Source organism: Phreatobacter sp., from assembly GCF_051860605.1.
In the GTDB taxonomy this organism is placed as follows: domain Bacteria; phylum Pseudomonadota; class Alphaproteobacteria; order Rhizobiales; family Phreatobacteraceae; genus Phreatobacter.
In genome coordinates, this window is sequence record NZ_JBHYDR010000003.1 from 319,931 (window position 1) to 488,753 (window position 168,823).

A 168,823-nucleotide genomic window follows, 5' to 3' on the forward strand; every position below is an offset into this window, starting at 1 on the left:
CGGCGGGCCAAACGGCACAGCTGCGCTCAGTCGAACGCCGGTGCCGTTCACTCCCCTCCTCATCCTGAGGTGCGAGCCCGGAACGGGCGAGCCTCGAAGGACGCATTATCCGACGTGCAGACCACCCCTCCCCCGGCGCCGTGACAAGAACCCGTGCACCTGAAGGACACGCCGATGCCCGTGCCGACCCACATTTTCGATCCGCCCTTCAACATCGTGCGCGTCAGCCATGTCGTGCTGGAAGTGACCGATCTTGCCGCCAGCCGTGCCTTCTACGAGACGGTCGTCGGCCTCAGGGTGACCGATGCCGACGCAGGGACGGTCTATCTGCGCGGCGTGGAGGAGCGGCAGCACCATTCGCTGGTGCTGCGCAAGGCGGACGGCCCCGCCTGCCGGCGCATCGGGTTCCGCCTCGGCCACGAGGCCGATCTCGACGCGGCGGCAGCCTTCTTCGCCCAGCGGGGGCTACCGCACGCCTTCGTCGAGGTGCCGTTCCAGGGCCGCACGCTCCACGCCAGCGACCCTTTCGGACTGCCGCTGGAACTGGTGGCAGGCATGGAGCGGCGACCGTCCAGCCTGCAGCGCTACGCCGACTATCAGGGCGTCAGGCCGCAGCGGCTCGACCACGTCAATGTCTTCGCTCCGGAGGTGCAGGCCAGCCTCGACTTCTACGCCGCGCTCGGCTTCCGCCTCACCGAATATGCCGAGGAGGACGGGCCGGACGGGCGCATCGCGGCCGGCTGGATGCATCGCAAGGGCAATGTCCATGACCTCGCCTTCACCAACGGCCGGGGGCCGCGCCTGCACCATCTGTGCTACTGGACGCCCACCGCGCTCGACATCATCCACCTGTGCGATGTGATGGCGACGTCGGGCTACCTGCCGAACATGGAACGCGGGCCCGGCCGCCACGGCATTTCCAACGCCTTTTTCCTCTATATCCGCGATCCCGACGGGCATCGCATCGAGCTCTACACATCCGACTACCAGACCATGGACCCCGACCACGAGCCGCTGCGATGGTCGCTGCGCGACCCGCGCCGGCAAACGCTGTGGGGAGCTCCGGCGCCGAAGACCTGGTTCGAGGAGGGCTCGCTGTTTGCCGGACAGGACCTGCGTGATCCGGCCTTCGTGGCCGATGTCATCGTTGCGAGTTGAGGGATGGACGGCGTGAACGACCGCCCCACCCAGCCCGCCGTCACGCGCGTGCGCCTGCGCGATTTCTCGCGCTCGCTGCCGATGGCGCTGCTGCGCGCCCGCGAGGCCGTGATGCGCCACTTTCGCGCGGCCCTGCGCGAGCACGACCTGACAGAGCAGCAATGGCGCGTGCTGCGCGCGCTGTCCTCGGTCGGCGAGATCGAGATCGCCGACCTCGCCCGCTCCACCTTCCTGCTCGGGCCCAGCCTGTCGCGCATTCTGCGGGACCTGGAGGCGCGCGCCCTGATCCGACGTCGGACGGATGCAAGCGACCAGCGCCGCAGCCTGATCGCCATCGCGCCAGGCGGCATGGCCCTGATGGAGATCGTCGCGCCGCAGTCCGAAGCGATCTATGCAGACATCACCGCGCGCTTCGGCGCAGACAGGCTCGCGCAGCTGCAGGACATGCTGCGCGACCTGGAACGCGAGATGGCCGACCTCGCTCCGGGCGCGGCGGCAGACGAGGGAGGCAGCCGATGACGCGGCGCATGACCGGCGGCGAGGCGATCGTCGCGGGACTTCTGGCCAACGGGGTCGATACCGTGTTCGGCCTGCCGGGCGCACAGATGTACCCGCTGTTCGACGCGCTGGCGCAGAATGCCGACCGCATCCGCACGATCGGCGCGCGCCACGAGCAGGCCTGCGGCTACATGGCCTTCGGCTATGGCCGCTCGACGGGCCGCACCGGCGTCTATTCGGTGGTGCCGGGGCCCGGCCTCCTGAACACCACGGCGGCGCTGGCCACCGGCTGGGGCTGCAACACGCCGATGGTCTGCCTGACCGGCCAGATCCCCTCCCCCTTCATCGGCCGGCGCCGCGGCCACCTGCACGAGATTGCCGACCAGCTCGGCACGCTGCGTTCGCTGGTCAAATGGGCCGAACGGATCGAACGGCCGGCCGATGCGCCCGCCCTCGTCGCAGAGGCTTTCCGGCAGGCTCAGTCCGGCAGGCCGGGTCCCGTGGCACTTGAAATGGCGTGGGATGTCATGGCCTCGGCCGAGGACGTGCCGGTGGCACAGGCCGGCACGACCGATCCCGGCCCCGAGCCCGACCGGATGGCGGTCTCCCATGCAGCCAACCTGATCCGCGCAGCGAAACTGCCGATCATCATGACCGGATCGGGAGCCCAGCACGCCAGCGCCGGAATCGCCCGCCTTTCCGAACTGACGGGCGCGCCGGTTGCGGCCTTCCGCGGCGGGCGCGGTGTCACCGACGAGGCCGGTCCCTGGGGCCTGTCCTCCTACGCGGCGTTCCGGCTCTACCGCGACTGCGACCTGGTGATCGCCATCGGCACGCGGCTGGAAATGCCGACCATGCGCTGGGCCAACATGATGGAGGTGATGACCGGGCTCGATGGCGGGCGAAAGCTCATCCGAATCGACATCGACCCGGAGGAGATGACCCGGCTTGCGGCGGATGCCGGCATCGTCGCCGACAGCGCCGAGGGGGTTGCCGCCCTGATCGCGGCGCTCGACGGCCACCGGGCGCCCGACAACCGCGCGGCCATCGAGGCGGCTCGCAGGGAGGCTGCCGACGCGATCCGCGTCGTCCAGCCGGAAATGGACCATCTCGATGCCATCCGCGCCGTGTTGCCGGCCGACGGCCTGCTGGTGGAAGAGCTCTGCCAGGCCGGCTTTGCCAGCTATTTCGGCTATCCGGTCCACCAGCCGCGAACCTATGTCTCGACAGGTTTCCAGGGCACGCTCGGCTATGGGTTCCAGACCGCGCTCGGCGTCAAGGCGGCCCATCCCGAACGCGACGTGGTGTCGATCACCGGCGACGGCGGCTTCCTGTTCGGCGTGCAGGAACTGGCAACCGCCGTGCAATACCGCCTCGGGCTTGTCACCGTGGTGTTCAACAACCACGCCTATGGCAATGTCCGCCGCGACCAGGAGACCCGCTACGGCAATCGGCTGATCGGCGCCGACCTGCACAATCCGGACTTTCCGGCGCTCGCCCGCTCCTTCGGCCTAGAGGGAACAACGGTGACCTCGGCCGCCGAGCTGCGTCCGGCGCTGGCACGGGCGCTGGCTGCGGCACGCGCCACCAGCCTTCCGTCCCTGATCGAGGTTAAGGTGGCCCGAGGCTCGGAAGCCTCGCCCTGGCCGTTCATTCATCCGGTCAAGGCCTATTGACGTGGAACGGCAGGTTGTCGGTCGGCGGGGTGGACAGCCCGGCCCACCGACGCCACTCTCCCCGCCCAGCAGGGAGGTGGCATGGACGCGCTCTTCATCGGACAGACCTATATCGACGTGACGCTGCTCGCCGACGAGATGCCGTCAGGCGACGACAAGGCGGTGGCCAGGGACTATGCGGTGTCCTTCGGGGGCAATGCGGTGACGGCCGCCTTCGCCTGCGGCAAGCTCGGCATCGTGCCGGATCTGATCGCATCGCTCGCCAATGACTGGCTCGGGCGCATGTTCTCCGATATGGCGGCGCGCTACGGGCTGATGCTGCATCCCCGCCCGGTGCGGCGCTCCTCGCTGTCCTTCGTCATCCCGAACCATGGCAAGCGTGCCATCCTGCGGGCCCGGGACGACAATTACCTGCACCCCTATCCGAACCTGAACCTCGACGGCTGCCGGGCGCTGCACCTCGACGGGCACCAGGCCGATGCCGCGATCGCCTATGCGAAGGCCTGCCGTGAAAAGGGCATCATGACCTCCATCGACGGAGGCGGTCTGCGCGCGAACACCCACGACCTGCTCGGCTTCATCGATGTGGCGGTGGTGGCCGAGCGGCTGTGCGAGCAGATGAAGCTGACGCCCGCCGAAATGCTCGACTACCTCAAGGGCCGCGGCTGCCGGATCGGCGCGGTTACCCTCGGCGAGCGTGGCACCGTCTGGATGGACGAGGCCGGCGAGAAACGCCATCTGGCGGCCCTGCCGGTGCCGGCCGAACGCATTGTCGATACCAGCGGCGCGGGCGACATTTTCCATGGCGCCTACGTCTATTCGTACATGGCCCACCCGGACTGGAACTGGGAGCAGCATTTCCGCTTCTCCCGCGCCGCATCGGCCCATTCCATCCAGCACCTGGGCAACGAGGCGAGCCTGCCGACGCTGAAGGACATCGAGGCGACCCGCGCCGCCTTCGAGCGCGACTGACGCCTCAAACGACGATGCCCGGCACGAGGCCGGGCATCGGGAAGGCCAGTCCGACGCGAATCAGCGGCAGACGAGGACACCGGCGCGCCGCACGCAGACGCGCCGGCGACGGCGGGGACGGACCACGACCGGCCGACGCGGGCGGCCGGGACGGCGCACGACCACACCCGGGCGGCGGCGCTGCATCTCGACAGCATCGTCGATCAGCGGCTCGAAGGAGGGCGTCAGCGGTGCGGCGGCTGCGGAACCGGCGGACGTGACAGGCGCGGCACTGGCCGCCGAGGCGACGACAGGCACGGCGGCAATGCCGGCCAGAACGGTGAAGAAGGATCGGCGGTTCATGTGACTCTCCTGTATGTCGCCCCCCGCGCGAAACTCGGCGCCGGGGCGTGAACCTCACATGAATGCTTCGTCTCCTGCGCTATTCTGCCGCGATTGCAATCGGACCCGCTGGCGCCGGCAGGGCCACGGGCGCCTCCTCGACCGGACGGGCTTCGGCCTTCGGGCGGCGGACGCGGAACCAGACCGCATAGAGCGCCGGCAGGAACAGCAGCGTCAGCACGGTGGCCACCGTCAGGCCGCCGCCGATGGTGATCGCCATGGGCCCCCAGAACAGCGAGCGCGACAGCGGAACCATGGCGAGGATCGCCGCGGCCGCGGTGAGCACCACTGGCCGTGAACGGCGCACGGTCGCCTCGATGATGGCCTCGTAGAGCGAATAGCCGGAGGCCACCTCCTCGTCGATCTGCTGCACCAGGATCACCGTGTTGCGCATGATCATGCCCGCCAGCGCGATGAGGCCGAGCAGGGCGACAAAGCCGAAGGGGGCGGCGAACAGGTTGAGGGCGAAGGAGACGCCGATCAGGCCGAGCGGCGCTGTGAGGAAGACCAGGATCAGCCGGGAGAACGACTGGAGCTGGACCATCAGGACGATGAGCATGCCGAGCAGCATGATCGGGAACAGCACGAAGATGGAGGCATTGGCCTTGGCCGATTCCTCCACCGCCCCGCCCTGCTCAATGCGCATGCCGGGCGGCAGGCTGGCGATGAGATCCTTCAGCGCGTCCTGCACCTGCGCGCTGACCACGGGCGGCTGGACCCCGTCCACCACGTCCGCGCGTACGGTCATGGTCAGATCGCGGTTGCGCCGCCACAGGATCGGGTCCTCGTGGACGTGCTCGATGCGCGCCACCTGCGACAGCGGCACGGGGACGCCGCCGCGGGCGATGATGGTGAGGTCGCCGATGCGTCCGAGATCGACCCGCTCTGCGGGAACCGCCCGGGCCACGATGTCGACCCGTTCGGTGCGCTCGCGCACGCTGGTGACGGTGATGCCAGAGAGCAGGGTCTGCAATGTCTGCGCGACGTCCTGCACGTTGAGGCCGAGGGCGCGGGCGCGGTCCTGGTCCACAACCAGCCGCACGGAGGGCGACTGCTCGCTCCAGTCGAGATGCGGGTCGCGGGCGCTCGGATTGGCGCGCATGATCTCGCGCACCTTGACGGCCGTCTCCCGCACCATGTGCGGCTCCGTTCCGATCACGCGGAACTGCACGGGGAAGCCGACCGGCGGGCCGAAGTTGAAGCGGTCGATGCGCACGCGGGCCTCCGAGAGCGCGCCGGCCGCCACTTCCGCCTCCAGCCTTGCCTTGAGGCGCTCGCGTCCGGGAAGGTCCTTGGCGATGATGACGATCTCGGCGAAGGACTCATCGGGAAGCTGCGGATTGAGGCCGAGCCAGAAGCGCGGCGAGCCCTGGCCGATATAGGTGGTGAAGGTCCGCACATCGGCATCGCCGGCGAGCATCTGCTCGGCGCGCTTCGCCGTCTCCTGGGAGGCGGTGATAGCCGTGCCCTGCGGCAGGCGCATCTGGAAGAACAGCTCGGTGCGTTCCGAGACCGGGAAGAACTGCTGCTGGACCTGGCCGAAGGCGACGATGGAGGTGCCGAACAGCACGACGGTCGACGCCACCACGAAGAACTTGTGGTCGACACAGAACCGCACCACCCGCCTGAGCCCGTTATAGACCGGCGTCTCGTAGATGGCATGCGGGTTGGAATGGTCGGGCTGCGGCGGCACGGGCAGGCCGCGCTTCAGCGCCTTCGCCACCCTGCGAGCGTGCTTGCGCTCCTCGATCTTGCGGAAATCGGGCAGGAACTTCACGCCGAGATAGGGCGTGAAGATCACCGCCACGAACCACGACACGACCAGCGCGATGCCGACCACCCAGAAGATCGAGCCGGTATATTCGCCGACCCCGGAATTGGCGAGGCCGACGGGCAAGAAGCCGATGGCGGTGACCAGCGTTCCTGTGAGCATGGGAAAGGCCGTGGAGGTCCAGGCATAGGCCGCCGCCGACAGGCGGTCCCAGCCCTGCTCCATCTTCACCACCATCATCTCCACGGCGATGATGGCGTCGTCCACCAGCAGGCCGAGCGCAATGATGAGCGCGCCGAGCGAGATGCGGTGCAGGTCGATGCCCAGCGCATACATCGCGACGAAGACCAGGGCGAGCACCAGCGGCACGGACAGCGCCACGATGATGCCGGTGCGCCAGCCCAGCGAGATGAAGGAGACGACGAGCACGATGGCCAGCGCCTCCAGGAACACCTTGATGAACTCGGAAACGGCCTTCTCGACCACATAGGGCTGGTCGGCGATACGGCCGAGCTCGATGCCGGCCGGCAGTTCCGCGGCGAAGGCGTCGCGCGCGCGATCGAGGTCCTGGCCGAGCTGGGTGATATTGCCGCCCTTCTGCATGACGACGCCGACGAGCAGGGCATTCTGGCCCTCCTGCCGGATCAGATAGGTGGGCGGATCGACATAGCCGCGGGAGACGGTGGCGATGTCGCCGAGCCGGAAGATGCGGCCATTGGCCTCCACGGGGGTTGCAGCGACCGCCGCCACGCCGTCGAGCGCGCCGGTGACGCGCAGCGGCACCCGGTTGGCGCCGGTGTCGATGGTGCCGGCGGGGACGACCGCATTCTGCTTCTGCAGGCTGTCGAAGATGGCCGATGCCGGGACGCCGAGGGTGGCCAGCTTGGCATGGCTGAACTCGACATAAATGCGCTCGTCCTGGGCGCCGTAGAGGTTCACCTTGGTGACATTGGGCAGGCGCAGCAACTGGCTGCGGAACTCTTCCGCATAGCGCTTCATGTCGGCATAGCCGGCGCCCTGGCTGGTCAGCGTGAACAGCACGGCATCGACATCGCCATATTCGTCATTGACGTTCGGCCCGATCAGGCCAGCGGGCAGTTCGGCGCGGATGTCGCCCAGCTTCTTGCGCAACTGGTAGAACAGCTGCGGCACGTCGCGGGCCGGCGTCGCGTCCCGGAACTGCACCTGCATGGCGGTGAATCCGGGCTTGGTATAAGTCTGCACGCGCTCGAACCAGGGCAGTTCCTGCAGCTTCTTCTCGATCCGGTCGGCGACCTGGTCCTGCATCTCGCGAGCGGTGGCGCCCGGCCAGACGGCAGTGATGATCGCGACCTTGATGGTGAAGGAGGGGTCCTCCGCCCGGCCAAGGCGCATGTAGGAGACCGCGCCGGCAACCAGCACGGCAAGGATCATGAACAGGACCAGCGTCTGGTGCGTCACCGCCCAGTGCGACCAGTTGTTGCGGGTCAGGCTCGGGTCATGGCTGTCGTGAGCGGCGGACATGGGGCCTCTCCGCGGGCGTGTTGACGGGACTGTCCAGAGGCGCCATCGGGGCACCGCCGCATGTTGGGCTATGCGTTCGGGGGCATTGCCGCCGCGCGCGTCAGCCGCGGGTCTCGACGATGCGGACGCGCTGGCTTGCATCGAGCTTGTGGACACCGAAGGCGACCACGCGGTCCCCCTCGGCAATGCCCTCGGCAAGCAGGACCTCGCGACCTTCGTAGCCGGCGACCTTGACCGGCTTCAGCGCAAGCTGGCCGGTGGCCGCGTCGACCACGAAGACGGAGGGGCCGCGCCCGTCGGAATAGAGCGCGGAGATGGGGAGGCGAGCCACGCGGGCGGACGCGGGCTCGCCGACCGTGACGGTCGCCGTCATACCTATGACGACGCCGTCATCGGCGTCCTGGATCGTGAAACGGGCCTGGAAGGTGCGGGTCGCCGTGTCCGCCGAAGCGGCGAACTCGCGCAGGGCGGCCTTGTAGGTGCGGCCGGCATTTGACCAGAGCGAAACCGTGGCCGTGCCGGTGCGCACGCGCTCGATCATCGCCTCGGGGACCGCGACCACCGCCTCCCGCTCGCCGGAACGGGCAAGGCGCACCACCGGCGTGCCGGCGGCGACCACCTGGCCGGGCTCGGCCATGGTGGCGGTGACCAGCCCGTCGGTATCGGCGACGAGGGTGGCATAGCCGAGCTGGTTGGCGGCGAGGTCGAGGGTGCGGCGGGCGCGGTCGAGCCGGCCGCGCGCTTCCGCCGTGCGGGCGAGCTGCTGGTCGAGGGTTGCCTGCGTCGCCCAGCCGTTGCGGCGCAGTTCCTGGGTGCGGTGGTCCTGGGCCTCGGACGTGGCAAGGTTCACCTCCGCCGCCGCCAGTTCAGCCTGGGCCTGGGCCTGCTGGAGAGCGAGATCGGCATTGTCGAGCCTGGCCAGCGGCTGGCCCTGCCGGACGCGCTCGCCCTGCTGGACCAGGCGCTCGGCCACCTTGCCGCCGACCCGGAAGCCGAGATCGCTCTCGATCCGCGGACGCACGGTGCCGACGAAGGTGCGCTCGCCATTGAGTGGCTGGAACCTGACGGTCTCGACGACCACGGCCCGCGCAGGTGCCTCGGCAGGCGTCTGCGTGCGGGCGTTGCTATCGTTGCAGGCGGCAAGGCCGATGCCCATCAGCGGCACGGCGAGCAAGGGGAGAAGGCGGGACGGCAGCACGCGGGAAACCATGGCAGGTCCTCAGATCTTCAGGGCACGGATGGCGAACTGGGTCAGGCGACGGGTCTGCTCGTCGAGATCGAAGAGCTGGGCGCATTGCTCGATCAGCGAGGGATGAAAGACGGTGGCGTGGCACTGCTTGAACGACCAGGCGGCCTCGACCGGATCGCGCACGACGAACTCGCCGGCGACCATGCCGTCGCGGATCACCTCGGCGAAAAGCCCGACCATGGTTTCCAGGTGACGCTGGATGACGTGCCAGTTCTCGGCGATGGCGGCCTCGACCATGTCGTGCAGCCGCTTCTCGTCGAACATCTGGCTCTTGTTGAAGGCGTGGACGGCCATGGTCATGCGCGCCAGCCGCTCGGAGGCCGCCACGTCCTTCTCGGCGGCAATATCGCGCAGCGCGGCGTGGCACTGATCGAGCAGCCGACGTGCGACCTCCTCGCAGATCGCCGACTTGGAGGGGAAGAACCGGTACACATTGGCCGGGCTCATGCCGAGCGTGGACGCGATGTCAGCGATCGCCGTCTTGCCATAGCCGATACGCCGGAAGTGTTCGTCAGCGACCTCGAGGATGCGCTCGCGGGTTTCGTCCGGCGTCAGGCGGGGCCTCAGGCTCATGGCGAATGCGTGACCTCTGTTTCTTGAGAACTGATGATTTCTGATTTTCATCAGTCGTCATTCAAAAGTCAAGAGGCATTGCGCCCGGATCGGCTGACGGCCGCCGCCCCGATGATCGAGAAAGTTCACAACCTGTTGATGGCGCATAACGAAAAGCCCGTCCGGATGAACCGGACGGGCCAGTCTGCATGAAGCGGACCTGAGTGGCCGGGGGGGCGAATAAACTCAGCCCGCCATCATGAGCTCAGGAAAAACGGGGTCAGGACGGCCAGCGGGTGCTGAACCAGCTGTCGATCTCGGTCTTCGCCTGGTCCTTGGCGTAGCCGTAGCGCTCCTGGAGCTTGCCTTCGAGCTGGTCGCGCTTGCCGTCGATCACGTCGAGATCGTCGTCAGTGAGCTTGCCCCACTGCTCCTTGATATTGCCCTTGATCTGCTTCCAGTTGCCTTGAACACGGTCCCAGTTCATCGGAGCCTCCGTTGTGGTTGAAGATGACTCATCAACCCGCGGAACCCCCGGTCGGTTCCCGCGCCGGACCTACGCTTTCGCCGAGCCTGCGCTTTCGCCGGGTCCCTCGCCCGAGCGGTCAGCGGCCGCCGGAGCGCAGGCGGCCGACAATGCCGGTGGGGAAGAAATAGACGCTCAGCACGAAGAGCACGCCAAGGAACAGCAGCCAGCGGTCCGGGTGCAGGAGTTTGGGCAGGAGCGGAATGCCCTCGGTGGCGGAGGCCCCCACCGCCATCAGGCGCTGGAGATAGTTCTGCGCGACGATGAACAGCGTCGCGCCCACCACCGCGCCGTAAAGCGTGCCCATGCCGCCAATGACGACCATGAGCAGGATGTCGAGCATGATGGCGAAGGAGAGCGTCGCCTCCGGCCCGGTATAGCGCAGCCAGATGGCGTAGAGCGCGCCGGCGAGCACCGCCATGGCCGCCGCGATGCAATTGGCCATCGTGCGGTAATAGACGACGCGGTAGCCGAGCGCCTCGGCGCGCATGTCGTTCTCGCGGATCGCCTGCAGCACGCGGCCAAAGGGCGAATTGACGATGCGCAGCATGGTCAGGAACAACACCAGCGCGGCGACGAAGACGAGGTAATAGGCCAGGATGCGGCCGTTGACGACGGTGCCGAACAGCGGCTGCTCCAGCAGACGGTAGCCGGGCCGCAGCACCGGCGGGACGGAGAAAGTGCGGCCATCCTCGCCGCCCGTGAACTCGGAGAACTGCGTGGCGAGCAGCAGGAAGGCGGAGGCGACCGCCAGCGTGATCATGGCGAAGAAGATCGCGCGCACGCGCAGCGACAGGAGCCCGATGAGCATTGCCAGCGCGATCCCAAGGATCAGCGCGGCCAGAATACCAAGTCCGATGACGCCCCAGCTGGCCCCGAATGTGTAGAGCGCGAGCCCCACGCCATAGCCGCCGATGCCGAAGAACATGGTGTGGGCGAAAGAGACGATGCCGGTATAGCCGAGCAGCAGGTCGTAGCTCGCCACCAGCACGATGAAGATGCAGATCTTGGCCGCCGTGTTGATGGCCGCCGCGCCCGGAAACAGGAACGGCGCCAAGGTGAGCCCGATCAGAACGGCGACGAGCACGCCGGTGAGAATTCGGCTGCGCGGGAAATCGCCGGACAGGAGGGTGCTCAGCATGGGTCCGTCCTCACCGTTTCGCGACCGGATAGAGGCCCTGCGGCCGCCACATCAGGATCGCGACCATAAGCAGGATGTTGGAGGCGAGCGCGATCTTCGGGAACAGGAAGGCTGTGTAATTGGCCATCAGCGCCACCAGCACCGCCCCGAGGAAGCAGCCGCCGACCGAGCCGAGCCCGCCGATGATGATGACGATGAAGACCAGCACCATCATCTCCCCGCCGATGGCAGCGGTCAGCGTCTCGCGGTAGAGCGCCCACAGGACGCCGCCAAGCCCGGCCAGTGCAGAGCCCGCCACGAACACCCCGACAAACAGGCGCCGGATACGGTAGCCGAGCGCCTCGACCATCTCGGCATTCTCCACGCCGGCGCGGATCAGGAGGCCGATCTTCGTGCGGTTCAGCACCAGCATCATGGTGGCAAAGACCGCGAGCCCGACCACCACGGCCAGGATGCGGTAGCGCTCGATGGCGAAATCGCCGATCACCACCGCCCCGCGCAGCGCGGCCGGCAGCGCCATGGCCTTCTGGTCGCCGCCCCAGATGACGTGGATGAGCTGCTCGGCGACGATCAGGCCGCCCATGGTGATGAGAATCTGCTTCAGGTGCTGGCCATAGACCGGCTTGACGATGATCCGCTCGAAGGCCCAGCCGAGCAGGCCCGTTCCGACCATGGCGACAGCGGCGGCAAGACCGAGCGCCATCAGGTTCCAGGTCAGTGAATCGGCCTGAACCCAGCCGGAGAGCAGGCCGAGCACCGACAGGGCCATGTAGGCCCCGACGGCGATGAACGCGCCGTGGCCGAAATTGAGCACGTCCATCAGGCCGAAGATCAGCGTGAGGCCGGAAGCGATGACGAAGATCATCATGCCCATGGCGAGCGCCGCGACCGTCAGCGTCACCCAGGTGACCGGGTTTCCGATCAGCGGCAGGGCGATGGCCGCCAGTACGATCGGCAGGAGGATCGGCAGATAGTCCGATTTCACCGTGGGCAGGGTCTCGGCCTGGGTGGAGGTCGTTGCCGTGGTCATGACCGCCGTTTCTCCTCTCGCGCGCCGCGACACGCACCGCCAGACCATGAACCCGCGGTCATCCCCGGCCGAGCGAAGCGAGGGGAAGGGGATCCAGGGAACCCGGCCAGATAACCGAACAGCACCCGGCCATCGTTTGCTGGCCCCCCTTCCCTCGCCCTGCGGGCTCGCCGGGTTTGACGGGCTGAAGCATCCCTGGTCATCGCGCCGCCCTCACTGATGCGCGTCCAGCGACAGGCCGAGCAGGCGCTGCTGCAGGGTCTCGTCGCGGGCAAGGTCGGCCATGGCGCCGCGGTGGACGATGCGGCCGTCATCCATCACCGCCACATGGTCGCCGAGGCTGGCGGCGAAGCGGAAGTTCTGCTCGACCAGCAGGATGGTCGTCTCGCGCTTGAGCTCGGCAAAGGCCTGGATCATCGCCTCGATGATGGCCGGCGCGATGCCCTTGGTCGGCTCGTCGATGAGAATGAGCCGGCGCGGCTCGGCGATGGCGCGGGCGATCGCCAGCATCTGCTTCTGGCCGCCGGAAAGGACGCCGGCCGGCAGCTGCCAGAATTTCTTGAGCGCGGGAAACAGGCCGAAGATCCAGTCGAGCCGGGCGGCATCGGGCGGGCCGTTGCGGGCCGCCAGGGTCATGTTCTCGGCCACCGTCAGGTCGGCGAAGACCGCCATGGTCTCGGGCACATAGGCAATGCCGGAGAGAGCGATGTCCGGCGTCGGCATGCCGCCGATGGGCCGGCCGTCGAACGTGATCGTGCCCCGCGAGGGCTTCCACAGGCCCATGATCGTGCGCAGCGTCGTGGTCTTGCCGGCGCCGTTGCGCCCCAGCAGCACGGTCATGCCCTCCTTCGGCAGATCGAGGTCGACGCCCTGAAGGATGTGGTACTGGCCGATATGGGTATGGACGCCCTCAAGGCTCATGAGCGGCTCAGACATGGGCCGCCTCCGCCTTCGGCGCCTGGCCGAGATAGGCCTCCTGCACGACCGGCGAGGCGATGACCGCCGCCGGCTCGCCGTCGGCGACGAGCTGGCCGTTGTGCAGCACCACGATGCGGTCGGCGAGCGAGCGCACCACGTCCATCTTGTGCTCGACCAGGAGGATCGTCTTGTCGCCGCGCGCCTTCAGCCGGTTGATCAGGTCGAGGATGATCGGCACCTCGTCGACCGACATGCCCGCGGTCGGCTCGTCGAACATGAACACGCGGGGCTCCAGCGCCATCATGATGGCGACCTCCAGCTTGCGCTTGTCGCCATGCGGCAGGGCGGCCGCCACGGTGTCGCGCACGCCGTCGAGATTGACCTCGGCAAGATAGTGGTCGGCCTTGTCGATCCAGTCGCGATGGCGCGACCAGAGCGAGAACAGGCTGGCCGCCGCGCGCCCGCGCGCCTGCACGGCCAAACGCACGTTCTCCGCCACGGTGAGATTGGGGAACAGGTTGGTGATCTGGAAGGCACGGCCGATGCCGCGCTGGGCCCGGCCCGCGGCGCCGAGGCCGGACACGTCCTCGCCGTCCAGCAGCGTGATGCCGGCACTGGCCGTGAGCTGTCCCGACATCAGGTTGAAATAGGTGGTCTTGCCGGCCCCGTTCGGCCCGACGATGGCGGTCAGCGTGCCGGCATGGAAGGCGCAGGAGACGCTGTCCACCGCGACATGGCCGCCGAAGCGGATGGTCAGGTCACGCGTTTCGAGGACGGGTGGCATGGGTGACATCCGGCAAATGCGTCCTTCGAGGCTCGCTTCGCTCGCACCTCAGGATGAGGAAGGTTGAAACCGGCATGGCTGTCGGTCGAAGCCTGGACGGTTCGCCACACGGACGCGGGTGCAGATCACCCCCTCACCTCATCCTGAGGTGCGAGCGAAGCGAGCCTCGAAGGACGCACATCGCGTCGTGCCATGCAGCAGGCCAGCGCTAGCGGCCGGGAGAACCCGGCCGCTCCGGAGCGCCCGACCGTCAGTTCGTGCGCCGGTTGTTGGTGATCGGCAGCGGCATCTCGGCGGCCGGAATGGTGCGCACCAGTTCCAGCATGTCGTTGTCGCGGCCATTCGGGCGGATACGGAAGTGATACATTTCCTGCAGCGCCTGGTGGTCCTCCGGCCGGAAGGTCATGGGGCCTTTCGGGGTCTGGAAGGTCATGCCCTCCATGGCGGTGATCAGCCGTTCGGTATCGGTCGAGCCGGCCTTTTCCAGCGCCGCCACCACGGCGGCAGCCGCCGCGAAACCGCCCGCCACGAAGAAGTCCGGCGGCGCGTTATGGCGCTTCTGATACTCGGCCTTCAGCCAGTCGTTCAGCGCGTTCCGCGGGAAGTCGTAGTAGTAGTAAATGCCGCCCTCGGTGCCGGCGAAGGCCTTCCAGGCGTTCATGGCCGGCAGGATGTTGCCGCCGGGGGCGAGTGAAATGTTGAACCGCTCGGGGCGCATGTCAACGAACTTCGCCATCGGGTGGGCGCCGGCCCAGATGAAGCCGATGATGCGCTTGCCGGGCCGGTCGCGCAGGGCCGCGAACAGACGCTCGGCGAAGGGCGTGAAATCGGCCGTGTTGCCGGCGGCATATTCCTCCGCGACGATCCGGGCGCGCGGACGGATGGCGGCGAGCGCTGCCTTGTAGGCAGCGACGCCGTCGCGGCCGAAGGCGGTGTCCAGGCCCATCATGCCGATGGAGACATCCTCGTTCTCGGGGATGGAGGCGGCGGCGGCCAGCGCATCCTGGTAGGACGAGCGGCCAGTGCGGAAGACATAGCGGTTCCAGCGCGCGCCGGTGATGCTGTCGGCCACGGCCGGCTCGACGATGAGGATCTTCTTCGCCTCCTCCGCGACAGGAAGCATGGCGAGCGCGACCGGCGAGCCGGTGGTGCCGACCGCCAGCGCTGCGCCGTCGTCGTTGTAGCATTCCTCCAGCAGCGCCTTGCCGCGGTCGGGACGCAGTTGGTCATCCTTGACGATGACCTGGATGCGCATGTTGCCGACCGTATTGGTGCCGCGGGTGAGATATTCGAGGCCCATCATGAAGCCGACCTCGGTCTGCTTCGCATAGGCCTCCAGCGGGCCCGTGCGGCCGGCGATCAGGCAGATCTTCACGTCGCGCACCTGCGCCACGGCCTCGCCGGCATAGGACGAGACGGCAAGCGCCAGCGTGGCGGCGGCCATCGCAAGCTTTGTCCTCAGCATGGGATCCTCCCTGATCCAGAACATGAAACTGACACTTGAGTCATGTTTCATGTGACGCTAGCGTTATGCCAGAAACGCGTCAAGCGGGAAGCAGGCCCGAAGCCCTCCGGCGACAGGCCGATGACGGAAACGCCGACGGGAACGCTCATGTCCCAGCCTCATCCGGCAGGTCCCCTGCCGGCACCGAAGACCCAGCGCGGCGAGCGGACACGCCAGCGCATTCTCGACGCCGCCGAGCGCGAGATCGGCGCACGCGGTTTCGCCGAGGCCTCGATCGCCACCATCACGGCCGAGGCCGATGTCGCGCAGGGCACGTTCTATCTCTACTTCCGCTCCAAGGAGGAGGTGCTGCGCGAGCTGGTCCTGCGCATGGGCCGGCGGCTGCGCCATCACCTCACCCGCGCGATCGTGGGGGCGCCGGACCGGCTGGCGGCCGAGCGCCTGGGCATCCACGCCTTCCTTGAATTCGTGCGCGCCAACCCGAACCTCTACCGGGTGGTGGCGGAATCCCAGTTCGTCGATCCCGCCATCCACCGCTCCTATTACGAGGAGTTTGCCGCCGGCTATCGCGACCTGCTGGAGGACGCCGCCGCCCGCGGCGAGATCGCGGCCGGCGATGCCGAGGTGCGCGCCTGGGCCCTGATGGGGGTCACCGACATGGTGGGCCGGCGCTTCTCGCTCTACGACACATCCGAGACCCTCGACCGTGCGGTGGAGGCCGCCTTCGACCTCGTCGCCCATGGCATTGCACCGCGTCGGGAGCCTCCCGGCCATGGCTGAGCCGCTGGTCCTCACCGCCATCGCCGCCCGCACGCCTTCGGGTTCCGCCCTTTTCGAGGCTGCGGCGACCGGGCGCCTCCGCTTGCCCGCGAGGGCTGCATGAGGACCGTGCCCGACCTCTGCTGCCGCCGCGCGCAGCTTTCGCCCGACACCGTCTGTTTCGAGGAGATCGTCACCGGGCGCAGCGTCACCTATGGCCAGATGGACGATGCGGCGGGCCGTGGCGCCGCCTTCCTGGCCGCCCAGGGGCTCGCCGAGGGCGACCGGTTCGCGGTGCTGTGCCACAACAACGCGACCTTCTTCGAGCTGCTGTTCGCCGCTGCCCGCGCGCGCCTCGTCATGGTGCCGCTGAACTGGCGGCTGACCCCGGCCGAACTGACGCCGATCCTCGCCGACTGTTCAGCCAGGTTGCTCATCGCGGACGAGGCCTGCGCGGACCTCGCCGCCGACCTCGCCGGGGTCGTGCCGATCCTCTCCCTTGCCGGCTACGAGGCCGGGCGAACTGCAACGCCCCCCGCCGTTGCGGCGCCGGAGCCCTGGGAGACCGACCGGCCCTGGTATCTGCTCTACACATCCGGGACGACGGGAAAACCCAAGGCGGTGATCCAGACGGCCGGCATGGCGCTGGCCAATTACGTCAACATCCGGCAGGCGACCGGGCTGACCGCCGGCGACGACACGCTCAATTTCCTGCCGCTGTTCCACACTGCCGGCATCAACCTGCATGCCCTGCCGGTATTCATGGCCGGGGGCGTCTCGCGGATCATCCCGAAGTTCGAACCGGACACGGTCATCGACCTGATCGCCAGGGGGCGCCTGTCGCTGTTCTTCGGCGTGCCGGCGATCTATCAGGCGATCAGCCTCCATCCGGCCTTCGCCAGCACGGACTTCTCGCGCGTGCGCCACTGGGGTTGCGGCGGCGCGCCGATCTCCGAACCGCTTCTGCGTTCCTTCATGGAACGCGGTGTCACGGTCTGCAACGGCATGGGCATGACCGAGACCGGCCCCACCGTCTTCCTGATGGAGGCGGAGCGCGCTGCCGAGAAGATCGGTTCGGTCGGCCGGCCGCAGATCCTTGCCGAGGTGCGGCTCGTCGATCTCAACGATCGCGACGTCGCGCAGGGCGAGAGCGGGGAAATGCTGTTCCGCGGCCCCGGGATCACGCCCGGCTATTTCAACAATCCGGACGCGACGGCGCGGGCTTTCGCGCCCGGCGGATGGCTGCGCTCCGGCGATGTCGGCCGGCAGGACGGCGACGGCTATTACTACGTCGTCGACCGCATCAAGGACATGTACATCTCCGGCGGCGAGAACGTCTATCCGGCCGAGGTGGAGATCGCGCTCCATGCCCACCCGGCCGTGCTGGAGGCTGCCGTTCTCGGCGTTCCCGATGAGAAATGGGGCGAAGTCGGCCACGCCGTGGTGCTACTGAGGCCCGGAGCCAGCGCCGAACCCGAGGAAATCCGCGCCCATGCGCGGGCCCGTCTCGCCGCCTACAAGGTGCCGCGGCACGTCACCATCGTGACCGACTTTCCGCGCACGGCGGCCGGCAAGATCCAGAAGCACGTCCTGCGCGGCCTCGTCTCCGGGAGGGGCGCATGATCGCGGCTCCGGGGCTGCCGGACGATGCGTCGTTTGCCCGGCAGCCGGGAGGGAAGCTGTTCGGCCGGGACGGCGGCACACCGGCCAGTGATCGCGCGCCCGTCCTTGTGCAGGACCTGGCCGCGGCGGCGAAAGCCTGACATGGCAACCGCCCCCGGCCTCACCGATATCGGCACCGGGCGGCCGCTGGTGTTCCTGCACGGCTGGTCGGTCGATCGCAGCTTCTTCGACGGCCAGCGACCGCTTGCGCTGGAGGGATTTCGCGTCATCGCGCCTGACCTGCCCGGCCATGACGGGGCACCGATCGGACAGGAGCCTGCCACGATTGCCGGCCTCGCCGATGCGACCGCAGACCTGCTCGCGCGCACGGGCAACGAGAAGGTGGTTCTGGTCGGCTGGTCGATGGGGGCGACCGTCGCCCTCGATCTGATCGCCCGGCATGGTGCCGGCCGTGTCGCGGGCCTTGCCATCGTCGATATGACGCCGAAGGTGCCGAACGCGCCGGACTGGTCCTTCGGCCTTGCCAACGGGCAGACGCTCGTGGAGGCCCTCGCGGCCGCCGAGCGCATGGGAACGGCCTGGGAGCGCTATGCGCCGCGCATCGCCGAGGCCATGTTCGCACCCGACCGCCCCTGCGGAGCCCTGCTCGCGGCGCGCGCGAGCGAGAAGATCGCCCGCCGGCAGGGGACCATCATGGCCGCGCTCTGGCGGTCCCTGGTCGAGGCGGACCATCGCGAGACGGTCCGCACCCTGCCGGTGCCCGTCCTCGCCATTGCCGGCGCGGAGAGCCGGCTCTACCGGCCGGAGGTCGCGCGCTGGATCGCCGCGCACGCGCCCGCGGGGCGGGCGACCGTGGTCCAGGGCGCCGGCCACGCGCCGCATGTCGAACGCCCCGATGCCTTCAACGCGCTGGTCGCAGGCTTCGCGCGCGACCTTGCGACGCCCTGAGCCGCGCAGGCAGCGGGTAGCCATCAGCCCCTGCCTTTGCCATTCTCCCGGCTTCAATCCGGCACGACAGAACAGCCGGTCATCACAATGGGAGGAACGGGCATGACCCCTTGGATCAATCGATTGAACCGTCGCGCCTTGCTTGGCGCAGCCGCCGCCACCCTCGCGGCCCCGGCGGTCAGGGCACAGACCGGGCCGATGCGCTTCGTCTTTCCCTTCGCGGCCGGTGGCGCGGGCGATGCCCTGACCCGCATCGTCGCCGACGAGATCGCCAAGGCGCTGAACGAGACGACCTTCGTGGAAGCCCGTCCGGGGGCCGGCGGCCAGATCGGCACGCAGGCGGTGATCAACGCGCCGGCCGACGGGCGCACCTTCCTGCTGACCCCGGTGGCGCCGATCATCATCCACCCCATCGTCTTCCCGCAGCTGCCCTACAATCCCTTCACCGATCTGGCGCCGATCAGCCTGGTCACCACCTTCGACTTTGCACTCGCGATCCATCCGGACACGCCGGCAAAGACGCTTGCGGAACTGATCACCTGGCTGAAGCAGGACCCACGCCGAGCCACCTACGGGTCTCCGGGGGTTGGCAACCTGCCGCATTTCTTCGGCGCGCTCATGGGTGCGACCATCGGGGTGCCCATGCAGCACGCGCCCTATCGCGGCTCGGCGCCGGCCCTGACCGATCTCGTCGGCGGCCAGGTGCCGATGGTCATGACCACGACCTCCGACGTCACCGAGCTTGCAAAGGCAGGCCGCATCCGGGTGCTGGCCGTCTCGGGACGCGAGCGCTCGCCGTTCCTGCCCGACGTGCCGACCTTCACGGAGGCGGGCGTGCCGATTGCCGGCGGGGCCTGGTATGCGCTCTACACGCGGGCCGGAGCACCGGCCGAGGGCATCGGCAAGGTCAGCCAGGCGGTGATGGCGGCGATGCGCAATGACAGCGTGAAGGAGCGCATCCTGCGCCTGTCCATGGTGCCGAAGGGCTCGACGCCGGCCGAGCTGGCGGCGATCCAGAAGGCCGATCACGAGGCCTGGACGCCGGCCGTCCGTGCGTCAGGCTTCAAGCCGTCCTAGGCTGCGAACCTGCCCCGCCCTTACCCTCCCCGCGCCTTCGCGCGGAGAGGGGGCTTCGGCGTCGCGCACCATTGCGACGGTGGAGCCAGGCCCGGCGGAACGGCATGGGCAGTTCTTCATCGTCCCCCTCTCGGCGCGAAGGCGCGGGGAGAGTAAGGGTGGGGCCTTTTCGAGGGCCTAACAGGAAGCCAGCACGGAACCGCTCCCCATGCCGCATGCCGACAAGAACATCCTCTTCATCATGTGCGACCAGCTCCGGTTCGACTATCTGAGCTGCTATGGGCATCCGCGGCTGAAGACACCGAATATCGACGCGCTGGCCGCCCGCGGCGTGCGCTTCACCCGCGCCTATGTGCAGTCGCCGGTCTGCGGGCCCTCGCGCATGAGCTTCTATACCGGCCGCTACATGCGCTCGCATGGCTCGCACTGGAACAATTTCCCCCTGCGGATCGGCGAGCCGACGCTCGGCCGGCACCTGAAGGACCTCGGCGTCCGCAACGTGCTGGTCGGCAAGACGCACATGACGGCCGACGACGAGGGCATGGAGCGGCTCGGCATCCCGAAGGGCTCGGTCATCGGGGTCGAGGCGGCGCAGTGCGGCTTCGAGCCCTATGAGCGGGACGACGGGCTGCACCCCTCGCGTCCCGGCGCGCCGCGCCCGGCCTATGACACCTATCTGGAGGAGCACGGCTTCCCGGCGCGCAATCCGTGGGAGGACCGGGCCAATTCCGGCATCGACCCGGACGGGAACAAGCAGAACGGCTGGCTGCTGGCCCATTCCGACAAGGAGGCCAATGTCCCGGAGGAACATTCCGAGACGCCCTACATGACCCGCCGGGCCATGGACTTCATGCGCGAGGCAAAGGACGACGGCCGGCCCTGGTGCCTGCACCTGTCCTATATCAAGCCGCACTGGCCCTATATCGCGCCGGCGCCCTATCACGACATGTTCGGCGCGGACGATGTGCAGCCGGCCATTCGCTCGGATGGCGAGCGGCAGAACCCGCATCCCGTGTTCGGCGCCTTCATGGATCTGCGCGTCTCGCGCAACTTCGCGCGCGAGGATGTCCGGCGCACGGTGATCCCGGCCTATATGGGCCTGATCCGGCAGATCGACGATCAGCTCGGCGTGCTGTTCCGCTTCCTCGACGACGAGGGCCTGACCGACAAGACCATGATCGTCTTCACCTCCGACCATGGCGACTATCTCGGCGACCACTGGCTGGGGGAGAAGGACCTCTTTCACGAGGTGTCGGTGAAGGTTCCGCTGATCGTCGTCGACCCGTCGAAGGAGGCCGACGGCACACGCGGCACGGTCTGCGACCGGCTGGTCGAGGCCATCGACCTCGCCCCGACCTTCATCGACTTCTTCGGCGGCACGCCGCCACGCCACATCGTCGAGGGCCGATCGCTCAAGCCGCTGCTGCGCGGCGAGCCGGTGGCCGGCTGGCGGCAGGTGGCGGTGTCGGAATACGACTATTCCATGCTCGACGTGCGCCGCACGCTCGGCCGAAAGCCGAACGAATGCCGGCTGTTCATGGTGTTCGACGGCCGGTTCAAATATGTCCACGCGCCCGGCTTCCGGCCCATGCTCTGGGACCTTGAGACCGACCCGAACGAATATCGCGATCTCGGCGACGACCCCGACCACGCGGAGGTGCGCGCGCGCATGAAGGAGCATCTCCTGGCCTGGGCGCTCACCGACCACAACCGCATCACCATGAGCGATGACCAGATCGAGACCTATGGTCCGGCGCGACAGCTGCGTGGCGGAATCCTGATCGGCTACTGGGACGAGAAGGAACTGGCCGAGGCGCGCAAGGCCTACGGGCTGGAATGAGGTGAGGACAAACGAACGGCCCGCGGCGGGCGCCGCGGGCCGTCGTTGCGGAGGCGGCCTGGAGGAGCTTGGGGACGGCCGCCCCCTTTCTGTCCGCGGGCCGGCCTCTGCGGGCCGTGCGACGCTGCGGACGAATCGGTCCGGACCCGTTCGCGGTCCGGATCAGGGCGGCTGTCCCATCGGGGAACGCGCGCCGTCCTTGGACAGGTGCCTCGCAACGGCTGCGCCCTGCGGGCCGGTTTCGGGCCATCGGGGGCGTCCAGCTTGCGGACGGGGTGAAGGAACCGTAAACGCCCGCAGGTGAGCCATTCCCACCCCCCGTCCCTGCCCATCGACGAGGCCCTTCCAGCCCTGAAGGCAGCGCTTGCCGGCGGCACGCGCGCCGTGCTGTTGGCCCCGCCCGGTGCCGGCAAGTCGACCCGCGTGCCCCTCGTTCTGATGGACGAGTCCTGGCTTGGCACAGGTCGCATTCTCGTTCTGGAACCGCGGCGCCTTGCCGCCCGTGCCGTTGCGGAACGGATGGCCGCAACGCTTGGCGAGGCGGTGGGCGAAACGGTCGGCCTCAGGGTGCGCTTCGGCTCCAGGGTCTCGGCCCGCACGCGCATCGAAGTCGTCACCGAGGGCATCTTCACCCGCATGATCCTCGACGACCCGGCGCTGGGCGGCATCGGCGCCGTGCTGTTCGACGAGTTCCACGAGCGCAGTCTCGATGCCGATCTCGGTCTTGCCCTGGCCCTCGACGCGCAGGAGGGGCTGCGCGAGGACCTGCGCGTGCTGGTCATGTCCGCCACCCTCGATGGCGCCAGGGTGGCGAAGCTGCTGGGCGATGCGCCGGTGATCGAAAGCGCCGGCCGCGCCTATCCGGTCACCACCCACCATGTCGGACGCGACCCGAACGAACGCATCGAGGACGCGGTCGCGCGCATCGTCCGGCGTGCCCTCGCCGAAGCCACCGGCTCCGCGCTCGTCTTCCTGCCCGGGGCCGCCGAGATCCGGCGCACGGCCGAAAGGCTCGAGGCCACGCTTCGCGACCCGTCCGTGGACATCGTCCAGCTCTATGGGGCGCTGGAGCGCGGCGAGCAGGACCGCGCCATCCGCCCGGCTGCGGGGGGCCGCCGCAAGGTGGTTCTCGCCACCGCCATTGCCGAGACCTCGCTGACCATCGAAGGCGTCCGCATCGTCGTCGATTGCGGCCTCGCCCGCGTGCCGCGCTACGAGCCCGATCTCGGCCTGACGCGGCTCGAGACGGTGCGCATCTCGCGCGCCGGCGCCGACCAGCGGCGCGGCCGCGCCGGACGCACCGAGCCCGGCATCTGCTACCGGCTCTGGGAGGCGGCGCAGGAGGGCGCTTTCCCGGCCTATGCGGCGCCCGAGATTCTCGCCGCCGACCTCGCGCCCCTTCTGCTCGACTGTGCGGCATGGGGCGTCACCGATCCCGCGCGCCTCGCCTTTCTCGATCCGCCGCCACGGCCGGCCCTGGCAGAGGCGCGGACGCTTCTCGAGAGCCTCGGCGCGCTCGATGACGACGGCCGCATCACCGACGAGGGCCGGCGTCTGCGCGCCCTGCCGCTGGCGCCGCGCCTCGCCCGCATGGTGGTGGATGCCGCCCGCCGCGGCGAGGGGCGGCTGGCCGCCGACCTTGCCCTCATCGTCTCCGAGCGCGGCCTTGGCGGCGAGGATGTCCATCTCGGCCACAGGCTCGACCGCTTCCGCTCCGATCGCTCGCGCCGTGCGGAGGAGGCCCGGCGCATGGCCGCCGGATGGCTGCGCGGCATCGAGACGGCGCCGGACAGCGGGGCGGGACCGGAGCGGGCCGGCGCGGTGCTCGCGCTCGCCTATCCCGACCGTGTCGCCAGGGCTCGTGGCAAGGACGGCGACTTCGTGCTCGTCAACGGCCGCGGCGGCGCGGTCGATCCGGCCTCACCTCTGGCACGCGAGACCTTCCTGGCGGTGGCCGAACTCGGCGGCATCGCCGCACGCTCGCGCATCCAGTCGGCGGCGCCCATCAGCCTCGCCGAGATCGAGGAGGCCTTTGCCGACCGGATCGAGACGCGCGAGGAGGTGATGTTCGACCGCACGGCCGCCGCGCTGCGCGCGCGGCGCACGCGCCGCATCGGCGCCGTGAGCCTGGGCGAGGCGACGCTTGCCGTGCGGCCGACGCCAGAGGCGGCTGCGGCGCTGGCCGACGGCATCGCCGCGCTGGGCGTCCACCGCCTGCCCTGGTCCAAGGCGCAGCTGGCGCTGCGCCACCGCATCGGCTTCCTGCGGCGCGTGGACGAAAGCTTTCCGGACCTCTCGGACGAGGCTCTCGCCCGGACCGCCGCCGACTGGCTCGCTCCCCATGTGGCCGGCAAGACCGCGCTCGCCCAGATCGGCGCCGACGACCTGGCAAACGCCCTCGACCAGCTGGTGCCATGGGACGTGAAGCGGCGTATCGAGGCCGAATTGCCCGGCCATTTCGACGCGCCGTCGGGCCAGCGCCACCCCATCGACTACGAGGGCGAGGAGCCCGTGCTGGCGATCCGGGTGCAGGAACTGTTCGGCCTTTCCACCCACCCGTCGGTGGCACGCGGGCGCATTCCGCTGAGGCTGGAACTGCTTTCGCCCGCGCACCGTCCGGTGCAGGTCACGCGCGACCTTCCGGGCTTCTGGAAAGGCTCGTGGCAGGCCGTGAAGGCCGAGATGAAGGGCCGCTATCCGCGGCATCCATGGCCCGACGATCCGGCGGCCGCGCAGCCGACCCATCGGGCCAAGCCGCGCGGCACCTGATCGCGGCTCAGCGCCCGAGCAGGCGCTCCGTTGCAGCCGCAATCGGCCCAATGGCCTCGGGCCGGATGACGATACCCATATGGTCGATGCCGGGCAGGAGACTGGTCCGGATGCGCGGATTGGCGCTGGCGATCACGCCCGGATAGGCCTGTGGCACGAAGAGCTGGTCGTCGGCGCCGATCAGCACCTCGGTCGGCCGGTCGATGCGCCCGAGCGCCGCCCGCCAGTCGCGCGGGAGCGACAAACTTGCCAGCAGGCGCCAGGAATAGATCGAGGCGCGCTTGCCCGGTGCGTCGGCCGGCACGGCATAGGCAATGACCGCCAGGCCGTCGAAGACCGACACACCCAGGCGGTTGAGGATCGACAATGCGACGATCCGCGGCACGGCGACATCGGTCCAGCCGCCGGTATTCGGCCGGTTGACCGCAGGATCGGGCGACAGATAGGGCGCCAGCGCCAGCACGCCGTCGAAACGCTGCCCGACCGGACCGGCCGCGGCCCGCAGAACAAAGGCGCCGCCGAGCGAATGGCCGATGAGAACGCGCTTTTCGGCGGGGTGCTCGCGCGCGATCAGGGCCACGAGGTCGGCGAGGTCGTCCTCCGGCTGGCCGCGATAGGCGGCATCGCCCAGCGGTCCGCTCTCGCCATGGCCGCGCAGGTCGATGGCATAGGCGGTGATGCCCGCATCGGCCAGCGCCCGGCCGACGGCATGGACGGCGATCGAGGAGCCCGACGAGCCATGGACCAGCACCGCCACGCCGCCGCCTGCCCGGCCCTCGTAGAGCCGGTAGCCGAGAGGCTGGCCATCGCGCGCGGGAATGAAGCGGTAGGCCGGCACGGCGCCGCCGGTCTGGCCGATCAGGGTGTCGGCCGCCTGGATGGCATCGATGGGTGCCGGCGCCCTGGGGCGGAACAGGCCCAGCGCGGCGGCAAGGCCGGCTGCGGCGATAAGGACGAGGCAGGCGAGGCCGAGGGCGATTGTTTTCATGAGACCTTTCCGGGCAGGATGGCGCATCGGCTAGCCGGCCGCCGCAGGCCTGTCTGCCGCCATTTCGCGAACCGCACATTTCCTTCGCCAGTGACCCGCCAGACGTGACCATGACCCCGACCCGGCTGGAAACGACGCGGACCGGGATGCCCGAGGCCCCTTCACGCGCCGGGTGGCCGGGCTGGCTGCGCCGGCCCGGCCTGGCACGGCGCGGGGCTGTGCTGGCCCTGGCCGCGCTGCTGATGGGACTGATCGGTCCATTCGGAACCTATCTCGGCATGGCCCTGCCGGTCCGGCTGATGCATTTCGCCGCGACGGTGACCAGCGTCAGTCTCGTGATAGGACTGATACGGTGGCTGGTCCGACGCTGGCTGTTCAGTGCCGGCATGCCGCTCTGGGGCGAACTGGTGGTGGCGGCCATCGCCGCCCCACCCGGCGGGCTGGTCATCCTCGGCCTACTGAACCTGACGGCGCCGCACGCCCTGCCCTTCGTGACCTGGCCGGAACTTGCCGCGCAGACGCTGGTGATCAACGTGGCGATCCTGCTGGCGATCCACGGGCTGGGGGTCGCGACGGCAGGCCGGGACATGGGCACTGAGCCATTGCAGGCAGCGGCGGTGCCAGAGCCAGCCCCCGACGACCCTTCTGAACCTGCAGGAACCTTGCGCCAGAAGCTGCCGCTGCCCCTGCGGCGCGCGCAAATCCTCAGTCTGTCGGCCGAGGATCATTATGTCCGCGTCGCCACGGATCGCGGCGCCACCCTCGTGCTGATCCCGCTTTCGGAGGCGGTGGACGCTCTCGGGCCGGAAGCTGGCCTGCGCATCCACCGGTCGCACTGGATCGCGCGGCAGGCTCTGGAGGCGCCCGGAGCGACGGTCATGCGAACCGCCATCCGGCTCGCCGACGGGACGCAGCTTCCCGTGAGTCGCACCGGACGGCGGGCCTTGGTCGAAGCCGGCCTCGCCTGATCGGCGAGGTTACTGCAGCAGGATCACTGCAGCGTCTGGACGCTGATCCAGGTCTTGACCGCGCGCAGCGCGTCGTGAGGCGTTTCGGCAAGGCCGAGCGCCGCCTTCCAGGTGGCGAGCTGCCCGTCGGCACTGGTGCCGCGCTCGACGATGGTGAGGCAGGCGGCAAGGTCGTCGGCGCATTCGAGCGCCTCGGCGTCTTCCTGCAGCGCCTCGACCAGTTCGCGCATGAGATCTGCGACCGAGATCGTCGTGCGGCGGCCTTCGTCGACGAAGCTGCCGTGGATGCCGTAGCGCTGGGCGCGCCACTTGTTCTCCTGCGCGATGGCTCGGGAGACTGCCGTCAGGTCGGCATTCACCTCCGGGTGGCGCAGGAGGTATCGCACCAGGCAGCGGTAAAGCGCGGCGATGGCCAGGCTGTCGTCGACATTGGTGCAGCAGTCCGGTGCGCGAAGCTCCAGCGTGGGGAAGCGGCGCGAGGGCCTGACCGCCCACCAGATGTAGCTGGAATCCTCGATGATGCGCGCCTCGACCAGCAGGGCGATGTAGTCGTCATATTCGCGCTGGCTGGCAAAAAGCTCCGGCAGGCCGGTGCGCGGCAGCTCGTCATAGGCCGCGAGGCGGTAGCCCATCAGGCCGGTGGCGCGCGCCTGCCAGAACGGCGAGGAGGTGGAGAGCGCGACAATGAGCGGGATATAGGGCGTCAGCCGCGACATGATGTCGACGCGGCGGTCGAGATCGTCGAACTCGGCGTGCACATGCATGCCGCAGACGATATTGCGCTGGCCGAGCATCTGCAGGTCGTGCATCACGCTGTCATAGCGCGGGGCATCGCTTGCCCGCTGCGTCGCCCACATGGCGGTGGGGTGGGTGCCCGAAGCGAGGATGGCAAGGCCATGATCGGCCGCCACCTCGCCCAGAATGCCGCGCATGGCCTTCACCTCGTTTCGCGCCGAGGCGGCGCTGGTGTGAACCGAGCTGGTCAGTTCGACCTGGGACTGGAGGAGTTCGCTGCGGACGCGGTCGCCCAGCCGCACCTTCGCTGCGTCGAAGAAGCTTTGCGGCATGCGCCGCATGACGGCCTTGGTCTCGGCATCGACGACGAAGAACTCTTCCTCCATCCCAAAGCGGCGGGTGTCCGACATGTGTGTCTCCGTGATGTCGTGGCACTGGATTTGGGTGCGGGACTAATGACAGGAACCCGCAGATTGCCGCCGGGTTCCCAGTCGAAACCGGTCAGCGAACGAGCGTCAGGCTGGCCGGGCGGGGGGCAAAAATGGGGCGAAAGCGGTCACGCGCTGCCACAATTTCGTAACATACTGAAATCTGGCGTGAACTTAATTCGTTTGACTTTCGCGGTCGGCGCGTTCCGCCGCCATCCTTCCCTTCCGCGTCAGGACAAGCCCGTTTCGCCCCTCCAGTCACCGATCGCCGCCTGCACGACCGCCAGCGCCGCCACCGCGGCCGTGTCGGCCCTGAGGATCCGGGGACCAAGCGAGATGGCCAGCGCATCCGGACGGGCCGCCAGGGCCTCCCGCTCCTCGGGCGCGAAGCCGCCCTCCGGACCGACCAGCACCGCCACCGGCCCGATATGGGCGGCCGCCCTCAGCACCGCCACGGGGTCCGCGACCGTGGCACCCTCGTCGCAGAAGACGAGGAGCGTGCCGCGCTCCAGCCCGGCGAGGGCCTTGTCCAGCGACACCGCCTCCTCGGAGACAGGAAGGGCGAGAATGCCGCACTGTTCGGCCGCCTCGACGATATTGGCCTGCATACGCTCGTGGTTGACGCGGCTTGCCTGGGTGCGGCGGGTCATGACCGGCACGAGGCGCGAGGCGCCCATCTCCACGGCCTTCTGCACCATGTAGTCGAGGCGTGCATGTTTCAGCGGCGCGAAAAGCAACGTGAGATCGGCGGGCGGCGGCTGCTCGCGCAGGCGCGCGCCCACGACGAGCGTGATCGCCTTGCGGCCGGCCTCGGACAGAACGGCCGCCCATTCCCCGTCGCGGCCGTTGAAGACGGCGATCCGGTCTCCGGCGCGCAGCCTGAGCACGTTGGCGAGGAAGTTCGTCTGGCCGCGGTCGAGCGCGACGATGGCCCCGCTGTCCAGCGGAGCATCGACGAACAGGCGAGTGGCGGCGAAATCGGAGGGAGCCATGACTGTCCCGGATGAGGGCACCGAGGCGCGATACGGCCTGCCGACGCCGTCTGCAAGCCCTACCACCGCAAGCCCTGCCAGTTCCCTGAAGCCGCGCGCAGGCCCTCGCCGTCTCGCCGGCCGTCCCCTCTGTCCCATTGCCCGCGCGGTCCGGTCACATTGCCATGATGCCGGCCCATTGCTATGCACACTGCCTATCAGCACAGACATGGTCGGGATCTGGACAGGGAACGAGCGATGCGCCGCCGCTTGCCGCTGAGGCTCAGCCTCCTCGCAGTCACCGTCACCGGGGGCATCCTCGCCAGCGGGGCAGTTCGCGCGAACGAGATCTGCCAGGCCGAGTTTCAGCCGATGATCCAGTCGCACCAGCAGGTGATGCAGCAGACCCAGGCGGCCATGCCACGGGGCCGGCCGACAACCTTCCAGCAGGCCCGCGCCTCGGCGCAGCGGGCGTGCAACGCCCTCGGCAATGCCCAGGCCTCGTTCCAGAAGCTGAAGGCCTGGCTCGCCACGAATCAGGATTTCTGCCGGATCCCCGACCAGATGGTCAATGACGTGAACACCGGCCTTGCCAATGTAACGCGAAATCGCCAGCAGGCCTGCAACGGCGTCGCCCAGCTCGACCGGCAGCGCCGCCAGGCGGAGGCGGGCGGCGGCAATCCCTTCGCGCCCAATGTCGGACGCCGGCCGCAGCTCGACCTGCGCACGCCCGGCGCGCTCTGACGCGGCGGAGCCGCCCGCCCTCCTTCTCGCGGAGAGACCATGACCGCCACCGACGGACGGGTCGCCGATGCGGTGCGGGGTTCGTGGGTCGACAGCCGGGCACCGCGCGCCTGGCGCCCCTATCTGAGGCTCGCCCGCGCCGACCGGCCGATCGGCTCCTGGCTTCTGCTTCTGCCCTGCTGGTGGTCGGCCGCGATCGCGGCGCTTGCCGCAGGCTGGCCGCTGCCGAACTTATGGCACATGGCGCTCTTCGCCATCGGCGCGGTGGCGATGCGCGGCGCCGGCTGCACCTATAACGACCTGGTCGATCGCGAGATCGACGGCTTGGTGGAGCGCACCCGCTCCCGGCCCCTGCCCTCAGGACAGGTCACGCCGCGCCAGGCAAAGCTGTTCATGTTCGCCCAGATCGGCGTTGGCGCCGCCGTGCTGCTGGCGCTCGCCGAGCCCTTCGCCTGGGCGGTCGGCATCGCCTCGCTGGCCGTGGTGGCGATCTACCCGTTCATGAAGCGCATCACCTCCTGGCCACAATCCGTGCTGGGGCTGGCGTTCTCCTGGGGCGCGCTGATGGGCTGGGCCGCCGCCTTCGGCCGCCTCGATGCTCCGGCTGTGCTGCTCTATGCCGGCTCCATCCTGTGGGTCATCGGCTATGACACGATCTATGCCCATCAGGACCGCGAGGACGACGCCATCGTCGGGGTGCGCTCCACGGCGCTCCTGTTCGGCGAACGCACGCCGCTGTTCCTCTCGCTGTTCTACGCGGCGGCGGTTGCGATGTTTGCGCTCTCGCTGTGGAGCCTTGCAGCGCCGACGCTGGCCTATGCCGGCCTTGCCGCCTTCGCCCTGCACCTTGCGTGGCAGGTGCGCCGTCTCGACATTGCCGACCCGGACCTGTGCCTGAGGCTGTTCAAGTCGAACCGCGATGCCGGCCTGATCCTGCTCGCCGGCCTGATGGCGGCGGCATTCCTCAAATCCGCTGGCTGGGCCTGATCAGCGCGGCCTGAGTGCCTCGACCATCCCGGCCACCTCGCGATCGCCCGCCTCGCCCGATTGCGACAGACCCTCGACGACGCCGTCAATGTCGGCCGCCGGGCGGTTCTGGCTCATCTTCCGCTTGCCGATGAGCCCGGTGATCTCGAACCGCAGGCCGACGATGGCGCGCATCTGCTTCTCGACAAAATCGTCCGGCGCATCAGACAGCGCCCAGGGATGGGCGAAGCGCGCCTCGTGAGCCTCGGTCAGGTCGGCAAGGTTCTGGTGCAGGAAGCCGGCATCGCTGGTCCAGGTGATCCGGCCTCGGGCATGGACAGCCGCATAGTTCCAGGTCGGCACCACCTTGGCTGTCTCGCGCTTGGTGGCATACCAGGAGGGCGTCACATAGGCCTGTGCGCCGGTGAAGATGAGCAGGCCCTCGGCACCGTCGGCGGCCTTCTGCCAGTGCGGATTGGCGCGGGCGATATGGCCGAAGAACGCGCCGCCCTTGCCTTCAGACTTCAGCACCACCGGCAGATGGGTCGCGAACAGGCCCTCCGGGCCGTGCGTGACGAGGGCCGCGAAGGGATGGGCACGGCAGAAGGCGGCCATGTCGCCGGCATCGTCGAAGGCGAAGAGCGGGGGCACGTACATGGACGAAGCCTGGCTGGCGACGGAAAACGGCCGGAGGGTAGCGTGACCCGTCCGGCCGTTCCAACGGAATGCGGTGATCCGGCGGATCAGCCGCGTTGATCGCGGGACGGCCTCAGGCCGCACGCACCTCCTGGACGAAGGTCTTCAGGGCATCCTCGATGCTCGACGTGCAATCGGCAAGGCGCCTGCCAGCCTGGCCCACCTCGCCAGCCGAGCGGCCGGTGCCGCCAGCGGCCGCGTTGACATCGACGATGGCGCGCCGCGCCGCATCGGCATGGCCATTGGCTTCCGCGATGGCGCGGGAGATTTCGCCGGTGGAGGCCTGCTGCTCGTCGACCGCCGCGGCAATCGCCGTGGTGATCTCGTCCATGGTGCTGATGGTTTCGGTGATCGCGCCGATGGCCGTGACCGTGGCGGTCGTCGCCGATTGCATGCGGCCGACCTGCGAGGCGATCTCGTCGGTCGCCTTGGCGGTCTGGCCGGCCAGTTGCTTGACCTCGGCCGCCACCACGGCGAAGCCCTTGCCGGCCTCGCCGGCACGGGCGGCCTCGATCGTGGCATTGAGCGCCAGCAGGTTGGTCTGCTCGGCGACCTCGTTGATCAGGCCGATCACCTCGCCGATCTTGCGCGCGGCCCCGTCGAGTTCGGCAACGCGGCTGGTGGTCTCGCCGGCTTCCTTCACCGCGCGGTTCGCCACCTGCGAGGAGGCCGCCACCTGCCGGCCGATCTCGGAGATGGAGGACGTCAGCTCGTGCGCCGCACTGGCGACGGCGTTCATGTTGGCGGTGGCATGATCGGTTGCCTGCGAGGCGCTGGAGACCTTGGCGCCCATAGTCTGGGAGGCTCCGTCCAGTTGGCCGGCGCTGCCGTCGAGGGCGCTGACCGCTTGATTGGCCTCGGCGATCCGCTGCGCCATGGTCTGCTCGAAGTTCATGACCGCCTGTTCGAGGCGCCGGGCGCGCGCCGCGCGCTGCTCGGCCTCGCCAAGGCGGCCCGCCTCGGCCTCGCGGGCGGCGCGGGCGCTGTCGCGCAGCACGATCAGGCCGCGGGTGAGATCGCCGATCTCGTCGCGCCGGTCGCTGACGGGAATCTCTGCATCGAGGTCGCCGGCGGCGACCTTTTCCATGGCCTGCGTGGCTGCAACCAGCGGGCGCACCGCACGGCGGGCGACGAAGGCGGCGACCAGCCCGAGGATGAGGACGAGAGCAAGCATGGCGCCAGCCATCCGGACCATCGTGTCGAAGGCTGCGGCCTGCAGCTGTTCGGTCGGGATGCCGATGAACAGCACGCCGATGACATTGCCGGCCGGACCGATGACCGGGTGATAGGCCGTATAGAACGAGCGCCCGAACAGAATGGCCGGGCCGTAATAGGCCTGACCAGCCTTGAGCGGCGCCTGGCCGGGATGATTGGGCGCAAGCGCCGTGCCGACCGCGCGCTCGCCGTTCTCCTTCTTCAGGTTGGTCGTGCGGCGCATGAAGATGCCCTTGTCGTCGGTCACGAAGATCGTGGCGACGCCGCCAACCGCCTGGACATTTCGGTCGACGATCTCGTGGCTGGCAAAACCGGGCATGGCCGGCGCCCGCACGTCCCTGACGCGATCACCCTCGATGGTGAAGCGCGAATCAGGGAAGGCCGCGTTGAACAGGACGGTCAGCGAGCGCATGCTCGTCTGCGCATCCTTGAGCGCCGATTCGGCATTGCGGCTCTGGATCAGCATCCAGCCGGCGGCCACGGTGAGAGCGCCCGTGAAAGCAAGCAGGGCGACGACGAACACGACGGTCTTGGCGCCGATTTTCAAGGCTGGAAGGCGGGAAAGCATCTGGGGGCCGTCCTCTGGTGTCGGATTACCCAAGAAAGCCCGAGTTTGGTTAACGAAGCGGAAAGTGCGGCGCACCGAGATACCACCGGGCACGATTATCCATGCCGATCGTGTGAAAATCAGGTGGCGTGGGACGCCAGAACGGCGCGCGCGTCGCGGCTGTCACGGTCCATCTGGGCAATCAGCGCGCCAACGTCCGTGAACTTCAGCTCGGGCCTGATTCGGCCGAAGAAGGCAATGTCGACCTCCCGGCCATAGAGGTCGAGATGGGCGTCGAAAACGTGGGTTTCGAGCAGCGGCGCGCCGTTGTCGAAGGTCGGGCGGCGACCGAAACTGGCGACCGCGTCGTGCCAGACCCCGTCGAGACCAAGCCGCACCGCGTAGATGCCGTGGGACAGGGCCAATGCCGGATCGAGGCGCAGGTTGGCGGTGCGATAGCCAAGGTCGCGGCCACGCTTCTCGCCATGGATCACCTCGCCCGTGACGAACCAGGCATGGCCGAGCAGGCGGCCCGCCGTGGCGACATCGCCTGACTCGAGCGCGGCGCGGATCGCCGTCGATGAGATCACCACGCCGCCATCGGCCAGTCCCTCGCAGACGGTGAGGGCAAAGCCGTGGCGGGCGCCCGCCGCCTGCAGCACGGCGACATCGCCGGTGCGACCCGCGCCATAGCGGAAATCCGCGCCGACCAGCACGTGGCTCGCGCCCAGCCAACCGGCGAGCACCTCGGTCGCAAAGGCCGCGGCATCGAGGGCGGCAAAGTCCGTATCGAAGGTGGCAACCGCCACGGCGTCGAGACCGAGAGCGGCCAGCAGGCGGACCTTGCCGGGCGGATCGCTCAGGCGGAACAGCGGAATGTCCGGCTGGAAATGCTGGCGCGGATGCGGCTCGAAGGTGAGGGCCAGCGCCGGCACTCCCTGCTGGCGGGCCTCGGCGATGGCTGTCCCGACCACATGGCGATGCCCGCGATGGACCCCGTCGAAATTGCCGATGGCGACCACCCCGCCCCGCAGGTGGGCGGGCGCCAGCCTGTCACGGGACAGCACCGGAAAGGCCGCATCCGGACGCGGCGGCGGCAGGGTCAGGCGCATGGGGCTGCGGGAGGCACAAGGGTCATGGCGGCTGGAACCTGACGAGGCCGGTGCCGGCCGTCAAGGCAACCGCAATGGCGGGCTCAGGCGGCGTGGGCAAGCTCCGCGCGCATGGGCACGCGCACGACCGCCTCGCCATCGAGCACCACGGTCGCATCCACCGCGCATTCGCAGGTCAGCCGGGCGCGCTGGCGCTCGGGGATCAGTTCGGCGACCTCGACATGAACCCGCACGACGTCGCCGATCTTCACCGGCGCCTTGAAGTTCAGGGTCTGCGACAGATAGACGGCGCCGGGGCCGGGCAGGCGCGTGCCGATGACCGCCGAGATGAGGCTCGCCGTGTAGATGCCATGGGCGATGCGCTGACCGAAGCGCGTCCGCGAGGCATAAAGGTCGCACAGGTGGATCGGGTTCTGGTCGCCGGAAATGTCGGCAAAGCCGACAATGTCCTGGTCGGTCACGGTCTTGAACACCAGTTCCGACAGGCCGATGGAAAGATCCTCGAACGCCAGGGAGCGGATCGAACGAACGGGCATGGGGCACCTCCGGGGGCGCACACAGTCGCGACCCCGATGGTGCAACGCAATAGGACCTAAGGCGGAGGACCTGTCTCATCATTTCGCAGGGGAAACTGCCCTTCAGTCCCGCTGCCGCACGGCCTCGCCCTCGATCTCGACCAGCATTTCGGGCCTGACGAGGCCCGCGATCTGCAGGAACGTTGCGGCGCACACATGCGTGCCGAGCCGCTTCGCCCTGACCGTGCGGAACGTGGCGATGGCGTCGGGAACGGTCACGTAGGTGACGATCTTGACGAGATCGGTGACCTGCATGCCGCCGGCCTCGATGCAGGCGATGAGGTTGGCGAAAGCCTGGTCGATCTGCGCCTCCAGCCCCTCGGCGACCGTTCCATCGGGCCGGACGCCGACCTGCCCGGATATGACCAGCCGTTCCCCGCCGAGCGGATGGAGCGCTGCGTGGTGGTAGCTCGGCGCGGGCTTGTGAACGGTCGGCGGATCGATGAAGCGGATCATGGCGGCATCCTCGGACAGGGGCGACGGAGCGGCATTGTGGCCGATTTTCCGGGGACTTGCCCAGCCTGGTGCGAGACGAATCACTTCCGCGCGGGGCATTGTCCGGCCAGTATCCTGATCGAGAGGCCTGACCCCCATCGCCATGACCCGTTCGGGCTCCTTCTTCATCGCCCTGTGCATGGTCGCGATCGCCGCCTCCGCGGCGGCGTTTGCCTATCTCGTCGGCCGGGTCGAGCCGGGGGCGTCCGCTGCCATTGGCTTCGGTCTCATGCTGGCCATGGTGATCGGCCATCTCGGCTCGCAGCGCGCCGCCGACCGGACCCTGGCGCAGGCGCGCCTCGACGACCTGACGCGCACCACTGTCGGTCTCGCCCACGACGTCGAGGAACTGTCGCGCCGCGTCGAGCGCTTCGAGACGGTGGCGATGGAGCAGGCGCGGGCGGCCACGGCGCCGATTGCCAGCGAGATCGGCGAACTCGGCGTGCTGGTGAAGCAGTTCGCCGAAACGCTTCAGGTTCACGAGCAGGCAATCGAGCGGGCAACCGGCGGGCCGGCCGCAGCCATCGATGCCCTGACTGAGCCGGCGACCCCCGAAACCCGGACCGGCACGAACGCCCCGCCGGCGCCGGGCGCGGCGGCGCTCGGCCGCATCGACCGCGACCTGCGCCGCAGGCTTGAACCGCAGACCGTGACCGAGGGCGTGGAACGCCTGCCCGGCGCCCTCGCCGGCCTGACCCGTGCCGAGGCCATCGCGGTCATCGACGCGGCCATCGCCGAGGAGCGCTACGATCTCTACCTCCAGCCCGTGGTCATCCTGCCGCAGCGGCGGGTGCGCTGGTATCATGCCTCGGTGCGCCTGCGCACCGCCGACGGCCTCATGCTGCTGCCGGCCGATTACCGATCGCTGGCCGAGGATGCCGGCCTCATGCCCCGGCTCGATGCCGACATGCTGGCGCGCGCCATCCAGATCGTCCGGCGGCTGACAGTGCGCAATCGCGAAGTGGGACTGATCTGCGACCTTTCAGGCGCCTCGCTGGCGGACGCCGCCTTCTCGACCGAACTGATGACCATGCTGGAGGCGGCGCGGCCCGTCGCCGGCTCGCTGGTCATCGGGTTCCGCCAGGATGCGGTCAGGGCCTTCTCGCCGCTGGATGTGGAGACGCTGGCAAGCCTCGTCGATCTTGGCTACCGCTTCGTGATGGACGGGGTGCGCGATCTGCGGATCGAACCCCGCGACCTTGCCGAAAAGGGCTTCCGCCAGGTGCGGATCCCGGCCGACCTGATGCTGGCAAGGGCTGCCGAGGCGGGCGCCTCGATCCATCCGGCCGATCTCAGCGGCCTGTTCGCCCGCTTCGGGATCGAGCTGGCAGTCGAAGGCATCGAGACGGAAGCGGTGGTGGTGGACCTGCTCGACTACGAGGTGAAGCTCGGCCAGGGGGCCTTGTTCTCGCCGCCCCGCCCTGTGCGGGCCGAGGTGCTCTCCGGGGCCGAGCCGGCCGGGCTGCAGGTTCCGCCGGTGCAGGTGCCGGCTCCCGTCCGCACCCCGCGGACCGAGCAGCGGGCCGATCCGCGTCCGCAAGCGGCCCTGTCGCAGCCTTCGCTTGGCGCTGCCGCCCTTGCCGCCGGCGCGGTCGGCGGCCAGACGCGCGACGGCCGCCGGCAGGGCATCGGCCAGGGTCTGCGCGCGCTCATCCGCGACCGGTCCTGACGGCCCGCGGCGTCTCGGATAGGATCGCCCCATGCCGGTCCGCCAGCTTCCCGAAGGCATCGTCAACCGCATCGCCGCCGGCGAGGTGGTCGAGCGGCCGGCTGCAGCGGTCAAGGAACTGGTGGAGAATGCGCTGGATGCCGGCGCCCGGCGCATCGACATCACCATCGGCGCCGGCGGGCGGCGGCTGATCCGGGTCGTGGACGACGGCGCGGGCATGTCGCTGGCCGATCTGGTGCTCTGCATCGAACGCCACGCCACCTCGAAGCTTGCCGGCGAGGACCTGCTCGACATCCGCACCCTGGGCTTTCGCGGCGAGGCGCTGCCCTCGATCGGCGCGGTCTCGCACCTCACCATCACCACCCGCCATGCCGACGAGCCGCATGGCTGGGCACTGACCGTGAATGCCGGCGACAAGGGCGAGCCGGTGCCCGCACCGATCCAGCGCGGCACGCGGGTCGAGGCCGCCGACCTCTTCGCCGCGACACCGGCCCGGCTCAAGTTCCTGAAGAGCGACCGGGCGGAGGCCAGCGCCGTGGCCGATGTGGTCAGGCGCCTCGCCCTCGCCCACCCGACCGTTGCCTTCTCGCTGGCCGACGACGAGGGCACCGTGCGCCGCTATGCCGCCCGGCCGTTCGGCGAGGCAGGCCTGCTGGAGCGGATCGGCGATGTCGCCGGCCGCGACTTCTCCGACAATGCCATGGCGCTGGACGTCTCGCGCCAGGGCGTCCGCCTCTACGGCTTTGCCGGCCTGCCGACCCTGCACAAGGCGACCGGCGCCAGCCAGTTCCTGTTCGTCAACGGCCGGCCGGTGCGCGACCGGCTGGTCATGGGCGCGCTGCGCGGCGCCTATGCCGACGTGATGCCGCGCGACAGGCACCCGGCAGCGGCCCTGTTCATCGAACTCGACCCGCACGAGGTGGACGTCAACGTCCATCCGGCCAAGACCGAGGTGCGGTTTCGCGACGCCGCCCTGGTGCGCGGGCTGATCGTCTCAGGGGTCCGCGAGGCCATTGCCCAGGCCGCACCGACCACGGCGAGTTCGGTTGCCGGTGCGGCGATCGCGACGCTGGAGGCCGCCGCCCGGCGGGGCGCGCATGGTCACCCTGCGGGCCCCTATCCCGGCCATCGGCCCGGCCTTCTGCAGGGCCACGACTGGCGGCAATCGGCCTTCCGGCCGGTGACGCCGCCACGGCCTGCGGGCTTTGCGGAGGCGCCGCAGGCCGCCTTTGCCATGGACGACGGCCCTGCCGCCCGGATGGAGGCAGACCTGCCGGAGCCGGCCGATCTCGACCGGCCGCTGGGCGCCGCCCGGGCACAGGTCCACGAGACCTATATCGTCGCACAGACGCGCGACGGCATGGTCATCATCGACCAGCACGCCGCCCACGAGCGGCTGGTCTATGAGCGGCTGAAGCGACAGATGGCCGAGGCCGGCATCGCCCGGCAGGCGCTGCTGATCCCCGTGGTGGTCGATCTCGATGCCGCCGACTGCGGCCGCCTGCTCGAGCGGGCCGAGGAACTCGCCCGCCTCGGCCTGGTGGTCGAGGGGTTCGGGCCGGGGGCGGTCGCGGTCAGCGAGACGCCGGCCGTGCTCGGCGAGATCGATGCGGCAACACTGGTTCGCGACCTTGCCGAGCACCTGGCCGAGGCCGACACCGCCGCTCCACTGGAGGAGCGCCTGATGAAGGCGCTCGCCACCGCCGCCTGCCACGGCTCGGTGCGTGCCGGCCGCCAGCTGAAACCCGCAGAGATGAACGCGCTCCTGCGCGAGATGGAGGCGACACCCGGCTCGGCTCAGTGCAATCACGGCCGGCCGACCTCCATCACGCTGTCGCTGGCCGAGATCGAGAAGCTGTTCGGCCGGCGCTAGCGGCCCGCGGGATCTTCCAGCAAGGTGGCGGGCGTTGCCTCCAGCGCGCGAGCGATGCGGCGCTTCATGTCGTCCCTGGCGCGGTCGCAGACGGCAAAGATTTCGGGCGCACGGAAGAACTCGAGCCCGCGGAACCCTGCGACCGGTGGCCGGAGCAGGACGGTCGGGCGGGTCTGCTTGATCTTGATGTCGGACAGCGCCTGCATCATGAGGGTGAGCGAACCGAACAGGGCATCCAGCGGCTCCGGCACCGTCGCGTCGATCTCGCTAACCTCCCGGGCGCCGTCCAGGATGTCGACGGCGATCACCACCGGGGCCCGCACCCTGTCCACCGGCAGGGGATTGATGGCCCCGCCATCGATCAGGACCCGGCCGCGATGGACCACCGGCCGGATGATGCCCGGCAGCGCCATGGAGGCGCCGACCGCCGGCAGAAGCGGCCCGTCCGACAGGCCGATATCGGCGCCGCTGTGGTAGTCGGTGGCAACCACGGTCAGCGGGATGGCGAGGTCCTCGAAGCTCGCGGGCAGGCCGGCTGGCAGGAAGGCATCGAGCAGTTTCTCGGCATCCACCAGCACCGGGTTGGTGAGACCGGTGCGGATGATGTCGGTGAACCGCCCGACGCGGCAGGTGAGCAGGCGGCGCAGCACCTCCGGCCGCATCCTCAGCATGTCGGTCGCATAGGCCCGCATCTGGCGGCCGGTCATGCCGGCGCAGTAGCAGGCCCCGATGATAGCGCCGATTGAGGTTCCCGCCACCTCGACGGGCCTGAGGCCGAGTTCGTCGAGCACCTCGATGACGACGATATGGGCGATGCCCTTGGCGCCGCCCCCGCCGAGCACGAGCGCGAGGCCACCCTGGGCAGGTTCACCCCGGGCAGGTCCACCCTGGCCATGCGGGCTCACCGGTGCGGGCGTCGTGGTCATGGCCCCATCCTAGCCGAAGGGACGACCCGCCGGGAGGCCGGCATTCCGTGAGCCGGGTTGCGCCGGTGGCATCCGCCCGCTTTGATGGCGGCCCTGTCCTCATCACCGCCGGATGCCATGTCCCGACCTGCCATGACAGAGCCCTTCTCGTTCGATGCCGGCGCCTTCGATCCGGCCCGTGCGCCGGCCGATGCGCTTGCCGTCAATGCCGCCATCCTCAAGGCGCTGGAGCACTGGGACCTGTGGGGCCAGCCGCTGCCGGTGATGCGGCAGCTCAGGCGCGAGGGCAAGGGCGCCTTCCCGGCGCCGGTCTTCTCGCCGCGCGCGCGCACGATGACCATCGAGGGCCGGCACGGACCGATCGATCTCAGGATCATCGCGCCCGACAGCCCGAAGGGCGTCTATCTGCATATCCATGGCGGCGGATGGGCGGTGGGCGCGGCGGATTTCCACGATGCCTGGCTGGAGCGCCACGCCGACCGGGCCGGCATGGCCTGCGTCTCGGTGGAATACCGGCTCGCCCCGGAATATCCCTATCCCATCGGCCCGGATGACTGCGAGGATGCCGCGCTCTGGCTGGCCGGCAAGGCACAGGAACTGTTCGGCACCGACCGGATCGTCATCGGCGGGGAGAGCGCCGGCGCCCATCTGGCGGTTGTGACCATGCTGCGCCTGCGCGACCGCCACGGCCTCAGTCCCTTCCGCGGCGCCAATCTGAATGCCGGCTGCTACGATCTGGCGCTCACCCCCTCGGCGCGCAATTTCGGCCAGACCAAGCTGGTGCTGACCACGCGCGACATCACCATGTTCGTGCGCCACTTCCTGGTCCATGGCGGCGACAGGGCCGACCCGGACGTCTCGCCGATCCACGCCGATCTGAAGGGCATGCCGCCGGCGCTGTTCTCGGTCGGCACGCTCGACGCGCTGGTCGACGACAGCCTGTTCATGGCGAGCCGCTGGGCGGCGTCCGGCAATGCGGCAACGCTGGATCTCTATCCGGGCGGCTGCCACGTCTTCGCAGGCTTTCCCGGCTCGAACACCGACCGCTGCCTTGGCCGCATCGACGCTTTCATGCAGCGTGTCACTGCGGACTGAGCCGGCCTATTCGGCGGCCTGCTTCTGCACCCGCCACTGGGTCAGCAGCGCGCGAAGCGCTGCCGGTTTCAGCGGCTTGTGCAGCAGGTGAACATTGCGCTCGGCCGCCTTTTCGCGCACCTCGCGGCTGCGGTCGGCGGTGATCAGGATCGCCGGCAGCGAGGCCCCGAAGCGCCAGCGCAACTGCGTCACCACGTCGAGGCCATTGCCTGAATCCAGATGGTAGTCGACGACCAGCACGTCGGGCGTGACCGCGGACTGGTTGAGCACTTCCTGCGCCTCCTTCCAGCCGGCGGCCGTCAGCGTGTGACAGCCCCAGCCGGTGAGCAGGGTGCGCATCCCCTCGATGATCTTCGGCTCGTTGTCGATGGCAAGCACCACCAGGCTGTCCAGGGGCGCTGCCGGCACCATCGGGGGAACGATCCCACCGGACAGGGCCGGCACGGCCGGGGCGATCGGCACCTCGACCGCGAAACACGAGCCCTTGCCGACCTTGGAGCGGATCACCAGGCGGTGCTCAAGCACGCGGGCGATGCGCTCGACGATGGACAGGCCGAGGCCGAGGCCGCGGGCATGACGGGCGCCCTGCTCCAGCCGCTGGAACTCCTGGAAGATGATGCGCTGCTTGCGCTGCGGGATGCCCGGTCCGGTGTCATGGACCTCCAGGAAGAGCTTGCGCCCGCGACGGCGGCAACCGACCAGCACATGGCCCGTCTGGGTATATTTGATGGCGTTGGATACGAGGTTCTGCAGCAAGCGACGCAGCAGCCGGCGGTCGGAATGCACGGCCAGCGACGAATGGACGAAGGTCAGCGCGAGGCCCTTCTGCGCGGCGATCGGGGCGAACTCCACCTCCAGCTGGCGGAACAGGTCGTCGATGCGGAAGGACCCGATCTCCGGCTTCATGGCACCGGCATCGAGGCGGGAGATGTCGAGCAGCGCTCCGAGGATTTCCTCCACGGCCTCCAGCGAGGCGTCGACATTGTCCACGAGGCGGCGCGTGTCGCCGCTCTCGTTCCGCTCCACCAGCGAGGTGGTGTAGAGGCGCGCGGCATTGAGCGGCTGCAGGATGTCGTGGCTGGCCGCCGCGAGGAAGCGCGTCTTCGACAGGTTCGCCTCGTCCGCTTCGGCCTTGGCCTTGGCCAGTTCGGCATTGAGGCGTGTCAGTTCCTCGGTGCGCTCCTGCACGCGCCGCTCCAGCGTCTCGTTGGCGCGCTCCAGGTCCTCGGCGGCGGCGATGCGCGCGGTCACGTCGGTGAAGGTCATGACAACGCCGCCGTCCGGCAGCCCGGCGGAACGGATCTCCACCACCATGCCACGCTTGGCCAGCCGCTCGATCTGCGGCTCGCCGGCGCGCATCAGCCGGTGAACGCGCCCGGCGACCAGCGCCTCGACCTGGCCGCGGCCGAACTCGCCGCGCCGGGCGAGGCCACGCAGCACGCTCTCGAAGCTGGCGCCGATGTGCAGCGTCTCGGGCGGCAGGTCGAGCACCTCGGCGAAGGGCCGGTTCCAGACCATCAGACGGCCATCGCGGTCGAAGACCGAGACACCTTCCTGGGCATGTTCCAGCGCCGTCTGCAGCACCTCGCGGTTGTACTGCATGGCCGCATTGGCATCGTCGAGCAGTTTGAGCGCATCGGTGGTCGAGACCGACCGCTTCTTGAGGAGCAGCGACAGGACCAGCCGCGAGGAGGCCGTGCCGATGGCGGAGGCGAGCAGGCGTTCGGCATGGCGCAGCAGCTCGATATCGGCCTCGGCCTCGGGGTCGAGCGGCCGGCCGCGCTGCGCGGTGTGGCTGCGGAAGGCCGCCGCCGTCCGCTCGGCGCCGAGATAGCGGGCGACCGTACGCTCGACCTCATCCACCGTCACGGCGGAGCGCCAGAGGCGGAAGCTCGGCGCATAGGGCGAGGGCTGGGAGGGCACGAACAGCCCGGCCTGCAATTGTTCGATGGCCGCCGGCCGGCGGGCGAGCGAGGCCAGCACGAAGACGATGATGTTCGCGCTCAGCGACCAGAACACGCCATGGGCCAGCGGCGGCAGGCCGATGCCGAACAGGTCCTGCGGCTTGAGCGCGGCCAGACCGAACAGGCCCTGGGTGAGGATGGCGGGGTGCAGCACGCCGGTGGTCACCAGCATGGGGATCAGGAGCGTGTAGCCCCATACCATCAGGCCGATGGCCATGCCGAAGACCGCGCCGCGCGCGGTCGCGCGCCGCCAGAACAGGCCGCCGAAGAAGGCGGGTGCCAGCTGGGATACGGCCGCAAACGACAGGAGGCCGATGGAGGCGAGCTGGGCGTCGCCGGCGATGCGGTAATAGACATAGGCCGCCATCATCACGCCGAGGATGATGGTGCGGCGGATCTTGAGGATGGTCGGCCCGAGATCGGAGCGATCGTCGGCGTTTTCCTCGCGCACGGCCAGGCGCCCGCGCCATTTCAGGATCGAGGGAATGACCACGTCGTTGGAGATCATGATGGAGAGCGCCACGCTCGCCACGATCACCATGGCGGTGGCCGCCGACAGACCGCCGATGAAGGCGATCAGCGTCATGATGTCGTTGTTGCGCGACAGCGGCAGGGCAACCACGGTCATGTCGCTGTCGATGCCGCCGGGCGGGAAGCTCAGGAGGCCGGCCACCGCGATCGGCACGACGAACAGGTTGATCAGCACCAGATAGATCGGGAACAGCCAGGAGGCACGCCGAACCTCCGCCTGCGAATGGTTCTCCACCACGCCGACATGGAACATGCGCGGGAGCAGGATGCCGCAGCAGAAGGACAGCACGCTCATGGCGAGGAAGGTGGAGGCGTCGGGCCAGCGGATGACCGCATCCATGATGTCGGCGCGCGCGGCCACGCGCGCGAACAGGTCGGTGAAGCCGCCGAACATCCAGTAGGTGACGTAGATGCCGACGGCCAGGAAGCAGACCAGCTTGACGATGGACTCGGCCGCGACCGCCAGGATCAGCCCGTCCTGGTGCTCGGTGGCATCGGCATGGCGCGTGCCGAACAGCATGGCGAAGACGGCCATGGACAGCGCGACGACGAGCGCGATGTCGGAGAACAGCGGCAGGGTGCGCGCCATGGTGGCGATCTCGCCCGGCTCGAAGGTGGTCAGCAGCGAGGCCGAGACCGCCTTCATCTGCAGGGCCACATAGGGGATCGTGCCGACCGTGACGATGAGGCAGACCATGGCCGCCACCGTCTGGCTCTTGCCGTAGCGCGCGCCGATGAAATCGGCCACCGAGGTGATGTTCTGCGCCTTGGCGATGCGCACGACGCGGGCCACGAACGGCCAGAACACCGCGAACAGGATCATCGGGCCGACATAGATGGCGAGAAAGTCGAAGCCGTTGCGGGAGGCAAGGCCGACCGAGCCGAAAAACGTCCAGGAGGTGCAATAGACCGCCAGCGACAGCGGATAGATCCAGGTCTGGCTCTGGCGGATCGCCTTTTCCCGCGCCCGGCGCCGGTCGCCCCAATAGGCGACGAGGAACAGCGCGCCGAGATAGGCCAGCGCCGTGACGATGATGATGACGCCCATGCTCATCGCGGGTTGCCGACACTCCCCTTCGCCGGGCCTCTGGCGGACCTTGGACCGACTTCATCATGCAGGCCGGGCGAAGTCCATCGCGCCCAAGGTCGAAGCCATGCCGGCCCGGCCATTGCCAAGGGCCGGCTTATCCCGGATCGTTGGCGTGCAAGGCGTCCGATTCCCCCATCAGGCGCACACGAATGGAGCCGCGACGATGCTGAAGGAGTTTCGGGAATTCGCCCTCAAGGGCAATGTCGTCGATCTTGCGATCGGCGTGATCATCGGCGCGGCGTTCAGCAGGATCGTCGATTCCGTCGTTGCCGACCTGTTCATGCCCATCCTGGGCGCCATTGTCGGCGGACTCGACTTCACCAACTACTTCATCGCGCTCGGCCGGGACGTGACCGCCACCAACCTCGCCGACGCCCAGAAGCAGGGCGCGGTGCTGGCCTATGGCCGGTTCTTCACCATCGCGCTGAACTTCGCGATCATCGCGGCCGTGCTGTTCATGGTGGTCAAGGCCATCAACCGCATGAAGCGGCAGGAAGCGGCAGCACCCGCGGAACCGGCCGCACCGCCGGCCGACGTGGTGCTGCTCACCGAGATCCGCGATCTCCTGAAGAAATAGCCGCTAGCCGAAGCGGGCGATGACCAGACGGCTGTCGCCCGCCGCCCGCTCCTCCAGAGCCTCGAGGCCGGCGGGGAGCGCGACGCTGGCATCCGAGGCCTCCTCCAGCACCACCAGCGCGCCGGGCGCCAGCCAGCCGCCGGCCAGCGCCCCGGCAAGGGCCTGTTCGCCGAGGCCCTTGCGGTAGGGCGGGTCGCAGAAGACCAGTGTGAAGGGATCGAAGGGCGCGACCGGCCCCAGCCGCGTGGCGTCGCGCTTGAGCACGGCGGTCATGCCGGCGACGCCGAGCGCATCGACATTGGCGCGGATCAGGCCGCGCGCCTCGGCGCCCTGGTCGACGAGGGCGGCAAACACCGCCCCCCGCGACATGGCCTCCAGTGCGAGCGCGCCGGTGCCGGCAAACAGGTCCAGCACGCGGGCGCCCGCACAGGCGTCGTCATGGCCGTGGGCGAGCACGTTGAACAGGCTCTCGCGCAACCGGTCTGAGGTCGGGCGGATGCCGTCCGACCTCGGCCCGGTGAGCGTCCGCCCGCGGAACCTGCCGCCGACGATCCGCATGGCTCAGCGGCTCCCGCGATCTCCGCCCGGACGGCCCTTGCCGCCAGGGCGACCGCCGCCGCCACGATCGTCACGACCGCCGCTCTTGCCGCCGAAAGGCTTCTTGGCAAAGGGCCGGCCGCCTCCCGGCTTGCCCTCGAACGAGCGGCCCCCTGACGGACGATCCCCGAAGGGCTTGCCACCGGCGGGACGATCCCCGAACGACCTGCCACCCGAGGGACGGTCACCGAACGACTTGCCACCGGCTGGACGATCACCGAACGACCTGCCGCCCGAGGGACGATCCCCGAACGACCGGCCACCCGAGGGACGGTCGCCGAATGACCTGCCACCCGAGGGACGGTCGCCCCGGTCGCCGGAATCGCGGTCCGGCCTCTGCCGGAAGCCACGATCCGGGCGGCTGCCCTCCTCCCGGTCCGCCCAGGGGCGGAAGCTGCGCTCGCCGCGGTCATCGTCGCGCCGCTTGGCGAACGGACGGTCGCCGCGCGGGCGGAAACCGCGATCATCATCGCGGTCACGGCCCGGCCGGCCCGGGCCGCCGAAATTGCCGCGCGGGCGCTCGTCGCGACCCTCGAAGCGACGGCCGCGGCCCTCGAAGCTGCGCGGCGCCTCGGTTTCGACAGCCTCCGCACCCTCGACCTTCTCCACGCGGACCCGACGGCCCTGCGAATCCGTCAGGGGCGCGGCACGACGCAGGTCGCGCTCGCCCTCCGGCCGGTCGCGGCCGCCCTTGTAGGCGGGCCGCGCCTTGTCGCGCGGGCCGAACGAGGTCGCCTCGCCGTCGCGCCAGATGCGGGCGCGGTTGCCGAACCGGTGCTCGGGCGTCTTGCCCATCGGGCGGTCGCCCTCCTCGCGGTCGCGGCCGAAACGGCCACCGCGATCATCGTCGCGGCTGAAACCGCGGGGACGGTCGCCGTCACGGTCGAACCTACGCGGACGCTCGTCACGGTCGCCGAACCGGCCAGGGCCGGCGTCGCGACGCTCGCCGCGATCCTCGAACCGGCGCGGACGCTCGTCGCGCACGGGACGCTCGCTGCGCTGCGGGCGCTCGGTGCGGCCACGACGGCTGTCGTGATCGTCGCGCGCGCCGACACGCTCGAACACCGGGCGGTCGAACTCGACGCCGGCAAGCTCGGACAGTTCCTCGCCAAGCTGGTCGCGCAGCACGCGGGTGCGGATTTCGTCCACTTCGCCCTCGGCCAGCTCGCCGAGCTGGAACGGCCCGAACGAAACGCGGATCAACCGGTTGACGTCGAGGCCGATGGCGCCGAGCACGTTCTTGACCTCACGGTTCTTGCCCTCGCGCAGCGACAGGGTGAGCCAGGAATTGGTCCCCTGCACGCGGTCGAGCTCGGCCTCGATGGGACCATATTCGACGCCGTCGATCTCGATGCCGCCGCGCAGGCGGTCGAGGGTCGCCTGGTCGACGCTGCCATGCGCGCGAACGCGATAGCGGCGCAGCCAGCCGGTCGCCGGCAGGGCCAGCACGCGGGCGAGGCCACCGTCATTGGTGAGCAGCAGCAGGCCCTCGGTGTTGATGTCGAGCCGACCGACGGTGACGACGCGCGGCAGATCCTCCGGCAGGGCGTCGAAGATGGTCGGCCGCCCTTCCGGGTCGGAGGTGGTGGTCACCAGGCCCGCCGGCTTGTGGTAGAGCCACAGACGGGTGCGCTCGCGCTCGGGCAGCCGCTCGCCATCCACCAGCACCACGTCGCTCTCGGTGACGTTCATGGCCGGCGAGGTGAGAACCGCGCCATTGACCGACACACGGCCGGCCTCGATCCATTCCTCCGCCTCTCGGCGCGAGCAGAGCCCTGCGCGGGCGAGCACGCGGGCGATCCGCTCCTCGCCGCGATTGACCGGCTCGAACGAGCGGTCGCGCTCGCGCGGCACGGTGTTGCGGTCGCGCTGGAAACGGTCGCCGCCGCGCTCCTCGAAGCGGCGCGGCCGCTCGCCGCGATCCTCGAACCGGCGGGGACGCTCGAAGCGGTCGCCGCGATCGTCGCGCCGGCCGCGGGCGGGCTGGCGGTCATCCTCGCGGGCATTGCGCTTCGGCTTATCGATGCCGGCCTCGGCGGCCAGCGCCTTGACCACCGGATCCTCGTCGATGTCGTCGAGGAAGGCGGGCATGTCGTCGGATGGATTGTCGTCCGCGGTTGCGGCATCCCGGGCAGGGCGCGGCTTTCGGGCCGGCTTGTCGGACAAGGGCGCGGCCGTCTCGACGGGAGCAGCAGCCACCTCGGCCTCCGCGGCCTTGCGGGACTTGCGGGCCGGCTTCGGCGCGAGGTCCTCGCTTGTGGCGACCGCGACGATCTCGGCAGGCTGTTCGGCCTTCTTGGCCTTCGGGGCCTTCTCGGCCTTCGCTGCCTTGGGCGCCTTTTCAGCCTTGGCAGCCTTGGGGGCCTTTTCAGCCTTGGCGGCGGATTCGGTCTCTGCGGCCTTGGCGGGCTTGGTCACCTTGGCCGGCCTGGCGGTGTCGGCGGCCTTGGCCGATTTGACGGGCGTCGCTGCCTTGGCTGAAGTGGCGGCCTTGGTCGCCTTGGCTGTCTTGGCAGTCCTGGCAGCGGGAGCCGCCTTGGCACCGGCAGCTTCGGTCACGGCGGCAACGGCCGGCTCGGTGGTCTTCCGGCGCTTCGGAGCGGCTTCGGAAACGGCTTCTCGCGTCCGGCTGGATGCCGGACGATCATCGTCACGCTTGCGGGGCATGGTTCTCTCGTGAGATCGGGGTGTCGCGGCGCCGTCCGGCGTGCGCGGCCGGGTGGCCCGGCAGGAAGCGGGGCCTTTATCATGATCGGAACGCGATGGCGAGTGCGCTTTCGACGCGGGCGGCAAGCCCGATGGACGTGGCTCTGGAGGAGGCGCGCGCCGCCGCCGCGCGTGGCGAGGTGCCGGTCGGGGCGGTGATCGTCCGCGACGGGGCGGTCATTGCGCGCGCCGGCAACCGCACACTCGCCGATGCCGACCCGACCGCCCATGCCGAAATTGTCGCGATCCGGGCCGCCTGCCGGGCCCTCGGTTCGGAACGCCTGCCCGGCTGCGATCTCTACGTGACGCTGGAGCCCTGCCCCATGTGTGCGGCGGCGATTTCCTTCGCGCGCATCCGCCGGCTCTATTTCGGCGCGGCCGATCCCAAGGGCGGGGCGGTCGAGAGCGGGGTCAGGCTCTATGCGCAGCCGACCTGCCACCACCGGCCGGATGTCTATGGCGGCATCGGCGAGAGCGAGGCGGCAAGCCTCCTCAGGGACTTCTTCCGGACCCACCGCTGATCAGGACGCGGCGCGCCCGGCGCTCGCCCGCTCCCTGGCGATCATCCGGGTGATGAGGATCACCGGAATGAGGCCGATGGCGACGATGACCAGCGAGCCGGTGGAGGCCTGGGCCAGACGCTCGTCGGAGGCGAGGCTGTAGACCCTCACCGCCAGCGTGTCGAAGTTGAACGGGCGGACGATGATCGTCGCCGGCAGTTCCTTGAGCACGTCGACAAAGGCGACGAGACCGGCGGTCAGCAGCGAGCGGCGCAGCAGCGGCGCGTGGATCGACCGGGCGATCTCGGCCGTCGACGCTCCCAGCGTGCGGGCGGCGGCATCGAGCGAGCCGGGAATCTTGTGCAGGCCGGATTCGACCGGCCCCAGCGCGACGGCGAGGAACCGCACCAGATAGGCATAGAGCAGCGCGATGACGGTGCCGGAGAGAACGAGGCCGGTGCTCCAGCCGAACATCGACCGCATCGAGGCATCGGCCCAGGCGTCGAAGGCGCCGAGCGGCATGAGGATGCCGACCGCGATGACGGTGCCGGGCACGGCATAGCCGATGGCGGCGATGCGGGTTGCGGCCATGGTCACAGGACCCGGCGACAGGCGCTGGGCATAGGCGATGAGCGCCGCCACGGCCACGACGAGGAGCGCGGCAAGGCCGGCGAGGCGGAACGAGTTCCACGCATAGGTGAGGAACCGCACACCGAACAGCGGGTCGCCGCCATCGACATGCAGGCGCAGGAGCGCTGCGATCGGCAGGACGAAGCCGAGCAGCACAGGCAGGGCGCAGGCCAGAACCGCCAGCAGGGCGCCCAGCGGGCCAAGCTGCAGCGGCACGATCGTGCGGTGGCGCCGGCCGCCGCCACCGAAGCGCCGTCCGCGGCGGGCAAACATCTCCAGCGCGATCAGCAACAGCACGACGATGAGCAGGCTGGAGGCAAGCTGCGCCGCCGCGACCCGGTCGCCCATGCCGAACCAGGTGCGGTAGATGGTGGTGGTGAAAGTGGTGACGCCGAAATATTGCACCGTGCCGAAATCGGCGAGCGCCTCCATGAGGGCGAGCGCCGTGCCGGCGGCAATGGCCGGCCGTGCCATCGGCAGGCCCACCCGGAAACAGGCGCCCCAGGGATTGGAGCCGAGCGTGCGGGCCGCCTCCAGCACGCAGGTGGACTGGTCGAGGAAAGCGGCGCGGGCCAGCAGATAGACATAGGGGTAGAGGACGAGGGTGAGCAGGACGCTGACCCCGCCAACGCTGTTCAGGTTGGGGAACCAATAGTCGCCACGCGACCAGCCGAACGTGGTCCTGAGCGCCGACTGGATGGGGCCGGCAAAGGCCATGGCGTCGGCATAGGCATAGCCGATGATATAGGCGGGAATGGCCAGCGGCAGCAGCAGCAGCCATTCGAACGCCCGCGAGCCGGGGAAGCGGCACAGCGTCACCAGCCAGGCCGTGCCGGTTCCGATCACCGCCGTGCCGAGCCCGACGAACACCACCATCCAGACCGTGTTGGCGACGATCTCCGCCAGCACGGTGTTCATCAGATGGGCGATGGAGGGACCGGCCGGGCCGGCAAGGCTCGCCACCACGGCCAGGATCGGCAAGGCCACCAGGGCGGCGAGCACCAGCGCCATGACAGCGAACGCCGAACGCCCGGCCGTGAAGGCCGGGCGCGCGGGAAGCCAGGATCGGCTGCTGGCGGTCGTGTCGGTCAAGACGTCATGGACCCGTGCGTCACTTCCAGCCGGCGCGGTCCATCAGTTTCAGGGCCTCGGCATTGTTGCGCGCGAAGACGCGGGCATTGAGCTGATCGGACTTGAACGCACCCCAGGCAGCGACATGGGGCGGCGGCTCGACGCCGGAAACCGCCGGATATTCGGAGTTGCCCCAGGCGAAATAGCGCTGCGCCGACGGCGTGGCGAGATATTCCAGATAGGCCTTGGCGGCGTCGAGGTTCTTGGCATGGCGGGCAATGCCGGCGGCCGAGATGTTGACGTGCGTGCCGCGATCGCCCTGGTTCGGGAAGACGAGGCGCAGCTTCTCCACCACGGCCTTGTCCTCGGGCTTCTCGGAGCGGGCCAGGCGGCCGAAATAATAGGTGTTGGAGACCGCGATATCGCCCTCGCCGGCTGCGGCGGCGCGGATCTGGTCGGTGTCGCCGCCGCGCGGCGGACGCGCCATGTTGGCAACCACGCCCCTCGCCCAGGCCTCGGTCTTCGCCTCGCCGTTGGCCGCGAGGATCGCGCCGGTCAACGACTGGTTGTAGATGTTGGTCGAGGAGCGGATCAGCACCTTGCCCTTCCACTTCGGGTCGGCGAGATCCTCGTAGGTGGAGATGGCGCCATCGGCGACCTTGTCCTTCGCCACGAAGATGACGCGGGCACGAGTGGAGAAGGCGAACCAGTTGCCGTCGGGGTCACGCAGATGGGCCGGGATTCGGCTCGCCAGCGGCTCGGAGGCGAAGGGCTGCAGCAGGCCGAGCGCGCTTGCCCGCTCGATGCGCCCGGCATCCACCGTCACCAGAACGTCGGCAGGCGAGCTTGCGCCCTCGCTCTGCATGCGGGCGAGAAGCTGGTCGGCACCCGCCTCCACCCGGTTCACCGTGATGCCCGACTGCCGGGTGAACTCGGTATAGAGCGCCTCGTCCGTGTCGTAGTGGCGCGAGGAATAGAGGTTGAGCACCTTCGTCTGCGCACGCAGCACCGACGGGGCGGCGACGAGGAGGGTGGCGCCACCGAGAAGGGCACGGCGGGTGGGATTGATGATCATGGCAAGTCTCCGCGACAGGGCCGTTCAAGGCGGCACCGGAATGGCCGGCCTCTGGCCGGTATCTGGATCGGCCGCATCCTAGCGGCTCGCAAAAATGCCGCAAGTCTTGGAGAAAACATTGGAATCTCTCGAATGTGCAGATTGGAACCGGTGCAATCTGGATAAATTGTTGAGTGACGCAATCAGCTTATCGAGGGTGGCGTGCAGCGGGACCGGATCATGTCCGGCATTCCTGCCGGCGGCGCGAAAGATCAGCGACCGGCGAATGCGGCGCTTGCCGCCACATAGGCCTGGGTACGGAACCCGTGCGCGGCGCGCCCATAGACCAGAGGCGACCCGTCCGGCTGCGTGACGGAGCCGCCGGCGGCCGCCAGAACCGCATGGCCGGCGGCAATGTCCCATTCGGTGATCGGGGCGAAGCGCGCGGTGACCTCCGCGCCCCCCTCGGCGATGACCGCGAATTTGAGCGAGGAGCCCATGGCCTGCCGGTTCGTGACGCCGTGCCCTGCGAGGAAGGCCTCGACTGCCGGTTCGGGATGCGAGCGGCTGACGAGCGCCAGCGGACCTTCGGCCGGCATCGGCCGGGTGCGGACGGGACCGCGTCCGGTCGCCGTGTCGAAGCCCGCGCCCGGCGCCACCGCCATGGCCTCGGCACGGTCGCCCGCGCCGAGCCACAGCCGCGACCGGGCCGGCGCATAGACGATGCCGGCCACCGGCGCGCCATGGGCGATGAGGCCGATATTGACGGTGAACTCGCCATTCCCAGCGATGAACTCGCGCGTGCCGTCCAGCGGGTCGACAGCCACCATGAGATCGGATGCGGCGGGCAGCCGCCCGGCCGCGGCCTGCTCCTCGGCCAGCACCGGCACGCCCGGCAGCAGGCGGGCCAGACCCGCGAGGATCACCTCCTCCGCCTCGTTGTCGGCCGCCGTCACCGGCGAGCCGTCGGCCTTGATCGAGCCGGTGGTGCCGTAATGCGCCATGACCCGTCCTCCGGCCGCCACAGCCAGGGCGCCGAGAGCGTCGATGAGGGCGGAATCACGGAAGCGGTGGGCCATCAGCCTTCCTAGCGGGTCAGGTGCCCCGGAGGAAAGCACCCGGGGGGCCGGCAGCCCGCTCCTGCATCCCGCCGCGAACCAGGTCGGCAAGAAAGGATTCACGCCGTTTCTTCGGCCTTCCTTCACCGGACCGGCGGCATGATGAACGCAAGGTTTCGGCGATCCCGCAAAAGCTGCGGGATCCCGCTCGCAATGCGGACAGGGCCGATGAGTTTTGCGTTCGGCAGGGATGGATCGGGCCTCAGGGCCCTCAAATGGCTTGGCGTGGCGGTCCTGATCCTGTCGATCGCCGCCTGCGGCCGCTATGCCTATCAGCGGCGCGAGCAGTGGCGCTCCGACCTTGAGGCGCGCTGCATGAGTTCGGGCGCCGTGCAGATGACGCGCCACGTCCAGCGGGTGGGGGGCATCAGCGGCCCGGGAACCTGCGGCATGGACTATCCGCTGCGCGTCTCCGCACAGGCGGGCGGGCAGGTTGCCTATTCGCGGCCCCAGACGCTCGCCTGCCAGATGGTGCCGACCGTCGACCGCTGGATCGACAACGTGGTGCAGCCGGCCGCCCAGCGCTGGTTCGGCGCCGGTGTGACAGAGGTACGCGCCGGGTCCTATTCCTGCCGCTCGATCCGCGGCGCCCGCTCGGGCCGCATGTCGGAGCATTCCTTCGGCAATGCGCTGGACGTCTTCGCCTTCGTGCTGTCGAGCGGCCACACGGTGGTGGTGCGCCAGCACTGGCGCGGCGAGACGGCCGAATCCGGATTCCTGCGCGAGATCTTCGTGCGCGCCTGCGACCATTTCACCACGGTGCTGGGCCCCGGCGCCGACCCCTTCCACTACGACCATTTCCACCTGGACCTTGCCCGTCACGACCCGCGCTGGACGCGCCGGGTCTGCCGGCCGCGGCCGGAGACGGTGCAGATGCTGCAGCCGGCGGCGCCGTCCGGCACGTTCGGCTGGGGGACCGGGCGGTCGCAGGGCCTGTTCCGGTAGGGCGTCAGCGCAGCTTGCCGCGGGCAGCGACGGGAAGGGTGCCGACGATCTCGCCGCCGCGCACCATCACCACCTCGTCGACCATGTTGACCACGACGCAGACATGGTTCGGCACGATGCGCAAGACGTCGCCGACCTTCGGCCGCTCGTTGCATTTCGACAGGTCGAGGAAGCCGTGCTCCTCGGCGAAGCGGGCGATCTTCGCCTCCGGGTGCTCCAGGATGAAACCGTGGCCGTCGAGGCCGCCAGTGTCGGAGGTCAGCGTCTTGGAGCCGGCATCGAGGATGCCGCGCTCGGGACCTGCCCGGCTGACCACGGTGGAATAGACCATCAGCGCGCAGTCATCGAGACTGGCGACGCCGGCGGCAATCTGCATCCGGTCGTTGTAGATATAGGTGCCCGGCCGATGTTCGGTCGCGCCCTTCAGCCGGCCGAGATTCTTCAGGTTGGGCGAGCCGCCGGTGGAGACGATCTCGGCCTCGAGCCCGTCGAGGCCGATGCCGGCAAGCGCCGTGTCGAGAAACTTCTGCGCCTCCGGCCAGCCGTCCTCGGCCGGGTACATCATGAACCCCTTGAAGGCGAGGCCGGGCGAGGCCGCCACCAGCCGTGCCAGTTCCACCGCCTCGGCGGGCGTCTCCACGCCGGCACGCTTGCGGCCGGTATCGCATTCGATGACGACGCCGAGCGGCCGGCCGGCAAGGCCGGCGGCCTTGGGCAGGTCGGAGATGACCGTGGCGTTGTCGGCCGCGACCGTCACGGTAGCCGTCTGAAGCAGACGGCCGAGTCTTTGCATCTTCTCCTCGCCGAGGAGGTTGTAGCTGATCAGGATGTCGTCGAGCCCGGCCGCGGCCATGACCTCGGCCTCGCCGATCTTCTGGCAGGTGATGCCCCTGGCTCCAGCCGCGACCTGGAGCTTCGCAAGCTCGGGGCTCTTGTGGGTCTTGATGTGCGGGCGGTTGGCGATTCCCGCCGCGTCGCACTGGGCCTGCACGCGGGCAATGTTCGCCTCCACCCGGTCCATGTCGATGACCACGGCGGGCGTGCCGTATTCACGGGCGATCGTTGCGGCGAGCGGCGTGGTCATGGCGGCGTCCCGTTCAAACGTGGAGGTAGCGGTCCTTCAGGTCGGGACTGGCGATGAAATCGCGGCTGGTCCCTTCCCAGACGATCCGGCCCTTTTCCAGAATCAGGTGCCGGTCGGCGAGTTTGACCAGAGCATCGACGTTCTTGTCGATGACCAGGATCGACTGGCCGTCCTGCTTCAGGCGCTGGAGACAGGCCCAGATCTCGGCGCGGATCACCGGAGCGAGCCCCTCGGTCGCCTCGTCGAGCACCAGGAGCTTCGGATTGGTCATCAGCGCGCGGCCGATGGCCAGCATCTGCTGCTCGCCGCCGGAGAGCTGGTTGCCCATGTTGCGGCGGCGCTCCTTCAGGCGCGGGAAGAACGCATAGACGCGCTCCAGCGTCCAGGGCTGCGCGCGGCCCTCGCGGCGGGCGGCGGTGGCGACGAGGTTTTCCTCGACATCGAGGTTGGGGAAGATCTGCCGGCCCTCCGGCACGAGGCCGAGACCGGCCTGCGCCACCCTGAAGGGCGGGGCACCGGCCAGCGCCACGCCGTCGACCGCGATGGCGCCGGCAGACGGCTTCACGAGGCCGAAGATCGCCTTGATGGTGGTGGTCTTGCCCATGCCGTTGCGGCCGAGAAGGGTCACCACCTCGCCATCGGCGACGCCCAGCGAGACGCCGAACAGCACCTGCACGTCGCCATAGCCGGCCTCAAGGTTGGAGACGGTCAGCATGTTATTCCGCCGCCTCCACCCGCGGCGCGGAGGCCCGCGCGACGCTCGTCTTGGTACGGGCCAGCAGGCTCATCAGCACCTCGCGCTCGCCGGGCTCGAGGCCGGAGAGCAGTTCGCGCACCCAGGCGCCATGCTCGCGGGCCATGCGGGCGAAGTCGCGGTGGCCCTTCTCGGTCATGACGATGCGCTGCACGCGGCCATCGCTGGCATCGCGCCGGCGCTCGACATAGCCCTGCTCGGCGATGCGGGCGACAAGGCCGGTGACATTGCCGTTGGTGACCATCATGCGCCGGGAAATCTCGCCGGGCGTCATGCCGTCCGGCGCCTTGTCGAGCTGGGCCAGCAGGTCGAAGCGCGGCAGCGTCATGTGGAAGCGGTCGGCGAGGCGCCGGCGGATCTCCCGCTCGATCATGGTCGTGCAGGTGAGCAGGCGCAGCCACAGGCGCAGTTCGGGGCGGGCATCGTCGGGCTGGTGGGCGAGCCGCGTCTCGGCATCCACGGGGGCCAGAAGGTCGGTGTCGCTCATGCGAAGTCCTCCTCCCCGAGATAGGCCTCGCGCACCGCCGGGTCGGCCCTGACGTCGTCGGGCGTGCCGGAGGCGATGAGCCGGCCATAGACCAGCACCGAAATGCGGTCGGCGAGGCGGAAGACGGCGTGCATGTCGTGCTCCACCAGCACCATGGGATAGCGGCCCTTAAGGCCGCCCAGCACCTCGACCAGCCGCTCCGTCTCCTCCCGGCCCATGCCGGCCATGGGCTCGTCGAGCAGCAGGAGGCGCGGTTCCGAGACCAGCGCCATGGCGATCTCCAGCTGGCGCTTCTCGCCGTGGGAGAGGCTGGCGGCCGGCGCCCCGGCCCGGCCGGCAAGGCCGACCTGGCCGAGGGCGGCGAAGGCCCGGTCGTTCAGCCGCGTCTCGGCACCGGCCGGCCGGAAGAAGCGGAACGAGGACCCGTCATGGGCCTGCGCGGCGATGGCAACGTTTTCCAGCACCGTGAAGCCGGGCAGGATCTGGGTGATCTGGAACGAGCGCGTCAGCCCCTTGAGGGCGCGGGCATGGACCGGCTGGCGCGTGATGTCCTCGCCGGCGAAGCTGACCGTGCCGGAATCCAGCGGCACCTCGCCGGTGATCTCGCCGATCAGCGTGGTCTTGCCGGCGCCGTTCGGGCCGATGATGGCGTGCAGCTCGCCCGCGCCGATGTCGAGCGAGACGCCATCGGTCACCTTCAGCGCGCCGAAGGACTTGTGCAGGTCGCGCAGGGACAGGATGGGCGCGGTCATCGTGGGGCTCCCGCACCAGTGCCGGCGCCCGTCACCCCCGGCGAGGCCGCAGGCCGAGGGAAGGGGGTCCAGAACAGCCCCCCTGGCTGCCTAATCGAGGCCAGTCTGGATCCCCTTCCCCTCCCTCGCTTACGCTCGGTCGGCCGGGGATGACGGTCGAGGATGCAGCGCACGGTCGGTCGGGGACAACGGTTGATCGTGCAGTGCCCGCTCGGCCCGGTATGGCGGCTGTGGCGGAGGCGCTGGGTCATCTGCCTCCTCCCCGGTCGAGCAGTTTGACGATGCCGCCACGCGCGAAGATGGCGACCAGCACGACCATCGGGCCGAACAGGGCCTTCCAGTGCTGGGTGATGGCAGCGAGCCATTCCTCCACCAGCGTGACGCCGATGGCGCCGATGATGGGGCCGACCAGCGAGCCCATGCCGCCCAGCACCACCATGGCGATGAACTCGCCGGAGCGCTGCCAGGTCATATAGGCCGGGGCGACGAACATGCCGAGATTGGCGAACAGGGCGCCGGCCAGCGCGCAGATGGCGCCCGAGATCACATAGGCGGCGAGGCGGTAGCGGAATGGGTCGAAGCCGAGGGCGCGCATGCGCCGCTCGTTCTCCTTGGCGCCGCGCAGGACCCGCCCGAAGCGCGAGGCGACGATGGCGCGCAGCAGCAGGAAACAGGCGATGAGCGTGCCCAGCACGACGAAGTAGAAGGTGAAATCGCTGGCGAAGACCTTCGTGCCGAACAGTTCCGAGCGGTGGAACATGCGCAGCCCGTCATCGCCGCCATAGGGCGACAGGCTGGTGGCCGTGAAATAGGCCATCTGTCCGAAGGCCAGCGTGATCATGATGAAATAGACGCCGCGGGTCTTCAGCGAGATGGCGCCGGTGACGAGGGCGAAGGCCGCACCGGCCAGGATCGCCACCGGGAAGGCGATCGCCGCATCGACGATATCGTGGGAGAACAGGATCGCCACCGCATAGGCGCCAAGCCCCAGGAAGGCGGCATGGCCGAACGAGACCATCGCGCCATAGCCGAGGATCAGGTCGAGGGAGAGCGCGGCGATCCCCATGATCATGGCGCGGGTGACGAGGCCGAGAATGAAGCGCTCGCCCCAGATGAAGGGGACCAGCGCCAGCAGCGCGAAGACCAGGACGGGAAGCCAGATCCGCCGCCAGAGCGGCCGGGGCGCCGGCGTGGCCGCGGCGGGAACGGAGAAATCGGCCATCGGCTCAGCCCCGGGCCGGGAACAGGCCGGTCGGCCGGAAGAACAGCACGGCGGCCATCAGGATGTAGATGGACATGGAGGCAATGGCCGGGCCGATGGTGCGCGCCTCCGATGGCGGGATGCCGGCCAGCCTGAGCAGATCCACCGAGAAGGAGCGCAGCAGCGTGTCGACGAGGCCGACCAGCAGCGCGCCGACGAAGGCGCCGCGGATGGAGCCGATGCCGCCGATGACGATGACCACGAAGGCAAGGATCAGCAGGTTGTCGCCCATTCCCGGCTCGACCGAGAAGACGGGCGCGGCCATGCTGCCGGCAAAGCCCGCCAGCATGGCGCCGAAGCCGAAGACGATCATGAACAGGCGGCGGATGTCGATGCCGAGCGCAGAGACCATCGGCGCGTTGGAGGCGCCGGCCCGGATCAGCATGCCGACGCGGGTCCTGGCCACCACCAGATAGAGCCCGAGCGCCACGGCAAGGCCCGAGGCGATGATGGCGAAGCGCCAGACCGGATAGGCGACGCCCTCGGCGATCTGGACGGTGCCGGAGAGGGCCTGCGGCATCGGCACCTGCAGCGGGGCCGCGCCCCAGACGATCTTGACGCCCTCGTTCAGGAACAGGATCAGGCCGAAGGTGGCCAGCACCTGTTCGAGATGGTCGCGATCATAGAGGTGGCGCATGACCAGCACCTCCAGCAGCAGGCCGAAGGCGAGCGCGGAGAGCAGGGCGAGCACGAGGCCGAGCGCGAAATTGCCGGTCCAGGCGACGAACATGGCGGCCAGATAGGCGCCCAGCATGTACTGCACGCCGTGGGCGAGGTTGATGAAATCCATGACGCCGAAGACCAGCGTCAGGCCGGCCGCGATCAGGAACAGCAGGATGCCGAGCTGCAGGCCGTTCAGCGTCTGGACGATGAGGAGCGTGGAGGACATCGCAAGCCGGTGATCGAGACGTTCGGACCGCCCGCCCTGCATCGGCGGGTTGCGTCCTTCGAGGCTCGCTGCGCTCGCACCTCAGGATGAGGCGGGTGGAGCGTTGCAACAGCGCGAGAGGGTCGCACCGGCTGCACTGCCGATGCGTTCGATGCCGGTCTCCCACCTCCTCATCCTGAGGTGCGAGCGCAGCGAGCCTCGAAGGACGAAAGGCCCGCTGCGCAAGGCATGGTCAGGTCACCACCGCATCGGGCACTGGGCGGCGTAGACGTCGGTGTAGTTCTCGAAGATGCGCTCCACGATCTCGGTCTGGAACTTGCCGTCGGCCCGCTTGGCGGCCCGCACGAGGTAGAAGTCCTGGATCGGATAATGGTTGTTGGCGAAGCGGAAGCGGCCGCGCAGCGAGGTGAAGTCGGCCTTGCGCAGGGCGGCGCGCACGGCGGCGCGGTCCGTGAGGTTGCCGCCCGTGGCGGTCACCGCGCTGTTGATCAGCATGGCCGCGTCATAGGCCTGCATGGCGTAGGAGCCGGGGACATGGCCGAAGGCGGCCTCGTAATCCGCCACGAACTTCCTGTTCTGCGGATTGTCCATGTTGGGCGCCCAGGTCATGCCGGCGAGCATGCCGATGGCCGCATCCTGCTGGGCCGGCAGCGTGCTCTCGTCCACCGTGAAGGCCGACAGGAACGGAATGCGCTGGGTGAGGCCGGCCTGCGAATACTGGCGGACGAGGTTCACGCCCATGCCGCCGGGCATGAAGGTGAACAGGGCATTGGAGCCGGACGAGCCGATGCGGGCGAGCTCGGCGGAGAAGTCGAGATGGCCGAGGGGGGTATAGACCTCGTCGGCGATCTGGCCGCGGAAATGGCGCTTGAAGCCGGCCATGGCGTCGCGCCCGGCCTGGTAGTTGGGGGTGAGCAGGAACACCTTCTGGAAGTTCTGGCGCTGGGCATAGGCGCCGAGCACCTCGTGGACCTGGTCGTTCTGGTAGGAGGTGACGAAGAAGTTCTCGTGGCAGCCGCGGCCGGCATAGCTGGACGGGCCGGCATTGGCGCTGATCAGGAAGGCGCGCTGCGAATTGACCACGGGGGCGTGGATCGCCTGCAGGATGTTGGAGAAGATCGGGCCGACGACGAAGTCGACGCGGTCACGGTCGATCAGGGCCTGGACGCGCTGGACGGCGACGTCCGGCTTCAGTTCGTCATCGACGACGATGACCTGCACGTCGCGGCCGGCGATCTTGCCGCCGAGCTGACGGATGGCCAGTTGCAGGCCGTCGCGCGCCTGCTGACCGAGCACGGCAGCAGGACCGGATAGGGTCTGGATCACGCCGATCCGGATCGGCTCCTGCGCCATGGCCGGCAGAGCGGCCAGCGCCGCAGCGGCGCCAAGCGCCAGGGGAACGAGAATGCGCTTCATCGACAACCTCCCACCGGGATACGTCCGGTTCCAGGCCGGCCCGGGCTTGTCCGTGGTCGCGGCCGATGCAAAATCATTATCGCCGCGAAACTTTCGCGAACAACCCCACCTGCGCAAAATATTTTAAGTGTAAAATAAATCGGCAGGAGGACCGAATGTTGCTCACCGATCACGCAGACGGCAAGCCCCGCTGCTGGTGGCCTGGCCACGACCCGCTCTATGTCGCCTATCACGACACCGACTGGGGCGTGCCGGAGCGGGACGACCGGGCGCTGTTCGAGAAGCTGATCCTGGACGGGTTCCAGGCCGGGCTGTCGTGGATCACCATCCTGAGGAAGCGCGAGCATTTCCGGGCGGTGTTCGACGGTTTCCGGCCGGAGGTGATCGCCAGCTACGGGCCGGACAAGGTCGCGGCCCTGATGGGCGATGCCGGGATCATCCGCAACCGCGCCAAGATCGAGGGCACGGTGAAGTCGGCCGGCATCTGGTGCGACATGATGGGCCGCGGCGAGGGCTTTTCCGACTATCTGTGGGGCTATGTCGACGGCCGGCCGCTGCAGCCGGACTTCCGCGACCGGTCGCAGGTGCCGACCCAGACGCCGGTGGCCGAGGCGATCTCGAAGGACCTGAAGAAGCGCGGATTCACTTTCGTGGGGCCGACCATCGTCTATGCCTTCATGCAGGCGGTCGGCATGACCAACGATCACATGACCGGCTGCTTCCGTCACGCCGAGGTGAAGGCGCTGGGGTGAGATTGATTGAAGATTTTTTTCTGATTTAGGATTTTATGGCTTGACCAGCGTGACGCTGGTTTGCTATGAAACGGGTATGTTCGGAACGTGCGTCCGGTGCCCTGCAGAGCGATTCTGCGTCCTTTGAGGCTCGGGCTGACGCCCTCGCACCTCAGGATGGGGAGGGAGTGCCCGGCACCCGTGCTGTCGAGGCACGGCGGCTGCGCCAGAGCAGCCTCCGAAACTGGCCCCGGATACAGGTTGCCTCACCTCCTCATCCTGAGGTGCGAGCCCGGAACGGTCGAGCCTCGAAGGACGCACAATCCCGGCGGCGCCCCCTACTCCCCGCCGTGGCAGGTGCGGGCGATCGCGGCGGTTCGCTCCTGATCTGCGGGGCTGAGCCGGTCGGCCAGCACGCGCGGCCAGATGGTCTCGCGCTTCAGCCCGTCGATCACGCAGGTGCAGGAGAACCGGCAGAGGTCGGCCGGCTTGCCGGCCTGCATGCAGGTCTGGGTGCAGGTTGCCAGGAACGGCCGGGCATCGTCGTCGACCGGCGCGCGCGGCGCGGTCGGCAGGACCTGCGCCAGCATCCAGACGAGGGCGATCAGCACGGGCTGGTGGATGAGATAGATGGCGAGGCTGTGGCGCCCTGCCCGGCCGATGAGGCGCGGCAGCCGCCCCTCCGCCCGGATCGCGGCAAGGCGCGCATCGAGCCCCCTGTCGACCGCGAAGCGGGCCGCCGCCATGCCGGCCAGCACGAAGCCTGACCAGGGCAGCAGCGGGTAGAAGTCGGCCGTGGTCACGCCGACCCGGCTGAGGCCGGTGAACAGCAGCCAGGGCTGGTCAAGTGCCGGATGGGCGACCAGCCAGGGCAGCGCGAAGGCGGCGACGGCGGCAAGCGCGACGACAGCGGCGGGCAGGCGCAGGAAGGCGAGGCCGAGAACACTGGCAACAGCGATGAGGTGCAGGATGCCGAAGAAAATCCAGCCATGCGGGACGGCGAGGAGCGTCGCCGCCGTCACCAGCGCGGCGCCGCCGGCCACCATGGCGAGGCGCCTGAGGAAGGCCATGCGGTCAAGCCCGCCGCGGGCTGCAAGCACCAGGCTCACTCCCACCAGGGCGAGGAACGAGCCGCCTATGCTGCCGGCAAACAACCGCCAGCCGGGATGGCCCGCGATGTCGGTGGCGATCAGGCCGAACTGCGACAGGTCGAAGGCGAAATGGAACACCACCATGGCCATGATCGCCACGCCGCGCGCGACATCGACCAGCGGCAGGCGCGGCGGAGGGGCGGCGGCGCCGGTGGCGGTCATCGCCCTACCAGACGAGCTTGCGCATCACCCAGCGCGGATGCTGCCCGGTCTCGGCGATCAGCGCGGCAAGACCCTCGGCATGGATGCCCTCGGGGGTCAGCACGCCCTCGGCATGGATGCCCTCGGCGAGGAACAGGCTGTCGTAGCCCATGCGAACGGCGCCGGCGACGTCGGTGCGCATGGCGTCGCCGATGGCGAGCACCCGGTCGGCCGGCGTCTCGCGGCCGAGAATGCGCCGCGCCGCCTCGTGGCAGGCAAGATAGGCCGGATCGAAGGGCTTGCCGGCATAGAGCACCTCGCCGCCCATCGCGTGGTAGCGATCGCCGATGGCACCGGCGCAGAAGATGAGGTCGTGGCCGACCTCGACCACCTTGTCCGGGTTGCCGCAGACGAAGAACAGGTTGCGGGCGCGGATGCGCTCCAGCCGCTCCTGGTAGTCGTCGGGCGTCTCGACCCGGTCGTCGACCAGGCCGGAGCAGACCACATAGGCCGCCTCCTCGATGGAGACGAGGCGGGTGTCCATGTCCTCGAAGATCACCAGGTCGCGCCGCGGGCCGATATGGTGCACCGGCTCGCCGGGCCGCGTGCGCATTACATCGCGGGTGATGTCGCCGGAGGTGACGATGGCGTCATAGGCGGCGCGCGGCACGCCCAGCCGGTCGAGCTGGCCGGTGACGACCGGGGCCTGGCGCGGCGCATTGGTCAGGAGGATCACCGGCACGCCCTGCCGACGGATGGCGACCAGCGCCTCGCAGGCGGCCGGATGGGCCTTCATGCCGTTGTGCAGCACGCCCCAGACGTCGGAGAAGACGAGGTCGTAGCGGCCGCCAATGTCCTTCAGGCCGCCGATCTCGGGCGGCAGGACCACGGAGGCGGCGTCGATCGACCGGGTGGCGAGGATCTGGGTCATGGTCGAGGGGTTAGAAGCGCGCCCCGCGCCGGTCAAGACCGCCGGCGGCTACCAACCGCCCCGGACGCTTGAATCGCCACCCGCTCCATGCGAGTTAACCCGCCTTCCATGCGGCCTTTGCTGCATCGTTTCAGGACTTTCACGGCCATGGCGACCTTCAAGCCGCTCGTCTTTTCCGGCATGCAGCCCTCGGGCGACCTGCACCTCGGCAATTATCTCGGGGCGCTGGTGAACTGGGTCGCCATGCAGGAGACGCACGCCTGCATCTATTGCGTGGTGGACATGCACGCCATCACGGTGTGGCAGGACCCGAAGGCGCTGCAGAAGGCGATCCGCGAGGTGACGGCCGCCTATATCGCCGCCGGCATCGACCCCAGGCGCTCGATCCTGTTCAACCAGAGCCAGGTTCACGAGCATGCCGAGCTTGCCTGGGTTTTCAACTGCATCGCGCGGATGGGCTGGATGAACCGCATGACGCAGTTCAAGGAGAAGGCCGGCAAGGACAAGGAGAACGCCTCGCTCGGCCTGTTCGCCTATCCGAGCCTGATGGCGGCCGACATCCTCGCCTATCGCGCGACCCACGTGCCGGTGGGCGACGACCAGAAGCAGCATCTGGAGCTGACCCGCGACATCGCCATCAAGTTCAACAACGACTATGCCGCCCGCATCGCCGAGCTCGGCCATGGCGACGGGTTCTTCCCCGTCACCGAGCCGGTGATCATGGGGCCGGCGACGCGGGTGATGAGCCTGCGCGACGGCACCAAGAAGATGTCGAAGTCGGACCCGTCTGACTATTCGCGCATCAATCTGGTGGACGATGCCGACACCATCTCCCAGAAGGTGCGAAAGGCGCGCACCGATCCCGAGCCGCTGCCGAGCGAGGAAGCGGGCCTAAAGGGCCGCGCGGAGGCCGACAACCTCGTCGGCATCTTCGCCGCGCTCGCCGGCCGGACCAAGGCCGACGTGCTCGCCGAATATGGCGGCGGCCAGTTCTCCACCTTCAAGTCGGCCCTGGCCGACCTGTCGGTGGCGCGGCTCTCCCCGATCACCGGCGAGATGAAGCGGCTCGTCTCCGACCCCGCCGAGATCGACCGCATTCTGGCCGACGGCGCGGCGCGCGCCCGCGCCATCGCCAGGCCGGTCATGGATTCGGTGAAGGACATTGTCGGCTTCGTGAGGGGGTAGGCCAGCGGCCCGCCGCCACGGCGTATCAGTCGGCCCCACCCGCACCCTCCCCGCCGCACGGAGAGGGGGACTTTGGCGTTGTGCTCTCACTGACAGCAGTTGCACCTGGCTCGACGGTCAGGGCCGGATCGCGACGGTGTCGTCTCCCTCTTCGCGAAGCGGGGAGGGTCAGGGTGGGGCTGGAACCGCAGCGCCCGATCACTTGCGATGGCGGGCGCCGCGCGCAGCCGACGATCCCCGCTCGCGCTTCAGGCGCTCGATGAGGCCGGTGCTGGCCTCCCCCAAGACAGCGGCCATGGCGAGGCGCCAGCCCTCGCCAGTGGCCTTGAAGCGCGCCAGTGCCGCCGGACTTTTACTTCGCTATGGAGGAAAAGCTCAGGGGCAGGGCCGGAGGCCTTCTGGGACACCCGCTTCCTTGACGTGCACAAAGGTGTTTCATATCATTGATCTGTGAAACGCGAATGGAACGCGCCATGTCTGGGAGCTTGATCGCACTACGCATTGCGGCCCATTGGGAAGCTCGAACATGCCCGCGGCGACCTGGATGAGAGTGGTGGCAAGGGCGCGCCGCGTGCGAATCGCGCAGCCCGCCCGATTCGATGAACTCCAGGAATGAACGATGAGTGTCATGCTGGCAGCAGTCCCCCGTTTCCTCGAAGAGATCGGCCGATTTGGAGGCCTGAAAGGCACCGACATCGCCAACATTACCGACGTGTCCAAGGCGACTGTGTCGCGCTGGAAGTCCGGCGACATCAAGCCGATCCCGCGCAACGAGTTGATCCTGTCAGACCTCCACTACGTGGTTGCGCGGCTGCAGACCTACTATTCGCCGGACGAGGTGCGCACATGGTTGCATGCGCGCCATCCGCAGCTGAATGGCGAGCGGGCCATCGACCTGATCAACCAGGAGCGGACGATCGACGTCCTGAAGGTGATCGATCGCCTGGACAACGACGTGTTTCTGTAGTCGATGGCCCCGGTCCGACGCCGCCGCGACAACACCCTCATCGACGCGATCGAGGCCCATCGACCGGCCCGTTTCGAGGGGACGGTGTGGCGCGTGGTCAGGGAGGGCCGATCGCCGATCGACTGTGCCCGGTCGGGCGGGCGCTGGGACGATGGCACGTTCGACGTGCTGTATACGGCGGCCGAACGCGACGGCGCCGTCGCCGAGATGTTCTTTCATCTCGGCCGCGGACAGCCGGTCTTCCCCTCCCAGGTGCGCTACGAATTGCACGAGCTGTCCGTGGCCCTCGAACGCGCGCTTCGCCTGGTCGACCTGGCGGCGCTTGCCGCGCTTGGGCTTGATACCGCAAAGTATGGTCAGCTCTCCTACGAGGCGAGGAACGACGAGTATCCGCGCTCCCAGGATATCGCGGAGGTCGCGCATTTTCTCGAGTTCGACGGGCTCATCGTTCCCAATGCCCGATGGGCGTGCAGCAACGTCATTCTCTTCTGCGACCGCGTGCCTCCGACGGCCATGGAAGCCGTCCACAATCATGGCCTGGTGGATTGGGCCGGCTGGGCGAAGCGCCATAACCGATAGGCGATCGCCCGTACGATCCGTGCACGAGCCAATCGGCCCAGACCGATGCAGGGCCGACATCCGCAGCCCCCCTCCCCGCGCGGCCGGCGGGAGGCTAAGGATGGGCGTCACGCCCCTTGCGAGCCGACCGTCATGACAGCCACCGACCCTGCACCCTCCGGCCCGCTCTCGGACATCCGCGTGATCGAGCTCGGCTCCTTCATCGCCGGGCCCTATGGCGGGCAATTGCTCGCCGACCTGGGCGCCGACCTCATCAAGTTCGAGGATCCCGGCAAGGGCGACCCCATGCGCCAGTGGGGCTTTGCCAAGAAGGACGGCGCATCGGTCTGGTGGCCGGTCATCGGGCGCAACAAGAAGAGCGTGACGGTGGACCTGCGCAAGGCCGGGGGACAGGCGATCCTGCGCCGGCTATTGGCGGAAGCCGACGTGCTGCTCGAAAACTTCCGGCCGGGCACGCTGGAGAAATGGGGCCTGACGGTCGAGGCGCTGCATGCCCTGAACCCGCGCCTGATTGTCGCCCGCGTCTCCGGCTACGGCCAGTACGGCCCCTATGCGGAGAAGGCGGGCTTTGCCGCCGTGGCGGAGGCAATCGGCGGCATGCGCGTCATCAACGGCTATCCGGACCGGTTGCCGACGCGCACGGGCCTGTCGATCGGCGACACGCTGGCCGGCCTCTATGCCGCCTTCGGCATCCTCGCCGCCCTGCACCAGCGCGGCCGGGACGGCAAGGGCCAGGTGATCGACGTCGGGCTGACCGATGCGATCCTGGCGGCCACCGAGGGCATCGTCGCCGAATATTCGGTCACCGGGCAGGTGCGCGGGCGCACCGGGCTGACCTCGCCGGGCTTTGCCCCCTCCAACATCTATCCGACGCTGGACGGCAGGCACATCGTCATCGGCGCCAATGCCGACACGATCTGCCGGCGGCTCTTTGCCGTCATGGGCATGGATTTCCTCATGGACGATCCGCGCTTTGCCACGCATTCCGCGCGCGGGCGGCCGGAGAACCAGGCCGAGATCGACCGGATCATCGGCGACTGGACGGCGACGAAGCCGCGCGCCGACCTGCTCGCCGCCCTCGATGCGGCCGCCGTGCCGGCGGGGCCGGTGAGCGATGCCGCAGAGGTGGCCGCGGACCCGCATTTCCGCGCCCGCGACATGGTGGTGGAGGTGGCGACGAAAACCTTCGGCACCATGCTGATGCAGGGCATCGTGCCAAAGCTCACCCGCACGCCCGGCGCCATCCGCTGGCCGGGCGCGGAACTCGGCGAGCACAACGATGCGGTTCTGCAGGCCGCCGGCTACAGCGCCGACGAGATCGCGGCGCTGCGGCGGGACGGCGTCATCTGACGGCCGGCTTCAAAGCAGGGCGACGGATCAGAGCCGGACGCCGGATCAAAGCCTGACGATTTTGGCATCCGCCGGCCATTCCAGCGACTTGAGGGCCTGGGCGAGGTCCTCGATCAGGTCGTCCGGGTCCTCGAGCCCCACCGAGAGGCGCAGCAGGCCGTCGGTGATGCCCATTTCCAGCTTCTCGGCCGGCGTGAAGCGGTCATGGGTCGTGGTCGGGGGATGCGTGACCAGGCTCTTCGCGTCGCCGAGATTGTTGGAGATCTTGATGATGTTCAGGGCGTTGGCGACGCGGAAGGCGCCGGCCTTGCCGCCCTCGACCTCGAAGGCGACCAGTGTCGAGCCGCCGCGCATCTGGCGCCGGGCGAGCTCGTATTGCGGGTGATCCTTGCGGCCGGGATAGATGACCTTCGTCACGCCCGGCAGTTCGGCCAGGGCGTCGGCCACCTTGGCCGCGCTCTGCGCCTGCCGCTCGACACGCAGCGGCAGCGTCTCCAGGCTCTTCAGCACAACCCAGGCGTTGAACGGGCTCATCGCCGGGCCGGTCTGGCGGAGATACTGGTAGACATTGTCCTGGATGAACTGCTTCGAGCCGAGGATGACGCCGCCGAGGCAGCGGCCCTGTCCGTCGATGTGCTTGGTCGTCGAATACACGACGCAGTCGGCGCCGAGTTGCAGCGGGCTCTGCATCATCGGGGTGGCGAAGACATTGTCCACGGTCACCTTGATGTCGGTCTTCTTGGCGATCCGGCAGATGGCGGCGATGTCATAGACCTCGAGGGTCGGGTTGGTCGGGCTCTCGAGGAAGAAGACCTTGGTGTTCGGGCGGACCGCCGCTTCCCACTGGGCGAGGTCGGCGCCGTCGACCAGCGTCGACTGGACGCCGAAGCGCGGCAGCAGGGTCTCGATGATATAGCGGCAGGAGCCGAACAGCGCCTTGCAGGCCACCACGTGATCGCCGGCCGAAAGCTGGCCGAACATGACAGCGTTGACCGCCGCCATGCCGGTGGCCGTGGCTTTCGCGGCCTCCGCGCCTTCGAGGAGGGCGATACGGTCCTCGAACATCTGCACGGTGGGGTTGGAGAAGCGGGCATAGATGAAGCCCGGATCGGTGTTCTTGAAGCGGGCCTCGGCCTGTTCGGCGCTGTCATAGACATGGCCCTGGGTGAGGAACAGCGCCTCGGAGGTCTCGCCGAACTCGGAGCGCAGCGTGCCGCCGTGGACGAGCCGGGTCGCCGGCCTTGCGCGGGTGGGATCGAAAGGCTTCTTCATCGGGCGACCTCGGAGCGCGGACGGGGCACTTGTCCCCGGAAAAAACAAAACCCGACCTGGCAAAAGCCGAGGCCGGGTTGATCCCGTGCGCCCGGCCTTTTAGCGAATTGTTTAGCGTGGTTCGCAAGCCGGCCGGCCAAATCTCCACGTCGTGTCGAGCGTGGTAGGCGGGCGCGCGAAAGGCGTCAAGCGTTTTGTTCGTTATGACGAACGTTTCGTTCGTCGGGGAATGGCGGGATGGACGACGAAACGGTTCAGGGCATTCTCCCGGCGCAGGCCATCGAGGCGCTGGTGGCCCGTGGCGCCATCCGCATCGCACGGGCGCTGGATGCCGACCAGGTGCAGCCGGCCTCGCTCGACCTGAGGCTCGGCTATCGGGCCTTCCGCATCCGAGCCAGCTTCCTGCCAGGTCCGAACACGACGGTCGCGGACAGGCTACAGACGCTGGCGCTGCACGAGATCGACCTGTCGCGCGGGGCGGTGCTGGAGACCGGTTGCGTCTATCTGGTGGAACTGATGGAGGGCCTTGCGCTGCGCGAGGGCATTTCGGCCACCGCCAATCCGAAGAGCTCCACCGGCAGGCTGGATGTGTTCACCCGCGTCATCCTCGACCGGGCGCAGGCCTTTGACACGGTTCCGGCCGACTACGAGGGCCCGCTCTACCTCGAGGTCTCGCCGCAGACCTTCCCGGTGCTGGTGCGCACCGGCTCGCGCCTCTCGCAGATCCGCTTCCGGCGCGGACGGGCCGAACTCGGCCTCGACGCGATCAACGCCCTTCAGGAGGCCGAGCGGCTGGTCGATACCGGCGCACCGGTGGTCGGGCCGGTGGGCATCGCCGTCTCCATTGACCTGATGGGAGAGGCCTGGGGCGGTCTGCTCGGCTACCGCGCCAAGCGCCATTCCAGCGTCATCGACGTCGATCGCAAGGCCGCCCATGACGTGCTCGACTTCTGGGAGCCGATCCAGGCGCGCGGGCGCGGCGAAATGATCCTCGACCCCGACGAGTTCTACATCCTCGCCTCCAAGGAAGCCGTGACGGTGCCGCCCGACTATGCCGCGGAGATGATGCCCTTCGACCCGCTGGTCGGCGAATTCCGCGCCCATTATGCCGGCTTCTTCGACCCCGGCTTCGGCTATGCGGCGGCGGGCGGACGCGGCGCCCGCGCCGTGCTTGAGGTGCGCTCGCGCGAGGTGCCGTTCATCCTGGAGCACGGGCAGACCGTCGCGCGGCTGGTCTACGAGCGCATGACCGAGCGCCCGCGCAGCCTCTATGGCGAGGTCGGCTCCAACTACCAGGCCCAGGGCCTGAAGCTGTCGAAGCACTTCCGGTGAACTGAGGCAGGCGGCGGGCTTCGGCTCGGGCCGGCGCCGTCACGCACCGCCCGTCATCCCAGGCCGAGGCGCAGCCGAGGGGAAAGGGATCCAGACCCTTCATCCCGCCATGCGCCCGGCCCGGCAGCGCGAGCCTGGACCCCCTTCCCTCGCCCTGCGGGCTCGCCGGGGGTGACGGGTGTGACTCGGCACGCCGGTAAGGGGCTTTCGCCTGCGCCGCCCTGCGGCCTGGTACCGGCTTCAACTCCCCGACAATTGCTGCTCCACCAGCCGCGCGAAGCAACTGGCGCCGATCGGCAGAAGCTCGTCGTTGAAGTCGTAATGGCCGTTATGGACCGGCACGGCCTTGTGCGTGTCCGTCACCTGTCCCAGCAGCATGAAGGCGCCCGGCGCCTTTTCCAGGTAGTAGGCGAAGTCCTCGCCGGCGGTGAGCGAGGGCAGGTCGGTCTTGATGAGATCGTCGCCGACCACATCGCGCGCCGCCTGCTCGAAGGCCGAGGCCTCCTCCGCCGTATTGATGGTCGGCGGATAGGAGCGCTGGTAGTCGAGCTCGACCTCCACGCCATGGGCCGCCGCGATGCCGTTGACCGTCTGGTGGAACAGGTCGTCCATGGCCTTGCGCGTGCCGGGCTTGAGGGTGCGGATCGTGCCGCGCATCGTCACCGTCTCGGGAATGACGATCTGCGAGGTGCCGGCATTGAACATGCCGATGGACAGCACCACCGTGTCGTGCGGGTCCATGCGGCGGCTGACCAGGTTCTGCAGCGCCGCATAGACCTGCACCGCCGCGGGCAGCGGGTCGAGGCCGCGGTGCGGCTGCGCGGCGTGGCTGGAGCGGCCCTTCAGCGTGAGGGTAAAATAGTCGACCGCCGCCAGCACCGTGCCGGGCCGGATCGCCGCCGTGCCGAGCGGCAGGTCCCAGGCATTGTGGATGCCGTAGACCTGGTCGCAGGGGAACTTCTCGAACAGGCCGTCGCGCAGCATGGCGGCGGCCCCCGTCAGGCCCTCCTCGGCCGGCTGGAAGATGAGGTGGACCGTGCCGGAGAAATTGCGCGTCTCGGCGAGATAGCGCGCGGCGCCCAGCAGCATGGTGGTGTGGCCATCATGGCCGCAGGCGTGCATGCGGTTCTCGTAGGTGCTCCTGTAGGGCAGGTGATCGTTGAACTCGGGCATGGGCAGCGCATCCATGTCGGCGCGCAGGCCGATCTTGCGGTTGCCGGGCCGGCCATGGATGACGCCCATGAGGCCGGTCTTGCCGAAGCCGCGATGCACCTCGATGCCCCAGGATTCCAGCTTCTCGGCGACGATGCCCGAGGTGCGCACCTCCTCGAAGCCGATCTCCGGATGGGCGTGGAAGTCGCGCCGCCACGCCGTCATCTCGTCGTGAAAGGCGGCGATGCGGTCGATGACGGCCATGACGAGCTCTCCGATGCTGATGTCGGCAAAGGCTAGCGGCTCCCGCCGCAGCGGCGAAGCGCCTTCCGGCAGGCCAGCCCTGCGGCACCGATCACAGGCGGCGGAAGGTCAGGTAGCAGGGCGTGCGGCCCTCGCGCAGGGCCTTGGCCTCGTAGCGGGTGGACTGCCAGCCCTCCCAGGGCGTGGTCCAGTCGCTGGCCTGCTGCGCGGCGAAGACGAAGTCCGGCGAGCGCAGGAGGCGCTCCAGCGTCCAGGCGGCATAGTGGTCGATGTCGGTGGCGAAGCGGAACTCAGCCCCGGGTTTCAGGATGCGGGCGAAGGCCGCGACCGTCTCGTCCGAGACGAAGCGGCGCTTGTGGTGCCGCGTCTTGGGCCAGGGATCGGGATAGAGCAGATAGACGATGTCCAGCGAGGCGTCGGGGAACCAGGGCAGCAGGAGGCCGGCATCCTCCGTGTGCAGGCGGACATTGTCGATGTCCCGACGCTCGATCTCGGCCAGCATCTTGGCCATGCCGTTGACGAAGGGCTCGACGCCGACGAAGCCGAGATGCGGATGGGCGAGCGCCTCGCGCACCAGGTGCTCGCCGCCGCCGAAGCCGATTTCCAGCACATGGCCGTCGCGCGGCCGGGGGAACAGGCCGGCAAGATCGCAGCGGCGGGAGGGATCGACCCGCAGGCGCGGCAGCAGGGTGTCGAACAGATCGACGAGGTGGGGCCGCAGGGCCTTGCCCTTGCGGCGTCCGAAGAAGGAGCCCTGCCCCGCGAGGCGCTTGTCGTCGGTCATGGTCGGATCGGTCATGGTCGGGTTCAGGTTTCGCCCTGCGCGGAAGAACTGCGTCCTTCGAGGCTCGCTTCATCGGTGCAAGGCGCCGGCTTTGCAAGGTCTCAGGGGACACAGCAGCCGAAGCAATCGATGTTGCATTGCAGCATCGCGCTGCAACGCGGGCGCCGGATGGTGGGGCCACGATCCACCCGAACCCGGGCCCGCACCATGACCCGCACCATCGCGACCGCCCTGTCGCTTCTGGCCTTTGCCGCGCCGGCACAGGCCAACGCACTCGCCGACCTCGTCCGCAACGGTGAGGGCGCGTGCTTTGCCCGCCGCTTCTCCGCCGGCGAGTTGAGCAACCGCCCTGACCAGACGGTGCGGTCCCTGACCCTTGCCGTCACACGGGCCGCGCCGCTTAGGCCCGGCGATCCGACAGTAGCGGAGATCACCGTGGTCCTGACACGCCGCGACCGGCCCGGCATCTTCGGATACCGCGCCACCTGCGTCGATCCGCTGCCCAACGGCGGGGCCTGCATGGGCTACCTGAGCGCGGGCAGCGCGGAGGAGGCGGGCGACACCACCGTCGTGCTCGGCGAGGGAGCGCGCAGTGCGCGACTGTCCCTGGAGTCGGGCCTGAAGTTCGTCCCACTCGGCGAAGCCGAGTTGAGGGTGGTGGTGCTGCCCTTCGGCCCGGCCGACGGTGCGCTCGACGTCTCTGCGGTGCCGATGCGCACCTGCGCCGTGCTGGACGGGGCCTTGCCCGACTGAGGCCCGAAAAAGCAGAAAGGGGGCGCGAGGCCCCCTTCCCTTCAATCCGTCGAAACGACCAGCCTCAGCCGATCGCTTCCTTCAACTTGGCGACGAGGTCGGTCTTCTCCCAGGAGAAGGAGCCGTCGCGCCCGGCCTTGCGGCCGAAATGGCCATAGGCAGCCGTCTTGCCGTAGATCGGCTTGACCAGCCCGAGATGCTCGCGGATGCCGCGGGGCGACAGGTCCATGACCTCGGCCAGCGCCTTCTCGACCTTCTCCTCGGTCACGCCGGCCTTGGCCGTGCCGTGCAGATCGACATAGATCGACAGCGGCTGGGCAACGCCGATGGCGTAGGAGAGCTGGATGGTGCAGCGGTCGGCGAGCTTGGCTGCGACCACGTTCTTGGCCAGGTAGCGCGCGGCATAGGCGGCCGAGCGGTCGACCTTGGTCGGGTCCTTGCCGGAGAAGGCACCGCCACCATGGGGGGCCGAGCCGCCATAGGTGTCGACGATGATCTTGCGGCCGGTGAGGCCGGCATCGCCGTCCGGACCGCCGATGACGAACTTGCCGGTGGGGTTGATCCACCACTTGCAGTCCTTGGCGATATCGAGGCCGTTCAGCGTCTCGCGAATCACCGGCTCGACGATCTTGCGGACATCCTTGGAGGTCAGCTTCTCGTCGACATGCTGGGTGGACAGCACGATCTGGGTAACTTCGGCCGGCTTGCCGTTCTCGTAGCGGACGGTGATCTGGCTCTTGGAGTCAGGGCCGAGCTTCTCGCAGCCCTTCTCGCCCGACTTGCGGTACTTGGCGAGGTTCTCGAGGATCTTGTGGGCGTAGTAGATCGGCGCCGGCATCAGTTCCGGCGTCTCGCGGCAGGCATAGCCGAACATGATGCCCTGGTCGCCCGCGCCGACATCCTTGTTGCCGGTCTCGTCGACGCCCTGGGCGATATCGGCGGACTGCGGATGCAGCAGCACGTCGATCTTGGCGGTCTTCCAGTGGAAGCCGGCCTGCTCGTAGCCGATCGCCTTGATGGCCTTGCGGGCCGCCGACTTCACCTTCGACTTGATCTGCTTGTCGGTCAGGTGCGTGCGCACCTCGCCGGCAATGACGACCCGGTTGGTGGTCGCCAGCGTCTCGGCGGCGACGCGCACCTGGCTGGCGGAATGGCCAGCCTTGGCGGCCTCCTTGAAGAACAGGTCGACGATCTCGTCGGAAACACGATCACAGAGCTTGTCCGGATGACCCTCGGACACGGATTCCGACGTGAAGAGATAGGAACTGCGGGACACGAAAGGCCCTCCCAGAAGCAAAACCCGCCGACATGCGGGCGCGGCGCCGTCGGTATCGGTGGCACCATGAACCGGATTTGAACGGACGTGCCGGCCGCCGGACGTGGCGGGCATGGCACGCTCCCGGATGCGGGCACGGGCCGGCCGCCGGTCGAGGCGAGGTTCTGACAACCCCCCGGTCTCCGGTCAAGCCGGAAAACGACATAAAGGCCGGTTCGTTCGCAAAAAAGAACGGAATGTTGCCGATCAGCGGGCGTTCGGGCTCAAAGCCCGTCGCTGTCATCCCCGGCAATGGCGGAGACGAGATCCACGACCTTGCGGCGGACCTTGGGATCCTTGATCCGGATGAAGGCCCGGTTGAGGGCCAGGCCCTCGCTGGTCGACAGGAAATCGGCGACGTAGGAGGCATGGCCGACATCCGAGAAGCCACCCTCGGGAAGCGGCTCCCCGGTGGGCGCCCCCTCGAAGAAGAAGGCGACCGGAACGGACAGGATGGAGGAAATCTGCTGCAGACGGCTGGCACCGATCCGGTTGGTGCCCTTCTCGTATTTCTGCACCTGCTGGAAGGTGAGCCCGAGGCGCTCACCGAGCTTCTCCTGGCTCATGCCGAGCATCATGCGACGCATGCGCACCCGGCTGCCGACATGCTTGTCGATAGGGTTCGGGACCTTCTTGATCATAAAATGTACTCCGCCCCCCAGCGCGGCCAGAAAAAGGTCGCCTCGACCCAACGGGTGTGCATGCGACAACAGACGACCGGGAAGCAGGAACACCCTAGCACCGGCCCCGCTCCCCACCAACCACATCACGGCGTCGTGTCAAGCCCATACGCGGCAATTTAGCAGACTGTTACGCGGTAATGCACATGGCAGCCGCAAAAATGCTCAACGGTCCGTTCGCGGACGGCGGAGCAGGGCGAGAAATGCCCCGATCATCACCACCAGAACGGGCAGGCTGCCGGCGCGGGCAAAGGCCGTCGGCGCAAGGGCGGCCGGCAGGGTGGCATCGAGGACGCCGCTCGTGCCGAGCGGCAGCGAGCGTACGATGCGACCGAGCGGATCGATGACCGCCGACACGCCATTGTTGGCCGCCCGCACCACCGGAAGCCCCTCCTCGATGGCCCGAACGGCCGTCTGGTGGAGGTGCTGGTAGGGGCCCGGGGTGCGGCCGAACCAGGCATCGTTGGTCAGGTTGAGTATCCATCCCGGCCGGCGGTCGGCAGCCGTCACGGCCCCGGGGAAGATGACCTCGTAGCAGATCAGGATGCCGACGGCCGGCGCCCCCGGAACGGTTATCGTCCGCCGCCGGTCACCGGCCGAAAAGCCGCCGCGCTGGCGGGTCAGGGCCTCGAGGCCGAGGGCCTCCAGCCGCTCCTGGAATGGCAGGTATTCGCCAAACGGGACGAGATGGACCTTGTCGTAGGTCTCCTGGACCGCTCCCCGCGCGCCGATCAGATAGGCGGAGTTGAAGACGCGGGTGGTGCGCGGGTCGCCCTGCGGGCTTTCCGGGCGCGCGGCGCCAGTGATCAGCGAGGTTCCCGCCGGCAGCAGGTCGCCGATCCGCGCCAGGGCCTCGGGATCCTGGATCAGGAAGAACGGAAACGCCGATTCGGGCCAGATGAGATGGGTGATGTCGCGGATGCCGGCCCGTTCGGGCGACATGGCCCGGTCCGACAGGTCGAGATAGCGGGCCAGGATGCGGTCGCGCATGTCGGGCCTGAAGCGCTCGTCCTGCGGAATGTCCGGCTGGACGATCCTGAGCTTCACGGCCTCCACCATGGCAACCGGGGTGGTGGCGAGGCGCCAGCCGCCGAACAGCGCAAGGCACATCAGCGCGAGGAGGGCTCCGGCAGGCAGGAGTGCCGCGCGGCTGCCCTCTTCGGGGTCGTCGCCAAGCACCGCTGGCGTCGCCATGAGCAGGACGGCAAGGAAGGTCAGGCCGTAGATGCCGACGAGCGAGACCGACTGGGCGAGCCAGATCTGCTGGGTCAGGGCATAGCCGTAGAGGTTCCACGGAAAGCCGGTGAGCAGCGTGCCGCGCAGGAACTCGCCGACCGTCAGGCCGAGAGCGAGCGCCAGGATACGGCCTGGACCCGGTCGCCAGAGCATGCGCGCAAGCGCGGCTCCGAGGGCAGTGAACAGCGCGAGCCCCGCCGGCAACGCCATGACAGCGAAAGGCAGCAGCCAGGCGAAGCGGTCAGCCTCGACCAGGAAGGCGGAGCCGATCCACCACAGGCCGGCCAGGTGATAGCCGAAGCCGAACCACCAGCCGGTGCGGGCCGCGGCCAGCACGGCCCGCCAGCCCCGGCCGGCGGCCGACGATCCGTCGAGCAGCCAGATCAGCAGCGGGAAACTCAGCGCCAGGACGGGGAACAGCCCGAAGGGCGGCATGGCGAGCGCGCCGAGGGCTCCCGCGCCGAAGGCGATCGCCGGGCGCCGCCAGCCCCAGGCCAGCAGAACCGACAGGGCAAGCCGCCGCACCATCACGTTGGAACGGCCGCAGAAGCCGGCGAATCAGGGTGCCTGACCATCATGCCCCCGTGTCAGCCAGCGACCGGCGCGGGTCAAGCGCCGGCGCAGCGGTCAGGCCGCCCGGTCGCTCCCCGGCGGGGGCTTTGTCGCAGGCCCGGCGGACGTCCCGGAGGCAGGCCCGGAGGCGTCGTCCTGCCGCGCGTCCGGCTGCCCCTCCTGATGGGGCTGCGGGGGCAGCGGGGCGGGAGCGTTCAGGGCGGCGGCCGCGGCCTCCCGCCGGCTGCGCGGCGTTCGCTCCGCAGGGTCCACGCGCCGCGGGCCGCGGGTGATACGCACGCGCTTCACGCGCCGCGGATCGGCATCGGTGACCTCGAATTCCAGGTCGCCGGGGCCGGGGACCACCTCCCCGCGGATCGGCACATGGCCGGCGAGCATGGTCAGATAGCCGCCGAGCGTGTCGACCTCGTCCGTGATCTCCTCCTGCGGATCGAAGGAGGGACCAAGCGCCTCACGGACATCCTCCAGCGGGGTTCGGGCATCCGCGATGAAGGCCCCCTCGGCCGCGGCCACGATCATCTTGCTGTCGTCGACGTCGTGCTCGTCCTCGATGTCGCCGACAATGGCCTCGACGATGTCCTCCATGGCGATCAGCCCGTCGGTGCCGCCATATTCGTCGACGACGAGGGCCAGCTGGATGCGGGTCGCCTGCATGCGCGCCAGAAGGTCGATGGCCGGCATGGACGGGGGAACGAACAGGATCGGCCGGATCAGGCGGGTCGCCGACAGGGGCGTGGCCAGATCGACGGCGCCGAGATCGAGGCCGAGGGCCGCCAGGACCTCGCCGCGCGCCGGCTCATGGCTGCCATTGGCGGCGCTTGCTGCCGCCTTGGCGCGGGTGCGGCGCTTGCGCACCGCCTTCTTCGCCTCGGTGAACAGGTAGGTCACCAGATCCTTGATGTGGACCATGCCGACCGGGTCGTCGAGCGTGTCGTCGAACACCACGAGGCGCGTGTGACCGGCCTCCTCGAAGACCTGCATGAGACCGGCAAGGCTGGTCGCCTTCTGGACCGCCATGATGTCGGCGCGCGGCTGGGACAGGTCGCTGACCCGGCTCTCGCGCAGCTCGAGGATGTTCTTGAGCATCGAGCGTTCCTCGACCGTGAAGCCGGCGGCGGCCGGTGCGGTCTCCTCGAGGACGTCGTCGATGTTGCGGCGTGCGGCGCCACCGGAGCGCCGGCCGATCAGACCCTTCAGGCGGTCGATCCAGCGCTCATGGCGTTCAGACGGGCGTTCGGGAGGCCCTTCGGCCTGGCGACTGCCCTCGCCGGGGCGGGTTTCCGGGGTTGCGGCGGCTGCCGCGGGACTTCGGTCTCGACTGTCGCTTGGTTCGGGCATCGTCTCATTCGGGCATCATGCGCCCGGTTTCGTGGGGATCGGCGATTCCGAGGCTGGCGAGGATCGCCGTTTCGAGGGCCTCCATGGCGAGGGCCTCTGCCTCGGTCTCGTGATCATGTCCTAAAAGATGCAAGAGGCCATGAACCGTCAAGTGGGCAAGGTGATGGTCCGGCGCAATCCCTTCCTCGCGCGCCTCGGCGAGGAGCGTCTCCAGCGCCATGACGACATCCCCCAGCATCGCTCCGCCCGGACCCGGAAAGGACAGGACGTTGGTGGGCTTGTCCTTGCCGCGATAGTCGCGGTTGAGGCGGCGGAGCGTGACATCATCAGCCAGCGCGACCGACAGTTCGGCGCCGGCGGGAACCTTGAGACCGGGATGGCGGGCAAGCGCCTCCACCGCGCGCTCCACCACGGCAGCGGCATCTCCGACACGCGACCAGTCACCGCCGAGATGCGTGATGTCGATGTCGATGGCCGGCTGCGCTGGATCGCCCGTCACGGCCGGCCCGCTCACTCCTGCCGCATGCGGCGCGGCCGGTGCGGGGTTGCATGCTCGCCGGCGCGCGTGGCGGCCTCGTAGGCCTTGACGATGCGGCCGACCAGTTCATGCCGGACCACGTCGTCCTCGGAGAAATAGCACTGGGCGATGCCGGTGACCTCCTCCAGAAGGTCCAGCGCCTCGGCAAGGCCGGACCGCATGCCGGGCGGCAGGTCGACCTGGCTGGGGTCGCCGGTGATGATCATCCGCGAGTTCTCGCCGAGCCGCGTCAGGAACATCTTCATCTGCATGGAGGTGGTGTTTTGCGCCTCGTCGAGGATCACCACCGCGTTGGTCAGCGTGCGCCCGCGCATGAAGGCGAGCGGGGCGATCTCGATCATGCCGGACTGCAAGCCGCGCTCGACGCGCTGCCCGTCCATCAGGTCGTAGAGCGCGTCGTAGATCGGGCGCAGATAGGGATCGACCTTTTCCTTCATGTCGCCGGGCAGGAAGCCGAGCCGCTCGCCGGCCTCGACTGCCGGCCGCGTCAGGATCAGCCGGTCGACCAGCCCCTTGTCGAGCAGGGCGACCGCCTGGGCGACCGCCAGCCAGGTCTTGCCGGTGCCGGCAGGACCTGTTCCGAAGACCAGTTCGTGCCGCTTGAGGGCGCGGATATAGGCATCCTGCGCGGGTGTGCGCGCACGCACCGTTCGCTTGCGGGTGACAATCTCCTCGTGACCCAGCCGCGGCTCGCCGTCCGGCTCGAACAGCGAGCCCTGGGACGTGGTCATGCGGATGGCGCCGTCGACATCGCCAAGGCCGATCTGGTGGCCGCCCTTGAGCCGTCCGTAGAGGCTCTCCAGCACCGCCTTGGCCTGTTCGCAGCGGTCGGCCGCGCCGATCAGGTTGACGACATTGCCGCGCGCCGTGGTGCGGATACCGAGCCGCTTCTCCAGGAAGGCGAGGTTCTGGTCGTATTGACCGAACAGCAGACTGGCGAGCCGGTTGTCGTCGAAGGTCAGCGTGATTTCGGCTTCCGCCGTCGGATCATCGCTTGCCAGCCAGGGAATGTTGCGACCGCTATCCGGCCCGAAGCCGCCCGCGCCTGATCCTTTCAAGCCTGCCATCCTTCCATGGGCGTCCTCATTCCGCCGCCTGTGCCGGAACTGCATCGCTTTCGCCAAGCATAGCTCCATCGAGGGAGTGTGTCTTCGTCCCGATGATTCGGACAGGGGCGATGGTGCCGGCAAGAGACGACGGTCCCGTGACCTGTACGGGAACCAGATAGGGCGAGCGTCCGACCATCTGGCCGGGATTGCGGCCGGTCTTCTCGAACAGCACATCCAGCGTGGTGCCGACCAGGCTGGTCTGGAAGGCCTGTTCGCCCGCCTTGATCAGCGCCTGGAGCGCATGTAGCCGTTCGGTCTTCACCGTTTCGGGAACCTGCCCGTCCATGGTCGCGCCGGGCGTGCCGGGGCGCTGCGAATAGGCAAAGGAATAGGCGGTGGCGAAGCCGACCCTGCGGACGATGTCGAGCGTCGCCTCGAAATCCGCGTCGCTCTCACCGGGGAAGCCGACGATGAAATCGGAGGTGATCGCGATGTCGGGGCGGGCCGAACGCACCCGGTCGATCAGGCGCAGATAGTCCGCGCGGGTGTGCTTGCGGTTCATGCGCGCCAGCACGGTATCGGATCCCGCCTGAACCGGCAGGTGGAGATAGGGCATCAGGGCGGGCAGGTCGCGGTGGGCCTCGACCAGGTCCTCGGTCATCTCGCGTGGATGGCTGGTGGTGTAGCGCAGGCGGGCGATGCCCGGCACATCGGCCAGGCGACGGAGCAGCCGGGCCAGCGTCCATTCGGCGCCGTCCGGCCCGAGCCCGTGATAGGCGTTGACGTTCTGCCCGAGCAGCGTGATCTCGCGAACGCCCGCTTCCGCCAGCCTCGCCACATCGGCGACCACCCGCTCCACCGGCCGCGACACCTCGGCGCCGCGGGTATAGGGCACGACGCAGAAGGTGCAGAACTTGTCGCAACCCTCCTGCACGGTGACGAAAGCCGTGAGGCCACGCGCGCGGGTCTTCGCCTCTGGCGCGTCGGGCAGGTGGTTGAACTTGTCCTCGGCCGGAAACTCGGTATCGACCACGCCGGGACGGACCGCAGCGCGGGCGACGAGGTCCGGCAGGCGGTGATAGCTCTGCGGGCCGACGACGAGATCGACCACGCGGGCGCGGCGGACAATCTCCTCGCCCTCGGCCTGTGCGACGCAGCCGGCCACTCCGATGACCACCTGACGGCCGCTGTCGCGGGCCGCATCCTTGATGACGCGCATCCGGCCCAGCTCGGAATAGACCTTCTCGGCGGCCCTCTCGCGGATGTGGCAGGTGTTGAGCAGGATGAGGTCGGCCTCTTCAGGGGTCGCGACCTCGCGATAGCCCTCGGCGCCCATGACATCGGCCATGCGCTGGCTGTCATAGACATTCATCTGGCAGCCGTAGGACTTGACGTAGACGGCCTTGGGCCTGGTGCCGGCGGGTTCGCTCATGCGGGCGCTATAGCGGATTTTGCAGGGCGAGGGGAGCGGCGCAATTCTGGACAGACTAGCCAGAATTGCGCTAGCCTTGTGCCATGGACGACCGGACCCGACCGCCGAAACCCGAGAACTGGCCGCTTCAGGACGCCAAGAACCGCTTCAGCGAGGTGGTGCGGCGTGCCCGTAGCGAGGGCCCGCAGACCGTGACGGTTCATGGCCGGCGGGCGGCGGTGGTGCTGTCGGCGGAGGACTATGACGCGCTGGCGGCGCCGAAGCCGAAGCGAACCCTGGTCGACCATCTGCTCGCAGCGCCCTTTGACCCGGAGTTCGCCGAACTTATCGACGACCGCTCGTCCTACGCGCCGGAGCGGGAGATCGAGTTCTGAAATATCTGGTCGATACGAACGTGGTCTCGGATGCCTACAAGCATGCCACTCCCGTTCAGGCATGGCTCGCCCGGGTGCGGTCCGACGACATGACGCTGAGTGTCGTGACCCTCGGCGAGATCGAGAAAGGCATCCAGATTCGCCGCAGACGCGATGTTCGTGCCGCCGACCGGTTGCAGCTGTGGTTTGACGAACTCAAGGCAGACTTTGGCGACCGCATCCTGCCCGTCGACGAGGCGGTCGCCCTCGCCTGGGGCCGGATCGCGGCGGGGCGCAGCCGTTCCATCACCGACGGGTTGATTGCCGCAACCGCGCAGGTCCACGGGCTGACGCTGGTCACCCGCAACACCCGCGACTTCGCCGATCTCGGCGTGCCGCTGGTCGACCCCTGGACCGGGGCCTGACCCGTCCCGCCCGCTAACGCAATCGCGGATTCAGCGCGTCGCGCAGCCAGTCGCCCAGCAGGTTCACTGACAGGACCAGCCCGGCGAGCACCGCGCCGGGGAAGATCACCACCCACCATTCGCCCGAGAACAGGAACTCGTTGCCGATCTGGATCAACGTGCCGAGCGAGGGCTGGGTCGGCGGCAGGCCGACGCCGAGGAAGGACAGGGTCGCCTCGGTGATGACGGCCAGCGCCAGGTTGATGGTGGCGATCACCAGAACCGGGCCGGTGACGTTGGGCAGCACGTGACGGAACAGGATGGTGGTCTTCGACAGGCCGATGAGCCGGGCCGCCTGGACATATTCCTTGTTGCGCTCGACCAGCGTGGACCCGCGCACGGTGCGGGCATATTGCACCCAGAACGACAGGCCGATGGACAGGACCAGCACCCAGAAGATGACGGTCTCCGAGCGCTGGTTGCCGACCAGCGCGCGGGTCGTGCCGTCGATCAGCAGCGCGATGAGAATGGCCGGGAAGGTCAGCTGCACGTCGGCGATGCGCATGATGATGCTGTCGGCCGTGCCGCCGAAATAACCCGCCACCAGCCCGAGCACGATGCCGATCGTGGCGGCCAGCAGCACGCCGAGCAGCCCGACGAGGATCGAGATGCGCGTGCCGTAGAGGATGGCCGAGAAGACGCAGCGGCCCTGCTGGTCGGTGCCGAGCGGAAAGCGCCACTCGCCCTCCGCCGACCAGGCCGGCGGCTTGGACCCGTCGAGCAGGCTCAGGGTGGCCGGATCGAAGGGATCGTTCGGCGCGATCCAGGGCGCGAAGACCGCCGCCGCCACGAGGATGAAGGCGACCAGCGCCGCGGCCATGGTCACCCACGAGCGGGTGAACGAATAGACGATGTCAGACTCGAGCATGCGCCTGAACAGCGGGCGCGGGGCTTCGGCAGGGCCGTGCGGGGCGGTGGTGTCGGGGGTGCTCATCGCGGCCTCACGTCGCCCGCCCGGCGATCCGGATCCGCGGATCGACGGCGACATAGAGCAGATCGACGACGAGGTTGATGACGACGAACAGCGTCGCCACCAGCAGCAGATAGGCCGCCATGATGGGGATATCGACGTTCTGCACCGCCTGCAGGAACATCAGCCCCATGCCCGGCCACTGGAACACCGTCTCGGTGATGATGGCGAAGGCGATGATCGAGCCGATCTGCAGGCCGGTAATGGTGATGACCGGGATCATCGTGTTCTTCAGCGCATGGCCGAAATTCACCGCGCGATTGGTCAGCCCGCGCGCCCGCGCGAACTTGATGTAGTCGGTGCGCAGCACCTCCATCATCTCCGAGCGGACCAGGCGCATGATCAGCGTCATCTGGAACAGGCCGAGCGTGATGGAGGGCAGGACCAGCGAGGCCCAGCCGTCGAGGGTCAGGAAGCCGGTGGTCCACCAGCCAAGGTCGACCACGCCCTGCCGGCCGAAGGATTTCAGGATCCCCAGCGAGACGGGGAAGATGAAGATGAGCAGGATGCCGATCAGGAAGGTCGGCAATGAGATGCCGATCAGCGAGATGGTCTGGAACAGCCGCGCCAGCCAGGAATTGGGTCTGAGCCCCGAATAGACGCCCATGGGGATGCCGGCGAGCAGCGCGAACAGGGCCGAGACCAGCGCCAGTTCCATGGTGGCGGGAAAACGCTCGGCGATCAGCGTCGAGACCTTCTGCTTGTTCAGGTAGCTGATGCCGAAGTCGAACTGGGCGGCCCGCCAGACGAAGCGGCCGAACTGGACGATGACCGGATCATCGAGGCCGAGCTGCTGGCGGATCTCCGCGCGCTGCTCGGGCGTCGTGTCCTGGCCGACCATCTGGTTGACCGGATCACCGACGAAGCGGAACAGCGTGAAGGCGATCAGCGAGACCGTGAGCAGGACCACGACGGCCTGAACGATCCGGCGCAGGATGAAGGCGAGCATCGAACCTCTCGAAACAGGCGGGGAGCGGCGCCAGCGCCGCTCCCCCTCATGCAGACGTGCCGGGCCGGAACGGCCGGCGGATCAGCGCTTGTTGACCCAGTGGAACAGGAACTGGTTGTCGGCGCGCTGGACCAGTTCCACGTTGCGGGCCACGCCCCAGGCGAGGGCCTGCTGGTGCAGCGGGATGTGGCTCACCTCCTCGTGGATGATCCGGTAGGCCTGGGTGATGAGCGCCAGGCGCTTGGCCGGATCGGCCTCGACCAGGATCTGGTCGGTCAGGGCGTCGACCTGCTCGTTGCAGTAGCCGCCGAGGTTGAAGGCACCCCGGCCGCCGGTCGCCCGGTCGTCGCGGCAGCGCACGAGGTTGTGCAGCACGTTCCAGGAGTCGAACGAGCCGGGGGTCCAGCCGAGCAGGTAGAACGCGGTGTTGAACCCGCCGGAGGCGAGAACCTTGGCGAAATACTGGGCGCGCGGCACGAACTGCGGATTGATGCGGATGCCGACGCGGGCGAGCATGGCCGTGACCGCCTGGCAGATCGCTCCGTCATTGACGTAGCGGTCGTTGGGGCAGTCGAAGGTCACCTCGAAGCGGATGCCGTTCGGGCCGCCCTGGCGCGGATAGCCGGCCTCGTCGAGCAGCCGGTTGGCGGCTGCGAGGTCGTAGGGGTGGCGCTGGAACTGGCCGGCATTCTCGAACATCAGCGGCGAGATCAGCAGCGGCGTCGGTGTGGCGGCCCCGCGCATGACCTGCCGGCGGATCGCCTCGATGTCGATGGCCTGGTAGAAGGCCCGGCGGACGCGCACGTCCTTGAAGGGGTTCTTGCCCTTGACCGAGGAGCCGACGAGTTCGTCGCGGCGCTGGTCCATCTGCAGGAAGATGGTGCGCAGTTCCGGACCTTCCATCACGCGGGCATTGTTGCTCGCATTGATGCGCGGAATGTCCTGCAGCGGCACCGGGTCGATGACGTCGACCTCGCCGGACAGCAGGGCCGCCACGCGGGTCGGCGCCGAGGTGATCGGCGTGAAGATGACCTGCGAGAGATTGTGCTCGACCGTGCCCCACCAGGCGGGGTTGCGGTCATAGACGGTGCGCACGCCGACCTGGTGGAAGGTGATGCGGAACGGGCCGGTGCCGTTGGCATTCAGCGAGGCATAGCCGGGCGTGGTGGCCGAGGCCGAGGTCGGCTGGACCGTATTGTTGGCCTCCGCCCACGACTTGGACATGATGTACCAGGTGTCCCACTCGTAGTGCAGGATCGGGTTCGGCTGCTTCAGCTTGAAATCGACGGTGTGGCTGTCGACCGCCACGACCTCGACATCCGCATCGAGGCGCGAACGAAGATCGGAGGCCTGGGCGCGTACGCGGGTGGCGGAGAAGACCACGTCCGCGGCGGTGAAGTCCTCGCCATTGTGGAACTTGACGCCGCGGCGCAGGTGGAAGCGCCAGCGCAGGCCGTTGTCCAGGATCTCCCAGCGCTCGGCGAGGCCGGGGACAATCTTCAGGTCGCGATCGCGCCGGGTCAGGCCCTCATAGGCATTGCCCTGCAGCGACAGCGTGGTCGTCTCGTTGAGGCTGTAGGGGTCGAGCGTGTTCAGGTTGCCCTGGAAGGCGTAGCGCAGGACCTGGCCCTGCGGCGCCTGGGCAAGGGCCGGAACGGGGGCGGCCGCAAAGGCGCCGCCGAGCGCGAGCGCGAGGCCCGCCGCGTAAAGCGATTGCTTGATGGTCATACTCACTCCCCTCGGTCGAGGTTCTTAAGTCCGCCGCGGGCGCGGGATCGCGCCGGTTGGGGGGCGGCCGGAGGCGCGCACCTTAGACAGGACCGCCGGGCGGCGGAAAGGGGGTCTGCACAATATTTGCCCATGCCGGACAGGCCCATGCCGGACCACAGCCGCTCCCGGGCCGGAAACGGTGGACCGGATCGCCGGAACAGAAGCGGCGGCCCCGTTGACGGGACCGCTGCGAGGCCGGAACAGGGCTCAGGATCAGCGCGGCGCGCAGGCCGGCGGCGGCTTCACATTGGCGCTGCGGCCGATCGGGCCGGTGAAGCCCGGACCGCCGAGGCGAAGAAAGTCACCCGAGCAGGTGAACCGGCGGATGAGGTCGTAATTGACGAGCACGCCGGCGATCGCGATCACGGTCACCGCCGGCCAGGCCGAGGCGGGGCCGACGCCGAGGGCCGGAGGCGGCAGAGCGATCTCGGCCCTTGCAGATGGTGCGGCAGCCATGACGGCCGCGAGGCACAGGGCCGTGGCGATGCTGACACCCTTGAGACGGCTGATACGCATGGAACATCCCCTGACAAGGCTGGAGAGACGGGGCGCGGCGAGGCGAGCCCCATCGTCAGCGCCGCGCGCCAACGCATGAACGTTACCAAGTCGTTACGCAGCCGTACACGCGTGGGACGACGATTCTTTACGTTACGTTAATGCAGCGCGATGGGCGGAACGACCGCGGTTCAGTCGCCATCCAGCGGCGCGGTGCCGGCCGGCCGGCCGTCAGCCGCCAGCGTGATCTTCTGGACGCGTGCCTCGGCATTGCGCAGCAGCGCCTCGCAGCGCTTCTTCAGCGCCTCGCCGCGCTCGTAGATGGCGATGGAATCCTCAAGGGGGACATTGCCGCCCTCCAGCTTCTGGACGATGGATTCCAGCTCGGCCAGGGCCTTCTCGAAGGGCAGCGAGGCCACGTCGGCGTGCTTGTCGGCGGCGGGCTTGTCGGCCATGGCGGGCTCCGGGGGGAATCGGTCTGTCAGCCGCGCATCAATGCCATGACATGGGCGGCGACGGAACGGCCAAGACCTTCGAGGTCGTAGCCGCCCTCCAGCAGCGAGACCAGCCGGCCACCGGCCTTGTCGTCGGCGATGTCCATCAACATCCTGGTGGCCCAGGCGAAATCGGCCTCGGTGAGGTTCAGGTTGGCGAGCGGATCGCGCTCATGGGCGTCGAAGCCGGCGGAGATGATGACAAGATCCGGCGAGAAATCGCGCAGGCGCGGCAGGATCACCACGTCGAACGCCTCCCGGAACGCCTCGCCGCCGTCGCCGGCGCGCAGCGGCGCGTTGACGATCTGGCCATAGGCGCCGGTCTCGCCCGTCGCGCCCGTGCCCGGATAGAGCGGCATTTCGTGGGTCGACAGATACATGACGTTCGGGTCGGACCAGAAGATGTCCTGCGTGCCGTTGCCGTGGTGAACGTCGAAATCCATGATCGCGACTCGGCCGGCGCCATGCCTGGCGCGGGCATGGCGGGCCGCCACCGCCGCATTGTTGAACAGGCAGAAGCCCATGGCTGTCGCCGTCTCGGCATGGTGGCCGGGCGGGCGCGTCGCGACGAAGGCGTTGGAGGCGCGGCGGGTCATCACCTCGTCGACGGCGAAGGCCGCGCCGCCCGCCGAGCGCAGAGCCGCCTCGTAGGAGCCGGGCGACAGGGTGGTGTCGCCGTCGATCTGGACGAAGCCCATCATGGGCGTGGCGGCATCGATCCGCTCGACGAATTCGGACGGGTGGACACGGATGAGTTGCTCGACGCTTGCCAGCGGGGCCTCGTCGCGCACGAGGTCGGAGAAGCGCTCGTGCTCCAGCACATGGGTGATCATGCGCAGGCGGTCGGCCCGCTCAGGGTGCCCGCGCGGGGTCTCGTGGTCGAGGCACTGCGGGTGGGAGACGACAAGCGTGGTCACGGATGCAAAGCCTTCCTTGGCGATCAGGCCCGCCCTCGAGGGGCCCGCGCGGTTCTCCCGTGTGCATTCAACCACCGGCGGCAGGCCGGATGCAACAAAGGCGGCGCACGCGATCGTGATGAATGACCGACCGCCTTGACCGCGACCCGGGCGCCCGGCCGATTGACGCCGGCAGGTGCTGTGTCAGGCTTGGCATCAAGGCCTGTGGTGTCGGGGACCGTCATGATCCGAGCAGTGCTTCTTGCCGCCTCCCTTCTGGTCGCCTCAACAGCGGCGGTGACCACCCAGAGCCGGCCGCAGCCGACAGAGGTGGATCTCCAGCTCGTCCTCGCCGTCGACATCTCCTATTCGATGGACCCGGAGGAGCAGAAGCTGCAGCGCGAGGGCTACCTGCAGGCCGTCGTCTCCCAGGAAGTGATCGACGCCATCGGGCGCGGCCTCGTCGGCAAGGTGGCCATGACCTATGTCGAATGGGCCGGCACGCATGACCAGCAGGTGGTGGTCGGCTGGCGCATCATCGACAGCCTGGCCAGTGCCCGCGCTTTTGCCGCCGAGATCGCAGCCAAGCCGATCCGCCGCGGCTTCCGCACCTCCATTTCCGGCGCCCTGACCTTCAGCACCGACCTGATCGAGACCTCGGGCCTGCGGTCCATGCGCCGGGTGATCGACGTGTCGGGGGACGGCGCCAACAATCACGGGCAGCTCATCGAGCCGGCGCGCGACGCCGTGCTGGCCAAGGGCATCACCATCAACGGCCTGCCGATCATGCTGCCGCGGCCGATGCGCCGGCAGGCCGACATCGACAATCTCGACGCCTATTACCAGGACTGCGTGGTGGGCGGCCGCGGCTCCTTCGTCATCCCGATCAAGGACGAGAGCCAGTTCATTCCGGCCACGCGGCGCAAGCTGATCCTCGAGGTTGCCGGCATCCTGCCTGCCTTCGACACCGCCGGCGAGCCTGCCGTCACCCCGGTGCAGAGCGAGAAGGTCGACTGCCTGATCGGCGAGCGCATGTGGCGCGAGCGGTGGGAGCGGAACTAGGCTCGGTGCCACCCGCCGCGCTGAAGGCGCGCGCCTGCCGCGACTTGCCACGCGGTGTTTTCTCTCGCAGCGGACGCCCGTCGCGCTCGCGCTGATCTGTCCCGCCCACGGTCCTCTTGCCTTCGCCGCCGGTTCGGGCTTGGCTCTCGGCCCCAATTTCAGGAGACAGCCATGGATCTCGGCCTCGCCGACAAGACCGCCCTCGTTCTCGCCTCAAGCCGTGGCCTTGGCCTCGGCATTGCCGAGGCGCTGGCCGCCGAAGGGGTGACCGTGATGCTGGTCGGCCGCACCGCCGACCGGATCAAGGCCAATGCCGAGGCGATCACCGCGCGGGGCAAGGGCAAGGCCTATGGCATCGCCGCCGATCTCGGCGCGGCAGGAGCCGTGGAGGAGATCGTGGCGCTGGCCGAGAAGACGCTCGGGCGCATCGACATCCTGGTGAACAACACCGGCGGCCCGCCGGCCAAGCCTGCCGTGGAAGTGGCCGCGGACGAATGGGTCAAGTATTTCAAGACCATGGTCGAGCCGGTCTTCGCCATCACGGCGAAGGTCCTGCCGGGTATGCGCGCGCGCAAGTGGGGCCGCGTCCTGACGGTGGCCTCCTCCGGCGTCGAGCAGCCGATCCCGAATCTCGCACTGTCGAACGCGCTGCGCTCGTCGATCGTCGGCTGGTCCAAGACCTTGTCCACCGAGGTCGCCAAGGACGGCGTGACGGTGAACATGATCCTGCCCGGCCGGATCGCGACCGACCGGATCAAGGAACTCGACGAGGCCAATGCGCAGCGCTCGGGCAAGTCCATGGAGGAGATCCAGACCGCCTCGATCGCCACCATTCCGGCCGCCCGGCTCGGCACTGCCGCCGAATTCGGCGCCACCGCCGCCTTCCTCTGCTCGGAGCAGGCCGGCTACATCACCGGGTCGAAGATCCGGGTCGACGGTGGCGCCACCCGCAACGTCTGACCGATACCGGGGCAGGAGGGGTCCGGCCTGGTCGGGCCGGATCCCATGCCCTCGCCTCTTCCCTGCCCTCGCCGCTCCCCGGCGCGACGGGGATAGTGGCAATGCGCCTTCCTTGCACCGGCGCAAGATCGGCCAGCACTGGCGCCGGTCGCCCTTCCCCCCATCCTCGGCTAGGCTTGGTCCTTCATCTCCAGCCCCGAGGAGCCCGCCATGTCTTTCGCCCCGACCCCCGATCCGGCCCCTGGCGACGCGTTCACCTGCGACGCCATCGAGATGCTGATCGTGCCGCGCACCCACGACATCGGCGGCTTCACCGTGCGCCGCGCCCTGCCCTTCGCGAAGCGCCGCATGGTCGGCCCGTTCATCTTCTTCGACCATATGGGTCCGGCCGAGTTCAAGGACGGAGGCGGCATCGACGTGCGCCCGCACCCGCATATCGGGCTGTCCACGGTCACCTATCTGTTCGAGGGCGAGATCCAGCACAGGGATTCGCTCGGCACCTACAGGCCGGTGCGGCCCGGCGAGGTCAACCTGATGACCGCCGGCCGGGGCATCGTCCATTCGGAACGCACCGACCCGGCGCTCAAGGCGAAGGGCCATGCGCTGCACGGCATCCAGAGCTGGGTGGCGCTGCCGAAGCATCACGAGGAGACGACGCCCGGCTTCGAACATATCGACGAGGCGGCGCTTCCGGTGGTCCAGGGCGAGGGCAAGACCATCCGCGTGGTGATGGGACAGCTCTACGGCGCGACCTCCCCGACGACCCAGCACTGGCCGACCATCTATGCCGATATCGTGCTGGAGGCGGGCGCGAAGCTGCCGGTGGACCCGGAGGCGGAGGAGCGCTGTCTCTACGTCGTCTCGGGCGAGATCGACGTGCAGGGCGACACGTTCCGCGAGGGCCAGTTGCTGGTGCTGAGGCCCGGCGACCGCATCTCGCTCTCGGCTCTTCAGCCCGCGCGCCTCATCCTGTGCGGCGGGGCGACCATGGACGGCCCCCGCCACATCTGGTGGAACTTCGTGTCGTCCTCGAAGGAGCGGCTCGACCAGGCCAAGGAAGACTGGAAGCAGAAGCGCTTCGACACCGTGCCGGGCGACGAGGAGGAGTTCATTCCGCTGCCGGAATGATGAGTCAGCCCTTCGCCTTCTCCTCGAACTGCAGGAAGGCCGTATAGGCGTCGGCGGCATACATGAGCGAGGGGCCGCCGCCCATCTGGATGGCGACGCCGAGCACCTCGGCCACCTCCTGGCGGGTGGCGCCGAGCTTGACGAGCGCCTCGGCATGGTAGCCGAGGCAGCCGTCGCAGCGGGCGGCGACGCCCAGTGCCAGCGCGATGAACTCCTTGGTCTTCTTCGACACGGCGCCATCCTTCATGGCGGCCTGCGTCAGGGTCGAGAATCCGGCCATGGTCTCGCCTGCCTCCTTGCGCAGGTCGCGCAGGCCCGCCGACAGGTCGCGGGTGATCTCAGGATAGGATTTGGGCATGGGGCTGCTCCGTCATTCATATTCAATGAAATGAATACAATTGGCGGCACACCATTCGCAACCGTCTCCGCCGCAGGCCTTCCCTGCGCCATATGGCCGCCCTGTGACAGCCGCGTTGCGCCGGCCCTGTCCGGTGGTGTAACCCTCAACCCGAGGTGCCGCGCCCCCGTCCGCGCCGCATCCTGCCGGTGACAGACGTGACAGAACGCCCTGCGACGCCCCTTCTCGACACGATCCGTGTCCCCTCTGACCTCCGCAAGCTTCCAGAGACCAGCCTGAGGCAGGTGGCGGACGAACTGCGCGCGGAAACCATCGCGGCGGTTTCGGTGACCGGAGGGCATCTCGGCGCCGGCCTTGGCGTGGTGGAACTGACCGCCGCCCTCCACCATGTCTTCGACACGCCCGCCGACCGCATCATCTGGGACGTCGGCCACCAGGCCTATCCGCACAAGATCCTGACCGGCCGTCGCGACCGCATCCGCACGCTGCGCCAGGGCGGCGGCCTGTCCGGCTTCACCCGCAGGGCGGAGAGCGAATACGATCCGTTCGGCGCGGCCCATTCCTCCACCTCGATCTCGGCCGGGCTCGGCATGGCGGTGGCGCGCGACCTGTCGGGCGCGAAGAACCACGTCATCGCGGTGATCGGCGACGGCGCCATGAGCGCCGGCATGGCCTACGAGGCGATGAACAATGCCGGCGCGCGGCACGAGAAGCTGATCGTCATCCTCAACGACAACGACATGTCGATCGCCCCGCCGGTGGGCGCCATGTCGGCCTATCTGGCCCGGCTCGCCTCGGGGAAGACCTACCTGAAGCTGCGCGACATCGGAAAGCAGCTGACCAGGCGCCTCGGCAAGACCATCGACCGGACGGTGACCCGCGCGGTGGAACATGCCCGCGGCTTCGTCACCGGCGGCACGCTGTTCGAGGAGCTCGGCTTCTACTATGTCGGCCCCATCGACGGGCACAATCTCGACCACCTCCTGCCCGTGCTGAAGAATGTCCGGGATGCCGATTTCGGGCCGATCCTCGTCCATGTCGTCACCCAGAAGGGCAAGGGCTACGGCCCGGCCGAGGAGACCGCCGACAAGCTGCACGCCGTGGCGAAGTTCGACGTGGTCACCGGCGCGCAGGTCAAGGCCAAGGCCAATGCGCCGAGCTATACGAAGGTGTTCGGCGAGAGCCTGATCAAGGAGGCCGCGAAGGACGACCGCGTCGTCGCCATCACCGCCGCCATGCCGTCCGGCACCGGCATCGACCTGTTCGAGGCGGCCTTTCCCGCGCGAACCTTCGATGTCGGCATTGCCGAACAACATGCGGTCACGTTTGCGGCTGGCCTGGCAACGGAGGGCTACAAGCCGTTCTGCGCCATCTATTCCACCTTCCTCCAGCGCGCCTATGACCAGGTCGTCCACGACGTGGCGATCCAGGGCCTGCCGGTGCGCTTCCCCATCGACCGCGCCGGCCTTGTCGGTGCCGACGGGGCGACCCATGCCGGTTCGTTCGACGTTGCCTATCTCGGCTGCCTGCCGGGCATGACCATCATGGCGGCCGCCGACGAGGCCGAACTCGTCCACATGGTGGCAACCGCCGCCGCCCATGACGCAGGGCCCATCGCCTTCCGCTATCCGCGCGGCGAGGGCGTCGGCGTCGAACTGCCCGAACAGGGCGTGCCGCTCGCCATCGGCAAGGGGCGGATCGTGCGCGAGGGCACGCGCATCGCCCTCCTGTCGCTCGGCACGCGGCTGGCCGAATGCGTGAAGGCGGCCGAGGACCTCGGCGCGCTCGGCCTGTCGACGACCGTTGCCGATGCCCGCTTCGCCAAGCCGCTCGATATCGACCTCGTCACCCGGCTGGCGCGCGAGCACGAGGTGCTGATCACCATCGAGGAAGGCTCCATCGGCGGGTTCGGCTCCTTCGTCCTGCATGCGCTGGCCGAGCGCGGCCTGCTCGACGGCGCCTGCCGCGTCAGGCCCATGGTGCTGCCGGACGCCTTCCTGGATCACGACAAGCCGGAAGCCATGTATGCCCGCGCGGGGCTCGACGCGAAGGGGATCGTGGCGAAGGTGTTCGAGGCGCTGGGGCGGGAGGCCGTGCCGGTCGCGACCGGCGCGCTCAGGGCTTGAAGGCAGGCCGGCGCCGCGCCGACATCCTGCTCGTCGAGCGCGGGATCTTCGACAGCCGCGCCAGGGCCCAGGCCGCGATTTCGGCGGGCCTGGTGGCCGCGGACGGCAAGCCCGTTCGCAAGGCCTCGGAAGAGATTTCATCGACTGCCGGGATCGTCGCGCAGGCACCCCATCCCTGGGTCTCGCGCGGCGGGATGAAGCTGGCGCGGGCGCTGGAGGCGTTTCAGGTGCGGCCGGGCGGGCGGGTGTGCCTCGATGTCGGCTCGTCGACCGGCGGCTTCACCCATGTTCTGCTGACCGGGGGCGCCCGGCACGTTGTCGCGGTCGATACCGGCCGCGACCAGTTCCATGCCTCGCTGCGCGGCGATCCGCGCGTGACGCTGATGGAGGGCACGGATATTCGCAAGCTCTCGACCGCCGGCCTGCCTGACGTGCCGGACCTTGCCGTGGTCGATGTCAGCTTCATCTCGCTGAAGCTGGTGCTGCCAGCGGTTTCGGCGCTCCTTGCGGCGGATGCCGAGCTGATCGCGCTGGTGAAGCCGCAATTCGAGGTGGGGCGTGCGCATGTCGGCAAGAACGGCGTTGTGAGCGATGGTGCCGCCCGCGATGCGGCGGTTGCCGCCATCCGCGCGGAGGCCGAACGGCTCGGCTGGCGCGTCGGCGGCGTCATCGACAGCCCTGTCGCCGGCGGTGACGGGAACCGGGAATATCTGATGCACGGGGTACGGCCGTGCCACGCGCCGGAGCGCCGATGACCACCTGCCTCACCATCTCCCATGTCGGCCATCGCGGCGACGGGGTCGCGGAGGGCCGCTTCGTGCCCTTCACCCTGCCCGGCGAAGTGGTGGAGGTTGAGGGCGAAGCCGAGCGCGCGGCGCCCGTCCGCATCGTCAGCCCCAGCCCAGACCGCGTCGCGCCACCCTGCCCGCATTTCGGCACCTGCGGCGGCTGCGCGCTGCAGCACTGGGCACGCGCGCCCTATCTCGACTGGAAGCGCGACCTCGTTGCTGCCGCCCTGCGCCAGCACGGCCTCGTCGCGGACATCGCGCCGACCATCGACGCCCATGGCGAGGGCCGCCGCCGCGTGGCCTTCCATGCCCGCCGGGGCGACGGACCGCGCCCGACCGTTGGCTTTGCCGCCGCGCGCAGCCACGCGATCATTGCCATCGACGCCTGCCCGCTGCTGGCGCCCGGCCTTGGCGGGGCGCTGGCCGCCGCGCGCCGCATCGCGACCACCCTCGAGGGTGTGGCCAAGCCGCTCGACCTTCAGGTGACCGCCGCCGCGCAGGGCCTCGACATGGACCTGCGCGGGGCGGGCCGTCTCTCCGAACGCGAGCGGCTTCGCCTCATCGAGGCCGCGGGCGCGGCCGGCCTTGCCCGGCTGACCAATCACGGAAGCCTGGTCATGCAGCGCGAGCAGCCGGTGGTGCTGGTCGACGGTCTCGCCGTGCCGCTGCCGCCCGGCGCTTTCCTGCAGGCGACGGAAGCCGGCGAGACGACGCTCGCCCGGCTCGTTCTCGGCGCCGTGGGCAAGGCGAAGGCGGTCGCGGACCTGTTCTGCGGCGTCGGTCCCTTCGCGCTGAGGCTGGCGCGACAGGCGCGGGTTCTGGCCATCGATGCCGACGCACCGGCCATTGCCGCACTGGCCGCCGCGACGCGCACGGCCTCCGGTCTCAAGCCGATCCGCGCGGAGGCGCGCGACCTGTTCCGCCGGCCCCTGCTTGCGGCCGAACTGAAGGGCCTCGACGCGGTGGTGTTCGACCCGCCGCGGGCCGGGGCCGAGGCCCAGGCAAAGCTGCTGGCGAAGGCCGATATCGGCCGCATCGTCGCCGTGTCCTGCAATCCCGCCACCTTCGCCCGCGATGCGACGATCCTTGCGGCCGGCGGCTGGAAGCCCGGCACCCTGACGCCGGTGGATCAGTTCCGCTGGTCGGCGCATGTGGAACTGGTCGCGGACTTCACCCGCTAGGGTCCGGCGAGCGGCGGCGGCGGCGCGAGGCCCCGGCCACGCAGCGCGGCGACATAGTCGTCGACCACCCGGGCTGGCAGCAGGCGCTTCAGCGCCGCGTGGTGGGTGATCGCGGGGTCACGGTTGAGGGGAATGAGGAACACGCCGCGGTCGCGGGTCTCCACCACGACCTCGTCGACCAGGCGAGGGCTTCGGCCGCCGGTCCAGCGGGACCGGTAGTGGACGCCCTCAAGGTCGGCGAGGGCGAATTCCTCGCGCACGTGCCGGAAGCCCGAACAGCCCTCGAAGACCAGAACGCCATTGCCGAACGCGATGTGGCGATAGACCGGCCCGTCGAGGAAGACGACGTAGAGGCCGATGGCGAGCGACACCGCGCCAGTGCCGCCGAGGATCAGGACCATCGCCCGCAGGGGTGTCGCGGTCTGCTGCGTGCGGCGCACGATCATCCAGGCCATGCCACCGAGGAGCAGCAGAATACCGAGGAGAACCCCCACGACCAACAGCAGCGACTCGATGGTCGAGCGCGTGCAGCTGACCCCCGACCAGGCTCCCGTGAAGACTGTATCCATCGCCACTCCGCCGTATATCCTGGCTGTCAGGATGGCCTGCCGTCGATTCTCCAAACAGGCCGGTTTTCCATCATCCCCGCGGCGCGGCGGCGCGGGCGAGCCGGTCGCGGATGGCCTCGCCAAGGCCCCGCTTCGGGATCGGCATGACCGCGATGCGCGCGGCCCCCGAGGCATCGAGCGCGCGCAGGTGGCCGAACAGGTTGGCGGCGGCTTCGGAAAGATCGCCCGAGGGCGACAGGTTGAGGACGGTTGCCGCGCCGGCCGGCACGTCGGGTCCGAAGGCGAGCAGCGCCTCGTTCGCGGCCACGTCGCGCGCATCCAGCCGGATGGCGGCATTCGGCGCGTAGTGGGAGGCGAGCATGCCCGGCGCGATGGTCGTCTCACTAGAGGACGCCGCCAGCGGCCGGCCGATCACGGCCTCCGCCGCCTCGCGCGCAAGGCCTCCGGGCCGCAGCAGCACCGGATCGCCGCCGAGGCAGGCGATGATGGTCGATTCCACGCCGACATCGGCGGCTCCGCCCTCCACCACCGCGTCGATCCGGCCGTCGAGATCGGCCAGGACATGGGCGGCCGTCGTCGGGCTGACATGGCCGGACCGGTTGGCCGAGGGCGCCGCGACCGGCCGGCCGGCCGCCTTGAGGATGGTCCGGGCCAGCGCATGGGACGGCACGCGCAGGCCGATCGTGTCGAGGCCGGCGCGGGCAAGGTCGGAGATGCCGGCGCCCGCCGCCATGGGCACGACAAGCGTCAGCGGCCCCGGCCAGAAGGCGCGGGAGAGCGCATCGGCGGCGGCGTCGAACTGCCCGAGGCCGCGGGCCTCGTCCGGCTCCGCGACATGGGCGATCAGCGGGTTGAAGCTCGGCCGTCCCTTGGCTTCGTAGATGCCGGCCACGGCCCGGCCGTCGGTCGCGTCGGCGCCGAGGCCATAGACCGTCTCGGTCGGGAAGGCGACGAGGCCACCCTCGCGCAGCAGGCGTCCGGCCTCGGCAAGGCCGTGCAGGTCGGCGGCAAGGCGGCGGGTGGCGCGGCGCGGTGACATGGCCGGCCGCTTAGCATGGCGGTCGTGGAAATTCACCACCGGCACCAGCCCTGTGCGAGCCCTCACACCACCCTCCCCCCATCGGCCGATGGCCCGCCGCCTGTCGTGCTGTTGCACGATGGGTCCGGCGCGATCATCCTTCCGGTCTCCTTGTCGGGGCGGCGCGCGGGACCTATCACATCCCGACGACCGGAGGATTGCCATGACCTATCGCGCGCCCGTCGCCGACATGATCGCCGCCCTGAAACATTCCGCCGGACTGGAGGCGGCGCTCGCCGACGGCCTCTACGGCGATCTCGGCCTCGACGACGTTCAGGCGATCCTGGAAGAGGCCGGAAAGTTCGCGGGCGAGCGCATCGCCCCGCTCAACATGCCCGGCGACCGCCACGGCACGCCGTTCCGCGACGGGCAGGTCACCATGCCGCCGGGCTGGAAGGCGGCCTATGACGACTGGTGCGCGGCCGGCTGGAACGGGCTGATGGCCTCGCCCGATTTCGGCGGGCAGGGCCTGCCCTGCGTGATCAATTCCGCGTGCCTCGAAATGTGGAACGCGGCCTCCGGTGCCTTCGGCCTCGGGCCCCTGCTCACCCAGGGCGCGATCGAGGCGATCGCCGCCCATGCCTCGGAAGACCTGAAGGCGACCTACCTGCCGAAGATGATCTCGGGCGAGTGGACCGGCACGATGAACCTGACCGAGCCGTCGGCCGGTTCGGACCTTGCCGGCCTGCGCACAAAGGCGGTGCGCGCCGGGGACGGCACCTACCGCATCACCGGGTCGAAGATCTTCATCACCTATGGCGAGCACGACCTGACCGACAACATCATCCACCTCGTTCTCGCGCGCCTGCCCGACGCCCCGGCCGGCACCAAGGGCATCTCCCTGTTCATCGTGCCCAAGGTGCTGGTGAATGCGGACGGCTCGCTGGGGGAGCGCAACGACGTGCGCTGCCATTCCATCGAGCACAAGCTCGGCGTCCATGCCTCGCCGACCTGCACGATGGTCTATGGCGACAAAGGCGGGGCGGTCGGCTGGCTGGTCGGCGAGGAAAACCGCGGCCTGATGGCCATGTTCACGATGATGAACAATGCCCGCCTCGCGGTGGCGCTGCAGGGCGTCGCTGTCGCCGAACGCGCGACCCAGCAGGCGATTGCCTATGCGGCCGAGCGCCGGCAGGGCAAGGCGGCGGGCTTTGCCGGCGAGGGCATGAGCCCGATCATCCACCATCCGGACGTGAAGCGCATGCTCGCCACCATGCGCGCCTCGACGCGCGCGGCCCGGTCGATCTGCTACCGGCTCGCCGCCGCCCTCGACCGCGCCCATCTCGGCCGGAGCGAGGCGGAGCGCAAGGCGGGGCATGCCCGCGCCTCGCTGCTGACCCCGGTCGCCAAGGCTTTCGCAACCGATATCGGCAACGAGGTCGCATCCCTCGGCGTGCAGGTTCATGGCGGCATGGGCTTCGTGGAGGAGACCGGGGCGGCCCAGCACATGCGCGACGCGCGCATCTACGCCATCTACGAGGGCACCAACGGCATCCAGGCCATCGACCTCGTCACCCGCAAGATCGGCCTCGACGGCGGCGGCGTGGTGGCGGCCGAGATCGCCGCCATGCGCGAGACGGTGGCGCAGGTCGCAGGCTCCAACGCGGAGGATTTCGGCACGACCGCCGCCCGCCTCGGCGAGGCGGTGGATGCGCTGGAAACCGCGACCCGGCATCTGCTCGCCGCTCTCGGCTCGGATGCCGAGGAGGCCCTGGCCGGCGCCACGCCCTATGCGCGCCTGTTCGGCCTGGCCCTCGGCGGCACCGGCCTTGCCGCCAAGGCCCTTGCCGCCCGTGCCAACGGGGCCGGCGAGGCTGCGCGAGCGGAGGCTGTCGGCCTTGCCCGCTTCTTCGCCGAGAACCTTGCCACCGCCGCGCCCGGCCTTGCCGCTACCATCACCGGCGGCGGAGCCTCGGTCCGCGGCCTCGACTTCCCGCTTGCCAGCTGAGCCAGGACCGTCACGCCATGCAGGACAATGTCACCACAGGCCATGTCACCGTCACCCGCCAGGACAACGGGGTGGCGCTCGTCCGCATGAACCGCCCCGACAAGAAGAACGCCCTGACGGGGGCCATGTACGACACCATGCGCGCCGTCATCGAAAACGCGGCGGCGGACGGCACACGCGCCGTGGTCTTTGCCGGCTCGCCGGGCGTGTTCACCTCCGGCAACGACATCGCCGATTTCATGCAGCGCTCGGCGGGCGGGCAGAGCACCTCGCCGGCCGGCGACTTCATCAAGGCGCTGGCGACCGTCGAGGTGCCGATGATCGCCGCCGTGGACGGGCTCGCCATCGGCATCGGCACCACCATGGTGCTGCACATGGACCTCGCCTATGCCAGCCCCAATGCGATGTTCCGCATGCCCTTCGTCGATCTGGGGCTGGTGCCGGAGGCAGGTTCGTCGCTGACCTTCCCGCGCTTGGCGGGCCTCAAGAAGGCGACCGAGTACCTCATGCTCGCGGAGGCCTTCGGCGCGAAGGAGGCCGAGGAGATCGGGCTGGTCAATGCCGTTCTCGATCCCGGCGAGATCGAGGCGAAGGCGCTGGCCGCCGCCGCAAGGCTTGCCGCCAAGCCTCCCATCGCGCTCGCCCATACCCGCCGGCTGATCCGCAAGGGCGCCGAGGAAATCCGCGCGCGCATGGACGAGGAGGGCGCGCTGTTCGCCGAACTGCTGAAGGGCGACGAGGCGCGGGCCGCCTTCATGGCCTTCATGACGCGGAAATAACGGCAAGGCGCGGGGCGGACCCGCTCCGCGCCTTGCACATTGGACATACGTCCTTCGAGGCTCGCCCGGAACGGGCGAGCCTCGAAGGACGTATGTGGGTCGAGCAGGGTGACAACCACAAGGAGACGACCATGAGCCTGAAGGACAAGACCCTGTTCATCACCGGTGCCTCGCGCGGCATCGGGCTTGCCATCGCGCTCAGGGCCGCGCGTGACGGCGCCAATGTGGTCGTCGCGGCCAAGACCGAGACGCCGCATCCGAAGCTTCCGGGCACCATCCATTCGGCGGCAGCCGAGATCGAGGCGGCGGGCGGCAAGGCCCTGCCGCTGATGGTCGACGTGCGCGAGGAAGAGAGCGTCGCCGACGCCATGGCGAAGACGGTCGAGCGCTTCGGCGGCCTCGACATCGTCGTCAACAATGCGTCCGCCATCAACCTGTCGCCGGTCGAGAAGCTGGACATGAAGCGTCTCGACCTGATGCACCAGGTCAATGCGCGCGGCACCTACCTTGTCTCCAAACATGCCATCCCGCTGCTGAAGGCGAGCGCTGCCGCCGGGCGCAATCCGCACATCCTCGCGCTGTCCCCGCCGCTCGACATGAATGTGCGCTGGTTCGCCGGCTCGACCGGCTATTCCATGGCCAAGTTCGGCATGAGCATGGTGGTGCTCGGCCTGTCGGGCGAGTTGAAGGGCACGGTCGGGGTCAATGCGCTGTGGCCGCGCACGACGATCGCCACATCGGCGATCAGGAACCTGCTCGGCGGCGACAACCTGATGGCCATGAGCCGGTCGCCGGAGATCATCGCGGACGCGGCCCATGCGATCTTCGTCAAGCCGTCGAGCTTCACCGGCCATTTCCTGATCGACGACACGTTCCTCGCCGGCGAGGGCGTTACCGATTTCGACCGCTACCGCATGGACCCGACCAAGGCGCTGGCGCCGGACTTCTTCGTGCCGGAGAGCATCGCCCCGCCGGCGGGCGCGACCTACGGGCCGCTCACCGGCTGAACCGTCGCGCCCGCCTTCCCGAACTTGACCGCGCGACGCGCGATGCCTAATCCCGCCCCATGTCGCACAACACGTTCGGGCACCTCTTCCGCGTCACCACCTTCGGCGAAAGCCACGGGGTGGCGCTCGGCTGCGTGGTGGACGGCTGCCCGCCGCTGATCCCGCTCACCGAGGCCGATATCCAGGGCGATCTCGACCGGCGCCGGCCCGGCACCTCGCGCTTCACGACCCAGCGGCGCGAGGCCGACCTGGTGAAGATCCTGTCCGGCGTGATGGTCGATGATGCGGGCGTGCAGGTGACCACCGGAACGCCGATCGCGCTGCTCATCGAGAACACCGACCAGCGCTCCAAGGACTATTCCGACATCAAGGACCGGTTCCGGCCGGGCCATGCCGATTTCACCTACGAGGCCAAATACGGCATCCGCGACTATCGCGGCGGCGGGCGCTCCTCGGCGCGCGAGACGGCGGCGCGGGTCGCAGCCGGCGCGATCGCCCGCAAGGTCGTGCCGGGGCTGAGCGTGCGCGGCGCGCTGGTCCAGATGGGGCCGCACGCCATCGACCGGGAGAAATGGGACTGGGCCGAGGTGGGCAACAACCCGTTCTTCTGCCCGGACACGGAGAAAGCCGCCTTCTACGAGACCTATCTGGATGGCATCCGCAAGTCCGGCTCCTCCATCGGCGCGGTGATCGAGGTGGTGGCCGAAGGGGTTCCGGCGGGCCTCGGTGCGCCGGTCTATGGCAAGCTGGACGCGGAGATCGCCGCCGCGCTGATGGGCATCAATGCCGTCAAGGGCGTGGAGATCGGTGCCGGCTTCGGCGCAGCGATGCTTTCAGGTGAGGAGAATGCCGACGAGATCCGCATGGGCAATGACGGCAAGCCGCTGTTCCTGTCGAACCATGCCGGCGGCATCCTGGGCGGCATCTCGACCGGGCAGCCGGTGGTGGCGCGCTTTGCGGTGAAGCCGACCTCCTCGATCCTCACCCCGCGGCTGACCATCGACAAGCACGGGGCCGAGACCGACATCTTCACCAGGGGCCGGCACGATCCCTGCGTCGGCATCCGGGCGGTGCCGGTGGGCGAGGCCATGGTCGCCTGCGTGATCGCCGACCATTTTCTCAGGCACCGCGGCCAGAACGGCTGAGGCGGGTGGCCGTCATGGGTGGCGGGGCGGCCGGAGCGTTGATCCCTCACCCGCCGAAATAGCGGTCGATGATGCGCCGGTAGATGGCGGTGAGCGTCACCAGATCGGCGACCGGAACGCGCTCGTCCACCTGATGCATGGTGTCGCCGACGAGGCCGAACTCGATAACCGGGCAATAGTCCTTGATGAAGCGTGCGTCCGAGGTGCCGCCCGAGGTGGAGAGCTCGGGCCGCCGGCCGGCGACCTCGGCAATGGCCGAGGCGACCAGATCGACGAACGGCCCCGGCTTCGTGATGAAGCTCTGCGAATTGCCGCGCGCCCAGGCAACCGACGGGCGTATGCCGGGCGCCACCGCCTGCGCCACGAGGCCCTCGATCCAGGCCTTCAGCCCGTCCAGCGTGTGCATGTCGTTGAATCGGATGTTGAGGCGGGCGGTCGCCGTCTGCGGGATGACGTTGGTCGCCGCATTGCCGACATCGACCGAGGTGATCTCGAGGTTCGACGGGTCGAAATGGGCGTTGCCGGCATCGAGCGGTTCTGCCGTCAGCCGGGCGAGGATCGCCAGCAGCGGCGGGATCGGATTGGCCGCCTTCTGCGGATAGGCGACATGGCCCTGCCGGCCCTCCACCGTCACGGTGGCGGACAGCGAGCCGCGCCGGCCGATCTTGACCATGTCGCCGAGCGCCGAGCGGTTGGTTGGCTCGCCGACGATGCAATGGTCGAAGCGCTCGCCGCGCGCATGGGCCCATTCCAGCAGCTTCACAGTGCCGTTGACGGAGGGTCCCTCCTCGTCGCCGGTGATGAGGAAGCCGATGGAGCCTTTCGGCTCGCCGCTATGCGCCGCAAGATGGTCGAGCGCGGCAGCCACGAAACAGGCGATGCCGCCCTTCATGTCGACCGCGCCGCGGCCGGTCATCACGCCGTCCTCGGTGCTGGCGGCAAAGGGCGGCGAGCGCCAGGCTGCCTCGTCGCCGGGCGGCACGACATCGGTATGGCCGGCGAATACCAGATGCGGCGCGCTGGTGCCGATCCGCGCATAGAGGTTTTCAACGTCCGGCGTGCCGGGCTCGCAGAAGGTGACGCGCTCGACCGCAAAGCCCGCGGCACCCAGCACGCGCTCAAGGAAGTCCAGCGCCCCGCCTTCCGCTGGCGTGACGGAGGGACAGCGGATGAGGTCGCGCGCCAGCGCAACCGGATCGGTGCTCATCGGGCGGGTGCTTCCAGCGGGTCGGGGCCATAGGTGTTCGGTCCGACGGTGCCGCGCATGAAGCCGAGGTCGATCAGCGCCCACAGGCCGGCAAGGCCGACAGCCAGGGTGAAGAGGACCGACAGCAGGCTGATGGAGTCGAGTTGCACCGGAATGACCATGTTCTTGAGCTGGTAGGCGAGGCTGATGGCGACCAGCGCCTGGACATAGGTCTGCGGGTGGCAGCGATCGTTCGAACGCTTGATCAGCAGGAAATAGGCGGGAACGACCAGAGCAAGGCCGACGAGGCCGGAAAGGATCGCCCCGCCCACGACCCCGGCGATGATCCAGCCGATCAGGCCGGCAACGAAGCCGCCGACGACGTTGGCCACGATCAGGATGACGAGGCCGATCCAGAAGTCCTGCCGGTGGATGCGTCCATCGCCGTTCAGGAAGATATATTGCAGATCCATCGCGCCGTCCTGTTGCTGCGCCGCCCCCGGCGGGACAGTGGCAAGACCGGTAGGGGCCGGTCAACGCCCGATGCCGCGCCCCCCCTCCCCCGGTTGGCCGGGGGGTTCGCCATAGCGGTTGGCGACCGGCTCGCCGGCCAGGAGGCCAAGATCGACGGCGAGCAGGATGAGCGCCGCGATCACCCACAGGCCGAGCAGGAACAGCAGGGTGCCGAGCGGGCCGACCGGATCGCCCAAGCCTGCCACCTGGGCAAGGCCGATGGCCAGGACGGGCACGAAGAACACCAGCAGCCAGGCCTCGGAACGGCCGCGGTCATGGCTGCGCTTGGCTGCCAGGGCCAGCGCCGGATAGAGGAAGGCGAGCGCCACCACCGCGACTGCCGCCTGGCCGAGGAAGTCCGAGGCCAGACGGCTGGCGATGTAGCCGAACAGGTTGAGCACGGCGACGCCGGCCCAGAAGCCACGGCGCGGGATGCGTCCCTCGAAGCTCAGGAACAGATGCGCCCAGGTGGCGGGCTCGAGCAGCACCTCCCGGTCTGTCCAGTCAGGCCGGGTCATCGGGACCTGGCGCTCATGTTGGACGGACGGGCATGGGCGCCTCAGTCGCGCAGGAGTTCGTTGATGCCGGTCTTCGAGCGGGTACGCTCGTCGACCGTCTTGACGATCACCGCGCAATAGGTCGAGGGGCCCCAGGTCTCGCCCGGCATCGGCTTGCCCGGCAGGTTGCCGGAGACGACCACCGAATAGGGCGGCACCCGGCCGACATGGATCTCGCCGGTCTGGCGGTCGACGACCTTGGTCGAGGAGGAGATGAACACGCCCATGGCGATCACCGAGCCCTCGCCGACGACGACGCCCTCGACGACCTCCGAGCGGGCGCCGATGAAGCAATTGTCCTCGATGATGGTCGGGCCGGCCTGCATCGGCTCCAGCACGCCGCCGATGCCGACGCCGCCGGACAGGTGGACATTCTTGCCGATCTGCGCGCAGGAGCCGACGGTGGCCCAGGTGTCCACCATCGTGCCCTCGTCGACATAGGCGCCGAGATTGACGAAGGACGGCATGAGCACGACGTTCTTCGCGATATAGGCGGAGCGGCGCACCACGCAGTTCGGCACGGCGCGGAAACCGGCCCTGCCGAACTCGGCCGGACCCCAGCCGTCGAACTTGGACGGCACCTTGTCCCACCAGGACGACCCGCCGGGGCCGCCGGCAATGGTTGTCATGTCGTTGAGGCGGAACGACAGCAGCACCGCCTTCTTCAGCCACTGATGGACGACCCACTGGCCATCCGCGCCCTTCGAGGCGACGCGCGCCTCGCCGGAATCGAGCAGGTTCAGCGCCGTCTCCACCGCCTCGCGGACCTCGCCGCGGGTGGCGGCGCTGATCTCGGCGCGGTTCTCGAAGGCCGTCTCGATGACGGACTGAAGCTGGGCATGCGACATGACACGGACCCGTTCTGGCTGTCGGACAGGAGCCGCGTTGTCGGCGGGGGACCTGCGCCTGTCAAGCAGCGGGCATGTCGCGGGCGGCTGTCCATCGCCACATATGGCACCGATCCTGTATGGAGAGGGCAGAAGCGCTCCGCCACGGGCTGCGGCTGTCGCGACAGACGGAGCCCCCGTGCTCATCGAGATCGTCATTCTCCTCGCACTGATCGTGGTCAACGGCGTTCTCGCCATGTCGGAATTGTCCGTGGTGTCGTCCCGGCCCGCCAGACTGAGAATGCTCGCGGATCAGGGAAGCGCCGGGGCACGGACGGCCCTCGACCTTGCCGAGAATCCCGGGCGGTTCCTGTCGACGGTCCAGATCGGCATCACGCTCGTCGGCATCCTGTCGGGCGCCTTCTCGGGCGCCACGCTGGGGACGCGGCTGTCCGGTTCGCTCCAGGAGTTCGGCCTGTCGCCAGCCGTTTCCGAGTGGATCGGCGTCGGCACGGTGGTGGTGGCCATCACCTATCTGTCGCTGATCGTCGGCGAACTGGTGCCGAAGCAGATCGCCCTGCGCAATCCGGAGCGGATCGCGGCGCGGGTCGCGCCGGCCATGAAGCTGCTGTCTCGCCTCGCCTCGCCGCTGGTCTGGCTGCTCGACAATTCAGGCAAGCTGGTGCTTGCGCTCCTTGGGCAGCGGGGCGCGACCGGCGAGCGGGTGACCGAGGAGGAGGTCAAGACGATCATTGCCGAGGCCGAGACGGCCGGCGTCTTCGAACCCGGCGAGAGCGAGATCATCACCGGCGTCATGCGCTTCGCCGACCGGTCTGCCAGCGCCCTGATGACGCCGCGCCGGGAGGTCGAGGTCATCAACCTGTCCGATCCGCCGGAGATGATCCGCGACCGGGCCCGCGCGACCCGTCGTTCGCGCCTGCCGGTCCAGGACGGCGACCCTGATTCCATTATCGGTGTCGTCCTTGCCAAGGACGTGGTGGATGCCTTCGCCTCCTCCGACCGGCCGGACCTGTCAGGGCTGATCCAGCAGGTGCCCGTGGTGCTGGACCGCACCGACGCGCTCGACGTGCTGCGCACGCTGCGGGCCTCCAGCGTGCATATGACGCTGGTCTTCGACGAGTACGGGCATTTCGAGGGCATCGTGACCGCCAATGACGTGCTGGGCGCGATCGTCGGTGCCCTCCAGCAGGACGACGCACAGGAGCCGGCCCTGGTCGAACGTGCAGACGGGTCCATGCTGGTCGCTGGCTGGATGGCGGCCGATGAGTTCGCCGCGCGGATTGGCCTGCGACTCGATCCGGAGGCCGAGTTCCAGACCCTGGCCGGTTTCGTCCTGTCGGAGATGGAGCGCATCCCGTCCGTCGGCGAGAGCTTTGAACATGCCGGCTGGCGTTTCGAGGTGCTCGACCTGGACGGACGACGGATCGACAAGATTCTCGTGTCGCGGGTCGGCGCGTCCGCAGGCTGAGTTTGCAGAAGCGCAAGCCACTGCTTGCCAGCCTCGCCAATCCGACTGCGCGATCGCATCTTGGGCAGGAGACGCGACGGCCCGTCCGCCGCCCGAAACAGGAGCACCCGATGACCGAAGCCCGGATCGTCCCCGTCGAATCACCAAACCCGCCGGTCGCTACCGGCACGCGGATCGGCCATGTCCACCTGAAGGTCGCCGACCTCGACCGTGCGCTCGGCTTCTATCGCGACGTGCTCGGCTTCCAGGTCACCCAGCGCTACGGCGACCAGGCGGTGTTCCTGTCGGCCGGCGGCTATCACCACCATATCGGCCTCAACACCTGGGAGAGCCGCGGCGGCTCGCCGCCGCCTCCCGGCACGACCGGCCTGTTCCACGTCGCCCTTCTGTATCCCGACCGGCCGGCTCTGGCTGACGCGCTCCGCCGCCTCGTCGAGGCCGGCCTCGCCCTCGACGGCGCCAGCGACCATGGCGTCAGCGAGGCGCTCTACCTGACCGATCCGGACGGCAATGGCGTGGAACTCTACTGGGACCGGCCGGTGGCGGAGTGGCCGGTCAACGCGGATGGAACGCTCGCCATGGTCACGCGCCGGCTCGACCTCGGCGCCCTGCTGGCGGATGCGCCGGCACGGGCGGCCTGACCGGTCGCTCCAACGCAAAACGCCCCGCCTGCTGGCGGGGCGTCAAGCACTTCCGGGAGCATCCGGCCGGTCTCACCCCATGACGATGTGAGCCTTGGCGCGATGCATCTGCCGGCTGGCCGTCTCGGTCACGGCAATGGCCGCGAGCGTTTCGGCGATGCGCTGCTCGGCGGCCTTGACGGAAGCCACCGGCCATTCCGCGAACACGGTATCGTTGTGCTTGAACACCACCTGATACGGACGAGCGGCGAAGGCGCTCGGACGAACTTCTGCAGTCACGTTCATTGCGACCTCCTCTGCTGGAGCGCACCCTAACCGACCACATGGCCATTATATGGCGAAAGCATTCAAATTGAAGGACTTTTTCGTGTGCAATGCGACATGGCGCAGCATTGCCGTCCGGACTGCAGCACGTTTCCCCCGGCGAGACGCGACGCCGCGCTAGCGCACAAGCCTCCACACGGCCGTCCGCTTGATCTCGAAATCCTCGAGTTCGCGCGTCACCGGAACCTCGTATTCGGCCAGGCGGTCCAGCCGGTCGCGCGGCAGGTAGGTGCGGCCGGGATCGCCGATCAGGACCGTCCGGCCGGCTGCCGCCAGCGGCGCCAGCCAGCCGACCATGGCCTCGGTCATGTCGCGCTGGTAGCAGATGTCACCGGCAAGGATCACCTCCCAGCCGGCATCCGTGCCGACCGGATTGCCGGTCGAGGCCGCGATGGTCACGGCATTGGCGGACGCGTTGAGGCCGACGGCCGCTTCCGCGAACCCGTCGATATCGACGGCCTGGACGCTGGCGGCCCCGGCCCGCGCGGCGGCGATGGCGACGAGGCCGGAGCCGGTGGCGACATCCAGGACATGGCGCCCGGCAACCGTGTCGGGATGGTCGAGAATGTAGCGGGCGAGCGCCTGGCCGCCGGCCCAGGCAAAGGCCCAGAACGGCGGATCGAGGCCGATCGCGCCAAGCTCCTCCTCCGTTCTCTGCCAGAGCGCCGTGGCCTCGTCGGCAAGGTGGAGGCTTATCTCCGGCGCATGCGGAACCGGCAGGAGCCGGGTGTTGGCGCGGATGAAGGCGGCGCGGTCGGCGATCATGCCGGCCCCCGAAACGACAGAGCCGGGCGCAGGGCCCGGCTCGTCGCATTCAGGATGTGCCAGGCGATCACTGGGTGATGATCGAGCCGCCCGGCTGCTGCGGCGCCTGCTGGGCCATGCGCTCGCGATACAGCACGGAGAAGTCGATCGGGTCGAGATAGAGCGGCGGGAAACCACCATCGCGGGTCGCGTTGGCGATGATCTGGCGCGCGAAGGGGAAGAGCAGGCGGGGGCACTCGATCAGCACGATCGGGTGGACGGCCTCCTGCGGCACGTTGGTGATGCGGAAGATGCCGCCATAGACCAGCTCGAACTTGAACAGCACGAGATCCTTGGTCTTGGCGTCGCCCTCGACGGCGAGCTCGATCTGGAAATCGGTCTCGCTCATCGGGTTGGCGTTGACATTGACCTGGATGTCGATGGCCGGCTGCTCCTCCTGCGGCATCAGGGAGCGCGGCGCATTCGGGTTCTCGAAGGACAGGTCCCGGATATACTGGGCCAGCACATTGAGCTGCGGGGCAGCATCCATCGGCTTTCCGCCATTGGGCGTCATGGTGTGATCTCCGGTCGCGCCGCCCGCGGGCGGTCCTGTGAAGGCAGGCTGGGACGAGGCTGTCTGTCGCGGGCTCGCTAGCACGCGGGGGTTGATGGAGCAAGGACGGGCCGGGTTTCCCCGGTCAGGGGCGTTCCGGACCGTCGATCCGGCGCGGCGGCTGGCGGTTTCGCTCCTCGCGCCAGTCGTCGGGGTCGAGATCGACGACGCCGGGCGGGGCGGGCCGGCGACCGGCCTCTGCGGGCGGCGTGCCCGACAGGCGAGACACGACGACCGGGACGAGGAGCGCAACCGCGAAGACATCGGTGACGAAACCGGGAATGGCGAAGAGGAGACCGGCCAGCGCCGTGAACAGCCCGTCGCGGGCGGCGCGGTCCGACACCGTCACCACCCCGCCTCCGGAGGCGGCAAGCGTGCGGATCAGACGGATCGCTCCGCCGCGCAGGATGAGGATGCCGAGCACGCTGGTGGCGATCATCGCAAACAGAGCGCCGGCAAAGCCGATCGCGCCGGCGACCCAGAAGAAGGCGGCAAACTCTGCGAACGGCAGGGCGGCAAGGCCGAGAAGGAGCCAGTGCGGGCGGATCATCGAACACTCCGGGCCGGGTGGCCGTCGCAGACAGATAGGGGCTGGCGCCGCAAAGCGCCATCGGGGTGCGACGGACGCCCGCCCCCGCCTTTCCCTCGCCGCATGACGCCCTATCATGCGGCCTGACAGATTCACGGAGCCCTGCGCCATGACCCCGTTTCTTCGCGGCCTTGTTGCCCTCGCCGCCGGTCTGCTGGTCGCCTCGGGCGCGCAGGCATCGGAACCGCCGCCCTGGCGCCACGCCCTGTCGCTGACCGGCGAGATCCGCTATCCGCCCGGCTTCACCCAGACCGACTATGTCAATCCGCAGGCCCCCAAGGGCGGCGTGGTGCGCCAGTCGATCACCGGCAGCTTCGACAGCTTCAACCACGTCCTGCCGCGCGGCGCGGCGGCCCCGGTCACGGGCCTGCTCTACATGCCGCTGTTCGACGACACGATGGACGAGATTTCCACCGCCTATGGCGCCATTGCCGATGCGGTGCGCCACCCGGACGACTATTCCTCCGTCACCTATCGCATCAATCCGAACGCCCGCTGGCATGACGGCCAGCCGATCACCCCGGAAGACGTGATCTGGACGATGGCGAAGCTGAAGGAGCTCAATCCCCGGCAGAGCTTCTATTATCGCAACGTCGTCAGCGTGGAGAAGACGGCCGAGCGCGAGGTGACCTTCACCTTCGATGCGCCCGGCAACCGCGAGAAGCCGCAGATCGTCGGACAGATCCGCGTCCTGCCGCGCCACTGGTGGGAGGGCACCGACGCACAGGGCCGTCGCCGCGACATCTCGCAGACCACGCTGGAACCGCCGCTCGGCTCCGGACCCTACCGCGTCCGGTCGTTCGAGCCGGGCCGCACCATCGTCATGGAGCGCGTCGCCGACTGGTGGGCCAGGGACCTGCCGGTCTATGTCGGCAAGCACAATTTCGACGAACAGCGCTTCGAGTTCTTCCGCGATTCCACCGTGCAGCTGGAGGCCTTCAAGGCCGACCAGGTGGACTTCCGCTTCGAGAACACGGCGCGCATCTGGGCGACGCAGTATGATTTCCCGGCCGTGCGCGACGGCCGTGTGATCCAGGAGACCTTCCCGGAGAGGGCCTCCACGAACATGCAGGCGGTGATCCTCAACCTGCGCCAGCAGAAGTTCCAGGACGTGAGGGTGCGGCGGGCGCTGACCCTGATGTTCGACTTCGAAACCATGAACGCCAACCTGATGTTCGGTGCCTACAAGCGCACCGACAGCTATTTCGTCGGCACCGAGCTGGCGTCCCGCGACCTGCCGACCGGCGAGGAACTGGCGATCCTCGAGACCGTCAGGGCCGATGTGCCGCCGGAGGTGTTCACCGAGCCCTACCGTGCGCCGGCAGGCGGCACGCCCGATGCCCAGCGCACCAATCTGCGCGAGGCGCTGCGGCTGATGCGCGAGGCGGGCTACGAGGTCCGCAACCGGCGCATGGTCAACCCGGCGACCGGCGAGCCGCTGCGCATCGAACTGCTGCTCAACGGCCCCTCCTTCGAGCGCCATGCGCTTGCCTTCAAGGCCTCGCTCGACCGGCTCGGCGTCGAACTGACCATCCGGGTGGTCGATTCCTCGCAATATGTGAACCGGGTGCGCGAGTTCGGCTTCGAGGCGATCTTCGGCTCCTATCCCCAGTCGCTGTCCCCCGGCAACGAGCAGCGCGACTTCTTCGGCACCGAGGCGGCCGGCCGGCAGGGCTCGTTCAACCGCGCCGGCATCCGCAATCCGGCCATCGACAGGATCATCGACCGGATCATCTTCGCGAAGAACCGCGCCGAACTGGTCGCGGCGACGCGCGCCATGGACCGGGTGCTGCTCCACAACCACTACATGATCCCGACCTGGTACTCGGCCGAGGAACGCACGGCGCGGTGGAACCGCTTCTCCCGGCCGGAGCGTCTGCCGACCTATGGCGGCGCGGCCTTCCCGACGGTGTGGTGGTGGGATCGCGCAAAGGCCGAGGCTCTCGGCAGCCGGTGAGGCGCGACTTCAGCTCTGCCGAAATGCAGAGCTGATCCCTCTCGATTTCAGTTTGACTGAAATACGCGCTGGCGCGATGGTCGCGCCATGAAGCTCGATACCTGGCTCCTGCGCACCGGCACCACCCGCATAGCCTTCGCCCGTCAGCTCGGCGTCTCGCCGGCGACGATCACGGCCCTGTGCAATGGCGAGACGCCCTGGATGTCGCGCGAGACGGCCGAGCGCATGGCCGCACTGACCGGCGGCGCCGTCACCCCCAATGATTTCATCGGCCTGAAGGGGCCGCGCGACGAGGAGAGAGCCATGCTAGAAGCCACCGAACGGGTGAAGGCGGCCCTCGACGCCTTCGCGAAGGGCCAGATCGTGGTCGTGACCGACGACGACGACCGCGAGAACGAGGGCGACCTGATCGTCGCCGCCTCGCTCTGCACGCCCGAGCAGATGGCCTTCATCGTGCGCCACACCTCCGGCATCGTCTGCACGCCGCTGACGGTGGCGGAGGCGCAGCGCCTGCGCCTCGACCCCATGGTCTCGGCCAACGATTCCCCGCACGGCACGGCCTTCACCGTGTCGGTGGACTATCGCCACGGCACCACCACCGGCATTTCGGCCGATGACCGCACCGCGACCGTCCGCGCGCTGGCCAATCCCAATGTCGGCGCGGTCGATTTCGTCCGCCCCGGCCACATCTTCCCGCTGATCGCCAAGGAGGGCGGCGTGCTGATGCGCTCCGGCCATACCGAGGCGGCAGTGGATCTGTGCAAGCTCGCGGGCCTGCCGCCGGTGGGCGTCATCTGCGAACTGGTCAATGACGACGGCACGGTGACGCGCGGGCCGCAGGTCACGGCCTTCGCCGAGAAGCACGGGCTGGTCATGGTCTCGGTCGCCGACCTGATCAAGTACCGTCAGGCGCGCGACCGTCTGGTGGAGCGCGCCGGCGAGTTCCCGATCGAGACGCCCTACGGCCCGGCGCGCGGCATTGCCTATCGCACGCCCTATGACCGGGTGGAGCACCTGGCGGTCGTGTTCGGCGAGGTGGACGATGCCGGCCCGACCCTGGTGCGCCTGCACCGGGAGACCGTGCTGCGCGACGTGTTCGGCACCAACCGGGCGACCGACTGCGCCATGAAGATGCTGGCCGAGAAGGGCGGCGTGCTGATCTACCTGCGCGACGGCACGGCCGGCGTGCCGGCCCAGTCGCTGGCCGCCACGGCGCCGTCGCCCGACATCCACGAGAGCCACGGATCAGCCCGCATGCGCGACGACCAGTGGCGGGAGATCGGGCTTGGCGCGCAGATCCTGCGCGACCTTGGCGCCAACCAGATCCGCCTGCTGGCCTCCAAGACCCGCCACTATGTCGGTCTCGGCGGCTTCGGCATCGAGATCGCCTCCACCGAGATGATGGAGGTCTGAGGGAGCGGCCGGCATCCGGCACCCCGGAGCAACGACACGCGCAGCCGGGATCAGGCCCGGCCGAGGCCGGTCTGTTCCAGCACCCCGCCGACCCGGAGCGGCGTCACCGCCGTGGCAAGCCCGTTGGCGCCGATCTCGACGATGAGGCCGGTGAGCGTCGCCTGGCCGCCGGCCGGCTCGAACTTGCCGCCCGGCGTCTTCTCGCGCATGCGCCGCAGCGGCTCGGCCTTGTCCATGCCGATCACCGAATCGTAGTCGCCGCACATGCCGACATCGCTCTGATAGGCGGTGCCGCCGGCCAGAACGTGATGGTCGGCGGTCGGCACATGGGTGTGGGTGCCGATGACCAGCGACACGCGCCCGTCGAGCAGATGCCCCATGACCTGCTTCTCGCTGGTCGCCTCGGCATGGATATCGACGACGATGGCATCGGCCACCCGGCCGAGCGGGGCGGCCTCCACCTCGCGCTCGACCGCCGCGAAGGGGTCGTCCATGGCGTCCATGAACACCCGGCCCATGACGTTGACCACCAGCACCTGCGCGCCGTTCTTGGCCTCGACCAGGGCCGCGCCCCGGCCGGGCGTGCCGGCGGGATAGTTGACCGGACGGACGAGACGCGGCGCCCGGTCGATGAAGACGAGCGCCTCGCGCTGGTCCCAGGAATGGTTGCCGAGGGTCACGCAATCGGCGCCGGCATCCAGAAGCTCCTGGTAGATCGCCTCGGTGATGCCGAAGCCATGGGCGGAGTTCTCGCCGTTGATGACGACGCAGTCGAGCTTCAGGTCGGCGACGAGACCGGGCAGTTTTTCGGTGACGGCGGTCCGGCCGGCCTTGCCGACGACATCGCCGAGGAAGAGGAGGCGCATACTCATTTCACGTTGCTCAAATCCAGATAGGGCAAGAAGCGCTCCTCCAGTTTCTGGCTTTCAGCCATCACATAGTTCAATCGGCCATAGTGTTCCTTAATTACCTGCCCTCGCGCCGGATCATTCATTCTCTGCTCATAGGTTTCATGATAAAGATTGAGGTTAATCGCAATAATTCTGAAATTTTCTATGTATTTGCAAAGTTCTTGGTCGAACAAAAACCTTGCGTGCCATGTCTTGTTGATAAAATCTCGGTGCTCATCGTCGTGCATTTTTGTTTGCTGAAGCAAAGCGGACACAAGCTTCCTGGTCGCCTCGTAAACAACAAACCGACGGTCGAACAGGTCGATTGCCAACTTCGACTTCGCGGTCTTCCACTGATTGTATTGAATCAGAGATGCGATCCCCGCCGCGACAATCGCAACAAAAGTTGGGCCAACCGCCTGAGTAAAGTTTACCCAGTTGGGAAGATTAGCTGACGCCATAACTCGTCAATCCCCGTTCCGTGAGCAAAAAATCCAGCCTGCGGTCATGGGGCTCATGCGGCACGGCGTCAACCTCCTGCACCGAGAAGGCGACACCGACGGCGATGCGCGGCGCGATGCTGTCGAGCCGGGCGAGCGCCCTGTCGTAATGGCCCTTGCCGTAGCCGATGCGGTGGCCGGCGGCGTCGAAGGCGGCGAGCGGGGTGAGAAGGATATCCGGCTCGACCGCGGCCGCCTCCGGGCCCGGCCCGACCGTGCCGAAGCCCATGGGCACGAGCGCCGCGCCGCGCACCAGCTCGCGGAAGATCATCGGGCCTTTCCGGTCCGGGAAGGCCGGCAGGGCGAGCCGCGCGCCGGCCAGCCGCAGCCGGTCCATCAGCGGGCGGACGTCGATCTCGGACTGGATCGGCAGGAAGCCGGAGACGATGCGGCCGGCGACCGCAACGACATCGAGCGGAAAGGCTTCGGCCAGGGCCAGCGCCGCCTCGATGCGGGCGGCCGTGCCGAGCCCGTCACGCCGGGCGAGGGCCGCGGCGCGCAGCGCGGCCTTGGCGCCGTTCGCAAGGGTCGGGGCGGAGGCAGGAGAGCCGGTCATGACGGCAACAGCCATAGCCGGCCCGGCCAGCGTCGTCACCCGCCACGGTGCTGCCGCGCGCTCGACGCCGCTCAGCTGCGCGCCGCCGGTCGCGAGGTTGACCTTGCGGGCCGTTCCGGCATGTTACGCGGGCCCGCCTGCCGGGCTCCGACAGATTCTTCCATGGTCCTTGAACCTTTTCGCCGGCTGCCGCGACTGACCTTGCGAGCCCCCCGGCTCGGGAGTGGTGATGCAGTCTGACAGCGACCAGGATCTTATCCTCCGGGTTGCCAAGGGCGATCGCCTCGCCTTCAGGACCCTTTATGCCCGTCACAATGTCCGCGTGTTCCGGTTCATTCTCCGGTTCATCCGGGACGAAGGGCAGGCTGAAGACCTGATCGGCGAAGTCTTCCTGGACGTGTGGCGGCAGGCCGACAGGTTCGAGGGACGTTCGTCCGTCTCGACCTGGATCCTCGGAATGGCTCGTTTCAAGGCGTTGTCCTCGCTGAGGAAAACGACAGAGGCGGAACTCGACGAGGAACAGGCCTCCGCCATCGCGGACGATGCGGACACACCCGAGGTGGTGGCTCAGAAGGTTGACAAGGCACAGGCGATCCGCCGCTGCATTGACCAGCTTTCGAACGAGCACCGGGAGATCATCGATCTCGTCTACTACCAGGAGAAATCGATCTCCGAGGTGGCCGAGATTGTCGGGATCCCGGAAAACACCGTCAAAACGCGCATGTTCTATGCGCGCAAACGGCTCCAGGAGCTCATGCAGAGCCAGGGAGTCGATCGAGGTTGGCCATGACGACTCGCAGCCCCATCGAGAATGCCGAGCGCCGGGCCGTTTCCGAGCTGCTTCCCTGGTACGCCGCCGGCACCCTGTCGCCCCAGGACAATGCCCGCGTGGAGACGGCGCTGGCCGCCGATCCGACGCTGCGCGAGGAACTGGAGATCGTCCGCGACGATCAGGACGCGACCTTCGCGCTGGCCGAGGCCTCGCCCCGCCCCTCCCCCCGCGTGCTCGACGATCTGATGCGGCGGGTCGAGGCGGAGCCGGCCAAGCTCGCCCATCTGACGGCGCGTGCCCGGTCCGGTTTCGCTGACTGGCTCGGCGGGAAGCTGAGCCTCCTGTCGCCGCGCACGCTGGCCTATGCGGCGGGTGCCGCGGCGGTCGCCCTGGTCCTTCAGGCCGGCATCATCGGCTCCAGCTTCATCGGCGGGCCGGCGAACTTCCAGACGGCCTCGCACCAGCCGGCGGCCGGCGCGGCCGCCCAGGGCACGTTCCTGCTCATCGGCTTCCAGGCCGGTGCCACGACCGAGGACATGACCGGCCTGCTCAACCAGGTGCGCGGTACCATTGTCGAGGGTCCGCGGCCGGGCGGCTTCTACCGGGTGCGGATCGGCGGCGCCGGCATGAACCAGGCCGAGATCGACGCGGCCCTTGCGACCCTGCGCGCCCGCTCCGCGGTGGTGCGGTTCGCCGGCCCTGCCTCCTGAGGGGCGGGTCCGGCCGCCACATGACGGCCCCGGAGCCGTTGAAACATGTGAGCAGTCAAACAGAAACAATCCCCGCCTAGACACGGGGCCGATTGTCGATTGCCAGGGATGCCACCATGGACGCCGCCAGGACGGATCGTGACCATATCGATCGCGTTGAGACTGATCGCGCCGAGGCCGACCGCACCGAAATGACGCTTGCCATGCCTCGCCTGCCGGTCGCCGCGCGCGTCCGCAAGGGGGCTCTGGCCGCATTTCTGGCGCTGCTCGCCGGCTCCACCTTCCTCGTCGCCGATGTCCGGCCGGCCGAGGCCCAGTTCGGCATCGGCATCGGCGGGATCAGCATCGGTGGCGGAGGCCGCGACGTGTTTCGCGGTCGCGGTCGCGGCATGGACATCCAGAACCGCATGCGCGGCGTCGAACGGCTGCAGGGCCTGCGGAGCCAGGGCGGCCGCTTCGGCCGCTTCGGCGGCGAGGGTGGCCGCATGGGACGATTCGGCGGCGAAGGTGGCCGCATGGGCCGTTTCGGCGGTGAAGGCGGCCGCATGGGACGTTTCGGCGGCGAAGGTGGCCGCATGGGTCGCTTCGGCGGCGAAGGCGGCCGCATGGGACGTTTCGGCGGCGAAGGTGGCCGCATGGGTCGCTTCGGCGGCGAAGGCGGCCGCACGGGACGTTTCGGCGGCGAGGGCAGTCGCACAGGCCGCTTCGGCGGCGAAGGTGGCCGTGTCGGCCGCGGTACCGGTGGCGAAGGTGGCCGCGTCGGTCGCGGTCCCGGTGGCCGTTATGGCGGCGATCGCGTGCCCGGCAGCGGCAGGCCCGGCACAACTGGCAAGCCGACCGATGGCGGCGTCGCCACGAGGCCGCCGACCCGCCCGCCCGGCCGCCCGCCGGGAGGCCGCCCCGGTGGCCGGCCCGGATGGCCCGACCGCGGGCCGGTGGTGGAACTGCCGCCGCGCGGACCGAATTTCCCCCCCGGTGGCCGGCCGCCCGGCGGCTTTCCGCCCGGTGGCGGCGGAGGCGGCCTGCCGCCCGGCCTTCCTCCGGGTCCGGGCATCGCGCCTGGCGTGATCGCCGGAGCCGCAGCCGGTGCCCTCGCCATTCCCGCGCTTGTCAGCATCGCCCGCTCCAGCCAGGCCCGCGCGCAGGATGCGCCCGGCCTGCCGCCGGCCAACGAGCGGCGCTTCGTTCCTGACGAAGTGCTGTTCATCATGCGCAGCGACGCCTCCCCGGCTGCCGTCCGCAACGTGGTGCGCCGGTTCAACCTGACTCTCATCTCGCAGGACCGGTCCGACCTGGTCGGCACGATGGTGCATCGCTACCGGGTGCCCAACCGCCTGACGGTGCCGGCGGCCATCCGGGCCATGCAGCGGGCGGCCGGCATCGCCTATGTGCAGCCGAACTACGTCTTCGAGCGGCCGAGCTACGTGTTCCGCCTTCAGAGCGCGACCACCACCCAGGGCGGCGGCGCCTCGCTGCAATATGTCGTCGACACGCTGCGCCTGCCCGAGGCGCATCTGATCGCCCGCGGCGAAAGCGTTCCGATCGCCGTCATCGATTCCGGTGTCGATGCCTCCCATCCGGAGGTGAACGGCCGCGTGGTGCAGAGTTTCGATGCGGTCGGCGGCACCTTCCAGCCCCATGAGCACGGCACCGGCATGGTCGGCGCCATCGTCGCGCAGAACCAGCTGACCGGGGTTTCGCCCCGCGCCAACATTCTCGCCGCCCGTGCCTTCGCCCCCGGCCAGACCGCGGGCGCAACCGGCACGAGCTATCACATCCTCCGGGCCATGGACTGGTCGATCCGGCAGGGCGCGCGCGTCATCAACATGAGCTTCGCCGGCCCGCGCGACCCGATGATGACCCGCGCCATCCAGGTCGCCGCCGGGCGGCGCATCGCGCTGATCGCCGCCATGGGCAACGAGGGGCCGGACGCGCCCGTGTCGTTCCCGGCCGCCGATCCGAATGTCATCGCGGTGACCGCGACCGACCGCGACGGCCGGCTGTTCTCGGCCGCCAGCCGCGGCAACCACGTCGCGGTGGCCGCACCGGGTGTCGAGGTCCTGCTGCCCGCGCCCCGCGGGGGCTACCAGATCTCGTCCGGCACCTCGGTGGCGGCGGCTCATGTCAGCGGCATCGCGGCGCTGATCATCGAGCGGCAGCCCGACATCGATCCGACCGCCCTGCGTCAGATCCTGCAGGAGACGGCCCGGCGTGGCACGGGTCCCGATCCCCATCTCGGCGCCGGCGTGGCCGACCCGGTCCCGGCGCTGCAGGCGACCAACCGGCCCGACCAGCCCGGCGTGCCGATGGTGACGGCGCCGCCGGCACCGGTTCCGGAAACGGCGCGGGCCCCGGCCGCCGGCCCGGACACGGCGCAGGTTCCGGCCGGAGCCGCCCCGCGGCCGGCCAGCGTCGATCCTGCCCCGGCGACGGCACGCCCCTGACGCATCACATCCGCCACACCCTCGGGCCTGCGCAAAAAACACTGCGCGGGCCCGAACCTTTTTCGTCCCCGCCGCGACCCATGGAGGACCGGGGCAACGGGCCCCAGGATACCTGACGGAGACCCACCATGAACCGCTTCAAGACCCTCGCTCTCGCCGCCACCGCCGCCGCCGCCCTGTCGGTGGTCGCCGCCCCCCAGGCCGAAGCCCGCCCGCGTTTCGGCGGCGCCCTGATCGCCGGCCTCGTCATCGGTGGCGCGGCCGCCTCGATCGCCGCCCACAGCGCCTATGCCCGCCCCGGCTATGTCTATGGCGAGTGCTACACGGTGCGCCGCTGGGTCGACACCCCCTACGGCCCGGCCGTCCGCCGCGTCCGCGTCTGCGACTGATCCGGCGGCCCCTGAGCCCCGGTCCAGCCCCCGGCCACCAGCCGGGGGCTTTGCCGTTCCGGGGGTGAATCGCGAGCCTGCAATCAGGCCTCGCCTGTCGCCAGCACGAAAAATCACGAGCCTGATCGAACCTTTTTCGTCCCCGCCGCGACCCATGGAGGACCGGGGCAACGGGCCCCAGGATACCTGACGGAGACCCACCATGAACCGCTTCAAGACCCTCGCTCTCGCCGCCACCGCCGCCGCCGCCCTGTCGGTGGTCGCCGCCCCCCAGGCCGAAGCCCGCCCGCGTTTCGGCGGCGCCCTGATCGCCGGCCTCGTCATCGGCGGCGCGGCCGCCTCGATCGCCGCCCACAGCGCCTATGCCCGCCCCGGCTATGTCTATGGCGAGTGCTACACGGTGCGCCGCTGGGTCGACACCCCCTACGGCCCGGCCGTCCGCCGCGTCCGCGTCTGCGACTGATCCGGCGGCCTAAAAGCCCCGGTCAAGCCCCCGGCCACCAGCCGGGGGCTTTGCCGTTTCAGGCGGCGGGAACGGAAAAACGCGCCCAGTCGGGCTTCACGAGGGTCAGCGCGATCCCGCCGGCGCTGAGGGTCTGCCCGGCGGCCAGCGCCTCCTCGACCCGGTCGAGCCGCAGTTTCGCAAGGCCCCTGCCCTCTGCCGACGAGCCCATCATGCCGACGGCCCTGTCGCCGGCCATCACGTCGGCGCCCTCCATCGGCGCATGGTCGGCATAGGTCACCGGCACGATGCGGGTGCGGGCGGTGCCGCGATGCTCCATGCGGCTGACCACCTCCTGTCCGACATAGCAGCCCTTGGCGAAATCGACGCCGGCGAACTGGTCCATGTCGGCCTCGTGCGGGAAGGCATCGCCATAGCTGAAGTCGCGCCCGCCCTCGGGGATGCCGAGCCCGATCCGATGGGCCTGGAAGGCGCCGGCATCGCTGACGAGCTCCATCGGCAGCGGCGCGATCATCCGCCAGCCGAGGTCCTCATGGCGCGGATCGCGATAGAGCATGCCGCCGACCACGGGGGCCTCAGCCCCGCCCCAGAAGGCGGTGACGCCGACCTGATCGGACTGGTCCTCGATCAGCACCCTGGCGCGCAGCCGGTAGAAGGTTAGCTTTCGGACCAGATCCGGCGCCAGCACCTTCGGCAGGTCGAGATGGAAGCCGCCGCCGAGGTTCTCAGGCGCCGCCACGATCAGGAAATCGGCCACGATCTTGCCCTGCGGGGTGAGGAGCGCGCCGAAGCGCGCCTCGCCGGGCGCCAGCTTCTCCACATCGCAGGTGACCAGGCCCTGCAGAAACCGCGCGGCATCCTCGCCGGCGATCCGGATGACGCCACGCTCGGGCAGGAAGGCGCTGTGCATCACGACAACTCCATTGTGCCCGGCCTGAGGGGCAATGAGGGCATCAATAACGTGCGTCCTTCGAGGCGGGCGTGCGCGAGGACCGCATGGTTTTTGCGGTTGTTGGCAGGCAAAGGCGGTGCGGCGGTAGTGCGCGGGGGCTGCATCCGGCATGGCGGCGATCTGGCGCCTCGCCAGCAGGCCGGGCCTATGCAACACACCACCCTCCTCATCCTGAGGTGCGAGCGCAAGCGAGCCTCGAAGGACGCAGGACCTTGGTGCAGTGCTGCAAGGCCATGCCGCCCCCCGGTCATCTTGGCACTCCCGTCAATCTCCGACATAAGCGAGGCCGCGCCGGGGACAAGCCCCGGCCCGATGCCGGGAGCCATCCATGACCACCTATGACGTCATCTTCAGGAACGGCACGGTGGTCAACCAGGACGGCCAGGGCCAGCGCGACATCGGCGTGACCGACGGCCGCACCGCCTTCATCGGCGACCTGTCCCGGTCCTCGGCCGGCGAGGTGGTGGACTGCACCGGGCTCCACATCCTGCCCGGCGTGATCGACAGCCAGGTGCATTTCCGCGAGCCGGGCCCGACCCATAAGGAAGACCTCGAATCGGGCTCGCGCGCAGCCGTCATGGGCGGCGTGACCGCCGTGTTCGAGATGCCGAACACCGACCCGCTGACCACGTCCGAGGCGGCGCTCGCCGACAAGCTGGCGCGGGCGCGGGACCGGATGCACTGCGACTTCGCCTTCTGGGTCGGCGGCACGCACGAGAACGCAGCCCATGTGGCCGAACTGGAGCGCCTGCCGGGTGCGGCCGGCATCAAGGTGTTCATGGGCTCGTCCACCGGCTCGCTGCTGGTCGAGGACGATGCGGGCGTCGCCGCCATCCTGAAGAACACCCGCCGCCGCTCGGCCTTCCACTCCGAGGACGAGTTCCGCCTGCGCGAACGCAAGGGCGAGCGGATCGAGGGCGACCCGCGCTCCCATCCGGTCTGGCGCGACGAGATCGCGGCGCTGATGTGCACGGAGCGGCTGGTCGGGATCGCCAGACGCTTCAACGCCAAGATCCATGTCCTGCACATCTCGACCGCCGAGGAGATCGACTATCTCCAGAACCACAAGGATGTCGCCACCTGCGAGGCGACGCCGCATCACCTGACCCTGGTTGCGCCCGACTGCTACGAGCGGCTCGGCACGCTCGCCCAGATGAACCCGCCGGTGCGCGACGCGCGCGCGCAGGCCGGCATCTGGAAGGGTATCGAACAGGGCATCGTCGACGTGCTCGGCTCCGACCACGCCCCCCACACGCTGGAGGAGAAGCAGAAGACCTATCCGGCCTCGCCCTCGGGCATGACCGGGGTCCAGACGCTGGTGCCGACCATGCTCGACCATGTGAACGCGGGCAAGCTGACGCTTGAGCGCTTCGTCGATCTCACCAGCCACGGCCCTGCGCGCATCTTCGCCATTGCCGGCAAGGGGCGCATCGCCGCCGGCTATGACGCCGATTTCACCATCGTCGACATGAAGCGGCGCCAGACCATCACCCATGACTGGATCGCCTCGAAGAGCCGCTGGACGCCTCATGACGGCCGGGAGGTGACCGGCTGGCCGGTCGGCACCGTCATCCGCGGCCGGCGCGTCATGTGGGAGGGCGACCTCGTCACGCCGTCGGGCGGGCAGGCGGTCCGGTTCCAGGACCAGCGGGCGTGAGCGGGGCCTCGACCGACGGCTATGCCGGTTCGGCCGATGCCCTCGCCCAGCAGTATGAGAGCGTGACCTTCGATGAGGTCCACGCGCCGGTCCTGCACCTGCTGCCCGCCCCGCCCGGCCGGGCCCTCGATATCGGCGCCGGCACCGGCCGCGATGCGGCGGCGCTCGCCCGCCGGGGCTTTGCGGTCACCGCCGTCGAGCCGACCGCAGAACTGAGGGCGCATGGCGAGCGGCTGCATGCCGGCCTCGGCATCACCTGGATCGACGACAGCCTGCCGGACCTGGCCGTGCTGCGCGCGCGGCCGGACCGCTGCGATCTCGTCATGCTGACGGCCGTCTGGATGCATCTCGATGCGGCGGAACGGTCCGTCGCGATGGCGGCGATCGCCGGGCTTGGGGCGCCGCGCGCGCAGCTGTTCGTGACGCTGCGCCACGGCCCCGTGCCGGACGGGCGCCGCATGTTCGAGGTCGGGGCCGAAGAGACCGTGGCTCTCGGCCGTCGCCATGGTTTTCGGGGGCTCCACGAGAGCCGGCACGGCGACATGCTCGGCCGGCCGGATGTCCACTGGACGCATCTGGTGCTCGGCCGATGAGCCGATCCTGCCCGCGGCTTGTCCTGCCAACCGCTTTTCCTGCGCAGGATGAGAGGACAGCGCGCCGGCGCGGTGGCAGCATCGCGCCACCCGGAGTGCCGTGTGCCTCCATCCGTTCAAGGGTTCCCCCATGCGCTTCACTGCCCCCGTCCTCGCCCTCCTGGCGGCCCTGTTCCTGATGCCCGTAGCGGCCTCGGCCGCCACCTACCAGCTCGGCTCGCCGCCCTTTGCCGAGATCACCCTGCCCGATGCGTGGTCGCCGAAGGTCTCCGAGCGCGGCGTGGAGGCGACAACCGACGACGACGAGATCTATGTCGCGGTGCGCCCGGCCGGGGTCGCCAGCACCGAGGACGCGGTCAAGCAGACGCTCTCCTATCTGATCGAACAGGGCGTGAAGATCGACGCCTCGACCCAGCGGCAGCAGGAAGGTCAGATCAGGGGCATGCCGGTGGTCACCCTCGCCTATTCGGGCAAGGACGAGGACGACGAGGACATCGAGATCAGCGTCAGCGTGATCGTGGTGAACCCGTCGGCCACCATCGTGCTGACCTATTGGGGCTCGAAGGAGGGCGAGCGCACCTACGGTGCGGAGCTTGCCGCCATCCTGCAGAGCCTGACGCGCAAATAGGGCTCACTCTCCGGCCAGGAAGAAGTGCAGCGTGCCGTCCGGGCCGATGCCGAGCCGCCAGAACACCCACGAGCCGAGCGTGCGCATGTCGCGCACGTCCTGCGCGGTCATCAGCCGGTAGAGATCGACCGACTGGCGGGCGTCGAGGCGGTCGAGCGGCACATGGGCCAGATAGGGCCACACGAACATCTCCTGTGGCGTGCCGCGATTGATCCGGGCCGCCGGCAGGTCGAGGATGTTGATGAGGATGGCGAGAATCTCGCGGCCGTCGCCATCGCCCGAGGCCTGCTTCCAGAACGCGACCGGATCGCGCTCCCCGCCGCGGGAGAAGACCGGCATGGTCTCGTTGGTCTCGAACACGACCTTCAGCCGCTCGAGGTCGCCCGAGCGGGCGGCCAGGATCAGCCGTTCGCGCATGGCGCCGACACGGTCGCCGAGGTCCTCGTTGTCCGGCAGCAGGTCGACGGAGGCCGGCGGTGGCGGACGCGGGCGTGGCGGCCGTGTCTCGGCAGCAGGAACCGGCACTGGCGCGGCGGTGGCAGCGGCCGGAGGCGGCGCGGGGTTTGCCGGCGCGGGGCTGGCTGACGAAGGGCTTGCCGGCGCGGGGCTTGCCGGCGGGGTGACAGGCTGCGTGTCGGCCCCCGGCGTCACATCCCGGATGCCCTGGCGCAGCTGGACGCCCGAACCGGACAGGACCGGGGGCTGCTGCGGCAGGCGCTGACGTTCCACGGGCAGGATCTGCGCGACGGCAACGCCGAGCGCCAGGCTCGACACCACGGTTCCCAGGATGGCCGCTCTGCGGGGGGTCACGCCAAGGCCTCGCCGCTTGCCCGGAACGCTCAGTGGGACGAGCGCTCCACGGTGAATTCGCCCGCCCGGAGCCGTTCGGCCAGCCGCTCCGCGAAGACGGCACTGGCGTCCTCGCCATAGGTCGCCACCATCTCGACGAAGGAGGCGAAGATCGCGGCCTGCGCGATGCAGTCGACATCCAGGCCATCCAGCCGGGCCTCCGCGAAGGCCTCGGACACATAGCCCATGGCGACGCGGCGCTGGTCTTCGGCTTCCGCCGTGCGGGCGGTTATGGCAGGCATGGAATGCATCGACTCGTCCAAGCGTTGGACCGTTGGATCGGCCCTGTCCCACTGCGCAAACCCTAACATGGCGCTGCCGGACGGTGAGCCAATTCTGACCGGAGGGTTAACGCGATGGGAAAAATCCGCGCTGTCGCCAGAGGGCAACGCCGTCTGGCAACGCCGTCTCGCTATGCCCCGCGCGGCGCAGCGTCAGTTGACGAAGCGGCTGGAGATGTCGACGACAATGCGCCGCCCCTCCTCGACAAAGCGGCGGGTGGCGAGGCGCGCCGCCGGCGTGCAGGTGCGGTAGGTGCGCTCGAAGCCGCTGTAACCATGGTTGAAGCTCTGCACCAGCCGCTCGCGGCGATCGCCGCCCGGAGCCTCTGCGTCCAGAAGCGCCTGCATCTCGCGCCGCCAGGCTCCGGTCTCCGGCCCGTCGCACAGGGTTCGCAGATAGTGCAGGGCGCCCATGATCTCCGCGAGCCGGATCAGTTGGGGATCGTAGGGCGCCTGCAGCGGCGCCTGGGGTGCGGCAGGCTGGGCTGCGGCCGACGGGGGAGCAGCGGTCTGGGGCCTTGCCGGCTGCGACCACGCATCCACCGGCCCGGCCAGACCCAGGGCAGCGGCAACAAGGAACGGGGCGGTCCGGCGCAGCATGGCCGAGATATGCGGGACGGCCGGCAGCCGTGCAACCGCGTCCGCGCAACATGATTGACGGCGCTCAGCGTCCGGCGCGCGCGAAGGCGGCGGCCACGGCCTCGGCAAGGCCCTCGGTGGTCGGCAGGCCGGCGATCTCGTGCGGCGCAACCCAGCGGACATCGTCGGCCTCGAGCGACGTTGCCGGCTCGCCGGAGGTCCACAGCGCCGCATAGGTCACGACCACGAAATGGCGCGCCACCTGCCCCTCGTCGTCGCGGTGGATGACGTCGCGCGCACCGCACAGGCCGATCGGCTGGGCGGTGACGCCCACCTCCTCCATCAGTTCGCGGGCGGCGGCTTCGGCCAGTGTCTCGCCGATCTCGACCAGCCCGCCGGGCAGGCTGTAGAGGCCGGCACCCGGTGCATTGGCCCGGCGCGCGAGCAGCACCCGGCCGGATCGCAGCACGGCGGTGGAAACGGCGAGGATCGGCCTTGGCGGGTAGCTGCGATCAGACACTGTGAAGGGGCTCCGGAGCGGCGCGGGGGGCGGACGCTATCAGCCGTTCATCAGGTCGTCGATGGCGTCCTGCGCCGAGGCGGGTTCCATCTCCTCGATGTCCTCCTCGATCACCGCGTTCATCAGGCCGGCGGCGCGCGCAACGAGGTGCTTCATGCGGTCGCCCGCTTCCTCCGCGATATAGCCGGCGACCGGTGTCGCTCCCTGCCCGGAGAGCTGGGTGATGGTGTCGACCATGACCCGGTCCATCTCCTCGACCACGGCGAGGAAGCGGCGGCGCACGCCAACCGGCGCATGGGCAAAGGCCTCAAGCACCAGGTCCTTGTCGCGGTAATGGGAGCGGATGAAATGCTGCTCGTAGGTGGCGGGCGCCCAGGCCAGCACATCCTCGATGCAGTCCGGCATGGTGGGGACGAGTTCGAGCAGCATGACCACTTCGTTGAAGTGGTTGAGATAGTCGGTGGCCAGCCGGGTTTCCGGATGGATGTTGGCCGCGCGCAGACGCTCGGGCGTCAGCGACAGTGGCGCATCCGGAATCATGGCGTCCAGCATGGATTGTGCAGGTCCCCTCAGACTGGTCACTATCAGCCACGGGCGCGGTGAAGGAAGGCTTAAGGTCCTGCCTCCGCCGCCGTCATTCCTTCCGGTAGGGAACCATGTGCGGGCGCTACGCGATCAAGACGATCCCAGAGGCGATGCAGGCGGCCTTCGGCTACGAGGACCGGCCGAACTTCCCGCCGCGCTACAATATCGCACCGACCCAGCCCGTGCCCGTGGTGACCATCGACCAGGGCCGGCGCCGCTTCGTGCTGATGCGCTGGGGCTTCATCCCCGGCTGGGTCAAGGACCCGAAGGACTTCCCCCTCGTCTTCAACATCCGCTCGGAAGGGGCGCGGGAGAAGCCCTCGTTCCGGGCAGCCTTCACCCGTCGGCGGGCGCTGATGCCGGCCGATGCCTTCTACGAATGGAAGACCGAGGGCAAGGTGAAGACGCCCTACATGGCCCGCCGGCCCGACAGCGGCCTGTTCGCCTTCCCGGCCCTGTGGGAGACCTGGACCTCGCCCGACGGCTCGGAAATGGACACGGCGGCCCTGATCACCGGCCCGGCCGAGGGGCCGATGGCGGCGATCCACCATCGCTCGCCGGTCATCCTCGACCCGGCCAACTGGAACGAATGGCTGGACCCGGAGACCACGGCGGAACGGGCGGAGGCGCTGCTGAGCCCGCCGCTGCAGATCGAACTCGAACTGGTGCCGATCGGGCCGGCGATCGGCCGCGTCGCCAATGACGGGCCGGAGGTGCAGCGCCCGGCGGGCGAGACGGTGGCGGCGCCCGCGGCCGACGCGGTGCCGAAGCGGACGCGGAGCGCCAAGGCAGACAAGGGCGGACAGGGCAGCCTGTTCTGAGCCTCCTCAGGCGGCCGATTGCAGCGACAGCCGGAGACCGAGAGCCCTGAGAACGGCCATCAGCGTGCTGAGCCGCGGATCGCCCTCTGCGCTGAGGGCCTTGTAGAGCGCCGTCCGGTTGACGCCTGCCGCCTCAGCGATCGGGCCCATGCCCTGCGAGCGCGCGACGTCGCCGAGCGCCTTCTGGAAAAGGGCGGCATCGCCCTCCTCCAGCGCCAGTTCGAGATAGCGGATCACATCTTCCTGCGTCTCCAGGAAGCGTGCGGCATCGAAGGGAACGGTCTCGAGCGGCATCATCATCACTCCCTGCTCATCTGGATGGCCCTGCGGATGTCACGGGACTGACTCGCCTTGTCTCCGCCACACAGCAGGATCACCACGGTGTCACCGCGGCGGGCGAAATAGACCCGGTATCCCGGTCCGTGATCGATGCGAAGTTCGGCAACACCGTCTCCGACCGGCTTGGCATCGCCGAAATGACCAAGTTCGAGCCTGCTGATGCGCAACACGATCCTGCGACGCGCGTCCCGATCCCGCAGATCAAGGAGCCATCGCTCGAAGACAGGCGTCATCCGCACCTGAATCATTTGTCGCTTATAGACGACAAAACGTCCGATGTCGATCCGAGCAGGGACTGCCCGACCGCTACAGCACCTTGCCGGGGTTGAGGATGCCCTTCGGGTCCAGCAGGCCTTTCAGGCTGCGCATCAGGTCCAGTTCCACCGGGTCCTTCACGCCCGGCAGCAGGTCGCGCTTCATGCGGCCGATGCCGTGCTCGGCCGAGATCGAGCCGCCATAGCGACCGACAATGCCGTGGACGAGCGCCTGCGCCTCGTCCCAACGGGCGAGGAAGGCCTCCTTGTCCGCGCCCACCGGCTGGCTGAGATTGTAGTGGATGTTGCCGTCACCGAGATGGCCGAAGGGCACCACGCGACAGCCCTCGATCAGCGCCTCGCAGGCGGCATTGGCCTCGGCGATGAAGGCGGGCACCGAGGCGACCGGCACCGAGACGTCGTGCTTGATCGAGCCGCCCTCGAACTTCTGCACCTCGCTCATGCCCTCGCGCAGGCGCCAGAAGGCGTTGCGCTGGTCGATCGTGTCGGCGAGCGCCGCATCCTCCACGATGCCGGCCTCGAAGCCCGCGGCGAGGATTTCCTCCAGCGTCTCGCGCAGGCCCCCGGCCGAGGCGGTGGAGAGTTCCATCAGGACATACCAGGGCGCCGGCGCCGCCAGCGGGTCACGCGCACCGGCAAGGTGCTTCAGCACGAAGCCGAACAGGTTGCGCGGCATCAGTTCGAAGCCGGTGACCGAGGGGCCGGCCCGCTCCTGCGCCCGCTGCAGCAGTTCAAGCGCGGCCTCCGGCGAGGTCACGCCGACCCAGGCCGCCTCGATGGAGCGGGGCGCCGGGACGAGCTTGAGAACCGCGCCGGTGATGATGCCGAGCGTACCTTCGGCACCGACGAACAGGTGCTTCAGGTCATAGCCGGTATTGTCCTTCTTCAGGGTCCTGAGGCCGTTCCAGATGCGCCCGTCGGCCAGCACCACCTCGACGCCGAGGACGAGGTCGCGGGCCATGCCATAGGCGACAGCCTGCGTGCCACCGGCATTGGTGGAGAGGTTGCCGCCGATGGTGCAGGAGCCCTTGGAGCCGATATTGAGCGGGAACAGCCGGTTGACGGCCGCGGCCGCATCCTGCGCCTCCTGCAGCGTCACGCCGGCATCGACGGTCATGGTGTTGCCGGCCGGATCGACGGCGCGCACCGTCTTCATGCGCGTCAGCGACAGCACGATCTCGGCGCCGGTCTCGTGCGGGACATGGCCGCCGACGAGGCCGGTCGCGCCGCCCTGCGGAACCACCGGCGTGCCGGTCTCGTGGGCAAGGGCGAGCACCGCCGCCACCTCCGCGGTCGAACCGGGGCGCACCACCAGCGGCGTGCGGCCGAAATAGAGCCCGCGGTCGTCGCGCAGATAGGGCGCCTGATCGTCGGGATCGGTGATGGCGTGGCGCGCGCCGACCAGGGCCGCGAAGCGTTCCACCAGGCTGGCCGGCATGGGCGGGGCGAGGGCTGTGACGGGCTTCGGCAGCGGCATGGGTGCTCGGGGGTCTCCGGTCTCGGACCAGTCTATAGGACCCGAGCCGTCGCGGGCGTCAACCGGCCGCTGCGGATGGCAGCGGTGACAGCGCGCGAGACCGGGCCGGCCCCTTCCGCCGGCGCACGATCCGGCCTATCTATCACGACGGAGCTGCGACGTTCGTCAGGACACAATATCCCCGGGGCCTTATCGATCTTGAGGGAGCTGTCCCTGCCCTTGTCCGTGGACTTGGGTACACGGCGCCCACCTACTTAGGTAGGTTCCCGGGATCGATCGTCCAACGGCAGAGCGGCTCCACGCCTCCCCCTCCCCCGGCTCAGCGCGGGATCAGCGCCCAGTAGTCGAGGTCGAGGATCACGGCCGGGTCATAGTCCTCGCCGGCGACCAGCGGGAAATCGGCGCAGGGCCTGTCCTTTGTCGCGATGGTGCGGATGCGCAGCGCGCCGACATCGTCGCGGCCGGGCAGGATCTGCGTGTCGACAATGCCCGACCAGGCAAAGACCGTATCGCCGGCGAACAGCGGGGCGACATGCCGCCCGCTGTTGATCGCCGCGACATGGAAGGCATTTGCCAGCCCGTTGAACGACAGCGCGCGGGCCAGCGAGATGACGTGGCCGCCATAGATGAGCCGGCGGCCGAAGCGGCCCTGGCCCTCGGTGAACTGGTTGAAATGGACCTTCGCCGTGTTCTGGTAGAGGCGGGTGGCCAGCATGTGCTCGGCCTCCTCGACGGTCATGCCGTCGACATGGTCGATCTGCTCGCCGGGCACATAATCGGAAAAGCGGTGGCGCTGGCCGGCAAGGCCGGTGTCATAGGCGGCCGGGTCGGTGAGCGGGCAGGCATCGCCGAGCTGGTCGGGCTCCAGCGCCCGCGGCAGCGTCGGCACATGCTCGGGCGGCGCGGGCGCGGCCTCGTCGCGCTTCCTCACCATGACCCAGCGGACATAGGCCAGCACCTCGTCGCCGTGCTGGTTGAAGCCGCGCGAGCGGACATAGACCACGCCGGTCCGGCGGTTGGAATTCTCCTTCAGGCCGATCACCTCGGAGACGGTGGACAGCGTGTCGCCGGGATAGACGGGGCAGAGGAAACGGCAGTCGGCATAGCCGAGATTGGCGACGGCATTCAGCGACACGTCGGGCACCGTCTTGCCGAAGACGATGTGGAAGACCAGCAGATCGTCCACCGGCGCGTGGGGATAGCCGATGGCCTTCGCGAAGGCGTCGGAGGACTGGACCGCGAAGCGCGGGCCATAGAGGGCGGTGTAGAGCGCGACGTCCCCGGCCGTCACCGTGCGGGGCGTCGCATGGCGCAGCGTCTCGCCAAGGCGGAAATCCTCGAAGAAGCGGCCCGGACTGGTCTTCGGCATGACGTGATCCCCTTTTGCCGATTTATGGCTTGCTGCGCCGCAAAATCCAACCGGACGAAGGGAGGGTGGCAGACACTATCGGCGTGCTCGCAGGTTTGCCCCACCCTCACCCGCCCCGTCTCGCTCCGCTGCGCGGAGAGGGGGGCTATGACGTCCTGCTTCGGCAGCAACGGTCGCGCCAGGCGCGTCGGTTGAAGAACCGGCTGGCGGCCAAAGTCCCCCTCTCCGCGCAGCGGGGAGGGTGAGGGTGGGGCCATGGCGTCCCCAGACTCCGCCAATCCCTAAGCCACATGCCTGCGGCGGTTCACAAGCCCCGCGCCATCCGCTATCGAACGGACGGTCTCCCGTCCCGGCATCCAGACAAGGCGTCCATGGCACCGATCCCCGTCCCCGGCCGGCCCCTGCTGGTGCTGGCCTCCGGCTCGCCGCGACGCCTCGCCCTGCTGCAGCAGGCCGGCATCGAGCCGGATCGCCTCGTGCCTGCCGAGATCGACGAGACGCCGTTCCCGCGCGAGAGCCCGCGCAAGCTCGCCCAGCGCCTCGCCCGCGAGAAGGCGGCGGAAGCTGCCCGCCGGCTGCGCGACGAGGAGGACTGGAAGGGCGCGGTGATCCTTGCCGCCGACACGGTGGTCTGCGTCGGCCGGCGCATCCTGCCCAAGGCCGAGACGGTGGAGGAGGCCGCCGCCTGCATCCGCCTGCTCTCGGGCCGCTCGCACCGGGTCTATACCGGCCTGTGCCGTGTCGACCAGGCCGGCCGGGCGACCGCCAAGCTCGCCGAGACGCGGGTGCGCTTCAAGCGGCTGTCGCGCGAGGAGATCGAGGCTTATCTCGCCTCCGGCGAATGGCGCGGCAAGGCCGGCGGCTATGCGATCCAGGGCATTGCCGGTGCCTTCGTGGTGACCATGGTCGGCTCCTACACCAATGTCGTCGGCCTGCCGCTGTCAGAAGCCGTCGGCCTGATCGGTGCGACCGGCTATCCGGTCACGCTCGGCTGGATCAATCGCGGCTGATGCCCCATATGCATCGGCCATGACTGCCGCCGTGAACGACAACGCCCCCGACAATGACCGCCCGCTCGACCCGGTTCGTCCCTGCACGATCTGCGGCAAGCCGGCCACGCTGCGCTTCAGGCCGTTCTGCTCGAAGCGCTGCGCCGATGTCGATCTGAACCGCTGGCTGAGCGGCGCCTATGCCATCCCCGTCACCGAGGATGACGACGAGGACGGCGGCAGCGGCAAGAGCGGCGGTCCGGAGCGCTGAAACGCCCGCCCGCCCGCGTGGCATGGCCGGGCAATGCCTGCAGGGCAAGGCAGGCGCATGACCTGCAACCCGACCCGCCAACGTGCCAGCCGATGATCCGCCCTGCCCTCGCCTGCATCCTTCTCGTGACCCTTGCCATGCCTGCGCCGGCCGACGACCAGCCGCCGGCCGACCGCGTTTTCCGCTTCACGCCGGCCCAGACCGCCGCGGTCGAGCGCCTGGAGGCGCGGCTGAGGGATGGCGATCTCTCCCGCCAGGTCTATTCGCCCGCGTTCGCCACGCGCGCCTGCTACGAGGCCGCCCTGCAGCAGAGCGCCAGCCGCGAAGCCGCCCGCGACCAGAACGGCCTGACGGCGGCACAGCGCGTCTTCTTCGCGGGATGCGTGGAGCATTCCGGCTATCTGCTGGGGCGCTGACCGGCGGCGGGCGCGGCAGCGTTCCCCTCCCGCGCCTCCTCCCTTGCCTCCTCCCGCAGCCAGTCGCAGAAAGCGGCCACCTCCGGCCGCCCGGCGGCGGCGCGCGCCAGCATCAGCACATAGGCCTTGGAGCTGGGCGCGATCTTCTCGAAGGCGGCCACCAGCTGGCCGGTGCGGATCTGCTCGTCGATCAGCGGTGAAAGCCCCAGCGCCACGCCCTGCCCGGCGATGGCCGCCTGGATCATCTGGTCATAGCGCGTGAAGTGCAGCGTGCCGGCGGGCCTGAGGTCATCGAGGCCGAAGGAGGTCAGCCAGGTGCCCCAGTCATACCAGGTCTTGTGGGCCGGCCCGTAGTCGAGATGCAGCAGGGTGTGGCTCTTCAGGTCCTCCGGGCGACGCAGCGGGGCCGCGTTGTCGGCGACGAGCGCGGGGCTGCAGACCGGCTGGATGGCCTCGCCGAACAGGGTTTCGGCATCCGGCGGCACCGCATTGGCCGGCATGTAGCGGATCGCGACGTCGATCAGGCTGCGGTCGAGGTTCAGCGTCCTGTCATTGGCGACGATGCGCACCTCGATCTCCGGACGGGTGCGCGTGAAGCGGTTCAGCCTGGGGATGAGCCAGAGCGAGGCGAAACCGGTGGTGGTGGTCACGGCCAGCTGGTTGGTGGCGCGGCGGCGCTTCATCTGGTCGATGGATTGCTGCACGCGGTTCAGCACCTCCACGCTCATGTCGTAGAAGGCACGGCCGTCATCGGTCAGTGCCAGCGAGCGATGCCGGCGCTCGAACAGATGCGTCTCCAGCGCCTCCTCCAGCGTCTTGATCTGGCGGCTGACCGCCGACTGCGTGAGAAACAGCTCGCGTGCGGCGCGCGTGAAACTGAGGTGACGGGCGGCGGCCTCGAAGCCCTGGATGAAGTCCAGCGGGGGCAGGTCGTAGCGCTTTTTTGACATTCGTGAAACTCATGCTGCAAGTGAGAAATGCTCGTTTGCACCGCCGTAATCATGCGCGCATCCTGACAATATGTCGATCCTTCAGGCCCGTGCGCCGCACTGGCAATGACCAGGGATCATGCAAAGGATGACCGCCATGATGTGTCTGTCCAACGATGCGAGCCTGCACCTTGCCCGCGGCGGCCTGATCCGCCTCACCGATGCCATCGGCACCACCGTCGCCTGCCGGTCGGGCGCTGTGTGGATCACCATCGACAGCGACCGCCGCGACATCGTCCTGGAGGCGGGCGAGCGCTTCCTGATCGACCGGCAGGGCCTCGCACTGGTCTGCGCGATTGCCGGGCCCGCCGCTGTCGATGTCTGGCCGCCCGGAACCGGCGCCACCGCACCGGCCGCCGCCCCGGTGGACGCCAGCGCCGAAACGCCTGTCCGCAGGGCGGCGTGACGCCATGGACGGCTCCGCCCCCCTCCCCGCGATCTTAGGCACCGGCCAGACCCTGATCCGGCCGGTCCAGCCCCTGGACGGCCCGGCACTGGCCGCTCACGTCAAGGCGCTGTCGCCCGCCTCGCGGCGCAACCGCTATCTGGGTGGCGTGAATGAACTGTCCGCTCGCGAGATCGAGCGCATCGTCACCGGCCATGGCGGGCGGCTGCGCGCCATCGTCGCCGAGGCGGAGGGGCCGGCGGGCCCGGTTGTGGTGGGGGAGGCGCTGGTGGCTGCCGGAACGGCTCCCCGCACGGCGGAATTCGCCCTGTCGGTGGCCGATGACTGGCGCCGGCGCGGCCTCGGCACGCGGCTGCTCGCCAGGATCGCCTGGCTGGCGCTCAGCTTCGGCGCCAGCCGGCTCGCGGGCGAGACGCTGCGCGACAACGAGGCCATGGCCGCTCTCGCCGCGGCCAACGGCTTCGACATCCGGACCCATCCGGAGGATGCGCGCCTTCTCATGATCGAGCGGCCGGTGGTGCTCCCTGCCCTGGTGGCGGGGCTTGCCGCGGGAGGACCGGGCGCGCGCGCCTGTTTCGCCGACGCGGCCTGATCCACGACGGGCGAAAGCCCCCGGCCGGGACCGGGGGCCATCGGTGCCCATGGCTGCGGCTCAACGGACGGCGATGGAGCCGTTCGGCGAGACCACCAGCGCGGTGATCGAGCACAGGTTGACGCCCCAGCGGGTCACCTGGCGGCCGCTCTCGTAGCGAACGCGCACATCGAAGATGCAGTAGCCGCGGTGGAACGAGGGCTGCACCCGCATCCGCCCGCCGGGCGCGATCATGTGGCGGCCGAGCAGGTCGCGGCCGAAGGTCGCGTGGTCGCGGTGGGTGGCATAGACGGAATGGATGGCGGTGGTGCGCGAGGCGTTGACGACGTCGAACCAGCGCTGGTGGCCGTCCTGCGCCTGCGCCGCGCCCGTGAATGTTCCACCGAGGGCGAGCGCAACGGCGGCAATCTTGATCGGGTTGGACATGGTCATGCGGGTCTCCCTTGAGGCTGTGGCGACCGCGTTCCGGGCGCCTGATGGCCTTGTGAGGGAGTTGCCGGGGCACAGGCATTGCTGCCTGTTGGGGAGCGTTGCGGGGGCTTGCGGGCGCTCAGAGCATGGCGAGCGGGCCCGCCCGGCGCGGCGGCGGGAAAGCGCGGTCCAGAATGGCGAGGTCCCCGGCCGACAGGACGAGGCCGGCAGCGGGCCGGTTCTCGCGGATATGCCCGACCGTGCCCATCTGCGGGATGGTGACGACGCCGCCCGAGCGGATCGTCCAGGCGAGCGCCACCTGGGCCGGCGTCGCGCCGGGATGGCGACCGGCCACCTCCACCAGCGCGGCATGGCGCAGCAGCCGGCCCTGCTCGATGGGCGAATAGGCCATGACGGGAATCGAACGGGCCTGCTGCCAGCCGATCAGGTCGAACTCGATGCCACGGCGGCCGCAATTGTAGAGCACCTGGTTGGCGGCGACGTTCGCCCCACCCTCCACGGCCATCAGTTCCTGCATGTCGTCGAGGTCGAAATTGCTCACCCCCCAGTGGCGGATCTTGCCCTCGCGCTTCAGCTGCTCGAAGGCGGCCACCGTCTCGGCGAGCGGGATCGCGCCGCGCCAGTGGAGCAGGTAGAGGTCGATGCGGTCGGTGGCGAGCCGCTTCAACGAGCGCTCGCAGGCCTCGATGGCGCTGCGCCGCCCGGCATTGTGCGGATAGACCTTGGTGACGAGAAAGACCTCGTCGCGCCGGCCGGCGATGGCCTCGCCGATCAGTTCCTCCGAGGCTCCGTCGCCATACATTTCGGCGGTGTCGATCAGCCTCATGCCGAGGTCGAGGCCGAGGCGCAGCGCCGCGATCTCGCCTTCCCGGCGCTGGCGCCGCCCGGCGAGCGTCCAGCTGCCCTGGCCGAGCGCGGGGATGACCTCGCCGGAGGGCAGCTTCGTGGTGGGAATCGCGTCGGTCATAGTCCACCCGGCCGCCACAGCGCCGGACGGCCGCCCTCAGTTCTGCTTCGGAATGTTGGCGTCCTGGATCACCTTGGCCCACTTCGCCGTCTCGCTGCGCAGGAAGGCGCCGAACTGGTCAGCCGTCAAGGGCGCAGCCTGGGCACCGAAGCGCTCGAACCTCTCCACCGTGTCGGGCGCGCGCAGCGCCTTGACGATGGCCGCGTTGAGCCGCTCGACGATCGGGGCCGGTGTGCCCTTCGGCGCCACGATGCCGGCCCAGGAATGGGCCTCGTAGCCGGGTAGGCCGGCCTCCGGCATGGTCGGCAGGTTCGGCAGGAGGGCGAGCCGCGCCGGGCTGATGCCGAAGGCCTTGACCTTGTTGCCCTGAACCTGGGGCACCGCCGTCGGCCCGTCCGAGAACATCAGCTGGACGTGGTTGCCGAGCAGGCTGTTCATGGCCGGCGCACTGCCGCGATGGGCGACGTGCAGGATGTCGGTGCCGGTCATGCTCTTGAACAGTTCGCCCGCCAGATGGGTGCCGCCGCCGACGCCCGCCGAGCCGTAGGACAGCTTGCCCGGATTGGCCTTCGCATGGGCGATCAGGCCCTTGATGTCGTCGAAGGGCATGGAGGGATGGGCGCAGACGATGATCGGGAAATTGCCGGCGCCGCTCACCGGCACGAAATCCTCGAGGAAATTGTAGGGCAGGCTCGCCTTGAGGCTCGGATGGACCGAGTGGTGGATGGCGCAGACCAGCAGCGTGTGGCCGTCGGGATCGGCCCGCTGGACCGCCTGCGCGCCGATCACGGCATCGGCACCCGGACGGTTCTCGATGATGACCGTCTCGCTCCACTGCTCCTGCAGCTTCTGGCCGATCTGGCGGGCCACGAGATCGACCGGACCGCCGGGCGGGAACGGCACCAGCAGCGTCACCCGCTTGGAGGGGAAGGCCTGGGCGCGGGCCGGCAGGACGGTGGCGGCCGCAACGCCCGCAAGAGCTGCGAGCGCGGTGCGGCGGGTGGTGGCGGACATGGGTTTCGTCTCCAGACAGAAATGTGTCTGGACGAAACGGCATTTCACACAGTGATACAAGCCGGCCGAACGACGGGCATCGCCGCGTCCGGCCGGCGTGGCTGACAGCCTGTCGGCTCAGTCGACCTTGGCGCCGGCGGCGCGCACCACCTCGGCCCAGCGCGGGATCTCCGATTCCACGCGCGCCTTCAGCACGTCCGGTCCCTTCATGGTCGAGATCGCGCCCATGTCCTGGAACCGCTTCACGAAGGCCGGGTCTTCGCCGATCTTGACCAGCTCGGCGGTCAGGCGCTGGGCGATGGCGTCCGGAATGCCCTTCGGCGCGAGCATGCCGGACCAGGAGGTCACGTCGAAGCCGGCAATGCCGCTCTCGATCATGGTCGGCAGGTCCGGCAGGTCCGGCCAGCGGCGAGCGGTGGAGACGGCGATCGGCTTGATGGTCTTGCCCTGGATCTGGCCGATGATGGTCGGCAGGTTGTCGAACATCATGTCGATGCGGCCGGCGATCAGGTCCTGCACCGCCACGGCGCCCGTGCGATAGGGCACGTGCAGCAGTTCGATGCCGACCTTGCGCGAGAAAAACTCGGTCGACAGGTGGGCGGTGGTGCCGATACCGGGCGTGCCGTAGCTGACCTTGCCGGCGCCCTTCTCCTTGGCCCAGGCGATGAACTCCTGAACGGTCTTCACCGGGTTCTGCGGATTGACCACGAAGATGTTCGGAATCTCGTAGATGTCAGCAAGATAGGTGAAGTCGGTGCGCGGGTTGAACGGCAGCGAGCGATAGAGCTCCACATGGGCCGACAGCGGACCGATGGTGGACACGCCGATCGTGTAGCCATCGGCATCGGCCCGGGCGATGGCGTTGACGCCGACATTGCCCGCCGAGCCCGGCCGGTTCTCGATCACGACGGTCTGGCCGAGTGCGGCCGACAGGCGCTCGCCGATCACGCGGGAGAGAACATCGGTCGAACCGCCGGGGGGAAAGGGCACGATCATCCGGATCGGGCGGGCCGTCGGCCAGGCGGCCTGCGCCGAGGCAGTCCGGATGGCCGGCAAAGCCAGCGCCCCGGCAAGTCCGGTCAATGCGGTGCGGCGGTTGATCATGGGCATGTCCTCTTGCGAATGGGCCGTCCGTACCGGCGGCCTTCGCCCCAAGATTGGCCGAACTTGGCCCGGCGCGACAGTCCCCCCGGCGCGGGATGTTCATGCGGGACGCCGCGGGAGACGATGGGTCGCAGCCGGCCGCGCTGACTTGTGCACGGACCTGGGGACGGACTTGGGACCGGACTTGGGACCGGACTTGGGACCGGACTTGGGACCGGACGAGGGTCAGATATTCGGAACCGGGCTGGCTGCAGTGCAGCAACCGCCCTACAAGGCAAACCATCACACCGATGCGGCAGCCGCAGGCCCCTGTCCGGGCGCTGAGGCCACTGCCGTGCCGCTTCCGTTCCCGCAAGGCTCATCCGGGACCCGCCCATGTCTCCCGTCCCGGCAGAGTCTCCCGTCCCGGCCGCAGCCGACAGGACCCGCCAGCCTGCCGGACTGCGTGCCTTCGTGGCACTGGTCGCCGCGCTGATGGCAACCAATGCGCTGGCCATCGATTCCATGCTGCCGGCCCTGCCGGAGATCGGCGTCGCGCTCGGCATCGTCGAGGCGAATGACCGCCAGTGGATCATCACCTCCTACCTGCTCGGCTTCGGGGCGGCGCAGATCCTGTTCGGGCCACTTGCCGACCGGTTCGGCCGTCGCCCGGTGCTGCTGGCCGGCCTTGCCATCTACACGGTCGCGAGCCTTGCCGCGGCCGCGGCCACCAGTTTCGAGACCATGATGGTGGCGCGGGTCGTGCAGGGCATCGGGGCTGCGGGCTCGCGGGTGCTGGCGGTGACCATCGTGCGCGACCGCTTCGCCGGCCGCCAGATGGCGCGCATCATGTCGCTCGCCTTCATCGTGTTCCTGGCCGTGCCGATCCTTGCCCCCTCGATCGGGCAACTGGTCATCCTGGTGGCGCCGTGGCGGTGGATCTTCCTTCTGCTCGGCCTGTTCGGCGCGGTGGTGGCGGTCTGGGCCGCCCGCGCCCTGCCCGAAACGCTCAGCCCCGACGACCGCCGGCCGATTGCCTTCGGTTCGGTGCTGGCGGCCTTCGGCGCCTGCCTCTCGCTGCGCGTGCCGCTCGGCTACATGCTGGCGATGACCTTCATGATCGGCGGGCTGTTCGGCTTCATCAACGCCGCCCAGCAGATCTTCGTGGACGTGTTCCACGCGCCCGAATGGTTCACCGCGGTGTTTGCCGCCATTGCCGCCTTCATGGCGCTCGCCGCCTTCGTGAACTCGCGCATCGTCGAGCGCTACGGCATGCGCCGCGTCTCGCATACGGCGCTGATGGGCTATGTCGTGCTGACGCTGGTCCATGCCGGCTTCGCGCTTGCCGGGCGGGAGACGATCTGGGTGTTCGGCCTGTTCCAGGGCGCCTCGATGTTCTGCTTCGGGCTGATGGTCTCGAACTTCGGCGCCATGGCCATGGACCCGCTGGGGCGGATCGCCGGCACAGCCTCCTCCGTGCAGGGCTTCGTCACCACGGTGGGCGGGGCGGCCATCGGCTTCTTCATCGGCCAGCAGTTCGACGGCAGCGCGACGCCGACCGTGATCGGCTTTGCGGCCTGCGGCCTGGCGGCCCTGGCGATGGTGCTGGTGGCCGAGCGTGGCCGGCTGTTCCGCCCGCAGCAACAGGTGGCCAGCGCACCCTGAACAATTTTCGCTTGCCGCATGGAACCGAATTGAGGCTGCGGCGTTCATCGCAAAGTCACGTCGGCCTCCATAAGGTCCAATCGGGGTGGGGGCCCAATCAGGAGAGAATCAATGGTCAGGAAACTGGCACTCGTCGGGATGGTTGCGCTGATGCTCGGCGCCTGCACGGCGCGCGAGGAGCGTGCGGTCGCGGGCGGCGCGATCGGTGCTGGCACCGGTGCCCTCATCGGTGGCCTCGCCACGGGGACGGGCGGTGGCGCGCTTGCAGGCGCTGCGATCGGCGGTGTTGCCGGTGCCGTGATCGGCGCCGAGACCACGCCGCGCCGGCGCTGCTGGGTCAACCGCTACGGCGAGCGCGTCTGCCGTCGCTGATCCTCGGGATCGACACCACACAAACCCGCCGGTCAACACCGGCGGGTTTTTCGTGCGTGCTGTCGGTAAAAGATTGCTGGCAGCGTTCAGACCGCCAGCCGCCCCTCGGCCATGACCACCGCGCCGCCGCCGATCGTCACGGCTGTCACCACACCGCCGGCCATCGTCACGCCGAGGTCGATCCGGCTCGGCCGGCCCATGGCAAAACCCTGCTCGATCGACACGGCATGCGTGCCGTCCGGGGGCCGGTCGAAGCGGGCGAAGGTTCCGGCGAAGGCCGCCGCGGCCGAGCCGGTGGCCGGGTCCTCGGCAATGCCCAGTCCGGGGGCGAACATGCGCGCATGGAAGGCCGCGGCCGGGTCCACCGTCTCCCGGCTATAGGCGAAGATCGCCGGATGGTCCTCGCCGATGGCGGCGAAGGTCTCGGCGAACCAGCGCGTGTCGACCCGGATGCGGTCGAGGGCGGCGCGTGTCCTGACCGGCACATGGCAGAACGAGACCGGCGCGCCCCAGCGACCCGGCCGGTGCCCGTCGAAGCCGATATCGCGCACTTCCAGACCGAGGATTCCCGCAAGCTGGGCGGCATCCGGCGCGGGTCCCGTCTCGGCCGGCAGGCGCGGCGCGGTGAAGGTCGCCTCGGCGCGACCATCGGTATGGCGCACGACCCGGCAGGGCACAGGTCCGGCCTTCTCGCCGAGCACGAATTCCGTGCGGCTGCCCGGCGCCAGCCCATCCATCAGGGCGAGCATGATGGCGGTGCCGACGGTCGGGTGGCCGGCAAAGGGCAGTTCGGCCCCCGGCGTGAAGATGCGGATATCGGCGCGGTGGCCTGCCGCCACCTCGGGCAGCACGAACACCGTCTCCGACAGGTTGAACTCGGCGGCGATCGTCTGCATGGCCGCGGTGTCGAGCCCGGCCGCGTCATGGACCACGGCCAGCGGATTGCCGGCCAGCGGCGTGTGGGTGAAGACGTCGAGCGTGTTGAAGCGGCGGGACATGGGAGCCAAACGGGGGTTGGAGGCTCAGGCGAGCCTCTCGGGGGTGAAGATCTGCGTCGGCGCGACGAACTCGTCCTGGGCCGCGACGGTCAGGATCTCGCGCGAACCGGCCGCCTCGGTGCGCCGGAGCAGACCATAGACCGAGGAGGCGGCCCGAGACAGGGCATGGGCCTCGTCGCCCTTGTCCGCGCAATGGACGAAGAACAGGGCGGCGATGGCATCGCCCGCGCCATTGACCGAGACGGACAGGCGCGGCGTGCGCAGCCGGAAGGCGCCGTTCGGTCCGCAGGCGATGAGGTCGATGGAATCGTCGGGCGTGTCCTCGACGATCAGGCTCGTCACCATGACGATGCGGGGCCCATTGGCCCGGATCGCCTCGACGGCCGCGCGCGCGTCGGCGAGCGTCGTCACCGTCCGGCCGGACAGATATTCCAGCTCGAAATGGTTGGGGGTGATGATGTCGGCGGCCGGAACCGCCTGGTCGCGCATGAATTCGGGAATGCCCGGCCGCACGAAGATGCCGCGGCCGACATCGCCGATAACGGGATCGCAGCAGTAGAGCGCCGCGGGATTGGCCTGCTTGACCCGCCGGGCGGTGCCGACAATGGCCGTGCCGATGTCGGGCGAGCCCATATAGCCGGACAGCACCCCGTCGCAGCGGGCGAGCGCGCCGCGCTCGGCGATGCCCTCCACCAGTTCCTCGATCATCGGCCCGTCATAGACGCGGCCCTTCCAGGCGCCATAGCCGGTATGGTTGGAGAACTGCACCGTGTGGATGGCCCAGACCTCATGGCCGAGCCGCTGCATGGGAAAGACGGCCGAGGCATTGCCGACATGGCCATAGGCAACCCAGGACTGGATGGAGAGAATGTTCATCGGCGCGGCCGGCTGTGCAGGAACGGGATGGCCAGCCTATCGGCCGGTGCTGCATCGCGCCAATTCCCTTCGGTGAAGCGAGCCATCAGCGGCACGCGGGGCGCGGCCGTTCATCGGCGCTTCACATCCTGCCACAAAATCGCAACCATCCCTTCAAAGGCCGGACATTCTGCGCCAGTGTGATGGGTGAGCCGGGCAGCAGATCCGGCAGGGCTGAAGCGGGCGGCCGGCCGCCGCTCCGCCCGGGAGGCAGGCCGGCACCAGGATGACACCATGGCCCTCACGCGCCTACTGACCGCGACCGCCGTCGCGACCCTTCTTGCAAGCCAGGTCCTCGCCCAGACCGCGCCGCCGACCCCGCAGCAGCAGCGGCCGGCCACGACGCAGACCCAGCCGGCCAGGCACGCCACCACGCCTGCGACACCCCCGGCAACGACGCAGCGCCCTCAGGCCCCGGCCGGCCAGGCCCAGGCCGCGCGGGTCAACCTCAACACGGCCAATGCCACCGAACTCGACAGCCTGCCGCAGATCGGCGCGGCGCGGGCGCAGGCGATCCTGACCGAGCGGGCCAAGGGTCGTTTCCGCGACTGGGCCGATTTCGAGCGGCGCATGGCCGGCACGTCGGTGAACCAGACGGCGCTGACGGCTATCCGGGAGCGGGTGCGGTTCTGAGCCCGGCGCGGCGGGTGGCCCGCGCGGCCGCCTGCCGCTGGCTCAGGCCAGCGTGATCCGGCCCCTGGCCAGCGACATGGAGCCGGTGTCGTAATAGTGGTGCAGTTCGACGATCAGCCCGTCGCGCAGCCGCATCAGGTCGATGACCTCGAACTCGCCACCCTTGCCGCTGTCGAGGAAGGCCAGCTCGGCCCGCCAGTGAACGGCGATGATGTCGCCGTCCACGACGATGTCGTCGATATGGTAGCTGAGATAGCGGTTCATGCGGTGCAGGTCGGCCAGCAGGCGGCGGATGCTGTCATGGCCGATCCGCATCCCCGCCCCGGGGTTGAGGGCGGGATTGCCGTGGACCGAGACCCGCGCATCGGGCGCGAAATATTCCAGATACTCGTCGGCCAGCCCCTCGTAGCGGGCCCGGTAGAGGCTGCGCACCGTCTCCTCGAGCTGCAGGCGCGACAGGCCGGCGGCCGACACGCGCGAACCGTCGGCCCCGGCCATCATATCCGCCCCGCCAGCAGCGCGAGGGAGGCGGTGTCGATGAACTGCTTCAGCTCGACGATCTCGCCGTCGCGCATGCGGATGAAGTCGACCGCCTCGAATTCGGCGACGCCGCCGCTGTCGCGCGACCTCAGCGTCAGCTGGCGCCGGATGACCGCGGCATTCAGATCCACCGCCATGTCGACGATCAGCGCATCGACATATTCGTAGGTGGCGTAGAGGTCGTCCACGACCAGGGCGATCGCCTTGCGGCCGCGGCGCGGGCCGGCCTGCGGCACCAGGCGCGAGTCGCCGATCAGATGGAAAACGCCGTCCTCGGCGAAGGCGGCCGCAAAAGCGGCCCCGTTGCCCGCGCGCCTCTCGGCATAAAGACGCGCCAGGCGTTCCCTGACGAGGGGCAGACCCGATACGACGCGCAGGCTCGGATGCGCCATTACTGCTCCGGATGCCGGTACCGCCTGCCGGCAAGCTCCTCTTGGTGAAGGTTTACCGAACGGCCGTCAACAGGATGGCACATATGTGCTATCCACGATACCACCCGGACGCCCTGCAGAAGTGTCCCCGGACGATGAATCGGCAGCATTTCCGTCATTCCCGGGACCCGGGGGCGGCACCTCCCGCCCCCGTCCCTTGCAATCTGCCGCCACGCCCGCCGATCAGGAGCTGTATTTCACCACGCAGCCATAGGCGCGGGTCGTCGGGTTGGACACCGGCTTGCCCTGGCTCAGCTCGGTCAGTGCGAGATCGACGAAGTTGCGCGCACCCTCGACGTCGGCGGCGCGGGCCGTGGGGCGGTCGTCGATGCCGCCTGCATAGACCAGCTGCCCCTCGGCATTGATGATGAACATGTGCGGCGTGACCTGCGCGCCATAGGCCCGCGCCACGATCTGCTCGCCGCCGTCGAGCAGCACCGCGGTCGGCGCTGCATTGCGGCTGCGGGTCAGTTCGTTGGCCTGTTCAGGCGTGACATGGCCCTGCTCGCCGCGCGGCGAGGAGGCGATGGTCAGCCAGACGACACCCCGCTCGGTCCAGCGGCGCTGCAGGTTCTGCATGTTGGACGTGCCGTAATGCTTCCTGACGAACGGGCAGTCGTGATTGGTGAATTCCAGCACGACGGTCTTGCCGCGCAGGTCGGCCAGCGTCACCTCCCGGCCATTGCTGTCGGCGGCGGCGAAGGCGGGCGCTGGCGCATTGACGCGCGCGGCGGCGAGCTGGGCCGCGGCGGGCCGGCCGAAAGGCATCGGGGCCAACGGCAGCGCGGCAAGTCCGGCACCGGCGGCAAGCGCGGTGCGGCGGCTGATGAGGGGCGACCGAAAGGCTGGCTTGGTCATCGCAATATCCTTCTGGGGGGAGGATTGAGGTCAGAGGCTGGAGAGATGGTCGAGCATCATGCGCTCGGTCAGGATCTGCGGCAGGACGCGCGGCGCGCCGTCGCGACCGACCAGCAGGTAGAGCGGCACGCCGCTGCGGCCATGCCGCTCGAGGACGCGGGTGATCTCGGGGTTGCGGTTGGTCCAGTCGCCCTTGAGATAGACGACGTTGCGCTCGCGGAACTGGCGCTGGACCGCCTCGGACGACAGGGCCGTCCGCTCGTTGACCAGGCAGGTGATGCACCAGGCCGCGGTCAGATTGACGAAGACCGGCCGCTGGCGTTCGGCAAGAAGCGCGTCGAACCGCGCCTGCGTGAAGGGTTCGGTGCCGGCCTGGACCGGCTGCGCCGCGCCGCCTGCGACCGGCCCGCCGTCGGCGGCGATGATCTGGCCGGCCGGCAGCAGCGCCAGAAGGGCGGCAGCGGCGAAAGCCCGGACGACGAGAGCGCGGCGGCCGGGGCCATTCTGCGCCTTGCCGATGAGGAAGACGGCAAAGGCGACCGCCACCAGCCCGGAAAGAGCCGCTGCCATGCCGGTGGGCCCGACCTGTTGCGACAGGACCCAGACGAGCCAGGCCACCGTCGCATAGACCGGAAAGGCCAGCACCTGCTTCAGCGTCTCCATCCAGGCGCCGGGGCGCGGCAGGCGCCGCACCAGAGCCGGGATGAAGGTGAGCACCAGAACCGGCAGGGCAAGGCCGAGACCCAGCGCCAGGAACACCGAGAGACCGACCAGCGGCGGCTGGACCATGGCAAAGCCGAGCGCGGTGCCCATGAACGGCGCGGTGCAGGGGGTGGCCACGACGGTCGCCAGAAAGCCGGTGAGGAAGGATCCGCCAAGGCCCGGCCGCGCCGCGGCGCTGCCGCCGGCCCGGGTCAGCGACAGGCCGAATTCGGCGACCCCCGACAGGCTGAGCGCCATGGCGAGCAGCAGCGCGGCCAGCGCCGCGACGACCACCGGCGATTGCAGCTGGAAGCCCCAGCCGACCTCTGCGCCTGCCGCCCGCACCGCATAGAGGGTGCCGGCCAGCGCCGCGAAGGTTGCGAGCACCCCGGCGGCATAGGCAAGGCCATGGGCCCGGGCATGGGAGGCGGGGGCAGCGCCATGGCCGGTCAGGTGCAGCACCTTCAGCGACAGGACCGGGAAGACGCAGGGCATCAGGTTGAGGATGAGGCCGCCGAGCAGGGCGAAGAACAGGGCCTGGACCAGCGTTGCGCCGGTCACCGACCCGGCGCCGGCCGGCGCAGCGGCTGCAGGCGTCGCCGAGACCGCGAAGGCGTGGCGGACGGTGCCGCTGTCGACCGCCTCCTCGACGACCAGAATGCCGTCCACCGCCTGCGGGCTGGTGCGCATCAGCTGGCTGCGTTTCAGGGTCAGAACCGGCTGGCCGCCCTGCATGGCAAGGGACTGCGGCGCGGCATGTTCGATCAGTTCGCCGGAGGCCGGGAAGAAGCGCATGGAGCGCAGCGCCGTCGCCGGCCCGCCCGCCGCCGGCTCGATGACGAGGCTCTCGGCGGACACCCGGAACCGGACCTCGAAGGGCGATGCCATGGGCAGGGCGGCCCGCGCGGCCGCGAAGTCGCGCGAGGAGAAACCGCCGCCCGGTCCGGTCTCGACCGGTCCGGCGACCGGCAGCGAAAGCGACAGCGCCGCCTCGCCCGGAATGCATTCGCGCTGGCAGACGAGATAGGCGATGTCGGCCTTCATCGCGGCGCGCGTTCCGGGGGCGAGGCCCGCCGGCGGCGTGATCTGGACGAGCAGCGTGGCCGTGCCCTCGTAACCGTAGTTCATCAGGGGCCCGACCGGGATCGCCTCGGGCACCGGCCACTGGACCGGGCCGGCGGAAAAGCCCTCCGGCAGGGTCCAGCGGATCTCGGTCGCCATGCCGGAATCGCCGGGATTGATCCAGTAGGTGTGCCAGTGCTCCTTCATGGTCAGCCGCACGCCAACGGTGAAGGGCTCGCCCGGCCGGATCGCGGCCGGTTCGGCGATCAGTTCCGCGCGGACGAGGGTCGCCGGGTCCGGCGAGGTTTGCGCCGCCACCTGCCGGCTGGCTGGAGACAGCACGACAAGACCCGCCAGGACTGCGGAAGCGATGGCACGAGACAGCTGCATGATCAGCACAATAGAGACCCCGACCTTGGCAGCAACGCGACAGAATCGGCATTCCCTGCTGTCACACGCGGTTGTGAACAGGGTGCGGCGCGGGATGCGGCGCATCAGGCCCGCACATGCAAACGGGCGCACCACAGCGCGCCCGTCCACATGTCAGACCGGTCAATTCTTCGTCTTGTCGACGAGGGCCCTGGCTTTGATGCGGCAAGGGTGCGCGACTTGCGCGCACCCGTCGCGGCCTCAGTTCTTCGTCTTGTCGACGAGGGCCTTGGCCTTGATCCAGGGCATCATGTCACGCAGCTTGGCGCCGACTTCCTCGATCGGATGGGCGGCCATGCGCGCACGGGTCGCCTTGAACGAGGTCTGGTTGACCTTGTTCTCCAGCATCCACTCGCGGGTGAACTTGCCCGACTGGATGTCGGTCAGGATGCGCTTCATCTCGGCCTTGGTCTCGGCCGTGATGATGCGGGGACCCGTGACGTACTCGCCATACTCGGCCGTGTTGGAGATCGAGTAGTTCATGTTGGCGATGCCGCCCTCGTAGATGAGGTCGACGATCAGCTTGACCTCGTGGAGGCACTCGAAATAGGCCATTTCCGGCGCGTAGCCGGCTTCCACCAGCGTCTCGTAGCCGGCCTTGATCAGTTCGACCAGGCCGCCGCAGAGCACCACCTGCTCGCCGAACAGGTCGGTCTCGCACTCTTCCTTGAAGGTCGTCTCGATGATGCCGGCGCGGCCGCCGCCATTGGCCGAGGCATAGGACAGGCCGAGGTCATGGGCATTGCCCGAGGCGTCCTGGTGGATGGCGATGAGGGTCGGCACGCCGCCGCCGCGCTGATATTCGGAGCGCACCGTGTGGCCGGGGCCCTTCGGCGCCACCATCAGCACGTCCAGGTCCTTGCGGGCCTCGATCAGGTTGAAATGGACGTTGAGGCCATGGGCGAACATGATCGCCGCGCCCTGCTTCATGTTGCCGTGCAGGTCGTCGCGGTAGATGTCGGCCTGAAGCTCGTCCGGGGTCAGCATCATCATGATGTCGCAGACCTTGGCGGCTTCCGACGGGGTCATGACGGTGAAGCCGGCGGCCTCCGCCTTGGCGCGCGTGGCGGAGCCCGCCTTCAGCGCGATGACCACATCCTTGACGCCCGAGTCGCGCAGGTTCAGCGCGTGGGCATGGCCCTGGCTGCCATAGCCGACGATGCAGACCTTCTTGGACTTGATGAGGTTCAGATCGGCATCGCGATCGTAATAGACACGCATGGCAGGGAGTCCTTCCTTGGGATTGTTGGCGTCTGTAATGAGCCCGGGCGTTCTTTTCACTGACCGGACGGAATGTTCAAGAGGCCGATCAGCATGGCCTGCGCCTTGCGAACGGATGCCTCGTCGGCGCGGTCGGCGACACGGAGCAGGCGGCCGCGGTCGATCGACTTGATCTGGTCGACCAGAACGAAGCCGGAAACGCGGTAGACGCTCCCGAGGTCGAACTTGAACGGCCAGGGCTTGGGGTTGGAGGTGATGGGGCACACGAGCGCGAAGGAGGAATTGCGGTTATAGGCCTCGGGCGACAGCACGAGGCCCGGCCGCTCGCCCGACTGTTCGCGCCCGAAAGCCGGGTCGAACGTGACATAGACGAGGTCTCCCGCCTCCGGGATGAGGCCCCGGTCATCACGGGCGGTCATTGTATTCGGGCCATTCGGACAGCGTGTCCTCGAACGGCACGCCGCCGGGATCATAGGCGGCGCCGCCGAGTGCCTCCATCTCGGCGACAAGGCTCAGGTGATCCAGCACGGGCAGGTCCCGCTCGGCAACCCTCGTCTCGATGATGACCTTCGATCCCTCGCTCGTGATCTCAACGGGCCTGCCGGGGCTGAGCCCCAGCCTGGACGTGATCTCCTTCGGCAGGCGGACGGCGACACTGTTGCCCCATTGCGCAGCCTTACCGCGCATGACCGGCCTCCCATGTCATATCGGATATCCCGCGTATATCCGAAACGATACGGAGGGTAAAGACGCAGGCAGACAACGCGCGAGGGATCATCCCGCTCCGCCTCCGCATGCCGCGTTGTACCGCCTGACCGTCTCCGCCATGCCGTAGATCAGCGCGTCGGCGGTGAGCGCATGGCCGATGGAGACCTCGGCGATGGCCGATGCCCGGCCGATCAGCGCCGGCAGGTTGTCGAGGGTGAGGTCATGGCCGGCATTGACCGCAAGGCCGGCGGCCACCGCCGCCTCCGTCGTCGCAACCAGCTTGTCGAGTTCGGCCGCCTGCCCGTTCCGGTCGGCGGCATGGCCATAGGGGCCGGTATAGAGTTCGATCCGGTCGGTGCCGGTGGCCTTCGCACCCGCCACCAGCGCCGGGTCGGCGTCGAGGAAGATCGACACGCGCATGCCACCCGCCTTCAGCCGGGCAATGACGCGCTTCAGCAGGTCGGCGTCCTTCACGACATCCCAGCCATGGTCGGAGGTCGCCTGCGCCGGATCATCCGGCACCAGCGTCACCTGATCGGGCCTTGCCTCCTCGCACAGCGCCAGGAACCGCTCGTCCGGATAGCCCTCGATATTGAACTCGGCCTTCGGAAACTCCGCGCGGATCATGGCGACAAGGTCGAACACGTCGTGGCGGCGGATATGCCGCTCGTCGGGCCGTGGATGAACGGTGATGCCGGCGGCGCCCGCCTCCAGCGCGATGCGGGCGAGGCCGGTGACGCTCGGCCAGGGCAGGTTGCGCCGGTTGCGCAGCTGGGCGATCGCGTTGACGTTGACGGAGAGATGCGTCGGCATGGGGTGCCTTCGAACTGGGTCGGCCTCAGGAGGGGCGCATTCAGCGTCCCTGCGCGCCGTCCGGCAAGGCGGCTTCCTGCATGCCTTCCGCGCCGCGGCTCATGGCGGCGATGCCGGTGCGCGACACCTCAACCAGCCCGACCACGCCCATCAGGCGGATGAAGCGCTCGACCTCCTCCGTCGTCCCGGTCAGCTCGAAGACGAAGGAGTTGAGGGTGGCATCCAGCGTGCGCGCGCCGAAGGCGCTGGCAAGGCGCAGCGCCTCGACGCGGGCATCGCCCTTGCCGCGCACCTTGACCAGGCAGAGCTCGCGCTCCAGCGCCTCGCCCTGCACGGTGAGATCCACCACCCGGTGCACCGGAACGAGGCGGTCGAGCTGGGTCTTGATCTGCTCGATCACCTTCTCGGTGCCGGTGGTGACGATCGTGATGCGCGAGACGTGCTTCTCGTGCTCCGTCTCGGAGACCGTCAGGCTCTCGATATTGTAGCCGCGGCCGGAGAACATGCCGGCGATGCGGGCAAGAACCCCCGGCTCGTTGTCGACAAGCACCGCCAGCGTGTGGCGGCGGGTCGGCGGCTGGGCGTCGGACAGGAAATAGGCGGACTGGGACTGGGTCATGTCTGGTTCTTTGCGATGATCGGGATGGAGGCGGCGGGCAGCCTCACACCAGCTGCTTGCCCTTGGCGTCGATGATGTCGCCGGTCTCGCCCTCGAAATCGGGGAGGATCATCTCGTTGTGGGCTTTCCCCGAGGGGATCATGGGGAAGCAGTTCTCCTCCTTGGCCACCATGCAGTCGAAGATGACCGGGCCGGGATAGTCGAGCATCTCCATGATCGCCGCATCGAGCTTTGCCGGGTCGTCGCAGCGGATGCCCTTGGCGTGATAGGCCTCGGCGAGCTTGACGAAGTCCGGCAGCGCCGCCGAATAGCTCTCCGAATAGCGCCCGCCATGCAGCAGCTCCTGCCACTGGCGCACCATGCCCATGTATTCGTTGTTGAGGATGAAGATCTTGACGGGCAGCCGATACTGCGCCGCCGTCGACATCTCCTGCATGTTCATCAGCACCGAGGCCTCGCCCGCCACGCAGACGACCAGGTCCTTCGGATGGGCGAGCTGCACCCCCACCGCCGCCGGCAGGCCGTAGCCCATGGTGCCGAGACCGCCGGAGGTCATCCAGCGGTTCGGCTCGTCGAAATGGAGATATTGCGCGGCCCACATCTGGTGCTGGCCGACTTCCGTGGTGATGAACCGCTTGCGGCCGCGGGTCAGCGCCTCCAGCCGCTCGAGCGCATATTGCGGCTTGATGACGTCGGTGGCGTTCTTGTAGGCGAGCGATTTCCGCGCCCGCCAGCCGTCGATCTGCAGCCACCAGGCCTTGATCGCCGCCTTGTCGACCTGACCGGCGACCTCCTTCCACAGCCGCACCATGTCCTCCAGGACGTGGGCGCAGTCGCCGACGATGCCGATATCGACCTTGACGTTCTTGTTGATGGAGGAGGGGTCGATGTCGATGTGGATCTTCTTCGAGCCCGGCGAGAAGGCGTCGATCCGGCCGGTGATGCGGTCGTCGAAACGCGCGCCGATATTCACCATCAGGTCGCAGCCATGCATGGCGAGATTGGCCTCGTAGGTGCCGTGCATGCCGAGCATCCCGAGCCATTGCGGGTCGGAGGCCGGATAGGCGCCGAGCCCCATCAGCGTGGAGGTGACGGGGAAGCCGGTGGCGCGCGCCAGTTCGCGCAGCAGCTGGGAGGCCTGCGGGCCGGCATTGATGACGCCGCCGCCGGTATAGAAGACCGGCCGCTTGGCCTTGGCGATCATCTCCACCGCCGCCTTGATCTTGGCCAGATCCCCCTTGATCTGCGGGCGATAGGTCTTGTGCTGGTTGTCGCGCGGCTTCTCGTATTTGCCGGTCTTGAACTGGATGTCCTTGGGGATGTCGACGACCACCGGGCCGGGCCGGCCGTGCTGCGCGACATAGAAGGCCTCGTGCAGGATGCGCGGCAGGTCCTCGATGCTCTTCACCAGGTAATTGTGCTTGGTGCAGTGGCGCGTGATGCCGACCGTATCGGCCTCCTGGAAGGCGTCCGAGCCGATGAGATGGGTCGGCACCTGGCCGGTGAAGCAGACGACGGGAATGGAATCCATCAGCGCGTCGGTGAGGCCGGTGACGGCATTGGTCGCGCCCGGGCCGGAGGTGACCAGCACCACGCCGACCTTGCCGGAGGAGCGGGCATAGCCCTCGGCCGCGTGCACCGCGCCCTGCTCGTGGCGGACGAGCACGTGCTTGACGCTGTCCTGCTGGAACAGCGCGTCATAGATCGGCAGCACGGCGCCGCCGGGATAGCCGAAGAGCGTGTTGACGCCCTGGTCGATCAGGGTCTGCACGACCATCTCGGCGCCGGTCATCTCGCGGGACATGGGATTTTCCTCAGGGTCGGTTCGGTCGGTCGGTCAGGATCGGGTGGGAGGGGAGCGGGCCGCCGCGGGCAACAAAAAAGGCCCCGCGAGGGACCTTGTGTTGAGCGCCACCGTTCGGCCGCCGTGTGATGTCTCACACGTCCGTCGATGGCGCCCCGGATACAATAAGGATGAAACGCACGGCGTGCGGCTCCGATTGAAAGAGGCGCGGACCATAGGAGGGGGAATGGGGGGTGTCAATGGGGAGGGGGCTACGCTATCGTCCATTCGAGAACTTATCGGATAGTGGAGCAGACGCGATCCCTAGGCGGCGTCGGCAACGAATTTCCAATCAGTCGAGACGACATCGGCGAAAAACATAACCTCCCGACCTGACCTTCCGTTTCGCACCGAATAATTGAGATCATACTCAATCTTTCGGTACCTCGCGTAAAGCCGCGTTATTTCTGGCTCATTGTCATAAGATACGACCCATGGAATTTGCGTATTCATCGAAGATACAGCGCGACTTAAATTCTCGTGATCTTTTGGTTGGTAAAAATCGTAGTATAAATCTCTTCCTTTTCTGTAATACGGAGGATCAATATATATGAATTGGCGTTCTGAACCAGCAACTCTTTCAATGTCGGATATCAATGCAATCGCATCGAGATTCTGAATTGATATTTGGTCCCTCACTGCAGAAATTCGTTTGACGCGCGCTACGAGTTCATCTCGGTTAAATCGCGCGTCAAGGCCATACGATGATGTTTGGGATTTTCCGCCAATCATACCGGCGTTCAGTACCCCGGAGTGATTGGTTCTATTGAGGTAAAAAGAGGAAAAGCCAATATAGAATGGGTCTGAACCAGCCGGATTCTGAAATATCGACCGTTGGCGAGACCATTCCTCAACAGTGAGTGGAACAGTTGCGATCATGTGCAAGAAGCGTTCCGGCTCCTGCAGCACAGCCTGCCAGAACGCAAAAATGGGTGCGCTAAGATCATTCAGGACAATTCGATCAACATAACCATGCATGAGCAGTGATAGACCAACGCCCCCACCACCAGCGAATGGTTCGACGTAAACGCAGTCAAGAAGCTTGTTCTCCCGAATCAATTTCTTGAAAAATCGAGCTAGCTTTGCTTTTCCCCCTGGGTACCGAAGGGGAGAAATATGGTGTGACGCGCGAGCAGCAGACCCCGTCATTTACACGTCGCCTTGAAAAACGCCTCGACTCCTGTCCAAGCAGCAACCAAGTCATTCTTGGAGGGAAACATCGCTGGATTGTGCACATACTCGTTCAGGCGGGGAACGGATATAACACTTGTGTCGCCCGTCAAGGCCATCCGGGCAGCTGTCAGATCCTGCTTTGTCAAATTTGGCGCTACGTGCTTCAACACTGCGTCCACACGCTCTGCCAATGTAAGTGCCTTTCCGGAGTTCTTTCCTGTCGTATGATAAAAATTAATTCCATGATGATTGCAGTATATTGCCACTATTGCTTCTACAAAACTCCTTAGAGATACAGAGACCGCAACGGGGAATTTGTCAATATTGATATATTTCAACTCACAGAAAAGCTGCGCGGCCTTACTGTTCGCGATTGCGAGGCTGAAATGCTTAGGAACAAGGGTTTTACGGTTGAGCGGGCTTGGAGTTGGCGGTACAGGAGGGGCCAGTTTCGGAGGCTGCGATTTCACGATGCTCGCGACCGACTCAGCCACCTTTAACTTCGGGCCGGCCGGCATTACGGATTTCGGGAGACCATCAATATAGTCAATCTGTTGTTCCTTTGTTTTAACGGCATCAACTTTTATTTTCTTGTTTGCAAGATCAATAACGATTTTTTTGATTATTTCTATTACATCTGTTGGTGGATATACAAAATAGTATTCGCCGTCCACAATTTGGATACCAATCTTCTGCCGAACGGCTGGGTTCGAAATCAAACGGTCCAAAGTAGTAATTGGGAAATTGCTCGCTAGAGCGGCTTTTTCGTCGGCCGACAGTTCCCCCTTCAGCTTTACAAATTCAATGAGATCGAGGGTGCGATCGCCTCTGAAGCGTGCGGTTTGGACGCCGTTCCAATCGACGATCCCCCGACCGCCATTCTGGCCGGTATGCCTAAGTTCAATCCATCGCCGAGCCGCGTCCCGATCAGGCATCACGACACCGGATATGGGCTCGATAGATGCGCTGTCGAAATTCGGCAATTATGCACTTGACGTACCGGGCGGTCGAAAGGTAGTTAGGTATGGACAGGCCGGCATTCGACAGTGCGCATGAGATTGATGTCCCGCGGCCTGTGTTGGAGGCGGGACATGAAGCGTTCAGGCTTTATTTTCCTCACACCCCAGAGATCGTGAGGGATCTTGCTGTTCGGGAGATTTTTCTCCCGATGATTTTGACTGCAAGTGCTCTTGGATGGTCGCCACGTAGTGGAAAATGTCCGACATCAGCCGGCGACAGTCATCTATGTGGCTTCGAATCTGAACCAAGGGCACGGGCTCCGGCGGCTTCTTGAGGGGCCTTGCCACGGAAACGGGGAAGCCGTCTTCAGAGCTAACTCCCCAGTGGTGGTGAATGATGTCGTGACGCCTGCCGAACGCGGCGCGGCCCCGTCCGACGAATTTTGCAATGATAACTCGGTGCTCGTGTTTATCGTCGGGGAAGAGGCAGGCGGCAACGTTCGCGATAACGTCAAGCCTGGGGATGCTCGCTTTAGGGGTAAAATATATCGCTTCGGCCACGGATGGGTTGATGTCCAGGAGAAGCGACAGGAGATTTGAATAAGCGAGTTCAAGGTTGCTCATCTCCACGCTAAGCTCCCCTATGGCTTGGAGGTGCTCCGGATGTTCAATCAGGGGCGAGTGAAGGTCGATATAGTCCGCCATGGCCAAGCCACCCAAAGAGCCTGAAACGTTGTCGGACGACGAAATCGCCCGCCGTCGCGACGAGGTAATCCGACGCATGTTGAACACCCCTCCGAAGCCGCACAAGCCGGCAGCGGAGAAGCCCAAGAAGGACAAGCCCGGCCGTTGAGCCGGGCTTTTTCGTGGAGATCGCCGTGGATCACAGTGAGATTAGGCTGCGTTGTCTCGAACTCGCTTGCGCGAGGGGTGCAACACAAGAGCTAGCTCAGCAATTCTTTGAGTTTGTAGTTGGTATCACGAAGCCCACTCGCGATACCCCTGCGCCGCGTGAAGACACTCCCCGTACAGATCGAGGACGTACTCCCGGTCAGCGTGATCCTCTTCGCCTTTCCGGGTCTCAGAACTCCAACGCTTCCCCTCTAGAAGAAATATCTTCTCCATGAGGTCGTAGGCGACCTGCTCGGCGGACTTCCCGCCGAGTTTAACCTCTACCTTTTCCGCCATTGTTCCCTCCCGGTTGGCGATTGCAGTGAAAGCCTAACACAACCTAATGGGAAATTTTGGGGAACCTAGCGGCGCGGTCCTTGAGCCAGCGTAAGATGCGCGCTCGCCCGCTGCCCTCAGTGAGCTTGTCGATAGGTCAGCCGCTTGCCGGCGGTACCGCGAACCGCTTTCATGGCGCGCTCTGCATCCTCGACGCCAAGGCCAGAGCGGTTGTTGTACCGGAAGTCGAACTCGGCAAGGTACCGATGCAAGTGGGCTTCGCTCACCGAATGATAGACGCCGGTGATGCCGCGCTTGAGGATGGAGAAGAAGTTCTCAGCGGTGTTGGTGTGCATGTAGCCGGCGAGGCGCGCGTACTCGTTGGCGCTGTGGTTCACAGTGCCATGGCTGGAGAACTCCTTGCCGATCCGGGGATAGATCGGGCTCTCGTCCGTCATGAGGGCAGAGGCGCGGCTAGCGTTGGTGACGATCAGCGGGCGCACTGTCTTGGCGGTGACGTTGGCGACATGGAAGGACGCAACGCGACCGTTGCGCTCGACCAGAGAGAGGACGGCCTTCTTGGGCGCGGGCTCACGGTGGGCACGGTTCTTGGCCTTGCCGCCGACGTAGCTCTCGTCCACCTCGACAACCTTGTTCGCGCCACCGAGGCCGCCCGTGGTCTTGTGGCTGGTGTCCGTCATCCCTTCACGGATGCGGTGGGCCATGAACCAAGCGGTGCGGTAGGAGCCGAAGCCGAGCATCCGGAAAAGCTGATGGGCGCTCATGCCCTTCTTGGACGAGCAGAGCAGGTGAGTCGCCAACAGCCACTTGTGCAGCGGGATATGCGAGCGCTCGTACACGGTGCCAATCGTGGCCGTGAAGGGCTTGGAACAGGCGCGGCACTTGTAGACGCCGGGGCGGGTGCTCTTGCCCTTCAACTCGGTTGCCTGCCCTTCGGCCTTGCAGTGAGGGCAGACCGGGCCGTTCGGCCAGCGGATCGCCTCGAAGTGCTTACGGGCGGCGTCTTCGTTCGTGAAGATCGGATCAGTGAGGTTGATAGACATGGGAGGGCTCCGTTGCCTCCCTTGTCTCACCTTGCGGCAGGTACGTCAAGTGCATAATCGCCCGAAATTCTCCGCAAGATCATTTAGCTTGCTTCTCAGGGAGTCAGGAATTTGCAGGCCCTCCAGAAGCAATGGATTGGCGAGTATTTGTAGAGCAGCTGTGCGTCGGTTACCTTCGAGGGCGATATACTCAGATTTTTTTGGGTCCGGTTGAAGGACCATCATTCGATCCATCGGGTTCAGACCGAATTTTGCGATATCAGCAGCAAGTTCGGTGATCTTCGAGCCCTGATCATCGAGAAGCGCTTGTCGAATGTTGATCTGTCCCTCTTCGGTGGCGATGCGGGGGTTTTCTGGATCGAGCCGAAGTTCTGCAATCTTGATATTGACCTGATTGGCCACGGCGCTCCCCCTGCATGTTGGTTTGGCTAACATTGGAGGGAGTTATTGAGTGATGTCAATCAGGGGTTGCTGTGCTTGTCTTTAACCGTCCCTCCTCATCCCACGCCACGACCCGCTGCTTCTCCCCGCCCCAGCGCCAAAGCACGAGGTTCCGCATCCCCTCAGTCACGCCAGCGCCCATCAGCACGCGCCCACCGCCCTCCCCCTTAACCCTGCCCCCCTTGCATGGTTGCCAGAGCGTTAACGGTGCCGTAGCGTCAGGTTCCTCGTCTCGTCTGGTGCCTTGTCATGTATCGCGTCCTGGGCATTGCGGCCGTCGCCGGCCTCGTCCTTCTGTCCGTCTCCGGCACCGTGGCCGAGGATCGCGACGAGTTCTATGCCATCGCCCGTGGCGAAAACCCCCGCGCGCCGCGTGCCGGCACCGGCTGGCTGCCCTTCCTGCGCCGCGCCGAGGCGCCCGCCCCCGCCGCCGCTCCGGCCGAACCCACCCGCCGCCAGATGAGCCGCGCCGCCCGGCGCCATGCCGAGGCCGGGGTCAACATGGCCTCGCGCAGCTTCTGCGTGCGCGCCTGCGACGGCTATTTCTTCCCCGTCGGGCCGATGCTGCGGGGCGATGGCCAGCGCGCGCAGGCCGAGGCCTGCGCCGCCATGTGCCCCGGCGCCGCGGTGCAGCTCTATTCGTCCCGCTCCGGCCAGATCGACGAGGCGCGCGGCGAGGGCGGCCGGCTCTACACCGCCCTGCCCGCCGCGTTCCGCTTCCGCGAGAGCCTGGTGCCGGGCTGCTCGTGCCAGGGCCAGGTCACCCAGGGCCTTGCCCGCCTGCCGCTGTCGCGCGACCACACGCTGCGCGCGGGCGATGCCATCGTCATGGCCGCGGGCGTGCGCATCATGCGCAACGGCGCCCGCTTCCCCTATCGACCGCGCGATTTCGTGACCGTGGCCTCCTATGGCCGCCTGCCGGCCGACCTGCGCCGGCGCGTGGTCGAGATCGAGACCGCCTCCTTCAGCCCGCGCGGGCCGGCAACGCCCGCCGCGCGGATCATGGCGCGCCGATCGGCGGCCGGCACCTTCGCCCGCGCGCCGCGGCTCGACGGCGTGCGCGAGATGATGGCCATCCGGCAGATCGCCATCACGCAGGCCGCCGCGCAGCGCACCGCCCAGGAAGCCGGCAGGACGGCCGGCCAGCGCCCCGCGCAGGGCATCAGCCAGCGGACGGTGCGCAGGTCCGTGCATCGCGCCGGCCAGAGAACCGCCCAGCGCAGTTCCGCCCGGACGGCGCAGCGCATCGCCCGCCAGACCGCCGCGCGCAGCCCGGTCCGCTGAACCGGCGCCTGCGGGCGAGCGATCGCCCGCCACACGCCGCAGGACGCTGAACAGCCGGCCGAAAGCGGCCAGCACGAGACACACGGCGCCAAAAGCCGCCGCTGCCCCCTGCCCGCCGAAAACCGCCACGCCACCCATGGAAGGACCCTCCCGTTCGTCATCGGAAACCCTGCCACAGCTGCACCTTGGTGTCAAGATCAAAATCCTATTCTAGGACCATTTGGCCTGTGAGCCGCTGCCGTTGACGCGCCCTTCCGGCTCCGCGACTGTCCCGGCCATGCCGATGCGCCTCATCCGCCACCTCGACCTCGTCCTCGATCCCGGCCCCTGGGCCTATGCCGAGCGGGAGGCTGCCGCCATCGGCGCGGCCTGGGCGCGCTGGTCCGCCGAGAACCCGTCGCTGTTCGACGGCGAGGTGCTGGTGCTCGCCGAGGGCGGGCCGGACGGCGAGACCTTTGCCGGCCGCTACCGGGTGGCGCGCTTTTCCGCCTTCCTGCATTTCCTCAGGGCGGGCAAGCCGGACGGCTCGCGCAATGCCTTCGCGCTGGCCGCCCTCACCGGCTCTGATGGCGGCCTCGTCATGGGCGTCATGGGGGCGGAGACCGCCAATGCCGGGCGCATCTACTTTCCCGGCGGCACGCCGGACCGGGGCGACGTGTTCGCCGGCCGGGTGGACCTCGATCACAGCGTGCGGCGGGAACTCGCCGAGGAGACCGGCCTGACCGGGGCGGACGTGACCTTCACCCCCGGCTTCCGGCTGTTCAGCGACAAGAAGCGCCATGCCCTGCTGAAGGAGGTGCGCTCGGCGCTGCCGGCGGCGGCGCTGGCCGAGTTGATCCGCGAGCGGCTGGCGCGGCAGGACAGGCCGGAGCTTGCCGGGGTCCATGTGGTGATGACGCATGACGACCTCAGGCCCGCCGCCATGCCGGACTTCCAACTCGCCTATGCCCGCTGGTGGCTCGAGACGGGTCGCGCGCGCGTTCAGCCGGCGGGATAGCCGTAGCGCTGCCGCACCGCGCGCAGGCCCGCGAGCGCCTCCCCGGCCCGGCCGGCGCGGCAGGCCGTATCCGGCCCGCCGAGATCGGCCTGCATCCGGCCATGGACGTCGCGGGCGACATGGCCGGTGGCGAGGTCGTTGTCGATCACCGCCCGGAACCGCGCGATGTCGCCGGCGCAGCCGCCGCCCTCCGGCAGGCGGAAGTCGGGCCGCGTCACGTAGTTCGGCTGGGCGGCGACAGGCTGCGGCGCGGGGGCCGGCGCCTGCGCGGTCGACTGGCAGGCGGCAAGCGCCAGGCCGGCGGCAAGGGCGAGGAGGCTGCTGCGGAACATGGGGACGGTCTCGTCGGGAATCGCGCCGACAATCTAGCAGCCCGGCGGCCGGCGTGCCTATGCCATGGCAGCGGCCGGCCGGCGGCCCGGCTGCTGCAGCCGAAGCATCAGGTAGAGGCCGGTGCCGATCAGCACCAGCGGAACGAGCCAGGTCGCGACCACGGCCGGGATGCGGCCATATTCGCCGAGCCAGACGGCGATGTTGATCGACACATGCAGGAAATAGCCGGTCAGCCCGACCGCCATCATCGCGCCGAAGGCCACACGCTGGCCGATCATCATCATGCTCAGCGCGCTCGCCACCAGCATCATGCCGAGCGGCAGCAGGACCTGTGCGAAGCGCACATGCCACCAGGTGCGGTAGGCCGGCCCGTCCGGCAGCCGGTGCGCCATGCCGGCAAGTTCGCCCAGCTGGCCGGTCGGGATGTGGCGCGCATCGACGCCGAGCCAGGCGAGCCAGAGCGGCTCCAGCGGCAGGGCCAGCGTCTCGGTGTCGAACCAGCGGGCCTCGCCCGTGCCACGGGTGAAATCCGGGACGCCGTCGGGCGGACCGGTCCAGCGGCTGCCGCGGTCGAAGCGCCAGCGGCCGTCGCCGAGCGGCTCACCGCGTTCGGCGCGCAGGCGGCCGGTCAGGCGGCCCTCGCGGGTGGTCTCGAACAGGTCGACATCCATCAGGGCGCGGGCGGGATAGTCGATGCGGGCGCGGATCAGGTGGTCGGGCAGCTTGATCCAGCGCTCGCCGCCGGCGCCGGGCGTGCGGTCGAAGCGGGTGCCGTAGGAGCCGAGGCGCTCGGCGATCTGGACGCCGACGGCAGCCGGCCTCAGCCAGCCGAGGCAGGCGATCTGAACGAGGCCGAGCACGGCCCCGATGAGGAGGATCGGCGCCAGCGACTGCAGAGGCGTGCGCCCGCCGTTCCAGACCGCCACGCGTTCGCGGGTCTGGGTCAGGGTGATCTCCGACCAGAACAGGCCCATGAAGCTGCCGAGCGGCAGGAGGACCGGGATCAGGTCGGCGAGCCGCAGAACCATGTATCGGCCGACGTGCAGGACCAGGGCGGGCAGCGATGTCTGGCCGCTCTGGGCGATCAGCCGCTCGCCGCGCTGGGCAAGGTCGAGGGTCAGCGCCAGCATCAGCAGCGCCGCCATGACGGTGACGATGTGGCCGGCATGGGCGCGCAGGAGAATGCGGGTATAGGCGCCGAACGGCACCAGCGCGAAGGATCTCATGACCGGCCGAGCCCCGGCCGCGCGATCTCCGAGGAGCGCCGCGTCAGCGACAGTGCCAGCAGCACGCCGATCAGGATGCCGCCGGCCACGATGAAGCCGATGCTGCCGGCAACGCCGATCCACATGATGCGGGCGAGCGCGGCGGTGCCGACGATCTCGGTGACCATCAGCCCGGCGCAGGCCAGTGGCAGGACGAAGGCCTGATTGGCGCGCGTGGTGAAGGACAGCGCCAGGATGGCGATCAGCGGGGCGAGCAGGCACAGGAAGCCGCGTCCGATCCGCTTGCCGAGTTCCAGCCGCGCGCGCTCGTCGGTCCGCGCCAGGCCGACCAGTTCCACCGTGGTCCGCTCGGCGATGTCGCGACCGCGCGGGTCGAAAGCGATGATGTCGGCGATCACGAAGCTCTGCTCGGTGGAGGTGCCGCGCAGCGAGGAGACCGGGGCGACCGGCGGCCGGCCGCTGCCGACCCCGCCCTCGGGCCGGGCAAACTCGTCGACCACGAAGCCGTAGAGCTGCAGCGAGACGCGACCGGCGGCGTCCGGCTGGGACAGGCGCGCGCCGTTGGCGACGACCACCCGCTCGCCGGTCTCGGTCGGCTGGACCACGAAGAGCCGCGGCACCGGGCTGCCGTCGACGCCGGGGGAGACGGAGGCCGTGCCGAGCCGGGTCTGGAACAGCCGGTCATCGGTGACCCGGCCGCCCGCCAGTGCATCGTACTGGGCCGTGAACATGACCTGCCGGAAGACGAAGCGGGCGAGCGGATCGACAAAGCCCCCGACCACGAAGGCGGCGATCTGTGCGGCAAGGCCGATCTTCAGGACCAGCGCCGTCAGGGCGTGAGGCGGAATGCCGACGCTCGACAGGGTGAGGAACTCGCGATCCTCGCGCAGCGACAGGGTCACGCGGTAGACGGCGATCAGGAGCGCCGTCGGCAGGGCGAGCTCGAACACCTTGGGCAGCATGGCGGCCATCAGCACGAGCGTGCGCCCAAGCGAGGCGCCGATCTTCAGCACCTCCTCCAGAAGCCCCGAGATCAACTCCTCGGCGACGAAGATGCTCTCGATCAGCAGCAGGACGAGGGCCACCTGCACCAGCACCTCGCGCATCACGCGCCGGGCCTGCCGGCGCGGGAACTGGCTCATGGTCCGCCGGCGACGCGGCACCGTGGCGGCAGGAGAGGCCAGGGCCGTCATGCCGGGCGGACCGGACTCGCCGCAGCCTCGTCCGCCATGATATGACCCGCGCGTCCGCACCGGGCCGGAACGGCGGCGGAGCGGAATCGGAGGGGCATGACGGGTGCGTATCGAGGAGGTGAGGACACGGAGCGACCTTAGACGCTTCATCCGAGTCCCGCGAGACCTCTATCGGGACCTGGCCGGTTTCAGGCCACCGCTGGACCTGGCCCAGCGGGAACTGCTTGCCCCCTCGCGCTCGCCCTTCTTCGCCCATGCGGACGGCGCCCTCTTCCTTGCCCTCGACGGATCCGGTCAGCCGATCGGGCGCATCACCGCCCATTTCGACCGGCTCAGCCCGGCGGACCGGACCCATGTCGGGCATTTCGGGGCGCTCGATACCGTGGACGACCCGCAGGTGGTGGCCGCCCTCATCGGCGCCGCGCGCGACTGGCACGCCCGCCGCGGCCGCCGGGCCCTGCTGGGTCCCTATAGCTATTCCATCAACGAGGAAGCCGGCGTGATGGTGGAGGGCCAGGAGCGGGGCGACATGATCCTGATGCCCTGGCACCCGGCGTGGATCGGCCCGCATGTCGAGGCGGCCGGCCTCGTGCCGGTCAAGGACCTTCTGGCCTTCTCGCTCGGCTACGCTGCGGCCCGGCAGTGGAGCGGCATCGAGGTGGCGCTTCGCGCGAGGGGCGGCCGGATCGTGCCCCGGCCCCTCAACCTGCGCGACCTGAAGGGCGAGGCAGCGATCCTGACGGAGCTCTACAATTCCGCCTGGCAGGACAACTGGGGCTTCGTGCCGCTCGCGCAGACCGAACTGCTCACCCTTCTGCGGGTCATGTGGCCGATCATGCGGCCGAGTTACGGGGTCGTTCTGGAAATGGAGGGGCGGCCGGCGGCCTTCGCACTGGTCCTGCCCAACGCCTACGAACTGTTCGACGGCTTCGGCGGACGGCTCCTGCCGTTCAACTGGGCCCGGCTGATCGCCCGCGTGTTCACCCACCGGTTCCGGCAGCACCGGTTGACCCTGCTGGGGGTGTCCCGGGGGTTGCGCGACACGGTGCTCGGCACCCGCCTGACACTGACCGCCGTCACCAAGCTGATCGCCGAAAACCCTTTCGCGTCGGATATCGAGATGAGCTGGGTGCTTGACGACAACGTGCGGATGAGGCGATTGATCGACAGCGGGGGGGCAACGGTCTCCAAGAGGTATCGCCTCTACGGGGACCCGGTCGAGGGGGCTGCATCGTGACATCCATGACGGGCTCGGGCGCGATGGTTTGCCGATGACCGGCTACCAGGATCGCGCGGCCGCTGCGACCACTCCGGATTTCGCCTTCCTGCGCGGCCATGCCGCCCACGCCATCGCGCTTGTCGGCGGGGCCGGGCTGTCGCCGGTGGCTCCGGGCACGGTCGGCGCGCTGGCCGGCATTCCGGCCGGGCTGGCGCTGGCTCTGGCCGGCCCGCTGGTGGCCGCCCTCGTGATTGTCGCGGCCGGCGCCGTCGGCATCTGGGCCTGCGGCACGGCCGCCCGCCATGCCGGCGTCCATGACCATCCCGCCATCGTCTTCGACGAGGCCTGGGCCATGGCGGCGGTGGTGGCGTTCGTGCCGGCCGGCATCCTGCCGGTCGTGCTCGGCTTCCTGGCGTTCCGGCTGTTCGACATCGCCAAGCCCTGGCCGATCGGGGCGATCGACCGGAATGTCGGCTCGGGTCTGGGGATCATGCTCGACGACGCCGTCGCGGCGCTCTTCGCGCTGGCCAGCGTCCATGCGGCCGCGCGGATCTTCGCGTTCTAGCCGGCGATCACCCGCACGGCGAGCAGACCGCAGGCAAGGGCGATGGCGAGACCCACTCCGTCGAACAGCTGCATGGCTACGCCCTCCCGCCTACGGGTCAGACAATGGACCATTATGGTTTACGAACCATGTCGCGACGAAGGCGCAAAGGTTGCGCGATTGCGTCAGAGCTCGAAATCCTGCCCGAGATAGGCGGCTTTGACCCGCGGATCGGCCACGATGCCCTCCACGGTTCCGGAGGCCAGGATCTGGCCGCCGTCGAGAATATAGGCCCGGTCGACCAGGCTCAGCGTCTCGCGCACATTGTGGTCGGTGATGAGCACCCCGATGCCCTGGACGGCCAGCCTGCGGACGAGGATGCGCACCTCGGTGACCGCGATCGGATCGACCCCCGCAAAGGGCTCGTCGAGCAGCACGAAGGACGGTTCGCTCGCCAGCGTGCGGGCAATCTCCAGTCGCCTGCGCTCGCCGCCGGACAGCGAGCCGGCGCGCGCCTGCCGGACCTTGGCCAGCCCGAACTCGTCCATCAGGCCGCCCAGCCGGCCGGCACGGGCAGCAGGGTCGGTAACCACCGATTCCAGCACGATGAGGATGTTGTCCTCGACCGAGGCGCCCTTGAAGATGGAGGGCTCCTGCGGCAGGTAGCTCAGCCCCAGGCGGGCCCGCGCGAACAGCGGCAGCGCGGTGATGTCCTCGCCGTCCAGAAGGATGATGCCGCTGTCCGGCACCTGCAGGCCGGCGATCATCGAGAAGGTGGTGGTCTTGCCGGCGCCGTTGGGACCCAGAAGCCCAACCGCCTCGCCACGCCTCAGCGCCAGATCGACGCCGCGCACCACCGGACGACCCTCATGGGCTTTGGCGATCCTGCGCGCGATCAGCATGGGCCGTCACGGTCCCTCCCCCTTTCGGGAGATGTCAGGTGGTCCCCGCGATGAACGAGAGGGTCAGGGCGCGCGCCTCGCGGTCGGTGTACTGCCGGGGCGGCGACTTCATGAAATAGCTCGACGGCCCGCCGATGGGGCCGCCGATCCCGCGATCGAGGGCGATCCGGCAGCAGCGCACGGCGTCGATGACGACGCCGGCGGAATTGGGCGAGTCCCAGACTTCCAGCTTCAGTTCCATGTTCAAAGGCACGCCGCCGAACCCGGTGCCTTCCAGACGGATGTAAGCCATCTTGCGGTCGTCGAGGAACGGCACGAAGTCGCTCGGGCCGATATGGATGTTGTCGGCGGCGATCGGCACGTCGATCTGGCTGGAGACCGCCTGGGTCTTGGACTTCTTCTTCGACGTCAGCCGCTCGCGCTCGAGCATGTTGAGGAAGTCGGTATTGCCGCCGAAATTGAGCTGGTAGGTCCGGTCGATCCGGACACCGCGCTCCTCGTAGAGCCGGGCAAGGACCCGATGGACGATTGTAGCGCCGACCTGGCTCTTGATGTCGTCGCCGACGATGGGCAGGCCCTTTTCCTCGAAGCGGCGGGCCCAGTCCGGATTCGAGGCGATGAACACCGGAACGCAGTTGATGAGGCCGCAGCCGGCGGCCAGCGCCTGCTCGGCATAATATTCGCTCGCCTTCTGGGAGCCGACCGGCAGGTAGGAGATGATCACCTCGGCCCGGGCGGCCTTGAGGGCGGCGGCAACATCCACCGCGGCCTCCTCGGCCTCGGTCACGACGCCGACGAGATGCTTGCCGATGCCGTCGAAGGTCGGCCCGCGCTGCACGATCACGCCCGATTCCGGCACCCTGGCGAACTGGATGGTGTTGTTCGGCTTGGCGACGATGGCCTCGGCCAGATCCTTGCCCACCTTGCGGCTGTCGATGTCGAAGGCGGCGACGATCTCGACGTCACGGATATGGTATGGGCCGACCTCGACGTTCATCAGGCCAGGAATCTGCTCCCCGACGCTGGCATCGCGGTAGAAATGCAGGCCCTGGACGAAGGATGAGGCGCAGTTGCCGACGCCGACGATGGCAACTCGAATGGCGGGTCGTGACACGAACAATCTCCGGGCGCAGAGGCCGAAATCCACCGACCACGCCGGCCCCTTATACTGATTTGTTTCGTCAGTTAAAGACTGGCTGTGATCGTCGTCCCCCGGACAGGTGAACTCCCGGGGCTTGCGCGCTCCGGAAGGGCCGCTTCCGGCAGCCCGTCGGGCACCGGAATGAACCGTCAGGGCTGGTCAGCGCGGCGCCGGCTGCAACCCCGCCCGGCTCGGGTCGCGAATCGCAGGGCGTGGACATGGCTCGGCGTCGAAGGCTATGCGTGAGCGCTCGAACAGCCTCGTCCCCGCAATCCGGATTTCCCCTTGAAGATCGCACTGGTGAGCGACTGGTTCGTGCCGCGGCTGGGCGGCATCGAGCTGCAGATGCGCGACCTCGCCCTCGCTCTCAAGGCGCGCGGCCATGCGGTGCGGGTGATCTGCGGCGTGGCGGGGGAGCGCGAGGTTGAGGGCATCGCGGTGGACCGGCTGTCCGGCCCGCGCCTGCCCGGCTTCGGCATCGCCGTCACGCCCGGCGTCTTCGCCGAGCTTCGCGGCCGCATCGTCGAGGGCGGCTATGACGTGGTTCATATTCATTGCGGCAATGTCGCGCCGATTGCCCATCACGCGATGCAGGTCTGCATCCGCCAGCGCATTCCGGCGGTCGCGACCTTCCACTCGGTGCTGAAATATTACGACCTGCCGCTGATGGCGCTCGACGCGCTGCACGGTTATTCGCGATCGGCCCTGCGCTTCACGGCCGTCTCGACGGTTGCGGGGGCCGCGCTCCGGCCGCTGGTCAAGGACAGGCCGGTCGCGGCGATCGCGAACGGAATCGACCTGGCATGGTGGGCAAGGCCGGCGGGTGACCCGGACGCCCCCCGGTCGGGACCGATCGAGTTCGTGTCGGTGACGCGGCTGCAGAAGCGCAAGCGCGCGCGCTGGCTGGCCAGGGCCTTTGCCGCGGCCGTCCGGGACCTGCCGGCGGACTCAGCCCGCCTGACGATTGTCGGCGATGGCGACGAGATGGCCGCAATCCGCGCCATCGTCGCGCGCGCCGGCATGGCGGACCGCATCGTGCTGACCGGCCGGGAGGAGCGCGAGGCGATTCGCGTGCGCCTGCACGCGGCCGATGCCTTCGTGCTGGCCTCCCGCCTCGAAGCCTTCGGGATTGCGGCGCTGGAGGCGCGGGCCTCGGGCCTGCCGGTGATCACCATGGCCCAGTCGGGCGCGCGCGACTTCCTGCGCCACGGCGAGGACGCCCTGCTGGCCGGCGACGACACGGAGCTTGCGGACCAGATCCGCGCGCTGATCGAGGATGGGGATCTGCGCGCCCGGCTCACGATGGCCGCCCGCCGGCCGGCCATCGGGGTGGACTGGAGCGCGGTGGCCCCGCTCTACGCGGCGGAATATCGGGAGGCGATCGCCGCTATCGCCTGATGAGCGGCATCCTCTCAGGCGCGCCCTTGGCTACGGCGCGGACGGTCCGTCCTGCCTGCCGTCGCGATCGCCGCGCGGCAGCGCCCAGGCGAGATAGCCGACCATCACGAAGGACACGGCGAAGGTCACGCCGTGCTGGATGAAGGCGGCGGCGGTCGCCAGCGGCAGCGGCACGCCGAGATACTGGTAGCAGAGGATGACGGTCGCCTCGTAGACGCCGAAATGGCCCGGCGATATCGGCGCCATGGTGGTTAGGCCGAGGGCGGCGACCACGAGGACGGCGGCGGCGAGCGACGGTTCGATCCCAACCGCGACCTGGACCGCCAGGACCGCCACCACCTCCATGCCCTTCTTGGCCAGCGCGAGCACGGTGGTGGCAAGCCCCAGGACCGGCCGGCGCATCGCCTCCAGGTGATCGACGACATCGGCGACAAGGCGGACGAGACGGGCCGCCCGTTCGCCAAGGCCGAGGCCGAGCCGGCGCAGCCACTGACCCCCGTGGGCTGCGCCCAGCAGCGCGACCGTGAACAGCAGCACGGCACCGGCGAGGCTCAACAGCCCGGTCCTCAGCCAGTCGGGCACGGGCAGGAGCACCGTCGCCAGCGCAAGGATCGCGACCTTGGCGATGCCGGTCTGCAACTGGTCCACCGCATAGAGCGAGGCGGCGGCCGAGGCCGGCATCCGCCCCCGCACGATCAGGAAACCGACGGACGCCACCACACCGGCCATGGGCACGGACGCATTGGCCGTGCCGCACAGGCCCGTGACCTGCGCCATGCGGACAAAGCCCGGCCGATGCTGCCGGGGCGCCAGCAGAACCCATTGCAGGATCCAGAGCGGCCATTCGGCCAGCCAGATGAGCACGGCAAGCGCCACCCAGTGCCACTTTGCCCCGGCAAGCGCCGCGACGACCTCCGCCCAGGGCAGGGCGACGGCCGCGACGGCGAAGAAGGCAGCGAGCACGCCCCAGCCGAGGATCCACCAGATCCGGTAGGACGGTCGCGGCGCCACCGCGCCGGTGGTGATCGGGGCGGTCACGCGGCCTCGCCCCTCATCTGCTCACCGAGATCGCGCATCGTGACGAAGCTGGCGCCGCGCGACTTGAAATAGGCGATGACCGCCGCCAGCGCGTCCAGCGCCGGCTGGCCGGTGCGGAAGCGGCAGTCGTAGCGCAGGTTCGCCTGGCGGAAATCGACGAACTCCCAGGGGTGGACGAACAGCACCACCGGATCGGGCAGCCGGCCGAGGAGAAACTCGCGGATCAGCCGCGGAATGCGCAGGGCGCTCGAGGTGATGGAGGCCGGAATGCGCACCAGCGAGGGCGCATTCGGCTCGCCCGGCACGTCCTTCTTGTAGCGGGCCTGAGAGGAATCGAGCCGGAAGCCCTCCTCGACCAGCAGGTCGAGGTAATGGCCGGGAAAGCGCAGGTTGGGCGCACGGAACGATGTCACCTCGCCGAACGCGCGCAGCCGGCGGGCCGATTCGGCAATCTCCCAGCGGGCACTGTCGCGCGACATCCAGTCGAAGCGCTGGTGGGTGACGCCGTGGCAGGCCAGTTCATGGCCGGCCTCGACGATCGCCTCGACGGCGGCCGGATGGAGGCGGGCCGTCTCGCCGGTGGTGAACCAGGTGACCGGCACCGCCTCGCGCGCGAACAGGTCGACAAGTCGCGGTGCCCCCTCCGTCACGCCGCGCCATGTCCACAGGAACGGCGGGCAGTCGGGCTCCATATCGACGGACAGCGAGACACGCAGAGGGCGAGGGGCAGGCATCGCCCGGCTCATAGAGCATTTCGGGTGGAAGGGGAAAGGCCCGGGCCAGCGACCACGCAAGTCACGGGGGCGTGAACCTGGCGCCGGTAATGATTACTGCCCCTGAGCAGAAGAGGTATCGGGAAACACAGAGGAGCTGGTACCCCCGATGCCGAAAAGCCCGACACCCCTGGCCGCCGCGCTTGCCGCCGCCGGAGCCTTTGCAACGTTCGAACCGGCGGCGGCGCAGATGCCGGCCGAACCGGTCTCCACCCAGCTCGTGGATGCCCTTCAGGGCGTTTTCGGGTCCCATGCCGGACGCCGGCGCAGCGGTGCCAAGGGCTTTTGCGCCACCGGCGAGTTCACCGCCACCGGCGAGGGCGAACGGCTGACCTCCGCCCCGACGCTCCGGCGCGGATCGCGTCTGCCGGTGGTTGCCCGCTTTTCCATCGGTGGCGGCAGCCCTGCTGCCCCCGACAACGGGCCAAGCGTGCGCGGCCTGTCCTTCTCCATCGACGGCCAGCATGAGTTCGTGCTGATCAACACACCGGTCTTCACGGCGCGCACCCCCGAGAGCTTCGTCGCCTTTCTGAAGGTCCGGGCTCCCGATCCGCAGACCCGGCAGATGAACGCCCCGGCCATCGCTGCGGCCAATGCGGCCAATCCCGACTGGATGCCCCAGATCGCCTATCTGCGCGACAACCCGCCGCCGGCAAGCTATGCGACATCGGCCTATTTCGGCGTGAACAGCTTTGTCTTCGTGACCCCGCAGGGCGGCAGGCAGCATGCGCGCTGGACCTTCGAGCCGGTGGCCGGCCGGATCGGTCTCACCCCCGAGGAGCGTCAGGCTCGCGGGCCGAACTTCCTCGAGGCCGAACTGCGCGGACGCCTCGCACAGGGGCCGGCGGAATGGCGCGTACTGCTGCAGATGCCGGAGGCCGGCGACCCGCTGAACGACGCCGTGGCGGCCTGGCCGGCCAATCGGCCGACGGTGGAGGTCGCACGGCTGAGGATCACGGCCATCCAGCCGGCAGGCGGGCCGGCTCCCTGCGACGGGCAGATGTTCAATCCGACGCTGCTGCCCGATGGCATCGAGCCGTCGATGGATCCGATCCTGACCATCCGAGCCGAAGCCTATGCGGTTTCGCTGTCCCGGCGCAGCCAGTGACCGGCAGACCGTGATCGGAAGCGGGCGGGCCGGGCAGCCCGGCCGGCCCCC

At 68.8% G+C, this 168,823-nt stretch carries 172 protein-coding genes, 1 other RNA gene and 1 riboswitch; of the genes, 69 read left to right on the forward strand and 104 right to left on the reverse strand.

Annotated elements, in window-relative coordinates; genetic code table 11:
* The first annotated feature begins 174 nt into the window (after positions 1-174).
* The 4 genes from hpaD (at position 175) to ACTIFS_RS07055 (ending at position 4,304) form a co-directional block, all read left to right on the forward strand.
* Entirely contained in the window at positions 175-1,158 is a 984-nt protein-coding gene (gene hpaD, locus ACTIFS_RS07040; protein WP_439573348.1) for a 3,4-dihydroxyphenylacetate 2,3-dioxygenase, read from the forward strand.
* Positions 1,159-1,239: 81 nt separating this feature from the next.
* Positions 1,240-1,677, forward strand: coding sequence for a homoprotocatechuate degradation operon regulator HpaR (gene hpaR / locus ACTIFS_RS07045; protein WP_439573525.1), 438 nt, complete (start codon positions 1,240-1,242; stop codon positions 1,675-1,677).
* Complete coding sequence (locus ACTIFS_RS07050; RefSeq protein WP_439573349.1) at positions 1,674-3,332, forward strand: thiamine pyrophosphate-dependent enzyme; 1,659 nt, start codon at positions 1,674-1,676, stop codon at positions 3,330-3,332. Before hpaR ends, ACTIFS_RS07050 begins: the two co-directional genes overlap by 4 nt.
* Positions 3,333-3,413: 81 nt before the next feature.
* On the forward strand, positions 3,414-4,304 hold the full coding sequence (locus tag ACTIFS_RS07055; RefSeq protein WP_439573350.1) for a sugar kinase: 891 nt from the start codon (positions 3,414-3,416) through the stop codon (positions 4,302-4,304).
* Between the two features lie 60 nt (positions 4,305-4,364).
* On the opposite strand, the gene ACTIFS_RS07060 is transcribed toward ACTIFS_RS07055, so the two are convergent.
* The 4 genes from ACTIFS_RS07060 to ACTIFS_RS07075 form a co-directional block, all read right to left on the reverse strand.
* Positions 4,365-4,646, reverse strand: coding sequence for a hypothetical protein (locus ACTIFS_RS07060; RefSeq protein WP_439573351.1), 282 nt, complete (start codon positions 4,644-4,646; stop codon positions 4,365-4,367).
* A gap of 79 nt (positions 4,647-4,725) precedes the next feature.
* The gene (locus tag ACTIFS_RS07065) at positions 4,726-7,926 is read right to left on the reverse strand and encodes an efflux RND transporter permease subunit (RefSeq protein WP_439573526.1); all 3,201 of its coding nucleotides are present in this window, start codon (positions 7,924-7,926) and stop codon (positions 4,726-4,728) included.
* 133 nt (positions 7,927-8,059) lie between these two features.
* Positions 8,060-9,169 (reverse strand): efflux RND transporter periplasmic adaptor subunit, encoded by a 1,110-nt coding sequence (locus tag ACTIFS_RS07070; RefSeq protein WP_439573352.1) that lies wholly within the window; start codon positions 9,167-9,169, stop codon positions 8,060-8,062.
* A 9-nt stretch (positions 9,170-9,178) separates the two neighbouring features.
* A complete protein-coding gene (locus tag ACTIFS_RS07075) occupies positions 9,179-9,781 on the reverse strand; it encodes a TetR/AcrR family transcriptional regulator (protein WP_439573353.1) in 603 nt (200 codons plus the stop codon).
* Positions 9,782-9,814: 33 nt separating this feature from the next.
* Here ACTIFS_RS07075 and ACTIFS_RS07080 point away from each other — a divergent pair, with 33 nt between their 5' ends.
* Positions 9,815-9,973 (forward strand): hypothetical protein, encoded by a 159-nt coding sequence (locus ACTIFS_RS07080; protein WP_439573354.1) that lies wholly within the window; start codon positions 9,815-9,817, stop codon positions 9,971-9,973.
* A 67-nt stretch (positions 9,974-10,040) separates the two neighbouring features.
* On the opposite strand, the gene ACTIFS_RS07085 is transcribed toward ACTIFS_RS07080, so the two are convergent.
* The 6 genes from ACTIFS_RS07085 to ACTIFS_RS07110 form a co-directional block, all read right to left on the reverse strand.
* The gene (locus ACTIFS_RS07085) at positions 10,041-10,247 is read right to left on the reverse strand and encodes a CsbD family protein (protein ID WP_439573355.1); all 207 of its coding nucleotides are present in this window, start codon (positions 10,245-10,247) and stop codon (positions 10,041-10,043) included.
* A 118-nt stretch (positions 10,248-10,365) separates the two neighbouring features.
* Complete coding sequence (locus tag ACTIFS_RS07090; RefSeq protein ID WP_439573356.1) at positions 10,366-11,427, reverse strand: branched-chain amino acid ABC transporter permease; 1,062 nt, start codon at positions 11,425-11,427, stop codon at positions 10,366-10,368.
* 10 nt (positions 11,428-11,437) lie between these two features.
* The gene (locus tag ACTIFS_RS07095; RefSeq protein WP_439573357.1) at positions 11,438-12,457 is read right to left on the reverse strand and encodes a branched-chain amino acid ABC transporter permease; all 1,020 of its coding nucleotides are present in this window, start codon (positions 12,455-12,457) and stop codon (positions 11,438-11,440) included.
* A gap of 213 nt (positions 12,458-12,670) precedes the next feature.
* Entirely contained in the window at positions 12,671-13,393 is a 723-nt protein-coding gene (locus ACTIFS_RS07100; RefSeq protein ID WP_439573358.1) for an ABC transporter ATP-binding protein, read from the reverse strand.
* Positions 13,386-14,159, reverse strand: coding sequence for an ABC transporter ATP-binding protein (locus ACTIFS_RS07105; RefSeq protein WP_439573359.1), 774 nt, complete (start codon positions 14,157-14,159; stop codon positions 13,386-13,388). The genes ACTIFS_RS07100 and ACTIFS_RS07105 overlap by 8 nt, the downstream gene beginning before the upstream one ends.
* A 250-nt stretch (positions 14,160-14,409) precedes the next feature.
* Positions 14,410-15,621: a substrate-binding domain-containing protein gene (locus tag ACTIFS_RS07110; RefSeq protein WP_439573527.1), complete on the reverse strand. Its 1,212-nt coding sequence runs from the start codon at positions 15,619-15,621 to the stop codon at positions 14,410-14,412.
* Positions 15,622-15,771: 150 nt separating this feature from the next.
* On the opposite strand from ACTIFS_RS07110, the gene ACTIFS_RS07115 reads away from it, so the two are divergent.
* From ACTIFS_RS07115 to hrpB, 7 genes are all read left to right on the forward strand, one after another.
* Positions 15,772-16,404 (forward strand): TetR/AcrR family transcriptional regulator, encoded by a 633-nt coding sequence (locus ACTIFS_RS07115; protein ID WP_439573360.1) that lies wholly within the window; start codon positions 15,772-15,774, stop codon positions 16,402-16,404.
* A gap of 99 nt (positions 16,405-16,503) precedes the next feature.
* On the forward strand, positions 16,504-18,006 hold the full coding sequence (locus tag ACTIFS_RS07120) for an acyl-CoA synthetase (protein WP_439573361.1): 1,503 nt from the start codon (positions 16,504-16,506) through the stop codon (positions 18,004-18,006).
* The gene (locus ACTIFS_RS07125) at positions 18,003-18,146 is read left to right on the forward strand and encodes a hypothetical protein (protein WP_439573362.1); all 144 of its coding nucleotides are present in this window, start codon (positions 18,003-18,005) and stop codon (positions 18,144-18,146) included. Before ACTIFS_RS07120 ends, ACTIFS_RS07125 begins: the two co-directional genes overlap by 4 nt.
* A 1-nt stretch (position 18,147) precedes the next feature.
* Positions 18,148-18,954 (forward strand): alpha/beta fold hydrolase, encoded by an 807-nt coding sequence (locus ACTIFS_RS07130; RefSeq protein ID WP_439573363.1) that lies wholly within the window; start codon positions 18,148-18,150, stop codon positions 18,952-18,954.
* 102 nt (positions 18,955-19,056) lie between these two features.
* Positions 19,057-20,031 (forward strand): tripartite tricarboxylate transporter substrate-binding protein, encoded by a 975-nt coding sequence (locus tag ACTIFS_RS07135; RefSeq protein ID WP_439573364.1) that lies wholly within the window; start codon positions 19,057-19,059, stop codon positions 20,029-20,031.
* Positions 20,032-20,239: 208 nt separating this feature from the next.
* Positions 20,240-21,871: an alkaline phosphatase family protein gene (locus ACTIFS_RS07140; protein ID WP_439573365.1), complete on the forward strand. Its 1,632-nt coding sequence runs from the start codon at positions 20,240-20,242 to the stop codon at positions 21,869-21,871.
* A 300-nt stretch (positions 21,872-22,171) separates the two neighbouring features.
* Positions 22,172-24,640, forward strand: a complete 2,469-nt coding sequence (hrpB, locus tag ACTIFS_RS07145; RefSeq protein ID WP_439573366.1) for an ATP-dependent helicase HrpB — start codon at positions 22,172-22,174, stop codon at positions 24,638-24,640.
* 7 nt (positions 24,641-24,647) lie between these two features.
* Here the strand turns inward: hrpB and ACTIFS_RS07150 are convergent, their stop codons facing one another.
* The gene (locus ACTIFS_RS07150) at positions 24,648-25,628 is read right to left on the reverse strand and encodes an alpha/beta hydrolase (RefSeq protein ID WP_439573367.1); all 981 of its coding nucleotides are present in this window, start codon (positions 25,626-25,628) and stop codon (positions 24,648-24,650) included.
* 110 nt (positions 25,629-25,738) lie between these two features.
* Here ACTIFS_RS07150 and ACTIFS_RS07155 point away from each other — a divergent pair, with 110 nt between their 5' ends.
* Entirely contained in the window at positions 25,739-26,596 is an 858-nt protein-coding gene (locus ACTIFS_RS07155; protein ID WP_439573368.1) for a LytTR family DNA-binding domain-containing protein, read from the forward strand.
* Between the two features lie 23 nt (positions 26,597-26,619).
* On the opposite strand, the gene ACTIFS_RS07160 is transcribed toward ACTIFS_RS07155, so the two are convergent.
* Both ACTIFS_RS07160 and ACTIFS_RS07165 read right to left on the reverse strand, forming a co-directional pair.
* On the reverse strand, positions 26,620-27,741 hold the full coding sequence (locus ACTIFS_RS07160; RefSeq protein ID WP_439573369.1) for a carboxylate-amine ligase: 1,122 nt from the start codon (positions 27,739-27,741) through the stop codon (positions 26,620-26,622).
* 248 nt (positions 27,742-27,989) lie between these two features.
* The gene (locus tag ACTIFS_RS07165) at positions 27,990-28,751 is read right to left on the reverse strand and encodes a 16S rRNA (uracil(1498)-N(3))-methyltransferase (protein WP_439573370.1); all 762 of its coding nucleotides are present in this window, start codon (positions 28,749-28,751) and stop codon (positions 27,990-27,992) included.
* Between the two features lie 237 nt (positions 28,752-28,988).
* Between ACTIFS_RS07165 and ACTIFS_RS07170 the strand changes: the two genes are divergently transcribed.
* Both ACTIFS_RS07170 and ubiA read left to right on the forward strand, forming a co-directional pair.
* Positions 28,989-29,474, forward strand: coding sequence for a hypothetical protein (locus ACTIFS_RS07170; RefSeq protein WP_439573371.1), 486 nt, complete (start codon positions 28,989-28,991; stop codon positions 29,472-29,474).
* Positions 29,475-29,513: 39 nt separating this feature from the next.
* The gene (gene ubiA / locus ACTIFS_RS07175; RefSeq protein ID WP_439573372.1) at positions 29,514-30,461 is read left to right on the forward strand and encodes a 4-hydroxybenzoate octaprenyltransferase; all 948 of its coding nucleotides are present in this window, start codon (positions 29,514-29,516) and stop codon (positions 30,459-30,461) included.
* On the opposite strand, the gene ACTIFS_RS07180 is transcribed toward ubiA, so the two are convergent.
* The 5 genes from ACTIFS_RS07180 to ACTIFS_RS07200 all read right to left on the reverse strand — a co-directional run bounded on the left by ACTIFS_RS07180 (position 30,462) and on the right by ACTIFS_RS07200 (position 35,041).
* The gene (locus tag ACTIFS_RS07180) at positions 30,462-31,097 is read right to left on the reverse strand and encodes an FMN-binding negative transcriptional regulator (protein WP_439573373.1); all 636 of its coding nucleotides are present in this window, start codon (positions 31,095-31,097) and stop codon (positions 30,462-30,464) included. It lies immediately after the preceding gene.
* 112 nt (positions 31,098-31,209) lie between these two features.
* On the reverse strand, positions 31,210-32,919 hold the full coding sequence (locus ACTIFS_RS07185; protein ID WP_439573374.1) for a methyl-accepting chemotaxis protein: 1,710 nt from the start codon (positions 32,917-32,919) through the stop codon (positions 31,210-31,212).
* 119 nt (positions 32,920-33,038) lie between these two features.
* Positions 33,039-34,010: a bifunctional riboflavin kinase/FAD synthetase gene (locus tag ACTIFS_RS07190; RefSeq protein WP_439573375.1), complete on the reverse strand. Its 972-nt coding sequence runs from the start codon at positions 34,008-34,010 to the stop codon at positions 33,039-33,041.
* An 83-nt stretch (positions 34,011-34,093) separates the two neighbouring features.
* Positions 34,094-34,546 carry a MaoC family dehydratase gene (locus ACTIFS_RS07195; RefSeq protein ID WP_439573376.1) on the reverse strand — a complete coding sequence of 151 codons (453 nt, stop codon included), beginning with the start codon at positions 34,544-34,546 and terminating at the stop codon, positions 34,094-34,096.
* 102 nt (positions 34,547-34,648) lie between these two features.
* Complete coding sequence (locus ACTIFS_RS07200; RefSeq protein WP_439573377.1) at positions 34,649-35,041, reverse strand: RidA family protein; 393 nt, start codon at positions 35,039-35,041, stop codon at positions 34,649-34,651.
* Positions 35,042-35,183: 142 nt separating this feature from the next.
* On the opposite strand from ACTIFS_RS07200, the gene ACTIFS_RS07205 reads away from it, so the two are divergent.
* Both ACTIFS_RS07205 and mutL read left to right on the forward strand, forming a co-directional pair.
* A complete protein-coding gene (locus ACTIFS_RS07205) occupies positions 35,184-36,749 on the forward strand; it encodes an EAL domain-containing protein (RefSeq protein ID WP_439573378.1) in 1,566 nt (521 codons plus the stop codon).
* 31 nt (positions 36,750-36,780) lie between these two features.
* Positions 36,781-38,622 carry a DNA mismatch repair endonuclease MutL gene (gene mutL / locus ACTIFS_RS07210; RefSeq protein WP_439573379.1) on the forward strand — a complete coding sequence of 614 codons (1,842 nt, stop codon included), beginning with the start codon at positions 36,781-36,783 and terminating at the stop codon, positions 38,620-38,622.
* Here the strand turns inward: mutL and ACTIFS_RS07215 are convergent.
* On the reverse strand, positions 38,619-39,548 hold the full coding sequence (locus ACTIFS_RS07215) for a patatin-like phospholipase family protein (RefSeq protein ID WP_439573380.1): 930 nt from the start codon (positions 39,546-39,548) through the stop codon (positions 38,619-38,621). The two genes, mutL and ACTIFS_RS07215, sit on opposite strands and share 4 nt — an antisense overlap.
* Before the next feature lie 132 nt (positions 39,549-39,680).
* Between ACTIFS_RS07215 and ACTIFS_RS07220 the strand changes: the two genes are divergently transcribed.
* Complete coding sequence (locus tag ACTIFS_RS07220) at positions 39,681-40,643, forward strand: alpha/beta hydrolase (protein ID WP_439573381.1); 963 nt, start codon at positions 39,681-39,683, stop codon at positions 40,641-40,643.
* Positions 40,644-40,649: 6 nt separating this feature from the next.
* Here ACTIFS_RS07220 and ACTIFS_RS07225 read toward each other — a convergent pair whose 3' ends face one another.
* The gene (locus ACTIFS_RS07225; protein WP_439573382.1) at positions 40,650-44,192 is read right to left on the reverse strand and encodes a hybrid sensor histidine kinase/response regulator; all 3,543 of its coding nucleotides are present in this window, start codon (positions 44,190-44,192) and stop codon (positions 40,650-40,652) included.
* Positions 44,193-44,391: 199 nt separating this feature from the next.
* Here ACTIFS_RS07225 and mscL point away from each other — a divergent pair, with 199 nt between their 5' ends.
* On the forward strand, positions 44,392-44,805 hold the full coding sequence (gene mscL / locus ACTIFS_RS07230) for a large conductance mechanosensitive channel protein MscL (RefSeq protein ID WP_439573528.1): 414 nt from the start codon (positions 44,392-44,394) through the stop codon (positions 44,803-44,805).
* Positions 44,806-44,808: 3 nt separating this feature from the next.
* Here the strand turns inward: mscL and rsmD are convergent, their stop codons facing one another.
* Together rsmD and ACTIFS_RS07240 are read right to left on the reverse strand one after the other, a co-directional pair.
* Complete coding sequence (rsmD, locus tag ACTIFS_RS07235) at positions 44,809-45,363, reverse strand: 16S rRNA (guanine(966)-N(2))-methyltransferase RsmD (protein ID WP_439573383.1); 555 nt, start codon at positions 45,361-45,363, stop codon at positions 44,809-44,811.
* Positions 45,364-45,366: 3 nt separating this feature from the next.
* Positions 45,367-48,069, reverse strand: a complete 2,703-nt coding sequence (locus ACTIFS_RS07240; RefSeq protein ID WP_439573384.1) for a pseudouridine synthase — start codon at positions 48,067-48,069, stop codon at positions 45,367-45,369.
* A 95-nt stretch (positions 48,070-48,164) separates the two neighbouring features.
* On the opposite strand from ACTIFS_RS07240, the gene ACTIFS_RS07245 reads away from it, so the two are divergent.
* Positions 48,165-48,629, forward strand: a complete 465-nt coding sequence (locus ACTIFS_RS07245; protein WP_439573385.1) for a nucleoside deaminase — start codon at positions 48,165-48,167, stop codon at positions 48,627-48,629.
* Here the strand turns inward: ACTIFS_RS07245 and ACTIFS_RS07250 are convergent, their stop codons facing one another.
* The 3 genes from ACTIFS_RS07250 to ACTIFS_RS07260 form a co-directional block, all read right to left on the reverse strand.
* The gene (locus ACTIFS_RS07250) at positions 48,630-50,330 is read right to left on the reverse strand and encodes an ABC transporter permease (protein ID WP_439573386.1); all 1,701 of its coding nucleotides are present in this window, start codon (positions 50,328-50,330) and stop codon (positions 48,630-48,632) included.
* A gap of 19 nt (positions 50,331-50,349) precedes the next feature.
* Positions 50,350-51,384 carry a Fe(3+) ABC transporter substrate-binding protein gene (locus tag ACTIFS_RS07255; RefSeq protein WP_439573387.1) on the reverse strand — a complete coding sequence of 345 codons (1,035 nt, stop codon included), beginning with the start codon at positions 51,382-51,384 and terminating at the stop codon, positions 50,350-50,352.
* Positions 51,385-51,635: 251 nt separating this feature from the next.
* Positions 51,636-52,442 carry a 3'(2'),5'-bisphosphate nucleotidase CysQ family protein gene (locus ACTIFS_RS07260; RefSeq protein ID WP_439573388.1) on the reverse strand — a complete coding sequence of 269 codons (807 nt, stop codon included), beginning with the start codon at positions 52,440-52,442 and terminating at the stop codon, positions 51,636-51,638.
* A 207-nt stretch (positions 52,443-52,649) separates the two neighbouring features.
* Between ACTIFS_RS07260 and ACTIFS_RS07265 the strand changes: the two genes are divergently transcribed.
* Complete coding sequence (locus ACTIFS_RS07265; RefSeq protein ID WP_439573389.1) at positions 52,650-53,426, forward strand: extensin-like domain-containing protein; 777 nt, start codon at positions 52,650-52,652, stop codon at positions 53,424-53,426.
* A 4-nt stretch (positions 53,427-53,430) separates the two neighbouring features.
* On the opposite strand, the gene ACTIFS_RS07270 is transcribed toward ACTIFS_RS07265, so the two are convergent.
* The 7 genes from ACTIFS_RS07270 to ACTIFS_RS07300 form a co-directional block, all read right to left on the reverse strand.
* Positions 53,431-54,510: a D-TA family PLP-dependent enzyme gene (locus ACTIFS_RS07270; RefSeq protein WP_439573390.1), complete on the reverse strand. Its 1,080-nt coding sequence runs from the start codon at positions 54,508-54,510 to the stop codon at positions 53,431-53,433.
* Between the two features lie 13 nt (positions 54,511-54,523).
* A complete protein-coding gene (locus ACTIFS_RS07275) occupies positions 54,524-55,225 on the reverse strand; it encodes an ABC transporter ATP-binding protein (protein ID WP_439573391.1) in 702 nt (233 codons plus the stop codon).
* Position 55,226: 1 nt separating this feature from the next.
* Positions 55,227-55,751: a MarR family winged helix-turn-helix transcriptional regulator gene (locus tag ACTIFS_RS07280; protein ID WP_439573392.1), complete on the reverse strand. Its 525-nt coding sequence runs from the start codon at positions 55,749-55,751 to the stop codon at positions 55,227-55,229.
* The gene (locus ACTIFS_RS07285) at positions 55,748-56,503 is read right to left on the reverse strand and encodes an ABC transporter ATP-binding protein (protein ID WP_439573393.1); all 756 of its coding nucleotides are present in this window, start codon (positions 56,501-56,503) and stop codon (positions 55,748-55,750) included. The genes ACTIFS_RS07280 and ACTIFS_RS07285 overlap by 4 nt, the downstream gene beginning before the upstream one ends.
* A 247-nt stretch (positions 56,504-56,750) precedes the next feature.
* Positions 56,751-57,725 (reverse strand): branched-chain amino acid ABC transporter permease, encoded by a 975-nt coding sequence (locus ACTIFS_RS07290; RefSeq protein WP_439573394.1) that lies wholly within the window; start codon positions 57,723-57,725, stop codon positions 56,751-56,753.
* Between the two features lie 4 nt (positions 57,726-57,729).
* Positions 57,730-58,653: a branched-chain amino acid ABC transporter permease gene (locus ACTIFS_RS07295; protein WP_439573395.1), complete on the reverse strand. Its 924-nt coding sequence runs from the start codon at positions 58,651-58,653 to the stop codon at positions 57,730-57,732.
* Positions 58,654-58,890: 237 nt separating this feature from the next.
* Positions 58,891-60,069: an ABC transporter substrate-binding protein gene (locus ACTIFS_RS07300; RefSeq protein WP_439573396.1), complete on the reverse strand. Its 1,179-nt coding sequence runs from the start codon at positions 60,067-60,069 to the stop codon at positions 58,891-58,893.
* Between the two features lie 155 nt (positions 60,070-60,224).
* On the opposite strand from ACTIFS_RS07300, the gene ACTIFS_RS07305 reads away from it, so the two are divergent.
* Complete coding sequence (locus ACTIFS_RS07305; RefSeq protein WP_439573397.1) at positions 60,225-60,821, forward strand: DNA-3-methyladenine glycosylase I; 597 nt, start codon at positions 60,225-60,227, stop codon at positions 60,819-60,821.
* A gap of 317 nt (positions 60,822-61,138) precedes the next feature.
* On the opposite strand, the gene ACTIFS_RS07310 is transcribed toward ACTIFS_RS07305, so the two are convergent.
* Together ACTIFS_RS07310 and ACTIFS_RS07315 are read right to left on the reverse strand one after the other, a co-directional pair.
* Positions 61,139-62,113 carry a heparan-alpha-glucosaminide N-acetyltransferase gene (locus ACTIFS_RS07310; RefSeq protein WP_439573398.1) on the reverse strand — a complete coding sequence of 325 codons (975 nt, stop codon included), beginning with the start codon at positions 62,111-62,113 and terminating at the stop codon, positions 61,139-61,141.
* A 4-nt stretch (positions 62,114-62,117) separates the two neighbouring features.
* The gene (locus tag ACTIFS_RS07315) at positions 62,118-63,023 is read right to left on the reverse strand and encodes a TIGR01459 family HAD-type hydrolase (RefSeq protein WP_439573399.1); all 906 of its coding nucleotides are present in this window, start codon (positions 63,021-63,023) and stop codon (positions 62,118-62,120) included.
* A gap of 147 nt (positions 63,024-63,170) precedes the next feature.
* Here ACTIFS_RS07315 and trpS point away from each other — a divergent pair, with 147 nt between their 5' ends.
* The 4 genes from trpS to ACTIFS_RS07335 all read left to right on the forward strand — a co-directional run bounded on the left by trpS (position 63,171) and on the right by ACTIFS_RS07335 (position 67,104).
* Positions 63,171-64,208 (forward strand): tryptophan--tRNA ligase, encoded by a 1,038-nt coding sequence (gene trpS, locus ACTIFS_RS07320; protein ID WP_439573400.1) that lies wholly within the window; start codon positions 63,171-63,173, stop codon positions 64,206-64,208.
* Positions 64,209-64,827: 619 nt separating this feature from the next.
* Positions 64,828-65,175, forward strand: coding sequence for an antitoxin Xre/MbcA/ParS toxin-binding domain-containing protein (locus tag ACTIFS_RS07325; protein WP_439573401.1), 348 nt, complete (start codon positions 64,828-64,830; stop codon positions 65,173-65,175).
* A 3-nt stretch (positions 65,176-65,178) separates the two neighbouring features.
* Complete coding sequence (locus ACTIFS_RS07330; RefSeq protein WP_439573402.1) at positions 65,179-65,754, forward strand: RES family NAD+ phosphorylase; 576 nt, start codon at positions 65,179-65,181, stop codon at positions 65,752-65,754.
* 132 nt (positions 65,755-65,886) lie between these two features.
* Positions 65,887-67,104 (forward strand): CaiB/BaiF CoA transferase family protein, encoded by a 1,218-nt coding sequence (locus tag ACTIFS_RS07335; protein ID WP_439573403.1) that lies wholly within the window; start codon positions 65,887-65,889, stop codon positions 67,102-67,104.
* Between the two features lie 45 nt (positions 67,105-67,149).
* On the opposite strand, the gene ACTIFS_RS07340 is transcribed toward ACTIFS_RS07335, so the two are convergent.
* Positions 67,150-68,376, reverse strand: coding sequence for an O-succinylhomoserine sulfhydrylase (locus tag ACTIFS_RS07340; protein ID WP_439573404.1), 1,227 nt, complete (start codon positions 68,374-68,376; stop codon positions 67,150-67,152).
* 79 nt (positions 68,377-68,455) lie between these two features.
* Positions 68,456-68,534: riboswitch (SAM riboswitch) on the reverse strand.
* Between the two features lie 79 nt (positions 68,535-68,613).
* Here ACTIFS_RS07340 and ACTIFS_RS07345 point away from each other — a divergent pair.
* Positions 68,614-69,708: a 2'-deoxycytidine 5'-triphosphate deaminase gene (locus ACTIFS_RS07345; RefSeq protein WP_439573405.1), complete on the forward strand. Its 1,095-nt coding sequence runs from the start codon at positions 68,614-68,616 to the stop codon at positions 69,706-69,708.
* Positions 69,709-69,948: 240 nt separating this feature from the next.
* Here ACTIFS_RS07345 and ACTIFS_RS07350 read toward each other — a convergent pair whose 3' ends face one another.
* A complete protein-coding gene (locus tag ACTIFS_RS07350; RefSeq protein ID WP_439573406.1) occupies positions 69,949-71,124 on the reverse strand; it encodes a M20 aminoacylase family protein in 1,176 nt (391 codons plus the stop codon).
* Positions 71,125-71,215: 91 nt separating this feature from the next.
* Positions 71,216-71,923 (reverse strand): tRNA (guanosine(46)-N7)-methyltransferase TrmB, encoded by a 708-nt coding sequence (gene trmB / locus ACTIFS_RS07355; protein WP_439573407.1) that lies wholly within the window; start codon positions 71,921-71,923, stop codon positions 71,216-71,218.
* Between the two features lie 192 nt (positions 71,924-72,115).
* Here trmB and ACTIFS_RS07360 point away from each other — a divergent pair, with 192 nt between their 5' ends.
* Positions 72,116-72,661 (forward strand): hypothetical protein, encoded by a 546-nt coding sequence (locus ACTIFS_RS07360; RefSeq protein WP_439573408.1) that lies wholly within the window; start codon positions 72,116-72,118, stop codon positions 72,659-72,661.
* Between the two features lie 64 nt (positions 72,662-72,725).
* Here the strand turns inward: ACTIFS_RS07360 and metK are convergent, their stop codons facing one another.
* The 7 genes from metK to miaB all read right to left on the reverse strand — a co-directional run bounded on the left by metK (position 72,726) and on the right by miaB (position 80,822).
* Positions 72,726-73,937 carry a methionine adenosyltransferase gene (gene metK, locus ACTIFS_RS07365; protein ID WP_439573409.1) on the reverse strand — a complete coding sequence of 404 codons (1,212 nt, stop codon included), beginning with the start codon at positions 73,935-73,937 and terminating at the stop codon, positions 72,726-72,728.
* Between the two features lie 263 nt (positions 73,938-74,200).
* Positions 74,201-74,617, reverse strand: a complete 417-nt coding sequence (locus tag ACTIFS_RS07370) for a helix-turn-helix domain-containing protein (protein WP_439573410.1) — start codon at positions 74,615-74,617, stop codon at positions 74,201-74,203.
* A 204-nt stretch (positions 74,618-74,821) separates the two neighbouring features.
* Complete coding sequence (gene lnt / locus ACTIFS_RS07375; RefSeq protein ID WP_439573529.1) at positions 74,822-76,420, reverse strand: apolipoprotein N-acyltransferase; 1,599 nt, start codon at positions 76,418-76,420, stop codon at positions 74,822-74,824.
* Positions 76,421-76,519: 99 nt separating this feature from the next.
* A complete protein-coding gene (locus tag ACTIFS_RS07380) occupies positions 76,520-77,803 on the reverse strand; it encodes a hemolysin family protein (RefSeq protein WP_439573411.1) in 1,284 nt (427 codons plus the stop codon).
* Between the two features lie 4 nt (positions 77,804-77,807).
* Entirely contained in the window at positions 77,808-78,302 is a 495-nt protein-coding gene (ybeY, locus tag ACTIFS_RS07385; RefSeq protein ID WP_439573412.1) for an rRNA maturation RNase YbeY, read from the reverse strand.
* Between the two features lie 11 nt (positions 78,303-78,313).
* A complete protein-coding gene (locus tag ACTIFS_RS07390; RefSeq protein ID WP_439573413.1) occupies positions 78,314-79,408 on the reverse strand; it encodes a PhoH family protein in 1,095 nt (364 codons plus the stop codon).
* A 16-nt stretch (positions 79,409-79,424) separates the two neighbouring features.
* Complete coding sequence (gene miaB / locus ACTIFS_RS07395; protein ID WP_439573414.1) at positions 79,425-80,822, reverse strand: tRNA (N6-isopentenyl adenosine(37)-C2)-methylthiotransferase MiaB; 1,398 nt, start codon at positions 80,820-80,822, stop codon at positions 79,425-79,427.
* 83 nt (positions 80,823-80,905) lie between these two features.
* On the opposite strand from miaB, the gene ACTIFS_RS07400 reads away from it, so the two are divergent.
* Positions 80,906-81,196 carry a type II toxin-antitoxin system Phd/YefM family antitoxin gene (locus ACTIFS_RS07400; RefSeq protein ID WP_439573415.1) on the forward strand — a complete coding sequence of 97 codons (291 nt, stop codon included), beginning with the start codon at positions 80,906-80,908 and terminating at the stop codon, positions 81,194-81,196.
* A 5-nt stretch (positions 81,197-81,201) separates the two neighbouring features.
* Positions 81,202-81,600, forward strand: a complete 399-nt coding sequence (locus tag ACTIFS_RS07405) for a type II toxin-antitoxin system VapC family toxin (RefSeq protein WP_439573530.1) — start codon at positions 81,202-81,204, stop codon at positions 81,598-81,600.
* A gap of 13 nt (positions 81,601-81,613) precedes the next feature.
* On the opposite strand, the gene ACTIFS_RS07410 is transcribed toward ACTIFS_RS07405, so the two are convergent.
* The 6 genes from ACTIFS_RS07410 to ACTIFS_RS07435 form a co-directional block, all read right to left on the reverse strand.
* A complete protein-coding gene (locus ACTIFS_RS07410; RefSeq protein WP_439573416.1) occupies positions 81,614-82,573 on the reverse strand; it encodes an ABC transporter permease in 960 nt (319 codons plus the stop codon).
* Between the two features lie 7 nt (positions 82,574-82,580).
* Complete coding sequence (locus ACTIFS_RS07415; protein ID WP_439573417.1) at positions 82,581-83,558, reverse strand: ABC transporter permease; 978 nt, start codon at positions 83,556-83,558, stop codon at positions 82,581-82,583.
* 81 nt (positions 83,559-83,639) lie between these two features.
* Positions 83,640-85,286 carry an ABC transporter substrate-binding protein gene (locus ACTIFS_RS07420; protein ID WP_439573418.1) on the reverse strand — a complete coding sequence of 549 codons (1,647 nt, stop codon included), beginning with the start codon at positions 85,284-85,286 and terminating at the stop codon, positions 83,640-83,642.
* Between the two features lie 255 nt (positions 85,287-85,541).
* Entirely contained in the window at positions 85,542-85,844 is a 303-nt protein-coding gene (locus ACTIFS_RS07425) for a hypothetical protein (protein WP_439573419.1), read from the reverse strand.
* Between the two features lie 170 nt (positions 85,845-86,014).
* Positions 86,015-86,278 carry an exodeoxyribonuclease VII small subunit gene (locus ACTIFS_RS07430; RefSeq protein WP_439573420.1) on the reverse strand — a complete coding sequence of 88 codons (264 nt, stop codon included), beginning with the start codon at positions 86,276-86,278 and terminating at the stop codon, positions 86,015-86,017.
* 26 nt (positions 86,279-86,304) lie between these two features.
* Entirely contained in the window at positions 86,305-87,234 is a 930-nt protein-coding gene (locus tag ACTIFS_RS07435; protein WP_439573421.1) for a histone deacetylase family protein, read from the reverse strand.
* Positions 87,235-87,456: 222 nt separating this feature from the next.
* Between ACTIFS_RS07435 and ACTIFS_RS07440 the strand changes: the two genes are divergently transcribed.
* The 3 genes from ACTIFS_RS07440 to ACTIFS_RS07450 all read left to right on the forward strand — a co-directional run bounded on the left by ACTIFS_RS07440 (position 87,457) and on the right by ACTIFS_RS07450 (position 90,363).
* On the forward strand, positions 87,457-88,275 hold the full coding sequence (locus tag ACTIFS_RS07440) for a DUF1194 domain-containing protein (RefSeq protein WP_439573422.1): 819 nt from the start codon (positions 87,457-87,459) through the stop codon (positions 88,273-88,275).
* A gap of 171 nt (positions 88,276-88,446) precedes the next feature.
* Complete coding sequence (locus tag ACTIFS_RS07445; RefSeq protein ID WP_439573423.1) at positions 88,447-89,235, forward strand: SDR family oxidoreductase; 789 nt, start codon at positions 88,447-88,449, stop codon at positions 89,233-89,235.
* A 210-nt stretch (positions 89,236-89,445) separates the two neighbouring features.
* Positions 89,446-90,363 carry a pirin family protein gene (locus ACTIFS_RS07450; protein WP_439573424.1) on the forward strand — a complete coding sequence of 306 codons (918 nt, stop codon included), beginning with the start codon at positions 89,446-89,448 and terminating at the stop codon, positions 90,361-90,363.
* A 4-nt stretch (positions 90,364-90,367) separates the two neighbouring features.
* On the opposite strand, the gene ACTIFS_RS07455 is transcribed toward ACTIFS_RS07450, so the two are convergent.
* A complete protein-coding gene (locus tag ACTIFS_RS07455) occupies positions 90,368-90,721 on the reverse strand; it encodes a carboxymuconolactone decarboxylase family protein (RefSeq protein ID WP_439573425.1) in 354 nt (117 codons plus the stop codon).
* A gap of 197 nt (positions 90,722-90,918) precedes the next feature.
* Between ACTIFS_RS07455 and dxs the strand changes: the two genes are divergently transcribed.
* From dxs to ACTIFS_RS07470, 3 genes are read left to right on the forward strand one after another with little or no spacing between them, the layout of a single operon-like run.
* Positions 90,919-92,847 carry a 1-deoxy-D-xylulose-5-phosphate synthase gene (gene dxs / locus ACTIFS_RS07460; RefSeq protein ID WP_439573426.1) on the forward strand — a complete coding sequence of 643 codons (1,929 nt, stop codon included), beginning with the start codon at positions 90,919-90,921 and terminating at the stop codon, positions 92,845-92,847.
* Positions 92,844-93,602 carry a TlyA family RNA methyltransferase gene (locus tag ACTIFS_RS07465; protein ID WP_439573427.1) on the forward strand — a complete coding sequence of 253 codons (759 nt, stop codon included), beginning with the start codon at positions 92,844-92,846 and terminating at the stop codon, positions 93,600-93,602. Before dxs ends, ACTIFS_RS07465 begins: the two co-directional genes overlap by 4 nt.
* Positions 93,599-94,816, forward strand: coding sequence for a class I SAM-dependent RNA methyltransferase (locus ACTIFS_RS07470; RefSeq protein ID WP_439573428.1), 1,218 nt, complete (start codon positions 93,599-93,601; stop codon positions 94,814-94,816). The genes ACTIFS_RS07465 and ACTIFS_RS07470 overlap by 4 nt, the downstream gene beginning before the upstream one ends.
* Here ACTIFS_RS07470 and ACTIFS_RS07475 read toward each other — a convergent pair.
* Together ACTIFS_RS07475 and ACTIFS_RS07480 are read right to left on the reverse strand one after the other, a co-directional pair.
* Positions 94,813-95,391, reverse strand: coding sequence for a hypothetical protein (locus ACTIFS_RS07475; RefSeq protein ID WP_439573429.1), 579 nt, complete (start codon positions 95,389-95,391; stop codon positions 94,813-94,815). The two genes, ACTIFS_RS07470 and ACTIFS_RS07475, sit on opposite strands and share 4 nt — an antisense overlap.
* A 64-nt stretch (positions 95,392-95,455) precedes the next feature.
* The gene (locus ACTIFS_RS07480) at positions 95,456-96,424 is read right to left on the reverse strand and encodes an L-threonylcarbamoyladenylate synthase (RefSeq protein WP_439573531.1); all 969 of its coding nucleotides are present in this window, start codon (positions 96,422-96,424) and stop codon (positions 95,456-95,458) included.
* 202 nt (positions 96,425-96,626) lie between these two features.
* Here ACTIFS_RS07480 and ACTIFS_RS07485 point away from each other — a divergent pair, with 202 nt between their 5' ends.
* From ACTIFS_RS07485 to aroC, 4 genes are all read left to right on the forward strand, one after another.
* Entirely contained in the window at positions 96,627-98,411 is a 1,785-nt protein-coding gene (locus tag ACTIFS_RS07485) for an acyl-CoA dehydrogenase (protein ID WP_439573430.1), read from the forward strand.
* Positions 98,412-98,428: 17 nt separating this feature from the next.
* Positions 98,429-99,190 (forward strand): enoyl-CoA hydratase-related protein, encoded by a 762-nt coding sequence (locus ACTIFS_RS07490; RefSeq protein WP_439573431.1) that lies wholly within the window; start codon positions 98,429-98,431, stop codon positions 99,188-99,190.
* A gap of 131 nt (positions 99,191-99,321) precedes the next feature.
* On the forward strand, positions 99,322-100,197 hold the full coding sequence (locus tag ACTIFS_RS07495) for an SDR family oxidoreductase (protein ID WP_439573432.1): 876 nt from the start codon (positions 99,322-99,324) through the stop codon (positions 100,195-100,197).
* A 59-nt stretch (positions 100,198-100,256) separates the two neighbouring features.
* Positions 100,257-101,342: a chorismate synthase gene (gene aroC / locus ACTIFS_RS07500; protein WP_439573433.1), complete on the forward strand. Its 1,086-nt coding sequence runs from the start codon at positions 100,257-100,259 to the stop codon at positions 101,340-101,342.
* A gap of 46 nt (positions 101,343-101,388) precedes the next feature.
* Here the strand turns inward: aroC and dapE are convergent, their stop codons facing one another.
* From dapE to dapD, 4 genes are read right to left on the reverse strand one after another with little or no spacing between them, the layout of a single operon-like run.
* On the reverse strand, positions 101,389-102,549 hold the full coding sequence (dapE, locus tag ACTIFS_RS07505) for a succinyl-diaminopimelate desuccinylase (RefSeq protein WP_439573434.1): 1,161 nt from the start codon (positions 102,547-102,549) through the stop codon (positions 101,389-101,391).
* Positions 102,546-103,001, reverse strand: a complete 456-nt coding sequence (locus ACTIFS_RS07510) for a DUF805 domain-containing protein (RefSeq protein WP_439573435.1) — start codon at positions 102,999-103,001, stop codon at positions 102,546-102,548. The genes dapE and ACTIFS_RS07510 overlap by 4 nt, the downstream gene beginning before the upstream one ends.
* A gap of 60 nt (positions 103,002-103,061) precedes the next feature.
* The gene (locus ACTIFS_RS07515) at positions 103,062-103,559 is read right to left on the reverse strand and encodes a DUF805 domain-containing protein (RefSeq protein WP_439573436.1); all 498 of its coding nucleotides are present in this window, start codon (positions 103,557-103,559) and stop codon (positions 103,062-103,064) included.
* Between the two features lie 41 nt (positions 103,560-103,600).
* Positions 103,601-104,446 (reverse strand): 2,3,4,5-tetrahydropyridine-2,6-dicarboxylate N-succinyltransferase, encoded by an 846-nt coding sequence (dapD, locus tag ACTIFS_RS07520; RefSeq protein ID WP_439573437.1) that lies wholly within the window; start codon positions 104,444-104,446, stop codon positions 103,601-103,603.
* A 178-nt stretch (positions 104,447-104,624) separates the two neighbouring features.
* Here dapD and ACTIFS_RS07525 point away from each other — a divergent pair, with 178 nt between their 5' ends.
* Entirely contained in the window at positions 104,625-105,914 is a 1,290-nt protein-coding gene (locus ACTIFS_RS07525) for a hemolysin family protein (RefSeq protein ID WP_439573438.1), read from the forward strand.
* A gap of 110 nt (positions 105,915-106,024) precedes the next feature.
* Positions 106,025-106,555 (forward strand): VOC family protein, encoded by a 531-nt coding sequence (locus ACTIFS_RS07530; RefSeq protein WP_439573439.1) that lies wholly within the window; start codon positions 106,025-106,027, stop codon positions 106,553-106,555.
* A gap of 72 nt (positions 106,556-106,627) precedes the next feature.
* Here ACTIFS_RS07530 and ACTIFS_RS07535 read toward each other — a convergent pair whose 3' ends face one another.
* The 4 genes from ACTIFS_RS07535 to ACTIFS_RS07550 form a co-directional block, all read right to left on the reverse strand.
* Positions 106,628-106,840 carry a hypothetical protein gene (locus ACTIFS_RS07535; RefSeq protein WP_439573440.1) on the reverse strand — a complete coding sequence of 71 codons (213 nt, stop codon included), beginning with the start codon at positions 106,838-106,840 and terminating at the stop codon, positions 106,628-106,630.
* Positions 106,841-106,996: 156 nt separating this feature from the next.
* Positions 106,997-107,644, reverse strand: a complete 648-nt coding sequence (locus ACTIFS_RS07540) for a class I SAM-dependent methyltransferase (protein WP_439573441.1) — start codon at positions 107,642-107,644, stop codon at positions 106,997-106,999.
* A gap of 67 nt (positions 107,645-107,711) precedes the next feature.
* The gene (gene secB, locus ACTIFS_RS07545) at positions 107,712-108,197 is read right to left on the reverse strand and encodes a protein-export chaperone SecB (protein ID WP_439573442.1); all 486 of its coding nucleotides are present in this window, start codon (positions 108,195-108,197) and stop codon (positions 107,712-107,714) included.
* A gap of 124 nt (positions 108,198-108,321) precedes the next feature.
* Entirely contained in the window at positions 108,322-108,786 is a 465-nt protein-coding gene (locus tag ACTIFS_RS07550; protein WP_439573443.1) for an FxsA family protein, read from the reverse strand.
* 148 nt (positions 108,787-108,934) lie between these two features.
* Between ACTIFS_RS07550 and ACTIFS_RS07555 the strand changes: the two genes are divergently transcribed.
* Together ACTIFS_RS07555 and ribB are read left to right on the forward strand one after the other, a co-directional pair.
* The gene (locus tag ACTIFS_RS07555) at positions 108,935-110,782 is read left to right on the forward strand and encodes an extracellular solute-binding protein (protein WP_439573444.1); all 1,848 of its coding nucleotides are present in this window, start codon (positions 108,935-108,937) and stop codon (positions 110,780-110,782) included.
* Between the two features lie 87 nt (positions 110,783-110,869).
* Entirely contained in the window at positions 110,870-112,195 is a 1,326-nt protein-coding gene (gene ribB / locus ACTIFS_RS07560) for a 3,4-dihydroxy-2-butanone-4-phosphate synthase (RefSeq protein WP_439573445.1), read from the forward strand.
* Positions 112,196-112,245: 50 nt separating this feature from the next.
* On the opposite strand, the gene ACTIFS_RS07565 is transcribed toward ribB, so the two are convergent.
* Genes ACTIFS_RS07565 through ACTIFS_RS07575 form a run of 3 tightly spaced genes read right to left on the reverse strand, consistent with a single transcriptional unit; the run spans position 112,246 to position 114,141 of the window.
* Positions 112,246-113,061: a TIGR00282 family metallophosphoesterase gene (locus ACTIFS_RS07565; protein ID WP_439573446.1), complete on the reverse strand. Its 816-nt coding sequence runs from the start codon at positions 113,059-113,061 to the stop codon at positions 112,246-112,248.
* 2 nt (positions 113,062-113,063) lie between these two features.
* Positions 113,064-113,546: a hypothetical protein gene (locus tag ACTIFS_RS07570; protein WP_439573447.1), complete on the reverse strand. Its 483-nt coding sequence runs from the start codon at positions 113,544-113,546 to the stop codon at positions 113,064-113,066.
* Positions 113,533-114,141: a 5-formyltetrahydrofolate cyclo-ligase gene (locus ACTIFS_RS07575; RefSeq protein WP_439573448.1), complete on the reverse strand. Its 609-nt coding sequence runs from the start codon at positions 114,139-114,141 to the stop codon at positions 113,533-113,535. Before ACTIFS_RS07575 ends, ACTIFS_RS07570 begins: the two co-directional genes overlap by 14 nt.
* Before the next feature lie 229 nt (positions 114,142-114,370).
* Between ACTIFS_RS07575 and ACTIFS_RS07580 the strand changes: the two genes are divergently transcribed.
* The 5 genes from ACTIFS_RS07580 (at position 114,371) to ACTIFS_RS07600 (ending at position 118,919) form a co-directional block, all read left to right on the forward strand.
* Positions 114,371-114,931, forward strand: a complete 561-nt coding sequence (locus ACTIFS_RS07580) for a sigma-70 family RNA polymerase sigma factor (protein ID WP_439573449.1) — start codon at positions 114,371-114,373, stop codon at positions 114,929-114,931.
* On the forward strand, positions 114,928-115,623 hold the full coding sequence (locus tag ACTIFS_RS07585) for a hypothetical protein (RefSeq protein ID WP_439573450.1): 696 nt from the start codon (positions 114,928-114,930) through the stop codon (positions 115,621-115,623). Before ACTIFS_RS07580 ends, ACTIFS_RS07585 begins: the two co-directional genes overlap by 4 nt.
* Positions 115,624-115,739: 116 nt before the next feature.
* A complete protein-coding gene (locus ACTIFS_RS07590; RefSeq protein WP_439573451.1) occupies positions 115,740-118,067 on the forward strand; it encodes a S8 family peptidase in 2,328 nt (775 codons plus the stop codon).
* A 128-nt stretch (positions 118,068-118,195) separates the two neighbouring features.
* A complete protein-coding gene (locus ACTIFS_RS07595; RefSeq protein ID WP_439573452.1) occupies positions 118,196-118,456 on the forward strand; it encodes a hypothetical protein in 261 nt (86 codons plus the stop codon).
* A 202-nt stretch (positions 118,457-118,658) separates the two neighbouring features.
* Complete coding sequence (locus tag ACTIFS_RS07600; RefSeq protein WP_439573452.1) at positions 118,659-118,919, forward strand: hypothetical protein; 261 nt, start codon at positions 118,659-118,661, stop codon at positions 118,917-118,919.
* Positions 118,920-118,977: 58 nt separating this feature from the next.
* Here ACTIFS_RS07600 and ygfZ read toward each other — a convergent pair whose 3' ends face one another.
* A complete protein-coding gene (gene ygfZ / locus ACTIFS_RS07605) occupies positions 118,978-119,829 on the reverse strand; it encodes a CAF17-like 4Fe-4S cluster assembly/insertion protein YgfZ (protein WP_439573453.1) in 852 nt (283 codons plus the stop codon).
* A 370-nt stretch (positions 119,830-120,199) separates the two neighbouring features.
* On the opposite strand from ygfZ, the gene ACTIFS_RS07610 reads away from it, so the two are divergent.
* From ACTIFS_RS07610 to ACTIFS_RS07620, 3 genes are all read left to right on the forward strand, one after another.
* Entirely contained in the window at positions 120,200-121,528 is a 1,329-nt protein-coding gene (locus tag ACTIFS_RS07610; protein ID WP_439573454.1) for a dihydroorotase, read from the forward strand.
* Complete coding sequence (locus ACTIFS_RS07615) at positions 121,525-122,121, forward strand: class I SAM-dependent methyltransferase (protein ID WP_439573455.1); 597 nt, start codon at positions 121,525-121,527, stop codon at positions 122,119-122,121. The genes ACTIFS_RS07610 and ACTIFS_RS07615 overlap by 4 nt, the downstream gene beginning before the upstream one ends.
* A 130-nt stretch (positions 122,122-122,251) precedes the next feature.
* Positions 122,252-122,749 carry a hypothetical protein gene (locus ACTIFS_RS07620; protein ID WP_439573456.1) on the forward strand — a complete coding sequence of 166 codons (498 nt, stop codon included), beginning with the start codon at positions 122,252-122,254 and terminating at the stop codon, positions 122,747-122,749.
* 3 nt (positions 122,750-122,752) lie between these two features.
* Here ACTIFS_RS07620 and ACTIFS_RS07625 read toward each other — a convergent pair whose 3' ends face one another.
* The 5 genes from ACTIFS_RS07625 to ACTIFS_RS07645 form a co-directional block, all read right to left on the reverse strand.
* Entirely contained in the window at positions 122,753-123,559 is an 807-nt protein-coding gene (locus ACTIFS_RS07625; protein ID WP_439573457.1) for a hypothetical protein, read from the reverse strand.
* Positions 123,560-123,588: 29 nt separating this feature from the next.
* Positions 123,589-123,840: a hypothetical protein gene (locus ACTIFS_RS07630; protein WP_439573458.1), complete on the reverse strand. Its 252-nt coding sequence runs from the start codon at positions 123,838-123,840 to the stop codon at positions 123,589-123,591.
* Positions 123,841-124,032: 192 nt separating this feature from the next.
* Positions 124,033-124,479 carry a TIGR02301 family protein gene (locus ACTIFS_RS07635; protein ID WP_439573459.1) on the reverse strand — a complete coding sequence of 149 codons (447 nt, stop codon included), beginning with the start codon at positions 124,477-124,479 and terminating at the stop codon, positions 124,033-124,035.
* Positions 124,480-124,543: 64 nt separating this feature from the next.
* Positions 124,544-124,978, reverse strand: coding sequence for an NUDIX hydrolase (locus ACTIFS_RS07640; RefSeq protein ID WP_439573460.1), 435 nt, complete (start codon positions 124,976-124,978; stop codon positions 124,544-124,546).
* Positions 124,979-125,017: 39 nt separating this feature from the next.
* Positions 125,018-125,530, reverse strand: a complete 513-nt coding sequence (locus ACTIFS_RS07645; protein ID WP_439573461.1) for a hypothetical protein — start codon at positions 125,528-125,530, stop codon at positions 125,018-125,020.
* 104 nt (positions 125,531-125,634) lie between these two features.
* On the opposite strand from ACTIFS_RS07645, the gene ACTIFS_RS07650 reads away from it, so the two are divergent.
* Positions 125,635-126,384, forward strand: coding sequence for an SOS response-associated peptidase (locus ACTIFS_RS07650; RefSeq protein ID WP_439573462.1), 750 nt, complete (start codon positions 125,635-125,637; stop codon positions 126,382-126,384).
* A 6-nt stretch (positions 126,385-126,390) separates the two neighbouring features.
* Here ACTIFS_RS07650 and ACTIFS_RS07655 read toward each other — a convergent pair whose 3' ends face one another.
* Genes ACTIFS_RS07655 through ACTIFS_RS07665 form a run of 3 tightly spaced genes read right to left on the reverse strand, consistent with a single transcriptional unit; the run spans position 126,391 to position 128,475 of the window.
* Positions 126,391-126,684 carry an addiction module antidote protein gene (locus tag ACTIFS_RS07655; RefSeq protein WP_439573463.1) on the reverse strand — a complete coding sequence of 98 codons (294 nt, stop codon included), beginning with the start codon at positions 126,682-126,684 and terminating at the stop codon, positions 126,391-126,393.
* Positions 126,684-126,971 (reverse strand): type II toxin-antitoxin system RelE/ParE family toxin, encoded by a 288-nt coding sequence (locus tag ACTIFS_RS07660; protein ID WP_439573464.1) that lies wholly within the window; start codon positions 126,969-126,971, stop codon positions 126,684-126,686. Before ACTIFS_RS07660 ends, ACTIFS_RS07655 begins: the two co-directional genes overlap by 1 nt.
* 58 nt (positions 126,972-127,029) lie before the next feature.
* Positions 127,030-128,475 (reverse strand): FAD-binding oxidoreductase, encoded by a 1,446-nt coding sequence (locus tag ACTIFS_RS07665; protein WP_439573465.1) that lies wholly within the window; start codon positions 128,473-128,475, stop codon positions 127,030-127,032.
* A 147-nt stretch (positions 128,476-128,622) separates the two neighbouring features.
* Between ACTIFS_RS07665 and ssrS the strand changes: the two genes are divergently transcribed.
* A non-coding RNA gene (gene ssrS / locus ACTIFS_RS07670) (6S RNA) lies at positions 128,623-128,777 on the forward strand.
* Between the two features lie 17 nt (positions 128,778-128,794).
* Here ssrS and ACTIFS_RS07675 read toward each other — a convergent pair.
* Positions 128,795-129,844: a MaoC family dehydratase gene (locus ACTIFS_RS07675; protein ID WP_439573466.1), complete on the reverse strand. Its 1,050-nt coding sequence runs from the start codon at positions 129,842-129,844 to the stop codon at positions 128,795-128,797.
* 371 nt (positions 129,845-130,215) lie between these two features.
* Between ACTIFS_RS07675 and ACTIFS_RS07680 the strand changes: the two genes are divergently transcribed.
* The 3 genes from ACTIFS_RS07680 (at position 130,216) to ACTIFS_RS07690 (ending at position 131,520) form a co-directional block, all read left to right on the forward strand.
* A complete protein-coding gene (locus ACTIFS_RS07680) occupies positions 130,216-130,854 on the forward strand; it encodes a Maf-like protein (RefSeq protein ID WP_439573467.1) in 639 nt (212 codons plus the stop codon).
* Positions 130,855-130,885: 31 nt separating this feature from the next.
* Positions 130,886-131,104: a DNA gyrase inhibitor YacG gene (gene yacG / locus ACTIFS_RS07685; RefSeq protein WP_439573468.1), complete on the forward strand. Its 219-nt coding sequence runs from the start codon at positions 130,886-130,888 to the stop codon at positions 131,102-131,104.
* Between the two features lie 92 nt (positions 131,105-131,196).
* On the forward strand, positions 131,197-131,520 hold the full coding sequence (locus ACTIFS_RS07690) for a hypothetical protein (protein WP_439573469.1): 324 nt from the start codon (positions 131,197-131,199) through the stop codon (positions 131,518-131,520).
* Here ACTIFS_RS07690 and gcvA read toward each other — a convergent pair.
* Positions 131,502-132,470 (reverse strand): transcriptional regulator GcvA, encoded by a 969-nt coding sequence (gene gcvA, locus ACTIFS_RS07695; protein ID WP_439573470.1) that lies wholly within the window; start codon positions 132,468-132,470, stop codon positions 131,502-131,504. The genes ACTIFS_RS07690 and gcvA overlap by 19 nt on opposite strands.
* Positions 132,471-132,606: 136 nt before the next feature.
* On the opposite strand from gcvA, the gene ACTIFS_RS07700 reads away from it, so the two are divergent.
* Positions 132,607-132,915: a DUF2917 domain-containing protein gene (locus ACTIFS_RS07700; protein ID WP_439573471.1), complete on the forward strand. Its 309-nt coding sequence runs from the start codon at positions 132,607-132,609 to the stop codon at positions 132,913-132,915.
* Between the two features lie 4 nt (positions 132,916-132,919).
* The gene (locus tag ACTIFS_RS07705; protein ID WP_439573472.1) at positions 132,920-133,507 is read left to right on the forward strand and encodes a GNAT family N-acetyltransferase; all 588 of its coding nucleotides are present in this window, start codon (positions 132,920-132,922) and stop codon (positions 133,505-133,507) included.
* A gap of 60 nt (positions 133,508-133,567) precedes the next feature.
* Here ACTIFS_RS07705 and ACTIFS_RS07710 read toward each other — a convergent pair whose 3' ends face one another.
* From ACTIFS_RS07710 to ACTIFS_RS07725, 4 genes are all read right to left on the reverse strand, one after another.
* Complete coding sequence (locus ACTIFS_RS07710) at positions 133,568-133,939, reverse strand: hypothetical protein (RefSeq protein WP_439573473.1); 372 nt, start codon at positions 133,937-133,939, stop codon at positions 133,568-133,570.
* Positions 133,940-134,057: 118 nt separating this feature from the next.
* Entirely contained in the window at positions 134,058-134,906 is an 849-nt protein-coding gene (locus ACTIFS_RS07715) for an aldo/keto reductase (RefSeq protein ID WP_439573474.1), read from the reverse strand.
* A 36-nt stretch (positions 134,907-134,942) separates the two neighbouring features.
* Positions 134,943-135,920: a Bug family tripartite tricarboxylate transporter substrate binding protein gene (locus tag ACTIFS_RS07720; protein ID WP_439573475.1), complete on the reverse strand. Its 978-nt coding sequence runs from the start codon at positions 135,918-135,920 to the stop codon at positions 134,943-134,945.
* A gap of 117 nt (positions 135,921-136,037) precedes the next feature.
* Complete coding sequence (locus tag ACTIFS_RS07725; protein WP_439573476.1) at positions 136,038-137,024, reverse strand: Bug family tripartite tricarboxylate transporter substrate binding protein; 987 nt, start codon at positions 137,022-137,024, stop codon at positions 136,038-136,040.
* A gap of 375 nt (positions 137,025-137,399) precedes the next feature.
* Between ACTIFS_RS07725 and ACTIFS_RS07730 the strand changes: the two genes are divergently transcribed.
* Entirely contained in the window at positions 137,400-138,668 is a 1,269-nt protein-coding gene (locus ACTIFS_RS07730; protein ID WP_439573477.1) for a multidrug effflux MFS transporter, read from the forward strand.
* A gap of 111 nt (positions 138,669-138,779) precedes the next feature.
* Positions 138,780-139,040, forward strand: a complete 261-nt coding sequence (locus ACTIFS_RS07735; protein ID WP_439573478.1) for a glycine zipper domain-containing protein — start codon at positions 138,780-138,782, stop codon at positions 139,038-139,040.
* Positions 139,041-139,126: 86 nt separating this feature from the next.
* Here ACTIFS_RS07735 and ACTIFS_RS07740 read toward each other — a convergent pair whose 3' ends face one another.
* Together ACTIFS_RS07740 and pdxY are read right to left on the reverse strand one after the other, a co-directional pair.
* Positions 139,127-140,038, reverse strand: coding sequence for a PhzF family phenazine biosynthesis protein (locus ACTIFS_RS07740; RefSeq protein WP_439573479.1), 912 nt, complete (start codon positions 140,036-140,038; stop codon positions 139,127-139,129).
* 24 nt (positions 140,039-140,062) lie between these two features.
* Positions 140,063-140,914: a pyridoxal kinase PdxY gene (gene pdxY / locus ACTIFS_RS07745; protein WP_439573480.1), complete on the reverse strand. Its 852-nt coding sequence runs from the start codon at positions 140,912-140,914 to the stop codon at positions 140,063-140,065.
* 273 nt (positions 140,915-141,187) lie between these two features.
* Here pdxY and ACTIFS_RS07750 point away from each other — a divergent pair, with 273 nt between their 5' ends.
* The gene (locus ACTIFS_RS07750) at positions 141,188-141,586 is read left to right on the forward strand and encodes a ComEA family DNA-binding protein (protein WP_439573481.1); all 399 of its coding nucleotides are present in this window, start codon (positions 141,188-141,190) and stop codon (positions 141,584-141,586) included.
* 42 nt (positions 141,587-141,628) lie between these two features.
* Here the strand turns inward: ACTIFS_RS07750 and ACTIFS_RS07755 are convergent, their stop codons facing one another.
* From ACTIFS_RS07755 to ACTIFS_RS07815, 13 genes are all read right to left on the reverse strand, one after another.
* A complete protein-coding gene (locus ACTIFS_RS07755) occupies positions 141,629-142,084 on the reverse strand; it encodes a nuclear transport factor 2 family protein (RefSeq protein WP_439573482.1) in 456 nt (151 codons plus the stop codon).
* Complete coding sequence (locus ACTIFS_RS07760; RefSeq protein ID WP_439573483.1) at positions 142,084-142,518, reverse strand: nuclear transport factor 2 family protein; 435 nt, start codon at positions 142,516-142,518, stop codon at positions 142,084-142,086. Before ACTIFS_RS07760 ends, ACTIFS_RS07755 begins: the two co-directional genes overlap by 1 nt.
* 222 nt (positions 142,519-142,740) lie before the next feature.
* A complete protein-coding gene (locus ACTIFS_RS07765) occupies positions 142,741-143,415 on the reverse strand; it encodes a redoxin domain-containing protein (protein ID WP_439573484.1) in 675 nt (224 codons plus the stop codon).
* Between the two features lie 30 nt (positions 143,416-143,445).
* Entirely contained in the window at positions 143,446-145,569 is a 2,124-nt protein-coding gene (locus tag ACTIFS_RS07770) for a protein-disulfide reductase DsbD family protein (protein WP_439573485.1), read from the reverse strand.
* A 240-nt stretch (positions 145,570-145,809) separates the two neighbouring features.
* Positions 145,810-146,829, reverse strand: a complete 1,020-nt coding sequence (ilvC, locus tag ACTIFS_RS07775; protein ID WP_439573486.1) for a ketol-acid reductoisomerase — start codon at positions 146,827-146,829, stop codon at positions 145,810-145,812.
* Positions 146,830-146,885: 56 nt separating this feature from the next.
* Positions 146,886-147,248 (reverse strand): type II toxin-antitoxin system PemK/MazF family toxin, encoded by a 363-nt coding sequence (locus tag ACTIFS_RS07780; protein ID WP_439573487.1) that lies wholly within the window; start codon positions 147,246-147,248, stop codon positions 146,886-146,888.
* On the reverse strand, positions 147,235-147,516 hold the full coding sequence (locus tag ACTIFS_RS07785; RefSeq protein ID WP_439573488.1) for an AbrB/MazE/SpoVT family DNA-binding domain-containing protein: 282 nt from the start codon (positions 147,514-147,516) through the stop codon (positions 147,235-147,237). Before ACTIFS_RS07785 ends, ACTIFS_RS07780 begins: the two co-directional genes overlap by 14 nt.
* An 87-nt stretch (positions 147,517-147,603) precedes the next feature.
* Positions 147,604-148,350: a pyridoxine 5'-phosphate synthase gene (locus tag ACTIFS_RS07790; RefSeq protein ID WP_439573489.1), complete on the reverse strand. Its 747-nt coding sequence runs from the start codon at positions 148,348-148,350 to the stop codon at positions 147,604-147,606.
* A gap of 40 nt (positions 148,351-148,390) precedes the next feature.
* Positions 148,391-148,969, reverse strand: coding sequence for an acetolactate synthase small subunit (gene ilvN / locus ACTIFS_RS07795; RefSeq protein WP_439573490.1), 579 nt, complete (start codon positions 148,967-148,969; stop codon positions 148,391-148,393).
* 43 nt (positions 148,970-149,012) lie between these two features.
* Positions 149,013-150,773, reverse strand: a complete 1,761-nt coding sequence (locus tag ACTIFS_RS07800) for an acetolactate synthase 3 large subunit (protein ID WP_439573491.1) — start codon at positions 150,771-150,773, stop codon at positions 149,013-149,015.
* 303 nt (positions 150,774-151,076) lie between these two features.
* Positions 151,077-151,961: a DNA adenine methylase gene (locus ACTIFS_RS07805; protein WP_439573492.1), complete on the reverse strand. Its 885-nt coding sequence runs from the start codon at positions 151,959-151,961 to the stop codon at positions 151,077-151,079.
* Complete coding sequence (locus ACTIFS_RS07810) at positions 151,958-152,968, reverse strand: hypothetical protein (RefSeq protein ID WP_439573493.1); 1,011 nt, start codon at positions 152,966-152,968, stop codon at positions 151,958-151,960. The genes ACTIFS_RS07805 and ACTIFS_RS07810 overlap by 4 nt, the downstream gene beginning before the upstream one ends.
* Positions 152,969-153,085: 117 nt before the next feature.
* Positions 153,086-153,649: a hypothetical protein gene (locus tag ACTIFS_RS07815; RefSeq protein WP_439573494.1), complete on the reverse strand. Its 564-nt coding sequence runs from the start codon at positions 153,647-153,649 to the stop codon at positions 153,086-153,088.
* On the opposite strand from ACTIFS_RS07815, the gene ACTIFS_RS07820 reads away from it, so the two are divergent.
* Positions 153,648-153,797 carry a hypothetical protein gene (locus ACTIFS_RS07820; RefSeq protein ID WP_439573495.1) on the forward strand — a complete coding sequence of 50 codons (150 nt, stop codon included), beginning with the start codon at positions 153,648-153,650 and terminating at the stop codon, positions 153,795-153,797. The two genes, ACTIFS_RS07815 and ACTIFS_RS07820, sit on opposite strands and share 2 nt — an antisense overlap.
* 125 nt (positions 153,798-153,922) lie before the next feature.
* Here the strand turns inward: ACTIFS_RS07820 and ACTIFS_RS07825 are convergent, their stop codons facing one another.
* The 3 genes from ACTIFS_RS07825 to ACTIFS_RS07835 all read right to left on the reverse strand — a co-directional run bounded on the left by ACTIFS_RS07825 (position 153,923) and on the right by ACTIFS_RS07835 (position 155,577).
* Positions 153,923-154,132 (reverse strand): hypothetical protein, encoded by a 210-nt coding sequence (locus ACTIFS_RS07825; protein ID WP_439573496.1) that lies wholly within the window; start codon positions 154,130-154,132, stop codon positions 153,923-153,925.
* A gap of 116 nt (positions 154,133-154,248) precedes the next feature.
* On the reverse strand, positions 154,249-155,175 hold the full coding sequence (locus ACTIFS_RS07830; protein ID WP_439573497.1) for an IS1595 family transposase: 927 nt from the start codon (positions 155,173-155,175) through the stop codon (positions 154,249-154,251).
* Between the two features lie 45 nt (positions 155,176-155,220).
* The gene (locus tag ACTIFS_RS07835) at positions 155,221-155,577 is read right to left on the reverse strand and encodes a hypothetical protein (protein WP_439573498.1); all 357 of its coding nucleotides are present in this window, start codon (positions 155,575-155,577) and stop codon (positions 155,221-155,223) included.
* 288 nt (positions 155,578-155,865) lie between these two features.
* Here ACTIFS_RS07835 and ACTIFS_RS07840 point away from each other — a divergent pair, with 288 nt between their 5' ends.
* Both ACTIFS_RS07840 and ACTIFS_RS07845 read left to right on the forward strand, forming a co-directional pair.
* The gene (locus ACTIFS_RS07840; RefSeq protein ID WP_439573499.1) at positions 155,866-156,900 is read left to right on the forward strand and encodes a DUF2865 domain-containing protein; all 1,035 of its coding nucleotides are present in this window, start codon (positions 155,866-155,868) and stop codon (positions 156,898-156,900) included.
* A gap of 277 nt (positions 156,901-157,177) precedes the next feature.
* Entirely contained in the window at positions 157,178-157,897 is a 720-nt protein-coding gene (locus ACTIFS_RS07845) for an NUDIX domain-containing protein (RefSeq protein WP_439573500.1), read from the forward strand.
* Here the strand turns inward: ACTIFS_RS07845 and ACTIFS_RS07850 are convergent.
* The 3 genes from ACTIFS_RS07850 to ACTIFS_RS07860 are packed head-to-tail and all read right to left on the reverse strand — an operon-like array spanning position 157,882 to position 160,649.
* On the reverse strand, positions 157,882-158,229 hold the full coding sequence (locus tag ACTIFS_RS07850; RefSeq protein WP_439573501.1) for a hypothetical protein: 348 nt from the start codon (positions 158,227-158,229) through the stop codon (positions 157,882-157,884). The two genes, ACTIFS_RS07845 and ACTIFS_RS07850, sit on opposite strands and share 16 nt — an antisense overlap.
* A 57-nt stretch (positions 158,230-158,286) precedes the next feature.
* Positions 158,287-159,456 carry an LptF/LptG family permease gene (locus ACTIFS_RS07855; protein ID WP_439573502.1) on the reverse strand — a complete coding sequence of 390 codons (1,170 nt, stop codon included), beginning with the start codon at positions 159,454-159,456 and terminating at the stop codon, positions 158,287-158,289.
* A complete protein-coding gene (locus ACTIFS_RS07860; protein ID WP_439573503.1) occupies positions 159,453-160,649 on the reverse strand; it encodes an LptF/LptG family permease in 1,197 nt (398 codons plus the stop codon). The genes ACTIFS_RS07855 and ACTIFS_RS07860 overlap by 4 nt, the downstream gene beginning before the upstream one ends.
* Before the next feature lie 103 nt (positions 160,650-160,752).
* On the opposite strand from ACTIFS_RS07860, the gene ACTIFS_RS07865 reads away from it, so the two are divergent.
* Positions 160,753-161,886 (forward strand): hypothetical protein, encoded by a 1,134-nt coding sequence (locus tag ACTIFS_RS07865; protein WP_439573504.1) that lies wholly within the window; start codon positions 160,753-160,755, stop codon positions 161,884-161,886.
* Positions 161,887-161,920: 34 nt separating this feature from the next.
* Positions 161,921-162,433, forward strand: a complete 513-nt coding sequence (locus ACTIFS_RS07870; RefSeq protein ID WP_439573505.1) for a phosphatidylglycerophosphatase A family protein — start codon at positions 161,921-161,923, stop codon at positions 162,431-162,433.
* A 164-nt stretch (positions 162,434-162,597) separates the two neighbouring features.
* On the opposite strand, the gene lptB is transcribed toward ACTIFS_RS07870, so the two are convergent.
* Both lptB and ACTIFS_RS07880 read right to left on the reverse strand, forming a co-directional pair.
* Positions 162,598-163,314 carry an LPS export ABC transporter ATP-binding protein gene (lptB, locus tag ACTIFS_RS07875; RefSeq protein ID WP_439573506.1) on the reverse strand — a complete coding sequence of 239 codons (717 nt, stop codon included), beginning with the start codon at positions 163,312-163,314 and terminating at the stop codon, positions 162,598-162,600.
* A gap of 34 nt (positions 163,315-163,348) precedes the next feature.
* Positions 163,349-164,428: an inositol-3-phosphate synthase gene (locus ACTIFS_RS07880; RefSeq protein WP_439573507.1), complete on the reverse strand. Its 1,080-nt coding sequence runs from the start codon at positions 164,426-164,428 to the stop codon at positions 163,349-163,351.
* 312 nt (positions 164,429-164,740) lie between these two features.
* On the opposite strand from ACTIFS_RS07880, the gene ACTIFS_RS07885 reads away from it, so the two are divergent.
* A complete protein-coding gene (locus ACTIFS_RS07885; RefSeq protein ID WP_439573508.1) occupies positions 164,741-165,853 on the forward strand; it encodes a glycosyltransferase family 4 protein in 1,113 nt (370 codons plus the stop codon).
* Positions 165,854-165,883: 30 nt separating this feature from the next.
* On the opposite strand, the gene ACTIFS_RS07890 is transcribed toward ACTIFS_RS07885, so the two are convergent.
* Together ACTIFS_RS07890 and ACTIFS_RS07895 are read right to left on the reverse strand one after the other, a co-directional pair.
* Entirely contained in the window at positions 165,884-166,891 is a 1,008-nt protein-coding gene (locus tag ACTIFS_RS07890; RefSeq protein ID WP_439573509.1) for a lysylphosphatidylglycerol synthase transmembrane domain-containing protein, read from the reverse strand.
* The gene (locus tag ACTIFS_RS07895) at positions 166,888-167,625 is read right to left on the reverse strand and encodes a polysaccharide deacetylase family protein (RefSeq protein WP_439573510.1); all 738 of its coding nucleotides are present in this window, start codon (positions 167,623-167,625) and stop codon (positions 166,888-166,890) included. The genes ACTIFS_RS07890 and ACTIFS_RS07895 overlap by 4 nt, the downstream gene beginning before the upstream one ends.
* A gap of 148 nt (positions 167,626-167,773) precedes the next feature.
* Between ACTIFS_RS07895 and ACTIFS_RS07900 the strand changes: the two genes are divergently transcribed.
* Complete coding sequence (locus ACTIFS_RS07900; protein WP_439573511.1) at positions 167,774-168,772, forward strand: catalase family peroxidase; 999 nt, start codon at positions 167,774-167,776, stop codon at positions 168,770-168,772.
* Positions 168,773-168,823 lie beyond the last annotated feature (51 nt).

Bases quoted from the DNA above. Each gene is read 5' to 3' on its own strand.
- hpaD (WP_439573348.1), top strand. From the start codon at position 175: ATGCCCGTGCCGACCCACATTTTCGATCCGCCCTTCAACATCGTGCGC.
- hpaR (WP_439573525.1), top strand. From the start codon at position 1,240: ATGGCGCTGCTGCGCGCCCGCGAGGCCGTGATGCGCCACTTTCGCGCG.
- ACTIFS_RS07050 (WP_439573349.1), top strand. From the start codon at position 1,674: ATGACGCGGCGCATGACCGGCGGCGAGGCGATCGTCGCGGGACTTCTG.
- ACTIFS_RS07055 (WP_439573350.1), top strand. From the start codon at position 3,414: ATGGACGCGCTCTTCATCGGACAGACCTATATCGACGTGACGCTGCTC.
- ACTIFS_RS07060 (WP_439573351.1), bottom strand. From the start codon at position 4,646: ATGAACCGCCGATCCTTCTTCACCGTTCTGGCCGGCATTGCCGCCGTG.
- ACTIFS_RS07070 (WP_439573352.1), bottom strand. From the start codon at position 9,169: ATGGTTTCCCGCGTGCTGCCGTCCCGCCTTCTCCCCTTGCTCGCCGTG.
- ACTIFS_RS07075 (WP_439573353.1), bottom strand. From the start codon at position 9,781: ATGAGCCTGAGGCCCCGCCTGACGCCGGACGAAACCCGCGAGCGCATC.
- ACTIFS_RS07080 (WP_439573354.1), top strand. From the start codon at position 9,815: ATGATTTCTGATTTTCATCAGTCGTCATTCAAAAGTCAAGAGGCATTG.
- ACTIFS_RS07085 (WP_439573355.1), bottom strand. From the start codon at position 10,247: ATGAACTGGGACCGTGTTCAAGGCAACTGGAAGCAGATCAAGGGCAAT.
- ACTIFS_RS07090 (WP_439573356.1), bottom strand. From the start codon at position 11,427: ATGCTGAGCACCCTCCTGTCCGGCGATTTCCCGCGCAGCCGAATTCTC.
- ACTIFS_RS07095 (WP_439573357.1), bottom strand. From the start codon at position 12,457: ATGACCACGGCAACGACCTCCACCCAGGCCGAGACCCTGCCCACGGTG.
- ACTIFS_RS07100 (WP_439573358.1), bottom strand. From the start codon at position 13,393: ATGTCTGAGCCGCTCATGAGCCTTGAGGGCGTCCATACCCATATCGGC.
- ACTIFS_RS07105 (WP_439573359.1), bottom strand. From the start codon at position 14,159: ATGCCACCCGTCCTCGAAACGCGTGACCTGACCATCCGCTTCGGCGGC.
- ACTIFS_RS07115 (WP_439573360.1), top strand. From the start codon at position 15,772: ATGTCCCAGCCTCATCCGGCAGGTCCCCTGCCGGCACCGAAGACCCAG.
- ACTIFS_RS07120 (WP_439573361.1), top strand. From the start codon at position 16,504: ATGAGGACCGTGCCCGACCTCTGCTGCCGCCGCGCGCAGCTTTCGCCC.
- ACTIFS_RS07125 (WP_439573362.1), top strand. From the start codon at position 18,003: ATGATCGCGGCTCCGGGGCTGCCGGACGATGCGTCGTTTGCCCGGCAG.
- ACTIFS_RS07130 (WP_439573363.1), top strand. From the start codon at position 18,148: ATGGCAACCGCCCCCGGCCTCACCGATATCGGCACCGGGCGGCCGCTG.
- ACTIFS_RS07135 (WP_439573364.1), top strand. From the start codon at position 19,057: ATGACCCCTTGGATCAATCGATTGAACCGTCGCGCCTTGCTTGGCGCA.
- ACTIFS_RS07140 (WP_439573365.1), top strand. From the start codon at position 20,240: ATGCCGCATGCCGACAAGAACATCCTCTTCATCATGTGCGACCAGCTC.
- ACTIFS_RS07150 (WP_439573367.1), bottom strand. From the start codon at position 25,628: ATGAAAACAATCGCCCTCGGCCTCGCCTGCCTCGTCCTTATCGCCGCA.
- ACTIFS_RS07155 (WP_439573368.1), top strand. From the start codon at position 25,739: ATGACCCCGACCCGGCTGGAAACGACGCGGACCGGGATGCCCGAGGCC.
- ACTIFS_RS07160 (WP_439573369.1), bottom strand. From the start codon at position 27,741: ATGTCGGACACCCGCCGCTTTGGGATGGAGGAAGAGTTCTTCGTCGTC.
- ACTIFS_RS07165 (WP_439573370.1), bottom strand. From the start codon at position 28,751: ATGGCTCCCTCCGATTTCGCCGCCACTCGCCTGTTCGTCGATGCTCCG.
- ACTIFS_RS07170 (WP_439573371.1), top strand. From the start codon at position 28,989: ATGCGCCGCCGCTTGCCGCTGAGGCTCAGCCTCCTCGCAGTCACCGTC.
- ubiA (WP_439573372.1), top strand. From the start codon at position 29,514: ATGACCGCCACCGACGGACGGGTCGCCGATGCGGTGCGGGGTTCGTGG.
- ACTIFS_RS07180 (WP_439573373.1), bottom strand. From the start codon at position 31,097: ATGTACGTGCCCCCGCTCTTCGCCTTCGACGATGCCGGCGACATGGCC.
- ACTIFS_RS07185 (WP_439573374.1), bottom strand. From the start codon at position 32,919: ATGCTTTCCCGCCTTCCAGCCTTGAAAATCGGCGCCAAGACCGTCGTG.
- ACTIFS_RS07190 (WP_439573375.1), bottom strand. From the start codon at position 34,010: ATGCGCCTGACCCTGCCGCCGCCGCGTCCGGATGCGGCCTTTCCGGTG.
- ACTIFS_RS07195 (WP_439573376.1), bottom strand. From the start codon at position 34,546: ATGCCCGTTCGTTCGATCCGCTCCCTGGCGTTCGAGGATCTTTCCATC.
- ACTIFS_RS07200 (WP_439573377.1), bottom strand. From the start codon at position 35,041: ATGATCCGCTTCATCGATCCGCCGACCGTTCACAAGCCCGCGCCGAGC.
- ACTIFS_RS07205 (WP_439573378.1), top strand. From the start codon at position 35,184: ATGACCCGTTCGGGCTCCTTCTTCATCGCCCTGTGCATGGTCGCGATC.
- mutL (WP_439573379.1), top strand. From the start codon at position 36,781: ATGCCGGTCCGCCAGCTTCCCGAAGGCATCGTCAACCGCATCGCCGCC.
- ACTIFS_RS07215 (WP_439573380.1), bottom strand. From the start codon at position 39,548: ATGACCACGACGCCCGCACCGGTGAGCCCGCATGGCCAGGGTGGACCT.
- ACTIFS_RS07220 (WP_439573381.1), top strand. From the start codon at position 39,681: ATGACAGAGCCCTTCTCGTTCGATGCCGGCGCCTTCGATCCGGCCCGT.
- ACTIFS_RS07225 (WP_439573382.1), bottom strand. From the start codon at position 44,192: ATGAGCATGGGCGTCATCATCATCGTCACGGCGCTGGCCTATCTCGGC.
- mscL (WP_439573528.1), top strand. From the start codon at position 44,392: ATGCTGAAGGAGTTTCGGGAATTCGCCCTCAAGGGCAATGTCGTCGAT.
- rsmD (WP_439573383.1), bottom strand. From the start codon at position 45,363: ATGCGGATCGTCGGCGGCAGGTTCCGCGGGCGGACGCTCACCGGGCCG.
- ACTIFS_RS07240 (WP_439573384.1), bottom strand. From the start codon at position 48,069: ATGCCCCGCAAGCGTGACGATGATCGTCCGGCATCCAGCCGGACGCGA.
- ACTIFS_RS07245 (WP_439573385.1), top strand. From the start codon at position 48,165: ATGGCGAGTGCGCTTTCGACGCGGGCGGCAAGCCCGATGGACGTGGCT.
- ACTIFS_RS07255 (WP_439573387.1), bottom strand. From the start codon at position 51,384: ATGATCATCAATCCCACCCGCCGTGCCCTTCTCGGTGGCGCCACCCTC.
- ACTIFS_RS07260 (WP_439573388.1), bottom strand. From the start codon at position 52,442: ATGGCCCACCGCTTCCGTGATTCCGCCCTCATCGACGCTCTCGGCGCC.
- ACTIFS_RS07265 (WP_439573389.1), top strand. From the start codon at position 52,650: ATGAGTTTTGCGTTCGGCAGGGATGGATCGGGCCTCAGGGCCCTCAAA.
- ACTIFS_RS07270 (WP_439573390.1), bottom strand. From the start codon at position 54,510: ATGACCACGCCGCTCGCCGCAACGATCGCCCGTGAATACGGCACGCCC.
- ACTIFS_RS07275 (WP_439573391.1), bottom strand. From the start codon at position 55,225: ATGCTGACCGTCTCCAACCTTGAGGCCGGCTATGGCGACGTGCAGGTG.
- ACTIFS_RS07280 (WP_439573392.1), bottom strand. From the start codon at position 55,751: ATGAGCGACACCGACCTTCTGGCCCCCGTGGATGCCGAGACGCGGCTC.
- ACTIFS_RS07285 (WP_439573393.1), bottom strand. From the start codon at position 56,503: ATGACCGCGCCCATCCTGTCCCTGCGCGACCTGCACAAGTCCTTCGGC.
- ACTIFS_RS07290 (WP_439573394.1), bottom strand. From the start codon at position 57,725: ATGGCCGATTTCTCCGTTCCCGCCGCGGCCACGCCGGCGCCCCGGCCG.
- ACTIFS_RS07295 (WP_439573395.1), bottom strand. From the start codon at position 58,653: ATGTCCTCCACGCTCCTCATCGTCCAGACGCTGAACGGCCTGCAGCTC.
- ACTIFS_RS07300 (WP_439573396.1), bottom strand. From the start codon at position 60,069: ATGAAGCGCATTCTCGTTCCCCTGGCGCTTGGCGCCGCTGCGGCGCTG.
- ACTIFS_RS07305 (WP_439573397.1), top strand. From the start codon at position 60,225: ATGTTGCTCACCGATCACGCAGACGGCAAGCCCCGCTGCTGGTGGCCT.
- ACTIFS_RS07310 (WP_439573398.1), bottom strand. From the start codon at position 62,113: ATGACCGCCACCGGCGCCGCCGCCCCTCCGCCGCGCCTGCCGCTGGTC.
- ACTIFS_RS07315 (WP_439573399.1), bottom strand. From the start codon at position 63,023: ATGACCCAGATCCTCGCCACCCGGTCGATCGACGCCGCCTCCGTGGTC.
- trpS (WP_439573400.1), top strand. From the start codon at position 63,171: ATGGCGACCTTCAAGCCGCTCGTCTTTTCCGGCATGCAGCCCTCGGGC.
- ACTIFS_RS07325 (WP_439573401.1), top strand. From the start codon at position 64,828: ATGAGTGTCATGCTGGCAGCAGTCCCCCGTTTCCTCGAAGAGATCGGC.
- ACTIFS_RS07330 (WP_439573402.1), top strand. From the start codon at position 65,179: ATGGCCCCGGTCCGACGCCGCCGCGACAACACCCTCATCGACGCGATC.
- ACTIFS_RS07335 (WP_439573403.1), top strand. From the start codon at position 65,887: ATGACAGCCACCGACCCTGCACCCTCCGGCCCGCTCTCGGACATCCGC.
- ACTIFS_RS07340 (WP_439573404.1), bottom strand. From the start codon at position 68,376: ATGAAGAAGCCTTTCGATCCCACCCGCGCAAGGCCGGCGACCCGGCTC.
- ACTIFS_RS07345 (WP_439573405.1), top strand. From the start codon at position 68,614: ATGGACGACGAAACGGTTCAGGGCATTCTCCCGGCGCAGGCCATCGAG.
- ACTIFS_RS07350 (WP_439573406.1), bottom strand. From the start codon at position 71,124: ATGGCCGTCATCGACCGCATCGCCGCCTTTCACGACGAGATGACGGCG.
- trmB (WP_439573407.1), bottom strand. From the start codon at position 71,923: ATGACCGATCCGACCATGACCGACGACAAGCGCCTCGCGGGGCAGGGC.
- ACTIFS_RS07360 (WP_439573408.1), top strand. From the start codon at position 72,116: ATGACCCGCACCATCGCGACCGCCCTGTCGCTTCTGGCCTTTGCCGCG.
- ACTIFS_RS07370 (WP_439573410.1), bottom strand. From the start codon at position 74,617: ATGATCAAGAAGGTCCCGAACCCTATCGACAAGCATGTCGGCAGCCGG.
- lnt (WP_439573529.1), bottom strand. From the start codon at position 76,420: ATGGTGCGGCGGCTTGCCCTGTCGGTTCTGCTGGCCTGGGGCTGGCGG.
- ACTIFS_RS07380 (WP_439573411.1), bottom strand. From the start codon at position 77,803: ATGCCCGAACCAAGCGACAGTCGAGACCGAAGTCCCGCGGCAGCCGCC.
- ACTIFS_RS07390 (WP_439573413.1), bottom strand. From the start codon at position 79,408: ATGGCAGGCTTGAAAGGATCAGGCGCGGGCGGCTTCGGGCCGGATAGC.
- miaB (WP_439573414.1), bottom strand. From the start codon at position 80,822: ATGAGCGAACCCGCCGGCACCAGGCCCAAGGCCGTCTACGTCAAGTCC.
- ACTIFS_RS07400 (WP_439573415.1), top strand. From the start codon at position 80,906: ATGGACGACCGGACCCGACCGCCGAAACCCGAGAACTGGCCGCTTCAG.
- ACTIFS_RS07410 (WP_439573416.1), bottom strand. From the start codon at position 82,573: ATGAGCACCCCCGACACCACCGCCCCGCACGGCCCTGCCGAAGCCCCG.
- ACTIFS_RS07415 (WP_439573417.1), bottom strand. From the start codon at position 83,558: ATGCTCGCCTTCATCCTGCGCCGGATCGTTCAGGCCGTCGTGGTCCTG.
- ACTIFS_RS07420 (WP_439573418.1), bottom strand. From the start codon at position 85,286: ATGACCATCAAGCAATCGCTTTACGCGGCGGGCCTCGCGCTCGCGCTC.
- ACTIFS_RS07425 (WP_439573419.1), bottom strand. From the start codon at position 85,844: ATGCGTATCAGCCGTCTCAAGGGTGTCAGCATCGCCACGGCCCTGTGC.
- ACTIFS_RS07430 (WP_439573420.1), bottom strand. From the start codon at position 86,278: ATGGCCGACAAGCCCGCCGCCGACAAGCACGCCGACGTGGCCTCGCTG.
- ACTIFS_RS07440 (WP_439573422.1), top strand. From the start codon at position 87,457: ATGATCCGAGCAGTGCTTCTTGCCGCCTCCCTTCTGGTCGCCTCAACA.
- ACTIFS_RS07445 (WP_439573423.1), top strand. From the start codon at position 88,447: ATGGATCTCGGCCTCGCCGACAAGACCGCCCTCGTTCTCGCCTCAAGC.
- ACTIFS_RS07450 (WP_439573424.1), top strand. From the start codon at position 89,446: ATGTCTTTCGCCCCGACCCCCGATCCGGCCCCTGGCGACGCGTTCACC.
- ACTIFS_RS07455 (WP_439573425.1), bottom strand. From the start codon at position 90,721: ATGCCCAAATCCTATCCTGAGATCACCCGCGACCTGTCGGCGGGCCTG.
- ACTIFS_RS07470 (WP_439573428.1), top strand. From the start codon at position 93,599: ATGACCACCTGCCTCACCATCTCCCATGTCGGCCATCGCGGCGACGGG.
- ACTIFS_RS07480 (WP_439573531.1), bottom strand. From the start codon at position 96,424: ATGTCACCGCGCCGCGCCACCCGCCGCCTTGCCGCCGACCTGCACGGC.
- ACTIFS_RS07485 (WP_439573430.1), top strand. From the start codon at position 96,627: ATGACCTATCGCGCGCCCGTCGCCGACATGATCGCCGCCCTGAAACAT.
- ACTIFS_RS07490 (WP_439573431.1), top strand. From the start codon at position 98,429: ATGCAGGACAATGTCACCACAGGCCATGTCACCGTCACCCGCCAGGAC.
- ACTIFS_RS07495 (WP_439573432.1), top strand. From the start codon at position 99,322: ATGAGCCTGAAGGACAAGACCCTGTTCATCACCGGTGCCTCGCGCGGC.
- aroC (WP_439573433.1), top strand. From the start codon at position 100,257: ATGTCGCACAACACGTTCGGGCACCTCTTCCGCGTCACCACCTTCGGC.
- dapE (WP_439573434.1), bottom strand. From the start codon at position 102,549: ATGAGCACCGATCCGGTTGCGCTGGCGCGCGACCTCATCCGCTGTCCC.
- ACTIFS_RS07510 (WP_439573435.1), bottom strand. From the start codon at position 103,001: ATGGATCTGCAATATATCTTCCTGAACGGCGATGGACGCATCCACCGG.
- ACTIFS_RS07515 (WP_439573436.1), bottom strand. From the start codon at position 103,559: ATGACCCGGCCTGACTGGACAGACCGGGAGGTGCTGCTCGAGCCCGCC.
- dapD (WP_439573437.1), bottom strand. From the start codon at position 104,446: ATGTCGCATGCCCAGCTTCAGTCCGTCATCGAGACGGCCTTCGAGAAC.
- ACTIFS_RS07530 (WP_439573439.1), top strand. From the start codon at position 106,025: ATGACCGAAGCCCGGATCGTCCCCGTCGAATCACCAAACCCGCCGGTC.
- ACTIFS_RS07535 (WP_439573440.1), bottom strand. From the start codon at position 106,840: ATGAACGTGACTGCAGAAGTTCGTCCGAGCGCCTTCGCCGCTCGTCCG.
- ACTIFS_RS07540 (WP_439573441.1), bottom strand. From the start codon at position 107,644: ATGATCGCCGACCGCGCCGCCTTCATCCGCGCCAACACCCGGCTCCTG.
- secB (WP_439573442.1), bottom strand. From the start codon at position 108,197: ATGACGCCCAATGGCGGAAAGCCGATGGATGCTGCCCCGCAGCTCAAT.
- ACTIFS_RS07550 (WP_439573443.1), bottom strand. From the start codon at position 108,786: ATGATCCGCCCGCACTGGCTCCTTCTCGGCCTTGCCGCCCTGCCGTTC.
- ACTIFS_RS07555 (WP_439573444.1), top strand. From the start codon at position 108,935: ATGACCCCGTTTCTTCGCGGCCTTGTTGCCCTCGCCGCCGGTCTGCTG.
- ribB (WP_439573445.1), top strand. From the start codon at position 110,870: ATGAAGCTCGATACCTGGCTCCTGCGCACCGGCACCACCCGCATAGCC.
- ACTIFS_RS07565 (WP_439573446.1), bottom strand. From the start codon at position 113,061: ATGCGCCTCCTCTTCCTCGGCGATGTCGTCGGCAAGGCCGGCCGGACC.
- ACTIFS_RS07570 (WP_439573447.1), bottom strand. From the start codon at position 113,546: ATGGCGTCAGCTAATCTTCCCAACTGGGTAAACTTTACTCAGGCGGTT.
- ACTIFS_RS07575 (WP_439573448.1), bottom strand. From the start codon at position 114,141: ATGACCGGCTCTCCTGCCTCCGCCCCGACCCTTGCGAACGGCGCCAAG.
- ACTIFS_RS07580 (WP_439573449.1), top strand. From the start codon at position 114,371: ATGCAGTCTGACAGCGACCAGGATCTTATCCTCCGGGTTGCCAAGGGC.
- ACTIFS_RS07585 (WP_439573450.1), top strand. From the start codon at position 114,928: ATGACGACTCGCAGCCCCATCGAGAATGCCGAGCGCCGGGCCGTTTCC.
- ACTIFS_RS07590 (WP_439573451.1), top strand. From the start codon at position 115,740: ATGGACGCCGCCAGGACGGATCGTGACCATATCGATCGCGTTGAGACT.
- ACTIFS_RS07595 (WP_439573452.1), top strand. From the start codon at position 118,196: ATGAACCGCTTCAAGACCCTCGCTCTCGCCGCCACCGCCGCCGCCGCC.
- ACTIFS_RS07600 (WP_439573452.1), top strand. From the start codon at position 118,659: ATGAACCGCTTCAAGACCCTCGCTCTCGCCGCCACCGCCGCCGCCGCC.
- ygfZ (WP_439573453.1), bottom strand. From the start codon at position 119,829: ATGCACAGCGCCTTCCTGCCCGAGCGTGGCGTCATCCGGATCGCCGGC.
- ACTIFS_RS07610 (WP_439573454.1), top strand. From the start codon at position 120,200: ATGACCACCTATGACGTCATCTTCAGGAACGGCACGGTGGTCAACCAG.
- ACTIFS_RS07620 (WP_439573456.1), top strand. From the start codon at position 122,252: ATGCGCTTCACTGCCCCCGTCCTCGCCCTCCTGGCGGCCCTGTTCCTG.
- ACTIFS_RS07630 (WP_439573458.1), bottom strand. From the start codon at position 123,840: ATGCCTGCCATAACCGCCCGCACGGCGGAAGCCGAAGACCAGCGCCGC.
- ACTIFS_RS07635 (WP_439573459.1), bottom strand. From the start codon at position 124,479: ATGCTGCGCCGGACCGCCCCGTTCCTTGTTGCCGCTGCCCTGGGTCTG.
- ACTIFS_RS07645 (WP_439573461.1), bottom strand. From the start codon at position 125,530: ATGCTGGACGCCATGATTCCGGATGCGCCACTGTCGCTGACGCCCGAG.
- ACTIFS_RS07650 (WP_439573462.1), top strand. From the start codon at position 125,635: ATGTGCGGGCGCTACGCGATCAAGACGATCCCAGAGGCGATGCAGGCG.
- ACTIFS_RS07655 (WP_439573463.1), bottom strand. From the start codon at position 126,684: ATGATGATGCCGCTCGAGACCGTTCCCTTCGATGCCGCACGCTTCCTG.
- ACTIFS_RS07660 (WP_439573464.1), bottom strand. From the start codon at position 126,971: ATGATTCAGGTGCGGATGACGCCTGTCTTCGAGCGATGGCTCCTTGAT.
- ACTIFS_RS07665 (WP_439573465.1), bottom strand. From the start codon at position 128,475: ATGCCGCTGCCGAAGCCCGTCACAGCCCTCGCCCCGCCCATGCCGGCC.
- ACTIFS_RS07675 (WP_439573466.1), bottom strand. From the start codon at position 129,844: ATGCCGAAGACCAGTCCGGGCCGCTTCTTCGAGGATTTCCGCCTTGGC.
- ACTIFS_RS07680 (WP_439573467.1), top strand. From the start codon at position 130,216: ATGGCACCGATCCCCGTCCCCGGCCGGCCCCTGCTGGTGCTGGCCTCC.
- ACTIFS_RS07690 (WP_439573469.1), top strand. From the start codon at position 131,197: ATGATCCGCCCTGCCCTCGCCTGCATCCTTCTCGTGACCCTTGCCATG.
- gcvA (WP_439573470.1), bottom strand. From the start codon at position 132,470: ATGTCAAAAAAGCGCTACGACCTGCCCCCGCTGGACTTCATCCAGGGC.
- ACTIFS_RS07700 (WP_439573471.1), top strand. From the start codon at position 132,607: ATGATGTGTCTGTCCAACGATGCGAGCCTGCACCTTGCCCGCGGCGGC.
- ACTIFS_RS07705 (WP_439573472.1), top strand. From the start codon at position 132,920: ATGGACGGCTCCGCCCCCCTCCCCGCGATCTTAGGCACCGGCCAGACC.
- ACTIFS_RS07710 (WP_439573473.1), bottom strand. From the start codon at position 133,939: ATGACCATGTCCAACCCGATCAAGATTGCCGCCGTTGCGCTCGCCCTC.
- ACTIFS_RS07715 (WP_439573474.1), bottom strand. From the start codon at position 134,906: ATGACCGACGCGATTCCCACCACGAAGCTGCCCTCCGGCGAGGTCATC.
- ACTIFS_RS07720 (WP_439573475.1), bottom strand. From the start codon at position 135,920: ATGTCCGCCACCACCCGCCGCACCGCGCTCGCAGCTCTTGCGGGCGTT.
- ACTIFS_RS07725 (WP_439573476.1), bottom strand. From the start codon at position 137,024: ATGATCAACCGCCGCACCGCATTGACCGGACTTGCCGGGGCGCTGGCT.
- ACTIFS_RS07730 (WP_439573477.1), top strand. From the start codon at position 137,400: ATGTCTCCCGTCCCGGCAGAGTCTCCCGTCCCGGCCGCAGCCGACAGG.
- ACTIFS_RS07735 (WP_439573478.1), top strand. From the start codon at position 138,780: ATGGTCAGGAAACTGGCACTCGTCGGGATGGTTGCGCTGATGCTCGGC.
- ACTIFS_RS07740 (WP_439573479.1), bottom strand. From the start codon at position 140,038: ATGTCCCGCCGCTTCAACACGCTCGACGTCTTCACCCACACGCCGCTG.
- pdxY (WP_439573480.1), bottom strand. From the start codon at position 140,914: ATGAACATTCTCTCCATCCAGTCCTGGGTTGCCTATGGCCATGTCGGC.
- ACTIFS_RS07750 (WP_439573481.1), top strand. From the start codon at position 141,188: ATGGCCCTCACGCGCCTACTGACCGCGACCGCCGTCGCGACCCTTCTT.
- ACTIFS_RS07755 (WP_439573482.1), bottom strand. From the start codon at position 142,084: ATGGCCGGGGCCGACGGTTCGCGCGTGTCGGCCGCCGGCCTGTCGCGC.
- ACTIFS_RS07760 (WP_439573483.1), bottom strand. From the start codon at position 142,518: ATGGCGCATCCGAGCCTGCGCGTCGTATCGGGTCTGCCCCTCGTCAGG.
- ACTIFS_RS07765 (WP_439573484.1), bottom strand. From the start codon at position 143,415: ATGACCAAGCCAGCCTTTCGGTCGCCCCTCATCAGCCGCCGCACCGCG.
- ACTIFS_RS07770 (WP_439573485.1), bottom strand. From the start codon at position 145,569: ATGCAGCTGTCTCGTGCCATCGCTTCCGCAGTCCTGGCGGGTCTTGTC.
- ilvC (WP_439573486.1), bottom strand. From the start codon at position 146,829: ATGCGTGTCTATTACGATCGCGATGCCGATCTGAACCTCATCAAGTCC.
- ACTIFS_RS07780 (WP_439573487.1), bottom strand. From the start codon at position 147,248: ATGACCGCCCGTGATGACCGGGGCCTCATCCCGGAGGCGGGAGACCTC.
- ACTIFS_RS07785 (WP_439573488.1), bottom strand. From the start codon at position 147,516: ATGCGCGGTAAGGCTGCGCAATGGGGCAACAGTGTCGCCGTCCGCCTG.
- ACTIFS_RS07790 (WP_439573489.1), bottom strand. From the start codon at position 148,350: ATGCCGACGCATCTCTCCGTCAACGTCAACGCGATCGCCCAGCTGCGC.
- ilvN (WP_439573490.1), bottom strand. From the start codon at position 148,969: ATGACCCAGTCCCAGTCCGCCTATTTCCTGTCCGACGCCCAGCCGCCG.
- ACTIFS_RS07800 (WP_439573491.1), bottom strand. From the start codon at position 150,773: ATGTCCCGCGAGATGACCGGCGCCGAGATGGTCGTGCAGACCCTGATC.
- ACTIFS_RS07805 (WP_439573492.1), bottom strand. From the start codon at position 151,961: ATGACGGGGTCTGCTGCTCGCGCGTCACACCATATTTCTCCCCTTCGG.
- ACTIFS_RS07820 (WP_439573495.1), top strand. From the start codon at position 153,648: ATGGCCAAGCCACCCAAAGAGCCTGAAACGTTGTCGGACGACGAAATC.
- ACTIFS_RS07815 (WP_439573494.1), bottom strand. From the start codon at position 153,649: ATGGCGGACTATATCGACCTTCACTCGCCCCTGATTGAACATCCGGAG.
- ACTIFS_RS07825 (WP_439573496.1), bottom strand. From the start codon at position 154,132: ATGGCGGAAAAGGTAGAGGTTAAACTCGGCGGGAAGTCCGCCGAGCAG.
- ACTIFS_RS07830 (WP_439573497.1), bottom strand. From the start codon at position 155,175: ATGTCTATCAACCTCACTGATCCGATCTTCACGAACGAAGACGCCGCC.
- ACTIFS_RS07840 (WP_439573499.1), top strand. From the start codon at position 155,866: ATGTATCGCGTCCTGGGCATTGCGGCCGTCGCCGGCCTCGTCCTTCTG.
- ACTIFS_RS07845 (WP_439573500.1), top strand. From the start codon at position 157,178: ATGCCGATGCGCCTCATCCGCCACCTCGACCTCGTCCTCGATCCCGGC.
- ACTIFS_RS07850 (WP_439573501.1), bottom strand. From the start codon at position 158,229: ATGTTCCGCAGCAGCCTCCTCGCCCTTGCCGCCGGCCTGGCGCTTGCC.
- ACTIFS_RS07855 (WP_439573502.1), bottom strand. From the start codon at position 159,456: ATGAGATCCTTCGCGCTGGTGCCGTTCGGCGCCTATACCCGCATTCTC.
- ACTIFS_RS07860 (WP_439573503.1), bottom strand. From the start codon at position 160,649: ATGACGGCCCTGGCCTCTCCTGCCGCCACGGTGCCGCGTCGCCGGCGG.
- ACTIFS_RS07870 (WP_439573505.1), top strand. From the start codon at position 161,921: ATGACCGGCTACCAGGATCGCGCGGCCGCTGCGACCACTCCGGATTTC.
- lptB (WP_439573506.1), bottom strand. From the start codon at position 163,314: ATGCTGATCGCGCGCAGGATCGCCAAAGCCCATGAGGGTCGTCCGGTG.
- ACTIFS_RS07895 (WP_439573510.1), bottom strand. From the start codon at position 167,625: ATGCCTGCCCCTCGCCCTCTGCGTGTCTCGCTGTCCGTCGATATGGAG.
- ACTIFS_RS07900 (WP_439573511.1), top strand. From the start codon at position 167,774: ATGCCGAAAAGCCCGACACCCCTGGCCGCCGCGCTTGCCGCCGCCGGA.